The 230,686-nt window shown below is 35.2% G+C and carries 224 protein-coding genes and 4 pseudogenes (1 of these 228 cut by a window edge); 177 read left to right on the top strand and 51 right to left on the bottom strand.

Annotation, left to right across the window (positions count from 1 at the left end; translation table 11 throughout):
• The 10 genes from AC22L0_RS18055 to AC22L0_RS18100 form a co-directional block, all read left to right on the top strand.
• A protein-coding gene (locus AC22L0_RS18055) for an iron-hydroxamate ABC transporter substrate-binding protein (protein WP_001035506.1) crosses the window boundary here: on the top strand, positions 1–863 show its 3' portion. It extends 103 nt beyond the left edge of the window; the window shows 863 of its 966 coding nt (coding positions 104–966); its start codon lies off the left edge, out of view; the stop codon is at positions 861–863.
• Positions 864–890: 27 nt separating this feature from the next.
• Positions 891–1,898: a FecCD family ABC transporter permease gene (locus AC22L0_RS18060; RefSeq protein ID WP_001173051.1), complete on the top strand. Its 1,008-nt coding sequence runs from the start codon at positions 891–893 to the stop codon at positions 1,896–1,898.
• The gene (locus AC22L0_RS18065) at positions 1,891–2,913 is read left to right on the top strand and encodes a FecCD family ABC transporter permease (RefSeq protein WP_000920450.1); all 1,023 of its coding nucleotides are present in this window, start codon (positions 1,891–1,893) and stop codon (positions 2,911–2,913) included. The genes AC22L0_RS18060 and AC22L0_RS18065 overlap by 8 nt, the downstream gene beginning before the upstream one ends.
• 14 nt (positions 2,914–2,927) lie before the next feature.
• Complete coding sequence (locus AC22L0_RS18070) at positions 2,928–3,749, top strand: ABC transporter ATP-binding protein (RefSeq protein WP_087967667.1); 822 nt, start codon at positions 2,928–2,930, stop codon at positions 3,747–3,749.
• 14 nt (positions 3,750–3,763) lie between these two features.
• Positions 3,764–4,582, top strand: coding sequence for an alpha/beta hydrolase (locus tag AC22L0_RS18075; protein WP_001098697.1), 819 nt, complete (start codon positions 3,764–3,766; stop codon positions 4,580–4,582).
• 248 nt (positions 4,583–4,830) lie between these two features.
• Positions 4,831–5,058, top strand: coding sequence for a hypothetical protein (locus AC22L0_RS18080; protein WP_000849103.1), 228 nt, complete (start codon positions 4,831–4,833; stop codon positions 5,056–5,058).
• Between the two features lie 328 nt (positions 5,059–5,386).
• On the top strand, positions 5,387–5,689 hold the full coding sequence (locus AC22L0_RS18085) for a metal-sensing transcriptional repressor (RefSeq protein WP_000349636.1): 303 nt from the start codon (positions 5,387–5,389) through the stop codon (positions 5,687–5,689).
• Between the two features lie 206 nt (positions 5,690–5,895).
• Positions 5,896–6,102, top strand: coding sequence for a copper chaperone CopZ (copZ, locus tag AC22L0_RS18090; RefSeq protein ID WP_000436973.1), 207 nt, complete (start codon positions 5,896–5,898; stop codon positions 6,100–6,102).
• A 95-nt stretch (positions 6,103–6,197) separates the two neighbouring features.
• Entirely contained in the window at positions 6,198–8,618 is a 2,421-nt protein-coding gene (locus tag AC22L0_RS18095; RefSeq protein WP_001003182.1) for a heavy metal translocating P-type ATPase, read from the top strand.
• A 157-nt stretch (positions 8,619–8,775) separates the two neighbouring features.
• A complete protein-coding gene (locus AC22L0_RS18100) occupies positions 8,776–9,255 on the top strand; it encodes a GNAT family N-acetyltransferase (protein ID WP_000910158.1) in 480 nt (159 codons plus the stop codon).
• A 19-nt stretch (positions 9,256–9,274) separates the two neighbouring features.
• Here the strand turns inward: AC22L0_RS18100 and AC22L0_RS18105 are convergent, their stop codons facing one another.
• The gene (locus tag AC22L0_RS18105) at positions 9,275–9,547 is read right to left on the bottom strand and encodes an HU family DNA-binding protein (RefSeq protein ID WP_001043904.1); all 273 of its coding nucleotides are present in this window, start codon (positions 9,545–9,547) and stop codon (positions 9,275–9,277) included.
• A gap of 140 nt (positions 9,548–9,687) precedes the next feature.
• Positions 9,688–10,503 carry a formate/nitrite transporter family protein gene (locus tag AC22L0_RS18110; RefSeq protein WP_000110530.1) on the bottom strand — a complete coding sequence of 272 codons (816 nt, stop codon included), beginning with the start codon at positions 10,501–10,503 and terminating at the stop codon, positions 9,688–9,690.
• 193 nt (positions 10,504–10,696) lie between these two features.
• Here AC22L0_RS18110 and AC22L0_RS18115 point away from each other — a divergent pair, with 193 nt between their 5' ends.
• Positions 10,697–11,590: a metallophosphoesterase gene (locus tag AC22L0_RS18115; protein WP_001095345.1), complete on the top strand. Its 894-nt coding sequence runs from the start codon at positions 10,697–10,699 to the stop codon at positions 11,588–11,590.
• A 199-nt stretch (positions 11,591–11,789) separates the two neighbouring features.
• Here AC22L0_RS18115 and AC22L0_RS18120 read toward each other — a convergent pair whose 3' ends face one another.
• Positions 11,790–12,872 (bottom strand): chitinase, encoded by a 1,083-nt coding sequence (locus AC22L0_RS18120; protein ID WP_000932440.1) that lies wholly within the window; start codon positions 12,870–12,872, stop codon positions 11,790–11,792.
• 270 nt (positions 12,873–13,142) lie between these two features.
• Here AC22L0_RS18120 and gabP point away from each other — a divergent pair, with 270 nt between their 5' ends.
• From gabP to entD, 8 genes are all read left to right on the top strand, one after another.
• On the top strand, positions 13,143–14,537 hold the full coding sequence (gene gabP, locus AC22L0_RS18125; RefSeq protein ID WP_000360110.1) for a GABA permease: 1,395 nt from the start codon (positions 13,143–13,145) through the stop codon (positions 14,535–14,537).
• A gap of 156 nt (positions 14,538–14,693) precedes the next feature.
• Positions 14,694–15,011, top strand: a complete 318-nt coding sequence (locus AC22L0_RS18130; protein ID WP_103595474.1) for a hypothetical protein — start codon at positions 14,694–14,696, stop codon at positions 15,009–15,011.
• Between the two features lie 317 nt (positions 15,012–15,328).
• Complete coding sequence (locus tag AC22L0_RS18135; RefSeq protein ID WP_000228314.1) at positions 15,329–15,871, top strand: DUF420 domain-containing protein; 543 nt, start codon at positions 15,329–15,331, stop codon at positions 15,869–15,871.
• Positions 15,872–15,987: 116 nt separating this feature from the next.
• A complete protein-coding gene (locus AC22L0_RS18140; protein ID WP_001179092.1) occupies positions 15,988–17,151 on the top strand; it encodes an iron-containing alcohol dehydrogenase in 1,164 nt (387 codons plus the stop codon).
• Between the two features lie 157 nt (positions 17,152–17,308).
• Positions 17,309–18,061, top strand: coding sequence for a DeoR/GlpR family DNA-binding transcription regulator (locus AC22L0_RS18145; RefSeq protein ID WP_000957286.1), 753 nt, complete (start codon positions 17,309–17,311; stop codon positions 18,059–18,061).
• A complete protein-coding gene (gene pfkB / locus AC22L0_RS18150) occupies positions 18,058–18,969 on the top strand; it encodes a 1-phosphofructokinase (RefSeq protein ID WP_000640830.1) in 912 nt (303 codons plus the stop codon). The genes AC22L0_RS18145 and pfkB overlap by 4 nt, the downstream gene beginning before the upstream one ends.
• Before the next feature lie 13 nt (positions 18,970–18,982).
• Positions 18,983–20,839, top strand: a complete 1,857-nt coding sequence (locus AC22L0_RS18155; protein ID WP_000704599.1) for a PTS fructose transporter subunit IIABC — start codon at positions 18,983–18,985, stop codon at positions 20,837–20,839.
• A gap of 349 nt (positions 20,840–21,188) precedes the next feature.
• Positions 21,189–22,139, top strand: coding sequence for a cell wall-binding protein EntD (gene entD / locus AC22L0_RS18160; protein ID WP_000734613.1), 951 nt, complete (start codon positions 21,189–21,191; stop codon positions 22,137–22,139).
• A gap of 62 nt (positions 22,140–22,201) precedes the next feature.
• On the opposite strand, the gene AC22L0_RS18165 is transcribed toward entD, so the two are convergent.
• Positions 22,202–22,447, bottom strand: coding sequence for a hypothetical protein (locus tag AC22L0_RS18165; protein WP_000814426.1), 246 nt, complete (start codon positions 22,445–22,447; stop codon positions 22,202–22,204).
• 180 nt (positions 22,448–22,627) lie between these two features.
• Between AC22L0_RS18165 and miaA the strand changes: the two genes are divergently transcribed.
• Entirely contained in the window at positions 22,628–23,581 is a 954-nt protein-coding gene (gene miaA / locus AC22L0_RS18170; RefSeq protein ID WP_000504957.1) for a tRNA (adenosine(37)-N6)-dimethylallyltransferase MiaA, read from the top strand.
• 21 nt (positions 23,582–23,602) lie between these two features.
• On the top strand, positions 23,603–23,827 hold the full coding sequence (hfq, locus tag AC22L0_RS18175; protein WP_000813896.1) for an RNA chaperone Hfq: 225 nt from the start codon (positions 23,603–23,605) through the stop codon (positions 23,825–23,827).
• A gap of 80 nt (positions 23,828–23,907) precedes the next feature.
• Here the strand turns inward: hfq and AC22L0_RS18180 are convergent, their stop codons facing one another.
• Both AC22L0_RS18180 and AC22L0_RS18185 read right to left on the bottom strand, forming a co-directional pair.
• A complete protein-coding gene (locus tag AC22L0_RS18180; protein ID WP_487272377.1) occupies positions 23,908–26,976 on the bottom strand; it encodes a Gly-Xaa-Xaa repeat protein in 3,069 nt (1,022 codons plus the stop codon).
• A 113-nt stretch (positions 26,977–27,089) separates the two neighbouring features.
• The gene (locus tag AC22L0_RS18185) at positions 27,090–28,055 is read right to left on the bottom strand and encodes a tyrosine-type recombinase/integrase (RefSeq protein WP_000450319.1); all 966 of its coding nucleotides are present in this window, start codon (positions 28,053–28,055) and stop codon (positions 27,090–27,092) included.
• Between the two features lie 113 nt (positions 28,056–28,168).
• On the opposite strand from AC22L0_RS18185, the gene spoVK reads away from it, so the two are divergent.
• Entirely contained in the window at positions 28,169–29,125 is a 957-nt protein-coding gene (gene spoVK / locus AC22L0_RS18190; RefSeq protein WP_000438176.1) for a stage V sporulation protein K, read from the top strand.
• A 31-nt stretch (positions 29,126–29,156) separates the two neighbouring features.
• Here the strand turns inward: spoVK and AC22L0_RS18195 are convergent, their stop codons facing one another.
• Positions 29,157–29,294 carry a hypothetical protein gene (locus AC22L0_RS18195; RefSeq protein WP_000181501.1) on the bottom strand — a complete coding sequence of 46 codons (138 nt, stop codon included), beginning with the start codon at positions 29,292–29,294 and terminating at the stop codon, positions 29,157–29,159.
• Between the two features lie 99 nt (positions 29,295–29,393).
• Positions 29,394–30,017, bottom strand: coding sequence for a trimeric intracellular cation channel family protein (locus tag AC22L0_RS18200; protein ID WP_000312267.1), 624 nt, complete (start codon positions 30,015–30,017; stop codon positions 29,394–29,396).
• Between the two features lie 92 nt (positions 30,018–30,109).
• Here AC22L0_RS18200 and hflX point away from each other — a divergent pair, with 92 nt between their 5' ends.
• The 4 genes from hflX (at position 30,110) to glnA (ending at position 34,606) form a co-directional block, all read left to right on the top strand.
• Complete coding sequence (hflX, locus tag AC22L0_RS18205; protein ID WP_000391395.1) at positions 30,110–31,384, top strand: GTPase HflX; 1,275 nt, start codon at positions 30,110–30,112, stop codon at positions 31,382–31,384.
• Positions 31,377–32,648 carry a methionine gamma-lyase family protein gene (locus tag AC22L0_RS18210; protein ID WP_000460289.1) on the top strand — a complete coding sequence of 424 codons (1,272 nt, stop codon included), beginning with the start codon at positions 31,377–31,379 and terminating at the stop codon, positions 32,646–32,648. Before hflX ends, AC22L0_RS18210 begins: the two co-directional genes overlap by 8 nt.
• A gap of 185 nt (positions 32,649–32,833) precedes the next feature.
• A complete protein-coding gene (glnR, locus tag AC22L0_RS18215) occupies positions 32,834–33,223 on the top strand; it encodes a transcriptional repressor GlnR (protein ID WP_000656783.1) in 390 nt (129 codons plus the stop codon).
• A gap of 48 nt (positions 33,224–33,271) precedes the next feature.
• Complete coding sequence (gene glnA / locus AC22L0_RS18220) at positions 33,272–34,606, top strand: type I glutamate--ammonia ligase (RefSeq protein ID WP_000092763.1); 1,335 nt, start codon at positions 33,272–33,274, stop codon at positions 34,604–34,606.
• Positions 34,607–34,942: 336 nt separating this feature from the next.
• Here glnA and AC22L0_RS18225 read toward each other — a convergent pair whose 3' ends face one another.
• Positions 34,943–35,602: a LexA family protein gene (locus tag AC22L0_RS18225; RefSeq protein WP_033683142.1), complete on the bottom strand. Its 660-nt coding sequence runs from the start codon at positions 35,600–35,602 to the stop codon at positions 34,943–34,945.
• A gap of 204 nt (positions 35,603–35,806) precedes the next feature.
• Here AC22L0_RS18225 and AC22L0_RS18230 point away from each other — a divergent pair, with 204 nt between their 5' ends.
• From AC22L0_RS18230 to AC22L0_RS18290, 13 genes are all read left to right on the top strand, one after another.
• Positions 35,807–36,019 (top strand): hypothetical protein, encoded by a 213-nt coding sequence (locus tag AC22L0_RS18230; RefSeq protein WP_000283431.1) that lies wholly within the window; start codon positions 35,807–35,809, stop codon positions 36,017–36,019.
• Positions 36,020–36,221: 202 nt separating this feature from the next.
• Positions 36,222–36,980, top strand: coding sequence for an ORF6C domain-containing protein (locus AC22L0_RS18235; protein WP_048567458.1), 759 nt, complete (start codon positions 36,222–36,224; stop codon positions 36,978–36,980).
• A gap of 11 nt (positions 36,981–36,991) precedes the next feature.
• Positions 36,992–37,186: a hypothetical protein gene (locus AC22L0_RS18240; protein WP_001189064.1), complete on the top strand. Its 195-nt coding sequence runs from the start codon at positions 36,992–36,994 to the stop codon at positions 37,184–37,186.
• A gap of 152 nt (positions 37,187–37,338) precedes the next feature.
• A complete protein-coding gene (locus AC22L0_RS18245) occupies positions 37,339–38,226 on the top strand; it encodes a DnaD domain protein (protein ID WP_048567460.1) in 888 nt (295 codons plus the stop codon).
• A gap of 296 nt (positions 38,227–38,522) precedes the next feature.
• The gene (locus AC22L0_RS18250) at positions 38,523–38,660 is read left to right on the top strand and encodes a hypothetical protein (RefSeq protein ID WP_180236056.1); all 138 of its coding nucleotides are present in this window, start codon (positions 38,523–38,525) and stop codon (positions 38,658–38,660) included.
• Positions 38,635–39,021 (top strand): DUF1492 domain-containing protein, encoded by a 387-nt coding sequence (locus tag AC22L0_RS18255; protein WP_087967674.1) that lies wholly within the window; start codon positions 38,635–38,637, stop codon positions 39,019–39,021. The genes AC22L0_RS18250 and AC22L0_RS18255 overlap by 26 nt, the downstream gene beginning before the upstream one ends.
• A 238-nt stretch (positions 39,022–39,259) precedes the next feature.
• A complete protein-coding gene (locus AC22L0_RS18260) occupies positions 39,260–40,246 on the top strand; it encodes a lysozyme family protein (RefSeq protein WP_139894728.1) in 987 nt (328 codons plus the stop codon).
• 156 nt (positions 40,247–40,402) lie between these two features.
• Positions 40,403–41,245 (top strand): M23 family metallopeptidase, encoded by an 843-nt coding sequence (locus tag AC22L0_RS18265; protein WP_087967678.1) that lies wholly within the window; start codon positions 40,403–40,405, stop codon positions 41,243–41,245.
• Positions 41,246–41,520: 275 nt separating this feature from the next.
• Positions 41,521–42,423 (top strand): peptidoglycan recognition protein family protein, encoded by a 903-nt coding sequence (locus AC22L0_RS18270; RefSeq protein ID WP_087967680.1) that lies wholly within the window; start codon positions 41,521–41,523, stop codon positions 42,421–42,423.
• A 61-nt stretch (positions 42,424–42,484) separates the two neighbouring features.
• Positions 42,485–42,715, top strand: a complete 231-nt coding sequence (locus tag AC22L0_RS18275; RefSeq protein WP_000392443.1) for a BhlA/UviB family holin-like peptide — start codon at positions 42,485–42,487, stop codon at positions 42,713–42,715.
• Positions 42,716–43,087: 372 nt separating this feature from the next.
• Complete coding sequence (locus AC22L0_RS18280) at positions 43,088–43,411, top strand: PadR family transcriptional regulator (RefSeq protein ID WP_001102627.1); 324 nt, start codon at positions 43,088–43,090, stop codon at positions 43,409–43,411.
• Positions 43,404–43,946, top strand: a complete 543-nt coding sequence (locus tag AC22L0_RS18285) for a DUF1700 domain-containing protein (protein WP_000031383.1) — start codon at positions 43,404–43,406, stop codon at positions 43,944–43,946. The genes AC22L0_RS18280 and AC22L0_RS18285 overlap by 8 nt, the downstream gene beginning before the upstream one ends.
• Positions 43,947–44,750, top strand: coding sequence for a DUF4097 family beta strand repeat-containing protein (locus tag AC22L0_RS18290; protein WP_087967682.1), 804 nt, complete (start codon positions 43,947–43,949; stop codon positions 44,748–44,750).
• 92 nt (positions 44,751–44,842) lie between these two features.
• Here the strand turns inward: AC22L0_RS18290 and lexA are convergent, their stop codons facing one another.
• The gene (gene lexA, locus AC22L0_RS18295) at positions 44,843–45,463 is read right to left on the bottom strand and encodes a transcriptional repressor LexA (protein ID WP_000413738.1); all 621 of its coding nucleotides are present in this window, start codon (positions 45,461–45,463) and stop codon (positions 44,843–44,845) included.
• 141 nt (positions 45,464–45,604) lie between these two features.
• On the opposite strand from lexA, the gene AC22L0_RS18300 reads away from it, so the two are divergent.
• Positions 45,605–46,261, top strand: coding sequence for a YneB family resolvase-like protein (locus AC22L0_RS18300; RefSeq protein ID WP_000991472.1), 657 nt, complete (start codon positions 45,605–45,607; stop codon positions 46,259–46,261).
• 45 nt (positions 46,262–46,306) lie between these two features.
• On the top strand, positions 46,307–46,546 hold the full coding sequence (locus tag AC22L0_RS18305; protein ID WP_000607015.1) for a DUF896 domain-containing protein: 240 nt from the start codon (positions 46,307–46,309) through the stop codon (positions 46,544–46,546).
• 39 nt (positions 46,547–46,585) lie between these two features.
• Here the strand turns inward: AC22L0_RS18305 and AC22L0_RS18310 are convergent, their stop codons facing one another.
• Positions 46,586–48,169: a bifunctional metallophosphatase/5'-nucleotidase gene (locus tag AC22L0_RS18310; RefSeq protein ID WP_087967684.1), complete on the bottom strand. Its 1,584-nt coding sequence runs from the start codon at positions 48,167–48,169 to the stop codon at positions 46,586–46,588.
• Between the two features lie 185 nt (positions 48,170–48,354).
• Between AC22L0_RS18310 and AC22L0_RS18315 the strand changes: the two genes are divergently transcribed.
• The 14 genes from AC22L0_RS18315 (at position 48,355) to AC22L0_RS18380 (ending at position 62,718) form a co-directional block, all read left to right on the top strand.
• Positions 48,355–49,287, top strand: coding sequence for a phosphate/phosphite/phosphonate ABC transporter substrate-binding protein (locus AC22L0_RS18315; RefSeq protein WP_087967685.1), 933 nt, complete (start codon positions 48,355–48,357; stop codon positions 49,285–49,287).
• 83 nt (positions 49,288–49,370) lie between these two features.
• A complete protein-coding gene (phnC, locus tag AC22L0_RS18320; protein WP_000569247.1) occupies positions 49,371–50,144 on the top strand; it encodes a phosphonate ABC transporter ATP-binding protein in 774 nt (257 codons plus the stop codon).
• Positions 50,141–50,935, top strand: coding sequence for a phosphonate ABC transporter, permease protein PhnE (phnE, locus tag AC22L0_RS18325; RefSeq protein ID WP_001286376.1), 795 nt, complete (start codon positions 50,141–50,143; stop codon positions 50,933–50,935). The genes phnC and phnE (AC22L0_RS18325) overlap by 4 nt, the downstream gene beginning before the upstream one ends.
• A complete protein-coding gene (gene phnE, locus AC22L0_RS18330) occupies positions 50,935–51,738 on the top strand; it encodes a phosphonate ABC transporter, permease protein PhnE (protein WP_087967688.1) in 804 nt (267 codons plus the stop codon). The genes phnE (AC22L0_RS18325) and phnE (AC22L0_RS18330) overlap by 1 nt, the downstream gene beginning before the upstream one ends.
• A 295-nt stretch (positions 51,739–52,033) precedes the next feature.
• The gene (gene tkt / locus AC22L0_RS18335; RefSeq protein WP_000019782.1) at positions 52,034–54,034 is read left to right on the top strand and encodes a transketolase; all 2,001 of its coding nucleotides are present in this window, start codon (positions 52,034–52,036) and stop codon (positions 54,032–54,034) included.
• A 156-nt stretch (positions 54,035–54,190) separates the two neighbouring features.
• Positions 54,191–54,631, top strand: coding sequence for a sporulation inhibitor of replication protein SirA (gene sirA / locus AC22L0_RS18340; RefSeq protein WP_000860645.1), 441 nt, complete (start codon positions 54,191–54,193; stop codon positions 54,629–54,631).
• A gap of 78 nt (positions 54,632–54,709) precedes the next feature.
• Positions 54,710–54,931 carry a YneF family protein gene (locus tag AC22L0_RS18345; RefSeq protein ID WP_001123317.1) on the top strand — a complete coding sequence of 74 codons (222 nt, stop codon included), beginning with the start codon at positions 54,710–54,712 and terminating at the stop codon, positions 54,929–54,931.
• Between the two features lie 122 nt (positions 54,932–55,053).
• Positions 55,054–56,805: an ABC transporter ATP-binding protein gene (locus tag AC22L0_RS18350; protein WP_000862459.1), complete on the top strand. Its 1,752-nt coding sequence runs from the start codon at positions 55,054–55,056 to the stop codon at positions 56,803–56,805.
• On the top strand, positions 56,805–58,568 hold the full coding sequence (locus tag AC22L0_RS18355; RefSeq protein ID WP_000229522.1) for an ABC transporter ATP-binding protein: 1,764 nt from the start codon (positions 56,805–56,807) through the stop codon (positions 58,566–58,568). The genes AC22L0_RS18350 and AC22L0_RS18355 overlap by 1 nt, the downstream gene beginning before the upstream one ends.
• 131 nt (positions 58,569–58,699) lie before the next feature.
• Complete coding sequence (locus AC22L0_RS18360; RefSeq protein WP_001181406.1) at positions 58,700–59,746, top strand: GH25 family lysozyme; 1,047 nt, start codon at positions 58,700–58,702, stop codon at positions 59,744–59,746.
• 140 nt (positions 59,747–59,886) lie between these two features.
• A complete protein-coding gene (locus tag AC22L0_RS18365) occupies positions 59,887–60,906 on the top strand; it encodes an NERD domain-containing protein (RefSeq protein WP_087967690.1) in 1,020 nt (339 codons plus the stop codon).
• Positions 60,907–60,929: 23 nt separating this feature from the next.
• Positions 60,930–61,478: a hypothetical protein gene (locus tag AC22L0_RS18370; RefSeq protein WP_000943751.1), complete on the top strand. Its 549-nt coding sequence runs from the start codon at positions 60,930–60,932 to the stop codon at positions 61,476–61,478.
• A 239-nt stretch (positions 61,479–61,717) separates the two neighbouring features.
• Positions 61,718–61,864, top strand: coding sequence for a BC1881 family protein (locus tag AC22L0_RS18375; protein WP_000644411.1), 147 nt, complete (start codon positions 61,718–61,720; stop codon positions 61,862–61,864).
• 98 nt (positions 61,865–61,962) lie between these two features.
• Positions 61,963–62,718, top strand: coding sequence for a sulfite exporter TauE/SafE family protein (locus AC22L0_RS18380; protein WP_000974655.1), 756 nt, complete (start codon positions 61,963–61,965; stop codon positions 62,716–62,718).
• A 367-nt stretch (positions 62,719–63,085) separates the two neighbouring features.
• On the opposite strand, the gene AC22L0_RS18385 is transcribed toward AC22L0_RS18380, so the two are convergent.
• Positions 63,086–63,286 (bottom strand): DUF3903 domain-containing protein, encoded by a 201-nt coding sequence (locus tag AC22L0_RS18385; protein WP_000625226.1) that lies wholly within the window; start codon positions 63,284–63,286, stop codon positions 63,086–63,088.
• A gap of 142 nt (positions 63,287–63,428) precedes the next feature.
• On the opposite strand from AC22L0_RS18385, the gene AC22L0_RS18390 reads away from it, so the two are divergent.
• Positions 63,429–63,842 carry an NUDIX hydrolase gene (locus AC22L0_RS18390; RefSeq protein WP_000442975.1) on the top strand — a complete coding sequence of 138 codons (414 nt, stop codon included), beginning with the start codon at positions 63,429–63,431 and terminating at the stop codon, positions 63,840–63,842.
• Between the two features lie 12 nt (positions 63,843–63,854).
• Here AC22L0_RS18390 and AC22L0_RS18395 read toward each other — a convergent pair whose 3' ends face one another.
• Positions 63,855–64,532 carry an LrgB family protein gene (locus tag AC22L0_RS18395; protein WP_000578954.1) on the bottom strand — a complete coding sequence of 226 codons (678 nt, stop codon included), beginning with the start codon at positions 64,530–64,532 and terminating at the stop codon, positions 63,855–63,857.
• Complete coding sequence (locus AC22L0_RS18400; RefSeq protein WP_000872365.1) at positions 64,529–64,894, bottom strand: CidA/LrgA family holin-like protein; 366 nt, start codon at positions 64,892–64,894, stop codon at positions 64,529–64,531. The genes AC22L0_RS18395 and AC22L0_RS18400 overlap by 4 nt, the downstream gene beginning before the upstream one ends.
• 153 nt (positions 64,895–65,047) lie before the next feature.
• Here AC22L0_RS18400 and alsR point away from each other — a divergent pair, with 153 nt between their 5' ends.
• Entirely contained in the window at positions 65,048–65,947 is a 900-nt protein-coding gene (alsR, locus tag AC22L0_RS18405) for an acetoin biosynthesis transcriptional regulator AlsR (protein WP_000423236.1), read from the top strand.
• 93 nt (positions 65,948–66,040) lie between these two features.
• On the opposite strand, the gene AC22L0_RS18410 is transcribed toward alsR, so the two are convergent.
• Positions 66,041–66,640 carry a hypothetical protein gene (locus tag AC22L0_RS18410; protein WP_001220602.1) on the bottom strand — a complete coding sequence of 200 codons (600 nt, stop codon included), beginning with the start codon at positions 66,638–66,640 and terminating at the stop codon, positions 66,041–66,043.
• Positions 66,641–66,809: 169 nt separating this feature from the next.
• Here AC22L0_RS18410 and AC22L0_RS18415 point away from each other — a divergent pair, with 169 nt between their 5' ends.
• The 3 genes from AC22L0_RS18415 (at position 66,810) to AC22L0_RS18425 (ending at position 69,324) form a co-directional block, all read left to right on the top strand.
• Positions 66,810–67,385 (top strand): ABC transporter permease, encoded by a 576-nt coding sequence (locus AC22L0_RS18415; RefSeq protein ID WP_069604019.1) that lies wholly within the window; start codon positions 66,810–66,812, stop codon positions 67,383–67,385.
• A gap of 90 nt (positions 67,386–67,475) precedes the next feature.
• Positions 67,476–68,387, top strand: a complete 912-nt coding sequence (locus AC22L0_RS18420) for an ABC transporter ATP-binding protein (protein ID WP_000180622.1) — start codon at positions 67,476–67,478, stop codon at positions 68,385–68,387.
• Positions 68,380–69,324 carry an ABC transporter permease gene (locus AC22L0_RS18425; RefSeq protein WP_000482759.1) on the top strand — a complete coding sequence of 315 codons (945 nt, stop codon included), beginning with the start codon at positions 68,380–68,382 and terminating at the stop codon, positions 69,322–69,324. Before AC22L0_RS18420 ends, AC22L0_RS18425 begins: the two co-directional genes overlap by 8 nt.
• A 47-nt stretch (positions 69,325–69,371) precedes the next feature.
• Here AC22L0_RS18425 and AC22L0_RS18430 read toward each other — a convergent pair whose 3' ends face one another.
• Both AC22L0_RS18430 and AC22L0_RS18435 read right to left on the bottom strand, forming a co-directional pair.
• The gene (locus tag AC22L0_RS18430) at positions 69,372–70,517 is read right to left on the bottom strand and encodes a M20 peptidase aminoacylase family protein (RefSeq protein ID WP_000253673.1); all 1,146 of its coding nucleotides are present in this window, start codon (positions 70,515–70,517) and stop codon (positions 69,372–69,374) included.
• A gap of 132 nt (positions 70,518–70,649) precedes the next feature.
• Positions 70,650–71,558, bottom strand: a complete 909-nt coding sequence (locus AC22L0_RS18435) for an EamA family transporter (protein WP_000947046.1) — start codon at positions 71,556–71,558, stop codon at positions 70,650–70,652.
• Positions 71,559–71,880: 322 nt separating this feature from the next.
• On the opposite strand from AC22L0_RS18435, the gene AC22L0_RS18440 reads away from it, so the two are divergent.
• From AC22L0_RS18440 to AC22L0_RS18450, 3 genes are all read left to right on the top strand, one after another.
• On the top strand, positions 71,881–72,030 hold the full coding sequence (locus AC22L0_RS18440) for a peptidase T (RefSeq protein ID WP_071686460.1): 150 nt from the start codon (positions 71,881–71,883) through the stop codon (positions 72,028–72,030).
• A 16-nt stretch (positions 72,031–72,046) separates the two neighbouring features.
• Positions 72,047–72,754 carry a cytochrome c-type biogenesis protein CcdA gene (gene ccdA, locus AC22L0_RS18445; RefSeq protein WP_001152676.1) on the top strand — a complete coding sequence of 236 codons (708 nt, stop codon included), beginning with the start codon at positions 72,047–72,049 and terminating at the stop codon, positions 72,752–72,754.
• Between the two features lie 90 nt (positions 72,755–72,844).
• Positions 72,845–73,351, top strand: a complete 507-nt coding sequence (locus AC22L0_RS18450; RefSeq protein ID WP_001028440.1) for a CcdC family protein — start codon at positions 72,845–72,847, stop codon at positions 73,349–73,351.
• Between the two features lie 70 nt (positions 73,352–73,421).
• Here AC22L0_RS18450 and AC22L0_RS18455 read toward each other — a convergent pair whose 3' ends face one another.
• The gene (locus tag AC22L0_RS18455; RefSeq protein WP_087967692.1) at positions 73,422–73,853 is read right to left on the bottom strand and encodes a DUF2621 domain-containing protein; all 432 of its coding nucleotides are present in this window, start codon (positions 73,851–73,853) and stop codon (positions 73,422–73,424) included.
• 103 nt (positions 73,854–73,956) lie between these two features.
• Positions 73,957–74,253, bottom strand: coding sequence for a hypothetical protein (locus AC22L0_RS18460; RefSeq protein ID WP_000262400.1), 297 nt, complete (start codon positions 74,251–74,253; stop codon positions 73,957–73,959).
• Positions 74,254–74,498: 245 nt separating this feature from the next.
• Here AC22L0_RS18460 and AC22L0_RS18465 point away from each other — a divergent pair, with 245 nt between their 5' ends.
• Both AC22L0_RS18465 and AC22L0_RS18470 read left to right on the top strand, forming a co-directional pair.
• Entirely contained in the window at positions 74,499–75,086 is a 588-nt protein-coding gene (locus tag AC22L0_RS18465; RefSeq protein ID WP_001986424.1) for an AAA family ATPase, read from the top strand.
• A complete protein-coding gene (locus tag AC22L0_RS18470) occupies positions 75,083–75,655 on the top strand; it encodes a DJ-1/PfpI family protein (protein ID WP_061655820.1) in 573 nt (190 codons plus the stop codon). The genes AC22L0_RS18465 and AC22L0_RS18470 overlap by 4 nt, the downstream gene beginning before the upstream one ends.
• A gap of 13 nt (positions 75,656–75,668) precedes the next feature.
• Here AC22L0_RS18470 and AC22L0_RS18475 read toward each other — a convergent pair whose 3' ends face one another.
• On the bottom strand, positions 75,669–76,616 hold the full coding sequence (locus AC22L0_RS18475; protein ID WP_000166777.1) for a class I SAM-dependent methyltransferase: 948 nt from the start codon (positions 76,614–76,616) through the stop codon (positions 75,669–75,671).
• Between the two features lie 196 nt (positions 76,617–76,812).
• On the opposite strand from AC22L0_RS18475, the gene hutP reads away from it, so the two are divergent.
• The 11 genes from hutP to AC22L0_RS18530 all read left to right on the top strand — a co-directional run bounded on the left by hutP (position 76,813) and on the right by AC22L0_RS18530 (position 89,558).
• Positions 76,813–77,253, top strand: a complete 441-nt coding sequence (hutP, locus tag AC22L0_RS18480; RefSeq protein ID WP_000926516.1) for a histidine utilization transcription antiterminator HutP — start codon at positions 76,813–76,815, stop codon at positions 77,251–77,253.
• Between the two features lie 103 nt (positions 77,254–77,356).
• Complete coding sequence (gene hutH, locus AC22L0_RS18485) at positions 77,357–78,874, top strand: histidine ammonia-lyase (protein ID WP_000631875.1); 1,518 nt, start codon at positions 77,357–77,359, stop codon at positions 78,872–78,874.
• A gap of 23 nt (positions 78,875–78,897) precedes the next feature.
• The gene (hutU, locus tag AC22L0_RS18490; RefSeq protein ID WP_000416946.1) at positions 78,898–80,556 is read left to right on the top strand and encodes a urocanate hydratase; all 1,659 of its coding nucleotides are present in this window, start codon (positions 78,898–78,900) and stop codon (positions 80,554–80,556) included.
• A gap of 12 nt (positions 80,557–80,568) precedes the next feature.
• Entirely contained in the window at positions 80,569–81,840 is a 1,272-nt protein-coding gene (gene hutI, locus AC22L0_RS18495) for an imidazolonepropionase (RefSeq protein ID WP_087967697.1), read from the top strand.
• Complete coding sequence (gene hutG / locus AC22L0_RS18500; RefSeq protein ID WP_000399828.1) at positions 81,819–82,790, top strand: formimidoylglutamase; 972 nt, start codon at positions 81,819–81,821, stop codon at positions 82,788–82,790. The genes hutI and hutG overlap by 22 nt, the downstream gene beginning before the upstream one ends.
• A 260-nt stretch (positions 82,791–83,050) precedes the next feature.
• The gene (locus AC22L0_RS18505) at positions 83,051–83,512 is read left to right on the top strand and encodes a CarD family transcriptional regulator (RefSeq protein WP_170317877.1); all 462 of its coding nucleotides are present in this window, start codon (positions 83,051–83,053) and stop codon (positions 83,510–83,512) included.
• 561 nt (positions 83,513–84,073) lie between these two features.
• Positions 84,074–85,201: an alkene reductase gene (locus AC22L0_RS18510; RefSeq protein ID WP_487272385.1), complete on the top strand. Its 1,128-nt coding sequence runs from the start codon at positions 84,074–84,076 to the stop codon at positions 85,199–85,201.
• Positions 85,202–85,268: 67 nt separating this feature from the next.
• Entirely contained in the window at positions 85,269–86,843 is a 1,575-nt protein-coding gene (locus AC22L0_RS18515; RefSeq protein WP_087967699.1) for an FMN-binding glutamate synthase family protein, read from the top strand.
• Positions 86,844–86,954: 111 nt separating this feature from the next.
• The gene (locus AC22L0_RS18520) at positions 86,955–87,443 is read left to right on the top strand and encodes a cytochrome c biogenesis protein CcdC (protein ID WP_001183922.1); all 489 of its coding nucleotides are present in this window, start codon (positions 86,955–86,957) and stop codon (positions 87,441–87,443) included.
• A 543-nt stretch (positions 87,444–87,986) separates the two neighbouring features.
• On the top strand, positions 87,987–88,925 hold the full coding sequence (locus AC22L0_RS18525) for a ring-cleaving dioxygenase (RefSeq protein WP_000412731.1): 939 nt from the start codon (positions 87,987–87,989) through the stop codon (positions 88,923–88,925).
• Between the two features lie 24 nt (positions 88,926–88,949).
• Entirely contained in the window at positions 88,950–89,558 is a 609-nt protein-coding gene (locus tag AC22L0_RS18530; RefSeq protein ID WP_000975485.1) for an alpha/beta hydrolase, read from the top strand.
• 43 nt (positions 89,559–89,601) lie between these two features.
• Here the strand turns inward: AC22L0_RS18530 and AC22L0_RS18535 are convergent, their stop codons facing one another.
• Entirely contained in the window at positions 89,602–91,134 is a 1,533-nt protein-coding gene (locus AC22L0_RS18535) for a BA3702 family sensor histidine kinase (protein ID WP_000087658.1), read from the bottom strand.
• A 237-nt stretch (positions 91,135–91,371) separates the two neighbouring features.
• Between AC22L0_RS18535 and AC22L0_RS18540 the strand changes: the two genes are divergently transcribed.
• A complete protein-coding gene (locus AC22L0_RS18540; RefSeq protein ID WP_000800767.1) occupies positions 91,372–91,743 on the top strand; it encodes a VOC family protein in 372 nt (123 codons plus the stop codon).
• A 19-nt stretch (positions 91,744–91,762) separates the two neighbouring features.
• Here the strand turns inward: AC22L0_RS18540 and AC22L0_RS18545 are convergent, their stop codons facing one another.
• Positions 91,763–92,572, bottom strand: coding sequence for a YitT family protein (locus tag AC22L0_RS18545; RefSeq protein WP_000251344.1), 810 nt, complete (start codon positions 92,570–92,572; stop codon positions 91,763–91,765).
• Positions 92,573–92,698: 126 nt separating this feature from the next.
• Between AC22L0_RS18545 and AC22L0_RS18550 the strand changes: the two genes are divergently transcribed.
• The 12 genes from AC22L0_RS18550 to AC22L0_RS18605 all read left to right on the top strand — a co-directional run bounded on the left by AC22L0_RS18550 (position 92,699) and on the right by AC22L0_RS18605 (position 100,978).
• Positions 92,699–93,520, top strand: coding sequence for a protein phosphatase 2C domain-containing protein (locus tag AC22L0_RS18550; protein WP_002196794.1), 822 nt, complete (start codon positions 92,699–92,701; stop codon positions 93,518–93,520).
• 15 nt (positions 93,521–93,535) lie between these two features.
• Complete coding sequence (locus AC22L0_RS18555; RefSeq protein ID WP_000404192.1) at positions 93,536–93,988, top strand: peptidoglycan recognition protein family protein; 453 nt, start codon at positions 93,536–93,538, stop codon at positions 93,986–93,988.
• A gap of 19 nt (positions 93,989–94,007) precedes the next feature.
• Positions 94,008–94,256 (top strand): DUF2164 domain-containing protein, encoded by a 249-nt coding sequence (locus tag AC22L0_RS18560; protein WP_000981075.1) that lies wholly within the window; start codon positions 94,008–94,010, stop codon positions 94,254–94,256.
• Positions 94,257–94,393: 137 nt separating this feature from the next.
• The gene (locus AC22L0_RS18565; RefSeq protein WP_001241327.1) at positions 94,394–94,696 is read left to right on the top strand and encodes an urease subunit gamma; all 303 of its coding nucleotides are present in this window, start codon (positions 94,394–94,396) and stop codon (positions 94,694–94,696) included.
• 14 nt (positions 94,697–94,710) lie between these two features.
• Positions 94,711–95,040, top strand: coding sequence for an urease subunit beta (locus tag AC22L0_RS18570; protein WP_000612160.1), 330 nt, complete (start codon positions 94,711–94,713; stop codon positions 95,038–95,040).
• 1 nt (position 95,041) lies between these two features.
• The gene (ureC, locus tag AC22L0_RS18575; RefSeq protein ID WP_000008664.1) at positions 95,042–96,754 is read left to right on the top strand and encodes an urease subunit alpha; all 1,713 of its coding nucleotides are present in this window, start codon (positions 95,042–95,044) and stop codon (positions 96,752–96,754) included.
• An 18-nt stretch (positions 96,755–96,772) separates the two neighbouring features.
• Positions 96,773–97,228 carry an urease accessory protein UreE gene (locus tag AC22L0_RS18580; RefSeq protein WP_000582805.1) on the top strand — a complete coding sequence of 152 codons (456 nt, stop codon included), beginning with the start codon at positions 96,773–96,775 and terminating at the stop codon, positions 97,226–97,228.
• Positions 97,206–97,904: an urease accessory protein UreF gene (locus tag AC22L0_RS18585; protein ID WP_000946573.1), complete on the top strand. Its 699-nt coding sequence runs from the start codon at positions 97,206–97,208 to the stop codon at positions 97,902–97,904. Before AC22L0_RS18580 ends, AC22L0_RS18585 begins: the two co-directional genes overlap by 23 nt.
• 14 nt (positions 97,905–97,918) lie before the next feature.
• Positions 97,919–98,536: an urease accessory protein UreG gene (gene ureG / locus AC22L0_RS18590; RefSeq protein WP_000594928.1), complete on the top strand. Its 618-nt coding sequence runs from the start codon at positions 97,919–97,921 to the stop codon at positions 98,534–98,536.
• The gene (locus AC22L0_RS18595; RefSeq protein WP_000841915.1) at positions 98,533–99,354 is read left to right on the top strand and encodes an urease accessory protein UreD; all 822 of its coding nucleotides are present in this window, start codon (positions 98,533–98,535) and stop codon (positions 99,352–99,354) included. Before ureG ends, AC22L0_RS18595 begins: the two co-directional genes overlap by 4 nt.
• Before the next feature lie 18 nt (positions 99,355–99,372).
• Positions 99,373–100,005 carry an AmiS/UreI family transporter gene (locus tag AC22L0_RS18600; RefSeq protein ID WP_000185993.1) on the top strand — a complete coding sequence of 211 codons (633 nt, stop codon included), beginning with the start codon at positions 99,373–99,375 and terminating at the stop codon, positions 100,003–100,005.
• Entirely contained in the window at positions 99,992–100,978 is a 987-nt protein-coding gene (locus AC22L0_RS18605) for a HoxN/HupN/NixA family nickel/cobalt transporter (RefSeq protein ID WP_000265977.1), read from the top strand. Before AC22L0_RS18600 ends, AC22L0_RS18605 begins: the two co-directional genes overlap by 14 nt.
• A gap of 87 nt (positions 100,979–101,065) precedes the next feature.
• On the opposite strand, the gene AC22L0_RS18610 is transcribed toward AC22L0_RS18605, so the two are convergent.
• Positions 101,066–101,269: a CsbD family protein gene (locus AC22L0_RS18610; protein ID WP_087967701.1), complete on the bottom strand. Its 204-nt coding sequence runs from the start codon at positions 101,267–101,269 to the stop codon at positions 101,066–101,068.
• A gap of 171 nt (positions 101,270–101,440) precedes the next feature.
• Positions 101,441–102,247, bottom strand: coding sequence for a GNAT family N-acetyltransferase (locus AC22L0_RS18615; protein WP_087967703.1), 807 nt, complete (start codon positions 102,245–102,247; stop codon positions 101,441–101,443).
• A 152-nt stretch (positions 102,248–102,399) separates the two neighbouring features.
• On the opposite strand from AC22L0_RS18615, the gene AC22L0_RS18620 reads away from it, so the two are divergent.
• From AC22L0_RS18620 to AC22L0_RS18650, 7 genes and pseudogenes are all read left to right on the top strand, one after another.
• The gene (locus AC22L0_RS18620) at positions 102,400–102,603 is read left to right on the top strand and encodes a hypothetical protein (protein WP_000810210.1); all 204 of its coding nucleotides are present in this window, start codon (positions 102,400–102,402) and stop codon (positions 102,601–102,603) included.
• A complete protein-coding gene (locus AC22L0_RS18625) occupies positions 102,600–103,160 on the top strand; it encodes a GNAT family N-acetyltransferase (protein WP_016111161.1) in 561 nt (186 codons plus the stop codon). The genes AC22L0_RS18620 and AC22L0_RS18625 overlap by 4 nt, the downstream gene beginning before the upstream one ends.
• Positions 103,161–103,426: 266 nt before the next feature.
• Positions 103,427–104,214: pseudogene (locus AC22L0_RS18630) on the top strand (helix-turn-helix domain-containing protein).
• A 168-nt stretch (positions 104,215–104,382) separates the two neighbouring features.
• Positions 104,383–105,996, top strand: coding sequence for a long-chain fatty acid--CoA ligase (locus tag AC22L0_RS18635; RefSeq protein ID WP_087967705.1), 1,614 nt, complete (start codon positions 104,383–104,385; stop codon positions 105,994–105,996).
• Positions 105,997–106,119: 123 nt separating this feature from the next.
• Complete coding sequence (locus AC22L0_RS18640) at positions 106,120–106,695, top strand: biotin transporter BioY (RefSeq protein ID WP_000556954.1); 576 nt, start codon at positions 106,120–106,122, stop codon at positions 106,693–106,695.
• A 66-nt stretch (positions 106,696–106,761) separates the two neighbouring features.
• A pseudogene (locus AC22L0_RS18645) lies at positions 106,762–108,225 on the top strand (acyl-CoA synthetase).
• Positions 108,218–109,309, top strand: a complete 1,092-nt coding sequence (locus AC22L0_RS18650) for an acetyl-CoA C-acyltransferase (protein ID WP_087967710.1) — start codon at positions 108,218–108,220, stop codon at positions 109,307–109,309. The pseudogene AC22L0_RS18645 and the gene AC22L0_RS18650 overlap by 8 nt, the downstream one beginning before the upstream one ends.
• An 8-nt stretch (positions 109,310–109,317) precedes the next feature.
• On the opposite strand, the gene AC22L0_RS18655 is transcribed toward AC22L0_RS18650, so the two are convergent.
• Complete coding sequence (locus tag AC22L0_RS18655; protein ID WP_087967711.1) at positions 109,318–109,899, bottom strand: DUF6434 domain-containing protein; 582 nt, start codon at positions 109,897–109,899, stop codon at positions 109,318–109,320.
• Between the two features lie 59 nt (positions 109,900–109,958).
• Here AC22L0_RS18655 and AC22L0_RS18660 point away from each other — a divergent pair, with 59 nt between their 5' ends.
• Positions 109,959–110,447: an NUDIX domain-containing protein gene (locus tag AC22L0_RS18660; RefSeq protein WP_140160752.1), complete on the top strand. Its 489-nt coding sequence runs from the start codon at positions 109,959–109,961 to the stop codon at positions 110,445–110,447.
• 44 nt (positions 110,448–110,491) lie between these two features.
• Here the strand turns inward: AC22L0_RS18660 and AC22L0_RS18665 are convergent, their stop codons facing one another.
• Positions 110,492–111,694: an alanyl-tRNA editing protein gene (locus tag AC22L0_RS18665; RefSeq protein ID WP_162280419.1), complete on the bottom strand. Its 1,203-nt coding sequence runs from the start codon at positions 111,692–111,694 to the stop codon at positions 110,492–110,494.
• A 134-nt stretch (positions 111,695–111,828) separates the two neighbouring features.
• On the opposite strand from AC22L0_RS18665, the gene AC22L0_RS18670 reads away from it, so the two are divergent.
• Together AC22L0_RS18670 and AC22L0_RS18675 are read left to right on the top strand one after the other, a co-directional pair.
• Complete coding sequence (locus AC22L0_RS18670; protein WP_000965133.1) at positions 111,829–112,236, top strand: hypothetical protein; 408 nt, start codon at positions 111,829–111,831, stop codon at positions 112,234–112,236.
• A 68-nt stretch (positions 112,237–112,304) separates the two neighbouring features.
• Positions 112,305–113,543, top strand: coding sequence for an MDR family MFS transporter (locus AC22L0_RS18675; protein ID WP_000676821.1), 1,239 nt, complete (start codon positions 112,305–112,307; stop codon positions 113,541–113,543).
• Between the two features lie 48 nt (positions 113,544–113,591).
• On the opposite strand, the gene AC22L0_RS18680 is transcribed toward AC22L0_RS18675, so the two are convergent.
• Positions 113,592–113,972, bottom strand: a complete 381-nt coding sequence (locus tag AC22L0_RS18680; RefSeq protein ID WP_000516731.1) for an Hsp20/alpha crystallin family protein — start codon at positions 113,970–113,972, stop codon at positions 113,592–113,594.
• A 124-nt stretch (positions 113,973–114,096) separates the two neighbouring features.
• A complete protein-coding gene (locus AC22L0_RS18685) occupies positions 114,097–114,219 on the bottom strand; it encodes a small acid-soluble spore protein P (protein ID WP_000517649.1) in 123 nt (40 codons plus the stop codon).
• Between the two features lie 121 nt (positions 114,220–114,340).
• On the opposite strand from AC22L0_RS18685, the gene AC22L0_RS18690 reads away from it, so the two are divergent.
• Together AC22L0_RS18690 and pdaB are read left to right on the top strand one after the other, a co-directional pair.
• Complete coding sequence (locus AC22L0_RS18690) at positions 114,341–114,604, top strand: hypothetical protein (RefSeq protein WP_001146295.1); 264 nt, start codon at positions 114,341–114,343, stop codon at positions 114,602–114,604.
• Between the two features lie 45 nt (positions 114,605–114,649).
• Positions 114,650–115,375, top strand: coding sequence for a polysaccharide deacetylase family sporulation protein PdaB (gene pdaB / locus AC22L0_RS18695; RefSeq protein WP_003284976.1), 726 nt, complete (start codon positions 114,650–114,652; stop codon positions 115,373–115,375).
• A gap of 41 nt (positions 115,376–115,416) precedes the next feature.
• Here the strand turns inward: pdaB and sspO are convergent, their stop codons facing one another.
• Positions 115,417–115,566: a small acid-soluble spore protein SspO gene (gene sspO, locus AC22L0_RS18700; protein WP_000518055.1), complete on the bottom strand. Its 150-nt coding sequence runs from the start codon at positions 115,564–115,566 to the stop codon at positions 115,417–115,419.
• Between the two features lie 292 nt (positions 115,567–115,858).
• Between sspO and acnA the strand changes: the two genes are divergently transcribed.
• Entirely contained in the window at positions 115,859–118,582 is a 2,724-nt protein-coding gene (acnA, locus tag AC22L0_RS18705) for an aconitate hydratase AcnA (RefSeq protein WP_000238558.1), read from the top strand.
• Positions 118,583–118,700: 118 nt separating this feature from the next.
• The gene (locus AC22L0_RS18710) at positions 118,701–120,359 is read left to right on the top strand and encodes an ABC transporter ATP-binding protein (RefSeq protein WP_000666360.1); all 1,659 of its coding nucleotides are present in this window, start codon (positions 118,701–118,703) and stop codon (positions 120,357–120,359) included.
• Between the two features lie 77 nt (positions 120,360–120,436).
• Here the strand turns inward: AC22L0_RS18710 and AC22L0_RS18715 are convergent, their stop codons facing one another.
• Complete coding sequence (locus tag AC22L0_RS18715) at positions 120,437–120,769, bottom strand: YmzC family protein (protein ID WP_082769912.1); 333 nt, start codon at positions 120,767–120,769, stop codon at positions 120,437–120,439.
• Positions 120,770–120,780: 11 nt separating this feature from the next.
• Positions 120,781–120,996 (bottom strand): hypothetical protein, encoded by a 216-nt coding sequence (locus AC22L0_RS18720; protein WP_001048152.1) that lies wholly within the window; start codon positions 120,994–120,996, stop codon positions 120,781–120,783.
• A 195-nt stretch (positions 120,997–121,191) separates the two neighbouring features.
• Between AC22L0_RS18720 and AC22L0_RS18725 the strand changes: the two genes are divergently transcribed.
• From AC22L0_RS18725 to tlp, 5 genes are all read left to right on the top strand, one after another.
• Positions 121,192–121,767, top strand: a complete 576-nt coding sequence (locus AC22L0_RS18725) for a redoxin domain-containing protein (protein ID WP_000269054.1) — start codon at positions 121,192–121,194, stop codon at positions 121,765–121,767.
• Positions 121,768–121,882: 115 nt separating this feature from the next.
• A complete protein-coding gene (locus AC22L0_RS18730) occupies positions 121,883–122,830 on the top strand; it encodes a 3'-5' exonuclease (RefSeq protein ID WP_087967715.1) in 948 nt (315 codons plus the stop codon).
• Positions 122,831–122,969: 139 nt separating this feature from the next.
• Positions 122,970–123,113: an FbpB family small basic protein gene (locus AC22L0_RS18735; RefSeq protein WP_001254703.1), complete on the top strand. Its 144-nt coding sequence runs from the start codon at positions 122,970–122,972 to the stop codon at positions 123,111–123,113.
• A gap of 43 nt (positions 123,114–123,156) precedes the next feature.
• Entirely contained in the window at positions 123,157–123,291 is a 135-nt protein-coding gene (gene sspN, locus AC22L0_RS18740; RefSeq protein ID WP_000527987.1) for an acid-soluble spore protein SspN, read from the top strand.
• A gap of 99 nt (positions 123,292–123,390) precedes the next feature.
• Positions 123,391–123,588 carry a small acid-soluble spore protein Tlp gene (tlp, locus tag AC22L0_RS18745; RefSeq protein ID WP_001133511.1) on the top strand — a complete coding sequence of 66 codons (198 nt, stop codon included), beginning with the start codon at positions 123,391–123,393 and terminating at the stop codon, positions 123,586–123,588.
• A gap of 28 nt (positions 123,589–123,616) precedes the next feature.
• Here the strand turns inward: tlp and AC22L0_RS18750 are convergent, their stop codons facing one another.
• Positions 123,617–124,909: a glycoside hydrolase family 18 protein gene (locus AC22L0_RS18750; protein WP_000614862.1), complete on the bottom strand. Its 1,293-nt coding sequence runs from the start codon at positions 124,907–124,909 to the stop codon at positions 123,617–123,619.
• 111 nt (positions 124,910–125,020) lie between these two features.
• Between AC22L0_RS18750 and AC22L0_RS18755 the strand changes: the two genes are divergently transcribed.
• Positions 125,021–125,440 carry an acyl-CoA thioesterase gene (locus AC22L0_RS18755; RefSeq protein ID WP_000495812.1) on the top strand — a complete coding sequence of 140 codons (420 nt, stop codon included), beginning with the start codon at positions 125,021–125,023 and terminating at the stop codon, positions 125,438–125,440.
• Between the two features lie 26 nt (positions 125,441–125,466).
• On the opposite strand, the gene AC22L0_RS18760 is transcribed toward AC22L0_RS18755, so the two are convergent.
• Positions 125,467–125,757, bottom strand: a complete 291-nt coding sequence (locus AC22L0_RS18760; protein ID WP_001054453.1) for a HesB/YadR/YfhF family protein — start codon at positions 125,755–125,757, stop codon at positions 125,467–125,469.
• A gap of 108 nt (positions 125,758–125,865) precedes the next feature.
• On the bottom strand, positions 125,866–126,462 hold the full coding sequence (gene plsY / locus AC22L0_RS18765; protein ID WP_000258974.1) for a glycerol-3-phosphate 1-O-acyltransferase PlsY: 597 nt from the start codon (positions 126,460–126,462) through the stop codon (positions 125,866–125,868).
• Between the two features lie 225 nt (positions 126,463–126,687).
• Here plsY and AC22L0_RS18770 point away from each other — a divergent pair, with 225 nt between their 5' ends.
• The 8 genes from AC22L0_RS18770 (at position 126,688) to AC22L0_RS18805 (ending at position 137,697) form a co-directional block, all read left to right on the top strand.
• Positions 126,688–128,547 (top strand): anaerobic ribonucleoside triphosphate reductase, encoded by a 1,860-nt coding sequence (locus AC22L0_RS18770; RefSeq protein ID WP_000940073.1) that lies wholly within the window; start codon positions 126,688–126,690, stop codon positions 128,545–128,547.
• On the top strand, positions 128,544–128,996 hold the full coding sequence (nrdG, locus tag AC22L0_RS18775) for an anaerobic ribonucleoside-triphosphate reductase activating protein (protein ID WP_000867078.1): 453 nt from the start codon (positions 128,544–128,546) through the stop codon (positions 128,994–128,996). Before AC22L0_RS18770 ends, nrdG begins: the two co-directional genes overlap by 4 nt.
• A gap of 18 nt (positions 128,997–129,014) precedes the next feature.
• Positions 129,015–129,692: a response regulator transcription factor gene (locus AC22L0_RS18780; protein WP_001044679.1), complete on the top strand. Its 678-nt coding sequence runs from the start codon at positions 129,015–129,017 to the stop codon at positions 129,690–129,692.
• 203 nt (positions 129,693–129,895) lie between these two features.
• Positions 129,896–131,137 (top strand): S1C family serine protease, encoded by a 1,242-nt coding sequence (locus AC22L0_RS18785; RefSeq protein WP_000542641.1) that lies wholly within the window; start codon positions 129,896–129,898, stop codon positions 131,135–131,137.
• A gap of 79 nt (positions 131,138–131,216) precedes the next feature.
• The gene (locus AC22L0_RS18790; RefSeq protein ID WP_000151387.1) at positions 131,217–131,630 is read left to right on the top strand and encodes a CoA-binding protein; all 414 of its coding nucleotides are present in this window, start codon (positions 131,217–131,219) and stop codon (positions 131,628–131,630) included.
• A 375-nt stretch (positions 131,631–132,005) separates the two neighbouring features.
• Positions 132,006–133,970 carry a DNA topoisomerase IV subunit B gene (gene parE, locus AC22L0_RS18795; RefSeq protein WP_001062202.1) on the top strand — a complete coding sequence of 655 codons (1,965 nt, stop codon included), beginning with the start codon at positions 132,006–132,008 and terminating at the stop codon, positions 133,968–133,970.
• 1 nt (position 133,971) lies between these two features.
• Positions 133,972–136,395 carry a DNA topoisomerase IV subunit A gene (gene parC, locus AC22L0_RS18800; RefSeq protein ID WP_001147463.1) on the top strand — a complete coding sequence of 808 codons (2,424 nt, stop codon included), beginning with the start codon at positions 133,972–133,974 and terminating at the stop codon, positions 136,393–136,395.
• Between the two features lie 270 nt (positions 136,396–136,665).
• Positions 136,666–137,697 carry an oxidoreductase gene (locus AC22L0_RS18805; RefSeq protein ID WP_000719771.1) on the top strand — a complete coding sequence of 344 codons (1,032 nt, stop codon included), beginning with the start codon at positions 136,666–136,668 and terminating at the stop codon, positions 137,695–137,697.
• Positions 137,698–137,751: 54 nt separating this feature from the next.
• On the opposite strand, the gene AC22L0_RS18810 is transcribed toward AC22L0_RS18805, so the two are convergent.
• Positions 137,752–138,195: a VOC family protein gene (locus tag AC22L0_RS18810; protein ID WP_069605211.1), complete on the bottom strand. Its 444-nt coding sequence runs from the start codon at positions 138,193–138,195 to the stop codon at positions 137,752–137,754.
• Between the two features lie 59 nt (positions 138,196–138,254).
• Between AC22L0_RS18810 and AC22L0_RS18815 the strand changes: the two genes are divergently transcribed.
• The gene (locus AC22L0_RS18815; protein WP_069605212.1) at positions 138,255–139,223 is read left to right on the top strand and encodes a helix-turn-helix transcriptional regulator; all 969 of its coding nucleotides are present in this window, start codon (positions 138,255–138,257) and stop codon (positions 139,221–139,223) included.
• Positions 139,224–139,315: 92 nt separating this feature from the next.
• Here the strand turns inward: AC22L0_RS18815 and AC22L0_RS18820 are convergent, their stop codons facing one another.
• Positions 139,316–139,918: a TetR/AcrR family transcriptional regulator gene (locus AC22L0_RS18820; protein WP_002005560.1), complete on the bottom strand. Its 603-nt coding sequence runs from the start codon at positions 139,916–139,918 to the stop codon at positions 139,316–139,318.
• Between the two features lie 155 nt (positions 139,919–140,073).
• Between AC22L0_RS18820 and AC22L0_RS18825 the strand changes: the two genes are divergently transcribed.
• The 9 genes from AC22L0_RS18825 to AC22L0_RS18865 all read left to right on the top strand — a co-directional run bounded on the left by AC22L0_RS18825 (position 140,074) and on the right by AC22L0_RS18865 (position 151,562).
• Complete coding sequence (locus AC22L0_RS18825) at positions 140,074–140,967, top strand: ABC transporter ATP-binding protein (RefSeq protein WP_016111144.1); 894 nt, start codon at positions 140,074–140,076, stop codon at positions 140,965–140,967.
• Entirely contained in the window at positions 140,960–141,766 is an 807-nt protein-coding gene (locus tag AC22L0_RS18830; protein ID WP_087967720.1) for a DUF2705 family protein, read from the top strand. Before AC22L0_RS18825 ends, AC22L0_RS18830 begins: the two co-directional genes overlap by 8 nt.
• 200 nt (positions 141,767–141,966) lie before the next feature.
• Positions 141,967–142,500, top strand: coding sequence for an RNA polymerase sigma factor (locus AC22L0_RS18835; protein WP_000864723.1), 534 nt, complete (start codon positions 141,967–141,969; stop codon positions 142,498–142,500).
• 12 nt (positions 142,501–142,512) lie between these two features.
• A complete protein-coding gene (locus tag AC22L0_RS18840; protein ID WP_000368246.1) occupies positions 142,513–143,511 on the top strand; it encodes a hypothetical protein in 999 nt (332 codons plus the stop codon).
• Positions 143,512–143,528: 17 nt separating this feature from the next.
• Complete coding sequence (locus tag AC22L0_RS18845) at positions 143,529–144,566, top strand: LCP family protein (protein ID WP_000526726.1); 1,038 nt, start codon at positions 143,529–143,531, stop codon at positions 144,564–144,566.
• Positions 144,567–144,912: 346 nt separating this feature from the next.
• Positions 144,913–146,616 (top strand): peptide ABC transporter substrate-binding protein, encoded by a 1,704-nt coding sequence (locus tag AC22L0_RS18850; RefSeq protein ID WP_000730165.1) that lies wholly within the window; start codon positions 144,913–144,915, stop codon positions 146,614–146,616.
• 298 nt (positions 146,617–146,914) lie between these two features.
• Positions 146,915–148,630: a peptide ABC transporter substrate-binding protein gene (locus AC22L0_RS18855; protein ID WP_000823429.1), complete on the top strand. Its 1,716-nt coding sequence runs from the start codon at positions 146,915–146,917 to the stop codon at positions 148,628–148,630.
• A gap of 435 nt (positions 148,631–149,065) precedes the next feature.
• Positions 149,066–150,760, top strand: coding sequence for a peptide ABC transporter substrate-binding protein (locus AC22L0_RS18860; protein WP_000823443.1), 1,695 nt, complete (start codon positions 149,066–149,068; stop codon positions 150,758–150,760).
• An 82-nt stretch (positions 150,761–150,842) separates the two neighbouring features.
• The gene (locus AC22L0_RS18865; RefSeq protein ID WP_000828247.1) at positions 150,843–151,562 is read left to right on the top strand and encodes a class I SAM-dependent methyltransferase; all 720 of its coding nucleotides are present in this window, start codon (positions 150,843–150,845) and stop codon (positions 151,560–151,562) included.
• Between the two features lie 40 nt (positions 151,563–151,602).
• Here AC22L0_RS18865 and AC22L0_RS18870 read toward each other — a convergent pair whose 3' ends face one another.
• Positions 151,603–151,998: a hypothetical protein gene (locus AC22L0_RS18870; protein ID WP_000554977.1), complete on the bottom strand. Its 396-nt coding sequence runs from the start codon at positions 151,996–151,998 to the stop codon at positions 151,603–151,605.
• A 134-nt stretch (positions 151,999–152,132) separates the two neighbouring features.
• Here AC22L0_RS18870 and AC22L0_RS18875 point away from each other — a divergent pair, with 134 nt between their 5' ends.
• The 6 genes from AC22L0_RS18875 (at position 152,133) to AC22L0_RS18900 (ending at position 160,755) form a co-directional block, all read left to right on the top strand.
• Positions 152,133–152,468, top strand: coding sequence for a hypothetical protein (locus tag AC22L0_RS18875; RefSeq protein ID WP_000842888.1), 336 nt, complete (start codon positions 152,133–152,135; stop codon positions 152,466–152,468).
• Between the two features lie 71 nt (positions 152,469–152,539).
• Positions 152,540–152,878, top strand: coding sequence for a VOC family protein (locus AC22L0_RS18880; protein ID WP_000511523.1), 339 nt, complete (start codon positions 152,540–152,542; stop codon positions 152,876–152,878).
• Between the two features lie 257 nt (positions 152,879–153,135).
• Positions 153,136–155,232 carry a vWA domain-containing protein gene (locus AC22L0_RS18885; protein WP_000702076.1) on the top strand — a complete coding sequence of 699 codons (2,097 nt, stop codon included), beginning with the start codon at positions 153,136–153,138 and terminating at the stop codon, positions 155,230–155,232.
• 79 nt (positions 155,233–155,311) lie between these two features.
• Positions 155,312–158,674 carry a tubulin-like doman-containing protein gene (locus tag AC22L0_RS18890; protein ID WP_487272393.1) on the top strand — a complete coding sequence of 1,121 codons (3,363 nt, stop codon included), beginning with the start codon at positions 155,312–155,314 and terminating at the stop codon, positions 158,672–158,674.
• A 57-nt stretch (positions 158,675–158,731) separates the two neighbouring features.
• Entirely contained in the window at positions 158,732–158,872 is a 141-nt protein-coding gene (locus tag AC22L0_RS18895; RefSeq protein ID WP_001116193.1) for a hypothetical protein, read from the top strand.
• A 500-nt stretch (positions 158,873–159,372) separates the two neighbouring features.
• Positions 159,373–160,755 (top strand): APC family permease, encoded by a 1,383-nt coding sequence (locus tag AC22L0_RS18900; RefSeq protein WP_000051665.1) that lies wholly within the window; start codon positions 159,373–159,375, stop codon positions 160,753–160,755.
• A gap of 74 nt (positions 160,756–160,829) precedes the next feature.
• On the opposite strand, the gene gerSC is transcribed toward AC22L0_RS18900, so the two are convergent.
• Genes gerSC through AC22L0_RS18915 form a run of 3 tightly spaced genes read right to left on the bottom strand, consistent with a single transcriptional unit; the run spans position 160,830 to position 164,599 of the window.
• Positions 160,830–161,966, bottom strand: a complete 1,137-nt coding sequence (gene gerSC, locus AC22L0_RS18905; protein WP_001252211.1) for a spore germination protein GerSC — start codon at positions 161,964–161,966, stop codon at positions 160,830–160,832.
• Between the two features lie 18 nt (positions 161,967–161,984).
• A complete protein-coding gene (locus AC22L0_RS18910; RefSeq protein ID WP_087967723.1) occupies positions 161,985–163,064 on the bottom strand; it encodes an endospore germination permease in 1,080 nt (359 codons plus the stop codon).
• Positions 163,061–164,599, bottom strand: coding sequence for a spore germination protein (locus AC22L0_RS18915; RefSeq protein ID WP_487272395.1), 1,539 nt, complete (start codon positions 164,597–164,599; stop codon positions 163,061–163,063). The genes AC22L0_RS18910 and AC22L0_RS18915 overlap by 4 nt, the downstream gene beginning before the upstream one ends.
• A 296-nt stretch (positions 164,600–164,895) precedes the next feature.
• On the opposite strand from AC22L0_RS18915, the gene fdhF reads away from it, so the two are divergent.
• The 17 genes from fdhF to AC22L0_RS19000 all read left to right on the top strand — a co-directional run bounded on the left by fdhF (position 164,896) and on the right by AC22L0_RS19000 (position 180,386).
• Positions 164,896–167,835, top strand: coding sequence for a formate dehydrogenase subunit alpha (gene fdhF, locus AC22L0_RS18920; RefSeq protein WP_087967725.1), 2,940 nt, complete (start codon positions 164,896–164,898; stop codon positions 167,833–167,835).
• A 12-nt stretch (positions 167,836–167,847) separates the two neighbouring features.
• Positions 167,848–168,330, top strand: a complete 483-nt coding sequence (locus tag AC22L0_RS18925; protein ID WP_000729897.1) for a helical membrane plugin domain-containing protein — start codon at positions 167,848–167,850, stop codon at positions 168,328–168,330.
• Positions 168,331–168,445: 115 nt separating this feature from the next.
• Entirely contained in the window at positions 168,446–168,790 is a 345-nt protein-coding gene (locus tag AC22L0_RS18930; protein ID WP_000039583.1) for a Na-translocating system protein MpsC family protein, read from the top strand.
• 16 nt (positions 168,791–168,806) lie between these two features.
• A complete protein-coding gene (gene fdhD / locus AC22L0_RS18935; protein ID WP_000802689.1) occupies positions 168,807–169,604 on the top strand; it encodes a formate dehydrogenase accessory sulfurtransferase FdhD in 798 nt (265 codons plus the stop codon).
• A 16-nt stretch (positions 169,605–169,620) separates the two neighbouring features.
• A complete protein-coding gene (gene moaA / locus AC22L0_RS18940; RefSeq protein WP_000844124.1) occupies positions 169,621–170,637 on the top strand; it encodes a GTP 3',8-cyclase MoaA in 1,017 nt (338 codons plus the stop codon).
• Between the two features lie 191 nt (positions 170,638–170,828).
• Complete coding sequence (locus tag AC22L0_RS18945; RefSeq protein WP_087967727.1) at positions 170,829–171,608, top strand: formate channel; 780 nt, start codon at positions 170,829–170,831, stop codon at positions 171,606–171,608.
• Positions 171,609–171,632: 24 nt separating this feature from the next.
• Positions 171,633–172,649, top strand: coding sequence for a molybdopterin-synthase adenylyltransferase MoeB (locus AC22L0_RS18950; RefSeq protein ID WP_084064048.1), 1,017 nt, complete (start codon positions 171,633–171,635; stop codon positions 172,647–172,649).
• A gap of 17 nt (positions 172,650–172,666) precedes the next feature.
• Positions 172,667–173,974, top strand: a complete 1,308-nt coding sequence (locus AC22L0_RS18955) for a molybdopterin molybdotransferase MoeA (RefSeq protein WP_087967729.1) — start codon at positions 172,667–172,669, stop codon at positions 173,972–173,974.
• Positions 173,955–174,419: a molybdopterin synthase catalytic subunit MoaE gene (moaE, locus tag AC22L0_RS18960; RefSeq protein ID WP_000438664.1), complete on the top strand. Its 465-nt coding sequence runs from the start codon at positions 173,955–173,957 to the stop codon at positions 174,417–174,419. The genes AC22L0_RS18955 and moaE overlap by 20 nt, the downstream gene beginning before the upstream one ends.
• A 4-nt stretch (positions 174,420–174,423) precedes the next feature.
• Positions 174,424–174,660 carry a molybdopterin converting factor subunit 1 gene (moaD, locus tag AC22L0_RS18965; RefSeq protein WP_000583943.1) on the top strand — a complete coding sequence of 79 codons (237 nt, stop codon included), beginning with the start codon at positions 174,424–174,426 and terminating at the stop codon, positions 174,658–174,660.
• Between the two features lie 72 nt (positions 174,661–174,732).
• Positions 174,733–175,782 (top strand): P-loop NTPase, encoded by a 1,050-nt coding sequence (locus AC22L0_RS18970; RefSeq protein WP_000957509.1) that lies wholly within the window; start codon positions 174,733–174,735, stop codon positions 175,780–175,782.
• Between the two features lie 15 nt (positions 175,783–175,797).
• Complete coding sequence (locus tag AC22L0_RS18975) at positions 175,798–176,022, top strand: hypothetical protein (RefSeq protein WP_000752383.1); 225 nt, start codon at positions 175,798–175,800, stop codon at positions 176,020–176,022.
• Between the two features lie 42 nt (positions 176,023–176,064).
• A complete protein-coding gene (locus tag AC22L0_RS18980) occupies positions 176,065–176,463 on the top strand; it encodes a hypothetical protein (RefSeq protein WP_000367289.1) in 399 nt (132 codons plus the stop codon).
• A 182-nt stretch (positions 176,464–176,645) separates the two neighbouring features.
• Complete coding sequence (locus AC22L0_RS18985; RefSeq protein WP_000871349.1) at positions 176,646–176,894, top strand: DUF1294 domain-containing protein; 249 nt, start codon at positions 176,646–176,648, stop codon at positions 176,892–176,894.
• Between the two features lie 92 nt (positions 176,895–176,986).
• Positions 176,987–177,928, top strand: coding sequence for an EamA family transporter RarD (gene rarD / locus AC22L0_RS18990; protein ID WP_000535537.1), 942 nt, complete (start codon positions 176,987–176,989; stop codon positions 177,926–177,928).
• 79 nt (positions 177,929–178,007) lie between these two features.
• Positions 178,008–178,433, top strand: a complete 426-nt coding sequence (locus AC22L0_RS18995; protein ID WP_087967731.1) for a divergent PAP2 family protein — start codon at positions 178,008–178,010, stop codon at positions 178,431–178,433.
• 99 nt (positions 178,434–178,532) lie between these two features.
• Positions 178,533–180,386 carry a terpene cyclase/mutase family protein gene (locus tag AC22L0_RS19000; protein WP_087967732.1) on the top strand — a complete coding sequence of 618 codons (1,854 nt, stop codon included), beginning with the start codon at positions 178,533–178,535 and terminating at the stop codon, positions 180,384–180,386.
• A 73-nt stretch (positions 180,387–180,459) separates the two neighbouring features.
• On the opposite strand, the gene AC22L0_RS19005 is transcribed toward AC22L0_RS19000, so the two are convergent.
• Positions 180,460–180,609 (bottom strand): YfhD family protein, encoded by a 150-nt coding sequence (locus AC22L0_RS19005; protein WP_001035818.1) that lies wholly within the window; start codon positions 180,607–180,609, stop codon positions 180,460–180,462.
• 275 nt (positions 180,610–180,884) lie between these two features.
• On the opposite strand from AC22L0_RS19005, the gene fabG reads away from it, so the two are divergent.
• Complete coding sequence (gene fabG / locus AC22L0_RS19010) at positions 180,885–181,625, top strand: 3-oxoacyl-ACP reductase FabG (RefSeq protein ID WP_087967734.1); 741 nt, start codon at positions 180,885–180,887, stop codon at positions 181,623–181,625.
• Positions 181,626–181,674: 49 nt separating this feature from the next.
• Here fabG and dhaS read toward each other — a convergent pair whose 3' ends face one another.
• Positions 181,675–183,159 carry an aldehyde dehydrogenase DhaS gene (dhaS, locus tag AC22L0_RS19015; RefSeq protein WP_000080279.1) on the bottom strand — a complete coding sequence of 495 codons (1,485 nt, stop codon included), beginning with the start codon at positions 183,157–183,159 and terminating at the stop codon, positions 181,675–181,677.
• 274 nt (positions 183,160–183,433) lie between these two features.
• Here dhaS and AC22L0_RS19020 point away from each other — a divergent pair, with 274 nt between their 5' ends.
• The 6 genes from AC22L0_RS19020 to AC22L0_RS19045 all read left to right on the top strand — a co-directional run bounded on the left by AC22L0_RS19020 (position 183,434) and on the right by AC22L0_RS19045 (position 189,943).
• Positions 183,434–183,712, top strand: a complete 279-nt coding sequence (locus tag AC22L0_RS19020) for a YhdT family protein (protein ID WP_000656239.1) — start codon at positions 183,434–183,436, stop codon at positions 183,710–183,712.
• Between the two features lie 3 nt (positions 183,713–183,715).
• The gene (gene panF / locus AC22L0_RS19025) at positions 183,716–185,149 is read left to right on the top strand and encodes a sodium/pantothenate symporter (RefSeq protein ID WP_001104819.1); all 1,434 of its coding nucleotides are present in this window, start codon (positions 183,716–183,718) and stop codon (positions 185,147–185,149) included.
• Positions 185,150–185,273: 124 nt separating this feature from the next.
• Entirely contained in the window at positions 185,274–186,206 is a 933-nt protein-coding gene (locus AC22L0_RS19030; RefSeq protein ID WP_000756459.1) for a nucleoside hydrolase, read from the top strand.
• A gap of 117 nt (positions 186,207–186,323) precedes the next feature.
• The gene (locus tag AC22L0_RS19035) at positions 186,324–187,433 is read left to right on the top strand and encodes a serine hydrolase (RefSeq protein WP_000751366.1); all 1,110 of its coding nucleotides are present in this window, start codon (positions 186,324–186,326) and stop codon (positions 187,431–187,433) included.
• A gap of 101 nt (positions 187,434–187,534) precedes the next feature.
• Positions 187,535–189,043 carry an argininosuccinate lyase gene (gene argH, locus AC22L0_RS19040; protein WP_000813964.1) on the top strand — a complete coding sequence of 503 codons (1,509 nt, stop codon included), beginning with the start codon at positions 187,535–187,537 and terminating at the stop codon, positions 189,041–189,043.
• A 66-nt stretch (positions 189,044–189,109) separates the two neighbouring features.
• Entirely contained in the window at positions 189,110–189,943 is an 834-nt protein-coding gene (locus AC22L0_RS19045) for a GNAT family N-acetyltransferase (protein WP_000615375.1), read from the top strand.
• Positions 189,944–189,978: 35 nt separating this feature from the next.
• Here AC22L0_RS19045 and AC22L0_RS19050 read toward each other — a convergent pair whose 3' ends face one another.
• Positions 189,979–190,728, bottom strand: coding sequence for a (S)-benzoin forming benzil reductase (locus AC22L0_RS19050; RefSeq protein WP_001271048.1), 750 nt, complete (start codon positions 190,726–190,728; stop codon positions 189,979–189,981).
• Between the two features lie 116 nt (positions 190,729–190,844).
• On the opposite strand from AC22L0_RS19050, the gene AC22L0_RS19055 reads away from it, so the two are divergent.
• Entirely contained in the window at positions 190,845–198,317 is a 7,473-nt protein-coding gene (locus tag AC22L0_RS19055; protein WP_087967736.1) for a DUF7507 domain-containing protein, read from the top strand.
• Between the two features lie 45 nt (positions 198,318–198,362).
• Here the strand turns inward: AC22L0_RS19055 and AC22L0_RS19060 are convergent, their stop codons facing one another.
• On the bottom strand, positions 198,363–198,920 hold the full coding sequence (locus AC22L0_RS19060; protein WP_000966305.1) for a CatB-related O-acetyltransferase: 558 nt from the start codon (positions 198,918–198,920) through the stop codon (positions 198,363–198,365).
• A gap of 110 nt (positions 198,921–199,030) precedes the next feature.
• Between AC22L0_RS19060 and AC22L0_RS19065 the strand changes: the two genes are divergently transcribed.
• The 3 genes from AC22L0_RS19065 (at position 199,031) to AC22L0_RS19075 (ending at position 200,471) form a co-directional block, all read left to right on the top strand.
• Entirely contained in the window at positions 199,031–199,372 is a 342-nt protein-coding gene (locus AC22L0_RS19065; RefSeq protein WP_001268348.1) for an ASCH domain-containing protein, read from the top strand.
• Positions 199,369–199,764 (top strand): NUDIX hydrolase, encoded by a 396-nt coding sequence (locus tag AC22L0_RS19070; protein ID WP_087967738.1) that lies wholly within the window; start codon positions 199,369–199,371, stop codon positions 199,762–199,764. The genes AC22L0_RS19065 and AC22L0_RS19070 overlap by 4 nt, the downstream gene beginning before the upstream one ends.
• An 86-nt stretch (positions 199,765–199,850) precedes the next feature.
• Positions 199,851–200,471, top strand: a complete 621-nt coding sequence (locus tag AC22L0_RS19075; protein WP_000070938.1) for an acetate uptake transporter — start codon at positions 199,851–199,853, stop codon at positions 200,469–200,471.
• A gap of 39 nt (positions 200,472–200,510) precedes the next feature.
• On the opposite strand, the gene AC22L0_RS19080 is transcribed toward AC22L0_RS19075, so the two are convergent.
• Complete coding sequence (locus tag AC22L0_RS19080) at positions 200,511–201,608, bottom strand: phosphodiester glycosidase family protein (RefSeq protein WP_087967752.1); 1,098 nt, start codon at positions 201,606–201,608, stop codon at positions 200,511–200,513.
• 279 nt (positions 201,609–201,887) lie between these two features.
• Here AC22L0_RS19080 and AC22L0_RS19085 point away from each other — a divergent pair, with 279 nt between their 5' ends.
• The 5 genes from AC22L0_RS19085 to AC22L0_RS19105 all read left to right on the top strand — a co-directional run bounded on the left by AC22L0_RS19085 (position 201,888) and on the right by AC22L0_RS19105 (position 205,408).
• Positions 201,888–202,331, top strand: a complete 444-nt coding sequence (locus AC22L0_RS19085) for a flavodoxin (protein WP_001062752.1) — start codon at positions 201,888–201,890, stop codon at positions 202,329–202,331.
• Between the two features lie 16 nt (positions 202,332–202,347).
• On the top strand, positions 202,348–203,247 hold the full coding sequence (locus AC22L0_RS19090; protein ID WP_000449526.1) for a WD40/YVTN/BNR-like repeat-containing protein: 900 nt from the start codon (positions 202,348–202,350) through the stop codon (positions 203,245–203,247).
• 214 nt (positions 203,248–203,461) lie between these two features.
• Positions 203,462–203,662 carry a cold shock-like protein CspB gene (gene cspB / locus AC22L0_RS19095; RefSeq protein ID WP_001179150.1) on the top strand — a complete coding sequence of 67 codons (201 nt, stop codon included), beginning with the start codon at positions 203,462–203,464 and terminating at the stop codon, positions 203,660–203,662.
• Positions 203,663–203,850: 188 nt separating this feature from the next.
• On the top strand, positions 203,851–204,696 hold the full coding sequence (locus AC22L0_RS19100; protein ID WP_000786417.1) for an exonuclease: 846 nt from the start codon (positions 203,851–203,853) through the stop codon (positions 204,694–204,696).
• 364 nt (positions 204,697–205,060) lie between these two features.
• A complete protein-coding gene (locus AC22L0_RS19105; RefSeq protein WP_000227983.1) occupies positions 205,061–205,408 on the top strand; it encodes a hypothetical protein in 348 nt (115 codons plus the stop codon).
• Between the two features lie 337 nt (positions 205,409–205,745).
• On the opposite strand, the gene AC22L0_RS19110 is transcribed toward AC22L0_RS19105, so the two are convergent.
• Entirely contained in the window at positions 205,746–206,837 is a 1,092-nt protein-coding gene (locus AC22L0_RS19110) for a DUF3900 domain-containing protein (RefSeq protein WP_000345046.1), read from the bottom strand.
• Positions 206,838–206,953: 116 nt separating this feature from the next.
• Positions 206,954–207,283 (bottom strand): hypothetical protein, encoded by a 330-nt coding sequence (locus tag AC22L0_RS19115; RefSeq protein ID WP_000283715.1) that lies wholly within the window; start codon positions 207,281–207,283, stop codon positions 206,954–206,956.
• Between the two features lie 432 nt (positions 207,284–207,715).
• Between AC22L0_RS19115 and AC22L0_RS19120 the strand changes: the two genes are divergently transcribed.
• The gene (locus AC22L0_RS19120) at positions 207,716–208,627 is read left to right on the top strand and encodes a VanW family protein (protein ID WP_000488972.1); all 912 of its coding nucleotides are present in this window, start codon (positions 207,716–207,718) and stop codon (positions 208,625–208,627) included.
• Between the two features lie 174 nt (positions 208,628–208,801).
• A complete protein-coding gene (locus AC22L0_RS19125; RefSeq protein ID WP_000249877.1) occupies positions 208,802–209,710 on the top strand; it encodes a VOC family protein in 909 nt (302 codons plus the stop codon).
• A gap of 47 nt (positions 209,711–209,757) precedes the next feature.
• Here AC22L0_RS19125 and AC22L0_RS19130 read toward each other — a convergent pair whose 3' ends face one another.
• Complete coding sequence (locus AC22L0_RS19130; RefSeq protein ID WP_001103121.1) at positions 209,758–210,276, bottom strand: GNAT family N-acetyltransferase; 519 nt, start codon at positions 210,274–210,276, stop codon at positions 209,758–209,760.
• A gap of 290 nt (positions 210,277–210,566) precedes the next feature.
• On the opposite strand from AC22L0_RS19130, the gene AC22L0_RS19135 reads away from it, so the two are divergent.
• Positions 210,567–211,244: an MgtC/SapB family protein gene (locus AC22L0_RS19135; RefSeq protein WP_487272403.1), complete on the top strand. Its 678-nt coding sequence runs from the start codon at positions 210,567–210,569 to the stop codon at positions 211,242–211,244.
• Positions 211,245–211,446: 202 nt separating this feature from the next.
• Positions 211,447–214,362 carry a collagenase ColA gene (colA, locus tag AC22L0_RS19140; protein ID WP_487272404.1) on the top strand — a complete coding sequence of 972 codons (2,916 nt, stop codon included), beginning with the start codon at positions 211,447–211,449 and terminating at the stop codon, positions 214,360–214,362.
• 378 nt (positions 214,363–214,740) lie between these two features.
• Here the strand turns inward: colA and AC22L0_RS19145 are convergent, their stop codons facing one another.
• A complete protein-coding gene (locus AC22L0_RS19145; protein WP_000513018.1) occupies positions 214,741–215,994 on the bottom strand; it encodes a sensor histidine kinase in 1,254 nt (417 codons plus the stop codon).
• Positions 215,995–216,627: 633 nt separating this feature from the next.
• Here AC22L0_RS19145 and AC22L0_RS19150 point away from each other — a divergent pair.
• On the top strand, positions 216,628–217,068 hold the full coding sequence (locus AC22L0_RS19150; protein ID WP_000773525.1) for a hypothetical protein: 441 nt from the start codon (positions 216,628–216,630) through the stop codon (positions 217,066–217,068).
• 372 nt (positions 217,069–217,440) lie between these two features.
• Here AC22L0_RS19150 and AC22L0_RS19155 read toward each other — a convergent pair whose 3' ends face one another.
• Positions 217,441–217,794 (bottom strand): hypothetical protein, encoded by a 354-nt coding sequence (locus tag AC22L0_RS19155; RefSeq protein WP_000473483.1) that lies wholly within the window; start codon positions 217,792–217,794, stop codon positions 217,441–217,443.
• Between the two features lie 571 nt (positions 217,795–218,365).
• Between AC22L0_RS19155 and AC22L0_RS19160 the strand changes: the two genes are divergently transcribed.
• Both AC22L0_RS19160 and AC22L0_RS19165 read left to right on the top strand, forming a co-directional pair.
• Positions 218,366–221,647, top strand: coding sequence for a VaFE repeat-containing surface-anchored protein (locus AC22L0_RS19160; RefSeq protein ID WP_087967746.1), 3,282 nt, complete (start codon positions 218,366–218,368; stop codon positions 221,645–221,647).
• A gap of 104 nt (positions 221,648–221,751) precedes the next feature.
• Positions 221,752–222,003, top strand: a pseudogene (locus AC22L0_RS19165) (TetR/AcrR family transcriptional regulator); the annotation flags it as partial.
• Between the two features lie 152 nt (positions 222,004–222,155).
• Here the strand turns inward: AC22L0_RS19165 and AC22L0_RS19170 are convergent.
• Entirely contained in the window at positions 222,156–223,634 is a 1,479-nt protein-coding gene (locus AC22L0_RS19170; protein WP_044584737.1) for an Lsa family ABC-F type ribosomal protection protein, read from the bottom strand.
• A gap of 1,017 nt (positions 223,635–224,651) precedes the next feature.
• On the opposite strand from AC22L0_RS19170, the gene AC22L0_RS19175 reads away from it, so the two are divergent.
• From AC22L0_RS19175 to AC22L0_RS19190, 4 genes and pseudogenes are all read left to right on the top strand, one after another.
• Positions 224,652–227,381, top strand: coding sequence for a sensor domain-containing protein (locus AC22L0_RS19175; RefSeq protein WP_033667177.1), 2,730 nt, complete (start codon positions 224,652–224,654; stop codon positions 227,379–227,381).
• Between the two features lie 151 nt (positions 227,382–227,532).
• Positions 227,533–228,036: a tetratricopeptide repeat protein gene (locus AC22L0_RS19180; protein WP_061139036.1), complete on the top strand. Its 504-nt coding sequence runs from the start codon at positions 227,533–227,535 to the stop codon at positions 228,034–228,036.
• 513 nt (positions 228,037–228,549) lie between these two features.
• Positions 228,550–229,818, top strand: a complete 1,269-nt coding sequence (locus AC22L0_RS19185) for a glycoside hydrolase family 5 protein (protein ID WP_002026152.1) — start codon at positions 228,550–228,552, stop codon at positions 229,816–229,818.
• A gap of 231 nt (positions 229,819–230,049) precedes the next feature.
• A pseudogene (locus tag AC22L0_RS19190) lies at positions 230,050–230,436 on the top strand (fascin domain-containing protein); the annotation flags it as partial.
• Positions 230,437–230,686 lie beyond the last annotated feature (250 nt).

Below are 230,686 nucleotides of genomic sequence, written 5' to 3' on the forward strand. Positions count from 1 at the left end.
CAAAAGCTACGGAAACGAAAAAAGATGAAAAACGAAAAATTACATATTTAGGTAAAGAATATACAGTGCCAGCAAAAGTAGATAAAATTGCGACAGCTAGTTTAGAGTCAATGGAAGATGCGGCAGTACTTGGAATTAAACCAGTTGGTGCCATTACTGTAGGTGGTAAACTACCAAAATACCTGGAAAAAGAGTTAGAAGGTGCGAAATCTGTTGGTGAGAAAATGCAACCCAATTTCGAAACATTACTACAATTAAAACCAGATGTGATTACATCAAGTACGAAATTCCCAGCAGAAACAGCTGAAAAGTTTACGAAAGTAGCTCCTACATTCCCGGTATCACACGTTTCAACAAATTGGGAAGATAACTTAAAGTTAATGGGAGAATTAACTGGTAAAAAAGATAAAGCAGAAAAAATTATTAAAGACTACAATTCAGACGCTGAAAAAGCAAAAGCAAAACTAGGAGATAAGTTAAAAGATAAAAAAGTACTTGTCATTAGACTAAGAGCAAACGAATTATTCCTATATCCAGAAGGAGTATACTTCAACCCTGTAATTTATAAAGATCTTGGACTAACTGCTCCAGAACAATTGAAAACTGTAAAAGCACAAGAGAAAATTTCATTTGAAAAACTTGCTGAACTTAACCCAGATTATATTTTCTTACAATATGAGGCAAGTGAAAATAAAAATCCAAAAGTGTTAGAAGAAATTGAAAGTAATCCAATTTGGCAAAGTATGAATGCTGCGAAGGAAAAGAAAGTATTTGTAAACGTTGTAGATCCAATGGCGCAAGGTGGTACTGCTTGGAGTAAAACTGCCTTCTTAAAAGAAGCAGTGAAAAATTTATCTAAATAATACAATAAGTAAGGTGCGTTGAATGATATGCAGAAAACAAATGCAGTACCAGTAACTATATTATGTATAGCACCCATACTCATCTTATTTACAGTTATACTTTCGATTTTGTATGGGGCGAAAAGTATTGATGCTGAAACAGTGTGGAACGCATTATTTCATTTTGATTCAAGTGATGTAAATCATAATATTATTATTACTTCACGTTTACCAAGGGTAGTTGCAGCTCTTTTAGTCGGAGCATTTCTAGCCATATCAGGAGCACTTATGCAGGGGATGACAAGAAACTATCTTGCATCCCCTTCTATTATGGGTGTGACGGATGGTGCTGCCTTTGTTATTACACTTTGTATAATTTTTCTTCCAGGAATGTCATCAATTGGTATGGTTATATGTTCAATGATTGGTTCTGCACTCGGAGCCGGTATCGTGTTTGGTTTTGGTTCGCTCCTTCAAAATGGCTTATCACCAGTTAGGTTAGCAATTATAGGAACAGTTATTGGAACATTTTTAAGCAGTGTATCGGCTGCAATGGCTTCGTATTTCCAAATTTCTCAAAATGTTAGTTTTTGGTTTAATGCAAAGTTAGATCAAGTAGATCCTAATATAATTAAAATCACGATACCGTTTGGGATAATTGGAATAATTTTAGCATTGTTAATATCAAAATCTATTACCATTCTTTCATTAGGCGAAGAGGTTTCTATTAATTTAGGACAGCGTACAAAACTAGTTAAAGCGATGGCAATTTTATCGGTAATTTTTTTAACAGGAACAGCAGTTGCTTTAGTGGGGAAAGTTGGTTTTGTAGGTTTAATTATTCCGCACATTACCCGCTTTATAATTGGGGTAGATTATAAGTGGATTTTGCCATGTGCAGGTGTTATTGGTGGCGTTTTCTTAGCGTTATGTGACGTTTTGAGTAGATTTGTAAACTATCCATTTGAAACACCTATTGGAGTCGTTACCTCCTTAATTGGAATTCCTTTCTTCCTTTATTTAATCCGTACTAGAGGAGGAGAGAGACATGCTTAAAAGTTCAAGTCAACGTTTCGGAATGACGATGGGGATTATTATATTTTTAATACTATGTGCTATCTATATTAGTTTAACAAATGGTACGTTCGACATTACGATTACAGATGTATTTAAAACACTTTTTAGAATTGATCCAGTACCAGAACATGATTTAGTTATTTTTGAGTTTCGTCTTCCGCGTATCGTAATTGCTGGATTAGTAGGATTAGGCCTTGGTGTTGCAGGTGCTGTTATTCAAGGGATTACGAGAAATGGATTGGCGGACCCAGGTATTTTAGGAGTAAATGCCGGAGCGGGAACAGCGATTGTCATTTTTATGTTTTTCTTTCAAGGACAATTAAAAAGCACAGACTGGGTTTCTATTATGATGATGCCAATGTTTGGTTTAGTAGGTGGATTAGGTGCAGCTATCATCATTTATCTGTTTTCTTGGAAAAACGGTAAATTAGATTCGCAGCGACTTTTATTAACAGGGATTGCAATTGGATCGGGATTTGGAGCTTTTTCTATGTACTTATCACTCAAAATGAAGTCAACTGATTTCGAGATGGCTGCAGTGTGGGTGTCTGGAAGCATATATAGTGCGAACTGGAAGTATATTGTGGCTATGTTACCATGGCTTATTATCTTAATTCCACTTATACAAAAGAAAGCTTATTTATTAGATTTATTCCAATTGGAAGAAACGAGTATTACAAGTTTAGGTGTTTCAGTAGAAAGAGAGAAATCGATTTTATTATTAAGCAGTATCGGGCTTGTGAGTGCATGTGTTGCTGTTTCAGGGAGTATCGGTTTTATTGGCTTAATGGCACCGCATATAGCGAAAAGACTTGTTGGTATTCAACATAAGTATATAATTCCTACGTGCGGCGTAATCGGAATGTTTCTTGTAATTGCCTCAGACTTTATTGCAAAAACAGTTTTCACACCTGTAGAGTTACCAGTTGGAATCGTTATTTCTATTGTCGGTGTACCGTATTTCTTATATTTACTTTATAAGGCGAAAGCGTAAGAGGAGGAATAAAAGTGAGTATTTTAAGTGCAAAAAATTTAGAAACAAGTTATGAAAAGCTTACAGTGTTTCGCGATTTAAATGTGGAAATACAAGAAGGAAAAGTAACGACAATTATAGGTCCAAACGGTTGCGGTAAATCGACATTGTTAAAAACAATGGGAAGAATTTTAAAACAAAAAAGCGGAAAAGTATATTTGCAAGGGCAAGATTTACATACAATTTCAACGAAAGAAATTGCGAAGCAGTTAGCTTTACTCCCGCAAACTCCAATTGCACCAGGTGAACTTAAAGTGGAAGAATTAATTTCTTATGGACGCTATCCACATCGAAATAACGTAAATAAGTTAATGACAAAAGATAAAGAAATGATTGATTGGGCATTAAATATAACGAAAACTTCTGAATTTCGAACGAGACAAATTGCAAATTTATCAGGTGGTCAAAGACAAAAGGTATGGCTAGCGATGGCATTAGCACAAGAGACAGAAGTGTTGCTATTAGATGAGCCAACTACATACCTTGATATGTCTCATCAATTAGATGTATTACAAATTGTGGAGAAGTTAAATAAAGAACATAATTGTACGGTTGTTATGGTATTACATGATATCAACCATGCAGCAAGATTTTCAGATGAAATTATTGCAATGAAGGAAGGAGAAATTGTTACAACTGGTAGCCCAGAAGAAATCATTACAAATGAAGTATTAAAAGAAGTATTTCATATTGATGCACGTGTCATGATTGATCCGTATAACGGGGCTCCTGTTTGTTTCGGTTATGATAGCGTTGTATCTCAAGAAGAAAAAATCGAAATATATGTAACAAGTTAAAAAGGGGGGATAGGGTGAATACTACAGTTGAAAAACAGCAGATTATAATATCTAATACAGAACAATGGAAAATGTATTCAAAATTAGAAGGTAAGGAATATCAAATTCATATTTCAAAGCCGAGGCAACCAGCACCGGATTCAGGATATCCTGTCATTTACGTATTAGATGGCAATGCCTTTTTTCAAACATTTCATGAAGCAGTTAAAATACAATCAGTAAGAGCGGAAAAAACTGGTGTTTCACCAGCTGTTATAGTAGGAGTGGGTTATCCAATTGAAGGCGCATTTTCAGGGGAAGAAAGATGTTATGATTTTACGCCTAGCGTAATTTCAAAAGATGCCCCTTTAAAACCAGACGGTAAACCGTGGCCTAAAACAGGAGGAGCACATAATTTCTTTACTTTTATTGAAGAAGAACTGAAACCACAAATTGAAAAGAATTTTGAGATTGATAAAGGTAAGCAAACGTTATTTGGGCATTCTTTAGGTGGATTATTTGCTCTCCATATACTATTTACAAACTTAAATGCTTTTCAAAATTATTTTATTAGTAGTCCATCTATATGGTGGAATAATAAATCCGTACTTGAAAAAGAAGAGAACCTTATAAATGAATTAAACAATGCTAAGTTTGAAACAGGAGTGTTCCTTACAGTTGGGTCACTAGAACGAGAGCATATGGTTGTAGGTGCAAATGAATTATCAGAGCGCCTTCTCCAAGTAAACCACGATAAACTTAAATTTAAGTTTTATGAAGCTGAAGGGGAGAATCATGCATCTGTTGTGCCGACGTCTTTAAGTAAAGGGTTGAGATTTATTAGTTACATATAGGAAAAAAGGTTATGGATGAAACATTCCATAACCTTTTTTGATATGTAGAATTGTCCTTTTTGAAAGTTTTGTTTCAACTTTTCGTCTAAAGAGACAAAAAGTTGTCACAAAACGGTCACAATTAGCATAAACATAAAATAGACGAAATGAACTTATTTCCAAAAAGGCTCGGTTTATTCCGATCATGATTTGTAGAGCTGAAAAAGTATGGATTAAAAGTTCACTATATTCCCAAGGAGGTAGATCGTATGAAAACTATTCTTGCTATCGCTGGACTTATTTGGGTTCTATCGCATGGCATCCCAATTTATGAAGGAGAACAAATTCGCAGTGCTCTGAATAAAAATTTTAATGAATATCATATCATTGACCGGCAAGATAATGTTGTAACAGTTCGAGTAAATGACTGTTTTCATACGGTAACCGTTGAAGGAACTTCAGTAGTGAATGATACAAAAGTATGTGATCAACAATAATTATATATGGAAAGAAAAAATTCTTGGATTAAATATCTGAAAATTAAGATTTTAATATTATAGATGAAGAATAAGCGGGGGCGGGTAATCCCTGCTTATTCTTGTTTCACTTTATTGAATTTTGATGAGAGATATAATGATTTTTTTGACAAAAAGGAAAGGGTATACTAAAAATTGAGATTAAGAAGCTAATGCATTGTTAAGAATAATCATAAAGCGTAAATATACTCTTATGGGGTATCGTGCGTAGATATTTAATGCTATAATTGGTATACTCATAAAAACAATTGTTTTATTGGGTGAAGAGAAACTTTAAGAAGGTGATAATATGGATCATAAAGAGCATGAAGCAGTAACACATAGATCAGAAAAAGAAAAAGAACAGATTATAAATAGATTAAAGAGAATTGAAGGACAGGTCCGCGGTATTCAAAATATGATTGAAAATGATCGTTATTGCGTGGATATTTTAGTGCAAATTTCAGCGATTAATGCAGCGATGAAAAAAGTAGGAATGGGTGTATTAAAAAACCATACAAGTCATTGTGTTTCAGGTGCTATTAAAGATGGCAATGGTGACGAAGCAATTGAAGAATTAATGACTGTATTTGAACGTTTTTCAAAAGCGTAAAAACAAGCTAGTATGTCACTGGCTTGTTTTTTTTTGTTTACCTTCATAATAAGATCTCGGCGTATTGATGTGAAAAAGTGTGTGTAAAATAAACTTTTAGAAAATAATTGAAAAATCATGATATAAACCCATTGATTACCTTAGGGGGGTATGGTAAGATGTAATTGTGATTAACAAACAATGAATAAACAAGAGGAGGATTTTAAATGGAACAGTTAACATTACAGGTTGAAGGTATGTCTTGTGGACATTGTGTAAATGCTATCGAAAGCAGTGTGAAAGAGCTAAACGGTGTTGAACAAGTGAAGGTTCAATTAGCAGAAGGAACTGTTGAAGTTACTATCGACTCGTCTGCCGTAACATTAAAAGATATCGTTGCTGTAATCGAAGACCAAGGATACGATGTTCAATAATTATTTTTAGATATGGAAATAAATCGTACTTTAAATGAAGTACGATTTATTTTGCTAATAATTATACCTCATAAGGGTATATAGAGGTGAGAGACATGAATGAAAAAAAAGAGGCCAATCTTCAAATATCAGGAATGACATGTGCGGCATGTGCAAATAGAATTGAAAAAGGTCTAAAAAAAGTAGAAGGTGTTCATGAGGCGAATGTAAATTTTGCACTTGAAAAAACAAAAATAATGTACGATCCAACTAAAACAAATCCGCAACAGTTTAAAGAAAAAGTTGAATCGTTAGGATATGGAATTGTAAGTGATAAAGCTGAATTTACTGTTTCAGGAATGACATGTGCAGCATGTGCAAATAGAGTTGAAAAGCGTTTAAATAAGTTAGATGGTGTGAACAAAGCGACAGTAAATTTTGCTTTAGAATCAGCTACAGTAGACTTTAATCCTGATGAAGTTAATGTAAATGAAATGAAGAGTGCGATTACGAAGCTAGGATATAAATTAGAAGTGAAACCAGATGATCAAGATGCATCAACTGATCATCGATTACAAGAAATTGAAAGACAAAAGAAGAAGTTTATTATTTCGTTTATTTTATCTTTCCCATTATTGTGGGCAATGGTTAGTCATTTCTCATTTACGTCGTTTATTTATTTACCGGATATGTTAATGAACCCTTGGGTGCAACTAGCACTTGCAACCCCTGTTCAATTTATCATTGGTGGACAGTTTTATGTTGGAGCTTATAAAGCGTTACGTAATAAAAGTGCGAATATGGATGTTCTCGTGGCGCTTGGAACGTCGGCCGCGTATTTCTATAGTGTATATTTAAGTATTCAATCTATTGGTTCTTCGAAACATATGACAGATTTATATTTTGAAACGAGTGCGGTACTTATTACATTAATTATTTTAGGTAAATTATTTGAAGCGAAAGCAAAAGGGCGCTCATCAGAAGCAATTAAAAAATTGATGGGTTTACAAGCGAAGACAGCTACAGTTGTGCGAGATGGAACAGAAATAAAAATTTTGATTGAAGAAGTAGTAGCTGGTGATATCGTCTATGTAAAGCCTGGTGAAAAAATACCAGTAGATGGTGAGATTGTAGAAGGAAAGTCAGCAATTGATGAATCGATGTTAACGGGTGAAAGTATTCCTGTTGATAAGTCAATTGGGGATGTAGTAATAGGTTCGACAATAAATAAAAATGGATTTTTAAAAGTGAAAGCAACTAAAGTAGGAAGAGATACTGCATTAGCTCAAATTATTAAAGTAGTAGAAGAGGCACAAGGTTCAAAAGCTCCTATTCAAAGGGTAGCAGATCAAATTTCAGGTATTTTCGTACCGGTTGTAGTTGTGATTGCGATTATCACATTTGCAGTATGGATGATATTTGTTACACCTGGTGATTTTGGCGGAGCACTTGAGAAAATGATAGCAGTACTTGTTATCGCTTGTCCATGTGCATTAGGTCTTGCAACGCCTACATCTATTATGGCAGGATCAGGAAGATCAGCAGAGTATGGTATTTTATTTAAAGGTGGAGAGCATTTAGAAGCAACGCACCGATTAGATACGGTTATTTTAGATAAAACGGGTACAGTGACAAATGGGAAGCCGGTGTTAACAGATGTAATTGTAGCAGATGGATTCAATGAAAATGAACTGCTTAGATTAGTAGGGGCAGCAGAAAGAAATTCTGAACATCCACTTGCAGAAGCGATTGTAGAAGGAATTAAAGAAAAGAAAATTGATATCCCAAGTTCAGAAACGTTTGAAGCGATTCCGGGATTTGGTATCGAATCAGTTGTAGAAGGAAAACACTTATTAATTGGTACACGTCGATTAATGAAGAAATTCAATATTGATATTGAAGAAGTTTCTAAATCAATGGAAGCGCTAGAACGAGAAGGAAAAACAGCAATGCTTATTGCAATCGATAAAGAATATGCTGGTATAGTTGCCGTTGCAGATACTGTAAAAGATACTTCAAAAGCAGCTATCGCAAGACTGAAAAAAATGGGTCTAGACGTTGTGATGATTACAGGAGATAATACACAAACTGCTCAGGCAATTGCAAAGCAAGTTGGTATTGATCACGTAATTGCAGAAGTATTGCCAGAAGGAAAAGCAGAAGAAGTGAAAAAACTGCAAGCAAATGGTAAGAAAGTAGCGATGGTTGGAGACGGGATAAATGATGCTCCTGCTCTTGCTACAGCGAACATTGGTATGGCAATTGGAACGGGAACGGATGTAGCGATGGAAGCAGCGGATATAACGTTAATCCGCGGTGACTTAAATAGTATTGCTGATGCGATCTTTATGAGTAAAATGACGATAAGAAATATTAAACAAAATTTATTCTGGGCATTAGCTTATAACGCGTTAGGAATTCCAATTGCGGCATTAGGTTTCTTAGCCCCTTGGGTTGCTGGAGCAGCGATGGCATTTAGTTCTGTATCCGTTGTATTAAATGCATTACGATTACAAAGAGTTAAATTAAAATCTTAAAGAGCTACATTAAGTAATTGAATAGAATTAAAAAACAATACTTTGAATAAGTATTGTTTTTTTGTTCGTATAGAAATTAAAACGATATAATAAAGCAGAAATATAGAATCGTATGTAGTAGAAAAGTTAAGAGGTAGTTTCGTAAGGAGACTTATATATGTTAAAAGATATTATAATTAGAACATTCCAGAAAGAAGATTTAGATCAAGTATTACAATTGTTCTATGAAACAGTTCATACGGTTAATGCAAAAGATTATAATGAGTTACAGCTACAGGCGTGGGCACCGGAGCGACTAGATAGAGAAAATTGGTTACAGTCTTTAGAAAAGAATATTAGCTATGTAGCGGATCATAAAGGTGTGATTGTGGGGTTTGGGGATTATAACGATGATCGTTACGTAGATCGTTTATTTACGCATAAAGATTATCAAGGGAAAAGAGTCGCTTCATACATACTACAGAAGTTAGAAAAAGAAGCAGTGAACCTAGGGCATAGGGAGATATATACAGAGGCGAGCATTACCGCAAAACCTTTTTTTGAAAGTAAAGGTTTTATTTGCATAAAAGAACAAAAGAAACAACATAATGGTCAGATTTTTATTAATTATGTTATGAAAAAAATATCCTTCTCATAAATGAGAAGGATATTTTTCATTATTTTACAGCTTCTTTTAGTTCTTTACCAGCTTTGAAAGCAGGTACTTTAGAAGCTGCGATTTGCATTTCTTCACCAGTTTGTGGGTTACGGCCTGTACGAGCAGCTCTTTCACGAACTTCGAATGTACCGAATCCGATAAGTTGTACTTTTTCACCAGCAGCTAAAGTGTTAGTGATTGATTCTACTACAGTTTGTACAACTACAGTAGCTTCTTTTTGAGAAATCTCAGCATTTTGTGCTACGTTTTTAATTAATTCTGTTTTGTTCATGTTTTTCACCTCATATGTAAATAATGCTATTTAAGTTGTTATTATAACGTATAAAACATTCGAGAACAAGTGTACGTACATATATTCGCAAAAAAAATGAAATTTGTAATATTTTTTAGGGCACTTTATAGACATTCCATTTAAGCGGACAGAGATTTGTTCTTCATTTCAGTCTTCTCTTGATGAGCAGGTAGTTTCTTATTATAAGATATGAAGTAAGGTAGTGCTACAAATAACATACCTCCTACTAAATTTCCAAAGAAAACAAAAATAAAGTTTGGAAAATATTCAGCCCAAGTGAAATGACCGGCAAAAATGGCGGCTGGGATGACAAACATATTGGCTACAACGTGTTGAAATCCAATCGCAACAAAAGTCATAACCGGGAACCAAATACCGATAATCTTTCCGATAAATTCTTTACTTCCCATACTGAGCCAAACAGCTAAACAAACGAGCCAATTACATCCGATTGCAGAAATAAATGCTTGCAATGGTGTATCTTGTAGTTTCGCTTGAGCGATAGAAATAGTTTTTGCTAAAAAAGCTCCTTCAGTTAAGCCAACGATATGACCGAAAAAGTAGGCTACAAATACAGCCCCTATGAAATTGCTAAATGTAACAATAACTAAATTTCGTATGAAATAAAATAAAGTAATTTTCTTTTGAAGCCAGGCCATAGAAACTGTCATCATGTTACCAGTTACTAGTTCACCGCCTGCAAGAATAACGAGAATAAGGCCAATAGGGAATACAGCAGCGCCTAGAAAACTAGTAAATGATCCCCAAGCCTTTGGCATTGTTCCAATAACATGAATATCGAGTAAATACCCTAATGCTATAAAAGCACCGCCAAAAAAACCGAGAATTAACATAGGGAGTAATGATAAATGAGCTTTTTTTCTTCCGGAATTAGCAGCAAGTTCCGTAATTTCTTCTGGTGTAAATACAGACATGAATAACCCCTCCGTAATAAAATGATGGAATGAATAGAAAAAATTTCGAAAATCTATGTATTATAAAAATATGTTATGACTTCTGTATAAAATTGTCAAAGTGAATAGAGAGGGAATTACATATTGATAACATTGTTCATGTTGTCACATGAATGTAACAATAAGGATTTAAAGTGTTTCTAGAGGTGAAAACATGAATACGAATCATGTAAAAAAAGAACGAAAAAAATCAATCGTAAAGATATTTATTATTAGTTTTATAAGTATATTAATGATACCAGTAAGTTTGTATTATTATGCGACAGAAATAGAACGAAAACTAGTAACAGTTACGTGGAATGAAATAGAAGCTTCTACAATTCCTAAAGAGTTTAATAATAAAAAAATATTGCAGTTTTCAGATGTACATTTAGGACCAGAGTTTACACTGAAACAACTTGAACATTTAGTGGAGAAGATGAATGAATTACATCCAGATATAGTAGTTTTTACCGGAGATTTAATAGATAAATTTGGGTCTTATAGTGCGGAAAGAGAAGAAGCGAAGGTTATTTTGCAGAAAATTTACGCTCCCTTAGGGAAATATGCTGTGTTTGGGAATCATGATAGGGGCGGGGGCGGTAGTTTATTTTACAAAAAATATATGGAAGAAGCTGGTTTTTCTGTATTAGTAAATGAAGTACAGAAAATTAAAGTGGAAAACGGCAAATATATTATAATATCAGGTTTGGATGATTTTCTATTAGGGAAGCCGCAAATAGATTCAACTTTAAAAAACTTGAAACAAAATGATTTCAACATGTTATTAGTACATGAGCCGGATGTTGTAACCAAAATAAATCGTTACCCAGTTGATCTTCAACTGTCAGGACATAGTCACGGAGGACAAGTCCAAATTCCTTTTGTAGGTCCGTTAATTACTACCAAACTAGCTGAGCACTACGTTGAAGGTATGTATGAAGTAGAGGGGAAGAGTAAGCCGTTATATTTATATGTAAATCGTGGCATTGGGACTACTAGGATGCCTGTTAGATTTTGTAGTGTACCTGAACTTTCAATTTTTGTGTTGAAGCAAAATAGTAACTAGAATATTTAACAATATGATTCCAAGGAACGTGCGATGTTGGTCGATGGAAAAGAGTTTCTTAAAACTTTAGATGTGACAAAGTAATTTTCATAAGTAAAAAACAACAATAGGACCTATAAAGGGACCTATTGTTGTTTTTATCCTGCATTGATTGCCCATAAATGTCCGATTGATGAGGGCTAATTATAGTTTTACTTTGTTATTTTTGCAAGGAAAGACCATCAAAATATGTTCTATAGTTACTAGAGAATTCAAAGTTGTTTTTTGCATCCCAATTAATAGACCAAGACATTAGGCCGCGGAATGCAGGATAGCCACTCTGGTTAGAAAGTTTATACTTTCCTCCGAATGGAACTCCTTTAATGATATAATTTAAAGCTTTTTTCATTTCAGTTGGCGAAATGTATCCACCACTTGGAGCTGCCGCTGGTGCTGCTGGAAGCCCAATCATGACTTGATCTGAACGAAGAGCTGGGAAAATGTTATTTGCATTACCACCTACAGGAAAACCATGTAAGAGCATATCTGCCATAGCGACCTCGTAGTCTGCAGTACCTTGATTGTAGTTATTACCGTCCATTCCAATCCCGCTACCAGCGTTGTAGTGTTGAACGTGAATGTATGTTAGTTTATCTTTCACTCCGTAAATAATTGGTAAATATGCACCCCATATGCTTCCATATGCGCTATATCCGCCTTGAACATAAGCTGTTTCAGGGGCCATGCTTAATAGAAAATCTGGACCATAATGATCTGAGATTGTTCGAATAGCTGAAATAAGATTTACGATTTGAGGGGTAGTTGGGTTTTTGAAGTTAGTGTCATTTCCGTTTAAGTAAATACCTGATTCAAGGTCAATATCTATTCCGTCAAAACCGTATTTATCGATCAGAGATTGTATGGAATTAATAAAACGATCCTTAGCGGCATTGTCAGGAAGTAAAACGACCCCATTTTGTCCACCTATTGAAAGAACTACTTTCTTTCCTTTACTTTTTAAATAAGAAATATCTGATTTGAATTCTGCATCTGTACCATACACAGGAGAAAATTCAACAGTGGAACGATCACCACCAGTTTCACCAAAAGATACATTGATTACATCCCATTTTGGTGAAACGTCTTTTAATTTAATAATGCCAGTACCGTTATCAAAATTATGCCAGTATCCAACGAGTAATTTTGAACCTAAATTGTTTGCTGCTTGTGCTTGGAAAGGGGATAACGGTAGAAGTAAGAACATTACTAAAATACAACAAAAAAATTTGAACTTGTTTAACATATCAACACTCCTATACAAAAAGTTGTCTAGATGTATAATCTTGTTTATTTAATAATATCTGAAAATTCTTTCTTTTGTAAAGGGACTATAATTTTCTCAACAATTGTGTATGGGAAAGTATTAAACCTAATGTAATAATTTTTGAAGGAGGTTGAATTTTAATTGTTGAATTCAGAATATTTTGATATATTTTAAAGTATAGGACAAAATCTTTCGCACAGTACTCTTACATAAATTTCAAAATTTAGTTTGGAAGGGGATGTACAAGATTTGGATAAAAATCTAAAGAAAGACCTCAAAATACGCCACATTACAATGATTTCAATTGGCGGTGTAATAGGGGCTGGTTTGTTTGTTGGAAGTGGTGCAGTTGTACATTCGGCAGGACCAGGTTCTATCGTTTCATATGCATTAGCAGGACTTCTAGTCATTTTCGTCATGAGAATGCTAGGAGAAATGGCAGCTGTTAATCCGACAAGTGGTTCATTTGCAACGTATGCAAGAGAAGCGATTGGTCCTTGGGCGGGTTATACAATAGGCTGGTTATACTGGTTTTTTTGGGTAATTGTTATTGCAATAGAAGCCACAGCAGGTGCTGGTATTATCCAATATTGGATTCCACAAATACCGCTTTGGTTATTAAGTTTAATATTAACAATTTTATTAACGCTGACGAACGTTTTTTCGGTGAAATCATTTGGAGAGTTTGAATATTGGTTTTCTTTTATTAAAGTAATAAGTATTGTTTTGTTCCTTTGTCTAGGTCTTGCTGTTATTTTAGGATTTGTTCCAGGAACAGAAGCACCCGGCACTTCGAATTTAATTGGACAAGGTGGATTTATGCCAAACGGTATAAGTTCGGTACTGCTTGGAATTACTGTCGTTATATTTTCATTTATGGGATCAGAAATTGTAGCGGTAGCCGCAGGTGAATCTGCAGAACCTGTAAAAGCAGTAAAAACAGCAACAAACAGTGTGATTTGGCGTATTCTTGTATTTTTTATTGGGTCTATAGCGGTAGTTGTTACGCTACTGCCATGGAATTCAGCAAACATATTAAAAAGTCCATTTGTAGCTGTATTGGAACATATAGGAATACCAGCTGCGGCACAAATTATGAATTTTATCGTTTTAACAGCTGTACTCTCTTGTTTAAATTCGGGTTTATATACAAACTCAAGAATGCTTTTTTCGATGGCAGAAAGAGGAGATGCTCCAAAGGCGTTTTTGAAATTGAACAGTAGTGGTGTTCCAGTTCGGGCCGTTTTATTTGGAACTTTCTTCGCTTATATTGGCGTTGTGTTTAGTTACATTTCTCCAGATAAAGTCTTTTTGTTTTTAGTGAATGCATCTGGCGGGATTGCGTTACTAGTTTATCTCGTTATTGCAGTTTCGCATTTAAAGATGCGTAAAAAAATGGGGAAAGTGGAACAACAAAATTTGAAAGTGAAAATGTGGCTTTTTCCGTATGTAACGTATGTTACAATTGTTGCTATTATAGCAGTTTTAGTTGCGATGTTCGCAATTGATACTTTACGTTCACAAGCACTTTTAACAATGTTTGTTACTGTTCTTATCATACTTTCTTATTTTATTTTTAATAGAAATAAAAATAGCACAGTTTTGAATCCTAAAAGTAAGAATGAGGAATCTGTTCGATTCTAATTTTCTAATTTTCGAAGAGAGTTACACCCAGTCATTGCTATAAAAGAATCATATATAATCATAGAAACAAGTAATTACTATTGTCATAGTGGATATAAACTTTTTTCTTGACTTTTTATACGAAGGCGAGCAAAATGGTAAAAAAGGAAGGGGGGGATGATAATGGAAGAGTACGTATTAGAGCTGTATAACCTGTTATATACGACAGAATGGCAAGATATTGTTTCGTTTCTAGGAATCGTATTTTGCATGAAAATTGTAATTGTATATATGGAAGAGCAAGGTATGTTCTATTCCTTCTCATCCCCGTTCGATATGCAGCGCGAGCCGTTGCTAAACTATGCCAATGTGAATTACGAACAAATTCCTTTTGTTATTTTCTTTATGATTCGATTTATTACAGCAATTGTAAGGAAAAAGGAAAGTGACGATGAAGAGTGCCACTCAACTTGTAATATAGCGAATGTTTTTTAAGCTAAATACAAGGAGGAGATTTATATGTGGTTTCGATTTCTTATGATTGGTTTCTTTTCATTAACAGCAATTTCTTTAATGGGATATCAAGTGTCTGAAATTTTTCAAGCATATAGCGATACATTTTTTAACAAAAACTAATCGCGTTGCTATTTGAATAATAAAGCGATAAAATCCTTCTTAAGAAGTTTTATTAAGAAGGATTTTTTCTTTGTCTTATCTTGCTGTGTCAAACTATTGTCACATTTACACTGTGAATAGTATGTTAAAATAGTGAGGTTACGTATACATATTTGAAGGAAGAGGGAGTGACCATTTTGGTGGATCAATCAACAAATCAGAAAAGCTATGCTCCTATTGTGATAACGCTTTCTGTAATTGTAAATGCGATTATTTTATTTTTGTTCTTTGGACCTGTTGGCTATGAAGGAGAATTACATTTTGATGTAACAATTTTACCAATGTTAAATGCAATTTTTAATAGCTTTACGTTCGTATTCTTATTAGCAGCTCTATACTCTATTATTAAGAAGAATGTGAAAATGCACCGTGGTTTCATCCTGGCAGCATTTACAACGACGTTGCTATTTTGTGTTTCTTATTTATCTTATCATTACTTAGCGCCAGCAACACATTTTGGCGGAGAAGGATTCATTAAATATGTGTATTTCATCATTTTAATTACACATATTATCCTGGCGGCAATTATTGTACCGCTTGCATTGTTTGCACTTGTATTTGGTTTTACAAATCAATTAACACGTCATCGTAAAATTGTACGTTGGACGATGCCGATTTGGTTATATGTAAGTTTATCTGGTGTTATTGTTTACTTAATGATCTCACCTTATTACCAATAAAAAATCTCAGCCTGTAGGCTGGGGTTTTTTTATTAAGCAAATATTTTTGTGAAATGAAAAAAATATGGTATACAAAAGTATAGTTGCTTTTCATATAGAAGGGATGGTAAAGGAATATGCAAAATTTTGTATTTCGTAATCCAACGAAACTTATTTTCGGTAAAGGTCAATTAGAGCAGTTAAAAACTGAAATTCCACAGTTCGGTAAAAAAGTTCTTCTCGTATACGGGGGAGGCAGCATTAAAAGAAACGGTATTTATGATAATGTAATTTCTATTTTAAAGGATATAAATGCAGAAGTATTTGAATTGACAGGTGTTGAACCGAATCCACGTGTATCAACTGTAAAGAAAGGGATTCAAATTTGTAAAGAAAATGGTGTTGAATTTATTTTAGCAGTTGGTGGAGGAAGTGTGATCGACTGTACGAAGGCAATTGCAGCTGGTAGTAAGTACGATGGAGATGTATGGGATATTGTAACGAAAAAAACATTTGCTAATGAGGCATTACCATTTGGTACTGTACTTACTCTTGCAGCAACAGGATCTGAAATGAATGCAGGCTCGGTAATTACAAACTGGGAAACGAATGAAAAGTATGGATGGGGTAGCCCAGTTACTTTCCCGCAGTTTTCAATTTTAGATCCAGTTCATACTACTTCTGTACCGAAAGATCAAACCATTTACGGTATGGTAGATATTATGTCGCACGTATTAGAACAATATTTCCATCATGGAACGAATACAGAACTACAAGATCGTTATTGTGAAGCTGTTTTAAAAACAGTAATTGAGACAGCACCTAAGCTTTTAAGTGATTTAGAAAATTATGAGCATAGAGAAACTATTTTATATTGTGGTACTATGGCGTTAAACGGCATTTTAGCGATGGGAGTAAAAGGAGATTGGGCGACTCATAATATTGAGCATGCAGTTTCTGCTGTTCATGATATACCACACGGGGGTGGCCTTGCGATTTTATTCCCGAACTGGATGAAACATGTTGTAGAGGAAAATGTAAGTCGTTTTAAACAGTTCGCTATTCGTGTATTTGATATAGAAACAGATGGCAAAACAGATAAAGAAGTGGCTTTAGAAGGAATTAAGGCACTGCGTCAATTTTGGACTTCAATTGAAGCGCCAGCAACATTAGCTGATTACGGTATTGGAGAAAATGAAATTGATATAATGGCTAATAAAGCGATGGCGTATGGTGAATTTGGTAACTTTAAAAAATTAAATAAAGATGATGTTTTAAGTATATATAAAGCTTCTTTATAAGTGAATTTAGAAAAGAAACCTATTTGATTGTTTAATCGAATAGGTTTCTTTTTGCTGTTTATAAATGTTTATGGGTGTTTTTGATTATTTTTGATTGTTTGTGGTTGATTTTTGTGACCGTTTTCATTATACTGTAATCAAAGAAGAGGTGAATAAAATGTTAACTCCTGAACGTCATCAAATGATATTGCAACTTGTAAAAGAACAGAAAGTTGTAAAATTACAGCAATTAGTTGAAAGAACAGAAAGCTCTGAGTCGACAATTCGCCGTGATTTAGCACAATTGGAAAAGCAAAGGTTATTAAAAAGAGTTCATGGTGGTGCCGCTGTTTTAACAGGAAAAGGGCAAGAACCAACGATGGTTGAAAAATCATCCAAAAACATTCAAATAAAACAACAAATTGCTAATTATGCGGCTAGCGTTATTGAACAAGGTGATTGTATTTATTTAGATGCAGGAAGTACAACATTTGAAATGATTCCATTTTTAATAAATAAAGATGTGACTGTCGTTACGAATGGACTTATGCATATTGAAGCTTTAGTTGAAAATAATATTCGTGCGTATTTACTAGGTGGAATGATGAAGAGTAGGACGAAAGCTTTAATCGGTGCTATGGCACAGGAAAGTATGCAGAAGTATCGTTTTGATAAATGTTTTTTAGGTGCAAATGGTGTACATGAACAGCTTGGCTTTACAACGCCAGATCCAGAAGAAGCGCTCTTAAAACAAATGGCATTAACATTAGCAAACGAAGGATATTTCTTAATTGATGAAAGTAAGTTTTCAGAAGTTGCATTTGCGAAAATTGCAAATGTTGAAGAAGCAAATATTATTACAAACCATTTAGAAATTGATTTAGAAAAATATAAAAGACAAACCAATGTAATTGAGGCTGATAAACAATGATCTATACAGTTACTTTAAACCCATCTATTGATTATGTAGTACAAGTTAATTCTTTTGATTTAGGCGCAGTCAATCGAGCAGAGAAAGATATGAAGTTTCCTGGAGGAAAAGGGATTAATGTTTCTCGCGTTCTTCATCGTTTAGGTGTGGAAAATATAGCACTTGGATTTACTGGTGGATTCACCGGTCAATTTATTAAAGGTGTATTACAGGCGGAAGGCGTAATGACAAACTTCATCCAAGTAGACGGAGATTCCCGAATTAATGTGAAAATAAAAGGGCAAGAAGAGACAGAATTAAATGGGCAAGGTCCTAATGTGACAAATGAGCAATTTGAACAATTAATGAAACAAATCGAAAGTATGAAGCAGGGAGATTGCGTTGTGCTAGCTGGAAGTGTACCTGCATCTATCCCAACTACCTTTTATGAATCAATCGCAGCGCTCGGAGCTGAAAAAGGTATTCGAGTAGTAGTCGATGCGAGTGGAAGTGCACTGCAGCATGTAATTAAAAATAAGCCATTTTTAATTAAGCCAAACCATCATGAACTTGGTGAGTTGTTTGGAGTGGAGCTTTCAACAGTAGAGGACGTTTTACCTTATGGAAGAAAATTAATTGAACAAGGTATAAAACACGTTATCGTATCGATGGCTGGAGAGGGAGCTTTATTATTTACGGCAGAAGGTATATATGAAGCGACTGTTCCAAAAGGTGTTGTAATTAATTCAGTTGGGGCCGGAGATTCTCTTGTTGCAGGGTTTGTAGGCAAATATGAACAGACAAAAGATATTGAAAAGGCATTTCAATACGGCGTTGCAACAGGGAGTGCAACAGCATTTTCAGCTGATTTATGTAAGAAGGAAAAAGTAGAAGAATTATTGTCGCAAGTAATTGTAGCTAAGCGATAGGGGGAAGCAACATATGAAAATTACAGAACTATTAAAAAGAGATACAGTCATTATGGATTTGACAGCTTCAAATAAAGAAGCTGTCATAGATGAATTAGTTGAGAAATTAAATGGGGCAAATCGTTTAAATAGTAAAATGGAATTTAAAGAAGCTATTTTAAAGCGGGAGTCCCAAAGTACGACTGGAATAGGGGAAGGTATTGCAATACCTCATGCGAAGACAAAGGCTGTTAAACAACCATCGATTTGTTTTGGTAGAAGTGTAAGCGGTATCAATTATGAGTCGCTTGACGGACAGCCAGCACACTTATTCTTTATGATTGCTGCAAGTGAAGGAGCGAATAATACTCATTTAGAAACGTTGTCTCGTTTATCGACATTATTAATGGATGAAGGATTTCGCAAGCAACTATTAGAAGCAAAGGATGAAAGTGAGCTTCTTCAACTATTTGATGAAAAAGAGAATGAAAAAGAAGAAGAGATTGAAGTCGCAAAACCAGAAGTAAATGAACCGTACGTACTTGCTGTTACAGCTTGTCCAACTGGAATCGCTCACACATATATGGCAGCGGATAGCTTAAAAGCAAAAGCGACAGAGTTAGGAATAGCGATTAAAGTTGAAACAAACGGATCGACAGGTATTAAAAACGGTTTAACGAAAGAGGATATTGAACGTGCAACAGCTATTATTGTTGCGGCGGATAAACAAGTAGAAATGAATCGTTTTGCTGGTAAACATGTCATTCAAGTACCAGTCGCTGATGGGATTAGAAAAACGGAAACACTTCTTAATCGAGCTGTAAAGCAAGATGCACCAATCTTTAAAGGTGTAAAAGAAGATGGAAAGGCAGAAAGTACGGAAAAAGAAAAAGGATTAGGAATTTATAAGCATTTAATGAATGGCGTAAGTAATATGCTTCCGTTCGTTGTTGGCGGCGGGATTTTAATAGCGCTAGCGTTTTCGTTTGGTGGTATAAAGGCGGAAGGTCCTTTAGCTGAATTGTTCATGTCAATTGGTGGAGGAAAAACAGGTGCGTTTTTATTCCTTGTACCAATTTTAGCTGGATTTATTGCAAGTTCTATTGCTGATCGTCCTGGTTTTATGCCTGGTGTTGTAGGTGGATTTTTAGCGGCGAATGCGAATGCTGGCTTTTTAGGTGGATTAATTGCTGGTTTCTTAGCTGGATATGTTGTTTTAGGGTTGAAAAGATTATTTTCAGGACTACCAGTACAATTAGAAGGAATTAAACCTGTTTTGTTATATCCAGTCTTTGGATTATTGATTACAGGAGTTGTAATGCAAAAAGCAGTGATTCCGCCTGTAGTAGCATTAAATGAAATGTTGACAGGGTGGTTAAATGGTTTAAACGGTACGAATGCTATATTACTAGGTCTTATTTTAGGTGGTATGATGGCAATTGATATGGGTGGTCCAATTAATAAAGCGGCGTTTACGTTTGGTATTGCTGCAATAGAAGCACAGAATTTTGGAGTGCACTCAGCAGTTATGGCTGGTGGTATGGTACCGCCACTTGCGATTGCATTTGCAACTACATTCTTTAAATCAAAGTTTACAGAAGCGGAACGTAAATCTGGTTTAACAAATTATATTATGGGAGCATCGTTCATTACAGAAGGTGCGATTCCGTTTGCAGCTGCAGATCCGGTTCGAGTAATTGTAAGTTGTGTTGTTGGTTCAAGTATTGCAGGTGCGTTATCTATGTTATTCCAAATTACATTACCAGCACCGCATGGTGGATTATTTGTAATAGCGTTAGTAAATAAACCGTTACTATATATTTTCTCTATATTAATTGGAACGATTGTCTCGGCTATTATGCTAGGTGTTTGGAAAAAGAAAGTTCAATAACAAATGAAAAGAGAGCAGCTTTTAGTAGCTACTCTCTTTTTATTACAAAAAAATAGGTTAACAATTAAATATTGATGTTTTTTGGTAAAAGATGTAACGAATTGTGAATTTTTTGTAACAAAAAAGTAACACTGTAATTTTTTCTGGAAAAAAGTTCTTGTGCTCGTATATGAAAAATATATGAAAACCACTGGAGATTGTATGAGAAATACATTTTATTAATATGGAAATTTATGTTACAACTCGTTAATCGTATATTACGAATGCTTTGTAATTGTGTGATTTCTAAAAATTCTAAAAATCTGTTGCTATAATGAAAATACGAAAACAAAGCAAATGGAGGCTATTCATGAAAAAATTATTAGGTATAGCAACAGCAGCAGTTTTTGGTCTTGGGATTTTTGCGGGTTCTGCTAAAGCGGAAACAATTGTAACAACAGACGTATTAAATGTTAGAGAAAACCCAAATGTAGAGTCAAAGCTTGTAGGTAAAGTGTTAAGTGGGAATACACTAGATGTTATAAATACAGAAAATGGATGGACAAAAATTAAGTTGAACGGTAAGGAAGCGTTTGTAAGTGCCGATTTTACAAAGAGCACATATTATGTAACGGCGGGCGTATTAAATGTTCGTGCTGGAGCGAATACTGATTCTGAAATTTTAGGTAAACTTAATAAAAATGATGTGATTGAAACGACGAATCAAGTTCAAAATGAATGGTTACAATTCGACTACAATGGAAAAGTTGGATATGTTCACGTGCCATTTTTAACAGGAACAGCACCTGTAATCGAAAAGAAAGAGGTTGTAGCTCAAGAAGAAGCGCCAGCTAGAACAAATACGCCGGTTAAAAATAATACAGTAGTTAAGAATAAAGAGTCTGTTAAGAGTAACGATTCTATTAAGAATGTAGAATCAAGTAAACCTGTGGTAAAAGAAAAACCGGCTGCAAAACCAGTTGCAAAATCTACTGAAACAAGTGCGCCTACTGGTGGTCGTGAAATTACAGTAGAAGCGACGGCATATACAGCAGATCCGAGTGAGAATGGTTCGTATGGTGGTCGTGTATTAACTGCAATGGGGCATGATTTAACAGCAAATCCAAATATGAAAGTAATTGCTGTTGATCCGAAAGTAATTCCGCTTGGATCAAAAGTATGGGTAGAAGGATATGGAGAAGCGATTGCTGGAGACACTGGTGGTGCGATTAAAGGAAATCGTATTGATGTATTAGTCGGTTCAGATGGTAGTGCTAATAGCTGGGGGCGCAAATCTGTAAAAGTGAAAGTTATACAATAGGTTATCGATATTAATATAAAAAGCGGTTGCTTGAAATTATGTAAGCAGCCGCTTTTTATGGATTATTGAAATGGATAAATAGTTTTACCTGTAATAATTTTATATGCACTGCAAAATTGCGTTTGTATATATTCTGTATTTTTATTTTCTGGATGTAATGTTGTTTCATGGAGGGTAGAATGAAAAGCCCGTAGTAAACAATTTAGGGCGAAGTATAATTCCTCTTGTGAACAATTTTGTTCTTTTATAGAAGTAGCTAAAATGAGGTCTTTTGTCAAAGATGAAAAATTGATGGTGGATTGTTTCATAGTTAACTCATCCTCTCGAAACTATTTTTATCATGTATATGCAGAATTGGACAAACTATGTTCTTTTTTCTGTATAATTTCATGTACCGAAATGAAAGAACTTGCAATCATGCCGTTAAAATTGGTAAGATTGGGTATAATCAATAGATGGAGTATATTACATAAAGAGAGTTGAATGATATGGGAGAAGTGCAACGTGAAAAAGTTGCTGTCATCATTGGACCAACTGCTGTTGGAAAGACGAAGTTAAGTATCAATCTTGCCAAAGCGTTGAACGGTGAAATTATTAGTGGTGATTCCATGCAGATCTATCGAACGATGGATATTGGAACTGCAAAGGTAACAAAAGCAGAGATGGACGGAATTCCACATTATATGATCGATATAAAAAATCCGGAAGATTCATTTTCTGTCGCGGAATTTCAAGAACGTGTTCGCAAGCATATTCGAGAAATTACAGAACGTGGTAAATTACCAATTATAGTTGGTGGGACCGGTCTTTATATACAATCTGTTTTATTCGATTATCAGTTTACAGATGATGCTGGTGATGTGATATACCGAGAGCAAATGGAAAAGTTAGCTTTAGAACGCGGTGTGGAATATGTACATAAAAAATTGCAAGAAGTAGATCCAGAAAGTGCGGAGCGTATTCACGCAAATAATGTACGACGTGTCATTCGGGCGTTAGAAATTTTCCACACGTCGGGTGAAAAAATGAGTGAACAAATTGAGAAACAAGAAAAAGAGTTACTCTATGATGTTTCATTAATTGGCTTGACAATGGATCGGGAAATGCTATACGATCGCATTAACTTACGAGTGGATTTGATGATGGAACAAGGCCTATTAGAGGAAGTAGAAGGGCTGTATAATAGAGGGATACGAGATTGTCAATCTATTCAAGCGATTGGATATAAAGAAATCTATGATTATTTTGAGAATCGAGTTTCTTTAGAAGATGCGGTATCACAATTAAAGACGAATTCGCGTCGTTATGCAAAGCGTCAATTAACGTGGTTCCGTAATAAAATGGATGTCACGTGGTTTGATGTTACAAACGGTGAAAAAACGTCAGAAATTTTACGATACATAGAAGGAAAGTTACAAGTAAAGTCGAATAATAGTAAGTAGAGAAAAAGAGGAGGATTCGACATGAAGCAATCAATCAATATTCAAGATCAGTTTTTAAATCAACTCCGTAAAGAAAATACGTTTGTTACGCTGTACTTATTAAATGGTTTCCAGCTTCGTGGACTAATTAAAGGGTTTGATAATTTTACAGTCCTGCTGGAAACAGAAGGTAAGCAACAGCTTATTTATAAACATGCAATTTCTACATTTGTACCACAAAAAAATGTTTCAATTGAATTAGAATAGTAATGAATTATTGTACATAACAAAAAAGAGCGAGTTTCCTCGCTCTTTTTTTATTTGTCATAAACAATATATAGTGAAATTTAAGCGATTCTAAATACAGTAAGGCGGATGTTAGTATTTCCTGTTGCAGGGATCGTAATCTCATTAAGTGTAGATTGGACAGAGATTCTTGCACCAGCTGCTAATGTTTCTATTGTAGTAAATGAAAGTGAGTCGCCTATTAAATTTGAAGAGAAATTATCAGTTGCGACTGCTCCATTAATTGAAATTCCTACTCCGAGTGGAGCGCATCCTGGCGCAGTTGTAGAAATGGATACGCTAATTACATAAATACCACCGTTAATAACAGTAACTGTATCTGTGCCGTTGAAGATAATATTGTTTACGTTAATTGCAGTACTAAAAATAAAATTATTAAATTGCAGTACTGTTTGCTGAATATTGTTTGTTACAACAATTGTTGCTATAGGGAAGCTAGGTCCAGTAGGCCCAGTAGGTCCGGTAGGTCCACCAGAAGGTCCAGTAGGTCCAGTAACTCCTATGCCAGTAGCGCCGGTAGCACCCGTTGGTCCTTGAATGCCTTGAGGCCCGGTAGCGCCTGTGTTACCTTGAACACCTTGAGGTCCAGTGGCACCGGTAGCGCCTGTGTTACCTTGAACACCTTGAGGTCCAGTGGCACCAGTAGCGCCTGTGTTACCTTGAGCACCTTGAGGTCCAGTGGCACCAGTAGCGCCAGTAGCACCCGTGTTACCTTGAACACCTTGAGGTCCAGTGGCACCGGTAGCGCCTGTGTTACCTTGAACACCTTGAGGTCCAGTGGCACCAGTAGCGCCTGTGTTACCTTGAACACCTTGAGGTCCAGTAGCACCAGTAGCACCTGTGTTACCTTGAGCGCCTTGAGGTCCAGTAGCGCCAGTAGCACCTGTGTTACCTTGAACACCTTGAGGTCCAGTAGCACCAGTAGCGCCGGTAGCGCCTGTGTTACCTTGAACACCTTGAGGTCCAGTGGCACCAGTAGCACCTGTGTTACCTTGAGCGCCTTGAGGTCCAGTAGCGCCAGTAGCACCTGTGTTACCTTGAACACCTTGAGGTCCAGTGGCACCAGTAGCGCCGGTAGCGCCTGTGTTACCTTGAACACCTTGAGGTCCAGTGGCACCAGTAGCACCTGTGTTACCTTGAACACCTTGAGGTCCAGTAGCACCAGTAGCGCCTGTGTTACCTTGAGGTCCAGTGGCACCAGTAGCACCTGTGTTACCTTGAACACCTTGAGGTCCAGTAGCACCAGTAGCGCCTGTGTTACCTTGAGCGCCTTGAGGTCCAGTAGCGCCTGTGTTACCTTGAACACCTTGAGGTCCAGTAGCACCAGTAGCACCCGTGTTACCTTGAGGTCCCTGAGGTCCAGTGGCACCAGTAGCACCCGTGTTACCTTGAGCACCTTGAGGTCCAGTAGCGCCAGTAGCACCTGTGTTACCTTGAGGTCCAGTAGCGCCTGTGTTACCTTGAACACCTTGAGGTCCAGTAGCGCCCGTGTTACCTCGAGGCCCAGTGGCACCGGTAGCGCCAGTAGCGCCCGTGTTACCTCGAGGCCCAGTGGCACCGGTAGCGCCAGTAGCGCCCGTGTTACCTCGAGGCCCAGTGGCACCGGTAGCGCCAGTAGCGCCCGTGTTACCTTGAGGTCCAGTGGCGCCAGTAGCGCCCGTGTTACCTTGAGGCCCAGTAGCGCCAGTAGCGCCCGTATTACCTCGAGGCCCAGTGGCACCGGTAGCGCCTGTGTTACCTCGAGGCCCAGTGGCACCGGTAGCGCCAGTAGCGCCCGTGTTACCTTGAGGTCCAGTGGCACCAGTAGCGCCTGTGTTACCTCGAGGCCCAGTGGCACCGGTAGCGCCAGTAGCGCCCGTGTTACCTCGAGGTCCAGTGGCACCGGTAGCGCCAGTAGCGCCCGTGTTACCTCGAGGCCCAGTAGCGCCGGTAGCGCCCGTGTTACCTCGAGGCCCAGTGGCACCGGTAGCGCCAGTAGCGCCCGTGTTACCTTGAGGTCCAGTGGCACCAGTAGCACCTGTGTTACCTTGAACACCTTGAGGTCCAGTAGCACCAGTAGCGCCTGTGTTACCTTGAGGTCCAGTGGCACCAGTAGCACCTGTGTTACCTTGAACACCTTGAGGTCCAGTAGCACCAGTAGCGCCTGTGTTACCTTGAGCGCCTTGAGGTCCAGTAGCGCCTGTGTTACCTTGAACACCTTGAGGTCCAGTAGCACCAGTAGCACCCGTGTTACCTTGAGGTCCCTGAGGTCCAGTGGCACCAGTAGCACCCGTGTTACCTTGAGCACCTTGAGGTCCAGTAGCGCCAGTAGCACCTGTGTTACCTTGAGGTCCAGTAGCGCCTGTGTTACCTTGAACACCTTGAGGTCCAGTAGCGCCCGTGTTACCTCGAGGCCCAGTGGCACCGGTAGCGCCAGTAGCGCCCGTGTTACCTCGAGGCCCAGTAGCGCCGGTAGCGCCCGTGTTACCTCGAGGCCCAGTGGCACCGGTAGCGCCAGTAGCGCCCGTGTTACCTTGAGGTCCAGTGGCGCCAGTAGCGCCCGTGTTACCTTGAGGCCCAGTAGCGCCAGTAGCGCCCGTGTTACCTCGAGGCCCAGTGGCACCAGTAGCGCCTGCTGGTCCAGTAGGTCCGGTAGGTCCTTGAATGAACGAAGCAGAATTAACTAGAGCAGTTTGTAATGCTGCTATTAATTTAAGGAGCTCTTGAAGTGTGCAAGGGTCAATTCGGAATAATTTTGTAATGTATAGTAAATAGTTAATGAGATTTTGAAGCTCAATAAATACAGCGCTTGCTACAAAGGTTGGATTTCTTAATATAGTTATTAAGTTTTTAATAATAGCTAACCCTTGTGCTTTCAGGGAGGAAGTAGCGTCTAGTGAACAAATAAATTTACTCAGTAGGTTCAATGTATCGATTAGGTCTTCAATATTTTGGGGAGATGGATTTGCGAAAAGTTTTGGGATTATTTTTGTTAAATCAATAATAATCGCACGAAATGTTCTAAGTTGAGCTTTAGTAATTGGGATTGATGGAGTATTCGGGATTCGTCCGGCGCTACTTGGAAAGCATGGTTTGGAGAATTTGTTTTGATTGTCGTTATAACGAGACATTAAATCTCTCCTTTCTCACGAAAATGTGAACGAAACTCATCATAGTAGATGCAGAAATTAGTTAAATGGTCATAGTAAAATCGTTTGTTTAAAGAAAAAATAGAAAAAACGCCTTACAATAAGGCGTTTTTTCTATTTTCTGCGTATTGATAATATCGCTTTAAGGAAATTTTTGATTTGAATCCAGCGAGTTTTATAATTTCTGATTCAGGAGTTTCTTTTTTTATTAAGTTTAAAATATAGGTGTTACGAAAATGTTGTCCTGAAATTCCTTTACGTAAATTGGCTCTAGCCACTTCGAGGCGAATCATTTTTTGTATAGCAATTTCCGTTAATGCCTTTGGTGCATCATTTTCATATACCCACCTGTATGTTCCACGGTTAAAATCGAATGCGACAAATAATGGATCATCACTATGGTATTTAGGACGAACTGGTTCTGGGATGCTTTTGTAATAATTATATAGTTGTTTTTTGTCTTCTTTTGCTAATGTAATTGTTCTTTCTACACCTGCGGTTGCTGGGATTGATAATGTATTAGTTTCAAAGTGAACGTGATGCATTGTTAATGCTGTAAGTTCCTGTAAGGATAAACCGTAGTCAATCAATAGATTTAAAATAGCAATATTGCGATCCATTAATAAGGGGCGCACAGGAAGTTGTTTTTCTGAAAGTCCTTCTAATGAAGTGACTATATACTTTAACCTTTTTTCTTCATCAGGTGAAATGAAATCTTCGTTACGAAGTGTACGGTCTGGTTGAATAGATATTTCCATATTCTTCAATGGATTAGGAATGTTTAGAAAATGATGCATTCTATTTAGTACAATAAATACACGATGCATCGTTTTTTCTGAGTAATGTCGATTCGTTTTTAAATCGGAAAAGTAATCTTCGTAGTCTTTTGTACAAAGTGTAGCCCATATATTACTGGAAGGGAGCTTTTTGTTTTTTTCTAACCAATGTCCGAAGTCTTCAATGTCATAAACATAACGTTTAATAGTTGAGGGTTTTCGGCCTTTATTCAATAAAAAAATAGAAAAGGCTTGTATTGTATCATGGAATTCCGTTGTCTCCATAGTCCCACCACCTTAATTATTTCTTATATTATAGCAAACTTTTCTGAAAATAGGCATTTACAAGGGGGACAGGAATAATAATATTTGGTGAGTGGATAAAATGAGGTGATTGTATGGAACAATCGATGCGAAAGAAAAACAACAATCAAATTAATATTGTGTTAAACCATCGAAAGAAAATTTCTTTGCCAGCCGCAGAAAATAAAACGGTAATTTCAAATGAAACTGCAATTAAACATGAAATGCTGCAGAGAATTGAAGAAGAGATGGGGAAGCTTGTTGGGATGGAGGATATAAAAAAGATAATAAAAGAAATATATGCTTGGATTTATGTGAATAAAAAAAGACAAGAAAAGGGATTGAAGTCAGAGAAGCAAGTACTTCATATGCTGTTTAAAGGGAATCCAGGTACAGGGAAGACAACTGTTGCTAGAATGATAGGAAAATTGCTGTTTGAGATGAATATTCTATCGAAAGGCCACTTGGTTGAAGCTGAACGTGCTGATCTTGTAGGAGAGTACATCGGCCATACAGCCCAAAAAACAAGAGATTTAATAAAAAAAGCAATGGGAGGTATTTTGTTTATTGATGAGGCGTATTCTTTAGCTCGAGGAGGAGAGAAGGACTTTGGAAAAGAAGCAATTGATACGCTTGTAAAACATATGGAAGATAAACAACATGGTTTTGTATTGATTTTAGCTGGATATTCAAGAGAGATGAATCACTTTCTTTCATTAAATCCAGGGCTTCAATCTCGTTTTCCATTTATTATTGAGTTTGCGGATTACTCGGTAAATCAGCTATTGGAAATTGGGAAGAGAATGTATGAAGATCGTGAATATCAGTTATCAAAAGAAGCTGAATGGAAATTTAGGGATCATTTACATGCGGTGAAGTATTCGTCGCAAATTACATCGTTTAGTAATGGGCGATATGTACGGAATATTGTTGAAAAATCAATTCGTACACAGGCGATGCGGTTGTTGCAAGAAGATGCGTATGATAAAAATGATTTAATTGGAATATCGAGTGTGGATTTGATGCTCGAAGAGGAGACGCACAGTACATAAACTGTGCGTCAATTTTTGTGTATAAGTTCGTTTACTCTTTTTTTGCTTTTTCTTGGTGTGTTTTATGGAAGTGTTCCATTTTAGCGCTCTTTTCGTGTGCTGAATTAGGATCGTGTCCAAATTGATTTACTGAGCTTTTTTGAGCTCCTTTATTAACGTGGTTTGTCATTTGTATTCACCTCACTTTAAAAATTAGTATAAACATTATATAAAGAAAAAATCGTTAGAAAAGAAAAACCTCTTTACGATATGTAAAGAGGTTAGATTGCTATTTATGCATTGAACGTTCTTTCGTTTCGATACGTCTGTGCGGTAAATGCCATTTGTAATGAATAGAAACCATGCGGAAGCAAACAATTAAAATGAATAGAATGTAAAGAGCCCAATCGCTAACAATAATTTGAGCTCCAATTAAGAAACCTGCTAAAATTGTCCAAAAGGCATATACTTCAGCTCGAAGAACGAGAGGTTTTCTGCGGGCTAAAAGATCGCGAATGATACCGCCGCCGATACCAGTTAAAACAGCTGCTACAATTGTGGCGCTAATTGGTAAATTTAATTTTTGGGCATATAATGCTCCTTGTACAGCAAATGCCGATAAGCCGATAGCGTCAGTGATATTTTCCCACTTTTTCCAATGTCTAATTAACTTATTTGGAAAAAGAAAAATAATAGTCATTGATAAAAGTGCGATTTGGAATAACATGTCTTGTTGCCAAAACGCGACAATCGGATAACCGATTAATAAATTACGAAGGGCACCTCCCCCAAATGCGGTTGCCATTCCTAAAATATACACCCCGAAAATATCATAATCCTCTTCCATTGCAACAATGGCTCCGCTTAGTGCGAAAGCGATTGTGCCTATGATGCTAAAAATCTCCCATGCCATGAATTTTCTCCCCCGCTAACTAGATGAAATGTGCTTCCTCTGCTATTATATTAGAAGGTTTAAATTTCGAAAAGGATGAGTGAACATATTTGATGGAAGAAAAAGAAAAAGTCATATTAGTAGGCTGTCAATTGCCACAAGATGATGATGAAAAATTTATGCATTCCATGAAAGAGCTTGCATCACTAGCGAAGACTGCACGAGCAGAATTGTTAGTGTCAACAACGCAAAAACGACCAAAGTTTCATCCGGCAACTTACATAGGTAAAGGGAAATTAGAAGAGCTTACAATGTTAACTGAAGAGTTAGAGCCGGATGTTATTGTATTTAATAATGAATTAACGCCGAGTCAAATTCGGAATTTATCCTCAGTATTAGATGCGAGAGTAATTGATCGAACGCAACTAATACTGGATATTTTTGCGCAACGTGCGAAGTCGAGGGAAGGTAAGCTTCAAGTAGAATTAGCTCAGTTGCAATATACAATGCCGCGTCTTATGGGGCAAGGATTGTCCTTATCGCGTCTTGGTGGTGGTATTGGAACAAGAGGACCGGGTGAGACGAAATTAGAGACGGATCGTCGTCATATTCGATCGCGTATTGATGAAATAAAGAAACAACTTGCAGTTGTTGTGGAACATCGAAAAAGATATCGTGAGAGAAGAAAAGATAATAAAGTATTTCAAGTGTCATTAATAGGGTATACAAATGCAGGGAAATCGACACTGTTTAATAGATTAACGGAAGCTGATACGTTTGAAGAAAACCTTCTGTTTGCAACATTAGACCCAACGACAAGGAAGATGCCGTTACCTTCTGGTTATACAGTATTACTAACTGATACTGTTGGTTTTATACAAGATTTACCTACTTCATTAATCGCTGCTTTTCGTTCAACACTGGAAGAAGCGGGGGAAGCAGATGTCATTTTACATGTAGTTGATTCCGCGGATCCTAACTACATAGGGCATGAAAAAACAGTAAAAAGATTATTATCAGAACTTGAAATTAACCATATTCCTGTTATTACGTTATATAATAAAAAAGATGAATTACATCAAAACTTTATTCCGTTTCCGAAAAGTGATTTCTTAATGACTAGTGCTTTTGAAGAAAGTGATTTATTGCGTATAAAAGAAGCGATAGAAACGAAGATGAAGAAAGAAATGGATCGTTATCGAGTGGAAATCCCTCCGAGTGAAGGTAAGTTGTTAACGCTTTTAAAGACGGAAACTCTATTAGCAAAGATGGAGTTTCTAGAAGATAAATTTGTATATGATTGTGCAGGGTATATTTTTACTCATTCATCGCTTAATGTGCAATTAAAGAGATTTTTAGTGGAAGAAGGAGAAAATAAAAATGTTTGATCGTTTGAAAAATGGAGAAAAAATTGCTCCAATCGTAAAAGAAGTAGAGAGTCAGATTACAGAAGTACATAAACGTGCGGATGAAGTAATTGAAAGCAATCAGTTTCGTGTATTAGAAAGTTTTCGTAAACATAAAATTAGTGACTCGCATTTTATCCCGACAACAGGTTATGGTTATGATGATATTGGCCGTGATACGTTAGAAAAAGTGTATGCTGATGTATTTGGGGCGGAAGCTGGACTTGTTCGTCCGCAAATTATTTCAGGTACTCACGCTATCTCTACAGCGTTATTTGGTATTTTACGCCCGGGAGATGAGTTATTGTATATCACTGGGAAACCGTATGATACGTTAGAGGAAATTGTTGGTGTGCGTGGGAAAGGTGTAGGTTCATTTAAAGAATATAATATCGGTTACAATGCAGTTCCGCTAACTGAAGCTGGGCTTGTTGATTTTGAGGCTGTTGCAGCAGCGATTCATAATAATACGAAAATGATCGGTATTCAGCGCTCGAAAGGTTATGCTACTCGTCCATCGTTTACTATTTCTCAAATTAAAGAGATGATCGCGTTTGTTAAAGAAATTAAACCTGATGTTGTTGTGTTTGTAGATAACTGTTATGGCGAGTTTATTGAAGAGCAAGAGCCATGTCATGTTGGTGCAGATTTAATGGCGGGTTCGCTTATTAAAAACCCGGGCGGCGGAATTGTTAAAACTGGTGGTTATATTGTCGGGAAAGAACAGTATGTTGAAGCGTGTGCATATCGTTTAACATCTCCGGGAATTGGCGCGGAAGCTGGAGCGTCTTTATACAGTCTGCAAGAAATGTATCAAGGGTTCTTCTTAGCGCCACATGTTGCAGGACAAGCGCTGAAAGGTGCAATTTTTACAGCTGCGTTTTTAGAAAAGTTAGGAATGAACACGTCACCAGCGTGGAATGCACCAAGAACAGACTTAATTCAATCTGTTCAATTTGATGATAAAGACCGTATGATTGCCTTCTGCCAAGCGATTCAATATGCATCTCCAATTAATTCGCATTTTACTCCGTATGCAAACTATATGCCAGGCTATGAAGATGATGTAATTATGGCTGCGGGAACATTTATTCAAGGTGCAAGTATTGAATTGTCTGCTGATGGTCCAATTCGTCCGCCTTATGTTGCTTACGTCCAAGGTGGGTTAACTTATTCACATGTGAAGATTGCGATTTGTTCTGCAATTGATGCATTAATTGAAAAAGAATTATTAACAATTTCTTAAGGGGAAGCTGTCGATTTCGGCAGCTTTTTTCGTATAAAAGTAATGATTTATGCGATTAGAAAAAAGAATGAAAAAATTCATAAAAAAAATTATAAAAAATCATGTAAGAAAAGCTAACATCTATTGACACTAAACATAACATAGTATAAAATGAGAAGCAGTTAAGGCGAAGGAGGAACTGAAAAATGAAAGAAGATAGACGTTCTGCCCCGCTGTTTCCTATTGGTATTGTTATGGATTTAACACAATTGTCTGCACGTCAAATTCGCTACTATGAAGAGCATAATCTTGTTTCTCCAACCCGTACAAAGGGGAATCGTAGATTATTTTCATTTAACGATGTAGATAAGTTGTTAGAAATTAAAGATTTGTTAGATCAAGGCTTGAATATGGCTGGTATTAAACAAGTGTTACTAATGAAAGAAAATCAAACAGAAGCAGTGAAAGTAAAAGAAGAAACGAAAGAAATTTCAAAAACTGAGCTTCGCAAAATACTTCGAGATGAACTACAACATACAGGTAGATTCAATCGAACTTCATTGCGACAAGGTGACATTTCAAGATTTTTTCACTAAAGATAACTGATTCTGAAGGCGATTAGAGGGACTAAGGAGGAATTTATAATGTCTAGATACACAAAAGAAGATATTTTCCGTTTGGCGAAAGAAGAGAATGTAAAGTATATCCGTTTACAATTTACGGACCTTTTAGGGGTAATTAAAAACGTAGAGATTCCAGTGAGACAATTAACGAAAGCTCTTGATAACAAAATGATGTTTGATGGATCTTCGATTGAAGGTTTCGTACGTATTGAAGAATCTGATATGTATTTATATCCTGATTTAGACACTTGGGTAATTTTCCCTTGGACAGCTGAAAAAGGTAAAGTAGCTCGACTAATCTGTGATATTTACAATGCAGATGGCACTCCATTTGATGGAGACCCACGTAACAACTTAAAACGTGTGTTAAAAGAAATGGAAGCTTTAGGATTTTCAGACTTCAATCTTGGACCAGAGCCAGAATTCTTCCTATTTAAGGTTGATGAAAAAGGAAATCCAACATTAGAACTAAACGATAACGGTGGATACTTCGACCTTGCGCCGATGGATCTAGGGGAAAACTGTCGTCGTGATATCGTTCTTGAACTTGAAGAAATGGGATTTGAAATTGAAGCATCTCACCATGAGGTTGCTCCAGGGCAGCACGAAATTGACTTTAAATATGCAAATGCAATTCGCTCATGTGATGACATTCAAACATTCAAACTTGTTGTAAAAACAATTGCTCGTAAACATGGTTTACACGCAACGTTTATGCCAAAACCACTATACGGTGTGAACGGTTCAGGTATGCACTGTAACTTATCATTATTTAAAAATGGTGAGAACGTATTCTTTGATGCAAACGGTGACTTACAATTAAGTGATGATGCTCGTCACTTCATCGCAGGTATTTTAAAACATGCACCAGCATTTACAGCGATAGCAAACCCAACTGTAAACTCATACAAACGTCTAGTGCCTGGATATGAAGCGCCTTGTTACGTAGCATGGTCTGCACAAAACCGTAGTCCGTTAGTACGTATCCCTGCATCTCGTGGTATTAGTACACGCGTAGAAGTACGTAGTGTTGACCCAGCTGCAAACCCATATTTAGTAATGGCTACATTATTAGCTGCAGGTCTTGATGGAATTAAAAACAAATTAACTCCACCAGCAGCAGTAGATCGTAATATCTATGTAATGACAAAAGAAGAGCGCGAAGAAGCAGGTATCGTTGACTTACCAGCAACATTAGCGCAAGCATTAGTTACATTACAATCTAATGAAGTAGTATGCGGTGCACTAGGAGAACACTTACTTGAGCACTTCATCGAAGCGAAAGAGATTGAGTGGGATATATTTAGAACACAAGTTCACCAATGGGAACGCGATCAATATATGTCTCTATACTAAGAGGCTTGAACCCTTGATACAACTCGTATCAAGGGTTTTTTAATTCCCAATTATTACACTTTTATGTGGTTGCAAAATGAAAAAAGCCACATAAAAGCCACGAATTAATAACAAGTAGTGATATCATAGAAAAACATTATCAGATAAACATAAGTTTTATATAATTTGTGAAATGAAAAAGCCTTGATACTACGGTATCAGGGCTTTTTTAGTGAAGTTATTGGATATATTAACTACTAGATAATGGATTATTTTTGGTTATTTTGAATCATGTTACTAAGAAAATCTTTTCAAAAGAATTGATTTTATCTTTTTTTAAATCACTTGTGCTATAACTTAATAATTCTTTACTGCCTGTACAACGCGACCAATTATTTTTACATCTTCAGCTGAAAGGTCGTAAGTTTTTGGTTCGTGGATAGGGTCATTACTCAATGGTATTAAAGTAATGATGCTTCCGGATTTTGAAATCTTTTTCACGGTAGCATCATAACCATTGACTTTTACAACAGCAATTTGTCCGTTTTCAACATAAGGAGTTTCCTCTACTAAAACATAAGAACCATCAGGGAATTCGAGATTCATGCTAGTGCCTTTTACAGTAAGATAAAAATACTTTTTACGCTTGTTTAAAAATGTACTCAGCATGGGTAAATAGCCTTCAATATTTTCTTCGGCGAATATAGGTGTACCAGCTGCTACAGAACCAATGATAGGAATATGAATAATGTTTGATTGATCGTTTTGGATGGTTTCATAAATAGAAACTTCTTCTTTAACAGTATTGTCCTCTTGAGTTGCGAGTCTTTCTAAATCATCAGTAGTGATTCCTAATCCCTTACAAACTTTTATGACATTATCAACAGACGCTTTACCAATCCCTCTTGATAACATGGATTGCAGTGTTGTGGGGGGGAGACCTATTTTTTCGGCGAAGGCTCTTTTGCTATAGCCAGCTTCTTTTATTAAGCGTGTTACAACCTCTGCTTTTTTCATTACTTTCACCATCTTTCTTATTAAAATGTATACGATATTGCGTATTTCTGTATATATCATAACCTAACTAAAATTATTAGTAAATAGAAATATATACGAAATTGAGTATTTAAATACGTTTTTTTGTTGACTAAATACGAAATTGAGTTTATATTTAAATGGAAATGAACGCAATATCGTACAAGGAAAACAGGTGGTGAGTCAATGTATCCGAATTTGCGTGCAGAGATGGCGAGAAAAAGAATTATGATTACACAAATTTCTTCGCATCTGAAACTTCGCCACGCAACAGTGAGCGACAAAATAAATGGTAAATTTCGTTTTTATTATGATGAAGCTTTTGAAATTAAGAAAACTTTTTTTCCAGAACATAGTTTGGAATATCTTTTTGAATTTGAAGAAAATGAAGCGAATTGAAATCGGAGGAGATTTACTTAAAATGTAACGCTATAATCGAATTATTAAATGATGATTTAATAAGAGGGTTCATATCAAAGTATTTAATTTAAATTCCGATAACTAGTTAATTTGTAAAAAGAAAGTAACGAATTATGGGTAGTGCGAAATTATCTCAATGCAATAAAGATAGCCCAAAATTAGTAGTGAGGAGGAGATGAGGATGAGGCAATTAACTGACTCATCAGTACATAGTTCATTAGTATTTGAAGTTAATGGCAAAGTAGTAACGGATAGTTTGGTAATTGCGAAGATATTCAAAAAAAATCACTTGGACGTTTTGAAGGAAGTTCGAAAACAAATTGTATATGTAGGTGAAGAGTTTGGTGGAGAAAATTTTCACGAGTCCACTTATGTTAATTCAAAGAACAGGCGAATCTCTAAATATGATTTAACAGAAGAAGCATTCACGTTACTTGTTATGGGATATACCAGTAGAGAAGCGGTTGGAATGAAAATTAAATTTATGAAAGAGTTCAAACGAATGAAGCAGTATATACAAAATCAACAAAATGTGCCAAAGGATCCAATGGGGGTTTTAAAGTTAACATTTGCTGCGTTAGAAGGACATACTCAGGAGATACAAGAGATTAAGTCTGAGGTGAAGGGATTGCGAGAAAATATGCCGCTTTATGCTATCGAGTGTGAAGAAATAACAAGGGCTGTAAAAAGGTTAGGCGTTATATTATTGGGAGGTAAAAATTCAAATTCTTATCAGGATATCGGCCTTAGAAGGAAGTTATATAGAGACATTTACAGTCAGTTACATCGGGAATTTGGTGTGAATAGTTATAAAGCTATTAAGCGTCATCATTTGGATAGAGCAATACAAATTATTAATGAAGAATATTCAATTCCAACTGTTTTAAATGAAGAAATTACAGTTAAAAACTCACAAATAAATATGGCAGACATTCAGTAGGAGGAAAGAACATGCAAAGAAAGATTTTAGTGATTACTAGCAGTTTAGCAGGGTTACCAACTGTCAGTGAATTTAAAACAAAAGAAGATGCAAAAGAGCAGGTTAGAAAGCTTATTCAAAAAGGAATGAGTCAAAATGTGATTCGTATAACACAAGAAATTCCAATGAATATCGAAATTCAAGTGGATGTTGAATTTGAGGAATAAGAGAGGTTTAGAAGAAAATAGATATGGATAGCATGATTGTTTTGAATGAATGCATAAGAAAAGAATCCGTTGCAGCGGATTCTATAAGAAAAAATATCTCTAGATAAGTATAACATTGAATACCGTTTTTGAGAATTTATGAGGTGGCTAGTATGGGGATTATTCGAGTGAAAAAAGATAGTAATTATTCCGTTATAAATAATACTGGTTTAAAAGATGAAAGGTTGTCATGGAAAGCGAAAGGGATCTTAGCCTATGCGCTTACATTACCAGACGATTGGACTTTTCATATTAGCGAGTTAGCTCGACATGCTAAGGATGGAGAAGATTCACTTCGTACAGGTTTTAAGGAATTAAAAGAATTAGGTTATGTAAAACGTTATCCTGTTCGTGATGGGAATACGAAAAAAATTACAAGGTGGGATACGGAAATTTACGAAACGCCACAAAGGAACATGCCACAAGTGGAAAACCAAGATGTGGTAAAGCCATATGAGGAAAATCAGAAACTACTAAATACTAATAGACTAACTACTAATAAACGAAATACTAATATACAAAATACTAATCATTATGATGATATGGATAAATTAGAATCTCGTGTATTCATCAATGAGAGGGTTAAAGTAAGTTGTAACTTTATTAAGGGGATGGGCATTCCGTTAAGTGAAATTGCAATTGCAGAGTTGGGGGATTTTTGTAATTTGTTTAGTGATGAGTTAATTCAGCATGCAATTAATAAAGCCGTTGATGAGAATGCACCAAGATGGAACTACATTAAGGCTATATTGAGGAATTGGAAGGAGCAAGAAGTTAAAACATTAGTTGATGTGGCTACACTAGATAGACGTTTCGAAATGAGCAAGAAAAAGAAATATAACGGGACAGGTAGGAAGTATTCAAATAGAAAAGAGATTGTACCCGATTGGTTATATAAAGATGATGAATCAACAAATCCAGAAGGGGAAAGAAAAACCGTGCAGTCTATTGATGAAGAGCGTGAGAGATTACAAGAAGTGTTAAATAAATATAAGTCATAAGAAAAAATGTTAGGTGATTTTGTTATTTTAAAATATATTATGTTAATAAAATAATAATACAATTATATTCTTTAAAGATTCCCAATGCATAGTGAACAGTATTATAAAGGTAGTAGTGAATGTTTGGATCAAGTATGAACCATTTGTAATTTCATTTTCTTTCTTAAGGTTCTATGGGGACTGTTAGAAGTTTTTTCAAAAGGATTCAGGAATTAATTACGATATCGGAATTCTAAAGATGTAATGAACTTATCAATAGAGGGTCAAAAATGTTAGGAAAGGGTTGTGTTTATAAAATGAAAGATAATTTACAGGTAATAAAGATTGAAAAGGCTAATAAGCATATTCATTCTATTAAATTAGTATTAAGAGACTTTGTAAAAAGAATGGAAGTGGGTGAATCAGTAAGTGTTCGAATGGCTCAAAGATTATAAGAAGTTAGAAGAAGAAATTGCTTATTTAGAATACAACTTAGATAAATCAAAAGCCGAATTGAAGCGTTGGATTAGCGGTGATTTGCAAAGTGTAAGATTAACTGCTGAATCGGAAGGGGCTAAGGTAGAAGGGCGTATTGAAGCAATTGAATATGAATTAGCTCATAAAATGAATGAAGAGTGTGATTTAAAGCTTTTGATTAATAAGTTTACAGGACTGGATCATCAAATACTTAAAATGAAATATGTTGATGGAATGACTTTAGAGCAAATTGCGTTTGAATTACATTATAGTACAGGCTATATACGCCGAAAACACGCTGAAATAAGGAAGATTGTCAAGTTTTTAGATGGATTTTAGTGTTACCTTTTTGTAGGATACATGCAGTGTACAGAAAGTATTGAAAAAGTGATTTATAGTAGTAATATAAGATTTCGACGAAAGGGCAACTATTTTTATGGTTGCTCTTTTTGTTGTGAAAGAAGGTGAGCAACATGAAGTGATTTGATGGATTAATGGGTTTTTAGCTTCTAGTTATATTTAGTAAAGTAGTAGTTTTACAGGCGAAAATAATAGAAAAATAAGGAGATGTTTAATGATGAGTTTATTAGCTGCTTCAGTCAAAACAAAGAATTTGCCACAACAGGTGTTACGTTGGCAATCAATGGTGGAAAGCGAATGTTCTGCACAAGGTGTACCTGAGTTAGTTCCTTACGTGCTTGGAATTATTATGGTGGAAAGTGGAGGGAATTCTGAAACGACACCTGATATTATGCAGTCTAGTGAATCACAAGGATGGGCAATGAATACAATTAAAAACCCGAAAGATTCAATTTATTACGGAGTGAAGCATTTAAAGGGTGCTTTTGATGATGCGAAGAAAAATGGCATTACAGATTTAAGTGCCATTGTTCAATCATATAATTTTGGACGAGCTTATCTTCGCTGGTTAGCTTCTAACAATAAACAACATTCATTACCGGTGGCAGATCTGTATTCTAAAACGGTTGTTGCGCCGTCACTTGGAAATACGACTGGTGCTATGGTGAAATATAGTCATCCTATCGCTGTTGCCTACAATGGTGGTTATCGATATAAAAACGGGGGGAATTTCTTCTACTCTGAAATTGTTAAGCAATATGTAGATTTTGATGGAGGAACTGGTGGTGGTGACAATAAACCGTTGCAACCAAAAGGACTGGGAATTGCAACGTCTAAATACCCAGAAGGATGGGGCATCAATTTATATAGTAGTGGTAATAAAGATGCTTGGTTCACTGGCGAAGTAATCAATACTAAAACTCCATATTTAATTTTAGATGGTGCTTGGTACGGTGGGGATGAAAATATGCTGTGCTTAGGATGGCAACAATGGGCAAAGCAGGAACACTTTGAAGTACAATGGTTCTATGCATATTCAAAATATCCAGCAGGTTATGGCATTAACACATACAAAGGGCCGAATGGTGAATGGACTGGTAATGTGGATGGTTCTGTGCCCTATGGGATTTTTGCAAGAAAAGATGGTTATATGGACATTGGACAAAACACTTGGGTGAAAGAAGAACATTTTAATATAAGATAATGACAAAGGGTCTCGTACTCTGTGAATGTAATCATGGAATGTGATGGTGTGAGAATTGTAAATACTAGATTTATTATATATAGAAATAAAAAAATTAAAAAAGGTGCTTTTATAAGCACCTTTTTATATTGCTTATAAATAGAAAGGAAGATTAATATGGCAAAATTTATTTATCCGACAGATACAACAAGAGTAACAAGTGGTTTTAGAGGGAGTAGAGCAGATCATCATGGGATAGACCTTGCTGAATCGGGTTATCATCCAATTTATGCAGCAGCTAGCGGGCGAGTTAGTCGTTCTTATGTTTCATCTAGTTATGGTGAGTGTATTATGATTGTGCATACTATTGATGGAGCTACATGGGAAACTGTGTATGCTCATATGCGTAGCGGTTCTCGAACGGTTAAAGAAGGTGATTATGTTACGCAAGGACAAACCATTGGAGTTATGGGTAGCACGGGACAAGTTACTGGTCAGCATCTACATTTTGAATTGCATAAAGGATCTTGGAACGTTAATAAGAGTGATGCTGTGAATCCGTTAGACTACTTGGGAAAAGGTGATGGTGGTGGCACAACTGATCCTTCTAATAAACCGATACAACCAAAAGGCCTTGGAATTGCGACATCTAAATATCCAGAAGGGTGGGGTATTAACTTATATAGTAGTGGTAATAAAGATGCTTGGTTCACTGGTGAAGTAATTAATACTAAGACTCCATATTTAATTTTAGATGGTGCTTGGTATGGTGGTAATGAAAACATGCTGTGCTTAGGATGGCAGCAATGGGCGAAGCAAGAACATCTCGATGTACAGTGGTTCTATGCATATTCAAAATATCCAGCAGGTTATGGTATTAACACATATAAAGGGCCGAATGGTGAATGGACTGGTAATGTAGATGGATCTGTACCTTATGGGATTTTTGCAAGAAAAGATGGTTATATCGATATTGGGCAAAACACATGGGTAAAAGAAGAACATTTTAATGTAAGATAATATCTTTAAATCTGCATATATTAAGTAGGATGGAAAAACTTGTTACCATACCTCTTGAGATGAGAGTAATATCTGTAAAATGCTGTGCGGAATATAGAGTGGGGTTTTTGAAAGAGCAACTGATGTAAAAGGTTGCTCTTTTTCTTTTTTGAATGTGAGGACCATAGCCCATTATATAAAATGCCGCCCGTATGAGCATTTAGTTTCTAGATGTACTTAATAATTCAGTGGAATTTTAAATGATAAAAAATAAAAGAAAAAGGAGATGTTCAGTAATGGAAATTAGAAAAAAATTAGTGGATCCAAGTAAATATGGTATAAAGTGTCCAAATACAATGACACCAGAATTCATCACAGTACATAATACGTACAATGATGCATCAGCTGAAAATGAGATATCATATATGATTGGAAATAATAATTCAGTGTCGTTTCATGTTGCAGTAGATGACAAAGAAGCGGTACAAGGTATTCCGTTTGATCGTAATGCCTGGCATGCCGGTGATGGTAACGGGAATGGCAATCGTAAATCTATCGGGATTGAAATTTGTTACTCTTTAAGCGGTGGAGATAGATATTATAAAGCAGAAGATAATGCAGCAATTGTTATTGCTCAGTTAATGAAACACTTCAATATTCCAATTAGTAATGTACGTACACATAAGTCCTGGAGTGGCAAGCATTGCCCACATCGTATGCTTGATGAAGGAAGGCTGGATCAATTCATTAAGAAGATAAATGAAGCACTTAACAACGGTAATAACGATAATAAACCGATACAACCAAAAGGCCTTGGAATTGCGACATCTAAATATCCAGAAGGATGGGGTATTAACTTATATAGTAGTGGTAACAAAGATGCTTGGTTCACTGGTGAAGTAATTAATACAAAAACTCCATATTTAATTTTAGATGGTGCTTGGTATGGTGGGAATGAAAACATGCTGTGCCTAGGATGGCAGCAATGGGCGAAGCAAGAACATCTTGATGTACAGTGGTTTTATGCATATTCAAAATATCCAGCAGGTTATGGTATTAACACATATAAAGGGCCGAATGGTGAATGGACTGGTAATGTAGATGGGTCTGTGCCTTATGGGATTTTTGCAAGAAAAGATGGTTATATCGATATTGGGCAAAACACATGGGTAAAAGAAGAACATTTTAATGTGAGATAAGGATATGAGAGTAGGATCACTCGTATGATTCTCTTTAATTTTTGAAAAGGAGATGAGAACGATGGAAGAACAAATCTTCAATTCAATGATTCAACAAGGAGCATTCGCAGCTTTATTTGTATGGATGCTGTTTACTACGCAAAAAAAGAATGAACAGCGCGAAGAACAATATCAAAAAGTTATTGAAAAAAATCAACAGGTCATTGAAGAACAAGCAAAAGCATTTAGTTCGCTGTCGAAGGATTTATCAGATGTTAAGCAAAAAATCTTGGGAAACGGGGATGAAAAATAAAATATGATATTAAAGCATTTTTCGCGTATGCAGGTTCTCAAATAGGAATGCGATTAATATATAATAATGAGAAAAAAGCCCTAATACCGATAAGTATTGGGGCTTTTTTCTCATTAACTATAGTGAATAAGGTTGTGGTGGATTCTTCAAGAGGAAAGAGTGAATGAAGTCTAATATTAATGTAAATGAAATGAAACCTTGAATGCTGCTTAGTTATAACATAGTCTTATTCAGGATTTCGTTAGTTCATTTTCTAAATTTTGGAAATAAATATAGCTTAGTACCTTGCAATAAACAATACTAAGTGGTATATTATGGATAAGATAGGTACTGTGCATTGAACAGTACTAAGATAGGAAAGGAGGATGGCACTTGAACGTTCAGTTTAAAAAAGGTGTGCTTGAACTTTGTGTATTAGCACTTGTAAAACGTAAAGATAGTTACGGTTATGAACTTGTTCAGCAAATTTCTAATAAATTTTTAATATCGGAAGGGTCAGTATACCCTTTATTACGTCGTTTGACGAAAGAAGGGTATTTTCAAACGTATTTAAAGGAATCTACGGAAGGGCCACCTCGTAAATATTATCAATTAACAGAGCAAGGGGAGACGCAATTTCATTTGTTAGTAACAGAATGGTGTGATTTTGCGAAAGGGGTACAAGAAATTATTGAAGGGGTGGAATGGGATGAGTAAAGAAGGGTTTCTTAAAGAATTATCAAGTTATCTTAGAAAGTTACCAGAGGAAGAGAGGCAAGATATTTTATTGGATTATGAAGAGCACTTTCAGTTTGGACTAGAAGAGGGGAAAACTGAATCAGAAATAATACAAGGCCTTGGTTCTCCGAAAGTAATAGCGAAAGAATTACTTGCGATGTATCGCTTCGATGAAATGAAAAAAAATCCATCGACTTCAAATGTGACAAGAGCTGTTATGGCAGCGATTGGACTTAGTTTGTTTAATTTTATTATTGTGTTAGGACCGTTAGTCGCAATTATTGCTTTTATATTTTCTTTTTGGATCGGTGGTATTGCTAGTGTAGTAACACCATTTTTCGTTATTGGAAAAGTATTTATGGGTACTTTTATATGGTTGGATCTTTTCGTTAGTATAACGTTTGTTGGAGTAGGTTTATTGTTATGTATTATCGCTTTTTATAGTACAAAGTGGTTTAAGAGATTGTGTGTACGATATGTAATATGGAACTTCAAAATGATAAAAGGAGAGTAAATGATGAAAAAACTATTTTTAATCGCTATTGCTTGTATCATTATTGGAGTAATAGGAATTTCCCAAACATATGAAAAAGTAGTACAAACTGCTAAAAAAGGCGATAAAGAAAATGTAATTAAAAACGAAACATTAAAAAATATAGAAGTTAAGTTAGATGCCGGGGATATTATTGTCCAAAAATCTCCTGACTCTTCTTTTTATATCAAGCAATCAGGAGATGTACGTAAACAAGAGATTCGTATCGCAGAAGATGGTGACACATTAAAAGTTATTGGGGAAAGAGAAAAAGGTGCTTCATTTGATTTTTCTTTTTACGATTTTAGGTTTCAAACGTCTAAATTGACTCTCCTTGTGCCCGAACGCTCTTACCAAGATGTAAAAGTAAATTCATCTGCTGGACAAATCGAAATAAGTGATGTGAAAAGTGATAGCGTAAGTGTTAGAACACTTGCTGGAGAAGTAGAGTTGAAACAAATAACGGCTAAGAATGTGGAGGGATCGACAAAAGCTGGTGAGGTGAATTTTAAGAAGGTATTAGGGAAAGTGACCGCAAAAACAACAAGTGGGGAAATAAATATTCAAGATCATGATTCTAAGTATAATCTAGAAGCAAGTTCAACTGCGGGAGATATAGATATTACTTTATCGGAAAAACCACAAGATGCGGTAATTACTGGGCAAAGTGCTGCCGGAGATGTAACAATTTTTAATGAAGAAAATAAAAACGTAACAATTGGAAATGGTAGTAAAAAGATTAGTGGTAAAACGGCTGCTGGAGATGTGACGATTAAAACTCGTTAATAAGAAATAGAATGCATGGAAATCTATCAAAATACAAAAAAGAAGATAATTACCGTATATAAATAAGGTAATTATCTTCTTTTTATTATTTTTTAATGTAAATCACGATATACGCCAATTACTTTCCCGATAACTGACACTTGTTTTAAAATGATAGGTTCTAATGAAGAATTTTCTGGTTGTAAACGGAAATGGTCTTTTTCTTTATAGAAACGTTTAACAGTTGCTTCATTATCTTCTGTTAAAGCGACTACAATTTCACCATTATATGCAGACTGTTGTTGGCGAACAACAACTAAATCTCCATCGAAAATACCAGCTTCAATCATACTATCTCCAGAAATACGTAACATGAACACTTGGTCTGCTCCAGCAACAATACTAGCTGGAAGTGGGAAATGTTCCTCTACGCTTTCGACCGCTGTAATTGGTAAACCAGCAGTAACTTTTCCGACAATTGGAACTTGAATAACAGATTGTGTTTCCGTATCCATTCGGTCTTCACCTAAAATTTCAATGGCACGTGGTTTTGTTGGATCGCGTCGAATGTATCCTTTTTCTTCTAATCGTGATAAATGTCCGTGCACTGTAGAACTAGAAGCGAGGCCGACTGCTTGACCAATTTCACGTACGGAAGGTGGATATCCTTTTTCTTGTACTTTTAGCTTAATAAAGTCGAGAATGTCTTGCTGGCGTTTCGTTAACTTTTCCATGTTTTCTAACACCTCGTTTTCTTTCATTTTTCTTATTAATAAGTATAACATGTGAAAAAACATTCTACAAACATAAGTTCGAACAAATGGCGGATTTATGTTACACTATAGGGAAATAATAGGGAGAAAGAGGGGTTCAAAATGAATGCAATTATTTATGCACGTGTGAGTACAACGAAAGAAGCGCAAGAAACATCATTATTACGTCAAAAAGATGAATTATTGCATTTAGCTGAGCGCTATCAAATGAATGTTACTAAGGTGATTGAAGAGCAGGCTAGTGGATATACAATTGAACGTGACGGTATATTAGAGGTGTTGGATACAATTCGAGACGAACAAATTGATGTGTTACTTATACAAGATGAAACGCGTCTTGGTAGAGGAAATGCGAAGATCGCGTTAATGCATTGTTTACATAAAGAAGGCATAAAAGTATATACGCATACACATAACGGTGAATTACAATTGTCGGATTCTGATTCGATGGTATTAGATATTATTGGTATTGTTGAAGAATATCAAAGAAAGATTCATAATATGAAAATTAAACGAGGTATGCAACGTGCAGTAGAAAAAGGTTATCGTCCAGAAAAAAATTTAAAAAATCGTCATTTAAGTGTAGGAAGAGAGAAAAAAGAAGTGCCAATTGAGGAAATTGTACGTTTGCGAAAAAGTGAACTCACGTTTGAAGAAATTGCAGCAACATTACGTGGATTTGGTCATAATGTTTCAAAGGCGACTGTACATCGTAGATATGTAGAGTATACGAAGCAATTGCTTGATAAAGAAGAGTAACTATTGTATGATAATAATCAGTTTTGATTAGAAGGGGGATTCGAGATGATTAATCACGAACTCGTTGAACGCATTAACTTCTTAGCGAAAAAAGCAAAAGCTGAAGGTTTAACTGAAGAAGAGCAACGTGAGCGTCAATCGCTACGTGAACAATATTTAAAAGGATTTCGTCAAAATATGTTAAACGAACTTAAAGGTATTAAAGTTGTTAACGAAGAAGGTACAGATGTTACACCGACGAAATTAAAAGCTTTAAAAAAGCAAGATAATGCAAAATTAAATTAAAAGATGGGCGAAGCCCATCTTTTTTATTTGTAAAAATCGTTATTTAATAACTTTCCAGTTGTTATTAACTGTTGCTTCTATCGTTTTATGTTCCAATATATAATTAGCGATAAGTTCAGACATATCTGTGGGTATATCTTTTACTACTGGTTTGTTTTGAAACATAAAGAAATTTCCCCCGCCACTTGCACGATAATTATTCATTACAACGTCATATTCTTCATTCATATTAAGAGGAGCACTGTTATGCTGTAAAGATTCTACTCTTTCACCAATTGGTTTTGAAATGTTTAATACGTATGAAATCCCTTCCCACATATCATAATTATAATGTTGTGGCTTTGGTTCTATGTAGGTAGGACTTACGGTGATTGATCCATCTGTTTTTAATGTGAAATAAGAAGCAGAGAGTTCAAGAGCATTTTTTATATCTGCTCCAGTTATTTTAATTACTTTTAATGTGTTTGGATAAATATAATTAGAAACGATATCACGCATTGTTACATGTTCCGGGAAACCTGGAGATGTATTATGGAACAAACTTGTACAAGAAATTGATACATTAGCTATATTCATCTGTATTTTATTTATGAATTCTATAAAAGGATGATCATGCAAACGAGTTTGCATAGCATCTGAAATTTGCATGTCCCCTTGAATGATTCCAATAGGTTGATCAAGCCACTTTTGTGTTTTCTTTTCGTAATCGGCTACCAATGAAAGTACATCTTGGTCCGCCTCAAATCCTTGTACAGATAATAATTCAGAAGAACTCTCTTTTTTCACCCATTTATGTTTCGTTTTTTCGAATGTTACTTTTACTTTTCCAACTGAGTGTCCATTGCATCCGGTCTGTAAAATTGTTACACCGTTAGCCATTGTGTGAGAAATTTCTCGGTGTTGGTGGCCTGTTAATAAGATATCTATGCCTTCAATTTCATGGCACATTGCATATCCTTGGTTTTCTCCTGTTAACACTTCAGTCGGTACCCCGGTTTGTAAATCTCGTTCAACTCCCCCGTGATACGCTACGACTAGTAAATCTGGTTTCTCATGTTTGCGAATATAAGAAACCCATTCTTTTGTAGTCTTTAATGCATCTTCAAATAGTAAATCTTTAATGTGATGGGACTGTTCCCAATTTGGTATGTAATGTGTTGTTACCCCTAAAATAGCAATTTTTATATTTGATTCAATATGTTTTATTACATATGGTTTCCCGAAATAAGGTTTTTTACTGTTTTTATCTAAAATGTTTGCTGATAGGTACGGGAAGTTCGCAGTAGTCACAGCATTATTTAATATATCCATCCCGTAATTAAATTCATGATTGCCGATAATTGCAGCGTCATACTGTAAGTAATTCGCTAATAAGGACATTGGGTTTTTTTTGTTTTTTTCGTATGTAACATAATGATAAGTAAATGGTGTTCCTTGAATAAAGTCGCCATTATCAATTAAAAGAACGTTTGTATTTTGGGAACGTTCTTTTTTTATAAGAGTAGAAATTTTAGCTAAACCAAGTTCTGCTGGGGAGTTATCTTGGTAGTGAATAGGATAAACAGTGCCATGTATATCGCTTGTTAATAAGATGTTTAAAGTTACAGTTTGATTTTGTTCCAATATGACTCACCTTTTCTATTGTTATCTTCCAATTCATCATATCAAATATGTGAAGAGAATTTTAATGTGAGTGTATAGAATGTGTAAAGATTCTGTAAATAATCAATTATTTGTAAAAATATGTGATATATTTCTTCATGTTTATGAAAGGTTATTTTATAACAATGAAAAATGGAGGCATTAATATGTTGAAAAAAGTTTTTGCAATGAGCACAACAGTTGTACTAGCAGCGGGATTATTAAGTGGCTGTGGAACGAAGGAATCAAGTAAAAATGAAGATACGAAAAAAGGGTATGTACCGAAGACTTTAAATGTTCAATTTGTTCCTTCTCAAAATGCAGATACGTTAGAGGCGAAGGCAAAACCGCTTGAGAAGCTATTAAGTGATAAGTTAAATATTCCAGTAAAAGTTAGTATTTCAACGAACTACAATACAATTGTAGAAGCGATGGCATCTAAACAAGTAGATGTAGGATTTTTACCGCCGACAGCGTACGTATTAGCACATGAAAAGAAGGCTGCAAATGTAATTTTACAAGCACAACGTTTTGGAGTAGAGGATGAAACAGGAGCCCCTACAAAAGATTTAGTAGATTATTATAAATCTGAGTTTGTTGTTAAGAAAGATTCAAATATTAATAGTGTAAAAGATTTAAAAGGTAAAAAAATTGGCTATCAAGATGTAACGTCATCAGCGGGATATGTGTGGCCTGCAGCTGTTCTATTAAAAGAGGGAATTGATCCGTTAAAAGATGTGAAACCTGTTACATTAAAAGGTCACGATCAGTCGCTTATTGCTCTTTTAAATGGTGACGTAGATGCGGCTGTTGTATTCCAAGATGCTCGTAATATTGTAAAAAAAGATTATCCGAATATATTTGATCAAACGAAAATAGTGAAATTTACTGAGAAAATTCCGAACGATACAATTTCTGTACGATCTGATTTAGATGCAGAGTGGAGCAAGAAATTACAAGATGCTTTCATTGAAATTGGAAAGAATGAGGAAGGCCGTAAAATCATTAAAGAAGTATATTCACATGAAGGATATGTTAAATCTGATGATAGTAAATTTGATATCGTTCGTGAATATGGGAAGAAAGTAAAAACGCAATAATACATATGGAAATGGCAGCTAGCTGAAAGGGGATGTTTTCAGTTAGTTTGCCGTTTTGAATACATAGAAGGTAGGTAAGATGTGTGATAGAGTTTCGAAATGTCTCCAAAGTGTATCCAAACGGTACAAAAGGATTGAATAATATAAACTTGAAAATTCAAAAAGGTGAGTTTGTTGTAATGGTAGGGCTGTCTGGAGCTGGAAAATCTACACTTCTCAGATCCGTAAATCGTCTTCATGAGATTACCGAAGGAGAAATCATTATTGAAGGTGAGTCTATTACTGCTGCGAAAGGAAAAGGATTAAGGCGTATGCGCCGGGATATCGGTATGATCTTCCAAAGTTTTAACCTTGTAAAGCGATCAACAGTATTAAAAAATGTATTAGCTGGTCGTGTTGGATATCATTCCACATTACGTACAACGTTAGGTTTGTTTCCGAAAGAAGATGTGGAGCTCGCATTTCAAGCGTTAAAAAGAGTGAATATTTTAGAAAAAGCATATGCACGTGCTGATGAATTATCAGGAGGACAACAGCAACGTGTATCAATAGCTAGAGCATTGGCACAAGAAGCAAAAATCATATTGGCAGATGAGCCTGTTGCATCGTTAGATCCACTTACGACAAAGCAAGTATTAAATGATTTGAAAAAAATCAATGAAGATTTTGGAATTACAACAATTGTGAATTTGCATTCTATTGATTTAGCTAGGCAATATGCGACACGTATTATTGGATTACATGCAGGAGAAATTGTTTTTGATGGTTCAGTAGAAGAGGCGACAGATGAAAAATTTGCTGAAATTTATGGAGATGTAGCACAGAAAAATGAATTGTTAGAGGTGGCAGTTAAATGAGTGACGTAACGATATATTCGAAATCGATACCGAAGCCGCCGAGTAAGTTGAAACATATGTTAACGTTTATTTTAGTTATTTTAATGCTGTGGAGTAGTAGTGTACAAGTAGATGCATCATTTTCAAAACTGGTAGACGGTTTTCCCAATATGGTAGATCTATTGAAAGAGATGGTGCCACCTGATTGGAGTTATTTTCAAGTTATTACAACAGCGATGTTAGATACAATACGTATGGCGATTATTGGGACGACCTTAGGAGCGATTTTAGCTATTCCACTTGCACTGTTTGCAGCAAGTAATGTGTTTACTAACACATTTTTATACAGTCTAGCTCGAATGATTTTAAATTTGATACGAACGATACCAGATTTATTATTAGCGGCAATTTTCGTAGCGATTTTTGGAATTGGGCCACTTCCAGGTATTTTGGCTCTTACTTTTTTTTCAATTGGACTTGTAGCGAAATTGTTGTATGAGTCAATTGAATCAATTGATCCAGGTCCGTTAGAGGCGATGACAGCGGTAGGAGCTAATAAGGTGCAATGGATTGTTTATGGGGTAATTCCGCAAGTGAAAGCACATTTTGTCTCCTATGTTCTTTATACATTTGAGGTGAACGTACGTGCAGCAGCTGTTTTAGGTTTAGTAGGAGCAGGTGGTATTGGACTATATTATGATCGTACACTTGGATTTTTACAATATAAACAAACTGCTTCTATAATTATTTATACCCTTATTGTTGTTTTGTTAATTGACTACATTAGTACATTGTTACGGGAGAAACTATAATGAATAGAACGACGATGATTGTGCCAAAACCGAAGAAACCGAGTATATATCGCTGGATTATTTTAATAGCACTTACAGTTGTATATGTATGGGCCTTTTCAGGAGTACCATTAGAAGGGATAAAGGACACAGCAGGTGAAATCACGAAAGCAATTATGACAGGGATATTAAATCCAGACTGGTCGTATGTATCTTTGCCAGATGGTGAAGATTTATTACATGGATTAATTGATACGTTGTCAATTGCGATATTAGGTACATTTATTTCTGCATTTTTATCTGTTCCGTTTGCCTTTTGGGCGGCAACGAATATGAGTATTGGAAAATTAACTTCAGGATCTGGGAAATTTGTGCTTAGTTTTGTTCGTACGTTTCCTGAATTAGTTATGGCTCTTTTATTTATAAAAGCTGTTGGTCCAGGCTCTTTTGCAGGAGTATTAGCCTTAGGATTACATTCTATTGGAATGTTAGGAAAACTATATTCAGAAGGAATTGAAAACATAGATAAAGGACCGACGGAAGCGTTACTAGCAACAGGAGCAAACCGTTTTCAAATACTTTGGTATGCGGTGTTACCACAAGTGTTACCAGATTTTCTATCGTATACGTTATACAGATTTGAAATTAATGTACGATCCGCTGCGATTTTAGGGGTTATCGGAGCAGGAGGGATTGGTACACCTTTAATTTTTGCGCTGAGTTCACGGAATTGGTCTCGTGTTGGTATTATTTTATTAGGTATTATTTTAATGGTAATGATAATTGATTTGATTTCAAGCTCGATTCGGAAACGGATTGTTTAACTTATTTGAAAAGCATCGAAGTTAGATGCTTTTTGTGTTTTTAAAAACGTATTAAAAAAAGTAAGTATAGAAGAAATTTGTATAAATATACAGATAATTCCCTTTCTTTTTAAAATAAAAATAATGAAAAAGTATGTCATATTGAATGCCCATACATTCCCGGGAACATTGATTTTTTTATAAAAAACCAAAAAAATATCAACATATTTGTCGATACATGTTGTATAATCTTGCGTGGGAAGCTATCATATAAATGTATAAAACGTTTACTAATATAAGCGAAGGGAAGAATAGCATGTCACATTCAATCGAACAACTTTCTATCAACACGATTCGCACATTATCCATCGATGCGATTGAAAAAGCAAACTCTGGTCACCCAGGAATGCCAATGGGTGCAGCACCAATGGCTTATACATTATGGACTCAATTTATGAAACACAATCCAAATAACCCAACGTGGTTTAACCGTGATCGTTTCGTATTATCTGCAGGTCATGGTTCAATGTTATTATACAGCCTACTTCACCTATCTGGTTATGATGTAACAATGGATGACTTAAAGAACTTCCGTCAATGGGGAAGCAAAACTCCAGGACATCCTGAGTACGGTCATACAGCTGGTGTAGATGCAACGACTGGTCCACTTGGACAAGGTATTGCAACTGCTGTAGGTATGGCAATGGCTGAAAGACATTTAGCTGCTAAATATAACCGTGATGCGTATAGTGTAGTAGATCATTATACATACGCTATTTGTGGTGATGGAGATTTAATGGAGGGCGTTTCTGCTGAAGCATCTTCATTAGCTGCTCATTTACAATTAGGTCGTCTTGTTGTGCTTTATGATTCAAACGATATTTCATTAGATGGCGATTTAAATCGTTCATTCTCTGAAAGTGTAGAAGATCGTTACAAAGCATACGGATGGCAAGTAATCCGTGTTGAGGATGGAAACGATATTGAAGCAATCGCGAAAGCAATTGAAGAAGCGAAAGCTGACGAAAAACGCCCAACGCTAATTGAAGTAAGAACGACAATTGGTTTCGGTTCTCCAAACAAATCAGGAAAATCAGCTTCACATGGTTCTCCACTTGGTGTAGAAGAAACGAAATTAACGAAAGAAGCATATGCTTGGACTGCTGAGCAAGACTTCCACGTAGCAGAAGAAGTATATGACAACTTCCGTAAAACAGTACAAGATGTTGGTGAAACTGCGCAAGCTGAGTGGAACACGATGCTAGGTGAATATGCACAAGCATACCCAGAATTAGCAAACGAATTCCAAGCAGCAATGAACGGTCAACTTCCAGAAGGTTGGGAGCAAAACCTACCAACTTATGAATTAGGATCAAAAGCAGCAACTCGTAATTCTTCTGGTGCTGTAATTAATGCAATTGCAGAGTCTGTACCATCATTCTTCGGTGGATCTGCTGACCTTGCTGGTTCTAACAAAACATACATGAATAACGAAAAAGACTTTACAAGAGATGATTACAGCGGTAAAAACATTTGGTACGGTGTACGTGAGTTCGCAATGGGTGCAGCAATGAACGGTATTGCACTACATGGTGGTTTAAAAACTTACGGTGGTACGTTCTTCGTATTCTCTGATTACTTACGTCCAGCAATTCGCCTTGCAGCATTAATGCAATTGCCAGTAACGTATGTATTCACACATGACAGTATCGCTGTTGGTGAAGATGGTCCAACACATGAACCAATCGAGCAATTAGCAGCGCTTCGTGCAATGCCAAACGTTTCTGTTATCCGTCCTGCTGATGGTAACGAATCTGTTGCAGCTTGGAGACTTGCTTTAGAATCTACAAACAAACCAACTGCTTTAGTATTAACTCGTCAAGACCTTCCAACATTAGAAGGTGCAAAAGATGATACGTATGAAAAAGTAGCAAAAGGTGCATATGTAGTTTCTGCAAGCAAGAAAGAAACGGCTGATGTAATCTTACTTGCAACTGGATCTGAAGTAAGCCTAGCTGTTGAAGCTCAAAAAGCATTAGCAGTAGACGGCGTTGACGCAGCTGTTGTCAGCATGCCATCTATGGATCGCTTCGAAGCTCAAACTGCAGAATACAAAGAATCTGTATTACCAAAAGCAGTAACAAAACGTTTCGCAATCGAAATGGGTGCTACATTCGGATGGCACCGTTACGTAGGTCTTGAAGGAGATGTGTTAGGTATCGATACATTCGGTGCTTCTGCTCCTGGTGAGAAGATTATGGAAGAGTATGGATTTACTGTAGAGAACGTTGTTCGTAAAGTAAAAGAAATGCTTTAATGATTTCAGAAAAATCTCTCCGGCATGGAGAGGTTTTTCTATGTAAATGAGTTTTTTCGACAGAAAAAGTTTTTTATCTCTCCGCAGTCAGACAATCATTGCAAATTTTCTTATATATAATGAAGAGAAAAGGTTGTCCAGATTGGGAGTGGAAAAATGAAAACGTATGAATTGTATTTAATTCAAGAGGATATTGCGAAAGCTTATTTTGGTCGTGAATATTTGTTTTTTGATTTATTTGCTCGATTTTCAGAATCTGGGTCCCTTTCGGAGAAAAAAGTGTTATATAAGCAAATGATGTATATAACGATGCCATTGCAAGTAATGAAAATTCATCATAAATTAGAACAAGCTTTGCGCGTTCTTGGTAAATATGATAGAACACATCATACACATACACTTTATACGGGAGCGGAGTACGGCGAAATAATGGTGAAACCGCACTATATTCGTATGAATACCTCTGGAAATGTCTCTATGGAAACAACATTCTTTGAGGTGTTAAGAAAGTGTGAATTAACATTTTTAGCTATGGATTATGAAAATACAAAGTATGGATGGCTGAATCCTCTAAAACAAGTACGAACATATGTGTAAAAAATGTCGAATTGTATCTTGTCTTATTGAAAAGGTTTTAGTACACTGTAAGGTAGACAACATGAAGGAGGAAAATATATGCCAATTTGGTTAGGTATTCTAGTGGGCGTAGTAGCACTAGTAGCAGGCGTGGCGTTAGGATTTTTCATTGCCCGCAAATATATGATGAATTACTTACAAAAAAATCCACCAATTAACGAACAAATGTTAAAAATGATGATGATGCAAATGGGACAAAAACCTTCCCAAAAGAAAATCAATCAAATGATGAGCGCAATGAACAAGCAACAAATGAAATAAGCGCTAAAAGACACTCGCTAAGAGTGTCTTTCTTTTTGTTAGTTATAGTTTTTAAAACTTTTAAAAATTCTGTATTTTTGGTAAACTGAAAACATCGCTCATTTTAAGGGAGGAGGAAAAAAATGAAAGTGTTTATGAATTTAGCGTGGTTTTTTAAACAAGAAAAACGAGCGTACATAACTGGAATTATTTTATTGTTTGGCGTTGCACTTTTAGAACTTGTAGCACCAAAAGTAATTGGAATCGTTGTAGATGAAATTAATGATGGAACATTGACGACCGATAAGTTACTAAAATGGGTTGTACTATTAGTAATTGTAGGCATTACGATGTACATATTACGTTACATATGGCGTATTATGATTTTCGGGTCGTCATTAAAATTAGCTCGCCAATTACGAAAAAATTTATATGAACATTTTACAAAGATGAGTCCATCTTTCTATCAGTCAAATCGAACAGGTGATTTAATGGCACATGCGACCAATGATATTCAAGCGATCCAGCAAACTGCTGGAGCAGGTGTTTTGACGCTTGTTGACTCATTAGCTGTCGGAGGATGTGTACTCGTAGCGATGGGTTTTACAATTAGCTGGAAGTTAACATTATTAAGTTTAATTCCAATGCCGATTGTAGCTATTTCGACAAATTATTATGGAACTTTATTACATAAAAGGTTTCATAAAGCACAGCAATCGTTTTCGGAAATCAATGATAAAGTGCAAGAGAGTATGAGTGGAATGAAAGTGATTCGCTCGCTTGGACAAGAGAAAGAAGATTTGCAGGCGTTTCGAAGAAAATCAGAAGATGTTGTACATAAAAATGTGTTAGTTGCACGTATTGATTCGTTATTTGATCCGACAATCTCTCTTATCGTTGGATTTTCTTTTTTAATCGCAGTATGTTATGGATCGGTATTAGTTGTAAGAGGTGAATTAACAGTAGGTGATCTCGTTACATTTACGACATATTTAGGTACCCTCGTTTGGCCAATGTTAGCGTTTGGATGGTTATTCAATATTATGGAGCGTGGGCGTGCTTCATATGACCGTGTAGAAAAAATTCTTTCACAAAAATCAGATGTAGTAAATAGCGAAAATGCTGTACAGACAATAGCGAGCGGTAATGTTTCGTTTGCCGTTGATTCATTTTCGTATAAGAAAAATGAATTGTTACATTTAAACGATATTCACTTTGATTTGAAGAAGGGCGAAACGCTAGGAGTTGTAGGACGTACAGGCGCAGGGAAAACAACTTTATTAAAATGTTTAATCCGTGAGTATGATCATTTTAATGGTGAATTAAAAATTGGGGAGCGAGATATTCGAGATATAACACTTCATGGTGTCCGTTCTGCCATTTCATACGTGCCGCAAGATCATTTTTTATTCTCAGCAAGTATTGGTGAGAATATTGCCTTTGGAAAGGCGGATGCTACATATAATGAAATTACCCAAGCTGCAGAGATTGCTTGTATTCATAATGACATCCTCCAATTTTCAGAAGGATATGAAACAGTAGTAGGGGAAAGAGGTGTTTCGTTATCTGGTGGTCAAAAACAGCGAATCTCTATTGCTCGTGCTTTATTAACAAATGCTGAAATTTTAATTTTGGATGATTGTTTATCAGCAGTAGATGCAAAAACAGAAGAGACGATTTTAAGTGCCTTAAAGAGGGAAAGAGCAGGGAAAACGACGATTATTACTGCACACCGATTAAGTGCAATTCAGCATGCCAATCTTATTCTTGTTGTTGATGAAGGTAGAATTGTACAAAGAGGTACACATGAGGAATTAATGAAGGAAAACGGCTGGTATAAGGAAATGTATGAAAGCCAGCAATTAGAAGCTTTAGTCGAGAAAGGAGGCGTATGATGGTAGAGAAGAAGCGAAGTGATTTAAGTAGATTGCTTTCCTATATGAAGCCATATAAAGGGTTGCTATCTTTAGCATTTATCTTTTTAGTTGGTGCGACAGTAACGGAAATGATGGGTCCTTTTTTAATTAAACAATTCCTCGATGAACACCTAGTACCGCGGGATTTTGAACGATCAGCGCTCGTTACTTTATTTGTAATTTACATAGTTGCTCATTTATTAAAAGTATTATTTACGTATTTAAATCTATTGTACTTTCAGAACATTGCTTTTAAGATTGTTCAAGATATGCGAGTTGAAGTATATGAACATGTTCAAAAGCTGTCATTAAGTTTCTTTGATCGTACGCCGATTGGTACACTTGTATCGCGTATAACAAATGATACGGAAGCGATTAAAGATTTTTATGTTAGTGTATTATCAACATTTGTGAAAAATGTAGTCTTTTTAGTAGGTATTTTAGTAGCGATGTTTTTATTAGATGTAAAATTAGCGCTATTTTCTCTCGTATTAATTCCGATAATGTTTGCGATTATGGTATTATATCGCCGGAAAAGTGCAGCTTTTTATTTAGAAGTACGTAATCAACTAAGCGTGTTAAATGCAAAGTTGAACGAGTCCATACAAGGAATGAATATTGTTCAAGTGTTCAGACAAGAAAAACGTATGAGAAAAGAGTTTGAAGAAGTGAATAATAAACATTATAGTGCAGGGCGACGTACTTTGAAGTTAGACGCATTACTTTTACGACCAGCTACGGATTTAGTGCATATTGTAGCTATTGCGTTAGTACTAGGTTTATTTGGGATTGATGCTTTAAAGAGCCCTGTTGAAGTAGGAGTTTTATATGCTTTTGTTAACTATATACATCGTTTCTTCCAACCTGTAAATGAGATGATGATGAAATTGTCCTTTTTCCAACAGGCACTTGTTTCGTCATCACGTGTATTTCATTTAATGGACGAGAAAGATTTAGCACCGGTTCAAAAAGGCAATGAGAATCCTCAAGTTGTGGATGGGGATATTGAATTTAAAAATGTTACTTTTTCATATGATGGAAAGCGTGACGTTTTAAAAAATGTATCATTTCACGTGAAACAAGGGCAAACGGTTGCTTTTGTTGGGCATACTGGTAGCGGAAAAAGTACGATTATGAATTTGTTAATGCGATTTTATAATATTAAGTCAGGAAATATTGTAATAGACGGTGTAGATTTAGAAAAATTTGAAGAACGAGAAATTAGAAAGAAAATAGGACTCGTATTGCAAGATGCATTTTTATTTGCTGGAAATGTAAAGCAAAATATTCGTATGTATAATGAAGAAATTACGGATGAAGAAGTAAAAGAAGCTGCTCGATTTGTGCAAGCAAATACGTTTATTGAAAAGTTACCAAAACAGTATGAAACAGAAGTAGTAGAAAGAGGTGCAGCATTTTCAAGCGGTCAACGACAATTAATTGCTTTTGCTAGAACGATAGCAACGAATCCGAAAGTATTAGTATTAGATGAAGCAACAGCTAATATCGATACAGAAACAGAAGAGGCTATTCAAACAGCGTTGCAACAAATGCGAAAAGGTAGAACGACGATAGCCATTGCGCATAGGTTATCTACAATTCAAGATGCAGATCAAATTTTTGTGATGCATGATGGAGAGATAGTAGAAAGAGGAACACATCAAGAATTACTAAGTGAGCAAGGTTTGTATTATAATATGTACTTGCTACAAAATAAAGTGAGTTTGCAAAAGGCCTTGTAATACAAGGTCTTTTTTATTTTGTATACAACATATGTTTACTCTTTGTTTCTATAGCATAAATGTTGTGTCCTCTTATGAAACTTGTACATATTGTATGTATACGAAGTAAAAAAATTGATAGGAGATTTTATATGCAAAACAGATCAAGTTCAAATGTTACGTTTATTGATGTGTCTCATTGGGAAGGGAATATTGATTGGAATGCAGTGAAGGCATCTGGAGTTCCAGCAGCGTATGCAAAAGCGACAGAAGGTGTAAACTACATTGATCCTACTTTTACTAAGAATGTACAAGCAGCACGAAATGCGAATGTATTAATTGGTGCATACCATTTTGCACGCCCAGAACAAAATGATGCAATTTCAGAGGCGAAATATTTTGTGGGTATATTACAAAATAACCAGACAGACTTAATGCCAGTTCTGGATTTAGAATCACCAACAGATCCGAGCAACAGTAATTTAACTGGTAACGCTATATCGAATTGGGCAAGAAGCTTCATAAATTATGTGAAACAGGCTACTGGAAAAGATGTAATGTTATATACAGGAGTTTGGTATATTAATGAGTTCGGAATTAGCGGATTAAGTGATATACCGCTTTGGATTGCTAAATACTCGAGTACACCGCCTGCTGATGCTGGTGGATGGACAGCGTGGACAGCGTGGCAGTACACAGATTCTGGACAAATTTCAGGCGTAGGAAATTGTGATGTATCAGCTGCAGTTTCATTAGAAGCTTTAAAAGGGAATGGAGCAAGTGGTGGAGGTAATGTTTCCCCGCCTAATAATGCAACTCCAGTGTACGGGGTTGCTATAATTAATGGAGATAATGTGAATTTGAGAAGTGGACCATCTTTACAGTCTAGTGTAATTCGCCAATTGAATCGTGGCGAAACATATGAAGTTTGGGGAGAACAAGATGGATGGCTTTGTTTAGGGACAAATCAGTGGGTATATAATGATCCGAGTTATATTCAGTATAAACATTATGTGGCGACTATTACTGGTGATAATGTAAATTTGCGTGATGCTCCATCATTAAATGGAAATGTTATAAGACAGTTACATCAGGGTGAATCGTATCGAGTGTGGAGTAAGCAAGATGGATGGCTTTGCTTAGGGACAAATCAATGGATATACTACGATCCGAGTTATATTCAGTATGGTGTACAATAGAGTGAAAATAAAAGGTGCCCCGTCAGAGGTGCCTTTTATTAAAAATATACAACTTTTACAAAGTCTATATCGAAACCATAGTATACTATAGTAGATATATTTATAAAAAATAATCGAAAATGAAATAAAGGAGTAAAAATATGAATTATGTGCTAATAGGTGCGATTTTAATATTATTAGCTGTAGCATTTGTGCTGTTTTATAAAAATAAACAGTTAGAATCAGAGAGTCAGCAAGTAGAATTTGAAAAGAAACAAGCGATTGAAACGTATAAAAATGAAATTGCAGCTACAGTGATAGAGCATAAAGAACAACAAAATAATTTAAAAAATATGGAACAGAAAAAATACAATGATTTACAAGTAAGTGCAAATAGAGAAATTGAAAATATGCGTATGATGAAAAATCAATTAGCTATGCAGCATAGTAAAGAACGTAGTGAAATACAAAATAAACATAATAACGAAATACATATGTTTCAAAAATTAATTGCAAATTTACGAGAATATACTAAAAACGGTGCTGAAATGAATACGTACGAAACATTACATTATATGAAGCGAGGATTCATAGAGCAAGGCATCATATTAGATGCTGAAATTCAAATCATGCCGAATGTTTTTATTAAAAATAATAGTGAAATAAACGATAATCGAATCCATCATCTCATCTTGTGCAAAACTGGTATTTATCTACTTGAGACGAAAGAATGGGAAGAGAAATTAATTCATGGTTTAACGAAAGAAAATGCTGGTATATATTCATTTATGATTGATGAAATGGGTAAGTATCAACAAGAAGTTGAAAAAGAAGAGACATTTGAATATATAGTAGGTAAAGATTCGTCAACTATACAAGTGAAAAATGAAGGAAATCCAGTATATAAGGCGAAGAAACTATCTCAAATTTTATACAATTGTTTGAAAGAAATGCAGGCTAATAGTATAAAAGAAAAGGTAAAACCAGTTGTATATTTTTATAATGAAAATGGAAAAGAAATAATAGATCTTTCTAGTGAGGAAACACCTAGATTAAAAAATCGGGAGCAAATTGTAACGTTCTTCAGAAATGAAATCTTAACAGGGAAAGTAGTATATACAGTGCAAGAATTAGAACAGATTCGAGAAATGATTAGCCGGATGAATTATATAGTGAGTTAAAAGGGGAGATCTTTCTGAACGCTATGCTACGTGGCATTTTGTATGTCTATTTTTGTTTGTATATAGTAATGTACATTCTATTTATATTCGTCATTGATATGGTCCATATACCCTTAAGTGTAAGGAGCATTTTTGTAGTATTCATACCATTTGTTTTATTAGTCATGATTCAAAGGGCTATTTTATATGTTTCTAAAAATCGTAATGAAGAAAAGAAGCAAATGTTGGGGGTTTTAATAGTAGCACTCATACCATTAATAGTGTGCACTGTACAACTAAGTGTAAATGAATATACATCAAAGTTTAATCAAAATAGATGGTTAAATCATGCAGATAAGCGGGTATATATGGTAGATGATCTATTACAAAAATATAAATTAATAGGGAAATCAAATGAAGAAATTATACAATTGTTAGGAGCTCCAACGGAAACGAGAAGTGGGGAAGAAGGAGTTACCACTTTGTATTATCTTGGGACTGAACGTGGCTTTATTCCAATAGATAGCGAACAGCTTGTTTTCCAATTTGATAGAGATGGAAAAGTCATGGAATATACGGTGCATAAAGATTAAAGAAACGTAGAGGGAAGCTATATGTTATAGCTTCTTTTTTATTTTTCAATATGTCACGGAAGGGGGAGAAGGTTTTTGAGTGGAATAAGGAATGAAAGCGGAGGTGATGCATATATATAGATGCATTGGGTGATTATTAGTCCGATTGGTGAGGGGTAATAATTAATAAGTACGGACAAAAACCCCACTCATTAAAGTTTCACTTTATCATATTGTATAAATGAAAAGGAGGTAAGACGGTGAAAGCAATCCCGACTGATGTCCTGAGTAAAGAATTGATGGAAAGAGAAGGAGTTATCTCTATTACAGTAAAGGAATTTGAAAAGATAGAAGTAGCTGGAGTGGTGGTCGCTGGTCCAGCAGTTATTTTGATTAATCAAGATTAAGTACATATCATTGAAATAAAAAGCATCCATCTAGGATGCTTTTTATTTGTATGTAAGGATAAATATGATGGATAATTGTGTTACTGGAGGGAAAGTCTGTGGCAATTATTATAACAATGTTAGTAATGGGTATTTTATTAGGATTTGTTGGAGCTGGAGGAGCTGGGTTTATTATCGCGATACTCACTTTAGTATTCCATATTCCTATTCATGTTGCTCTTGCAACATCTTTAACTGCAATGGCATTTACGACATTATCAGGTGTTGTCAGTCATTACCGTGAAGGCAATGTTGCATTTATTATAGGCGGGATTGTTGGAGGATTTGGCGCAATTGGCTCTTATATTGGTTCTAAATTTGGTTCACTTATACCAGCACATCTTCTTCATTGGTTTACAGCTGGGATGTTATTTTTATCGGCAATTTTTATGTTTATTAAATTAATTATGTTCCAAAACAAAGAACAGTCATCTTTATATAAGCATAAAGAGTTTTCCATGAACTACTTGTTGAAATGTATATGCCTTGGATTAGTTACTGGAATGATGGCTGGTTCATTTGGGATTGGTTCTGCACCGTTTATTCAGCTTGGATTAATGGTTCTATTGAGACTAACGATTCAGCAATCTGTAGGGACAACAATGCTTGTTATATTACCGATTGCAATTGGAGGCGGGCTAGGATATAGTTCGGAAGGATATTTAGATTATATATTGTTATTGCAAGTATTGATTGGGACCATGTTAGGGGCATACATTGGCGCGAAGTTTACAAATTATGCACCGCGAACGCTTTTGAGGTTTTCGATGATTATGACACCGGTTTTAGCTGGGTGTATGCTATTGATGGAATAAAGTGAAATTATAATCAGTAGGGGGTTACTGCTTACAAATAGCGAGATAAAATTAATATAGCAAACTATTAATATATTTTACGAATGAATTATATAGGTAATTCATATTTCCCATATAAAAGGATTTGCTTTAATATTATGAGTGTAAAGTTCGAGTATTCGAAGTACTACTTGAATTATATCCCTATCCCTTTTCTAAAAATGCGAACAAGTTTTGCCCTATTCTATTCAATATTTAATTGTATAGAAATATATTGTTCGATGACCATTATGGAGCGTACATAATGGGAAAATCCCGATCCTTAAAGAGGATGCCCCTAATCTTCATGTGAAAATATGATCGGATATGAAAGCTGACCAATTTATGGTCAGCTTTCTTTTTGTTCGAAAATTATTTCTTCTTTAATTTCTGTTTGCAATAATACAGTTTTTCCGAAGCGACGTTTGCATTCCGCGCGCACTTTTTCAAGGGCTAGTAGCTGAGTAGTGGCGGGAACTGTGACAATAGCTTGGCGAGGTTTTCGATTTTCTTCACAAAAGACACATTCCACAACATAATTAGAAATCATATTTTCATCCTTCCAGTTTTAATTTCTAAGAAGGGATTGTCTATGAAGTTGATGTAACTTTTCGTCATTGTTTTATTATTTTCCTCTTTTTTTCAAGGGGAAAATAATAAAGAAGGCGAATTTTAGTAGGGGAGGGATGTTTATGGAGAGATGGATAGGTAGTGCAGCGGTATGTGTAAATGAAAAAAATGAAGTTTTAATGGTATTGCAGGGCAAAGAGGGAGAAGAAAAAAGGTGGTCTGTCCCAAGTGGAGGACTTGAAAAGGGAGAGACACTAGAAGAATGTTGTATTAGGGAAGTTTGGGAAGAAACAGGTTACAATGTGGAAGTTGTAAATAAAATATATGAAAAAGAGGGTATTACATACGGTGTTCCAGTGTATGTCCATTATTATTTTGTTAAACAAATAGGCGGTAATATGAAAATCCAAGATCCTGATGAGTTAATACATGAAATTGCTTGGAAAGGGATACATGAAGTTGAACAATTGTGTTTAGCTTTTCCAGAGGATTATGAATTGCTGTGCCAATATATAGATAAAGAAGCAAGTATGTAAATACTTGCTTCTTTAATGTATCCAAGACAAGAAAAGCGGAACGATAACTAAACTAGCGCCTGCTGTTAAAAGCATAGATAAACTTGCAATTGTTCCTTCCACAGGACCGATTTCGAATGCTTTTGATGTACCGGTTCCATTTGCGCTCGTTCCTAACATAATACCTTTTGCGATTGCTGTTTTAATACGGCAAATACGTATGAGAGAAGGACCGAGCAATGCTCCTGTTAAGGCAGTTAAAACGACAAATACAGCAGTTAATTGTGACATACCACCAATCATTTCTGAAATAGCCATTGCGATTGGTGTTGTTACGATATGTGGCGCTAAACTATGTTCTAGTGATGAATCAATTTGAAAATAATTTGCTAGTAGTGCTGAAGTAATGACTGATAAAAACGAACCGACAATGACATTAAGTAAGATAGCCATTCCATGTTTCTTTAATAAATCAAAGTATTTATAGATTGGCCATGCAAAAGCAACTGTTGCGGGCTTTAATAATTCAGTTAACCAATGACCACCAGATTCATATGTTTCATAAGGTGTATCTAATCCGAGCAATAAAGCAATTAAAATAATGGGACAGACGAGAAGAGGAGAAAGTAGACTCCAATTCCAACGTTGATACATTTTTTTTGATATCCAATATGTGAATAGTGTTAATAGTAAACAAAGAAATCCGATCATTGCGTTGATCCTTTCCGCTTTAGTAGCAATTCTGTTAAAAGTCCTGTAACTAAGGTAACGCAAAGAGTGCTAATCATAATAATTAAAATGAGATCGATTCCATATTGTGTTAGTGTATCTCTGTAACGTATGACAGCGACTGCAGAAGGGATGAAAAATAAAATAAGTTCTTTTAATAAAAAATCTGCTCCGTCCTGTATCCATTCTTTTTTAACTAGATTAAATTTTAATGAAATTAATAATAAAAAAATACCGATTATACTTCCTGGAACTGGGAGGTGTGCCTGTTTTGCAATCCATTCACCTGTCCAAGCGAAACAAAATAGTAATAAAATTTGTCCGCTTAACTTCCACCATTTCATACAGTAACCACCTCTTTCTTTTTTTACATAAAAATTGTAAAAAAGAATTAACAATTTCTACTATACGTTCATTCGAAATATTTGTCTAATATATAAATTATATGTTATTAATATATTAGACATATTAATCGAAAGTGAAAAGGGTGTCCAAAAATGGAATTACGGCATTTGCAATATTTTGTTGTTGTGGCAGAAGAGTTACACTTTGGACGGGCGGCTGCTCGTTTACAAATGACACAACCACCACTTAGTCAACAAATACAGCAATTAGAAAAAGAAATGGGAGTTACATTATTTTCAAGAACGAAAAGAAAGGTTGAACTAACAGAAGCAGGAGAAATGTTTTTAAAAGAAGTAAAAAAGGCGTTTGAACAAATTGAAAAAGCAGTAGAAGTTGCACAAAGTGCACAAAGGGGAGAAGTAGGATCACTTTCAATTGGTTTTGTAGGTGCGGCGATATATGATATTTTACCATCAATTGTTAGGGAATATAGAAAAAATTTTCCGAGAGTGTCTGTTGCATTACATGAATTGTCAACACCAGATCAAGTTCATGCACTTCATGATAACCGTATCGATATTGGCTTTTTACGTCCACCAATTCCAACGCAATTATTAGAATTAGAGCCAATTCAAAGGTTATCATGCACCTTATGTTTACCAAAGGCACATCCACTTGCAGAGAAAGATGAAATACATATAGAAGATTTACGAGATGAGCCGTTTGTATTTATTACGAGACCAGTATGGCCAGCTTTGTATGATACAATTTTATCTCTTTGTAGAGAAGTTGGATTTAGTCCACGTATTGTACAAGAAGCAACAGAGTATCAAACAGTTATGGGGCTTGTAGCAGCAGGGATTGGAATTACAGTAATACCCGTGTCGGCAAATAAGTTATATAAAACAGAAGTTGTATATAAAGAGTTATATGATTCTAATTTCGTTGCAGAAATGTCAGTGGCTTACAAAAAAATGAATAGTAATCCAGAGCTGCTAGAGTTTTTAAAAATTGCAAGAGAGAAGAAAAGAATAGAAGTAGAAGATGAGTAATAGTAGTAACAGAAAATGGATTTGATTCAAATCCATAAAAGTACACCTTATTAAACAATAAAGCGGAAATGCAACTTAAGTTGCATTTCCGCTTTATTGTTCTTTTTTTAGCTCGATACTAAATAGATAAACGTGTTCATTTTCTTTTAAGAGTAAATCAATACCCTTTTCTTCGTCAATTGTAGGGACGCTTACAGTTTCTTTACTGGTTTGGATTACAGCAGCTAAAGTTGTTTTTTGATTGTATTTTAAATTTTTTATAGATTGGATTGTAGTAGTTGCAGAGCTATTTACGCTTGGTGGCGCTTCTTCAGGAACAAGTGTTGAACCACCTTCAATATTCAGATACCACTGCCTTTTTTCTTGTATATCTTTATCAAATTGGAAATGTGGTGGTAAAAAAGAAAGCTTTACTTTCTTTTTTGAAAAATGTGAGGTAGCTATATTAGCAATTTCTTTTGTTTTCTTACCATTGTTATAATAATCAATTGTAGCATTTATTTCATCTTTATCATTTTTAAGCGTAACGTTATAAAATATGCTATTTCCTTCTTGAAAAGGAGTCATTTGTAAAATAGAAGCTTGCTCTTTTGTTAATTTGTATGGCTCAACAATGGCAACTTCATTGTTTTTTATTTGGCTACAACTTGTGAGTAATAATAAACACAAGATTGATAGTAATTTTATACGCATGCAACCTCCTCCTTTTTACAATTATATTCTAAATGTGATTTTTTATCATTTCGTTTTCTAGGACTAAAGACTTAGAAGAAATTCCGATTGTAGTGCGATGTTTAAAATGTCATATTTTTATACACTAGTAGTATAGAATGCGTATGTAATAAGGTAGGGGAAGAATTTTATGTCTTTATGTCGGTTAGCGAGAAAAAATATTATAACATTTGCTACCAAAAGGATGAAGCAATTTATGTGGATTGCTATGAGTACTATGATTTTGTTTTTTATGATATCGTTACAATTTAATGAAGGAGCTATTTTGAAAGTAGGGGATGCATTTGTATTTCAAATGTACTTTTACACACTTTTTATTGTACTAATTTTCATATGTATTTTTACTACATATAAAATGATGTACTCCCTTTTGCATGTGAGGAGGGAGGAGTTTATATCTTATGTAGAAGAAAATATGAAAAGAAAAGAGGTACTATGTGTATTATGTCAGGAGCAATTATTCATTTATGGAGCAGCGTTTGTTTTTGGATTAATTAATGGGATGCTATTTTTGAAATTATTCACGGTTATCTTTATGAAAATCGCAGGGATACAAGGAATAAATAGTGCGCCAATTACAATATATGCAGTTGTAATTATTAGTGTAATTATGATGACTGTCGTTTTAATATCGATGATGCAATGTTATCGATTTGTTCGAAATTTAAAAGATGAAAATTCGTTGCGGTTTAAAGAAAGGGCATGAGAAATCATGCTTTTTTCTATTTTACACATAAAAATAATCATGTTACAGTGAAAAGACCTGACAAAGAATGGGAAGGAAAGGTTGTATAGAATGACAAATGAACAATCAATTGTAAAAGTCGATCGGTTAACGAAGCGAATCGGATCAAAGACACTTGTACAAAATATTAGTTTTGAAGTGAAAAAAGGCGAGGTTGTCGGTTTACTCGGACCAAACGGTGCTGGAAAAACGACTTTAATGAGAATGATGGTTGGTATGATCCGTATGACAGAAGGTGAAGTATGGATTGATGGTCAATCTGTGAAACAGCAATTCGAAAAAACAGCTGCGAAAATTGGAGCGGTAATTGAGACACCTGAATTTTATCCTTTTTTGAGCGGCTATGAAAATTTAACATATTTCGGACGAATGAATGGTAATGTGACCGAAGAACGTATCGATGAAGTAGTGAAATTGTTAGGGATGGGACAAGTAATTGATCGCAAAGTAAAAGCGTATTCACTCGGCATGAGACAACGTTTAGGAATCGCTCAGGCACTTATTCACGATCCAGACGTGTTGATACTAGATGAACCGACAAATGGATTAGACCCTAGTGGAATACATGAAATGAGAATGTACATAAAAAAAATTGCACATGAACAAGGAAAAGCTGTACTTGTATCAAGTCACTTACTTTCAGAAGTTGAATTAATGTGTGACAGAGTTATCATTATTCAGCACGGGGAATATGTGGCTACGCAAAATATTCAGCATAGCCAAAGCGAAGAGATGGAGACGATCCGTATACGTGTAGATGATGCGAATAAAGCAGCAGAAATATTAGGGCATGATGTTTTAGTAAAAGATAATGAATTACTTATTAATGTAAAAGATGAAGAAATCCCAAATGTTATTCGTACATTGCTTGAGAAAAATATTCAAGTGTATCGTGTATATGAAGAAAGAAAAACGTTAGAAGAGCAATTTTTAGAATTAACAGGGGGAAAAGATATTGTTTAATTTAGTATATAACGAACTGTATAAAATATTTAAGCGGAAGCGAACGATTATTCCATTTGCAGTTATTGCAGTATTAATAATCGGATTAGGATGGGTTACGGTAAAGTATTTTGAACCGGAAACAAAAGGATGGAAAGTAGATTATACAGAACGAACTGTAGAAATTGAGAAAAAGCTTGGCATGAAAAAAGAAGCTATTTTAGCAGAAAAATCAGGGGATGAGCTTGTAAAAGAATACCAGCTTAAGATGAAGCATTTAGATACGGATACAGCACCGGCAAGCAGTTCTCCACTTTCTTTCATGAGAGATACAGGTTTTATCGTATTTCCAATTTTGCTCCCATTTATCCTCGTGTATGCAAGTACAATTTTTGCGAATGAATATAGCTGGGGAACATATAAATTTTTAACGATACGACCAGCGAGTCGCTTTAAAATTTTAACAGCAAAATTTTTAGCAATTGTTATATTTGCAGCTTTATTATTTATATTTAATATGATCTTCTCCGCTTTATGTGGACTTGTTATTTATAAATTCCAACAGCCTGCATGGAGTGAGTTTATTTTCCAAGATGGAAATATAATAAAACAAAACATTTTTGTAGAAGCAAGTAAATATTATGTTTTATCGTGGTTACCAACGGTTGTGTACGCATCGTTTGCATTTATGATTTCTGTGTTAACAAGATCTAGTGGAGGTGCAATTGGTATTTCACTATTCCTTGCTTTATCAGGCAATATTGCGCTATTAGCAGCCACTAGATATAACTGGGCGAAATATTTATTGCCAGCAAACACAGATTTATATAGTATTTCAAAGAATGGAAGTTTTATTGATGGAGTAACATTCCCGTTTGCATCATGTATGTTGTTACTTTATTTGTTCGTATTTTTATGTATTTCATATACTGTGTTTTTAAAACGTGATTTAACTTAATAAGAAAAGCCGTTCAGGGTGCTGAGATGCACTTTGAACGGCTTTTTTTATGAGAATTGTTTAAGTGCTCTTTCGGCTAGTAAAGCAAAGTATTCTGCACTTATAGGCAGTGCCTCTTCATTAATTGTAAAAGCAGGATGATGCCATTCATGTGTACCGCTCGTTCCCATAAAGACGAATGAACCTGGTATTTCCTGTTGGTAAAATGAGAAATCTTCTCCAGCCATTGACGGACTAGGCGAGATGATATTAAGATTCATCTTTGTGGCAACTTGAGTAGATAAGTCTGTAAGAGCTTTATCGTTGTGAACAGCAGGAGGACCTGAATAAAAACAGAATTTCGTTTTTACACCTAATGCATCAGATACACCTTTAATAATACGCTCCATGAGTGCTGGAATCTTTTCACGTGTTTCAGCTTGGAATGTGCGAATCGTTCCTTCTAACGTAGCTTTTTCAGGAATCACGTTCCACGTATTTCCTGCATGAATATTTGTAACACTAACAACTGCATTATGAGATGAACTTATATTTCGGCTTACAATTGTTTGCAGTGCCATCACAATTTGAGAGGATGCGACAATAGGATCTACTCCAGCATCTGGTACAGCCGCGTGTGTACCAACTCCGTGAATTTCAATTTCAAATCGATCAACTCCGGCCATCAGTGGACCATCTTTAATGCCAATTGTACCTACTGGTAAATCAGGTTTATTATGCATGCCGAAAATCGCTTGCACATTACGTAAATGTCCAGCATCAATAACTTTGCAAGCGCCATTACTACTTTCTTCAGCTGGTTGGAATATGAAGCGAACCGTTCCATTTAGGGAAGATTCTCTTTCTTTTAATAAGAAAGCAGTACCTAAAATAGCAGCTGTATGAAAATCGTGTCCACAAGCATGCATTTTCCCTCGTACTTTAGATGCATAGGACAAATGTGTTTCTTCTTGAATAGGAAGGGCATCAATATCAGCACGAACTGCTACAATTGGTCCGTTTTTATTACCAGACACTTCAGCGATAATTCCTGTTTCTAAATTGGAATCAATGATAGTAATGTTTTTTTCTTCTAACCAATTTTTTATTGCTTTTGTTGTTTCGAACTCTTCATATGATAGTTCTGGATACTCATGTAAATGTCGACGGATGGAAATAAGTTTTTCTTTTAGTTGATTTGAAATAGATACCATGTAGTATGCCTTCTTTCTTCAGCAAAATATTTATCATAAGTATACAACAATAAAAGAGAGGATTCTCAAATGAAAATCCTCTCTCGTTTATCCCATAAAATCCCGATTGGTTCAACTAATTAAAGTTTCACTTTATGCTGCGACTTTTTTATGCGTATGATGTTTACGATAACGTCCACGCATTGCGTATGCAATTTGCGGGATTGCAATCCCAATTAATATAAGTGATACACCGAACCATTGTGAAGATAGTACAGCCTCTTTTAAAACGAATACTGACATAATTGTTGTAACTGGTAGTTCCGCTGCACCAAGAATAGTCGCTAAGCCAGAACCGATTTTTGGAATCCCGATTGTAAAGGCAATAGATGGAATAACGATACTAAATGTTCCTAATCCTAAACCGTATTTCCAAAGACCTTGAGAAATGGCACCATTAAAAATAAATGTTGGTGGGAATACAATCATGACTAAAGTTAAAGCACCAGTCATTAAGAGAACACCGCGCGGTAATGAAGGTACTTCAACAGCAACTTTTCCGCTTACGAAAATGTATGTTGCGAATGTAACAGCAGATAATAAACCTAAAATGACCCCAGTCGTATCGAAAGCACCTACTGATTGTTCAAGTAAACCACTTGATAAAAATGTCCCTACAAGTAAGAAAATAACAGAAATAACTTTTTCTCTTGAAGGTAATGTTTTTGTTGCGACTGCTTCAATGATAATTCCGACCCAAACGAATTGGAATAAAAGAATAATTGCAATAGAAGCTGGTACAGTTTTTAATGAAGCATAATAAAAAATTCCGGTAAAACTTGCAGATGTTCCTGCAACGAATAAAAGTAATGCTTGCTTTAAAGGAACGCGATGTCTAGAAAATAGAAGTGTAATAGCAAGCAAAATAATCCAACCGAACAAATATTGGCTGCCAATTACCTCTCCAAGTGAAAATCCTTCTGCATATGCAAGCTTAACAAAAATAGCTAAAATTCCATAACTACACGCTCCTAATAAAACTAAAAGAGAATAACGAAGCATGAAAAATTCCTCCCATCTATATGAAGTTGTTCCGTATCGAAAATATATAACTAGAGGGAAGTATACAAAATTAGAAATAAAGGGTCAAATGAAAGAAAAGTATGACATTTTATAGAATAATAATAAAAGTATGATATTTATGCATAATCTTGAAATTTTTAATAGTAGAAGTATTATAAAATAAACTTTGCATTGTATAGAGATAGCATTTGAAAAAAATATTTTTTAAACCAATATGTATATAGACGTACTAGTAACGTGCTAATTATTTGAGAAACTATGTTACCTTTGTTATGGTAATAACAATTAAAGGAGTTTTATAATCCATTTGGGTTTTTTCTATATAATAGAAGGAAATGAAAACGTTTTATTAGAAACTGTGAGGAAGTGCGGTTTTTCTTATTGCCACGTTGTAAAAGTGATTTCACGAATTGTTCATAGTATTTTTATGTGTTTTTGTTACAATATTTAGGGAGAGGAGTGGAATGATGCAAGATATTAGTATTTTTTTAGCGTTTGGCGCCGGGTTCTTATCATTTATTTCCCCATGTTGCTTACCGCTTTATCCGGCATTTTTATCGTACATAACAGGTATGTCGGTTTCTGAATTGAAAGAAGAAAATGCAATGCTTCGCAAAAGAAGTATGATACATACAGCGTTTTTCTTACTTGGATTTTCAATTATATTTATTGCAATTGGATTTGGTACAAGTTTTATTGGAGGAATCTTTACTGACTATAAAGATTTAATCAGACAGTTAGGTGGTATATTTATCATCGTGTTCGGCTTAATTATTGTCGGGGTGTTTAAGCCGAAATTTTTAATGCAAGACCGTAAATTTACATTTAAAAATCGTCCAAGTGGCTATTTTGGATCAGTACTAATCGGATTAGCTTTTGCAGCAGGGTGGACGCCATGTACCGGACCAATTCTAGTGTCTGTAATTGGATTAGCAGCAACAAATCCAGAATCAGCAATGATATATATGATTGCTTACATACTTGGATTTGCAATCCCGTTTTTCGTACTGTCATTCTTTATTACGAAAATGTCTTGGATTAAAAGAAATAGTATGGCCTTCATGAAAGTCGGAGGATATATTATGATTGTTATGGGTGTCTTCCTATACTTTAACTGGATGACGAAAATTATCGTATATTTCTCAAGTTTATTTGGTGGTTTTACTGGTTTTTAGTATTATTCTGCGAAAATGTTGGAAATACTAACGGAAAAGCATATAATGAAAGTATATTTTGCATATAGCCACAAAAAAGGATGAGAAAATATGAACATAGTTCTTTTATCAAGTATCGTTGCTGTTTGTATGGCTGTCGGTGCGATGTTTATTCGTTTAAAAGCAGCTAAGAAACCTGCAACATTGAAAAAAATTATACTTCCACCATTTTTTATGAGTACGGGTGCATTGATGTATGTTTTTCCTGAATTTCGATTAACTCCAGCAGAAATGTTAGAAGCAATTGGTGTCGGTTTGATTTTCTCTATTTTTCTTATTAAAACATCTAAATTTGAAATTAGAGGACAAGAGATTTATTTGAAGCGTTCAAAAGCCTTTGTTTTCATATTAATTGGATTACTTGTAGTGCGGATTGTATTTAAAACCTACTTAAGTCAATCTCTTGATTTAGGACAACTTAGTGGCATGTTCTTCTTACTTGCGTTTGCGATGATTGTGTCATGGAGAATTGCAATGTATCGTTCCTTTACGAAATTACAGAAGGAAATGGAAAAAGAAGATGGTTTTTATAATGAAAAAGATATGAAGCTAACTTAAAAACTGTATATGTACCAAATAAAAAGACAGCGTCAAAGGCGCTGTCTTTTTTATCGAAAATAATATGAAGTTACTTTGCGAGTAAAGATCGATAGTTAGAATAATCAATCTTTTTTTCTTGTAGTTTTTTTATTAAAAATTTATGATCACGCTTTGGTGTGGCAATGATATACCCTTTAATAATTAAGTCTTGTGTAATTTGAGAGGCATTTTCTTGTAATGCAAGTTCCCCGATTTTGCCAGCAATCTTTGATTTTGCAACATCACGAAATAGTTCTGGAACAGGGCTTACAAGCTCTTCTAACAATTGTTTTTGTTCATCATCCCATAAATGTCTCGTTTTATTTATGTAGTGTCCTTCCCAATCCAAAATGGACATGCCGTCTTCTTTTGGTAATCGTTTCAGGAATTTTCTGAACATAAAGTATCCACCGATAGACATAAGCCCTAATAAAATAACCGTCCATAATACAATGAACCAACTGAACCATCCTTCGAGCAAGCATATCCCCCCTTAATGATAGCGGTTTTCTTTTATTCATATTATATACAGTGAGATTCATAGAAAGCAAGAACGCTTGGTCATTTTGACCAAGCGTTATAGTTTAAACGAAGTATAGTTGTTCAACACATAAATTATTATTATCGTCTTCAACATACTCAATAATAAGTGTGCCAACTTTACGATCTTTATCTTCAGTTGTGAAAATAGAGTAAGAAGTAAAACGTGTTTTTGATAGGCCGCTTATATGTGTAGGTAAAGAAATGTAGTCGTTATCGCGGAAGAATTCCATCAGTTCAATATCCTCAAATTCTTTTCGGTCAACTTGTTTGTTTGTATAGCGGCGTTGAAGTTGTTTTAAAGATTCATTCCAAGAAATTGCTTTTGTGTCGTATACCATTGTTCTATCTCCTTACTGTATGTAATTATTAAGAACATACGTTCTAATCTAGTATACTCTTTTTGTTAGAAAAGAGAAAGCAAAAAATAATGTAAGCTTGGATTTCCAAGCTTACATTATTGATGCGTCCGTCATAATCTCTATTTTTCATTATAAGTTAGATAAGAATAAGAAACAAGATGATATATATAATGTTGAGAGTTTTCAAGATTCTGTATATTATAGGTGTACTAAAGTGTAAGGGAATGAGAGGTGTGGCATACGTAATTTCACTGCAAGGGCCGATGGCTAGCGGAAAAACAACATTAGCAAAAAGGTTAGAAAAGAGAGGGTTTCGAGTTATATATGAAAATCCATATCCAATTGTAGAGAAGCGAAAAAAATTGAATTTAGACATGAATTCAAAAGTAGGGTTTATTATGAATCAAAAAATGTTTATGGAAGCAAAAATAAAGGAGTTTCAAAATGTGAAAGATTCAGTCGTAATTTTTGATCGCGGACCAGAAGACATTGAGTTTTTTACACTCTTTTATCCAACGATTATAGGAGAAGAGTGGGATATAGAAACTGAATTGAAAGATGAATTATATAAATTAAGAGCATGCCGTTCGGATGTGATTTTTTACTTAGATGTTACGAAAAAGAATGTATATGATAGAAAAAATAATGATAGAACAAGAAACAGAAGTACGTTTGAGGAGCAATTTAAATTAGTAGAAACTGAAAAAGACTGGTATAAAAAATTTCCTGTAACTTATGTGGACACGAATAGATTAACAGTGGACGATTTAGAGGTATATTTTATGGACTGGTTAAAGGAGAGAGGGCTATGAAAAAAATACTTTTATTTGTATACTCAACATTTGCAGAGTTTGAAATAACAGTAGCGACGGCATTGCTGAAAAATAAATATGAAATCATTACAGCGGGCTTAACTAAAGAATTGGTTATAAGTGAAACTGGATTGCAAGTGCAGCCGCATATAGAAGTAAGTGAAGTATGTGTAGATGAGTATGAGGGGATACTTATTCCAGGTGGAGAAGAAGGACAGTTGGAAGATGCAAAACCTCTTTTTTCAATCATTCGTCAATTTCATGAACAAGAAAAATTAGTGGCGGCAATTTGTGCTGGACCGTATGCACTAGCAAAAGCAGGGTTATTTAAAGGGATTTCTTATACTGCGACTATAGATTATCAAAAATTTGATTGTTTTCCAGTAGAAAATTTCGTGTATGAAGAAGTTGTGAAACACTCAAATATCATTACAGCACAAGGACATGCATTTGTACCATTTGGAATAGCAATTGCCTCTTATTTTGGAGTGGCAGACGAACATAATACAGATTTTTATTGTGGTAAAGGTAATGTAGTAATGGAGAAACTTTTACGAGAAAACGTGTAAAAGCTAGCAAATGCTAGCTTTTTTCTTTTTGACATCGATAAATGGCTAACGTTTTTGGGTCACGCCATATACCGTTATGGAGAGATAATTCCTGGTTGATTTCTTCTGTTAGCCATTCTTTCATCTCGGCTTGAAGATACATATTATCGGGTATATTTAGCGACGGAAACATGCTAGAAATATAGTTTACAATCGGAGTAGCATGATGAAAAACGAGAGCATTATGAATAACTGTTTCTTCAACAGTTGGAAAAACAGATTGTAATATCTCTTTACCGTTTTCTAAACAAAATGGAGTGACTGATGATGTTGTTTTCGGTAAATCAAATGCGTCTAACATACGGTTACACATTTCAACTATACGAGGTAGTGTAACGCTAGAATTTGTTGTAGCTAAAAGTGTTCCGCCAGGACGAATTACTTTATGGAATCCTTGAATCGTTTTTTCAACATCTTTCACATGGTATAACATATGTCTTGCAATTATTAGGTCATAACAATTTGTTTCGAAAGGAAGTTTACTAGCATCCCCTCGTTTCCATTCTATTAAGTTATTTGTTTTAGCAGCTTCAGCAAGCATAGCTTCGGATTGATCAAACCCGGTTAATGGGCCTTTATGACCATTTGTTTGTAAAAGGGAAAGGAATTTTCCACTAGCGCACCCAACCTCTAATATATTTTCTTCCCCTTGAAGTTGTAAATGTTCAATGACGATCTTATCTAAATCTACGTGTTTTTCTTCGTAATGTGTATGTGTGTCGATGCGTGTTTGTAAATGGTTGCTAACGTTATATTGACGTTTTACATCATTCATTTTGTCACATTCCACCTTTGTGCAAAATTGTTGGATTGCATGTGTTAATACATCTGTTTTCTTTAAACCTTCGTAATGGAGTGCTGATTCAAACCTTTTAAGTAATTTCTCTTCAATTCGAAAATGAATATCTTTTCGTTTTGTCACTGAAATTTCGCCCCTTTGCATCTGTTAGTGAGACTATAGCATGCTTGGAAATTTTGTGTAAATCATTTGTGTACACAAAATTATGGGGATGAAAAAAATGTTTGAATATGATTTTAAACTATTGACGATTTAAACGTTTTCATATATTCTTAAATTAAGTAATATTCAAATAATTCAAAAGAAATGAGAGAGTCACATGCTTCTTCAAGGAACACATCGAATTGGTCGTATGGCCATGCTGTTGGCACTTGCGGATGAGAATGAAAGTCCTGTATTATCCATTCCAAAAGGTTGGAAGTATTGTACGGGGAAAGTGGGTTCGATGAATTCGCAAAAGGTTGTCGCAGCAATGGAAACAGCGGCTAAAAGCAACCAAGTTATTGAAACAGACGTTTACAGAGAAACACATGCACTTTATCATGCAATTATGGAAGCTTTGTACGGAGTGACGAGAGGTCAAATTCAGTTAGCAGACGTTCTTCGTACAGTAGGACTTCGTTTTGCGATTGTGCGCGGTACACCATACGACGGAAAAAAAGAAGGCGAATGGGTTGCTGTTGCATTATATGGAACGATTGGTGCACCTGTAAAAGGATCTGAGCATGAGGCGATTGGTTTAGGAATTAATCACATATGATTTGCCCATAGTCTATTAGTTAGAAGGGGGCCTTACTTTTTTAGGACAGAAGTCTGTCTTAAAAAGATAAGGTCCCCTTTTGCCTTTTTAAGGAGGAAAAATGATGATTACGTTAACAGGACATACATTGACAGTTGAAGAAATGAAGAGGTTATTACTGGAAGGAGAAGGTGTAACAGCTTGTCCAACTAGTATGCAAAAGGTAGCGGAGTGCCGCGAAGTAGTTGAGAAAATTGTAGAGGACGGAAAAGTCGTTTACGGAATTACAACTGGATTTGGAAAGTTTAGTGATGTGCTTATCCAAAAAGATGATGTAAAGGCACTTCAACATAATTTAATTCAGTCACATGCATGTGGGATTGGTGATCCATTCCCGGAAGAAGTATCGCGTGGAATGTTAATTTTACGAGCGAACACGATGCTTAAAGGAGTATCTGGTGTTAGGCCGCTTGTTGTAAATATGCTTCTTGAGTTTGTAAACCGTAAAATTCATCCAGTCGTTCCGCAACAAGGTTCACTTGGTGCAAGTGGCGATTTAGCACCTTTATCTCATCTTGCGCTCGTATTATTAGGCGAAGGTGAAGTGTTCTATAAGGGGAAACGCGTTCATGCAATGGTTGCTCTTACAGAAGAAGGGCTTGAGCCAATTGAACTTGAAGCAAAAGAAGGTCTTGCGTTAATTAATGGTACGCAGGCGATGACAGCACAAGGAGTTCTTTCTTATATAGAAGCAGAAGCAACAGCGTATCAAGCTGAACTAATTGCTTCGATGACAATTGAAGGGTTACAAGGCATTATTGATGCATTTGATGAAAATGTTCATAAAGCACGTGGTTATAAAGAGCAAGTGGAAGTAGCGAGCAGAATTCGTGACATTCTTCATGATAGTAAATTAACAACAAAACAAGGAGAACTACGTGTACAGGATGCCTATTCACTTCGCTGTATCCCGCAAGTACACGGTGCTTCTTGGCAAGTTTTAAATTATGTGAAAGAAAAATTAGAAATTGAAATGAATGCAGCAACAGATAATCCGCTTATCTTTGATGGTGGGGAAAAAGTAATTTCGGGCGGGAATTTCCATGGTCAACCGATTGCGTTTGCGATGGACTTCTTAAAAGTAGGAATGGCAGAACTTGCAAATATTTCGGAGCGCCGTATTGAGCGTTTAGTGAATCCGCAATTAAATGATTTACCACCATTTTTAAGTCCAGAACCAGGACTTCAGTCTGGTGCAATGATTATGCAATATGCTGCAGCGTCACTAGTTTCTGAAAATAAAACGTTGGCACATCCGGCGAGTGTAGATTCAATTCCGTCTTCTGCTAACCAAGAAGATCATGTAAGTATGGGAACAATTGCTTCACGCCATGCACATCAGATTATTCAAAATGCAAGACGTGTTCTTTCTATTGAGATGATTTGTGCGATGCAAGCAGCAGAATATCGCGGAATTGAAAACATGAGTACAGTGACGAAGAGCTTCTACCATCAAGGTCGTCAGCAGGTGCCATCTATTAAAAATGACCGTATATTCTCAACAGATATTGAAAATATTGCGCATTGGTTAAAAACGAATTATTCGATAAAAGAAAGATTAGATGTAAACGCAGCACTATAAAATGAGAAAAGGGAGAGATTGAAATGGAAAAAGTACAACAAACAATTCGCGCGCCAAGAGGTACAGAGTTACAAACGAAAGGGTGGGTGCAAGAAGCTGCACTTCGTATGTTAATGAACAATTTAGATCCTGAAGTTGCTGAAAAACCAGAAGAATTAGTTGTATATGGCGGAATTGGCCGTGCAGCTCGTAACTGGGAAAGTTATCAGGCGATTGTAGATTCATTAAAAACGTTAGAAAGCGATGAAACGTTACTTGTTCAATCAGGAAAGCCAGTTGCCATTTTTAAATCACATGAAGATGCACCTCGCGTTTTGTTAGCGAACTCAAACTTAGTACCAAAATGGGCAAACTGGGATCACTTCCGAGAACTAGAGAAAAAAGGTCTTATGATGTACGGACAAATGACAGCTGGTAGCTGGATTTACATTGGAACGCAAGGGATTCTACAAGGAACATATGAAACATTTGGTGAAGCAGCTCGTCAACATTTCGATGGTTCATTAAAAGGTACATTAACACTTACTGCTGGTTTAGGTGGTATGGGTGGTGCACAACCTCTTGCTGTAACGATGAACGGCGGTGTTGTCATTGCTATTGATGTTGATAAGCGCAGCATCGATCGTCGTATTGAAAAGAGATACTGTGATATGTATACAGAATCATTAGAAGAAGCGTTAACGGTTGCGAACGAGTATAAAGAGAAGAAAGAACCGATTTCTATTGGTTTATTAGGAAATGCGGCAGAAATTTTACCAGAACTAGTGAAGCGCAATATTACACCAGACTTAGTTACAGATCAAACATCTGCTCATGATCCATTAAACGGTTATATTCCAGTAGGCTACACGTTAGAAGAAGCAGCGAAACTTCGTGAAGAAGATCCAGAACGCTACGTACAATTATCAAAAGAAAGTATGACAAAACATGTGGAAGCAATGCTTGCTATGCAAGAAAAAGGCGCAATTACATTTGATTACGGAAATAACATTCGCCAAGTTGCTTTCGATGAAGGTTTGAAAAATGCATTCGATTTCCCAGGATTCGTTCCAGCATTTATCCGTCCATTATTCTGCGAAGGAAAAGGACCATTCCGCTGGGTAGCACTTTCTGGTGATCCAGAAGATATTTATAAAACAGACGAAGTAATTTTACGTGAGTTCGCTGATAATGAACATTTATGTAACTGGATTCGTATGGCACGTCAACAAGTTGAATTCCAAGGGCTTCCATCACGTATTTGTTGGCTTGGTTACGGTGAGCGTGCGAAATTTGGTCGCATCATTAATGAAATGGTTGCAAATGGTGAATTATCAGCACCAATCGTTATCGGTCGTGACCATTTAGATTGTGGATCAGTAGCATCTCCAAATCGTGAAACAGAAGCGATGAAAGATGGTAGTGATGCAGTAGCTGACTGGCCAATTTTAAATGCATTAATTAATAGTGTAAACGGTGCAAGCTGGGTATCTGTTCACCACGGTGGTGGCGTTGGTATGGGTTATTCACTTCATGCGGGAATGGTTATCGTTGCAGATGGAACAGAAGCAGCAGCAAAACGAATTGAGCGCGTATTAACTTCTGACCCTGGTATGGGTGTTGTTCGTCACGTGGATGCAGGGTATGACTTAGCTGTGGAAACTGCGAAAGAAAAAGGCGTTAACATTCCGATGATGAAATAAGGAGGAGAAAACATGCTGGACACTTTACTAATAAATATCGGTCAATTACTAACAATGGATCAAGAAGATGGCTTGTTAAGACGGGAAGCGATGAACACGCTTCCTGTTATCGAAAACGGTGCGGTTGGAATTGAAAATGGTGTAATTACTTTCTTTGGAACAGCGGAAGAAGCGAAAGGATTACAAGCGAGAGAAGTTATTGATTGCGGCGGGAAAATGGTTTCTCCTGGTCTTGTTGACCCGCATACTCATCTTGTATTTGGTGGATCTCGTGAAAATGAAATCGCACTAAAACTACAAGGAGTTCCGTACTTAGAAATTTTAGAACAAGGCGGAGGCATACTTTCAACTGTAAATGCAACGAAACAGGCGTCGAAAGAAGAACTTGTTCAAAAAGCGAAATTCCATTTAGACCGTATGCTATCTTTCGGAGTTACTACTGTAGAAGCGAAGAGTGGTTACGGATTAGATGATGAGACGGAATGGAAACAATTAGAGGCAACAGCACAATTACAAAAAGAGCATCCGATCGATTTAGTTTCAACATTTTTAGGTGCTCATGCAGTTCCGAAAGAGTATAAAGGTAGATCGAAAGAATTTTTACAATGGATGTTAGACCTACTACCAGAAATGAAAGAGAAGCAATTAGCGGAGTTCGTTGATATTTTCTGTGAAACAGGTGTGTTCTCTGTAGAAGAATCAAAAGAATTTTTATTAAAAGCGAAAGAGCTTGGCTTTGATGTGAAAATTCATGCAGATGAAATCGACCCTCTTGGTGGTGCGGAAGCAGCGGCAGAAATCGGTGCAGCATCAGCGGACCATTTAGTTGGTGCTTCTGATAAAGGAATTGAAATGCTTGCAAATTCTAATACAGTAGCAACTTTATTACCAGGAACAACTTTCTATTTAAATAAAGAAAGCTTTGCTCGTGGACGTAAAATGATTGATGAAGGTGTTGCAGTTGCGTTAGCTACAGACTTTAACCCAGGTAGCTGTCCAACTGAAAATATTCAGCTTATTATGAGCATTGCGATGCTAAAATTGAAAATGACACCAGAAGAAGTTTGGAATGCCGTAACGGTTAACTCATCATATGCCATTAACCGTGGTGATGTAGCTGGGAAAATTAGAGTTGGTCGTAAGGCAGATTTAGTTTTATGGGATGCTTACAATTATGCTTACGTACCGTATCATTACGGCGTAAGTCATGTGAATACAGTATGGAAGAATGGTAATATTGCATATACAAGAGGTGAACAATCGTGGAGCACGGCCACTATTTAAAGAAAAATGCAAAGTTTATTGATCGTGAAGTGACGAAATGGAGTGAGATGATTAAAGATTGGGAGGAAGGTGTGGAAATATTCGGTGCTGCCTTAATTGGAGCACCCCTTTCTAAACCGTCTATTAGTCATTCAGGAGCGAGTTTTGCGCCAAAAACAATTCGTGCGATGTTAGATGCATATAGCACATATGCAATTACAGAAGAACACGATATGAAAGAAAGTGTCTTATATGATTGCGGCGATATTACGATGCATGTGACGGATATAAAAGAAAGTCATAAACGAATTGCGAAAACAGTTGGGCATGTAACGAAAGTAAACCCGAACATGATACCAATCGTTCTTGGCGGTGACCACTCGATTAGTTTTCCGAGTATAACAGGTTTTGCAAACAGTAAAGGAAAGGTCGGAATTATTCAATTTGATGCTCATCATGATTTACGTAATTTAGATGATGGAGGCCCGTCAAATGGTACACCATTCCGTAGTTTACTAGAAAATGATGTCATTACTGGAAAACAACTCGTTCAAATTGGAATTCGTAATTTTTCTAATGCACGTGCGTACCATGAATATGCAATAGAGCATGGTGTAACAGTGTATACAATGAAAGACGTACGAGAGCGAGAAATAAAAGATATTATCACGGAAAGTATTGAAGTATTAAGAAATCAAGGTGTGACTTCTATTTATATTTCTCTTGATATGGATGTGCTAGACCAAGCGTTTGCACCAGGTTGTCCAGCAATTGGGCCTGGTGGGATGGATAGTACGACTTTACTAGATGCGATTGAATTCCTTGGTAAAGAATCGCTCGTTCAAGGGATGGATATAGTAGAGATTGATCCAACTCTTGATTTCAGAGATATGACGAGTAGAGTAGCAGCGCAAGTGATTATGAGTTTTCTTTTAGCGAGGGAAACAGTTAGCAAACAGGTTAGTATATAGACGGAAAAGTAGATATTTATTTATGCCTTATCAAAAACACATCACTACTTAAATGTAGTGATGTGTTTTTGTGTTAAAGGAGAATGAATGTGTGTGGAACCGTTAATGGAATTGCGATTTTTATAGTGTATTGTGTAAATTTAATTTCTTGCTTCTGAAGTATTGACTCATAAAATAATTTTATGATAAAATAAAAATTTTGCTAAAAAACTAAAAGTGTGTTAAGCTTGAGAAGGTTACCATATATGGAGGTGGATTATTTGTTTCAAATTGGCGATAACATTGTTTATCCAATGCAGGGAGCAGGTATAATTAAAGCCATAGAAGAGAAGGAAATCTCAGGAGAAAAACAACAGTATTATGTTATAAAAATGTCGGCTAGTAATATGGAACTAATGATTCCAGCAGGGAGAATATTGAATTCGAATATACGACCAGTTACGGATATAACCGCATTAGCACACATAATGGATATTTTTCAACATGGGGAATCAGATAGATTACTTACGTGGAAACAAAGGTATAAATTGAACACTGATAAAATAAAGACGGGTAAAATGCAAGAAGGTGCTGAAGTTGTGCGTGATTTAATGCGTATACAGAAAGAAAAAGCACTTAATGCAAGCGAAAAGAAGATGTTAGATAACGCATATGAATTTTTGATTAGTGAACTGGGATTAATTGAAGGTATCACAGAAAATCAGATAAAAAGCTTTTGTTAAGGTTCATTACAAATAATGTATTATATCCCAAAAAAGATCTTGAATTTTTTGGGAACATAATTATAGAAAATTTATCATTTCAAAGACATTCAACTCTTTCAAACCACTTTTAGAGCATTACCTCTATTGTTATTACTACAATCAAATCCATTTTTATTTTTTAATTTCATTTATGAATGTTCGAAGTTTAATTGAATACTTCGATAAAATAGTTACTTGATTTTTGCAATCCTGATTCACACTGGCACGGACGAGGAGCCGTAAGGATGAAAGAGAGGTAGGGCTTTCATTGTTTTAGGTATATAAGTTATTATTTTTAGAAGAATACTGAACCATTTTCACTTCTATTGATAAGGTGTTTTTTATTAAAGAGATAAACGAATTGACAGCCATATATGGTCAACAAAAAAGGTTTCCTCCTAAGGAAACCTTTTTAATATTATTTATAGCATTTTATTTTTTTGATATTCGAATTTTTTATTGTAAAGTCGTAAAAATTGACGTTACTATCTAAAAGTAAGTATGATGCGATTATAGTAAGATTTTTTAGGGGGAAGAAAAATGACAAGTTCAAGTAATAAAGCAGCGAGTATTTATGAAGGAACAAATGTAAATGCTGGGGGATTTTTTGAAAACGTTGAAGAAACAAAGTTGTTTGATCCAATTCAAGTTGGAACTTGGTCTCTTCGTAATCGTATAGCGATGGCACCGATGACAAGATGCTTTGCAGATAATGAGACTGGAGCAGTTGGTGCTGATGTAGTGGAGTACTACAGAAAACGTGCTGCGGATGGAATTGGACTAATTATTACAGAAGGAATTGTCATTAGTCCGAGAGCAAAAGGAAACCCAGGAGTACCAGGTATTTATACACAAGAACAAATCGATTCTTGGAAACCTGTTACAGAGGCAGTACATAAAGAAGGCGGGACGATTATTGCTCAAATATGGCATGTTGGGCGTATGAGTCATCATGAAATAATTGGTGGTCAAATGCCACAAGCACCGTCGGCTATCGCTGCAGAGGGGAATGTTCCACGCTTTCGTAAACCGTTTGATACGCCAGAAGCAATGACGTTAGAAGAAATACAAGAAGTGATCGGTCAATACGAACAAGCTGCGAAAAATGCGATCGAAGCTGGATTTGATGGAGTAGAAATTCACGGTGCACACGGATATTTAATCGATCAATTTACGTATGAGTTTGCGAATAAGCGAACAGATAAATATGGCGGTGATTTAAAACAAAGGTTAACGTTTATGAAAGAAGTAACGGCGGCTGTAATAGAAGCTGTTGGAGCTAATAAAACACTTCTTCGTTTCTCTGCTTTCAAAGGTGATAATCCTACTTATATGTGGGAAAACCCTGAGTTTGCAATTGAAACGTTCATAAATATGTTTAAAGAGGTTGGGTTAACGATGATCCATCCTTCAACGATGAATTATACGCAAGAGATTGCTGACGGAAAGAATTTTCATCAACTAGTAAGAAAATATTGGGATGGTACGATTGTTGGGGTTGGTAATTTAAATCCGAAAGAGGCCGAAGAAGCGTTGCAAGAAGGAACGATTGATGTAGCAGCATTCGGAAGACCGTTAATTGCTAATCCAGACTTTGTTCATCGAATTAAACACGCTGAAAGTTTAGTTGAATATGACGCGAAAGAGCATCTTGCTACGTTAGTATGAATAAAGATAAAAGGAGAGCACATCGAGTGTTCTCCTTTTATTATGGAATTTCATAGGGGGAAGCGGGATGAGTGAAACGCTACTCGTTATTATTAGTATATTACTATTTTTAATGTTGCTTTTAATCGTCTTTTTTATCATCACATTTTTTATAAAAAAACGAACACACCATTCTATTTTAAAATTACATCCGTACTTAGGAAGAATGCGCTACTTACTGGAAAAGATAGGGCCTGAATTTCGACAATATTGGTTTGATCATGATACGGATGGAAAGCCTTTCTCACGTTATGATTTTCAAAGTGTTATGTTTTTAGCGAAATATCGCTCTGAAATACTTGGTTTTGGATCAAAACGAGATTTTGAAGCTTCTGGATATTATATTGCTAATACATTATTTCCAATATTAACTGAGGAATTAAGTGTGAATCTCACGCAAGAGCGGGAAGGTAAAAAGTACGTGATTCATAAAGAAGGGTTATTTTCAAGAAGAGAAAAATTGACAGCGGATACAACGAATCTTTGGCTGTACGAAGAAGAAGATGCAATTATAGTTGGCGAGAACCGTAAATATCCGTGGAAGCTACATGGCATGTTTGGTGCATCTGCGACTTCTTACGGTGCGATTGGAGAAAATTATATTTTAGCGAGTGGTTTTGGAGCAAAAATGGCAGGCGGATCGTGGATTAATACGGGTGAAGGTGGCGTTATTCCAGAACATTTACATACAGGAGCGAATATCGTTGCGCAAATTGGTCCAGGGTTATTTGGATACCGTGATGAAGACGGTAATTTTTCAATGGGAAAATTCATGGAGAAAGCGAAAGAAAGTAATATTAGAGCATTCGAATTGAAATTTGGGCAAGGTGCTAAAATACGTGGTGGTCATTTAGAGGGACAAAAAGTAAATGAGAAAATTGCTTTTGTTCGCAACGTCCGAAAGGGAGAGACGATTAATTCACCGAATCGATTTTCATTTTTAAAGAATGCATCGGATACACTTTGTTTTATTCAACAGTTGCAAGAAAACAGCGGTAAACCAGTTGGAATGAAAATTGTAATTGGTCAGCAGGAGCCTTTGGAAGATTTAATAAAAACAATGAAAGAACTAAACATTTACCCAGATTTTATTACAATCGACGGTTCAGAAGGCGGATCAGGGGCAACGTATAAATCGATGGCAGATTATATGGGACTGCCGCTTATTCCAGCATTACTTACATTTATTGATACAGCAAACCATTATGGTGTCCGTAACAAGTTTAAAGTATTTGCATCGGGTAAATTAATCACACCAGATAAAGTGGCGATTGCTTTAGCGATTGGGGCGGATGCTGTAAGTTCAGCCCGTGGGTTTATGATGGCAAGTGGCTGTATTATGGCCCTTCAATGTAATTCTGGTCAATGTCCATCTGGTGTAGCCACGACGAATCCGCATTATCAAAAAGCGTTAGATCCGTATGAGAAGAAGTGGCGAGTTATGAATTATATTATTAGTATGAGATATAGTTTATTTTCATTAGCGGCAGCGGCGGGAGTGAAGAGCCCGCGCCATTTAACTAGAGAGCATATTGTGTTTAAAGACGAGGTGGGGAGAGTAGTTCCTCTTTCGGAATTGTTTCCTATAGTAAATCAAACCTAAAAGTATATTTGATGTGTAAGATTTTTTAGAGGAATAATTATATTTTTGGAAAAATTAGGAGTATAATAGGGAAGTATTTTTGAAAATGACTATTTTTAGGGAGAGATTCACTTGCAGCAAGGTTCGTACAGTATTACAATTTTTTTACTCGTCATAGGGCTCGTTATATTTAGACGCATGCGCTCTATGAATCGACCAATTAATAATAAAGGAAGACGACTACTATTGCCATTATTCTTCTTATTACCAGGTTTTTCTTTATACGCAGCACCGATACAACTTGCTGGTTGGCAAATTGGTATAGCTGCTGGGATCGGACTGTTATTGTCAATTCCACTTATTATTTTAAGTGGGTATGAAGTCAGAGAAGATGGTCAAATTTATGCGAAAAAAAGTATCGCTTTTATTGCTACATTTTTAGTTATCGTTCTTTTACGTGCTTATTTTAGAAGACATTTACAAGGTCTAGATCCAAAGTCAATCGGCATTCTTTTCTACACTCTTGCGGTTTGTTATATAGTACCTTGGCGTATTGGATGCTATATGAAATTTCGTAAAGTATATGTAGAGAAAGCAAAATTTGAGACGTCAATAAGCTAAAAGTCATACATTTGTATGGCTTTTAGTTTTTAAAATTTATCGGGTAAAGGAATGAAAATAAGGTGTGAAAAAACACTCTTTAACTTTCTGAATATTATTACTTTAATTTCTTGAAAAATCATTGTAATCCACTGGGATAAAGGCGTTTATAAAGGTTTTCACATGTAATGAAAAGTGCTCGTTCACTTGAAAGAACAAAAAATGTTTGTTAAGGTAGGGAACCATAAGTGAAAACAAGAAAAATGAAAGTAAGGACTTATTGACAATAAAAAATAAGTAACTTATAATAAATCTTGAGTTCGAGATAAATAATGTTCATAATGAAAATTTATTATGGTTATAAATCGAACAAATATTTTTTGCGAATTATCTTGAATTCGAGATAATTCAATAGGTTAGACACCGATACGTAATTTTGTAATTAATATCTCGAATTCGAGATAAAATTATAATGACGGATTTTACTTTGTAGCATGGACAAAATGAATAATGAATTTAAATGTAAAAGAATTTTTATAATGAAATAAAAAAGGAGTGGAAGAAATGGAAAAGAAAACAATGGGAATCCATCATATTACAGCGATTGTAGGGCATCCACAAGAAAATGTAGACTTTTATGCTGGTGTATTGGGGTTACGTTTAGTGAAACAAACAGTGAATTTTGATGATCCAGGTACGTACCATCTTTATTTTGGAAATGAAGGAGGAAAGCCTGGAACAATTATTACGTTTTTCCCATGGGCAGGTGCTCGTCAAGGTATTATTGGAGATGGTCAAGTAGGAATTACGTCTTACGTTGTACCAAAAGGTGCAATGGAGTTTTGGGAAAATAGATTAGAAAAATTCGATGTTTCGTATACAAAAATGACTCGTTTTGGAGAGCAGTATTTAGAATTTGATGATCCGCATGGTTTGCATATAGAATTAGTTGAAAGAGAAAAAGGCGAATTAAATAATTGGAGTTTTGGAGAAGTTACACCAGAAGTAGCAATTAAAGGGTTTGGAGGTGCTGTTCTTTTATCTACACAGCCTCAAAAAACAGCTGAATTGTTAGAACATATTATGGGTCTTGAGAAAATTGGAGAAGAGGGTGAATTTGTTCGATTCCGTTCTTCTGCTGACATTGGAAATATTATTGATTTGAAATTATCAACAATCGGTCGTGGCCAAATGGGCGTTGGCACAGTTCATCATATTGCCTGGAGAGCGAGTGACGATGCTGATCAGCTAGACTGGAAAGAGCATGTGTCGCGTTTTGGATATCACGTAACTCCTGTACAAGATCGAAATTATTTTAACGCGATTTATTTTAGAGAACATGGTGAAATCTTATTTGAAATTGCAACAGATCCTCCTGGTTTCGCTCATGATGAATCGTTAGAGACGATGGGTGAGGAATTAAAGTTACCGGAACAATATGAACAACATAGAAAACAGATTGAACAAACGCTTTTACCATTTGAAGTGAGAAATTTAGATTAAAGTGATTGAAGGGGGAACAGGATTATGATGAAACATGTTTTTCAAAAAGGAAAAGATACGTCAAAACCAGTGTTGTTATTACTTCATGGCACAGGTGGTAATGAATTAGATTTACTACCACTTGCAGAAATAGTTGATCCGGAAGCGTCGGTATTAAGCGTTAGGGGAAATGTGTTAGAGAATGGGATGCCGCGTTTCTTCCGCCGATTAGCAGAGGGCATTTTTGATGAAGAGGATTTAATTTTCCGTACGAAGGAATTAAATGAATTTTTAGATGAAGCGGCTAAAGAATATAAATTCGATAGAAATAACATTGTAGCTATCGGTTATTCGAATGGGGCAAATATCGCAGCAAGCTTATTATTCCATTACGAAAATGCATTGAAAGGTGCTGTGCTTCATCACCCAATGGTACCAAGAAGAGGAATGCAATTAGCAAATTTAGCAGGGAAATCTGTGTTTATTGCTGCTGGGACAAATGACCCAATTTGTTCATCAGCAGAGTCAGAGGAATTGAAGATACTATTAGAAAATGCAAACGCGAATGTAACAATGCATTGGGAAAATCGAGGGCATCAATTAACGATGGGTGAAGTAGAAAAAGCAAAAGAGTGGTATGACAAAGTATTTTAAAAAAGAAGCATCTGCTAACGATTAGCAGATGCTTCTTTTTTATTTAAGACTGGATTGCAAGATGAGATGAAGAAAGTGGTAGCTCAATATCAACAATTGTACCTTTATTTAATTCGCTTGAAATGTGTAATTTACCATGATGTTCTTCAATTATTTTGTAACACATCATTAATCCTAGTCCTGTGCCTTTTTCTTTTAAACTATAAAAAGGTTCGCCTAGACGGGAGATACGATCTTCTGGAATGCCACAACCTTCATCGATAATTCGTATTAAGATGAAATTATCCTCTAATGGTTTTGTTTGGATGAAAATATTTCCGCCATTTGGCATCGCTTCTATCGCATTTTTTAATATGTTTATAAAAACTTGTTTTAATTGGTTACCGTCACATTGAATATCATATACGTAATCAAAATGATCCATGATGATATGAACGCTATGCATAATTGCAGTCGGTAAAATAAATGTAACTACCTCTTCAATTAAAGTTTGTATGTTACAAGTTTGGATAGATAATACTTGTGGCTTAGACATCGCCATAAATTGACTCGTGATGGATTCCATTTGTGAAATCTCACTTAACATAACATCGATATACCATTTTTGCTCCTCATTTATTTCAGGGAGGAGCAATGTTAGAAAACCCTTTAGGGAAGTGAGTGGATTTCGAATTTCATGGGCAATTCCAGCTGTCAGTTGTCCGACTACTGCGAGCTTCTCAGATTTTCGTAGTAACTTTTCAGTTTCTTTTAGCTCAGTAACATCTCTCCCCATCACGATAAGACCTTTGCGAGAACCATCAGGATGATAAAGCGGAACTTTTGATATACTTAAGATTAAATCGAAATCATCTCTATGTATAATAAATTCCTCGCCATGAAGAATTTGTCTTTGTTGCCATGCTAGTTCATCGACTTCTTCACAATGTAAAAAAGCTTCTCGGTATGCTTCATTATATTGAATGAGTTCGCTATCTTTTTTCCCGTGGTAAGGTACATGATGGAAGTTGAAGCAAGAAAGTGCGTAGTCATTTGCCTCAAGCCAGCGCCCTTCATGATCTTTAAATATTACAAACGCAGGCATGGAGTTTACTAATGTACGTAATCTCTTCTCACTTTCTTTTAGCATATTCTCAATTCTTTCTGATTTTTCAAGTGGCTTCATAATAGCGTATACACCAGTAAGACGATTTTGAACAAAAATAGGAACTAGTTTTGTCACAACATCTAATAAGAATCCATTTTTATGATAAATAGATAAGATATACTCTTGTTGATTATCCGCTTCAGTATTCTTTATATTTTGTAATACTTGCTCAGAAATATGGGCTCCTAAAATAGAGGTAATATTTTTCTGTTCTAATTCTAAAGAAGTGTAACCTAATATTCTTTCGGCAGAAGGATTTATATGTAGAATAACTCCTTCTAAGTTTAATGAAATAATACTATCAGGATTATGTTCGAACAGAGATGCGTACATTTCTGTTAATGAACGATCTTGTATATGGTTTCGCAAACGTCTAGAAATGTTCGGATGACGTTTTTTTTGAGTTGGTGAATATTTTTTACGACTCATAATAGTTCCTCCGTACAAATAGCATCTAAAAAGATTTGTCTATTCATAACTATAATATAGATGTGATGTGTATTTCTATAAAAAATGGAAGTTATAGAATAAATTTTGTTTTTTTATTTTTTTTGCAAAGTGAATGCAGGATGGTAATAAGGGGAGCTTATATTGTTTTATAACCCTTTTGTAAGTTACAGACGGCTGTTTTCCGTATAACATTAGGGTAGAGGAGGGGGAGAGAAAATGAAAAATTATATTCAAGGGATTGATCACGTGCAAGTAGCTGCACCTGTAGAGTGTGAAGAAGAGGCGCGTGATTTTTATGGGAATAAAATTGGTATGGTAGAAATTCCAAAGCCAGAAGAGTTGAAAAAACGAGGTGGATGTTGGTTTAAATGTGGAAATCAAGAAATCCATATTGGTGTCGAGCGGAACTTTACACCAGCTAAAAAGGCTCATCCAGCTTTTTATGTGAATGAAATTAATGAATTTAAGCAAACACTTATAGAGCAAGGTGTAAAAGTGATTGATGATTATGCACGGCCAGATGTAATTCGATTTTACGTATCAGACCCGTTTGGAAACAGAATTGAATTTATGCAAAATAAAGACTAGGTGTATTCCCACCTAGTCTTTAACTTCTTCTGAAAAGTCCTAACACTTCTACAGTTTCTGTAATATTAACGAATGCATTCGGGTCAATTTCAGAAATTGTAAGTTTCATACTTGCTAATTCTTCACGAGAAACGACCGTCATAAGTACACGCTTTTTCTCGCTTGAATAAGCGCCTTCGCCATCAAGTAACGTTATTCCACGTACAACAGTTGAAAGAAGCTGTTTTTTCATTTTTTCTGCTTCATTTGTTACAATCATAAGTGTAACTTTACGATGTTTTGTATGAACAGCATCAATTACTTTACCAGTTACATAAATTGAAAGTAAGCTTGTAAGTGCAACATCCCAGGTGAAGAAGAATCCTGCGATTATTACAACGACTGCATTTAAAATAATAAGGAATCCGCCAAGTTTAATGTCTCGCTTGCGGGATAAAAGCATACCGATAATATCAAATCCACCAGTGGATCCATTACAGTTAAAAACAAGACCAATACCAGCTCCGGCGATGACACCCCCGAAGATAGAAGATAACAATGGATCTGTTGCTACGACTTTTACTGGAACGTAGTATAATGCAACAGATAATACAACTACAGAGACAACTGTGTTAAAAATTACTTTTTTTCCAAGGCCTATGTACCCTAAAATAAGGATAGGTAAGTTTAATACAAAGTTAATAATGCCTGTGTTTACAGGGGTTACAATCCCTAAAATAATAGCAATTCCGCCAATTCCACTACTTAAAATTTTGTGGGGGATAAGGAAAAGATTAAAGGCAACCGCAATAATAATAGAACCGATAATAACACCAAGGAATCTGACCATTTCTTTCCCGTCCTTCACTGAAAAATTCATATTATTTCAAGATTATATATGATATTGAAAGTTTTGGGTAAAAACAGTTTATTTTGGTAAATTAGATTAATCGAAAGAATTTGAGTATTTTATCATTTGAAAGGGGATACAGTTGTGAAGATAAAAACATATCAACAGAAAAGCCCGTTGAAGCAAGAATGTGAGGATTCTTATTTTTGTAATAAAGATAAAAAGATTTATGGTGTATGTGACGGTGCAACACCACTTGTCCCGTTTTGTGATGAAAATGGACATAATGGAGCATACATCGCTTCGCATTTATTTGCAAATTATTTTACTGCATTACGAGAGAATCATAGTTTACAATTTGCAGTTGCCAAAGCAAATGAAGCATTACAAAGCAAAATGTTAGAATATGAAGTAGACACGAGAAAAAAAGAGCATTTGTGGTGCACATGTATCGCGGCAGTTCAAATAGTTGGTGAGAAAATTGAATATGCGCAGCTTGGGGACTGTATGATTGTCGCAACTTTTCAAAATGGAACGATGCAAGTATTAACGAAAGACACAGTTGAAGGAATTAGTAAACGAGCAAAAAGGAAGAGGGAAGAAGATCGTAAGAAAGGTTTATCTGTGCCGGAAGAACCTGTTTTTCAAGATGTTCGAGAACAATTAAAGTACAATCGTTATCTTGCAAATATGCCAAATGGTTACTCAGTTGCAAATGGAATGAAAGAAGCGATACATTATTTACAACATGGTGAATTACATATAGATGAAGTGAGTGGAATTTTTATTTGTTCAGACGGGTTATTCCACCCAGATTGGTCATTAGAACAAACTGTTGCATATATAAGAAAGAATAGTATAAACGAATATGTAGCAATCATTGAAAAGCTGGAAGGGGAAAAGAGAATAAAACCAGATGATAAAACGATTATTATGATTGATTTTTAAGAGGAGGCAGTTCAAATGGAAATTAAATATGTCAATCTAACATTTCAAGATGAATTAGTTCCTTTAGAAAAAGTAAATCAACTGATTATCCACCATACAGCTGAAGATGGATGGGACGTGTATAAAACACATGAATTTCATCAAACTGTAAGAGGGTGGAGCGGGATTGGTTACAACTATTTTATCGAAAAGGACGGAACTGTAGTGGAAGGGCGAGGTTTACATATTGGAGCGCACGCGAAAGACCATAACCGTCATACAATTGGAATATGTATGACGGGAAATTTCGATAAATACGATCCAACTCCTGCACAAGTGAATGCATTATATTCTTTATGTAAAATGTTTATGAAGCAATTTGCTATAAAGAAAGAAAATATACTAGGTCATAGAGAGTTAGAAGGAGTTACAAAAAGCTGTCCTGGTAATCGTTTTTCTATGGTAGAGTTAAGGAAGATATTATCTTAAATATAGAGGAGTAACAACGATGATGAATATAAAAATACCAAATGATAAAAAAGAAGAGCTTGTAGCGCAAATTCAGCAATTTTTCGTTGAAGAAGATTTAGATGAAATTGGACGTTTCCAAGCAGAGCGTTTAATAGAAGAAATGGTTAAATTAGTTGGACCATTTGCATACAATCAAGCAATTGGAGATGCAAGAAAGCTTGTAAGTGAGAAATTAACGAATATCGAAGAAGATTTATACGTGTTAGAGAAGAATGAAGGAAAATAAAAAAAGAGCCGATGGGCTCTTTTTTTATTTGATTGATAGCAAAAAAACATAGGGAAAACACGGAAAAGACATTGAAAATACACCTTTTATTTTTAGAATATTCTTAGTTTTAAAATACTTCAGAAAGGAAGATTGTAATGAGATTAACGCCAAGAGAAATTGATAAACTGCTAGTAGTTGTTGCGGCTGATTTAGCTTATCGACGAAAGGAGAGGGGGCTTAAGTTAAACTATCCAGAAAGTATCGCTATTATTACGTATGAAATTTTGGAAGGAGCAAGAGATGGTAAAAATGTAGCGGAATTAATGGAACTTGGAAAAAACATTTTAAGTGCTGAAGATGTTATGGATGGTATTGCAGACATGATATCAGATATTCAAGTTGAGGCAACTTTTCCTGATGGAACAAAATTAGTAACTATTCATCAGCCAATTCATTAAAGGAAGTGAATGTTATGATTCCAGGGCAATATATCCTTGCGAAAGAAGACATAGTATGTAATGGAAATAAAAAAGCAATGAAAGTCAAAGTGATAAATCAGGGAGATAGACCCATTCAAATTGGATCTCATTACCACTTTTATGAAGTGAATGAGGCGTTAAAATTCAATCGCAGTGTAGCAATTGGACAACATTTAAATATTCCAGCAGGTACAGCGGTAAGATTTGAGCCTGGAGATGAAAAAACGATTGAACTAGTTCCATATTCAGGGGAACAAGAAGTATATGGATTTAAAAATAAAGTGGATGGCGATATTCAATCTTACACAAAAAGAGGGAGATAGCATGAGTTTTAAGATGTCACGTAAACAATATGCTGATTTATATGGTCCAACTACAGGAGATTCTATTCGTTTAGCGGATACACAATTATTCGCACATGTTGATCGAAATGCCACTGTATATGGTGATGAAGCTGTCTTTGGTGGAGGAAAATCAATTAGGGATGGTATGGGACAAAATTCACAACTTACAAGAGAACAGGGGGTTGTGGATGTTGTTATTACGAATGCAATTATTATTGATTATACGGGAGTATATAAAGCGGATATTGGTATAAAAGATGGGAAGATTTCAGCAATTGGTAAGAGTGGTAATCCTTCAGTTATGGATAATATTGATATCATCATTGGAACATCAACGGAAGTAATTTCTGGTGAGCGGAAAATCGTTACAGCTGGAGGTATTGATACACATGTGCATTTCATATCCCCACAACAAATTGATACGGCATTGGCTTCAGGTATAACAACTTTAATTGGTGGGGGAACAGGACCGGCAGAAGGGACTAAGGCAACTACAATAACACCTGGATCTTGGAATTTAAGAAAAATGCTAGAAGCAGCAGAAGCTTTTCCTATAAATCTTGGATTTTTAGGGAAAGGAAATAGTTCAAGTTTACCTGCCCTGGAAGAACAAATATTTGCAGGGGCTATCGGATTGAAAATCCATGAAGATTGGGGAGCAACTTCGTCAGCAATTAATCACTCGTTACAGATTGCTGATAAATATGATATTCAAGTCGCTATTCATACGGATACGTTAAACGAATGTGGTTTTGTGGAAGAAACGATAAAAGCTATTGATAATCGTGTTATTCATACGTACCACACTGAAGGAGCTGGAGGTGGGCATGCACCAGATATTATAAAGATTGCTGCGCTGAATAATATTTTACCATCATCAACGAACCCGACCTTGCCATATACAGTGAATACGCTGGATGAACATTTAGATATGCTCATGGTATGTCATCATTTAAAAGCGAATATTCCAGAAGATGTAATGTTTGCAGATTCAAGGATTCGAAAAGAAACAATCGCGGCAGAGGATATTTTGCAAGATTTAGGGGTTTTCAGCATGATTAGCTCTGACTCACAGGCGATGGGAAGGGTTGGAGAGGTTATTATTCGCAATTGGCAAACCGCCGATAAAATGAAAAAGCAGATTGGTAGTTTAGAGGGAGATAAAGAATATAACGATAATAATAGAATTCAACGTTATATAGCTAAGTATACAATTAATCCAGCTATTACACATGGGATTTCAGAATACGTGGGCTCTATTGAAATAGGAAAGTATGCAGACCTTGTAATATGGGATCCACAATTTTTCGGTGTTAAGCCAGATATGGTTTTGAAAAACGGAATGGTAGTGATGGCATTAATGGGAGACGAGAATGCTTCAATTCCTACCCCACAACCATATTATGAAAAAAAGATGTTTGGTGCATATGGAAAAGCAGTACAGTCAAGTTCGATTACATTTGTATCGAAAGTAGCTTATGAGAATAATATTAAAGAAAAATTAGGTTTAAATAAAGTTGTATTACCTGTTAAAAATACGAGAGAGATTTCGAAGCAAGATATGAAGCTAAATAATGCAACACCAGAAATTGAAGTAGATCCGCAGACATATGAAGTTAAAGTTGATGGACAAGTAATCACGTGTGAAGCAGTAGATGTACTACCTATGGCTCAAAGATATTTTTTATTTTGATATAACGGGGGAGATAAAATGATTATTGAAAAAATTAATAACAACGTATGCAATATGAATGATTTCTCAAACACAAAAAAGCATCTTGATAAGATATTAATTTCTAGTGAGCTTTTACTGAAGAGAGTTCAGAAATTATATTCAGAATCTGGTTTTGAAATTGGGGTGTCTTTAGATAGTGGAGAAACATTAAAGAACGGTGATATTTTATATGAAGATGAAAATCGAATTGTGTATATTGAAGTATTACCAGAAGAGGTAATTGTAATTACTCCAAAATCAATAAAAGAAATGGGGATTATTGCTCATAACTTAGGGAATAGACATTTACCAGCACAATTCGATGAAGGGTGCATGATTTTGGCGAACGACTACTTAGTAGAAGATTTACTTAAAAAGGAAGGTGTTCCTTATCAAAAAGAAAATAGAGTATTACCAAAACCGTTCAAGCATGCTTCGCACAAACATATTTAACCTACTTAACCTACTCCAAATTAGTGATTCGAACTTCCCAACAGGAAGTTTTAGTCACTCTTTTGGATTAGAAACATTTATTCAAGAGGGACAAGTTACAAATAAAGACGGGTTTTTCAAATGGGTTAATCGATATGTAAAAGTCCAATTAACATACACGGACGGCTTAATTTGCAAATATACTTACGAAGCCATTAAGAATAATGAGGGAGAACAAATTACATTTTTAGATGATTTAATAACAGCACAAACATTGCCTTTTGAATGTAGAAAAGCAAATAGAATGATTAGTAAAAGTACTTCTAAATTATTGTGTGAATTGTTCTCGTTTGTAAATTTAAATATATATAAAGAAAATATTATGGGTAATAAATTACAAGGTCATCCGAGTATTGTATACGGAATATTAGGGGCGGAATTGAAAATGACAATAGAAGAAACGCTCTTAGTTTTCTTATACTCAAGTGTTGGAAGTATAATTCAAAACGGTGTGAGAGCCATTCCTCTTGGACAAACAGATGGTCAAAAACTATTACAAGAATGCCATGAATTAATCTGCGAATCTATTGATAGAATTCAAATACTTTCATTAGAAGATTTTGGATTGAATGATCCTGAATTCGAAATAAATCAAATGCAACATGAAGATGTAAATGTAAGGGTCTTCATGTCATAGGGAGGAAGAATAAAATGATAAAGCCTATTAAAATTGGTATCGGTGGTCCGGTAGGTGCTGGGAAAACCATGTTAGTTGAAAAGTTAACAAAACATCTAAATACAGATTATGAAATTGCAGCAATTACAAACGATATTTATACGAAAGAAGATGCAAAGATTTTATTGAAAACAGGTGTTTTATCAGAAGATAGAATTATTGGTGTAGAGACAGGGGGGTGCCCGCATACAGCAATTCGAGAGGACGCTTCTATGAATTTTGAAGCAATTGAAGAACTCATGATTAGACATAATAATTTAGATATTATTTTTATTGAAAGCGGGGGTGATAATTTAGCTGCCACATTTAGTCCGGAGCTAGTGGATTTTTCAATTTATATTATTGATGTGGCACAGGGAGAAAAGATTCCGCGTAAAGGTGGACAAGGAATGATCAAATCTGATGTATTTGTAATTAATAAAACGGATTTGGCACCTTATGTAGGAGCTAATCTTGGAGTTATGGAGCAGGATACGAAAAATTACCGACATAATAAACCATACTTTTTTACAAATTTGAAGGATGAGGAAGGTTTACAAGAATTAATAAATTGGATGAGACAGAACATTATGTTAGAAGGACTGAAAAAATGAAATCCCCTACAGGTGTCTTAAACATTGATATGATGGAAAAGAGACATAAAACCGTACCTATTAAGGTTTATCATAAAGATGCCTTAAAAGTAACGCAGCCAATATATTTGGATGAGTATGGTAGAGCATATTACTATATTATGAATTCTGGTGGAGGCTATTTAAAAGGAGATTTCTATTCTATAAATATAAATGTTGGTAAAGATGCGAAAACATATATAACAAGCCAATCAGCAACGAAAGTTTACAAGACTCCAAATAGTTATGCTTTGCAAGAATTGAATTTTTATATTGGTGAGAATGCTGTTATGGAGTATTTACCAGACCCGTTAATTATGTACAAGGATGCAGCATATAAGCAAAAAACAAATATATATATGCAAAATAATTCTACATTGATTTTATGCGATTCAGTTACGCCTGGTTGGTCGCCAAATATGGAGAAGTTCACATACCAATATTTTGATTCGTTAACAAAAATATATATGGAAAATAAACTTGTAGTATACGATCATTTATTGCTAAACCCTTTCAAAGAGTCGTTAGATCAAATGGGAATATTAAATCAATATTCCCATTATGGTACTTTCATAGTTATTAATGAGAACATTACAAATGATTTAATTGCAACATTGAAAACATCACTTTCTAACACTAACAATATGAAAATTGGAATATCTTCTACACCATGTAAAGGCTTTGTCATTCGCATACTTAGTCATAATACTGAGGATATGGAGTCTATATTTTTTCAGTGTCATCGTTTTGTTAGAGAGAATTGTCTACATGAAGAATTAACATCCTATCGAAAATATTAAGTAGGAGAAGGGGATACTATGACTAATGTGGGATTATTGTTTGTCGGTGCAGTTCTATTTATGAATTCACTAGCAGCTTTTAAACTTATTGATAGCAAAAGTGTAGGATACTTTAATTTATTTGTAGGGGCATTACAAACTTTGACACCATTATATTTATTATTTACAGGAAGTCAATCCGATGAGTGGACTATCCTATCTAATGGAACTATTTTTTTATTTGGTTTTACTTATTTATATGTTGGTCTTACGAATATATTAAAACTTGATTCTTCAGGTGTAGGTTACTATTCTCTTTGGGTTGCTATCATTGCAACGGTTATGGGAATTGTGAATCAATTACATGAGAGTGGTAGTTTGCAAAGTACAATAATTTGGTTCTTTTGGGCATTCCTTTGGTTTTTATTTTTCCTACAAGATGGATTGAAAAAGAAGATTCATATTTATGTAGGTATTGTTTGCTTCATTGAATCTTGGATTACTGCAACAGTACCAGCTCTGTTAACACTTACAAATCATACCGACGTGTTAAATAATTTTGTAATTATTTTAGCGACTATTATAACGATTTTAGTTTTTATTATGGCACTTTTCTTTTTCAAGAGTATTCAATTTAAAGTAGAAAGGGTTAGTAACTATGTGGAAAAGTGAACTGAAAAAGGCAACCAACTTTTTTGTTATTATTATATTTCTTCATGTGCTTGGAATTTTATTATTATTACCGGCGCTATATAAAGGTAATAGCATAATCGGAATGGCTATTATTGCATATTCTTTAGGGTTGCGTCATGCGTTTGATAGTGATCATATTGTCGCAATTGATAATACTGTTCGGAAATTAATTGAAAAAGGTAAAAACTCACAGGGGGTGGGATTTTACTTCTCATTAGGACACTCTACGGTAGTATTTGCGATGATTGTATTAATTGCTTTAATTGGAAAAACGGCAAAACATGGAATGGAGAGCTTTTCAACTATAGGCGGTATTATCGGTACAATCGTTTCTAGTACATTCCTTATCATTATTGGTCTTACCAATCTGTTGTACCTTATTAAAGTGTTGAGAAGCCACGAGGACAAACAGCCAGAAAATTTAGGGTTTATATATCGTTTCACACAGCGCTTATTTACGTTTATTGATAGTCAGAAGCAATTGTATATAATCGGTTTTTTATTTGGACTTGGTTTTGATACAGCGAGTGAAATTGGATTAATTGCTCTTTCTACAGTAACTGCAACAAGTCAATCTATTCCACTTGTAAGTATATTTGCTTTCCCCGTTTTGTTTGCTGCCGGAATGTCATTAATGGATACATTAGATAGTACATTCATGAATACGAATTATAAGTGGGCAATGGAAAATAGTCGAATAAGAAATTCATATAATGTATTAATTACCTCAATATCTGTTATTACGGCTTTTTTAATAGGGGGATATCAACTATTATCTTTGCTTATTGAAAGCTATAATTTACAGGGCCCGTTTTGGAATCTCATACAAGTAGTTAATTTTGATTATCTGGGTATATGTCTTGTTGCATTCTTTATTATTTCTCTTATTGTTTTTGTTGTATGGAATAGAAATGCCTTTAAAGAACCGCTTACAAAGAGCATAGAGAAATAAAAATATATCATATGTCATTTGGTTCATTATGTATATAAAGTAAAATAAAAAACACGTTAGATGAAAATTCATCCAACGTGTTTTTTATTATTTATGTTCCTTATATTCATGTACTTTTTCTTTCGCATTACCAACTGTATCTTTAGCAGTGCCTTTCACCTTATCCCATTTTCCTTCAGCTTGTAATTTCTTATTGTCAGTTACTTTCCCGACAACTTCTTTTACTTCGCCCTTTACCTTATCGATGGCACCTTCTACTTTTTCTTTTAAACCGTGTTCGTGCTTAGTCATACATTTCTCCTCCTTGTAGTTTGATTAGAATTTTCTTTTCATAGTGCAAGTTGAATGATGTATCTAGTAATATCGTAACAAATTTAGTTTGAATATTCAAATGATTAACGGGATAGAAAAGGAATTGTCATAAAATGTTTAAAAATGTAACGGAAGGAGAAAGAAAGTAAATTATATGTCTTTTGCAGTCCATATTGATTTTGTATAAGCGATTTTCATATGGGCACGTTCCATATTATTTTGACTGCCGCTACCGAACCTTGCTTGTCCAACTATTAAAGTACAATTGGATTCAATAGCTGTCTTAATTCGTCTTTGAATTAATGCAGTGTGACAGCCTTTACGCTGAAATTCTGGTAAAGTAGCAGAAGCAGCTAATGATGCGACACCTTTATTTATATACAGGACACCAATACCAGCAGGACTATTTTGAATTTCTGCTATGAAAAAATGCCATCCTGGTTCATTGTAAAGAATTTCGTTATTTTGGCGAACCCCATCTTTTGTAAAGGATGGCATATTAAATCCACGTACATATATGTCTGCAAAAATATCAAATTCATTTTCTTTCAGTTTTCGTAATGTAATATTAGAAGGAAGAAGTGATGAACTCTCTCTCGGTATACTATACAAAGCAGTATGGAAGCTAGATTGGTAAAAACCTTTTTGAGATAAGTATTGAAATAGTTCAGTTGTGCCTTGCGCTGGTGTAATTTCAAAACGGCAAGGAATTTGTAGTGATTCATAATAAGAAATGATTGCATCAATCGCATCTGCATTTGTAATACCTTTTACCGTATTAAAAGCAGGACCGGCAATTATTTTTGATGAAAAGGCAGTGGCACTACCGAAATTTTTTATTTGCACTTGCATTGGATTTTCACTCATTGCTTGTAGTCCCTCTAATCTAGAAGAGAGCATATCAATTTCTGCATTTTCAATTTCTGTTGCTATATCGAGTGTCATAACAGTAGTCATAAAATTCCTCCGTTAATAAATATATTTCATAGTATATATACGATTTTTGTTTTGAGATTCCTGTTGTAATGTAGGAGAATAAGAAGTTTTTTGGAAGGGAAATGGAATTGAACTGTCGAAGGGAGTAGAAACAGATTAAAGGTGGTGCTCTCATGAAACAGAAAGACGTGCAGACATGCTCTAATTGTGGTTCTCAAAATATAGGAGAAGGTGAGTTTGTCGGATATGCACAAATACGGAAAAAGGAAACGATGTTCACATCTTCACCGGTGGATGCTTATATTTGTACAGATTGTGGGAATATCCTTTTATTAAAGGTAAGGAATTATGAAAGGTTTAAACAGAAACCTTTATGATTATTGAGAAGTGGTCATATCCAACTTTGTATACGAAACGACTTATGTTAAGGAAAATGAATATGAGTGATAGTTTACATATATATGAGTATGCTACAGATAAAGAGATGACAACTTTTACTGTATGGGATGCTCATCGATCGTTATGTGACACATATAACTATATAGAAGAAATTGTGGGGCAATATAATGGAGGGCAAGTAGCACCTCTTGGAATTGTATTAAAAGAGGAGAAGAAACTTATAGGCACGTGTGGATTTATAAAATATGATTTGGTCACACATACAGCAGAAATTGCATACGCCTTATCTCGAAAATATTGGGGAAGAGGATTAGCTACGGAGGCTGCATTAGCTTTTTTCTACTATGGTTTTCATGAGTTGCATCTTAATAGTATTGAAGCGGGATGTGATTCAGAAAATGAAGCATCTGAAAAATTAATGAAACGTTTGAATATGGAGTACGAGTGCACGATTCAAAAGGATATGTTCATTAAAGGTAAGTATCGTGACACGAAAAGATATTGTATATCTCGAGAAAGATATATGGATAAATGAAATATTTCATATAAAAAACTCCTTTAAATGAATAAAGGAGTTTTTTTATTTTTTATAACAATAATTACCTTTAATTGTTATAATTGGTTGTTAAGGGGTCTTGGTTTATTAACGCCATAATCATAGAAGGAAAATAGCTAAATCGTCTATAAAACCACTAAATAACACAATCGCAACCGTAAGTTGACAAAGTGCAACCCCGGGAAGATAGAGATAAGGGCAATGTCTACATACAATTTAGGTAAGAAAACAAAGGGGGCACACATATGGGATTTGGTGAAAAGCTTTTTAAATTAAGAAAGGAAAGGGCCTTTCTCAAGAAGCATTAGCTGAAAAATTAAACACAACAAGGCAAGCGGTTAGTAAATGGGAAAACGGTCAAGGTTTTCCTGAAACTGAGAAGTTAATAATGATTGGAAATGTTTTTGAAGTATCACTCGACTATTTATTAAAAGAAACTGCAGAGCAAAGTAATGAAAATGTGGATGGCTATTACGTAAGTCAGGAAATGGCAGAAGGGTATATAGTGTACGGACAAAAGATTTCAAAATATATAGCGTTAGGGTTTAGTTTGCTTATTTTGTCTACAATACCGTATCTATTATTTAAAGAAAATGCAACAATGTCGACATTTCTTGTCATTATCATTGCTGTTCTTGGAATTGGAGCAATGATGGCACCTGTAACGATAGAAGAGAGTCGATACAATGTATTGAAAAAGGAAGAACTACTATTTGATCAAAACTTTCTAAAAGAATTGACAAAAAGATATGTGATTATTAAGAAGAAGTATGCTGCGGTAATGATCGTTGGATTTTGTTTTATAGCAGCAGGCGCGATCCCGTTTTTGTTTGAGAAAAAGCATATCACTTCAGGGGAATTAGTTCAGTATTATCCGTACTGTGTTGTACTTATTGCTATCGGAGTTTATCTTTTTGTTCGTGTGTTAGGAGTATGGGAGATATATCGAATTTTAGTAGAAAATAAGGAATACAGTAATCGTTTTATTTTTAAACTGAAAAAGAAAGTAAGAAAAAAGGTAGATAGTTTATAAAAGATAAAAAACATGTTTCGAATCAATGTATTCAAAACATGTTTTTTATCGTTCTGAATTATTTCCAAAGAAATAATTCAGAAAAAACAGAAAAATGTCGTAACCATTTGCGGAATTCTGTTATAATAAACGAAAAATGAAAACGCTTTAAAGGGGGATATAACCAATATGATGATGAATGTACCGCTAACAATTAGTTCTATGATGGAAAGAGCAGAGAAACTGTTTTCGAAGAAAGAAATTGTTTCACGGACACATGATACAGTTACAACGTTAACGTATAAGCAGTTAGGGGAAAGGACGAGAAGACTTTCCAGTGCGTTGAAAAAGCTTGGAATTAAAGAAGGTGAACGTGTAGGAACGTTAGCGTGGAACCATCATCGACATGTAGAAGCGTATTTTGCTATTCCAGGTATTGCTTCTGTTTTGCACACGATTAATATTCGTTTATCTCCTCAACATATTTCATACATTATTCAGCACGCAGAAGACCGAATTCTACTTATAGATGAAGATCTCGTACCGCTCGTTGAAAATATTCAATCACAATTATCAACTGTACAAGCTTACATTATTATGACTGATAAAGATGAACTTCCAAATACTATGCTGGAGCCTGTATATCATTATGAAAAGCTATTAGAAGAAGGCGATCCCAATTTCCAATTTTTAAAAGATATTGATGAAAATACACCTGCTGGTATGTGTTATACGTCAGCGACTACAGGAAACCCAAAAGGTGTTGTATATACGCATCGTAGTACTGTATTGCATTGTATAGCACTCGGTTTAGCTGATACAGCTGCTTTATCGGAAAGTGACGCAGCAATGGCAATTGTCCCGATGTTTCATGTGAACGCTTGGGGACTTCCTTTTGCGGCTACTTGGTTTGGATCAAAACAAGTTCTTCCTGGACCGATGTTTACCCCGAAAATTTTATTAGAGATGATTCAATCAGAAAAAGTGACGTTAGCTGCGGGTGTGCCGACAATTTGGCTCGGCGTATTACAAGAGTTAGAAAATAATAGTTACGATTTATCTAGTATGACGAGAATACTATGCGGAGGTGCAGCTGCGCCGAAAAGCGTTATTAAAGCATTTGAACAGAAACATAATGTTCCATTCATACATGCATATGGTATGACTGAAACGAGCCCACTCGTAACACTTGCACGTTTAAAAAGTTATGAAACAGAATTATCGTATGAAGAGCAATTAGAAATTAGATCAAAACAAGGGTATCTTGTCCCTGGTGTAGAGATGAAAGTAGTCGGTACAAATGGTGAAGTGAAGTGGGATGGTACGGAGATGGGAGAACTATGTTTACGAGCGCCATGGATCGCTGAAAGCTATTATAACGATAATCGTACTGTCGAAGGTTTTCGTGATGGTTGGTTATATACAGGAGATGTCGTTACGGTTGATGAGGAAGGCTGCGTGAAAATTGTTGACCGTACGAAGGATGTTATTAAAAGCGGGGGAGAATGGATTTCTTCGGTCGATCTTGAAAATGCTTTAATGGCACATGATGCTATATTTGAAGCGGCTGTCGTTGCAGTTCCTCACCCTCAGTGGCAAGAGCGACCAATTGCCTGCGTCGTTCAAAAGAAAAATAGTACGGTTACAAAAGAAGAAATATATGAGTTTTTAAAACCACAGTTTGCGAAGTGGTGGTTGCCAGACGATATTGTCTTTATGGAAGAAATACCGAAAACATCTGTTGGGAAGTTTTTAAAACAGGCGCTTCGGAAAGAACTGGAGCATTTGCATAGAGAGAAATAAGTGAATTCTTATTTGTAAACTTAAATGAAATAAAAGTTGACAAAAGAAGGGTGGAAAGATAATATAATTTTCGTGATATGTTATCTAAAACCACTTTTAAGTTTACAAACAGGAGAAGAAAATATGCATACAAAAAAATTAGTTTTCGTCGCTTTATTTAGTTCTATTATGGGAGTGTTAGGGTTAATACCTCCGATTGCTCTTTCTATTACACCAGTTCCGATTACATTGCAATCACTCGGTGTTATGCTTGCGGGTGGATTGTTAGGGTCACGCCTTGGTGCATTAAGTCAGCTTATTTTCTTACTTATTGTAGGAGTTGGAGCACCATTACTTGCTGGTGGACGCGGTGGCCTTGGTGTATTTGTTGGGCCAAGTGCAGGATATTTACTTGGTTACATCATTGGAGCGTTTGTTATTGGTTATTTAATTGAGCGTTTACGTGAAGTTTCTATTATAAAAGTATTATGTATTAATATAATTGGTGGTATTTTCGTAGTTTATGTATTTGGTATTACTGTACAAGCGTTTTTAATGGATGTTTCTGTATGGGAGACAATGAAAGTGAGTGCTGTGTTTTTACCAGGGGATTGTATAAAAGCAATTATCGCGGCGATTCTCGTAACAAAATTACATCGTTCATTGAAACATATTATTACGCCCGCTTTAAAGAATGGAAAATATACAAATGCGGGATGATAAAGGGAAGAAACACGTTAATTCCGTGTTTCTTTTTATTATTTTTGTAAAGAAAGGACGTCTCATATGGGTATTACAAAAGAATACAAAAAGCATGCCTCTTTACAACCAAATAAAATAGCGATAAAGGAAAATGATAGAGTTTTAACATATAAAGAGTGGTTCGAATCAGTTTGTAAAGTAGCAAACTGGTTGCACGCAACAGAATCAAAGAATAAAACAATAGCAATCCTATTAGAAAATCGTATAGAGTTTTTACAACTATTCGCTGGTGCCGCTATGGCCGGGTGGGTTTGTGTTCCGTTAGATATAAAGTGGAAACAAGATGAGCTCAGAGAAAGAATTGAGATCAGTAATCTGGATATGATTGTGACAGAACGATATAAGGTAAATGATCTACCTGATGAAGAAGGAAGAGTAATTGAAATTGATGAGTGGAAAAGAATGATAGAGAAATATCTTCCTACACATTCCACTGTAGAAAGTTTACGAAATGCTCCCTTTTATATGGGATTTACATCAGGATCAACTGGAAAAGCAAAAGCATTTTTACGTGCACAGCAATCGTGGGTTCATAGTTTTGATTGTAATGTACATGACTTTCATATGAAAATGGAGGATTCAATTTTAATAGCTGGGACGCTCGTTCATTCTCTTTTCTTATACGGGGCAATAAGTGCATTATATGTAGGACAAACGGTGCACATTATGAGAAAGTTCATTCCGAATCAAGTATTAGATAAGTTAGAAACTGAAAATATATCGGTTATGTATACAGTTCCGACAATGCTTGAATCTTTATATAAAGAAAATAGATTAATAGAAAATAAAATGAAAATTATTTCATCAGGAGCGAAATGGGAAGCTGAAGCGAAAGAAAAAATAAAGAATATATTTCCTTATGCGAAAAGATATGAATTTTATGGTGCATCAGAGTTAAGTTTTGTAACAGCACTAGTCGATGCAGAAAGCGAAAGAAGGCCAAATTCAGTAGGAAAACCTTGTCACAATGTGCAAGTTTGAATATGTAATGAAGCAGGCGAAGAAGTACAAAAAGGCGAGATAGGAACTGTTTATGTGGAAAGTGATCAGTTTTTTATGGGATACATAATAGATGGGGTTTTAACACGGGAGTTGAATGCAGATGGCTGGATGACAGTGCGAGATGTAGGCTATGAAGATGAAGAAGGCTTTATATATATTGTTGGTAGAGAGAAGAATATGATTTTATTTGGAGGAATCAATATTTATCCAGAAGAAATAGAAAGTGTATTACATGAACACCCAGCTGTTGATGAAATAGTTGTAATTGGTGTGAAAGATAGTTACTGGGGTGAAAAGCCAGTCGCGATCGTAAAAGGAAGTGCTACGAAACAACAATTAAAGAGTTTTTGCTTACAACGATTATCCTCGTTTAAAATACCGAAAGAATGGCATTTTGTAGATGGAATACCTTATACAAATAGTGGGAAAATCGCTCGTATGGAAGCAAAAAGTATGATTGAAAACCGGGAGAAAACATATGAATAAGGCAGTTATTGTAGAGGCGAAAAGAACACCTATCGGTAAGAAGGATGGGATATTAAAAGAGTATGAAGTTCAGCAATTAGCAACGCCGCTTCTTACGTTTTTAAGTAAAGGAATTAAGAGAGAGATAGACGATGTTATATTAGGAAATGTTGTTGGGCCAGGAGGGAATGTTGCAAGATTATCTGCTTTAGAGGCAGGACTTGGCTATCATATTCCTGGTGTAACGATTGATCGGCAATGTGGTGCTGGTTTAGAAGCAATTCGAACTGCGTGTCATCTCATTCAAGGCGAGGCAGGTAATTGCTATATCGCCGGAGGAGTAGAGAGTACAAGTACGTCACCTTTTCAAAAAAGAGCAAGATTTTCACCTGAAACAATTGGTGATCCTGACATGGGAGTAGCAGCTGAATATGTTGCGGAGCGTTATAACATAACGAGAGAAATGCAAGACGAGTACGCTTGTCTTAGTTATAAGCGGACACTGCAAGCGTTAGAAAAAGGATATATACATGATGAAATATTTTCTTTTAATGGATTATTAGATGAATCTATAAAGCCAGAAATGAATTATGAACGAATCATTAAAAGAACAAAGCCCGCATTTTTACAAAATGGAACAGTGACGGCAGGTAATTCATGTGGTGTAAATGATGGGGCATGTGCTGTTCTTGTAATGGAAGAGGGACAAGCCCTAAAGTTAGGTTATAAACCTGTCCTTCGTTTCGTTCGTAGTACTGTAGTGGGAGTGGATCCCAATCTTCCAGGGACTGGTCCGATATTTGCGGTGAACAGATTATTAAACGAAATGAATGTAAAAGTAGAGGACATCGATTATTTTGAAATAAATGAAGCATTCGCCTCAAAAGTTGTTGCTTGCGCAAAAGAGTTACAAATTCCGTATGAAAAATTAAATGTAAATGGTGGGGCAATTGCGCTCGGTCATCCGTACGGTGCATCTGGAGCTATGCTTGTAACACGTTTGTTTTATCAGGCTCAAAGAGAGTCTATGAAATATGGAATTGCTACATTAGGAATTGGAGGCGGGATAGGGATTGCGCTATTATTTGAGAAAGTAGAAGACTAGTGAGGTAACTAGTTTTCTACTTTTTGAGGAACATAAACATTGCTGCCAGGCTTCGCTTTCATTTCGTTCCAAGCAGCAATCGCATCAGCTTTTGCTTTTCCTTTATTATTTGGATCTTTGAAAAAGTCACGAGTAAAGCGATTGTATTCAAATTGTGCACCGATAGTTGTTTTGTATGTAGGGTCTTTTTTTCGTTCGTTTTCTTCATGCCAAAAAGCTACCGCGTCTTCATATGTTTTTCCAACATTCTCTTTGAAAAATTTTTGAAGAGCTACTGTAAAGCGGAAGTTTGTTCCGATTTTTTCTTTGAAAAAAGCACGAACCTCTTCGCTACAGCGGTGATTTTTAGTAATAATCGTTTGAAGAGAAAGGTCTTTATAAGAGAGGGGAGCTTTGCTCACTTTTTGCACAGAGCTGTTTTTTAAGACTTTCCCCGTAGTTAAATAATGTGAGATACGCTCGGTTATTTCGATCTTAGAGCCACTAGCTGGCAGACCATGCTCGCGACAAAATGTTTGCAGTTCTGCTTTTAACCAATAATAATTTTGGAAATCTGTAAGAGATATAGTTTTTGTTAAAGATGGTCGCATGAATGTAACAACTACTTTCTTCCATAATTTTCTTTAATTATAAAACATACGTTCTTTTTATGGAAGGATTAATGTGTAAATATAATGGGAAGAGGAGGTTATATATAGAAAATATAATGCAAGTTCGTGTTACGGGAATTTTAATTGAAGATGAAAAAGTATTGCTAGTAAAGCAAAAAGTGGCTAATCGCGATTGGTCTTTACCTGGAGGAAGGGTAGAGAATGGTGAAACGTTAGAAGAAGCGATGATTCGAGAAATGAGAGAAGAAACAGGATTAGAAGTTAAAATTAAGAAGCTACTCTATGTTTGTGATAAACCAGATGCTAGTCCATCTTTGTTACATATTACGTTTCTGCTTGAAAGGATTGAAGGTGAAATTACACTATCTTCTAACGAGTTCGATCATAATCCGATTCATGATGTGCAAATGGTACCGATTAACGAATTAAGTTATTATGGTTTTTCGGAAACTTTTATCAATCTTATAAGTGGCGGTTTTGCAAATTCAGGGAGTTATCATGGGTTGAAACAACATATAGGCCTGTAAATATAGTTGAAGGATAGCCGTTAGCTATCCTTCATAAACATGTTTTACACTGCTGACTGTAAAGAAGAAACAAGCTGATTTAAAAACTCGTCCCCGTTCATAACCGCTTTTCCGCCGCCGCGTGCACTCTTTTTATTTCCGCCACCTTTTCCTTCAATTGCAGGAAGAGCATCTTTTAAAAGAGCATTCATATCGAGCGTTACTGTTTTTCCGCAAGCGAGAATACATTGTAGTTTGTCATCATTTTCAATAACGAAATACGTAATTGCATGCTCTTGTTGTTCTGTAATGATAGCTGATATTTTTGCAACTTCTTGCATAGAACGATCTGTAAATGCTTTAGAAATAAGTAACCCAGCATGTATTTCGGTGGGCTGTTGCAGTAATTCATTTGCCTCTGCAAATAATAATTTTTCATTCATTGTTTGTATTGTTTTTTCGTTTTCCTTTTGAGAGGTAAGAAGCTGTGCCACTTTTGCTGGGATATCAGTTTCGCTACTGTTTAATTGTTTGGAAACATCTTTCATAATTTGTTGCTGTTGCCCCATTAATTTAAGTGTACGCCAACCAGCGATAAAGGTTAAGCGTATACCACCTTTATTGCGCTCCCATCCTAGTACTTGAATAAGACCAACTTCACCAGTGCGTTTCGGATGGGTTCCACCACAGCCGTTGTAGTCGTAATTTTCGATAATAACAACGCGTATATTTTCTGTCATATTCGGTTCTTTACGAAGAGGTAATGTTTTCGCTTCTTCTAAGTTCATCCACTCTATACGGATTGGATGGTTTTCAAAAACAATTTTGTTTGCAATTTGTACTGCTTTTTCAACTGTTTCTGTATGCAGATTTTCTGTTTCTAAATCGATTGTTACCGTTTCTTTACCAAGATGGAATCCAATCGTAGGTATGTTAAAATGGTCCCAAAAAGCAGCAGATAAAATGTGCTGAGCCGCATGTTGCTGCATATGATCAAAACGGCGCTCCCAATTAATTTTACCTTCTACGTCTTCTGTATGTAATTGTTCTGCGATGTAGTGACGAATTTCTCCGTTTATCTCTTCTACATTGATTACATTGATATCATTTAATGTACCAGTATCATATGGTTGTCCGCCACCTGTCGGATAAAATGCTGTTTCATTCAAAACAACGTATAAGTTACCGTTTTTATCATAATCTTGCTTTATAATTTTAGTAGTAAAGTCTTGCTTATAAGCGTCAGTGTAATATAATTTGTGCTCCAATTTTCTTTCTCCTCTCGCATTAACTAGTTTCATTGTAAAGCAATTGAAATTAGTTTCCTAATATTTCAGAAGAAAGAAACTATTTTTAGAATTTTCTTGCTATAATAAGAAGAAAATGCGGGGGTGGAATGAATATGTTATATGAAAATGGCGTAGATAAACTGCTTAGTTTAAGCAAAAATATTTCTGAATTGTATCGAGAATTAAATGAAATGACCCGGATTTTAACGGATTGTAATCGAGAAAGTGTGAAGTTTGATCGGTTATATGTAAAAGAGTTACTTTGGAAGAAAGAAGATGTAATAGAGAAATATGACCAGCTACTTGTACAACTTTGTATTAACGAATGCTTTGATCTAAAAAGTGTCATTACAGGCGAATATAAGTATACATATGAAGAAGTGGAGAACATCGTTTTACAATTTAATGAGAAGTATAATGTTGCAATATTAATTAAAGATGTTTGTAAAGAATTACAGTTTACATATGGCATAGATATGGATATCACAAGAACAGCTCGAGTATCAACAGCTCAAGTATAGAAAAGGAAAAGAAAGCAGATCCTTTGCTTTCTTTTTTTATGTAAGAACAGGGAGAGTAGGTTTTTAAGATGAAGGGGAAGTTGCAAAATATTCATCCGTTAGGAATGACAATTATAATAGGGACTTTATTTGCGAGGTTCGCCACGTCAATGAGTATTCCTTTTTTAGCGATTTATTTAACGACTGTTAAAGGTGTATCAGCTGGAATGACTGGTGCTATTATTGGAACGAGTGCACTTGTTGGTGTTTTTGCTAGTTTTATCGGAGGGAATTTATCAGATCGATTTGGCCGGAAAACGATTATGCTCTGGTCCATGATCGTTTGGATTTTTGTGTTTATAGGTTTTTCACTTGCGGATCATGTTTTAAGTTTCTTTTTATTAAACGCTTTAAATGGATTATGTAGGTCGTTTTTTGAGCCAACATCAAGAGCATTATTATCAGATTTAACAAAGCCTGAGTATCGGTTACTCGTCTATAACTTACGATACGGTGCAATAAATGTTGGAGTTGCAATTGGACCAATTGTTGGATTACAGATTGGAAGTGCAAAATCAACAATTCCTTTTTTAGTAGCAGCTGGGGTATATATTCTATATACAGCTATATTAGCGTTCCAATTTAAGAAGTATCCAATGGAAAAAAAGAAAGTAAGTACAGAAAAACCTGTTACAATGCTAAATGCAATGCGTATATTACGAAAAGATATAGTATTTTTAGTTGCTTTAGTCGGTATTATTTTGAGTAATTGTGGTTTTTCACATTTGACGACGACAGTATCTCAATATTTTGCAAATGCACATATATTTGAGGATGGAGTGAAGCTATTCTCATATATGCTCGCTTTAAATGCGATTGTTGTAGTGATTATTCAATACCCTGTTATTCAAATTTGTAAAAAGTATACACCGTTAACATCAATTATGGTGGGGGCTTTATTTGTGAGTGGGGGATTATTTGGCTTTGGAATAGTAGAATCCATGCTAGGTGCTGCCGTTTGTACAATTATTTTTACAATTGGAGAAGTCTTAATGTTTTCGATGACGGATGTATTTATTGATGATATTGCTGTTGCGTATCTAAAAGGAACATACTTCGGTGCGATGGGCTTTTCGGGAATTGGAGCAGTAATAGGTCCGTGGTTTGGAGGAGTACTTCTCGATTACTACGGGTACCAAAATGGGTTTGCAGTATTTTCAGCATTAGCTATATTCTCAACTGTGGCATTTCCTGTGCTTGTAGTTACAAAAGGTTTATTGAAAAAAAGATATGATAGAAATTCTAATATAGAAATGCATGCGAAATAACATAAGCCCCAGTACCAACTGGGGCTTATGTTTGTATTATATTAACTCTTAATTTGAAAAAAGAACTTTCTTTTCATGTTTATCAGCAACTTCATTTTTGGAAATATGAATGGCCAAAAAACCATTCTCTAAGCAGGCTAGCATCTTCTTATAAATAACATTAGCGGGTAAAGGGATAGTTCGCTGCAAAGAAATGTTTTTATGAAGTATGCAAATGGTTAGGCCTGTCTCCATCTTTTTAATGACTACATTTTGTTCATTGGCATTTGGTACATCTGTTTCCAAAATGTATTCTTGTTCAGTTTCGCAAAGGTCAATATGAATTTGATTTGGGAAACTAAAGTTACTACAAGAGTCAGAACAAAACTGATCCATCCATTCTTCGAAACCATCAACATGAAAAAGACAATCCTTCTTTTTCTTGCCCATGTAAGACACCCTCCGTAAAATCTCAATTCATACTATGTTATGCATGAATGAATTAGGGGTGAAGAATAAATGGAAAAATATAAACATTGTATGTGGAAAAGATAGCTAGTGTGCACTTTTTGTTTTACATATCATGATGCGCATGATGTTTTTGGCGTGAATGGTTACGGTTTTTTACTTTATGAGATCCGCTTAATGGTTCAGGTTGTCCTTTTTTTTCTTTCGCTTCACGATTGTTTTTTCCCATTGTATGTGACACCTCCTCTTCCTTTTTAGAATGAGAGAAGTTTGCAAATTTATACGAGAATGTTTTTAGAAAAAAAGGTAAAGATAATTGGGACTAACTATTACAGAAAGGGGATTATATAATGCCATATCATAAAGATAAACAACAAGCGTTTCAAGCAGCGCAGCAAGGCGTTACACAAGCAGAAAATGCATTTAACAACATTGTGAAAAATGATCCAAACTACGGTCATGATTTAAAAGAATTACGCCAAGAGGTTCAGGAAGCATATGAACAAATTCAAAATGCACTAGAGGTAGCTTCAGAAACACAACGTCCACAACTTGAGCAATATGAAAATAATCTCCAAAATATAATGCGAAATGTAGATCAATTAGAAAAGTAAATTAGGTTGTTGTGTATTTGACAACCTCTTACTTTAATGAACATTATGCGAAAACAGAAAATTTTTCTATTCGTTTTTTCTTTATTATGCGCAGTACATATATTTCAAGTTGAAAAAGTGGAAGCGAAAATGTTGCTCAGAAAAGAGCTAGAACCAACTGGCTATGTAACGTGGGAAGTACCTAATAATGAAAAAATTATTGCCATTACATTTGATGATGGACCAGATCCAACGTATACACCACAAGTTTTACATTTATTACGTCAATATAAGGCTGAAGCGACATTTTTTATGATTGGATTTCGAGTTCAGCGCAATCCATATTTAGTGAAACAAGTGTTAAAAGAGGGACATGAGATTGGAAATCATACGATGAATCATTTATATGCAAATAGTTCATCAGATGAAAAATTAAAAAAAGATATTTTGGATGGAAAGAAATTTTTCGAAAAATGGGTGAAAGAACCGTTGCTATTCCGTCCTCCTGGTGGATATATTAACGATGCTGTATTTAAAACAGCAAAAGAAGCAGGTTATCAAACCGTTCTATGGTCGTGGCATCAAGACCCACGTGATTGGGCAAATCCAGGGGTGGAATCTATCGTAAATCATGTAGTGAAAAATGCTAAAAGTGGCGATATTGTATTGTTACATGATGGAGGAAATGATCGTAGTCAAACGGTAGCAGCACTAGCAAAAATTTTACCTGAGCTAAAAAAACAAGGCTATCGATTTGTAACGGTTTCAGAATTGTTACGTTATAAACATTAGAAAAAATCCCAAAAGGTGAATGTTCCTTTTGGGATTTTTCGTTACTGGTTCTTTTTGCGTTTCTTATTATTTTGTCTTTCTGCAGGAGTTAAGTTTTCATTTGCAAACTCTTCGTTATAACCAGTACCTTGTCCTTGTGCGGATGCTGCATTCATTCCTGAAATAGTATGATTTGCTTTTCTTTTACCCATTTTATTTCACCTCTATAACATTTTTTTGTATGTTGAATGATGAGCAGTTCATAGTGTGTATGAACTATAAGTAAAGCGCTAATAGAGCACTTTACTTTATGGTAATAGTATTCATAAGGAGCATGAACACTATTCAAATTTAGAAACATAAAGAAAACTTATGATAATCTATAAGTTTCTTATTATTTACTTATTTAGAAAGTTGTAATAAGATATTATCGTAAGGTATTGAAAAGTTTGTCTACATTTTATATTCAGACAACTTAGTCACGTTTAACAGGGGGGAAACATAATGGTCAAACATAATCCATTTCAATCACGTGCAACTTTTGAAGTAGATGGAAAAACGTATCATTATTATGATTTGAAAGCGCTTGAAAATGCAGGGGTTGGCAACGTATCTCAATTACCATATTCCGTGAAAGTTTTACTTGAATCAGTACTTCGTCAAGTAGACGGACGTGTAATTACAGAAGAGCATGTTACAAATTTAGCGAAATGGGGAACGAAAGATGTGCAAGATATCGATGTTCCATTTAAACCATCTCGTGTAATTTTACAAGATTTCACTGGTGTACCAGCTGTTGTTGATTTGGCTTCGCTTCGTAAAGCAATGGCAGACATGGGTGGAGATCCTGATAAAATCAATCCAGAAATTACTGTAGACCTTGTAATTGATCACTCTGTACAGGTTGATAGAGCGGGTACGGCAGACGCGCTTGCATTCAACATGGACTTAGAGTTTAAACGTAATGAAGAACGTTATAAATTTTTAAGCTGGGCACAAAAATCATTTGATAACTATCGTGCAGTTCCACCAGCTACAGGTATTGTACACCAAGTAAACCTTGAATATTTAGCACCAGTTGTTCATGCTGTGAAAAATGCTGAAGGTGACTTAGTTGCATACCCAGATTCATTAGTTGGAACAGACTCACATACAACAATGATTAATGGTATCGGCGTTCTTGGATGGGGTGTTGGTGGTATTGAAGCAGAAGCAGGAATGCTTGGACAGCCTTCATACTTCCCAGTACCTGAAGTAATCGGTGTGAAATTAACAGGTACACTTCCAAGTGGTACTACAGCAACTGACGTTGCCTTAAAAGTAACGCAAGTATTACGTCAAAAAGGTGTAGTTGGTAAATTCGTTGAGTTCTTCGGTAATGGACTAAAGAGCATGCCTTTAGCTGACCGTGCAACAATTTCAAATATGGCACCAGAATACGGCGCAACTTGTGGATTCTTCCCAATCGATGATATTTCATTAGAATACTTACGTTTAACAGGTAGAGATGAAGAACAAATTCGCGTTGTTGAAGAATACTGTAAAGCGAACGGTTTATTCTATACAGCAGACAGTAAAGATCCAATCTACACTGATCTTGTAGAAATTGATTTAAATACAATCGAATCTAACCTTTCTGGACCGAAACGCCCACAAGATTTAATTCCACTTTCAGATATGAAAGATGCGTTCCACAAAGCTGTTTTAGCACCAGTTGGAACACAAGGACTTGGATTTAATGAGCAAGAGTTCGATAAAGAAGTGAAGGTTACATTAGAAGATAAAGAAGTAACGATGAAAACAGGTGCAATTGCAATCGCTGCAATTACAAGCTGTACAAATACATCAAACCCATACGTATTAATTGGAGCAGGTCTAGTTGCGAAGAAAGCAATTGAAAAAGGACTTGTAGTACCTGAGTATGTAAAAACATCATTAGCACCAGGATCTAAAGTTGTTACTGAGTACTTAGATAAGTCTGGTTTAACAACATATTTAGATCAATTAGGTTTCCAAACAGTTGGTTACGGTTGTACGACTTGTATCGGTAACTCTGGTCCATTAGCGCCAGAATTAGAAGAAGCAATCGCAGCAAACGACTTATTAGTAACATCTGTTTTATCTGGTAACCGTAACTTTGAAGGGCGTATCCACCCACTTGTAAAAGCAAACTACTTAGCATCACCACCACTAGTTGTGGCATATGCACTTGCAGGTACTGTTGATATTGACCTGAAAAATGATGAAATCGGTAAAGATGCAAATGGCAATGCTGTTTACTTCAACGATATTTGGCCATCAGCTAAAGAAATTGAAGATGTAGTTCAAAGTGTTGTTACATCTGAACTGTTCAAGAAAGAATATGCACAAGTATTTAACAGCAATGAGCGTTGGAATGAAATCCAAACTTCAAATGAAGCGTTATATACTTGGGATAATGATTCAACATACATTCAAAACCCACCATTCTTTGAAGGATTATCTAAAGAGCCAGGTGAAGTTGAAACATTATCAGGCCTACGCGTAGTTGGTAAATTTGGTGACTCTGTAACGACAGACCACATTTCACCAGCAGGTTCAATCGGTAAGCATACACCAGCTGGACGCTACTTATTAGAAAACGGCGTACAACCAGTTGACTTCAATTCTTACGGTTCTCGTCGTGGTAACCATGAAGTTATGATGCGTGGTACATTCGCGAACATCCGTATTAAAAACCAAATCGCACCAGGAACAGAAGGCGGATATACAACATATTGGCCAACAGGTGAAGTAACGTCTATCTATGATGCTGCTATGAAATATAAAGAAGATGGCACAGGCCTTCTAGTTGTTGCTGGTAAAGATTACGGTATGGGAAGTTCTCGTGACTGGGCTGCGAAAGGAACAAACTTACTAGGTATTAAAGCAGTAATTGCAGAAAGCTTTGAGCGTATTCACCGCAGTAACTTAGTGTTAATGGGTGTACTACCACTTCAATTTAAAGATGGCGAAAGTGCTGAAACGTTAGGTCTTGTTGGTAACGAGTCATTTGAAATTCAAATCGACAAAACAGTTAGACCACGCGATCTTGTGAAAGTAGTTGCAACTGATGCAGATGGCAATGAAAAACAATTTGAAGTAGTAGCTCGTTTCGATAGTGAAGTAGAAATTGACTACTACCGTCACGGTGGTATTCTGCAAATGGTTCTTCGTGAGAAAATTGAAGAGTCTAAAGTGTCGAACTAAATAATTGAAATGAATAATAAGGAAGCTAACAATAGTTAGCTTCCTTATTTTATGGAAAGGGATGAAACCATATGGTTTCATCCCTTTCTTTTTTACTACGAAAAATGGAGGAAACGTCATGAAAGAATATAAAAGAATTCTGTTACCGTTACAGAAAGAAAAAATATTAGTAATAGCAGCTGTATGTAGTGGGATAATTGCTGCCATTTTAAATTTATCTCGCCCAATTTTCATGGGATTAATTGTAGACAATCTTATTCAAAGGGAGCTAAAAGGTGCGTATGTATATATAGCTTTGTTTGCGGGTAGTCACTTTTTAATGTGGGCGAACAATCTTTTATTTGATTATATAAGTTCAAAAGCGAGTCAACGTATATTACAAACGAAACGTATAGAATTATTGCGTCACTATTTCTCATTACCGTTTGAAGAGAGTGAGAAGATTAAGCAAGGAGAGTTAGAAACTTTGGTCGTGTCTGATATTCCGAACTGGGTCAGATTATATGGCTCTATATTAATAGAATATATACACGCTATTGCCCAATTTATTGGAGCTTTCATAGCACTACAACATATAGATATACAGTTTATATTGTGGGTAACTCCGTTTTTATTTTTAAGTACAATTGTTCCAATACTGATGGGAGAAAAGGTAAGAGATATTGCAAGCGTTTCTCAAAAAAATCACTCAAGTGTTGTAGAGATGGTGTCACAGTTTGTAAAGGGGATACAAGATTTGCGGAGTTTACAAAAAGAAAAATGGGCAATTCGCTTATTTAAAGAAGTAACGGCACAATCGTATAAATCAGAAGTAAAGAAGACGATGATGCAACATTGCATTGGAGTAGTTGGAACGGTGATTGAAACAGGAGCATATATTGTTGTTCTCATTATAGGTGCACAAAAAATAATGAGGGGAGAAATAGAAGTTGGTTCACTCATTGCAGTGTTAGCGACAATTGAGATGCTCTTTTTCCCTGTCCGTTATGTGGGCGATTTATTAATAATGACACAAGTTGCAGTCGCTTCGGCAAATAGAGCTTTTTGCTTTTTAAATAAACGAGCAGCAGATAGCAATGTAGAAAGAGCGATGGGGATCAGGATAACAAATGTTTCATTTCAGGAGAATGACGAAGAGAAATGCAGAATTCATAATATTGATTTGCAAATTCGTCCTGGTGAACTCGTTATGATTGTGGGAGAAAGCGGTGCAGGAAAAACAACGCTTTTAAAGTTAATAACGGGCTTGTATAAACCATCTAACGGTAGCATTGCTTATTATGGTAATGAAGCTCGTATGACTACAGTGTGGCAAGAACCACGTTTTTTCCGAACGACGGTAACAGAGAATATGTATTTCGGGGAAGAGGGTTTAGAAAATCAGTTAGAAAAAAATAGTGAACTTATAAATGCAACGCCGATTATTAGAGGGTTACCTGAAGGGAGTCAAACTGTGCTACATAAAAGCGGTGAAGAGTTTTCGGGAGGCGAAAGAAAACGTCTTGCATTATTGCGCGCGATTGTATCAAATCCAACTCTTATTATTTTAGATGAACCGACGGCTGGGTTAGATCCGGGCAATCAAGAACTGGTTTGGAATATGATTGAAGGGATAGGAAGAGATGTAACGAGAATTGTGGCAACACATGATGTAGAGAGAGCGATGATAGCAGATTGTGTTGTTGTCATAAAGAATGGGACTATTGTGGAATGTGGGAATCCTAGAGAATTATTAAATTGCAACTCATTGTACAAAGAGTTGCAAACAAAAAGATAAGAGATATGTAATGCTCTTATCTTTATTCCGCTATTTGCCGGGCAGCCCGATTGGTGAGGGCTGATTAAAGTTTCACTTTATTCGGTCTCATTAAGTTGATAAGTATAAGAATTCGAATCACTAGAATTAACTTCTTTGACGAGAGTAAGTTGATTTGTATCTGGATTATATTTGAAAATCTTAATTGTATGTTCGCTACTTAGTAATGGATTATATTCTTGAATAGCGAATGTATTTTCCGCGATTTGTGTCATATTACTGGTGGGAACATTTTCTATGGAATCATGATTTGTAGAAATTTCAACGACTTTTTCACTGTTGAAAAATAAAAGAACGATTATTAAAATAACTAAGCATATTCGTATATAGCGTAGCTCTTTGGTGATAGGGTGTTCTCCCAAAACAATCATCCTTTCTATAGCTATTCTATAGTAGTAATGGTAGTCATCGTGAAAAAAGTAATAATGCCGAGGCCTGCCAAAAGGATAAATGAGATTAATGCGATATAGAGACAAATATGTCCAACTTGTTTTTTTTCAGGATCTTTACTAAATAGTGAGATAATCCATGTGATAATTCCGATTGGGGAAAATATAAAACTAAGAATATATAGAAGTATTTTTTTAAATAAATTCATGAGAGCTCCTTTCATTGTAAAATGTTCTATGTATTTCTAATTATATGATTAAAAGGTAAATATTTCATCTTAGTTATAAAAATTCTGATTATTTAGAATGTGAATATTTCCAAGCTTGTCCGTATAAGCTAAAATAAGGTATATAGTATTTTGATGAATGTGTTAAAAGAAGATAATACGTTAGGGTGATATAAAATGTGGCGAAAGCTTACGATTATTGTAGTGTTACTTTGTTTAGCGGGATATGCAGCTTATGAACAGTTTGGTCATAAAGAGCAGGCGGTAAAAGTGAAGCAAGAAAAAAGTGAAGCTGCGATGAAAGAGATTATCGCAAGGAATGGTATTGAGATAGGGAAGAGTGCACCGGACTTTACATTAACGAAGTTAGATGGGACAAATGTAAAGTTATCGGATTTAAAAGGAAAGAAAGTAATTTTAAACTTTTGGGCTACGTGGTGTGGACCATGTCAGCAAGAAATGCCTGATATGGAGGCTTTCTATAAAGAACATAAAGAGAACGTAGAAATTTTAGCGGTCAATTATACGCCTTCAGAAAAAGGTGGGGGGGAAGAGAAGGTAAGCAATTTTGCTAAAGAAAAAGGAATTACTTTTCCTATTTTATTGGACAAGAACATTGATGTGACAACAGCTTATAAAGTAATTACGATTCCAACTTCGTATTTTATAGATACAAAAGGTGTCATTCAAGATAAGTTTATTGGGCCGATGACACAAAAAGAGATGGAGAAAAGAGTTGCTAAATTAAAATAATGGTGAAAAGGTAGAGATGGAGAGTTCCCATTTCTGCCTTTTCTTTTTCAAGTAGTAATCACTTCATGATATGATGTAAGAAATATAACCGTTTAGAGATAAAGGAGTGTATGGAGTGGGGAATGTATCCTTACCGTTAGATTATGTTGTAATTGATTTTGAAACAACAGGATTTAACCCTTATAATGATAAAATTATTCAAGTTGCAGCAGTGAAATATCGTAATCATGAATTAGTAGATCAATTTGTTTCATACGTGAATCCAGAGCGGCCAATTCCGGACCGAATAACGAGTTTAACAGGTATTACTAATTATCGCGTTTCAGATGCACCGACGATTGAAGAAGTGTTACCTTTATTTTTAGCATTTTTACATACAAATGTTATTGTGGCCCATAATGCTTCTTTTGATATGCGCTTTTTGAAAAGTAATGTAAATATGCTTGGGTTGCCTGAACCTAAAAATAAAGTAATTGATACTGTATTTTTAGCAAAGAAATACATGAAGCATGCGCCTAATCATAAACTTGAAACGTTAAAACGAATGCTTGGAATTCGTTTAAGCTCTCATAATGCATTTGACGATTGCATTACGTGTGCTGCTGTTTATCAAAAGTGTGCAGCTATTGAAGAAGAAGGGAAACGAAAAGTAAATAAGGCTATGCTTGATGAAACTGCGGTATATGAAGCGGTGAAAGAAATACTTGCATGTAATAAACGTAATGTAGAATGGCTACGTTGTATGAACGTAGGAAGTTATTTAGATATAAAAGCTTTTTATCCAGTTATGAGATTAAAGGTAAAAGGGCGAAAGAAATATGTATTAACAGAGATATTAGAAGAAGATGTGAAAGAAATATGTACAAGTTTAAAATGTGAACCGGCGTTAAAAAGTGAAGTTGGTAATACGAGAATTATGCTTAATAGCTTAGAGGATGTTATGAAATTAGAAAGTTATATTTTAGAGCGGTATGATTTTGTATTACAGGCGCTTCATGATTATAAAGAAAATGAAATGAATGCAGATGAAAAGTTGAAAGAGTATTTAAATATTATGGTATAAAAAACTCCGTGTGCAATATATTGTACACGGAGTTTTTTTAGGAGTACTAAAACATAAAATTTTCTTGCAAATCTGATTAAAGAGTTTTTTGTTTGCTCATACTATGTAATAAGAAAGCGAAGGAGAGAGGGTGAACAACATGAGAAGAAGTCGCCGTAAATCGTTTGAAGAACTTGTAAATGAAAATAAACAACAATTATTAAGCGATCGTGAGGCAATTGATCGCATTGAAGAGCGCATTGAAAAACGTTATGAAATGAAACTTTTTAAGCAAGCTGAATAATTCTTAACACTAGTACGATACTAGTGTTAAGGAGGCGATAGTAATGGGTAATCCGAAAAAAAATTCAAAAGACTTTGCACCGAATCATATTGGAACACAATCAAAAAAAGCTGGTGGAAATAAAGGAAAGCAAATGCAAGATCAAACAGGTAAACAACCGATTGTTGATAATGGTTAAAGAAAAGGAGAATATTACATTCTCCTTTTTTATGTATAAATTTGAGGAAAGATAGGTAATTTAAGATGGTGTGTATATACAATATTAGGAGGGAAGTACATGCCAAATCCAGATAATCGAAGTGACAACGCTGAAAAGTTACAAGAAATGGTGCAAAATACAGTTGATAACTTTAATGAAGCAAAAGAAACAGCGGAACTTTCTAATGAAAAAGATCGTGCTGCTATTGAAGCAAAAAATCAAAGACGTTTAGAAAGTATTGACTCATTAAAAAGTGAAATCAAAGATGAATCTTAACAAAATGTACAAAAAGGGCTGACTTTTGTCAGCCCTTTTTCGTAATCGTAAAGTTTTCAACAAGTAAACGCCAATTTTGTGGAAATGGCAAGCCAATCTTCCAATAACTAATACCGCCAATGCCCTGCTCTTTCATTAAATTGAATTTACTTTGAATAGACCTCGCATCTTCAAACCAAACTTCATGTTGTACGCCATTTTCGTCAAAGTAATTAAAATGTGGAGCTTGAGCTGTGAAATCATAGCGGATAGGAACATTATATTTACGAGCAAGTGCAACAGCTGCGACAGAGCTAACTGCTTTTGCTGGTGGATTCCCTTGTTTGAACGGAAGTTTCCAATCGAATCCGTATAAGTTTTGCCCCATCATAATTTTTTGGGGAGGCATTTGAGATTTTGCGTATTGAAGTACTTCTTTTACAGGACCAATAGGAGAGATTGCCATTGGTGGCCCGCCCTGCCAACCCCAGTCATATGTCATAATGACGACGAAATCAACAATTTGCCCTTGCGCTTTATAATCATGGGCTTCGAAAAATTTTCCCTTTTGATTTGAACTTGTTTTCGGTACGAGAGTTGTGCTTAATGTGTACCCGCTAGGTAAGCGTGTTTTTACATTTCGTAAAAAGCGATTATAGGCCTCGCGGTCTTCGGGTGCTACACTCTCGAAATCGAAATGAATGTCTCGCATGCCATATTTTTCAGCTGTTTGCAAAATGTTAGTAATAAATTTGTTTTGAATCGTTGCGTCGCGTAAAATAACCGATGTTAGATCTGCACTGAAATTACCATTTTCAATATTTGTAATAACGAGCATAGGGATTGTTTGCCCTTGCGTTGCAATATTAGCAATTTTAGCTGTTTCAGTAGGTTCTTTTAATGTGCCATCTCTTTTTGCCTCAAAACTAAAATAAGCTAAATATGTTAAAAATGGATTGATGGCACGTGTAGCATTAACTAAACTCTCTTTAATCGGTATAGTGGAAGGTTGTAAATAAGCGATGGATTCTACAGCTCGTTTTGTGCCTTTTGGTACATATAATTGTTGTCCGACATGGAGAATAGATTTTAAAGATAAATTATTAACTTTAGCTAAACTAGCGAGGGGGACATTATATGTTTGAGAAATCCGATAGAGGCTGTCACCAGGCTGTACATAATAATTATTTCCTTTCGTATTAACGATAAGTGCCTGACCAACAACGAGCGTTTCAGCGGGATTTAGTCCATTGTCTTTTACTATTTCGTCAGGTGTTGATCCATATTTTGATGCCAAGCTATATACGCTATCACCGCTACGAACCGTTACAATTTGAATCATATGCTTGCTCCTTTCGGGAAAAGATTCACTATTTTTATTTTATTTTTGATGTCACTGTATTATGATTAAATGTATGCAAGGTAGCAGAAGTGAAAGAAGGCGAATATACATATGTTTGTAGCAGAACATGAAGTTGAAATCCGTTATGCGGAAACAGATCAAATGGGTGTTGTTTACCATTCAAACTACTTAGTGTGGCTTGAGTTAGGTCGCACGAAACTTATACAAGATTTAGGTTTTTCATATGTTGAAATGGAGAAAGAAGGAATTATTTCTCCTGTGTTAGATTTACAAATTTCATACCGTAAAGCGATGCGTTACGGAGAAAAAGCAATCGTAAAAACATGGGTAGATACTGTGAGCCCACTTCGCGTTGTATATGGATATGAAATATATAATGGTGATGGTGAACTTTGTATTACTGCAAGTACGACGAATATTTGTGCGAAAAAAGAAGGGTTCCGCCCTGTATCATTTAAAAAGTTATATCCTGAGTGGTATGCGAAATATGAGGAAATTAAGAAAAAATAAAAAAGCGTGGCAGAAGCCACGTTTTTTTATTTTTCATAATTAAATTGTGGGAAGTCGTCACCTTCGTTAAGTGTAACAGATAAATTATGTCCATCGAAGAACCATTCATCATCGCCTTCAATAAAGAAGTTAATACCTTCTTCTTGAATTTGAACAGCAGGATGTGCAGGATCATCTTTACGAATCCCTAAAGAAAGTCCTTTTTGCACAGTACTGCAACCACCGTATTGTACGAAAAAGCGTAGTGTTTCATTTGATTGTAAGTTTAATTCATTTTTATACCATTGTGCTGCTTCTTTTGTTACGGAAAGATTCATGTATAGTTCCTCCAAATTATGTTGCTTTTTCTTTAGTATAAAAAATAACGCAAAAAGACGCTATTAATATGCTTCACGTTTTCTTTTTGCGTTATGTGGGTTACGATCTTATTTTTGCTTTTTTGAAAAGTTTGCTTTTGGTTCAGTTTTATTTATAATTCGTCCGATATTTGCACGGTGTTTATAAATAACCATACCTGCTAATAAACACATCGCAATAATGAAGATTTTATCCCCGCTAACAATGGATGCAATAACAGCAACAACTGCTGTTACCATAGAAGAAAGTGATACGTATCTTGTTGTAAATAAAAGGGTGAAAAATACAACAGCCAATATTGCAAAAACAACTGGTGAATAGCATAATAGCACCCCAGCAGAAGTTGCAACTGCTTTACCACCGCGGAATTTTGCGAAGATTGGATAGACATGTCCAAGAACAGCCGCTAACCCGAACCATAGTGGATGAATATCTAATCCGAAAATCATTGGTAGACTTGTTGCTAATGTCCCTTTTAAAATGTCAGCAATTGTAACGGTAAAACCTGCTTTTTTCCCTAATGTGCGGAATGTGTTTGTTCCGCCTAGATTACCGCTCCCGTGCTCACGAATATCGATTCCGTAGCCGATTTTTCCAACAACTAGTGCAAATGGAATCGAGCCAAGTAAGTAGGCAACGATAAATAAAAGATATGTAGTAACCATAAGTTCAGTCTCCTTTATTCAAATGTGTTGATAAAGGGTAAAAAGAGTTTTTCCCGTATATTGTACCATACATTTGTAAAGAGCACATTTCTTTTTTGTAAATGAAAAATTCATTATTTCGTGAAAAAAATTTCACAGTAATGTTACATTTCTCACAGAAACAGTAAGACTATATGTAGTAACATTTTAATCAAAAGATAACAACATATTGGTGGAGGGTTATAAATGTTACAAAATAATACACGTGGAGAAGAAGAATTAATGAAAGTGTTTGAGACAATAGTCCACGGCAATGAACAAGATTTGATGCAAGAAAATGCAAATGTAGACGGCCGCTCTCCAATGGGCGTAATGGGAACGTTCGCATCTGAGAGTGCAAAATATTATGCTGTTGAGAATTTATTGTCAGATCAAGTGAAAAAAGCGATAAATGAAAATATATTATATCCACATGATTTAGATTTTTATGCAACAGGAACGACGACTTGTTCACAAATTCCGTTAGCGCAAATGCTTGCTAACGGTTTTCATACTGGACATGGACATATGAGACAACCGCAAGACATTAAAAGTGCATTGGCTCTTTCGTCTATTATTTTTCAAGCGAATCAAAATATGCAGCATGGTGGTCAATCGTTTGCACTCTTTGATATTGATTTAGCACCTTATGTACGAAAAACAATTGAGAGACATAAAAAACGATTACAATCATATCCGCTTACGAAAGAACAAATAGAAGAATTCGCATGGAAAGAAACGGAAAATGATACGTATCAAGCGTGTGAGGCTTTCGTTCATAATTCGAATAGTATGCATAGTAGGGGCGGAGGGCAAGTACCGTTTATTTCTATTAATTACGGAACAGATACATCAAAAGAAGGAAGAATGTTAATTAAACAACTTTTAAAAGCGACACAAGCTGGACTTGGTAAAGGAGAGACACCGATTTTTCCGATTCAAATTTTCAAGATGAAAAAAGGTGTGAATTTTGAAGAAAGTGATCCGAACTACGATTTATTTGAATTAGCATTAGAGACAACGGCTGAACGATTATTCCCTAACTTTTCATTTTTAGATGCTCCGTTTAATGCAGTACATTATGATGGAAGACCAGAAAGTGAAGTATGTTACATGGGATGTCGTACCCGTGTTATGTCTAATATACATGGAGAAGAAACAGCGATTGGTAGAGGGAATTTATCATTTACGTCTATTAATTTAGTGAAATTAGCGTTAATTAGTGGTTCAAAAGAAGCGTTTTTTGAAGCGCTAAACTATTATTTAGATTTAGGAATTAAGCAGCTATTAGAAAGATATGCGTATCAATGTACGAAGCGAGCAAGAGATTTTCAGTTTTTATATTCACAAGGTGTATGGCGTGGTGGAGAAACGTTGCAGCCTGAAGACTCCGTAGCCTCGATTTTAAAACAAGGGACGTTAAGTATTGGTTTTATCGGTCTTGCGGAATGTTTAGTAGCTTTAACAGGAAAGCATCATGGGGAAGATGGAGAATCATGGAAACTTGGGTATGAAATTATTTCCTTTATGAGAGATAGAATGGATAAAGCGACAGAAGAACATCAACTGAATTTCTCAGTAATTGCAACTCCAGCAGAAGGATTATCAGGGAAGTTTGTGAAAAAAGATAGAGAAGAATTTGGTGAAATTAACGGTATAACGAACCATAATTACTATACGAATTCATTCCATATTCCAGTTTATTATAACATTCAAGCGATAAATAAAATCCGTTTAGAAGGCCCGTTCCACGCTCTCTGTAATGGAGGACACATTACTTATATTGAACTAGATGGAGCAGCAATGCATAACAAAAAGGCATTAAAACAAATTGTACAAGCCATGGCAGAACATGGCGTTGGATACGGTTCAATTAATCATCCTGTTGACCGTTGTAAGTGCTGTAGTTATCACGGGGTTATTGGGAATGAATGTCCAAGTTGCGGGAATAAAGATGAGGCTAATATAGAAAGAATTCGCCGTATAACAGGCTATCTTGTAGGAGATATGTCGAAGTGGAATAGTGCGAAACGTAGTGAAGAGATAGATCGGGTGAAACATAAATGAAAGTGATGAATATTATTCATGATAGTGTAGTAGATGGAGAAGGATTGCGGACAGTCGTGTTTTTTGCGGGCTGTCCGCATCGTTGCGTTGGTTGCCATAATCCGAAATCGTGGAATATTTGCAATGGAACGGAAATGACAGTAGAAGAAATTGTGAAAGAGATTGCAAGTAATCCATTAACTGATGTAACATTTTCAGGTGGAGATCCATTTTTTCAAGCTGCTGAAGTGAAAAAGGTAGCAAAAATCGTGAAAGATTTGAAAAAAAACCTATGGATGTATACAGGTTATACGTTAGAAGAGATACAGAGTTCTCAAAATAATGATATGATAGAGTTGTTACATTATGGGGATGTTTTAGTCGATGGAAGGTTTGAAATTGAGAAAAAAGATTTAACACTTCCATTTCGCGGAAGCTCCAATCAACGTATTATTCGATTGAAAGAGTAAAAAGGCGGGATAGATTATATGAATAAAACAGTATTGCTTGTTGAAGATGAAAGAAGATTACGTGAAATTGTTAGTGATTATTTTCGTAATGAAGGCTTTGAAGTAATCGAAGCAGAAGATGGAAAAAAAGCGTTAGAGTTATTTGCAGAGCATGAAATTGATTTAATTATGTTAGATATTATGTTACCGGAAATAGATGGATGGTCTGTTTGTAGAAGAATTAGAAAAGAATCAGCAGTACCAATTATTATGTTGACAGCACGTTCGGATGAGGATGATACATTGCTAGGTTTCGAATTAGGTGCAGACGAGTATGTAACGAAACCATTTAGCCCGAAAGTATTAGTAGCTCGCGCAAAGACGTTATTGAAACGTGCGGATGGTGCGGTAGGAGTAGCGGAAGAAAATGCTATGTCTTTAGCTGGAATAGAAGTAAATCGTCTATCTAGAACTGTTTTAGTAGATGGAGAAGAAATTATATTGACACATAAAGAATTTGAACTTCTTGTGTATTTAATGGAGAACAAAGGAATCGTGTTATCACGTCAACATTTATTAGATCAGTTATGGGGATATGACTATTACGGTGATGACAGAACGGTTGATACCCATATTAAAAAACTTCGAAATAAGCTAGGAGATAAAGCGAAGCATATCGGTACTGTTATTCGAGTTGGTTATAAATTTGAAGAATAATCTAGAACGATTTGTGTAATTTAGCCTAGGGAAATGGCGATTTTATACTCTCTTTTGAAGGTAGAATGTACAAAAAATACTTTTTTTGTCTACAATGTTAGATAGGAGTATTTTTTTAATTAGATTTCACGATGAGTTCACAAGAAGGACACAAAACGTGACTATACTGAAAATACGAATTCACCAGAGAGGGGAAATAAAACATGGGATATTACGACGGACCAAATTTAAATGAAGAGCATAGTGAAACGAGAGAAGTGAGAAAATCAGGTAGTAAAAAAGGCTATTTCTTCACAGGTTTAGTGGGGGCTGTAGTCGGAGCGGTTTCGATTAGTTTTGCAGCACCATATATGCCATGGGCTCAAAATAATGGAGCGCCAGTATCATCATTTAGTTCGGATTCAAAAGTAGAAGGTACTGTAGTTCCTGTTGTAAATAAAGCGAAAAATGAAACTGATTTACCTGGTATGATTGAAGGGGCGAAAGATGTTGTTGTAGGTGTTATTAATATGCAACAAAGTGTTGATCCATTTGCAATGCAACCGACAGGTCAAGAACAACAAGCTGGTTCAGGATCAGGTGTTATTTATAAAAAAGCAGGGAATAAAGCATATATCGTAACAAACAACCACGTAGTAGATGGTGCAAATAAACTTGCTGTAAAACTAAGTGATGGTAAAAAGGTAGATGCAAAGTTAGTAGGGAAAGATCCTTGGTTAGACTTAGCTGTTGTTGAAATTGACGGGGCTAATGTGAATAAAGTTGCAACTTTAGGTGACTCAAGTAAAATCCGCGCGGGTGAAAAAGCAATTGCAATCGGTAACCCACTAGGTTTTGATGGAAGTGTAACGGAAGGTATAATCAGTAGTAAAGAACGTGAAATTCCAGTTGATATTGATGGCGATAAACGACCAGATTGGCAAGCACAAGTTATTCAAACAGATGCAGCGATTAACCCTGGTAACAGTGGTGGTGCATTATTTAACCAAAATGGTGAAATAATTGGGATTAACTCAAGTAAAATTGCACAACAAGAAGTTGAAGGAATTGGATTTGCTATTCCAATTAATATCGCAAAGCCAGTTATTGAATCACTTGAAAAAGACGGAGTAGTGAAACGTCCAGCGCTTGGAGTAGGTGTCGTTTCATTAGAAGATGTGCAAGCTTATGCAGTCAATCAATTGAAAGTACCGAAAGAAGTAACGAATGGTGTTGTATTAGGTAAAATTTACCCAATATCACCGGCTGAAAAAGCTGGTTTAGAGCAATATGATATTGTAGTAGCATTAGATAATCAAAAAGTAGAGAATGCGCTTCAATTCCGTAAATATTTATATGAAAAGAAAAAAGTAGGCGAGAAAGTAGAAGTTACATTCTACCGTAACGGTCAAAAAATGACGAAATCGGCTACTTTAGCAGATAATTCAGCTACAAAGAATCAATAATCGAAATAAAAGAAAGTCTCTTTCATATTGAAAGAGACTTTCTTTATCGGCTATACTAAAGGAATAGGAGGGATTAATTATGACAATTGAAAACCCAACTCGTACGGAAATTGGTGAAGTGTTAAAGAAAAGCAAAACAATTGCGGTTGTTGGATTATCAGATAAGCCAGAACGTACATCGTATATGGTTTCAAAAGCAATGCAAGATGCTGGATACCGCATTATTCCAGTTAATCCAACAGTAGATGAGGTGCTTGGAGAAAAGGCAGTTTCTTCACTAAAGGATATTAAGGAACACGTTGACATAGTAAATGTATTTCGTCGCTCAGAGTTTTTAATGGATGTTGCAAAAGAATTTGTAGAGATTGATGCAGATGTTTTTTGGGCACAATTAGGAGTACAAGATGAGGATACATACAAATTTTTAAAAGAAAAAGACTATACTGTAATAATGGATCGTTGTATTAAAGTAGAACATGCGATGACAAAATAGTATAGATTTAAAGGTAGAAAGATTGATTCAGCCCTCATTATAGATAAGTAGGGCCGATGAACGAGGTGTTCATCATGAGATTTTTTAAAGGCTGTTTTTGGGGGTTGTTATTTGTAATCCCATTTTGGATCTTGATCATTTGGATCATAATAAAGGTTTGGAATGTGTAATCTTGGAATACATATCCATTTCTCGTTGACAAACGATTATTTTTCTGAAATAGTAGCCTAGAGGAATCCTTGTGAGAAAACAAGGATTTTTCTATTGAAAATGGTATATAAAAGAGATAAGATAACTTGCCAAAACTATAGTCGAGGCGTTATTCTATAATAGAAACATATGTTCTGATTTTGGATTAGGAAAGGGGCAAGGAGTTTGGCGAAGCATCAGTTCCAATATAATGAAGATGCGATTCAAGTGTTAGAAGGACTTGAAGCCGTTCGAAAACGCCCGGGTATGTATATCGGGAGCACGGACAGCCGTGGATTGCATCATTTAGTATATGAAATAGTAGATAACTCCGTTGACGAAGCGTTAGCGGGATTTGGCGACGAAATTTCAGTCGTAATACATAAAGATAATAGTATTAGCGTTATAGATAAAGGGCGAGGAATGCCTACGGGAATGCATAAACTTGGGAAACCTACACCTGAAGTTATTTTAACTGTACTTCATGCCGGTGGTAAGTTTGGTCAAGGTGGTTACAAAACGAGTGGTGGTTTGCACGGTGTTGGGGCATCGGTTGTAAATGCCTTATCAGAATGGTTAGTCGTAACGATTAAGCGTGACGGAAATATTTACGAACAACGCTTTGAAAATGGCGGTGTTCCTGTAACGACGCTTGAGAAAATCGGGAAGACGAAAGAGTCTGGTACTACGATGCATTTCAAACCAGATACAACGATTTTCAGCACAACAAATTATAATTATGAAACATTATGTGAGAGATTACGTGAATCTGCATTCTTATTAAAAGGAATGAAAATCTCAATAAAAGATGAACGAAATGATTTAGAGGATGTATTTCATTATGAAACGGGAATTGAAGCTTTCGTTTCATATTTAAACGAAGAAAAAGATTCCATTCATCCAGTTGTATATTTCACTGGTGAACAAAATGGAATTGAAGCAGAACTAGCATTTCAATTTAACGATGGCTACTCAGAAAACATTTTATCGTTTGTAAATAACGTACGTACAAAAGATGGTGGAACACACGAAGCTGGATTTAAAACAGCGATGACGCGTGTGTTTAACGAGTATGCTCGTAAAGTAGCACTATTAAAAGAAAAAGATAAAAACTTAGAAGGCACAGATATTCGTGAAGGTGTAGCGGCTATCGTTTCGGTACGTGTACCAGAAGAAGTGCTTCAGTTTGAAGGGCAAACGAAAGGGAAACTAGGTACAAGTGAAGCGCGTTCTTCAATTGATGCCATTGTATCTGAGCATTTAGCATACTTTTTAGAAGAAAATCCTGATGTAGCTACACTTCTTGTGAGAAAAGCAATTAAAGCAGCACAAGCCCGTGAAGCAGCCCGTAAAGCAAGAGAAGAAGCGCGTAGTGGTAAGAAAAAGAAAAAATCAGAAGGTACGTTAAGCGGGAAATTAACACCTGCACAATCACGTAACCCGCAAAAAAATGAACTGTACCTAGTAGAGGGTGACTCTGCCGGTGGTTCTGCGAAACAAGGACGAGACCGACGTTTCCAGGCCGTATTACCGTTACGTGGTAAAGTAATTAATACAGAAAAAGCAAAGCTTGCTGATATCTTTAAAAATGAAGAGATTAATACAATCATTTATGCGATTGGCGGCGGTGTAGGAAATGAATTTGATGTTGAAGATATTAACTACGATAAAGTTGTAATTATGACCGATGCCGATACGGATGGGGCTCATATTCAAGTATTGTTATTAACGTTCTTCTACAGATATATGAAGCCACTTATCGAAGCTGGTAAAGTGTTTATCGCACTTCCTCCTTTATACAAAGTAAGTAAAGGAAAAGGTAAGAGTGAGGTAATTGAATACGCTTGGTCAGACGAGGAATTAGACGGTGTAACGAAAAAAGTTGGAAAAGGCTATATGTTACAACGTTATAAAGGACTTGGTGAAATGAATGCGGATCAATTATGGGAAACAACAATGAATCCTGAAACGCGTACATTAATTCGCGTGAAAATTGATGATGCAGCAAGAGCAGAGCGTCGCGTTACAACATTAATGGGCGATAAAGTAGAACCGCGCCGTAAATGGATTGAACGTAATGTACAGTTTGGTATGCAAGAAGAAGGAAATATTTTAGAAAATGAAATGATTATGGAGACGGAGGTGGAATAACATGCAAGCAGAGAAGTTTCATGACCTCCCGCTTGAAGACGTGTTAGGTGATCGTTTTGCACGTTATAGTAAATATATTATTCAAGATCGTGCACTTCCAGATGCACGTGATGGCTTAAAGCCAGTACAAAGACGTATTTTATATTCTATGTATGTAGAAGGTAATGTACATGATAAAGCGTTTCGTAAATCAGCTAAAACAGTAGGTAATGTTATCGGTAATTATCATCCACATGGAGATTCCTCTGTATATGAAGCAATGGTACGCTTAAGCCAAACTTGGAAAGTACGTAATGTTTTAGTTGAAATGCATGGTAATAACGGTAGTGTTGATGGGGACCCAGCGGCAGCGATGCGTTATACGGAAGCTCGTTTATCACCAATCGCATCTGAATTATTACGTGATCTTGATAAAGAAACAGTTGAATTCGTGTCAAACTTTGATGATACGAGTGAAGAACCGGTTGTATTACCAGCAGCGTTCCCGAATTTATTAGTGAACGGATCTACAGGGATTTCCGCTGGTTATGCAACAGAAATTCCTCCGCATCATCTTGGAGAAGTTATTGATGCTACAATGATGCGTATTGATAAGCCAAATAGTACTGTTGATGATTTATTAACAGTTATGAAAGGACCAGATTTCCCAACAGGCGGTATTATTCAGGGGATTGATGGTATTAAAAAGGCGTATGAAACAGGTAAAGGTAAAATTATTATTCGCGGAAAAGCAGAAGTTGAAACAGTGCGCGGTGGGAAACAACAAATTGTAATCACTGAAATTCCTTACGAAGTGAATAAGGCAAATCTTGTAAAGAAAATGGATGAATTACGTCTAGATAAAAAGTTAGATGGTATTGCTGAAGTGCGTGATGAGACAGATCGTACTGGTTTACGAATTGTTGTTGAATTAAAGAAAGAAGCAAACGCCGAAGGTATTTTAAATTATTTATATAAAAATACAGATTTGCAAATTCCATATAACTTTAATATGGTAGCGATCAATAATCGTCGTCCAACACTTATGACATTACCGAAAATTTTAGATGCTTATATTGGACATCAAAAAGAGGTTATTACGAGACGTTCGCAATATGAATTAAGAAAAGCAGAAAATCGTCAACATATTGTAGAAGGTTTAAAGAAAGCATTATCGATTTTAGACCAAGTAATTGAAACAATTCGAGCTTCAAAAGATAAACGTAACGCGAAAGATAATTTAAGTGCAAAATTTGGCTTTACAGAAGCACAGGCAGAAGCAATTGTTTCCTTGCAATTATATCGCTTAACGAATACAGACATTACGGCGTTACAAGAAGAAGCAGATGAGCTTAATAAGAAAATTATTGAGCTACAGGCAATTTTACAAAGTGAAAAAAGATTACTTCAAGTAATTAAAACAGATTTAAAGAGAGTTAAGAAAACATATAGTGATGATCGACGCGCAATTATTGAAGATCAAATCGAGGAAATTAAAATCGATGTAGAAGTGATGATCCCACAAGAAGATGTCATCGTTACTGTAACGAAAGAAGGATATGTGAAACGTACTGGATGGCGCTCACATAATGCCTCAAATGGCAAAGACTTCGGTATGAAAGAGGGTGACATCTTACTTGAACGATTCGATACGAATACGACAGAGACAGTCCTCTTATTTACGAATAAAGGCAACTATATATATCTGCCAGTATACGAAATGCCAGATATTCGTTGGAAAGATTTAGGTCAGCACGTTGCTAATATCGTTTCACTCGACCGGGATGAAACAATCATTTGGGCAACGGTTGTACCGAACTTTGAGGAAGAAAAACGATTTATCGTATTTGTAACAAGAAATGGTATGATAAAGAAAACAGAATTAAATCAATATAAAGTTCAGCGTTATTCAAGGGCATTCGTTGCTGTAAACTTGAAAAAAGATGATGAAGTTGTCGATATATTTGCGACAGATGGAACGAGTGATATCGTTCTTGCTACACACGGTGCATATGCACTTATTTTCCATGAAGATGAAGTAAGTCCAGTCGGTGTAAGAGCTGCTGGCGTGAAAGCAATTAATTTAAAAGAAGATGACTATGTCGCTTCTGGTAAACCGTTAAATGGTGACAAAGATCAACTTATTCTCGTAACACAGCGCGGTGCTGTAAAACGTCTAAAAGCATCAGAAATTGAAAAATCAACGAGGGCGAAACGAGGTCTTGTTATTTTCAAAGAATTAAAACGTAATCCGTACCGCATTGTCGGTATTGAAATTGTTCGGGACGATGAATTAGTTTACATGAAGACAGAGAAAAACATTGTAGAAGAGATTGATCCGAAAGCGTATCGAAATAAAGACCGGTATAGTAATGGTAGCCTAGTGCTAGATGTTAATGATACTGGTGAAGTAGTAGAAACGTGGACGAAGAAAAGACCAGAATAAAGAGGGCATCTTGCTATGAATAATAGCAAGATGCTTTTTTCTAGGCAATTTATTATGTAAATAATAATAATCTTGTTATAATAACTGAATGAAATCGTTCTCATAAAGTGAAACTTTAATCAATGGGGATTTTCTTTATCCACACTGATTATTAGTTGAACCAATCGGGCTTTAACAAGCAGTTGATTTCTCACCTAATTCCTTAGCTTTCGCTGAATTTTTGGTTAGGAATCTTACTGCCTGTTAAAGCGGGACAAATGGAGGGGCAACATGAAAAAAATAGGTGTAGGGATTGTAGGATTTGGTTTTTCTAGTACGACATTTCATATCCCACTATTACAAACGATAGAAGAATATGATATTCGTGCTGTATTATCCTCAAAAGAAGAGGTAGTAAAAGAAACATTACCAAATGCTAATGTTGTTAGTACAATTGATGAATTGGTGAAGCGAGCTGATGTTGACTTAGTTGTTATTACATCACCTAATACAACTCATTTTCCATATGTAAAAGAAGCAATTTTAAACGGTAAGCATGTTGTTGTAGAAAAACCATTTGTTGTCTCAATTGAAGAAGGGGAAAAGCTTATTTCATTAGCAGAGCAGCATAATATAATGTTAAGCGTATATCATAATCGTCGTTTTGATAATGATTTCTTAACAATTAAGAAATTGTTAGGAGAAAACAGAGTAGGGAATGTATACGCATATGAATCGAATTTTGATCGTTTCCGTCCACATGTACGTGATCGATGGAGAGAAAAAAATCTACCAGGCTCCGGTATATTATACGATTTAGGATCGCATTTAATTGACCAAGCGTTATCAATATTCGGGAAACCCGATGCGATAAGTGCAGATGTAATAAAACAAAGACCAGGTGCAGAGGTGGATGATTATTTCCACATAGTACTTCATTACGGAGTTAAACGTGTCATTTTACGTAGTAGCAGTTATGTGAAAAAAGCTGGACCGCATTTTATAGTGCATGGAGAGAAAGGTTCTATCGTGAAGTACGGTATGGATTCGCAGGAAGAGCAATTAAAAAATGGAATGAAGCCAGGTGATAACGGTTATGGAGTAGACGATGAAGAGAATTTTGCTACTTTAGAAACAGAAGAAAGCTTAGAGCGTATTCCAACAGAAGTCGGTTGTTATGACAATTATTATAAAGGTGTACGAGATAGTATATTAAATGGTGAGAAACTACCTGTAACAGCAAAAGAAGGTTTAGATGTTATTAAACTGATTCAATTAGCGATTGAAAGCAGTGAAAAAGGTAGAGTCATTTCTATAAAATAAAAAGACACGAAATTCGTGTCTTTTTATTAGGAATATGTGAATATGATTAATTATTTAGTTTAGTCGTTTATCATACATTAATTGGATATGTATGCCATAAGGATCTTCAATAATACCATATGCTTCACTAAATATATTTTTTTCTAGCGGAGAGATTATTTTCACATGCTTATCGGAAATTAAATTATTATAAAACCTTTGTATTTCTTCTAAATTAGCACTTTGAATGCAAAGTGACATGTTATTTCCAACGTTATAACGTTCATTAGTATTCATTGTATCTTCTGCTATCATTAGCTTTGTATTCCCAATTTGTAAAACAGAGTGAGCAATATGATCTTTATTTTCACTTGTAATTTTAAAAGAACTATCTCTTTTCGCCAGTTCTTCATACGTAACAATCATTAATTTTTTGGCTTCTAAATTACGTGTATAAAAGTTAATCGCCTCCTTTGCTTGCCCGTTCATTGAGAGAAAAATAGCTATTTCTAATGTCATAAATTCACAACTCCTTTATTAGTTAATAATTATAATATAGACTAAAAAGGTTTCAATACATGATACCTTTTTGGGAGGGAAATATGAAAAAAACGGAACGAATAAATGACATGCTTATTTTCTTAAATAATAAAAGATATTTTAATTTAAAAGATTTAATGGTTAGATATGATATTTCTAAAAGTACAGCTTTACGAGATATTCAATCATTGGAAGAAATAGGTGTACCCATATATTCTGAACTAGGTAGAAATGGAAGTTATAAAATTATAGAAAATAGTGTGTTATCGCCAATTTATTTTAGTGTGGATGAAATGTATGCGTTATACTTTTCGATTCTTACACTAAATGGATACAAGACAAAACCATTTAATATAGAAAGTATTGCGCTTGAAAATAAATTTAAACATGTACTACCTGATAATGTGAGTAAAAATATTTCGATTATGGAACGAACGCTTTCCTTTGAAGTAACAAATCATAGTAATTTTAGTCCGTTCTTAAAAGAAATTTTACAGGGGATTTTTGCTGAGCGAGTTTATTATTTAACATATTTAAAAAAAGATGAGGAGAAAGTATTGGTCGCCCAATTTATTCGAATCGAATCTAAATTTGGCCAGTGGTATGCTAAAATCTTTAATTTTGAGACAAATGGTGTTCAAATAATTAGATGTGATAAAATTCTTTCTATTGAGGAAACAAGCAACACGAATTCAAAAAATCTTGAAGAACTATTAAGTTATCTTACAAACTTTCACAGAAAACCTGATGCAATTGATTTTAGCGTCATTGTTAATCAAAAAGGAAAGGACATTTTTGATAAAGAGAATTATCCTTCCATGAGGATACAAAAAGAAAATGAAAATTATAGTATAACAGGCTATTTTAACAAGCAAGAAGTTGAGTTTATTTCAAGTTATTTTCTAAATTTTGGTGAAACGATTATTTCAATTCAGCCTGTCATGCTAAAAGAGTTAATCTATAATAAGGTGTTATCTATAAAGCAGCATTTAACTTCTTTAAGATAAAGTTAGTTTTAGTCATTTTTTGATATGAAAAAGCCCTTGCGATTTAAATATCCAAAGGGCTTTTTGGTGATTTTATTTGTTCTTTAGAAAAATTACTTTTGTGGAACAGAAAGACCATAGAAGAACATCGTAACGATATCTTTTATATGTTTTTCCCGATCTCCTTCAAGAAGTTGTGCTCCAAATTCATCACCTAATTTTGTAAACATTTGAATGTAAAGTAACATCATTTCTTTAGTAAGGTGTGGATTAATTTCGTTTTTGCGCTGAGCTCGTTCTAATATTTCTAAATACCAGGGTAGGATTTTTTCATTTTGATAACTATAAATAAACTTACGGAGTTCTTCGTCCCTTTGCATCATTTGTAGTAACATATCAGGTTGAAATAATCCGCCAGTATTCATTTTTCTTACAATCATTTTTTGCATCATATCATGAAAAGGTAATTTTTCTTCTGCAAGCTCTTTATAATATTGAAATTCAGATATGATAAATTCTTGTATAAGCTCCCTAAATAACGCATCTTTACTTCCGAAATGATTATAAATTGTAACTTGAGAAACGTTTGCTTCTTTTGCGATATGTTCTATTTTCACTTCATTAAATCCACGTTCTGAAAATAATAAGAATGCTGCTTCTTTAATGGCACGCTTTTTCTTTTCTTTTACTCTTTCAAAGCCGTTCAATGCAATCACCTCACTTAAAATATACAAGAAAAAATAATGGAAAACAATAATTTTGAAATATGGACTGATAAATATTTCAAAAAGTTGTTGCGAATATGAAAGATGAGGAGTACAATAATTTTGAAATATCACATATTAAATATTTCAAAAAATGAGGTGGAATTATGATTTCAGTTCAAGATGTCACAAAACAGTTTTCGAATGGAAAAGGTTTGTTTCATATTACATTTGATGTAAAAGAGGGAGAAGTATTTGGTTATTTAGGACCGAATGGTGCCGGAAAATCAACGACGATTCGTAATTTAATGGGATTTATAAAACCGACAGCTGGTAAAGCGACAATTTTTGGATTAAATTGTTGGAATGAAGCAGCGAAAATTCAAAGGGAAGTTGGTTATCTACCGGGTGAAATTTCTTTTATTGAAGGAATGAACGGATTAGAGTTTTTAAAATTAATGCAAGGAATGCGTGGATTAAAGGATACGAAAAGACGAGATGAACTGATAGAACGTCTGCAATTTGATGTGAAAACACCGATTCGCAAAATGTCTAAAGGAATGAAGCAAAAAGTAGGGATAGTCGCTGCATTTATGCACGATCCAGAGGTGTTAATTTTAGATGAACCAACATCTGGACTTGATCCACTTATGCAGCAAGTGTTTATAGATTTAATATTAGAGGAAAAGCAAAGAGGAAAAACAATTCTTATGTCTTCGCATATTTTCACTGAAATTGAGAGAACTTGTGACAGAGTAGCTATTATTAAAGATGGTCGACTCGTAACGGTTGAAAATATTCACGATTTACAAAGTATGAGAAGACAGGTGATAGATGTAACAGTATCATCACAAGAAGAGATTGAGTCTCTTACAAAGTGTAATTTGCAATTTGAAGCGGTAAAAGGCAGAGAGGCATCTATCATTGTACAAGGAAACTATCAAACTGTTTTACAAACACTTTCAAACTACAATGTAACGGCACTTCAAACGAGAGCGATGGATTTAGAACATTTATTTATGCATTATTACGATAAGAAAGAAGGGATAACGCATGAATAAGCAATTATTTTTAGCTAGTTTGAAAGAAACACAAAAAAGTATTTTGAGTTATGCGTCTGGTGCAGCTTTATATCTGTGGTTATTAATTTGGATATTCCCGTCAATGGTATCAGCGAAAGGGCTAAATGAATTAATAGGTGCCATGCCTGATAGTGTGAAAAAAATCGTTGGTATGGAAAGTCCGATTCAAAACGTAATGGATTTTCTAGCGGGCGAATACTATAGTCTATTATTTATTATCATTTTAACAATTTTTTGCGTAACAGTTGCGACACATTTAATTGCTCGTCATGTAGATAAAGGAGCAATGGCATACTTGCTAGCAACGCCTGTATCTAGAGTACAAATCGCAATTACGCAAGCGGCTATTCTTATATTAGGACTACTGATTATTGTAGCGGTTACGTATGTAGCGGGTATAGTAGGTGCTGAATGGTTTTTAGAGGATAATAACTTAAATAAAGAATTATTTTTGAAGATAAATGTAGTCGGAGGGCTCATATTTTTAGTCGTTAGTGCCTATTCATTTTTCTTTTCTTGTATATGTAATGACGAAAGAAAAGCACTAAGTTATTCAGCGAGTTTAACTATCTTATTTTTCGTATTGGATATGGTAGGGAAGTTAAGTGATAAGTTAGAATGGATGAAAAACCTATCATTATTCACGCTGTTTCGTCCGAAAGAAATTGCTGAAGGATCATATAATATATGGCCGGTAAGTATAAGTTTAACTGCTGTAGCGCTTTGTATTTTTATCGTAGCGATTGTAGTATTTAGGAAGAGGGATTTACCGTTATAGAGTAGAAAGTCCACTGAGAAAGTGGGCTTTTTTTATTTGTAAATTTAAACTAGTATGTTTATTGCATCCTTATAAAGGATATTTATCTTTTTAATTAAAAAAATATTCAAAAAAGTGAACCTTTTTCTAGGTTCATACGTCTAATATATGTAAAGTTAAATTGGAAGTGATGAAGTGAGGATGAAACAGGAGGAGCGATTGTGAAAGTAATCCCTTTATATAAAATGATTATAAAAGAAGAAACGGATGTTTCTTTAGCGAAAAAAGGTGATCATGAAGCCTTTATAGCGCTTATACATACAGAAAAAGTGAAGATGTATCGAATAGCAAAGGCGATGTTACGTGATGAGACAAATATAGAGGATGCGATACAGACAACAATTTTAAAAGCCTATGAAAATATAAAAAAATTAAAAAAAGAAGAATTTTTTCAAACTTGGTTAATTCGAATACTAATAAATGAGTGTAACAATATTATTAGAGCGTATAAAAATGTAATTGTGACAGAGGAGAATGATTACAATATGAGTGCGTGTGATCAGTATGAAGATATAGATTTGTGTAATGCGATTCAATCGTTACATGAAGAATTAAGAGCTGTTACGGTGCTTTATTACTATGAAGACATGAATCAAGAGAGTATAGCAAAGCTGTTAGAAATACCGAAAGGAACAGTGAAATCAAGATTGTCACGCGCGAGGGAACAACTACAAAAACGATTAAAGATGGAATAGGGGGTGTAAAGGATGGATAATGAAAAATTATTTGATGAGAAATTAAAAAAGAGAATAAAAGATGAAAATGTTATAGTACCTCCAGAGTTAAATGAAAAAATTAATGGCACGCTACATAATCTTCAGGTAAAAAAGAAGAGTTACAAAATTCATATGATGATAATTAGTGCAGCGGTTTGTATACTTTCAGTGGTATCTATGTCTGAGTTTTCTATACAAAGTTTTGCGCAAAATGGTGGAGTATTTGAATATGTAAAGAAAAAAGCGTTTTCTGATTATGAAAATGAAGAAGAAATAAAATCGAATGTACATTATCCAGATAAAGAAAAGATTCATCAAAAAATGCTAGATTCTATTGATTATTTTAAAAATATTTCAGGACAATTTGAGGAATATTCTAGCTCATCAAGAATTGCTACAACATATAAGTATGCGATTGATACGGAGAAACAAAGAGGTATCTCTTCGAAAGAAGATAAACTAGCCAAAAAACGAACAATTATATATAACGAGGGCAAGAAAAAAGAGTTTGATGATGAGAAGTATACCTATAAAGAGACAAAATGGAACCCGAAAGAAAGAAACAATGAACTATTAAAATTAAATCCTACGGAAAGGTTAGTGAGAAAATCAGATGAGAAAAAGAGATATGATGATGAATATGTAGGGCTAGCTAAATATAGTATTCAATCAGAATTCGCAGATTTATTAATTCGATATAAAGATTGGAATTATAAAGAAACGAAATATCTTGGATTAGATTGTTACAAAATTGAAGGAGTTATAAACATAGAGATGCCTGTTAGCACCTCTGAAGATTTAAGAGGGAAATTCGAAATGGTTGTGGAGAAAAATACAGGGATTATGTTGAAATTTCTTAGTTTTCAAGAAGGCTTGATTCAATATTCAGTTACGACTGAATGGATACAAATAGATAAGGGATTGAAAGAAAGTATGTTTCAAAAGGATAGCGCTAAATATGAAAAAATGAAAAACATATTGGATCAATAGAAACAGGAGGAGAGTAAATGGGGAATCATTCATCTTTAAGAGAAGAGAAAAATAAGCAAAAATATAAAAAGAAAAAGATAATAAGTTTACTACTGGCGGTATTACTATTTGGTGGAATTGGCTATGGAGCCTATGTATATATGAAAACTTCTAGTCTTGTACAAAAATCTAATTTGAATTTAGCACGAGGTGAAAAATCCAATTTACGTGAGAAATCTGTAAAGCCAATTGCAAATCATGTTTCACTTTTAATTATGGGAATTGATGAAAATCAAGAACGACAAAAGGAATATAATGGTGCATTTCATACAGATGCATTATTGTTAGCGACTTTTAATAAAGACGATAAAACAGTGAAATTAACAAGCATACCGCGTGATACATATACATATGTTCCAGTTGAAAAGAAAAAAGATAAAATAACCCATGCATATGGAAGTGGTTTCGTTAAAAATGGTAAAGATGGAGGACCGCAAGCTTCTGTGGAAGCGGTAGAAAAATTGTTACAGGTGCCTGTTGATTATTTTGTGAAATTTAATTTTGGTTCCTTTACTAAAATTGTTGATGGGTTAGATGGTATTGAAGTGGATGTCCCAGTTGAATTTACGGAGCAAAATAGTAAAGATGAACCTGATGCGATTCATTTGAAAAAAGGATTACAAAAATTAAATGGGGAAGAAGCACTTGCACTAGCAAGAACGCGCCATATTGATAGTGATGCAATGAGAGGACAGCGCCAACAACTTGTTATTGAAGCGATTTTAAGTAAATTAAAAAGTGTAGGATCGATTACGAAGTTAGAAAAAATAGTTGAGGCGGTTGATGGTGATTTTAAAACAAATTTAGTAATGGATGATATTTTATCTTTTTATAAATACGGTTTAAACGGTTCAGTTGAAAAAATACAATTAGCTGGTGATGATTTATACTTACCTAATGGCCCAAACGGGCAACGTGTATATTATTATAATCCTAATAAAAAAGATCTACAGAGTTTGAGTAATACTCTTAGAACACATCTAGGATTAAGTGAAAAGCAAATTGAGGAGAATTAAAGCAGACGAAATGTCTGCTTTTTTATTTTTGTAGAAAAGATGTTTTTAGATATATGCATTATTTATTAGCAATAATTAACAAGTATTCAAGTGGTAAATGAGATGAAAGTGATTAAAACAACAAATGTGTATGAATGCGAAATAAGGTTTGAACAACATATGGCATTTTTATGAATATTACTGTAAAAAAATAATTTTTTAAAAATTTTCAATAATAATACTTTACAAAAATTAAAAAATTAGTAGAATAAGAATTAGTAAGAATCGTCTGATAAATATATAGAGAAAAACAGAATTATCAGAAAATTATTTAATAGCTATCGTTAAGAATTAGGGAGGGTACAAAATGAAAAAGAAACAAATGAAAAAACTAACAGCAGTTGTAGCACCGGTTTTAGCAATGAGCATGGCATTAACAGCATGTTCTACATCAGGTGGAGATAAGAAGACAAGCACAAATTCTAGCTCTAGTGGAGATAGTAAGTCAGGGGAAAAATTAGCAGCAAAACAAGTGCTAAATCGAACAGTAACACAAGAGATTCCGACGATGGACTCTTCAAAATCAACTGATACAGTATCTTCACAAATGCTAGGTAATACGATGGAAGGGTTATATCGTCTTGATAAAGACAATAAGCCGATTCCAGCAGCAGCAGAATCTAGCACGAAAAGTGAAGATGGTAAAAAATATACGTTCAAACTACGCAAAGATGCAAAATGGTCAAATGGAGATCCAGTAACTGCGAAAGATTTCGTATACGCTTGGCAACGTCTATTAGATCCAAAAACAGCTGCTGAGTATGCATTTATCGCATTCCCGATTAAAAATGCAGAAGTAGTAAATAAAGGAGAAAAACCTGTAACTGAATTAGGAGTAAAAGCAGTAGATGATCTTACGCTTGAAGTTGAGTTAGAGCAAGCAGTACCGTACTTCTTAAACTTAGTAGCATTCCCATCATATTATCCATTAAACGAAAAGTTCGTTAAAGAAAAGGGCGAGAAGTTCGGTTTAGAGTCTGATACAACTGTCTATAACGGACCGTTCGTTCTTAAAGATTGGAAGCATGAACAAGGATGGCAATTAAAGAAAAATGATCAATATTGGGATAAAAAGACTGTGAAACTGGAAGAAGTTAACTTTAGTGTTGTTAAAGAGGCTGCGACTTTAGTCAATCTATATGATAGCGGTCAAGTTGACTTTGCTTTATTAAATGGAGAGTTCGTTGATAAATATAGAAGCAAGAAAGATGAATTTGGCACATATTCACAAGTAAGTACGTATTTCATTCGTATGAACCAAAAACGTGATGGACAAGACACGCCATTAAAGAGCAAAAAATTACGTGAAGCAATTGCGTTATCAATTGATAAAAAGAATTTAGCAAATGTAATTTTAAATGATGGATCAAAAGAAGCTGACTTCTTAGTGCCAAAAGGATTAGCAACTGGACCGGATGGTAAAGATTTCCAAGAGACGTTTAAAAACGGTTTGAAACCAAATGCTAAAAAAGCGGCTGCAGCTTGGGAAGAAGCGAAAAAAGAACTTGGAAAAGACCAAGTTACGATTGAATTCTTAAACTACGATACTGGTAATGCGAAAAAAGTTGGCGAATATATTAAAGATCAGATTGAGAAAAACTTAAAAGGTGTAACAGTTAATATTAAACTTCAACCATTTAAGCAAAAACTAAAATTAGAAACTGAACAACAATATGATATTTCGTATGGCGGATGGAATCCGGATTATGCAGATCCAATGACGTTCTTAGATATGTTTGAGACTGGACATTCTCATAACCAAATGAGCTTCTCTGACCCTAAATATGATGGCATGGTGAAAAAAGCTGGAACGGAATTAATGAGCGATGCGAAAAAACGTTGGGAAGAGTTAGGAAAAGCTGAAAAAACATTACTTGAAGAAGATGTAGCGATTGTACCTTTATATCAACGAGGAGATTCTTATGTTTTACAACCAAATGTAAAGGGAGTAGTAAAACATAATATCAGTCCAGAATTTAGCTTTAAGTGGGCATATGTGACTGAAAAATAATAGAGTTGAAAAAGCATTTAAAAGTGGCTTAGCTACTTTTAAATGCTTTTTTTGTGAGCTTAAAATACTAATTTTTAGTGTGGTTAAATAGAAGAGAATAAGGTGTATAGTATGTACATATAGTAGATGGGGGATAAATCATACTAAATTAAAAAAATCAGAATATTTAAAATTAAACTATTTACAAATACGAAAAAAAGAGTAGAATAACATTAGTTGTAATTTTCTGAAAAACGAATCTTTAGTAAGGGGTCTCTCAAGGATTGGTAATGTACATATAATTAGGGAGGGTATAAAAATGAAGAGAAAAAAGCTGAAAAAGTTAACGGCAGTTGTAGTACCAGTTTTAGCGATGAGTGTTGCATTGACAGCATGTTCTGGGTCAGGTGGGGAAAAGAAAACGACTACTACATCAAATAGTGGGGAAGAAAAAAAATCTGATATTAAATATGCAGCGAAACAAGTATTAAATCGTACGGAAAACCAAGAAATTCCGACGATGGATACTTCTAAATCTACTGATACATTAGGTTCGCAAATTTTAGGGAACACGATGGAAGGCCTATATCGCCTTGATAAAGATAATAAGCCAATTCCTGCTGCGGCAGAGTCTAGTACGAAAAGTGAAGATGGTAAAAAGTATACGTTTAAACTGCGAAAAGATGCAAAATGGTCAAATGGTGATCCTGTAACAGCGAAAGATTTCGTTTTTGCATGGAAGCGCTTACTTGATAAGAATACTGCGGCAGAATATGCATTTATTGCTTACTATATTAAAAATGCAGAAGCAATTAATAAAGGAGAAAAACCTGTAACTGAATTAGGGGCGAAGGCGGTAGATGATTACACGCTAGAAGTAGAATTAGAAAAACCGGTACCGTATTTCTTAAATTTATTAGCATTCCCATCATACTATCCATTAAATGAAAAATTCGTAAAAGAAAAAGGTGATAAGTACGGTTTAGAAGCAGATACAACTGTGTATAATGGTCCATTCGTTATGTCTTCATGGAAACATGAACAAGGTTGGCAGCTGAAGAAAAATGATAAGTACTGGGATAAAAAGACTGTGAAATTAGAAGAAATTAACTATAGTGTAGTAAAAGAGGTTGCAACGAAAGTAAACTTATATGATACAGGATCAATTGATTTTACATTACTATCAGGAGAGTTTGTAGATAAATATAAATCGAACAAAGAAGAATATGGTGAGTATGCGGAATCAAGTACATTCTTCTTACGTTTAAATCAAAAACGTAACGGACAAGATACGCCTTTAAAGAGCAAAAAACTTCGTGAAGCAATTGCATTATCAGTTGATAAAAAAGGATTGGCAAATGTAATTTTAAATAATGGTTCAAAAGCAACAGATCAATTGGTTCCAAAAGGACTTGCGACAGGGCCAGATGGTAAAGATTATCAAGATACATTTAAAAATGGTCTGAAATATAATCCGAAAAAAGGAGCAGCAGCGTGGGAAGAAGCGAAAAAAGAACTTGGAAAAGATCAAGTTACAATTGAATTGCTAAGCTATGATGATGGAACTGCGAAAAAGATTGCTGACTATGTAAAAGATCAAATTGAGAAAAATTTAAAAGGTGTAACGATTAATACGAAAATTCAGCCGTTCAAACAAAAATTAAAATTAGAAACTGCGCAAGATTATGAAATTTCTTATGCAGGTTGGAGTCCAGACTATGCGGACCCAATGACATTTATTGATATGTTTGAATCGAAGAGCCCGTACAACCAAATGAGTTATTCAAATCCAAAATACGATGAAATGGTAGGAAAAGCAGGTAATGAATTAATGAGTGATGCGAAAAAACGCTGGGAAACGTTAGGGAAAGCTGAAAAATTATTCCTTGAAGAAGATGCAGGGTTAGTTCCTTTATATCAAACAGGAAGATCGTATGTAATGAAACCGAATGTAAAAGGAATTGTGAAACATAACATCAGTCCAGAATATAGCTTTAAGTGGGCGTATGTAACTGAGGATGGCGGAAAAAAATAAAGTGAAAGCATTTCAAAAGTGGCTGAGCTGCTTTTGAAATGCTTTTTAGTATGTATAAGGGAATAAATCTCGTTAGCCTATTGAGAATCGGGTAGGTAATTAGGAAGGTTCTATCGGAGGGATTTAGAGAGGTCAGTAAGTAGTAAGACAGATGATAGTAAGAGACCTCATGCTAATAAGAAAAATATAGAACGTAGTAATAGAGTGGAATAAGGGGAGGGATGTTTACATATAGTAGACGGGGATAATTCATATAGTAGTTAAAACAACAAGTTACTATAATAAAAAAATAAATATTTAGAAAATTTACAAAAATACTTTACAAAATTTTAAAAAATAGTAGAATATTAATTAATAAGAATTTTCTGATAACGAAAGTTAGTAGAGAAATTCTAAATGTTAATATCGTACATATAATTGGGGAGGGTACAAAAAATGAAGAGAAAAAAGATGAAAAAATTGACAGCGGTCGTAGCACCAGTTTTAGTAATGAGTATGGCATTAACAGCTTGCTCTGGATCAGGAGATAAAGAGAAGGCAAGCACAACACCAAAAAGCGGTGAAAAAGAAGGCGGAAAGCTAGCGGCGAAGCAAGTGCTTAATTTAACAGAGTCTCAAGAGATTCCATCTATGGACTCTGCTAAAGCGACAGACCAAGTATCGTTTCTAGCTTTAAACAACGTAATGGAAGGTTTATATCGACTTGATAAAGATAATAAAGCAACACCAGGAGTTGCTGAATCATATAAAAAGAGTGATGATGGTAAAAAGTATACATTTACATTAAATAAAAATGCAAAATGGTCAAATGGAGACCCTGTAACAGCGAAGGATTTCGTGTTTGCTTGGAAACGTGCGGTAGATAAAAATACAGCAGCGGAATATGCATACATTATGTTTGATTTAAAGAACGCAAAAGCAATTAATGATGGGAAAGCACCACTTGATACGTTAGGTGTAAAAGCTGTAGATGATTACACATTAGAGGTAGAATTAGAAAATCCAGTTCCTTACTTTGTAGAATTAACTTCATTCGGAACATTCTATCCGTTAAATGAAAAATTCGTAAAAGAAAAAGGTGAAAAATTTGGTTTAGAAGCAGATACAACGTTATACAACGGACCATTTACATTAACAGACTGGAAACATGAAGAAGGATGGAAATTAAAGAAAAATGCACAATATTGGGATAATAAAACAGTTAAGTTAGATGAAATCAACTTTAACGTAGTAAAAGATAGCGGTACACGTGTAAACTTATATGAAAGCGGACAAATCGATCGTGCGGGACTTACATCTGAAATGGTTGACAAATATAAATCAAATCCAGACTTTTATACACAAAAAACACCATCAACGTTCTTCTTACGTTTAAACCAAAAACGTGGTGGGCAAGATACAGTATTAAAGAACAAAGATTTACGTTTAGCGATTGCAAAGGCATATGATAAAAAAGGCTTAACGAACGTTATTTTAAATGACGGATCTACACCAGCAGATTACTTAGTACCAAAAGAATTTGCTAAGAGTCCAGATGGAAAAGACTTCCGTAAAGAAAATGGAGATATTTTAAAAACAGATGTGAAAAAAGCAAAAGAGCATTGGGAAAAAGCGAAAAAAGAACTTGGAAAAGAGCAAGTAACGATTGAGCTATTAAACTACGATAGCGATAATGCGAAGAAAGTAGGAGAATTCTTAAAAGGAGAACTTGAGAAAAACTTACCAGGGTTAACAGTGAACTTGAAAAATCAACCGTTTAAACAAAAATTAAAATTAGAATCAGATTTAGATTATGATTTATCTTACGCTGGTTGGGGCCCTGACTACTTAGATCCAATGACATTCATTGATATGTTCGTTACAAATGGTCCTCATAACCAAACTGGATATTCAAATCCAAAATATGATGAAATTGTAGAAAAAGGTAAAGGCGAGCTATTAACGAAAACGAAAGAACGTTGGGATAGCTTACTAAAAGCTGAGAAAATATTACTTGATGATGCTGTAATTGCACCATTATATCAACGTGGTGATGCTATCGTTCAAAGACAGAAAGTAAAAGGTATTGTTCACCATCCGGTTGGTGGAGACTACAGCTATAAATGGGCATATATTACAGAGGATAAGTAAGATGAGGGGCGTACAATACGCCCTTTTTTCTATGCACTTTTCTTCCGTGCTCGAATATATAAAATAAAAAAGGGAGAATCCCATGAAACGAAACACATACATCGATTTCCTAGCTTATTACGGAATAGGAAGTGCTCATCCTGGTGGCTTTACGTTAACAAAACAATTGTTAGCACAACTGCCTTTTAAATATGGAGCGAATGTCCTTGAGATAGGTTGTGGTACGGGGAAAACAGCGGCGTATATGACAAGGGAATTTGGCTATAAAGTAACAACGGTTGAAAAGAATGAAATTATGATTCAAAAGGCAAAAGATAGATGGTTGTTTGAAGGGTTAGATATACAATTAATTGAAGGAAATGTAGAGCATTTACCGTGTTTGAATAACTCATTTGAGTTCGTACTTGGAGAATCAATCATCGCTTTTACAGACAAAGAAAGGGTTATCTCGGAGTGTTATCGTGTATTACAGCAGGACGGTAAGCTTGTTGTCATTGAAATGATTATTGATAGGCACATTGATAAGGGTGAGGAAGAAAAAATCGCCCAATTATATGGCATGAAAGAACTGTTAACTGAGAATGAGTGGGTACAATTATTTCAGAAAGCAAATTTTAAAAGAATTACAATTGCGGGTGGTGGCACGATTGCAGAAACAATCTCTGGCTATGTAGAAGAGCCAGAATGGAATGTATCCTCACATATTCCGAATGAGTTATATGAGGCGTGGGCACAGCATGAAAATGTACGGCTTATGTACCAACACATTTTAGGGCATCGTATTTTTATATGTGAAAAATAAAGAAAAAGAGTTGGCTAAAGGTAGCCAACTCTTTACTATGTTAAATGAAAAATAATGCAGCTAATGTAATTCCGAAGATGAAACCAAATCCGAGTTCAACACCCCAGCCACAACCGCCGCCTCCCCAGCCGCCGCAACCACAACTACTACAACCACGACCACCACATCCGCAGCTGCTGAATCCACCACCGCATCCGAATCCACAACTATCACACCTGCTAAGGCCTCCACAAAGGTCACAACCACCGTTTGCATAAGCGTCGTAGTATCCGAACCCTGAATCAAAAGATGAGCGCTGTTGCACCGGTTCGATCCATACAGAGTTTTGTGTCACATCGATTATTTTACCTAAATGTATACGGCCATCACGGTCTTCAATCCGAACAACTTTTCCGAAATAACGTTGGCATGTATCATAACATTTTTGTCTATGCATATTCTTTCCTCCTTCCGCATTACAGTAATACGATATGTAAGGGGGACAAGTGCGGCTTGTACGAATGCCCTATCTATCATAATTGTTATAGGAAAGGGGAAATATAAGAAGAGGATATATAAGGAGGAAAAGGCATGAAATCTACAGATCAGTTTCAGACATACGAAGTACCATGGGAAGATTTTATTGAAGCGTTACGAGAGGAAATGAAGAAGCAAGTAGGGACAGATATTATTGATACAGTAGTTTGCAATTTAGAAGATGGTTTTGAAGTGTATACATATGTGCAGGGGGATTTAGATTTTGAATATAAGGAAGCGCTTGAGAGAAAATACGGAAGTGATGCGAAGACACCTAATGTGTTAACGATAATGTTATTAGCTAGTATTTATAATACAAGTGAAGAGAATATACGCTTGCATGCGGATAATAAAGAGAATCCGATTGTTGAAGTGTATGTAAAGCAATGAAACACGCTGTGGAAGGCGTGTTTTTTATTTGTATGATAAAATGTTAGAAAATTGAGAAAGAAGGTGAAGGATTGGGAATTAAACATCTTAATTTAACAGTTACAGATGTAACAGCAGCTAGAGAGTTTTTAGAGAAGTATTTTGGTCTAACTTGTAGTGGAACAAGAGGGAATGCCTTTGCAGTTATGCGTGATAATGATGGATTTATACTAACTTTAATGAAAGGAAAAGAAGTTCAGTATCCAAGAACATTTCACGTAGGATTTCCACAAGAAAGTGAAGAACAAGTAGATAAGATAAATGAAAGATTGAAGGAAGATGGATTTTTGGTCGAGCCTCCTAAGCATGTCCATGCGTATACGTTTTACGTTGAAGCACCTGGTGGATTTACAATAGAAGTGATGTGTTAAGTCAAAAATCAAACTTTTTGTTATGTGTTTTTAAAATAAAAAGTAGGAAAAGTCTGTTTTAAGTGTGGAGCTTAAACAGGCTTTTTTACTTATAGTATCGGATAGAAAACGCTAGAAGGAATAATATTCAGTTCTTATAACTGTTTACATAATAAAATTATGCTGGGTTCGTTGTCCTAAAATACAAGTCATATATCTTGTTTCCTCTCATAAATTTAAACATAGGAATTTGTCTACAAAGGTGGCGAAGCCTCATCATGAAAATCCGAATTTGTGCCACGTTCATGTTGTTTCTATTTATATGTTTACCTTTATCAGCTTTTGCAAAAGGAGAGGAGGCAAAGGAAAGGGTCGTTTCACTTGTATATGACGATTCGGGCAGCATGAGAAATAACGATCGCTGGAAATATGCCAATTATGCTTTGCAAAGTTTAGTTGCGCTATTGGATGAAAAAGATAAATTTTCTTACGTTCCAATGAGTAAGCCGAATGAGCCATTAAACATTTCGTTAACGAAGGATAAAAGGCAAACAGAAATTGAGGGAATTGGAGCATGGAAAACGTATTTAAATACTCCATTTAGCGCGGTAGAAACGGCGATGCAATCTATAAAAAAGGAAGCAGATATAGATGGAAAACGTGAATTTTGGCTTATTGTATTAACTGACGGGGCATTTAATGATTTAGAGAAAGATAAGGTTGGCGGAAAAGAACAAATTTTGCAGAAATTAGCCCAGTTTAAGAAAGAAATGGATGCAAAAAAGATATCGTTACATCCAGTCTTAATTACGATGGAAGAAGATTTAGGACAACAAGAAAAAGAACAACTAAATACGTTCAAGGAAATATGGAAGAAAGAGATAAATGGTGTTACGATGCCGTCAAGCGGAGAAGATGGCATTGTAAAAAGTGTAAATCAAGTGGCAGCATTAGTTGCAAATCGTGATCCATTCTCCTCTGTTGAATCGATTGTAAAAACGAAAGTAGTGGGGAAAAGAGTAGAGATTACAACACCGTTTCCGTTAAAGCGTATGACGCTTGTACGACAATCGCCTTCTCTGCCCGATTATCAGGTCACACAAATTTCTAAACCATTACAATTACAATCTTCTTTTTCCATACATGCACCAGGAGAAGCAAAATTGTTCGGAAATATAGTTCATATAAGTACGGAAAATGAGGAAGTTATTAAACCAGGAACTTATACGATAGAAGTGGACCGAGATATTGAGAAAGAAGGGTTACAAGTACTAGTCGAACCGGCACTTAATTATACTGTTTCTACTTATGATAAAGAGGATAAGGATAGAAAAAATGTTGAGGAAATGTATGAAGGTGTGACAGCTGTTATTGAAGCAAGGCCTACGGAGTTGCCAGTTCAGTCTTCTTACTTTCAGGCAGAAGTAGAAATAGACGGAAAACAATATGCAATGAAGTGGAACGATAAAAGGCATGTGTTTTATTACGAAACGAAGCTTGGTAAAGGGTTAGTACGCGGGAAAGTTCATATGAATATAAAGGGGTTTTATAGACAGACGAAAGAATTTAAAATTGAAACAGCTGAGAAACCGAAATTATCACTTCAAACTGTTACAAAAGATTATGAAGAAAAAGTGACAAATTTAGAGAATAGTAAACCGTTTATTATACAACCACAGTTAGATGGTAAGCCGATGACAGAAGAGGCTGTAAAGAAACTATTAAAATCTACTGGTGTCACATCTAAACAATCAATCAACTATGAAATAAAGCAACATGGAAATCAAATCTATGTTTATCCTCGTCCCTATTACTCCGACACATTTAATTTTACAGATACCGGCACCGTAGAAGCTACCATCGTAATGCAGGATTCAAAGTTACAAGAAGTAAAGAAAAACATAACATTCCATATTCAAGATGCTCCGTTTTATGAAAAATATGCGCTTATTTTTAAGTTTGTCATTCCTATCACTTTATTACTGTTAGTAGTAGGAATCATTGTTTTAGGATGGATTGTTCGGCCAAGATTTCACCGGAAAGCACTACTGTATTATGAATGGGATCAAGAGGTAGCGAAAGATTGGCTATATCAATCTGAACCAGAATTACTTCGAAATAAATGGTGGAACCATTATTTTGGGATCCCATTTAGAGCAGAAAGAAAAACTGTGCAATCCGTTACATTTATAGCGAAGAAAGGTTCGAAATCTGTCTTTGTAGCGAAAGAATCACAAGTAGTTGGAATGATTATTGATGGAATGTTTATAACAGAGGATGAAGTAGGAATGGAACATAAGACACTATATCCAAATGAACTTTTACTAATTGATAGAGGATATGGTAAGGAGATTTACAAGTACGAATGTGAATAGTAGGTAGGGATAAGAAGGGGATGGAGTATTCATTCTCTTTCCCTTTTTTCAAACAAGCAAGAATAGGAAGGTGGTTCACATGACATTACAAGTTCCAACAATATTAATTGGTTTAGGTGGAATCGGTAGTACTGTGACGCATCAAATATATGAAAAACTGCCTGAAGAGCGCCGAAAAAAGGTAGCAATGCACGTATTTGATACAGATGTGAATACATTAAGTAAATTTGATCATATTCGAAAGTTTAAGACACAAACAAGTTCTAGTAAAACGCCTAGGGAGTATATTGCAGGAGATCCAACGATCCCAGAGTGGTTTCCGATGGATCCGACTATACTTGATAAGCCATTAACAGAAGGAGCAGGACAGTTACGCGTTATTTCACGTTTAGCGTTACGTGCTGCGATGAAAGAAGATAAATTGACGTCTTTTTGGCAAGAAATCGAGAAAATTTTTCCGGTTACAAGTGATCAAACGGAATATGGTGTGCGTGTCATTATAGTAACATCACTAGCAGGCGGAACAGGTTCAGGGATGTTTCTGCAAATTGCATTATATTTACGTGAAATGCTTCGGAAGAAATTGCAGCATCATAACATTTTAATACGCGGTGCGTTTTTAATGCCGGATGTTTTAGTAAAGACGAGAACAGTTAGCACGAAAGAATTTGAAACGGTGCAAGCAAATGGCTATGCATCGTTAAAAGAATTACATGCTATTACGCTCGGTTCTACTGGAGAATTATCAAAACGCGGCGGTGTAACAATTGAATTAGAGTATCGCCCTGATCAAGTAGATGAAGACGGAAGAACGAATCATACAATTAAACAACATCATTTACCGTACAATTATTGTTTCTTATACGATTATGAAAACCTACATGGACACCATTTACACAATTTATCAGATTATATGGAACAGATGGCAAATACAATTTATTTACAGTTATTTAGCCCGATGTCCACAAGTCATTTTGCACAAGAAGACAATCAAATTCAGCAATTAGCAGAATCAAGCGGAAAAGGACGATATTGCGGGGCAGGAACGGCAAAACTCATTTATCCGTATGAGCATGTGTTAAAATATTGTGCTTTAAAATGGGCTGTGCAAGGTTTAGATGAATCGTGGCTTCATTTAGATCAACTGTTTCAAGAGAAGAAGCAAAGATATGACCAAGATGTAAAACGTGGGATGCAGCGTGAAAAGCCGGAGAGAGGTAAAAGTTATTTAGAGGACTTGGAACATCTTGCTACCCGTCCAGAGCAAGCTCATATTTTCTATAGACAAATGTACAATGAAACACGTGAAGGAGCAGAGGGTGGTAAGCTCGGAGTTGCGAAATCAAAACTGTTTTTAGAAGCTGTAGAAAGTTATGTACAACGAACGGTGCAAAAAGATGAGGAATTAAATCGTCTGCAACATGAGTGTAAAATTTCAGCTGCGAAACTGAAAATGATGGAACAAATGAAAGGTGAAGTGGCAAGAGTGGATCATGCGGTTCGTTTATATGCGTATGCGATTCCGAGCCGTGTACATGAACATGTAACGACACTTTTATATGACATGATTGAATCAGACCGCTTTTCACCAAGTGGTTCTGAAGGGCAGTCCTATCAATTAAATACATGGTTTTTAAAGAAAACAGATCCAGTTCACCCAGTAGCAGCACGTTTTATGTTATATGAAATTCGAAAGCAGTTAGTGGAAAAAATGAATCGACTACATGAAAATAATGAACAAAAGCGAAATGTAATTCAAAACTACGATAAAAAATTTAATGTGGGTAATATCGATGGAACGGTAACGGCTGTACGCCGAGTAGAAATTGCTCAACAACAAGGCTGGTTTGGAAAAATGATTAATAATCAGCAACGTTTATTCAAAAGAGAATTTGAAGACATTATAACGCAATATGTACACAAATTAAATGAATATCGAAAAGAAATGCTATTAGAACTTGTATATCAATCGCTATATCAAGCAGTTAATAAAATGATTCAATATTGGGAAAGATTTTTTGATAATTTACATGAAACACGTGAAAATTTACTGTTTGAAATCCAAAAGCGCAGTAAGGAATTTGAAGGGAAAACAAACCCGACGAATGTATATGTATTAGCTGAGGAACAGCTGCAAGAAAAGATATGGCAAGATATGCAGCAACATTTAAATTTAGGTGTACTACCGAAAGATATATCAGCGGAAATTTATATGAGTTTGTACGGGGAATATTGTCGTGATGCGAAAACAGAAGAGATTCAGTCGAAAAAGGTAGAGGATTTCTACCGAGAACATATACTGAGCTATTGTTATGACGAACTGCAAGTACGCTATCGTGATAAATTAGAACTGAATATCATTGAAGCGTTGCGAAAAGAAGCAGATTATAAGAAACGTGATCGCGATGAATACGTTCGTGAAAAAATTGAAGACCTGTTCCATTTAGCGAGTCCATTCGTTCCGAAAGTTGCTCATCATAGGGAATTACAATATTGGGGTATACATCCTTCTTTAAAGAAAGAGCTGCAAGAGGAATTAATTCAAGAAATGTTTAAAGAAAAAGATACAGTACATGAAGCCTTTTCGCCATTTGAAGTGATCTGTTATCGAGCGCATTACGGCTTATCGCTGCAGGACTTTCCTAAATTATCATCAGGACATATTTCAAACGGATTTATGAATGATAAAGGTGACTATTTCCAATCGTATTATCGCCGTGTAAACAAATTAAATAGTAAAAAATCTAGTTTAACGCCGCATTTAGATAAGTATTGGCACTTACCAGCCTTTATGCCAGATTTAAACGCGACTCAAACAAAATTAGATTATGATAAATGTAATCGTGCATTACTATACGCATATATGTATCGCTGGATTAGTTTAGTTGCTGTTGATGGACAGTTTGTGTATCAATATAACGGTGTGGGACGTAGCTTTTTAATTCAGTCGATGGGAAAAAATATTTCAAGCGAAAGTTATAAATTACACAGAGCATTGCTTCATAATCCGTTTATTTATGAAAACATCTTGTCACGATTTGAAGAAGAGCAAGAAAAGGCGATGATACAAGGTGGACATTTATATACACATCCGTTCGTATTAGGAGCCCAAGATGTAAGATGGCTTAGAAAAGAACATGTCCACAATCTTTTAGACATGATTTTAATGTATGACCGTGAAGCGAAGTATGATCCGACGTTAGAAGAAACATCAGATGAATTATTAAGACTATTCCTTGATGAAATCGAGTTGTATTTCCAGAACTATTACGGCACAGGTGCTGATATGGTTGCAAAGAAAGAGAAAGAAATGTTTATTAAACAATTGTGGGATCGCTCGCATGCGAAAGGATATGTAGATCCAAATAGCGCTCCGTATAAAAAATGGCAAAATTTATTAAGTATTCAAGATGAAGAAGAAACGCCAAAAACGAATGTATAGTGAATGAAAAGGGAATCCTTAAAAGTGGCAATACAACTTTAGAAAAGAGGGATTCTGATGCCGTTTTTAGGAAGTGTATATCAAATATTTGGGTTATATCCTGAACTTTATTATGGGATGATTTCAGCAGAGTTGCAAGAGGAAGCTCAGAAGGAGCATCTTGAAAATAGTAGTGCAGAAGCTGAAGTGGAAGAATAAAAAAAAGTGCAGATGAAAATCTGCACTTTTTTGTTAGTATTAAAATGGTGAAATAACCTCAAATGAATTATTATTTTTGAATAATAATTCATTTGAGGTTATTATGATTTTCATTACATTGTATGTAATGAAAATTGTATGAAAATCAATGTAATAAAATGCATATGAATATTAAGGTGGAAAACAACAATGTTTTTGAGAAAATAATTATGTATAAAAATAACATTTGATACATAATCAGCCGATTATTTTTGAGTGATTTATTATTGACAATATAATTAATTGTATGATAAATTCAATCAGCATTCTTAATGGTTTTTTGGTATGGTTAATATTTTGAAAATTCAATACGGTATAAAGAGATTGATTTTTCTGTTTTTATTGAGACGGGTTACTAAGTCTATAGGGGAAGTGAACTATGTATATTTTTATTTTTAAAATAGAACAGTAATAAAGAATGTAACAAGTAAGAGATAAACTTGAAAAAGAGGTTTCAAAGAATGAGTCTTTTCATAAAGAAAGCAATGGATGAAGAAAAGAAAAAAGTATTGAATCAAACTTTAGGAGCGATTGATTTAACTCTTTTAGGTATTGGAGCAATTATTGGTACAGGTATTTTCGTATTAACTGGTATTGTAGCAGCGAAACATGCTGGTCCGGCGATTGTATTATCTTTTGTATTAGCGGCAATTATATGTGCATGTGTAGCTTTCTGTTATGCTGAATTTGCATCTACAGTTCCAGTTTCGGGAAGTGTATATTCATATACATATATGACACTAGGTGAGATTTTTGCATTTATAGTTGGCTGGTGTGTTATGCTGGAGTATTTATTAGCGACTTCTGCGGTTGCAGCAGGCTGGTCAGCATATTTTCAGTCATTGCTACTAGGTTTTAATATTCACATTCCTACGGTTTTTGCTTCGGCACCAGGAATGGGGAAGGGTGGAATCATTGATTTACCAGCAGTTCTTATTATTTTAGTTGTTACATTTTTATTAAGCCGTGGTGCAAAAGAAAGTGCACGAATTAATAATATAATGGTTATTATTAAACTGGCTGTTATTGTAGGATTTATTGTTGTAGGGACACAATATGTAAGACCAGAGAATTGGCAACCATTTCTACCGTTTGGTTTTCACGGTGTGGTAGGGGGCGCTGCTACTGTATTTTTTGCTTTTTTAGGATTTGATGCAGTTGCAACAGCCGCAGAGGAAGTGAAGCGTCCACAACGTAACGTGCCAATTGGGCTACTTGTTTCCTTGTTCATTTGTACCGTTCTATATGTAGGTGTTTCATTCGTGCTAACTGGAATGGTTCCGTTTACGGAATTAAATGTTGCTGATCCGGTTGCATATGCGTTGCGCACTGTAGGAGAAGATAGAATTGCTGGGTTGTTATCGGTGGGAGCGATAGCAGGGCTAACAACAGTTCTGTTAGTAGCTATGTTTGCATTTGTTCGTGTATCTTACTCGATGAGTCGAGATGGACTGTTACCAAAAAGACTTTCAAGTGTCCATAAACGTTTACAAACTCCATTTTTTAATACGTGGGTTACAGGTATACTAGCAGCTTTATTAGCGGGATTAGTGGATTTGAATTTATTAGCTAATTTAGTGAATATGGGAACGATAACAGCATTTGTGTTTGTATCTATAGCTGTCATTGTATTAAGAAAGACACATCCTAATATGAAGAGGCCATTCCGTGCCCCTCTAGTACCTTTTTTACCTATCGTTTCAATAGTAAGTTGTATATATTTGGCATTGAACCTTTCTAAGCTTACTTTAATTAGTTTTGTGGCATGGATTATAATAGGGGTTTTCATATATTTTGTATATGCTAAAAAACATAGTAATGTTAGAAATAGAAATAAAGTATAGTCCATTGAAATAATACTTGTAATGGAAATGAAAACACGCTACTTATTCATATAAGAACAAGTAGCGTGTTTTTTCTATTTAATAATCCCATTTTCTAAAATTTTAATAGTTGGTGCCACTTTCACATTAGCTTTTGAAAAGGCACTCGGCCAATCATCTTCGACTTGTTTCCATTCTTTATATTGAAACGCTCTCGCATAATCACCAAATCCGAATGGATCAAGTTGCTGTTTTTGAATGTTGTGGATTAAATCGTTCAAATCTTTGTTTAGTTGTTTTGTAATAAGAGAAGTTAATTTCTTTCTATCTTTGTCTATATCCATATTGAATGTAAGTTCAGAGACAGCAATTTTCAAATCCATTTTAACATGAAATTTGAAGTGGTTATCGCTATAATCTGTATGGATATCACGATCCATGCTAAGAACATTTATTGTTACGAAATCGCCGCCATCGGTATCTTTTAAATCACTATTACTTTCAACTGAAGTAGAAGGGATTTTCAATGTAAGCGAAACCGGTGTATTCGCTTTCTTTTGTAACAAAAGAAGAAGGGCGCTTTCATAACGATTTAATGACATTTTATAAATTCCGCGAGAAGTTAATAGCGCGGAACCAGTAACGATAACATCCTTTTTACCTTTTTTTATTTCTGAAATAGCAGGTGTTATACCTTTATTAAACGTTTGCCTGTGAAATTCATGGAATGTCGTAAAAACGGTCCGATTGTACAGTTTGTTCGTATTAATTAAATCTGTTAAATACTCGGGAAGGGCAGGCTTATCTTTAAAGTTATTATATATAACTGAAGAAATTGGACCGTCTACTGCAACCATGCGCATGTTTCCAGTGTTTTTAGGATCACGATACCAAACATCAAGGTAAGGCATAGCCCCTTCTTGTTTTAAAAAATTTGTGCTAAATAAAATGAGCTGTAACTTTTCTGTAGATACTAAACCGCCACTTGAACTATTAAACGTTGCTTTTGCTTCTCGAGGTGTACGTACTTTCGCTTCATGTGTTTCGTACTTTTTTTCTACGTCTTCATTAAAAATAGGATTTACGTGGTACACAATTAATTTTCCTTTTGCTTTTGCATCAAAGCCGTAAATTAATGAAATCGATTGTTTTTCTAAGTCGAGTCGATCTCCACAGCCTGTTAAAAAGGTTATGAGAAAGTAAAGTATAGTGAAATGAATAAAGCGCCTCATTTAAACTCTTCTCCTTTTTCAATGCTGATAAAGTGTCATGTATAAGAGAAATACGACCGGGAATAGAAAAACGATAAAATAACTTGCAGTTCCCCAAAATTCTCGCAACGCACTTATTTGGTAAGAGGAAGGGATATAAAAGAATAAGATGAAGATACACCCGAATAATAAACCATAAATAGGTAATGAACTGCTTTTTTTGTTAAGTAATTGATTAATTCCATCTGAAGCAGTGAAAATATAAGGAATACAGGAATCAAAAATGATAAAGAGATAAAATGACAAAAAGATAATTTCAAATCGTTCCAGAAAAGAAAAGTGAAATGGTGTAACGAGAGAAAGGGTAGGCCATAAAAACTTAGTTATACCATCTGGGCTAAAATAAAGGAAAGAAACGAACGTCACTTGCAGGTAAACGAATAAAGTAATCATATTTGCAATAACAATCCCTTTTTTTGCAGATGATTTATTACTGAGGTAAGGATAAAGGACGAATGCAAACTCAAATCCGAGAAAGGCAATAATAGTTGATTTTACTGTGTTGAAAACTGGTATCCATCCCTCTTTAAGGAGAGGAAGAAGATAGATCCAATGCCCATCTTTAAGTGGGATAAATAATAGTAATGGCATCCAGAGTGTAAATAAGACAGTAAAAACAGCATAGCGGCTAATAATAAGAACACCTTTACATGCGAGCATTACCATTGGAATAGATAATAGCATCATGATTAAAAACATTGGAGATCTAGGCAAAATCCAAATGTGAATAACGTATAAGAGGGAAAAAATTAAAGAAACCGCTGCAAGAACAGCATATAAAATCCAAAAAATCATTCCTACTCTTCCTAACCATTTTCCAAGATAACGAGTTAGCACATCAAGTAAATGGTAACCAGGATGCTTCTCCATGATTTTTACAATACATAGACTGACTAAAGTAGTGATAGCGCATCCTATAATAATAGACATCCAGCCATCTGTATTCGCCCCTTGGGCCACTTCACGTGGCAGTGTAAGTACACCGAATCCTACTTGAACACCACTAATCGTTAAAATGTATTGAAATAAACTAATCTCCCTCTTTACACGCTTTGTCACTTATCTTCCTCCTTTTCTTCTATATCCGGTTGTCGATTTTCTTGTTTTAAGTTAAGGGATAGTGGTCGTTTCTTCATTAGTTTCCATGGCAAACGCACAAGAACGTCTTTTAAATCCGTAGCAAATGATGGAGAAAAAGGACTACCGTAAGGAACACCAAGTGATTCCATAGAAAGAATATGGATGATGATAACTGACATTCCAACCATAATTCCAATGACTCCGAATAAAGAAGCGATTATCATCATTGGAAAGCGAAGAATCCGAACTCCTGCTGACATTTCCAGATTGGGAATGATAAAAGAAGCGACTGCGGTAATAGATACGACGATAACCATAACATTACTTACGAATCCTGCTTGAACTGCAGCTTGTCCAATAACAATCCCTCCTACGACGCCAATTGTTTGTCCGACGGGACCGGGAAGTCGAACTGCAGCTTCGCGTAGCATTTCAAGTACTAATTCCATCAAAAGTGCTTCTAATATAGGCGAAAAAGGAATTTTGGCTCGAGATTCTCCAATTGTTAACAATAATTTAAGTGGAATTACTTCATAATGAAAGGAAATCATAGCAATATAAAGAGCAGGAGCAAATATTGCAATAAATAGTCCAGTGAAACGAAGGAGTCGTATAAAAGATGGAATCATAGGTCTGAAGCTGTAATCATCTATCGTCTGAAAAAAGGATGAAAAGGTCATAGGTCCTATTAATACGCCTGGTGAGCGATCTACAATAACGGCAATTCGCCCATCTAGAATATGATGTGCTGTTGTGTCAGGACGTTCAGTTATTGATAATTGCGGAAAGAGAGTAAAGGAATTATCTTCAACAAATCCTTCTAATTCACCAGTAGTAAGAATCGCATCAACTTTTACTGACTCGATACGGGATGCCATTTCTTTTACGACATTTTCGTTCGCAACATCTGCTAGATAAAGCAAAAAAACCTTTGAAGTAGCTCGTTCACCAACAGTGAATTCCTTCACTTTCAATTCGCGATTTGGAATATATCGACGAATAAGTGCAAGGCTGTCGCTCGCTACCTCATTAAATCCTTCGTGTGAGCTTTTTATGGAGCTCTCTGTTGTAGGTTCTTCAATGCTCCTTTTTGGTGCCGCTTGCGTATCAAGCTCTAAAGCGGATAGTTGCCCGTTTATAAATAAAATACTTTTGCCGTGTAAAAGAGATTGTTCAATGTCTGTCCACTGTTGAACTTTTTTAATATTTCCGATAGAAACAGAGGCTTCCCAAAAATCGTCTTCATTCCACTCTTTAAATAAGAGAGGACGAAGAATGTTTACGTTAATAACAGTTTTGTCTACAAGTCCTTCCATATATATAAGTGCAGCTTCCTGTCCGTTTTTTAATGGAAAAGTGCGTGTTATTAATTCTGGAATACCGCTAAACAGTTTGGACAAGTGCTTTAAATTAAGGGAAAGGGAAGAAGAGATAGATTTATTTAATGTGTGATTAGCTTGCTCTTGGGTAGAAAAAGATTTTTCACCACGAATCCATTTATTAAAAGACCCCATTTATTCGCTTACTCCTTGTTATGTTTTATATGGATTATTATGGATAGTTACAAGCTGACATATGCGTAGTTTAAATTTTATATTGTATATTTTTAACTTTAACGCTATAATTATAGTGTTAAAGATGGAATCGTGATATGACCTGTTATGACTCTATCGTTTTATTTATGAATAAATGGATTGGTATTTTAGCAAGATGTGCTAATAAACTACTCCACCATGATAATAACGTGCCGAAATGTGGTGCGTATATTTTCGTGGTGGAGTTTTTTTATTCTCAAAAAGGGGGAAAGACCATGAATAACAACATGGTTCATATTACAATTGACGGAAAAAAGTATACAGCGGAGCCCGGTTCAACGATATTGGGTGTTATTAATGAGAACGGGATTGAACATCCGCAAATTTGTTACGTGCCAGAAGTAGATCCTATTCAAACATGTGACACTTGTATTGTAGAAGTTGACGGAAAGTTAATGCGTTCTTGTTCGACGATAGCAACGGAAGGTATGAACATTGAACGTGCTTCTGTTCGCGCAAAAGAAGCACAAACAGAGGCGATGGATCGGTTACTAGAAAATCATTTATTATACTGTACAGTATGTGACAACAACAATGGGAACTGTAAACTGCATAATACAGCAGAATTAATGGAAATCGAACATCAAAAATATCCGTATGAACCGAAAGTAGATGTAAGTGAAGTTGATATGACGCATCCGTTTTATCGCTATGATCCTAATCAATGTATTGCATGCGGTCAATGTGTTGAGGTGTGTCAAAACTTACAAGTAAATGAAACGTTATCGATAGACTGGGAAGCGGAACGCCCACGAGTTATTTGGGATGAAGGAGTAAATATTAATGATTCTTCATGCGTTAGCTGTGGTCAATGTGTAACGATTTGTCCTTGTAACGCTTTAATGGAGAAAACGATGCTCGGTGAAGCTGGATTTATGACGGGATTAAAACCAGATATTCTTGAACCGATGGTAGATTTAATTAAAGAAGTTGAGCCTGGGTATAGCGGTATTTTTGCGGTATCAGAAGTGGAAGCGGCCATGCGTGATACTCGTACGAAGAAAACGAAAACAGTATGTACATTTTGTGGTGTAGGTTGTTCGTTTGAAGTGTGGACGAAGGGGCGTAAAATCCTTAAAGTACAGCCATCTTCAGATGCACCAGTTAACGCAATTTCCACTTGTGTAAAAGGGAAATTTGGTTGGGATTTCGTAAATTCTAAAGAACGAATAACAAAACCTTTAATTCGTAAAAATGGAACGTTTGTTGAATCTACATGGGAAGAAGCACTGAATGTAGTTGCAAATAAATTAGGCGCTATTAAAGAAGAGTACGGTAAAGGTTCTATTGGATTTATTTCTTCCTCTAAAATTACAAATGAAGACAATTATGTAATTCAAAAATTAGCTCGACAAGTATTTGGAACGAATAATATTGATAACTGCTCACGTTATTGCCAATCACCAGCAACGGATGGTTTGTTCCGTACAATTGGTATGGGCGGTGATGCCGGAACGATTAAAGATATTGCGCAATCTGGTCTTGTTATTATTGTGGGATGTAATCCGACAGAAGGTCATCCTGTTCTAGCTACACGTATTAAACGTGCACATAAATTACACGGACAAAAGTTAATTGTAGCTGATCTTCGTAAAACCGAAATGGCAGAGCGATCAGATGTCTTTATTAGTCCAAAACAAGGAACAGATCAAGTATGGTTAATGGCTGTTACGAAATATATGATCGATCAAGGTTGGCATGATCAGGAATTTATTAATGAGAATGTAAACTTCTTTGAAGATTTCAAAGAGAGCCTAGAAGAATATACACTTGAATATGCAGAAGAAGTAACAGGTATTTCAAAAGAAACACTTATTCAAATGGCTGAAATGATTCGTGATGCAGATGGTACATGTATCCTTTGGGGTATGGGGGTAACGCAAAATACAGGTGGTTCTGATACTTCCGCTGCAATTTCAAACTTACTTCTTGCAACAGGGAACTATCGTCGTCCAGGAGCAGGTGCATACCCACTTCGAGGTCACAATAACGTACAAGGTGCTTGTGATATGGGTACTTTACCAGGATGGCTTCCAGGATATCAGCACGTTACTAACGAAATGGAACGTGCGAAATTTGAAACTGCTTACGGAGTGAAAATTGATAGTGAACCAGGTCTTAATAATATTGAAATGCTTCACGCAATTGACGAAGGAAAAATGAAAGCAATGTATCTTGTCGGAGAAGATATGGCTCTTGTAGATTCTAATGCAAATCATGTACATGAAGTGTTGTCGAGCCTTGATTTCTTCGTTGTGCAAGATGTTTTCCTTTCTAAAACTGCTCAATATGCAGATGTTGTATTACCAGCAGCGCCATCTCTTGAGAAAGAAGGTACTTTCACAAATACAGAGCGCCGTGTCCAAAGATTATATCAAGTGCTTCCTACGCTAGGAGATGCGAAACCAGACTGGTGGATCGTCCAGGAGGTTGCGAATAAACTAAGGGCAAACTGGAATTATAGCCACCCAAGTGAAATCTTTGCTGAAATGGCAAGTTTATCACCATTATTCTCGCAAGCGAACTATGAAGTGCTTGAAGGATGGAACAGTTTCCATTGGGGAAGTTTTGATGGAACAAATACACCGCTTCTGTTCCAAGATGGATTTAACTTCCCAGATAAAAAAGCTCGTTTTGCGATTGCTGACTGGGTACGTCCAGCTGAATTTCCAGCTGAGTTCGACCTTCACATTAACAACGGTCGTATGCTTGAGCATTTCCATGAAGGGAATATGACAAATAAATCAACAGGTATTCAAACGAAAGTACCTGGTGTTTTCGTTGAAATCTCTCCAGACCTTGCAAAAGAACGTGGCGTAAAAACAGGTTCGTTAGTTCGTCTTGTCTCTCCTTTTGGAGCATTAAAATTACGTGCACTCGTTACAAATCGTGTAAAAGCGAATGAGTTATATTTACCGATGAACTCTACAGATAACGAAACGGCAATTAATTTCTTAACAGGTCCTGCTGTGGATGTACGTACGAATACACCTGCGTATAAACAAACGAAAGTGCGTATGGAAGTGTTAGAAGTTGATGGCGAAAATCCGATGCCAAAAGCGAACCCACGCAATAAAAAACGTCACCCTCAAGCTGGAATTGAGGTACATCGTAAGTGGGCACGTCCAGGGTATGTGCATTTAACGGATAAGTAGGAGGAGAAAACTATGGCTGCACCTATAAAAATGATTCAAAAACAAGAATTAACTGAGGAAGAAATAAAACAGCAAAAGTTAGATGATTTAAAAGAGCTTCTAACTAATAATGAGGAAGCTCTAAATCAGATGTTTAATATAGTAGGAGAATTAAATGACATTGGAATGCTAGAAGCTGCAAATTCAATGCTAAAAGCGAAAGAACCAATTGCGAAAATTGTTCTAGGTCAAGTAACTCGTGAGCCTGTTACAAATTTAATTAATAATATGATGGGTGCTGCAGGTGCGTTAACTGAACTTGACCCAGAACTTACGAAAAAGCTTATAGGTAGTTTATTAGTCGGACTAGAAGAAGGTAATGAACATCTAGAAAGTAATAAAAAAGTAGGGGTATTCGATCTTATGAAAGTATTGAAAGACCCAGATATTAACCGTGCTATCGGGTTTGGGCTTCATTTCTTAAAAGGTATGGGGAAAGGGTTAAAAGACGAATAAACTTCATGAAGTGAACCTTTCTGCCCAAATATTTGTACGAAATAGTTTGGGCGGAAGGCTCATTTTGGTAAAATATATAATAAAGTAAAATGAGGCTTTTGGGAGGTATAATTGTATGTCAAAAAAAGTACATGAATTTAATGATATGATACGAAAACTTCGAAAGGAACTTTTCGGAAAAGGACCAGAACGAATTCATACTGTTTTTGCGGAAAATATGGCTATAGCGACTCTTTATGGAAACTTAACACCTACTGAAAAATTTATTTCAAGTACGATGGACGGTGCGGAAATGGTTCATATGGCTAGAACGAAAATGATTCAAGAAGTGTATGCTGTGAATTCACGTGAACATTTGGAGGAACTTGTTGGAGCGAAATTAGTGAATTTGTTTTCAGATATGAAAGTAGAAGAAGATATTGCAGTTTCTGTATTTGTTTTTGATAAAAATATAACGTGAGAGAAGGATACTGATCGTGAAACCGATACAGGTAGAAAGAGAAATCTTTCGTTATGAACAAGGAGCATTTAAACATATAGAGGACAGCATTGTAACAGAGTTTCCTGTCACCATTAAAATGAACGGACAGGAGTTTGTTACAATGGTTAGTACTCCAGAATATATAGAAGATATGGTAATAGGCTTCTTAGCGTCTGAAGGAATCATTCGGAAGTATGAAGATATTGATAGTGTATGGGTGCAGGAGAAAGAAGGATTTGTGCATGTAACAACGACAAAAGTAAATCCGTATTATGAACAAATGCAAAATAAACGCTATATTACGTCTTGTTGTGGTATGAGTAGGCAAGGGTTTGTTTTTGCAAATGATGCACTAAGTGCAAAAAAAATGAAGGGTGTCCATGTACAGGTTGCTGCAGAGGATTGTTTTCGGTTAATGAAAGAAATGCAGCAATCTGCGGATACGTTTCATCATACTGGTGGGGTTCATAATGCAGCTTTATGTGATGTGAATGGTATTATTTTAAGTCGAATGGATATTGGTAGGCATAATGCATTAGACAAAATTTACGGTTATTGTTTAAGAAACGATATTTCTATAAAAGATAAAATCATTGTTTTTAGTGGTCGTATTTCTTCGGAAATATTATTGAAAGTTGCAAAAATCGGTTGTGAAATTATACTATCAAAATCAGCTCCAACTGAGTTAGCTTTGCAACTAGCGGAAGATTTAGGTATTACGACAATAGGATTTATTCGTAATCACTCCTTAAATGTATATACCCATCCAGAACGTGTTTTAAATATAAAATAAAAGTGAGGCAATGAAGATGAAATCAGTTACATTAGACAAGTTGCAACGTCCGTTAAAGGATTTACGTATTTCAGTTACTGATCGCTGTAATTTTCGCTGTCGATATTGTATGCCAGAAGAAATATTTGGTCCTGATTACTCGTTTTTGTCTAATGATAAAATTTTATCTTTTGATGAAATTGAAAGGATAACACGTATTTTCGTTTCTTTAGGTGTGAGAAAATTACGGATTACGGGCGGAGAACCGTTACTTCGAAGAGGGCTTCCAAAGCTTATTGAGCGCCTTAATAAAATTGATGGTGTAGAAGATATCGGTTTAACAACCAATGGATCGTTACTTAAAAAGTTTGCTCCTGATTTATATAAGGCGGGACTATCACGTGTAACAGTTAGCTTAGATTCCTTAGAAGAAGAGCGGTTTTTCTATTTAAATGGTAATAGGAGCAAAGTGCAAAGGGTTCTGGAAGGAATACAGGCTGCAGCTGAAGTTGGAATGAAAATTAAAATAAACATGGTCGTTCAAAAGGGGAAAAACGAACAGGACATTTTGCAGATGGCGCAATATTTTAAGGAAAATAAGCATATTCTTCGTTTTATTGAGTATATGGATGTTGGAAATTATAATGGTTGGGATTTAAAAGAGGTCGTCTCTAAACAAGAAATAGTAGATACGATTCATCAAGTTATGCCGTTAGAACGGATAGAAGCAAATTATTCTGGTGAAGTGGCTACTAGGTATCGTTATATAGGAAGCGATGAGGAAATAGGTATTATTTCATCAGTAACAGATTCTTTTTGCTCATCATGTACGAGAGCTCGTATTTCTGCAGAAGGAAAATTATATACTTGCTTATTTGCTTCTAAAGGAAATGATTTAAGGGAATTGCTTCGTTCTGAACATACAGATGAGGACATTACAGATGTAGTACGCGATATATGGAATAATAGGGAAGATCGTTATTCAGATGAACGCTTAAATCATACAAATAAGAAAACAATACCTAAAATTGAAATGTCACATATCGGTGGTTAATATATAAAGCTAGCTTCATAGTGAAAAATGGAAAATTTACAAGAGTTGTGGGTTTTCTATTTTATAGTAAAAGTGATGATTGATATCTCTGTAAAAGATGTGCAGAGAAATTAAGCAGCATTCAAAAACCTTTATTTTGAGGAGGTTTTTTGAAGCTGCTTTTTTATTTGGAGAAAATGGAGGAATGGGTAATGGCATTTCATAAGCCGGAACAAATTGCTGAGTTTGTCATTGAGGCCGGTGTTCAAAAAGTAAGACAGACATTGCCAGCGATGCTTATTCTCGGTTTTTTAGGAGGAGCGTTTATTGCGATAGGTTTTTTACTTAACATTCGAGTTTTAGGGAATTTACCTGAGCGCTGGGGAAGTCTAGTGAATGTTTTAGGAGGAGCAGTATTTCCTGTTGGACTCATGCTCGTAGTATTAGCAGGAGGAGAATTAATTACGGGAAATATGATGTCACTGTCTATGGCGCTTTATGCAAAGAAAATTACATTGATAAGCGTACTGAATAACTGGGTTTGGATTACTCTCATGAATTTTATTGGGGCAATTTTCGTTGCGTATTGCTTTGGGCATCTTGGCGGATTAACAGAGGGAGAGTATTTAAATAAAACGGTAGCGATAGCGGAAGGGAAGTTACATGAATCATTTGGGAGAACTTTAATTTTAGCAATTGGTTGTAATTGGCTCGTTTGTCTTGCTCTTTGGCTCGCTTACGGGACGAGTGATTTTGTCGGAAAAATCATCGGAATTTGGATTCCAATTATGGCATTTGTAGTGATTGGATTTCAGCAAGTAGTAGCAAATATGTTTGTCATTTCCGCTGTTATTTTTGCTGGTCATCTAACGTGGATGGATCTGGCTAAAAATTTTGTTCCTGTTTTTATCGGAAATGTAATTGGAGGAGCTGGGTTTGTTGGTTTTGCTTACTTTGCTTGTTATCAGAAACAACATTCTAATATGAAATAGAGTTCTTGAGAGGAAGGGTATGTAATGGCTGATCGGTATTCACGACAACAGTTGTTCAAACCAATTGGGAGTAAAGGACAAGAAAAAATTCGAAATAAACATGTGTTAATTGTAGGGGCAGGCGCATTAGGAAGTGCAAGTGCCGAAAGTTTCGTACGTGCAGGTGTTGGCAAGTTGACGATTATTGATCGTGACTACGTTGAATGGAGTAATTTACAAAGGCAACAATTGTACTCTGAACAAAATGCGAGAGAGAAAATGCCGAAAGCAATTGCTGCAAAAAATCGGTTAGAACAAATTAATTCGGAAGTACAAATACATGCTTTCGTAATGGATGCAACTTCAGAAAATATGGAAGGTCTATTAAAAAATGTAGATGTAATCATTGATGCAACAGATAATTTTGATATTCGATTTGTAATAAATGATTTATCACAAAAACATAATATTCCGTGGGTATATGGTTCTTGCGTTGGATCGTATGGTATGAGTTATACAATTATTCCACAAGAGACACCGTGTTTACATTGTATGCTTAAAAATATTCCTGTTACAGGTGTGACATGTGATACCGCTGGAATTATTAGCCCTACTGTTCAAATCGTCGCAGCATATCAAGTGGCAGAAGCACTCAAAATTTTAGTGGAAGATTTCTCAGCAATTAGAAAAACATTTTTCATGTTTGATATATGGAGTAATCAAAATCATTTTATAAAATTAGGGAAAATAAAAACAGACGCTTGTCTCTCATGCGGTTCAAATCGAACTTATCCTTATTTATCATACGAAAACCAAACGAAAGCAGCTGTTTTATGCGGAAGAAATACAGTTCAAATTAGAACAGTAGACAATAAGAAATACAATTTTGATGATATAGAAAAAGTATTAAAAAAATTGGGGAAAGTAGATCGGAATCCGTATTTACTATCTTGCCGATTCGATGATTACCGCATCGTTGTTTTTCAGGATGATCGTGTTTTTATTCATGGTACAAATGATATTTCGAAAGCGAAACAACTATATTATCGCGTATTCGGTTAATAGAGAGGGTGTCAATAATGGAAAGAAGAGTGCCAATTACGGTTGAAGAAGCTGTTCGTAAAGTGATGGGATTTGCTGATAAAGGCTTAAAGGAGCTATTACCAATTGAATTAGCTTATGGACGTATATTAGCAGAGGATTTAGTAGCTGACCATGATGTGCCGTCATTTAATCGTTCGCCGTATGACGGATTTGCTATTCGAGCAGAAGATACTAATTTAGCAAGTTATGAAACGCCAATTGTATTTGAAGTAATGGGTGAAATTGGCGCAGGATCGCTATTCCATGAGAAAGTAGGTCCGTTTCAAGCAGTTCGAATTATGACGGGAGCACAAATTCCGAATGGGTGTGATGCGGTTGTTATGTTAGAGCTGACTCGTCAATATGAGAAGAATGGCAACAATTATATGGAAGTGAAGCGATCATTCAAAACGGGCGACAATATTTCTTTTCAAGGTGAAGATGCTCGTAAAGGAACAGTTCTTGCAAAGAAGGGATCGTACATTAATCCAGGTATTTCAGCTCTTCTTGCTACATTCGGTTATAGTGAAGTACCAGTTGCGAGAAAGCCTGTAATTGGACTGTTAGCGACTGGGAGTGAATTACTGGATGTCAATGATTCATTACAGCCAGGGAAAATCCGAAACAGTAATACGTACATGATATTGTCTCAAATTCGAAGAGCGGGCGGAAGAGTAAAATATTTTGGGAAGTTTAGTGATGATTTTAATACGTGTTTTACAGCTGTGAAAGAAGCGCTTGGCCAAGTAGATATGTTAATTACAACGGGCGGTGTATCAGTAGGAGATTATGATTATTTACCAGCTATTTACGAAAAGTTAGGTGCATCTGTTCTTTTTAATAAAGTTGCAATGCGACCAGGAAGTGTTACGACTGTAGCACAATTAAATGGCAAGTTATTATTTGGTTTATCAGGAAATCCATCAGCTTGTTACGTAGGGTTTGAATTATTCGTAAGACCGTGTATTCGGACGTATATGTTTAGTGAAAAAGTACATTTAAAAAGAGAAAAAGCGTTATTAGGAGAAGATTTTCTAAAACCGAATCCATTTACAAGATTTGTACGAGCAAAATTGCAATATGATGAGGGGAAATTAATCGTTTATCCATCAGGGTTTGATAAATCTAGCTCAGTTTCTTCATTGGCAGAATCCAACGCGTTTATCGTATTGCCGGGCGGGACAAGAGGATATAAAAAAGATATGTTTGTCGATGTTCTTTTATTAGAAGATAACGAAGGTAGTGAATGGCCTTGGACATTTCATAAAGTGAGAGGTGGTTTTAATGGAACAAGTGCTATTTGAGATTGTAGATAATCCGATTTTAGTTGAAGAAGTAACGAATAAAGTCGCAAGAAGAGAAGCAGGTGCGATTACAACATTTATTGGTACGGTGAGAGAATTAACAAAAGGAAAACGAACGCTACATTTAGAGTATGAAGCATATAAACCGATGGCAGTAAAACAACTTATGAGAATTGGAGAAGAAATTTGTGAAAGATGGCCGGATACAAAAGTAGCAATTACGCACCGTGTAGGGCGGCTAGAAATAATGGATATTGCGGTAGTCATTGCAGTTTCATCACCGCATCGTAAAGTAGCTTATGAAGCGAATGAGTACGCGATTGAACGTATAAAACGAATTGTTCCAATTTGGAAAAAAGAATTTTGGGAAGATGGAACGATGTGGATTGGAGATCAACTTGAAAATACACCATATCCAGAAGGAAAACCAAAGAAGGAAGAATGAGAAAATGATTATAATTTTATTGTTTGCAAATTTGCGTGAGGAAGTTGGATCGGATCGATTAGTGATTTCAGAAAAGCAAGAAATGACAGTGCAACAATTAAAAGAATGGCTTAAAGCCAGCTATTGTTTACAATCGTTGGATAAAGTGATGGTCGCTGTTAACGAAGAGTTTGTAATGAATGAAGAGATGATAAAAGCTGGAGATATAGTCGCATTAATCCCGCCTGTTAGCGGTGGATGATAAGCTTTTTCACCAGATGAAGCGCCAAGAAAATGTTGTATATAAATTAGAATAAGAGAAGGGATGAGTTCTATGCTTACTCAAGAACAAATAATGAATGCATTAAAACATGTAGAGGATCCAGAGTTACACAAAAGTGTTGTAGAATTAAATATGGTTAGAAATATACAAATGAACGGAACAGAGGTTAAACTTGAAGTAGTACTAACAATCCAAGGTTGTCCGTTAAAAGCAAAAATTCAACAAGATATTGAAGAATCACTTCACGCAATTGGTGCCTCTAAAGTGGAGGTAACATTTGGTTCTATGACACAAGAAGAACGTACAGCTTTAACAGAGAAATTAAAGAAAAATACTAGAACAGAAACTGGTATGCCGAGCATGCTTCGCCCGGATTCAGGAGTACGTTTTATTACTGTAACGAGCGGAAAAGGCGGAGTTGGAAAATCAACGGTGACAATTAATCTTGCAACTGCACTAGCGCGTATGGGCAAAAAGGTGGGGATATTAGATGCAGATATATATGGTTTTAGTATTCCAGCTATGATGGAAACGAATAAGAAACCAACGATGATTGATCAAACGGCAATTCCAGTCATTAGTCACGGTGTTAAAATCATGTCGATGGGATTTTTTACAGAAGGAAATAACCCAGTTATGTGGCGCGGACCGATGCTAAATAAATGGATTCAAAATTTTCTTGCGAATACGCACTGGGGAGAATTAGATTATTTATTACTTGATTTACCACCAGGTACAGGAGATGTTGCGATCGATGTTGCAGCGATGATTCCGCAAGCGAAAGAAATAATTGTTACAACTCCGCACAATGTAGCTTCATTCGTTGCTTCAAGAGTCGGTGTAATGGCAAAACATACGAAGCATGAGATTTTAGGTATTGTGGAAAATATGGCTTATTATGAAGAACAAGATGGATCGAAAAATTATCTCTTCGGAAAAGGCGGCGGCGAAATGCTTGCAGAACAATTGCAAACAGAAGTAATTGCTCAAATACCTTTTGCGAAACGTGAAGAAAATAATGGTTCATCTGTATATGATGAAGATTCTCTTGTTGGAGAAGTGTTTACATCGTTAGCTGAGGATATTATTTATAGAGGATAGAGGGGGAAGTTTAGTATGGCATGTAACATTGATCATTCTATTGAAGATGTGATGAATAAGCTTGAAAGTCAAAAGAGTTTTTTATCAGAAGAGATTTTTAAAGGGTTAAAAAATTTTTTACAAGGTAATCACTCACAAGAAATATTAAATGATGTATTTCATCTTTTAAAAAAGTATGACTTAGTAAGTGAAGAAGAAAGAGAGACGAGAAATAATCAATTATTGTTGATTATAAAATAAGTATACTTTGGCTTTTGTTTTGTAACGGGAGGGGTAAATGGAATGGATATGAAAAAGATGATTGAAATGATAGAAGCAACAAAAGTGACTAAAGAAGAATTATCAATTTCTACTTTACATCAAGAGCTTGTGAAGTTATATAGTCAAAAAAATGTTGCTCATTATACCGAGTTATTAAAGTATATTTTATCATTATCCGTGCAGCTCAACCTACATCTTGTATTGAAATATTTTGGCGTGCGACCGGTTGTTGCGACAGATGAGCGTATGCAATTTCAAGAGATATTTAAATGCTTAGCTAAGAAAGATGAGAATGGGGAATGGTTTCTAAATTTTGTTTCTTTATATGTAGGGCTAATTGTAGTTCTTCGTTTTGATGAGAAAGTGATTGAGAGCAATTTTTTTGATGATATGGTAGTGGATGAATGTAATGAAATATAAGATTCTGCTCATAACATTTTTCTATTTAAATGCTTTAATTGTGATTTTAGTTGGTTATGTAAATATGAAGGTAACTAATTAAGAAAAAGGAATGAAACTAGTTGGATAAAAAGAGTTCTTCAGTTGTTTCCGTCGTTTTTTCATGTTACCATTAAGCGAATTTTTCATAAGGAGAGAAAGCGATGAAATGGATTTATTTTCTTATTATTAACGTTATAGCTTTTAGCCTTATGGGGCTTGATAAACGAAAAGCAAAGAAGAAACAGTGGAGAACGCCAGAAAGTACGTTGTTTTTATCAGCGGCAGCTGGTGGAGCAGTTGGAGCTTGGATTGGTATGTATATGTTTCATCATAAAACTCATAAAAAGAAATTTGTTTTCGGCATACCGTTACTTGTTGTAATAACGGTATGTTTATTATTCGTTGTATGAGAAATGTCGAAAGAAATGCAGATTGATTATTGGTAAAGTGAGCATGTGAGACCGTATAATGGAGAAAAAATGAGAAGAGGAGAAAAAGGAAGATGGGGAGTCAATCAGCAGAGCAAAAAAAAGGGATACTATATGCGGCTGGTGCGTATACGATGTGGGGAATACTACCAATCTATTGGAAATGGGTTGAGGAAGTCCCAGCAGATGAAATATTAGCACACCGCATCGTTTGGGCGTTTGTTTTTATGTTACTCGTATTAGGTGTTACGAAGAGGTTTCGCCAGTTTATTGGGGAATTTGTGAATCTTTTTAAACGACCTAAATTATTAATGTCATTAACAATAGCTTCAGTCTTGATTAGCGGAAACTGGTTTGTCTACATATGGGCCGTTAATCATAATCATGTCATTGAAGCAAGTCTTGGCTATTATATTAATCCGCTTATTAGTATTTTACTTGGTACAGTCGTTTTAAAGGAAAAGTTAAACTTTTGGCAATACGTTGCAGTTGGTTTAGCTGGAGTGGGAGTTATCATTTTAACAGTACGTTTCGGGGCTATCCCGTGGGTTTCTTTATCACTTGCCCTTTCATTTGGATTATACGGATTAACGAAAAAATTGTTAAACTATGATGCGACAATTGGACTTACGATGGAAACGATGTTAGTAACGCCGTTTGCGATTATTTATCTAGTAATGACAGGAGTACATGGTTTCGGCTCATTTGGCTCTATCTCAATGTTATCAACGTTACTTTTAATAGGAGCAGGCATTGTAACAGCATTACCACTATTTTATTTTGCAAAAGGAGCACAACTTATTCCGCTTTATATGGTAGGTTTTTTACAATATATTGCGCCAACAATTAGCTTAATTTTAGGTGTATTCGTATTTGGTGAACATTTCACATCTACACATATGATTGCATTTTTCTGTATATGGGTTGCATTATTTGTATTCTCGGTAGCGAAAACAAAGTTCTTAGTGCAGAAACAACCGAAATTTATAAAAAATAAATCAGCAAAAGTATCATAATGCGTAGTATTTTCTACGCATTTTTCTTTATACTGATACTATATAGGATTTCCATTATAGCTAGTAAGGAGCTGAGAACATGGAAACAATTTTACATAATGATCCGCTTATGGCAGCTGTAATTTCATGGTTTTTAGCACAATTAACGAAAGTAGTCTTTAAATTAGTTAAAACAGGTGAATTTGATTTTGCAAAGTTTTTTGCTTCAGGTGGAATGCCAAGTTCTCATGCTTCAACAGTTACAGCGCTTGCTACAGGAGTTGGAGTAGTGGAAGGTGTGGAAAGCTCGATGTTTGCGATTGCTACTATTTTTGCCATTATTGTTATGTATGATGCTTCAGGAGTAAGGCTTGCAGTAAGTAAACAAGCAAAAATATTGAATGACTTTTTTCACGGTAGAGAAACAGAATATAAGAAGTTAAATGAACTTGTTGGGCATACACCGTATGAAGTAGTAGTCGGTGCTTTATTAGGGATTATTGTCGGAGTAGGGTATTGTTTATGAGCAGAACATTTTATATGTTCTGCTTTTCTTTGTTTTTATACATATTCAGCTACCTTTTTGAATATCGTTATACGGATTTCGAAAGGGTGGGTGAGTAACTTGTTATTATATGAAAAAGTGCATGAAGAAATAGCGAGAAGAACAACTGCACTTCAAACAATGCAACGGCAAGATGGTACGTGGCGGTTTTGTTTTGAAGGAGCGCCACTAACAGATTGTCATATGATTTTTTTATTAAAATTATTAGGTAGAGATAAAGAGATAGAACCGTTTGTAAAAAGATTAGCATCACTCCAAACAAATGAAGGAACATGGAAATTGTATGAAGATGAAGTGGGTGGTAATTTATCTGCTACAATTCAATCTTATGCTGCCTTGCTTGCATCGGAAAAATATACAAAAGAAGATGCGAATATGAAGCGAGCGGAAATATTTATAAATGAGCGCGGTGGGGTAGCGCGTGCTCATTTTATGACGAAGTTTTTATTAGCGATTCATGGAGAATATGAATATCCTTCTCTCTTTCATTTGCCAACACCAATTATGTTTCTGCAGAATGATTCCCCTCTCAGTATATTTAAACTGAGTAGCTCAGCACGTATTCATTTAATTCCGATGATGTTGTGTTTAAATAAAAGATTTCGAGTAGGGAAAAAGTTATTGCCAAATTTAAATCACATTGCAGGCGGGGGCGGAGAATGGTTTCGGGAGGATCGGTCTCCAGTTTTTCAAACGTTAGTAAGTGACGTGAAGAAAATTATAACGTATCCACTTTCTTTGCATCATAAAGGATATGAGGAAGTAGAACGTTTTATGAAAGGGCGTATTGATGAAAATGGAACATTATATAGCTACGCAACTGCCTCGTTTTATATGATTTATGCTTTACTTGCATTAGGACATTCTATTCAATCACCAATTATTGAGAAGGCTATAATGGGAATTACATCTTATATATGGAAGATGGAGAGAGGGAGCCATTTGCAAAACTCTCCGTCAACTATATGGGATACAGCTTTACTCAGTTATGCTTTGCAAGAAGCTCAAGTTCCGAAAGTAAGTAAAGTGATTCAAAATGCATCAGCGTATTTACTAAGAAAACAGCAAACGAAGAAAGTAGATTGGAGTGTACATGCACCGGATCTCTTCCCAGGTGGTTGGGGCTTTTCGGATGTGAATACGACGATTCCAGATATTGATGATACAACTGCTGTGTTAAGAGCGTTGGCGCGAAGTAGAGGGAACGAAAATGTAGATAATGCTTGGAAGCGAGCGGTTAATTGGGTTAAAGGATTGCAAAATAATGATGGTGGTTGGGGAGCTTTTGAAAAAGGGGTAACGAGCCGTATATTAGCAAATTTACCAATCGAGAATGCAAGTGATATGATTACAGATCCTTCTACACCAGATATTACAGGAAGAGTGCTAGAATTTTTTGGGACGTATACGCAAAATGAATTGCCCGAGAAACAAAAACAAAGTGCGATAAATTGGTTAATGAATGTACAGGAAGAAAATGGATCGTGGTATGGGAAATGGGGAATTTGTTATATATATGGTACGTGGGCAGTGTTGACTGGTTTACGGTCACTAGGAATACCATCTAGCGATTCATCATTGAAACGAGCCGTTTTATGGCTTGAACATATACAGCATGAAGATGGTGGCTGGGGAGAATCTTGCCAAAGTAGTGTGGAAAAAAGATTTGTTACTTTGCCATTTAGTACACCATCCCAAACAGCATGGGCGTTAGATGCCCTCATTTCTTACTATGATAAAGAAACGCCAGTTATTCGAAAAGGTATTTCATATTTGCTCTCCAACCCTTATATAAATGAAAAATATCCTACTGGAACAGGTTTACCAGGTGGGTTTTATATTCGTTATCATAGCTACTCCTATATATATCCGCTACTTACTTTGGCTCATTATGCAAAAAAATATAGAAAATAAACCGAGAGATGTCTCTCGGTTTATTTTGTTGGGTAGTAGGTCCCTTTTGAAAAGAATAAGGTTGTGATGTACCTTATTTTTCGGTTGATTGGCGCTTTTGACGTGCATCAGCGGCATTTGCACGTGCGTTTGCTTCTAAGTCATTGTGGTCAGCGAGTTCGCGAGAGAACTCAACATCAATGCCATCAGTTGTTTTACTTTGTTTGAAATTTTTTTTATTCATTCGACACAATCTCCTTGCAATTTATCCCGCATAACGGGTAGTAAAACTCCCACCTTAAAACTCAGATGGAACAAAGAAGCTAGGTGGGAGATTAAATGCCCGATTGGTGAGGGCTGATAATCAGTGGGGGATGAACAAACTTCCCACTGATTAAAGTTTCACTTTATGCGACGTTGCAAAGTTAGTTTGACACAAATAGACTTTTTTATACAAAGAGGAGTTGGAAAGTAAAAAGCCGAAATATACAGTATAAGTAATAGAAATGGGGGATAGGAATGGAGTTTTTAAATGGGAAAACAGCTGTTGTAACAGGAGCTGCACAGGGAATTGGAAAAGAGATTGCAAGGGTTTATGCAAAGCTAGGGGCGAAAGTATTAATTAGCGATGTAAATGAAGAGACGCTACAAAAAACGACACGTGAGTTATCAGATGAAGGATATGAAGTGTGCTCATATCGATGTGATGTGAGTAATCAAAATGAAGCAAAGTCGTTAATTGAATATGCAGTTCAAAAATTTGGTACATTACATATTTTGGTGAATAATGCTGGAATTACAAGAGACGCAATGTTACATAAAATGGAGAAATCTGCTTGGGAACAAGTATTACAAGTGAATTTAACTGGTGTTTTTTATTGTATGCAACCAGCACTTCTTTATATGAGACAACAAGGATATGGAAGAATTATTAATATTTCTTCTATAAGTAGAGAGGGGAATATTGGACAGGCAAATTATGCTGCAACGAAAGCTGGAGTTGTAGGATTAACAAAAACAGCAGCGAAAGAAGTTGGAAGTTTCGGTATTACTTGTAATGCGATTTGTCCGGGGGTTATGGATACAGATATGACCAAAACGATACCAGATAAAGTGAAAGAAAAGATGGTTGGCGCTATTCCAGTTGGTAGAATTGGAACGCCAGAAGATATTGCGAACGCAGCAGCCTTTTTAGCATCAGAATACGCATCTTATATTACAGGTGAAGTACTAAATGTGAGCGGAGGACTGCAAGTTTAAAGGAATACATAATGAAAAGAACCTGACCGGATAGGTCAGGTTCTTTTCATTAATTTAAGTTAAGCCAAACGCTCTTTACTTCTGTATAGTTATTTAATGCATAAGATCCCATTTCACGGCCAAGACCAGATTGTTTAAATCCTCCAAATGGAGATGCTGCATCAAACACGTTATAACAGTTTACCCACACTGTACCTGCACGTACTTTACTTGCAACATAGTGTGCTGTTTTAACATTTTCTGTCCACACACCAGCCGCTAAGCCGAATTGTGATTTATTTGCACGTTCAATTACTTCATCAATATCGTTAAATGGTATTGCAGAAATAACTGGACCGAAAATTTCTTCTTTTGCGATCGTCATTTCATCATTTACGTCAGCGAATACTGTAGGAGAAACGAAGTAGCCTTGATCGAATGGATTACTTCCTCCGCAAAGTACTTCAGCGCCTTCTTCAATCCCTTTTTCAATGTAGCCCATTACACGTTTTTGTTGTTCTTCAGAAACGAGAGGACCAATTGTTGTTTCAGGGTTAAGACCGACACCTTGATTTAGTTTTTTAGAATAGAGGACGAGATCAGCCATGACATTATCATACATTTTCTTCGGAACAAATAAGCGTGATCCAGCAGAGCATACTTGTCCTTGGTTAAACATAACACCAGAAAGTGCACCAGGAATCGCGCGAGATAAATCAGCATCCGGCAAGATGATATTTGGTGATTTACCGCCTAACTCAAGTGTAACGCGTTTTAATGATTCGGATGCTTGTCGCATAATTTGTTTACCGACAGGAGTAGAACCGGTAAATGCAATTTTATCAACGAGTGGATGATTAACGAGAGCTTGTCCAGCTGATTCACCGAATCCAGGTACGATATTAATAACACCTTTCGGGAATCCAGCTTCTTCAATTAATTCAGCTAAGTATAGAGCAGATAGTGGAGTTTGTTCTGCAGGTTTTAAAACGATTGTACATCCTGTAGCAAGCGCTGCTCCCATTTTCCACATTGCCATAAGAAGCGGGAAGTTCCAAGGAATAATTTGACCAACGACACCAACAGCTTCATGGCGTGTATAGTTAAAGTAATCACCGGAAACAGGAATTGTTTGACCAACGATTTTCGTAGCCCAGCCAGCGTAATAGCGCATATGCTCAATTGCAAGTGGGATGTCTGCTGCCATTGTTTCACGGATTGGCTTTCCGTTATCTAATGTTTCGAGCTGTGCGAGCTCTTCTTTATGTTCTTCCATTAAATCAGCTAACTTGTACATGAGACGGCTTCGCTCAGCAGTGCTCATACGAGACCAAGGACCTTCGTCAAAAGCCATACGAGCTGCGACTACAGCTTTATGAATATCTTCGCGACCAGCTTCAGAAACGACGGCAAGTGTTTCACCAGTTGCTGGGTTAGGTGTTTTAAATGTTTTGCCGGAAGCGCTTTCAATGAAAGATCCATTCACATATAACTTTTTTGTACCTTGAAGAAACTTCTCTACCTTTTCATGAAGATTTACAGCTAGTTGACTCATTGTATAACCCCCTTGAAAATATAATGTAAACGCAGTACGAGACGGCGCTTATTCCGAAATCAAGGATGTGGAAACTAGATGGAAAGCCTCTAATTAAAATCATAATTAAGAAATACTGAAAATTCAAATTTCATTTGTGTTACAATTGTAAAAAATATGTAATGTAAGAGAATCTTCTATATGATTATAAAAAAATCCTGCTTGTTTTTGCTTTCTAGTAGGAAAAACTAGAAGAACAATGGTACAATAATACATCGTGAGAGGAGGGGTAAAAATGAAAGATTATCATGATGATCCACGCTTTCGAATAGCCCATAGAGAAGCGTTAATTGGTCTTGGACTTGCTATTATTAATTTTATAATTTGGTACGGATTTGCTTATGGGCTTGGTAGTAAAAATCCGAATGAATATACATATGTATTAGGTTTTCCCGCATGGTTTTTTTATAGCTGTATCGTTGGATTTATCGTTATGGTTATTTTACTTAGTTTAGTTGTTCGTTTTGTATTTCAAGATATTTCACTCGATGAGGAAGAAAAAAGTGAGGAATAATAGATGAATTGGTATGTAATCATTCCAATGATAATTTCGTTTATCGTTGTATTTTTAATTGGTGTATATGCTTCAAGACGCGTGCAAGCAACTGCTCATAATAAATTTTTGCAAGAATATTTTCTTGGTGGGCGTGAGCTAGGCGGTTTATTATTAGCGATGACAATGATTGCTACGTACGGTAGTGCAAGTAGCTTTATTGGTGGCCCTGGTATTGCTTACAATATGGGTCTTGGATGGGTACTGTTATCTGCGATTCAAGTTGTAACAGGGTATATCGTTTTAACGGTTATCGGTAAAAAGTTTGCAATTATCGCTAGGAAGATGGAAGCAATTACTCTTATCGATTATTTAAAAGGGAGATACAATAATAAAGCAGTTGTTATACTTTCTGCGTTATGTATTATTATCTTTTTATTTTCAGCGACAGTAGCCCAGTGGGTCGGTGGTGGACGATTAATCGAGTCACTAACGGGGCTATCGTATACAACAGCACTATTTTTATTTACTTTTTCTGTACTTGTGTACGTATTAATTGGTGGATTTCGTGCAGTTGCTCTATCAGATACATTATTAGGAATCATTATGTTAGTTGGAACAACAATCATTTTAATTGCTACTGTCATTGCTGGTGGTGGAATTGAAAAGATTATGCAGGAACTTGTTCAAATTAATCCAAAGTTAATTACACCATTCGGAGCAGATGGCAGTTTAACGAAATCATATGTTACATCATTTTGGATTTTAATTGGAATTGGCGTTGTCGGTTTACCGCAAATTAGCGTGCGTGCCATGTCTTATAAAAATTCAAAAGCGATGCACCAAGCTTTAATAATTGGAACCGTTGTCGTTGGCACAATTATGATCGGTATGCATTTAACAGGTGTATTTGCAAGAGTAGTACTTCCAGGTATAACGGTACCAGATAAAGTAATGCCGCTACTTGCGATGGAAGTGTTGCCACCTTGGTTAGCTGGAGTTTTCTTAGCTGCACCGATGGCAGCGATTATGTCTACAGTAAACTCTTTATTATTACTTGTAAGCTCGTCAATTATTAAAGATATATACGTAAATTACATAAATAAAGATGCAGCAGACAGTACGATAAAAAAAGGAAGTTTGTGGATTACGGGTATTGTAGGACTACTCGTTTATGCAGCGGCAATTAAACCACCAGATTTTTTAATATGGCTAAATTTATTTTCTTTCGGTGGATTAGAAGCAGCATTCATTTGGCCAATCGTATTAGGGTTATATTGGAGGAAAGGAAATGCTACAGGAGCGCTTGCGTCTATTTTAGTTGGGGTAGGCTCATATATGTGTATTCATCTTTTCTATCCAAATCCGTTCGGTATACATACAGTTGTCTTCCCGATTTGTTTTGCGTTTATCGCTTACATCATTGGAAGTATGAGTGCTGTAAAAAAAACAGTATAGGTTAGCTGAAGAAACGTAGTCCTTATAAGACTGCGTTTTTTTGTGTGAATTTGTTCATTTTTTATTCTGTATATCCACGGTTATTCATAAATTAATAACAACTGAGGGGATGGAGTTGAGGTCGATGAAAAAAGTATTATTTTTAGGAGACCCAGGCATTGATGACTCTTTAGCAATTATGTATGGATTGTTGCATCCTGATATTGATATTGTTGGTGTAGTAACGGGATATGGAAATGTAACACAAGAAAAGGCGACAAGTAATGCCGCATATTTATTGCAAATGGCAGGACGGGAAGATATACCTGTTATTAATGGTGCGAAAATTCCTTTATCCGGAGATATTACGACGTATTATCCAGAAATTCATGGGACAGACGGTTTAGGGCCAATTAAACCTCCAAAAACTTTTTCACCAAATATAAAGCCTTTTTGTACATTTTTTGATCTTCTTGAAAAATATAAAGGAGAATTAATAATAGTCGATGCTGGTAGATCAACAACATTAGCGACAGCATTTATTTTAGAAAAGCCGATGATGAAGTATGTGAAAGAATATTATATAATGGGCGGTGCTTTCTTAATGCCTGGCAATGTAACACCAGTCGCAGAGGCGAATTTTCATGGTGATCCCATTGCGTCACAATTAGTTATGCAAAATGCCAAAAATGTAACATTAGTGCCACTTAACGTTACATCTGAAGCAATTATTACACCGGAAATGGTAAAATATATTACGAAACACTCTAAAACGAGTTTTAATAAGTTAATCGAGCCGATATTTACGTACTATTATAAAGCTTATAGAAAGTTAAATCCGAAAATAAAAGGAAGTCCAGTACATGACGTCGTTACAATGATGGTTGCGGCAAATCCATCCCTTTTAGATTATGTATATCGTCGTGTCGATGTAGATACAGTTGGAATTGCAAAAGGAGAGAGTATTGCTGATTTTCGGCCTCAACCTGATGCAAAAGCATTAAAAAATTGGGTGCGAATTGGTTGGTCGTTACATTATAAAAAGTTTCTTGAGGATTTTGTGAAATTTATGACGTAGACATAATAGGAGCATACAAGTTAAAATAATGGAGATGGTTATTTAAATGACCATCTCCATTATTTTGTTTTTAAATGATAAATAGAGAAGAGTTACACAATAGGAGAGGAATTTTACTTGAAAAAAACTATAGTATGCGCAGTAATTGTGGGTATTTTTGTTTTGCTAATATCGGGTAACTTTTTAGTGAAAAAAGTGTGGAGTTCAAATAATGATGATGCACAGTATATTGCATCTTTTATTGAAGAACATAAAGATGAAAAAAATAGTGCGCTTCTAGTAAAGAGAAATGATAAAGTTGTTTATTCTGTAAACCCAAATGTTGTATTGCCAGTTGCTAGTACGATGAAATTAATTGTGGCGCTTGAATATACGAAACAAGTTACTGAAGGGAAAATTGATTCTTCTAGTTTCGTGTCGATTAATGATGTGAATCGTTATTATGTGCCGAATACAGATGGTGGTGCACAAGATAGATGGCAAAAGTATTTGGAGAAGACGGGCAAGATAACTGAAGGAGCGGTTTCTTTAGAAGAAGTGGCAAAAGGAATGGTTAAGTTTAGTTCGAATGCAAATGCTGAATACTTAATGGAATTGTTAGGATTAGATAACATCAATCGAAATTTACAAAGTTTATCACTTCCTGCACATCAACCACTATTTCCAATCGTTTCATCTTTGTATATCCCGGGATATTTGCATAAAGAATTACATGTTCCAAAATATAAAATAGAGAAAAAGTTAAAAGAAATGTCTCAAGAGCAATATCGTGAATATGCGATGATTATTCATGAACGCTTAAAGAAGAAGGGACCATTATTACAGAAGGAAATTCCGCTTTATTTAGAGGAACGTTACGACAAAATTTGGTCAGATAGATTACCAGCAGCTTCTGCAAATGATTATATGGTATTACTTCAAAAGGCAAACCATAAAGGTGGCTTGACAGAGGCTGAAGAAAAAGTGTGGGCAAATATCGTTGAAACAGACATGAGTGCCAAGAAATACCGTAAAACATTCAGACATGCGGGGCAAAAGAATGGTTACACACCATGGACGGTTACAAAAGCAGTTTATGCTATGGATAAACGTGGAAACTGTACAGAAATTGTGTTTTTGGCGAATAATTTAAATGAAGACGATAGTGCAGAAATACGGAAGCATTTAGCAAACTTGCATTTCCAAGTGTTGCAAAGTGATAAGTATGATGCGACTTTTATTAAATAAACTCGGTGCAGAGAGCACCGAGTTTATTTTTATGTACAAGCACTTTTTTTCTATCTCTGGGTATGATGGGTAGTAATACTTAGGTGAGAGGGGAAAAGGTGATGAAACAAAGTAAAGAAGAGTTTATAAAGAGTGAAGGCGCTGATTTCCCTGGGAAAACATATGTGGATTGTGTATTACAACATGTATTTGATTTTCAACGAAATTACTTATTGAAAGATATGTTTCAAGTGCATAAAGCACATATTACGATGCTGACGGAAGAAAATTTAATGAAAAAGGAAGAAGCTAAAGTTATATTACACGCATTAAAAAAGGTAGAGGGAATTCCAGAAGAGCAATTGCTCTATACAGAGCAGCATGAAGATCTCTTTTTTTTAGTCGAACATTTAATTTCTCAAGAAGCGAAATGCGATTTTGTAAGTAATATGCATATTGGTAGAAGTAGAAATGATATGGGCGTAACGATGTATCGCATGAGTTTAAGGCGATATGTATTACGATTAATAGAACATCATTTGTTATTGCAAGAAAGTGTACTGCAACTTGCTGCTGATCATAAGGAAACGATCATGCCAGCTTATACACATACACAACCAGCACAGCCAACAACATTTGGTCATTATACGTTAGCAATTTATGATACGATGCAAAGAGATTTAGAACGAATGAAAAAAACGTACCAGCTTTTAAATCAGTCTCCAATGGGGGCGGCTGCACTCTCTACAACAAGTTTCCCGATTAAACGAGAACGAGTTGCTCATCTACTTGGATTTACAAATGTAATTGAGAACTCATATGATGCTGTTGCTGGAGCGGATTATTTATTAGAAGTTAGCTCGCTACTTATGGTAATGATGACGAATACGAGTAGATGGATTCATGACTTTTTGTTGTTAGCAACGAAAGAATATGACGGTATTACTGTTGCAAAGTCATATGTACAAATCAGTAGTATTATGCCGCAAAAACGAAACCCGGTTTCAATTGAACATGCTCGTGCAATTACGAGTAGTGCTTTAGGAGAAGCATTTACAGTATTTCAAATGATTCATAATACACCATTTGGTGATATTGTCGATACGGAAGATGACTTGCAGCCATATTTATATAAAGGGATTGAAAAGGCAATTCGTGTTTTTTGTATGATGAATGCAGTGATCCGAACGATGAAAGTAGAAGAAGAAACGTTAAAAAGTCGTTCCTATAAACATGCAATAACGATAACGGATTTCGCCGATGTTTTAACAAAAAACTATGGAATTCCATTTCGGCATGCTCATCATGCAGCAAGTGCTATTGCAAATATGTCATTGGAGCAGAAAAAAGAACTACATGAATTACACTTCAAAGAGGTAAATATGTACTTGCAAGAACATTTTAAAATAAATTTATTAGAAAAAGAGTGGAAAGAAATTATATCGCCAGAAGCTTTTATTCAAAAAAGAAATGTATACGGTGGACCGAGTAAAAAAGAGATGGAGCGCATGATCAAAAATCGAAAAGAGTCATTTCAAAAAGAAGAAGATGTATTTGAAAAGGAAAAACAGAGAATTTTACAAGCTGAAAATGCTTTGAATACATTAGCTTTGAATATTATTGAATCGTAAAAGAGGGATTTGATGAATTAATCGCCAATACTTAATTAAACTATGAATAGAGAGAAGAGATTGTCGATGATTCAATTACATGTATATGAAGAGATTTTTCATTTTAAAGAAGATGTTACACCATTTCTAGAAAAGAATGAGCAGGAAAACAATCTCATATTAGGTGTATTACAAATGGTCCAAGAACCGATATTTATGGGGATAGCGAAACAAGGAGAAGAAATTGCGGTTGTATTTCTGCAAACAGAAGAGAAGAAACAAATCATTGTTGCAACTTCTGAAATTGCGGGAGTAACTATTGAGGAACTTGCAAAAGAATTAACGAAAGTATATCCGGATATTCCTGGATTGATCGGTAATAAGAAAATTGTACAGAAATTAGCGGAAGAGATTGCCGTATTAGAAAATAAAAAAACGAATGTTGCAATGGAGCAAGGTGTGTATGAGCTGAACAGAGTAAAGAAGAAGTGTAATGCGAATGGACTTTTCCGAGCGGTAAATAATGATGAATTACCATTAATAGAACAGTGGATATATCAATTTTGTGAAGACGTAAAGCTTCCTACTACGAAAGAAGAAGCAAAACAAACTGCGTATACATTAATAATTACAAATCGACTGTTTGGTTTGGAAGTAGATGGGAAACTCGTTTCTGTAGCTGCAAAAACGAGACCAACTAAAAATAATATAACAGTCAATTTTGTATATACGCCGAAAGAAGCAAGGAAAAAAGGGTATGCATCTCATTGTGTAGCAGCACTTAGTCAACGTATGTTAGATGAAGGCTATCAGACGACTACGTTATATACTGATCTAGCGAATCCGACATCTAATAAAATTTATCAAGAAATTGGTTATGAACAAATTGCGGAATCTGTGCTCATATTTTTAGAGAAGTAAAACAAAAAGGCGTGCTATTTTAGCACGCCTTTTTGTTATTCATCAATTCTAATAACCTCGCCTTGAGGGAATTCCTCAGTTTCTAGTAAGTTACGAATAGCTTTCGCAACATATTCAGGTGATAATAGCTTTCCTTCTTCTTTTAATGCAATGAAGCGGTCTAAATTTGTGAAGTCTTCTTTAGCTGTTTCACGAATTTGTGCTTGCATATTTGTATCAACAACACCGGGGGCAAAAGCGACGATTTTTACTGGATATTCTTTTTCCCATTCTTCAGTTGCTACGCATTGTGTAAACATATTTACACCAGCTTTCGTCGTACAATAAGCGCCCCATCCGAAATAAGGATTTTTTCCTGCACCAGATGAAATATTTATAACGCGTTTATCTACTTTCCATTCTTTCGTATGTTTCATAAACGTAGATGTAAGAATCATAGGTGCAAGTAAATTAATGTGAACGTTCGTAATGAATTGTTCACTTTCTGCTTTTTCAATCGGCTTCATAGGTGCAACTGTACCTGCATTATTAATTAAATGAATAGAGGATACATTGTCTTCTTTAATGGATGAAATGATTTCTTTAAAGTTAGTTTCTAAGTTATGTACATCTTGAAGATCTAAGGAATGAAAAATGCAATTGCTGTTATATTGCTCTGCAAGTTTAGTAAGTTCTTTATTTTCTCTTCTAGAAATAGAGATGACAGTTGTACTTTCTTCTAACAACTGAGTGGCAATAGCCTCACCTAAACCTTGTGAAGTTCCTGTTATGATAACGTAGCGCATAGTTTTATAAACTCCTCTCGTATGTGCGGAATTTTGTTGGACAACGTACATTGCATAGTTTGTCTACATTTTATAGTATAGAGCACTTTTTACTATAAATGAAATGAGATGATTGTGTGCCTTTTATAAACCGTTTTACAACAACAGTACCTGGTGCCGTCACGTTCACTGGGAACACGTTAGGGCTTAGCCCTACATCACCTGCGCCAGGTAATATTTTTGGTACACTTGCTGTATTTACTACGGTAAATACAGCGCTGCAAGTACCAGGGTTCCCAGCAGGAACGACGGATGAATGGCAATTGAATTCTTCAAGTGCAATTTTAAATCTTCCGGCGGGGAGTAGTGTACTATATGCAGAGTTAGTTTGGGCTGGTACTTTTCGGACTGATACGGAAGATGTTTTACCATTTTTAAATGATGATATTACATTTACAACACCATCAGGGACGTTTGCTGTTACGCCAGATCCCGCTACCGCGCAGCAAGGTTCAGTAGGAAATCAGTTTTATTATGCTCGCTCTGCTAATGTAACGAATCTTGTTAGTGCAGGTGGGGCAGGCACATATACAACAGGTGCTGTGCCCGCTGCAAGAACTTCAGCTGATCCAACAATCAGTCGTTCAGCTGGCTGGACGCTTGAGGTTGTATATCAAAATGCAAGTTTACCTCTTCGGAATTTGTCAGTTTATGCAGGCCAAGAAATTATTGATGCTTCATCCCCGCCTGTTGATGCTACTATTTCAGGATTTGCTACTCCAGCTACAGGAGCTGTTACAGGAAGAGTACTCGTAACTGTTCAAGAGGGAGATTCCAACATTTCTGGAGATCAACTTCGCTTTGGACCAAACCCAAATGCTACAGTTGCATTATTCGGACCGAGAAATCCGGCAAATAATTTCTTTCAATCTCAAATTTGTAATGACTTTGGGGAATTAGATACAACCGGAACGTTTGGAGATTTGAATCAGCCATTAGGGATAGCTTTGGCTGTTCGAAGACAAGGATGGGATATTACAAACGTAGATGCTTCATCATCATTAGTAAATAATCAAACGTCAGCAACCGTTCGGTTCGTTACAAATGGTGATGGTTATGCAGCGGCTGGTTTTGGTGTTCAAATTGATGCGACGGGACCGATTATAAATCCTGTCAAATCTGTTGATAAAGCAGTTGCAGGTATAGGAGATATTCTCACTTATACGATTACAGTTCCGAATACAGGAACAGGAAGTGCGGACAACGTTATATTACAAGATAGTATTCCGAACGGCACAGCATTTATAGCTGGTAGTGTAACGGTTGGTGGAGTAACACAACCAAGTGCGAATCCAGCTAGTGGAATTAATTTAGGAACGATACCAAATAATGCTCAAAGAATCGTTACATTCCAAGTAAGAATTACATCGTTTCCAAATCCAAATCCTATTTCAAATCGTGCAATGGTGTCTTACCAATTTCGTCCTTTCGTTGGTAGCCTTCCTATTGCAAGTACGTCTTCTTCAAATACAGTACAAACGACAGTGAATCAAGCAACTATAAGTATGCAAAAGTCTGTAGATCTACAGACGGCAACACTTAATGATGTATTAACGTACACGGTTAATGTAACGAATAATGGAAACATCACTGCAAACAATGTTATTTTTGTTGATAGTATCCCTGCTGGAACAACATTTGTCGCAAATAGCGTTACGGTAAACGGGGTAGCACGTCCAGGAGCGAATCCAGCAAGTAGTATTAATCTTGGAAGTATTAATGCATCGCAAACGACTGTAGTGCGCTTTCAAGTTCGAGTGACATCAAACCCTCTTGTCAATCCAATTCCAAACCGTGCGAGTGTAACATTTAACTTTACTCCAGTACCTGGTCAACCACCAGTTTCAGGGCAAGCGACAAGCAATACTGTAGTTACGACAATTAATATAGCTGATATAACAACGAGAAAAACAGTGGATAAAGCTTTTGCAACGGTTAACGACGTTCTTACGTACACGGTAACAATTCAAAATACAGGAAATGTACTTGCGACGAATGTTATTTTTCAAGATCCAATCCCAACTGGAACGACTTTTATCACAAATAGTGTAACTGTAGATGGAATTTCGCAACCTGGGGCAAATCCGGCAACTGGCTTTACAGTTGCTAACATATCTCCAGGTGGGACTAGGACAGTTACATTTCAAGTACGAGTAACTTCTACGCCATCAGGAGGTACGATTCCGAATCGCGGAAATGTGTCTGCTAATTTCGTCGTTATTCCGAATCAGCCGCCAATAACGATTAATAGACAAACGAATACAGTTGTAACACAAGTTAATACAGGCGGTTTAAATGTAATAAAAGAAGTGAATACAACACAAGCAGCAGTAGGAGATACTTTAACATATACGATTGCCGTTCAAAATACAGGAAACGTTCCGCTAACAAATGTGTTATTTCAAGACACTATTTCTTCCGCTGTTTCCTTCGTTGCAAATTCTGTAACAATTAATGGAGTACAGCAAAGTGGACTAAATCCGAATACAGGATTCTCTCTTCCAAATATTCCTGCGGCTCAAACGGTTGTAGTCACATTTGACGTAGTAATTGTACAGAATCCAGAAAATGAAGATATTTTAAATCAAGCAAATGTAACAGCAAGCTTTCAAGTGAATCCGAATGAACCACCAGTAACAATCAATGTACCGAGTAACGTTGTGAATACGACAGTACAATCAGGGAACTTTGAAGTTGTGAAAGCAGTGAATACGAATGTGGCAACGGTAGGAGATGTTTTAGTATATACAATCGAAGTTATAAATGCAGGTAGTGTACCAGCTACAAGTATATTTTTCCAAGATTCAATTCCGCCAGGGACATTATTTATTGAAAATAGTGTATTGGTTAATGGTGTTTTACAAGAGGGGGCAGATCCAGGACTAGGATTCCCATTAAATGATTTACCTACTGGCGCGAGTGTAATTATTTCATTTGAAGTATTAATTGATGAAATTCCGCCAGGGAATAATGTTGTAAATAACGCGAATGTAACTGGAGATTTTCTTGTAAATCCAACAGAGCCACCAATTACTGTGACGGTTCCAAGTAATACTGTTATGACAGTTGTTAATTCCTCAGGACTAAATGTAATGAAGAGTGTAAGCGCTACTGAAGCAGGTGTAGGAGATACACTAACATATACAGTTGCTATACAAAATAGTGGAACGGTAGTAGCGACAAATGTATCATTCCTTGATCCGATTCCAGTTGGAACCACTTTTGTAGCGAATAGTGTAACAATAAACGGGACACCTCAACCAGGTTTAAACCCGACAACTGGATTTCCACTTGCTAATATTCCAGTAGGAGGTATAGTAACAGTTACTTTCCAAGTGGCAATCACGAGTGTACCACCAAATAGAGTTCTTCCGAATAATGCGAATGTAACTGCTGATTTCCAAGTAAGTCCTCTCCAGCCACCAATTACAATTGTAACGATTAGTAATATTGTTGTGACGCGAGTGAATGTAGGATCAATTAATGTAATAAAAAGTGTAAATACACCACAAGCAGGTGTAGGAGATACGTTAACGTATACGATTCTTATTCAAAATACAGGAACTGTCCCCGCAACGAATATTATTTTTCAAGATCCAATCCCATCTGGAGCTACATTTGTAGCGAATAGTGTAACGATTAATGGAGTCGTTCAGCAAGGTGCGAATCCTATAGTGGGTTTTCCTGTTACAAATATTCCAGTTGGGCAAACTGCTACAATTACGTTCCAAGTGACAGTGACAAGCGTTCCGAGTGGTGGAAATATAAGAAATCAATCGAATGTTACTGCAAATTTCCTTATAAATCCGGCAGGACCTCCTATAACGACTACTACAAATAGTAATTTTGTAGTAACACAAGTAAATACAGCGAGACTAACTATACAAAAATCTTCATCTGTACAACAAGCAGCACTTGGAGAGACTTACACATATTCTGTTGTTATACGAAATACAGGTACAGTTGCAGCTACAAATATTTCTTTCATTGACACGATTGCTCCAGAAACAACATTTGTAGCAAATAGTGTAACGATAAATGGAACGCCTCAACCTGGATTTGATCCAAATATTGGTTTCCCGCTTCCTAATATTGCAGCTGGCACATCATTGACAGTAACATTCCAAGTGATAGTTGTTGCACCATCAACGCTTGGGGCAGTTCTAAACACAGCGTCTGCTACAGCTACTTTCTTATTGAATCCTTTACAACCACCTGTAACAACAACGAACTCAAGTAATACAACGGTAGTTACAATACCGTTACCTCCTCCTGGTGAAGTGACAGCAATAAAAACAGTAAATATTGCAACTGGGGCTGTTGGGGATGTATTAACGTATACAGTGCTAATAACGAATGTAGGAATTATCCCTGTTACAGATGTACTCTTCCAAGATGTCATTCCAGAAGGGACGACGTTTGTTGACAACAGTGTAACGATAGGTGGAATACAGCAACCTGGATTAAATCCAGAAATAGGCTTTACAGTTAGTCCGTTATTAAATGCTGGTGCGAGTATTTCTGTAACGTTCCAAGTGACCATTACGGAAATTCCTGATAATGAAGTCATATTAAATGATGCTGACGTTACATTTACTTCACAACCGAATCCGCAGGAGCCACCGATTACGCAAACGATATTAACGAATTTAGTCGTTACGACAATTAATATAGCTTCAATTTTTCCAGTAAAAATAGTAGATAAAGAGGCAGCGACGGTTGGGGAAATATTAACCTATGATGTACTAATTTTTAACTTTGGAACGGTACCGGCAACGAATGTCCAATTTCTTGATTCTAGTACGAGTGGTGTAGCATTTGTTCCAGGAAGTGTGAGTATAAACGGAGTGCCAGAACCAGGATTAGATCCGTTCATAGGCTTTGCAGTTCCAGATATACCTGTAGGTGATTTTGTACTTGTCACATACCAAGAGATGGTAACGAGCATACCTCAAGGTGGAACAGTTGTTAACTTTGTGGACGTTACGGCTACGTTTGCTGTAAGTGAAACAGAGCCGCCTATTACTGAAACGACGACAAGTAACACGACATTAACAGAAATAAATGAATCTGGTTTGAATGTTTTAAAATCAGTAAGTCAGCCGGTTGTTGCAGTAGGCGATACAATCACATATACAACAGTAGTTCAAAATACGGGAACAGTGATAGCGACGAATGTTCAATATAGTGATGTATTACCATCCTCTATAACATTCGTACCGAATAGTGTAACGATAAACGGTGTGTTACAGCCTGGATTAGATCCTAACACTGGCTTCTCACTTCCGGATATAACTCCAGGTGAAAGTGTAGAAGTCACATTCCAAGTAACAGTTGTTAGCGTTCCGTCAAACGGAACAATTGCCAATACGGCAAATGTTACCGGAAGCTTTATTTTAGTACCAGGAGAACCACCAGTTATAGTAAATCAGCCAAGTAATACAACACTCACAACTGTAAATAGAGGACGCTTTAATGTTATTAAACAAGTAAATAGAGCCGCTACTCTAGTTGGAGATGTATTGACGTATACAGTGCAAATAACGAATACAGGAACAGTAACAGCTAACAATGTTCAGTTTATTGATACGATTTCAACAGGTGCGTCATTTGTACCAAATAGTGTAACGATAAATGGAGCCCCGCAACCAAACTTAAATCCGATTACTGGATTTGGAGTTGGAGATATCCCAGTTGGTGAAACAGTTATAGTGACGTTTCAAGCGACAGTTACAAACATCCCGTCATCAGGAACAATTACGAACGTTGCAAATATAACAGGAAGCTTTACTTTAGTGCCAGGAGAGCCACCGGTTGTAGTAACAGAGCCGAGTAATACGACGATAACTAGAGTGAATAGAGGACGGTTCAGCGTTATAAAATCTGTAAATAAAGAAGCGACACGATTAGGAGATACGTTAACGTATAGTGTGCAAGTTACAAATACGGGAACGGTAACAGCGACAAACGTTCAGTTTAGCGATGTTCCATCACCTAGTTTAGAATTCGTTCCTGGAAGTGTACAAATAAATGGGATTCCGCAAGTAGGTTTAGATCCATTTGTAGGCTTTGCATTGCCTAATCTTGCAGTAGGGGATAGCGTATTAATTACATTTGAAGTAAATGTAATCGCAGTTCCGCCTTCTAGTAGCATTATGAATACAGCAAGAGTAACGGGTGATTTTGAATTAATTCCAGGAGAACCTCCGTTTACAATTACGAATTCAAGTAATACGACAGTCACACCAGTAAATAGAGGCAGTTTAGATATGCAAAAAGAAGTAGATCATTCAATTGTTGGAGTAGGAGAAACAGTAAAGTATACGGTTCGAATATTAAATACTGGTACTGCTGATGCGATGAATATTCAATTTATCGATGTCCTATCTCCGGAAGCTGTTTTTGTACCAAATAGTGTAACTGTAAATGGAGTAGCTCGTCCGGGAGTAAATCCGCAGGTTGGATTTACGATTGTAGACATTCCAGTTGGTGAGACGGCGATTGTAACATATGAAGCTACGATTACGAGCTTTCCAGATGGTGGCACAGTAGTGAACGTTGCTGGGGCGTTAGCAGAATATATTTTAGTACCAGGGGAGCCTCCAGTTACAGTGATGGATACGAGCAATACAGTTATAGTGACGGTAAATACTGCAATCTTATTTGTTGCAAAAGGAGCAAACTTTGAAGTAGCGATGGTAGGAGATGTTGTCACTTATGGAATTGCCGTTATAAATGACAGTACAGTTCCTGTGACGAATATTGTTTTAACAGATATCATTGATTCGAATACTTTATTTATAAATGGCACGGTAACGGTAAATGATGTACCTCTTCCATTTGCTAATCCGAATACCGGTATTCCGTTAGGTGATTTTCAGCCAAATGACGCAGCAATTATTAATTTCCAAGTTGTAATAACAGGAGGACAAATAAATAATTTAGTTACAAATACTGCTATAGCAAATGGGCTCGCAACTGTAAATCCGAATGAGCCGCCAGTAGTAGTTGAAGGTGATAGCAATACAGTTGTTATCCCGTTTATTTCTCAAAATGTCTCAACGACAGTCGTAAAAACGGCAAATTTACAGGCAGCAACAATTGGCGATGTTATTACGTTTACGACAGTTATTACAAATACGGGGGATACAGCAATACAAAATATTCGTTTTCAAGATATGTTAGATAGTAGTGTTCAATTTGTCCTTGGAACTGTAACGATTGATAATACGCCAGTGCCAAATGTAAACCCAGTATCAGGTTTTATTATAGGAAATTTAAATCCAGGTGAAGCACGGACAGTTTCGTTCCAAGTAGTAGTGCAGAGCGCGCCAAATGGTTCAGGAAATTATATAAATCAAGCGAGTATTCGTTTCGAACATCAAGTAGGCACAGTATTGCCACCTGTTACACAAATGGTAGAAAGTAACATAGTTGTCATTCCATTTGTTCCAACGATAGAACAAATTTGTGAAACGAATCTTAATTGCTTAGGGAAAATTCCTTTTCAATGTTCTCCGTGTAATCATTTGCAAATAAATAAAAAATAAATACAGAAAGAGCATCCGGAAAAAAGGATGCTCTTTCTGTATTTATCATGTAGATTCTTTTTCGGGTGAGGTGAAAAATTCGTCGATTTTGTCGGAGAGTAGTAATGGAATGGCTCCTTTTATAACAGAAATGTCCCAGTCCCACCATGCGAGATTCTCTAGTTTGTCAATCGTTTCTTGCGGGAAACGATATCGAACAAATTTTGCAGGATTACCAGCTACAATTGCATACGGGGGTACATCTTTTGTAACAATGCTCCTGGCGCCGATAATGGCCCCGTTACCAATTGTAACACCAGATAAAATGCAGGATTGATAACCAATCCATACATCATTGCCGACTACGATATCACCTTTTGAAGAAGGGTGACCAGTAATATGTGCTCCTTCATCAAAAAGTGCATTAAATGGATAAGTTGTTATCCAGTCTGCGCGATGTTCACCGCCAAGTATGAAAACGACTTCTTCTGCTAATGAACAAAACTTACCTATTTTTAATTTTGTTTCATCGTTCCAAGAAAAAATGGTTGGCCCTACTTTACTATAAGTATAATCACCAATATCATATTTATTATATTCAGGTTTTTGATTTAAATATAACATGCTTCTTCAGCCTCCTTTCTCAATTAAGTGATACGTATGGAATATTATATGCAAGATGTAGTAATGTGAACTGTATTAATAGGTGAAATGAACAAAAGGAAGTGGGATGTATGCGATACGAAATGGGTCTATATAATAAACCGTTTCAGTCAATTCAATCAGGAAAAAAAGTATATGAAGTACGCCTATACGATGAAAAACGTCAACTAATAAACAAAGGCGATGAAATCGTATTTACGAATCTTACGACAAAAGAAATGATGACGGTAAAAGTAACGGAAATAAAGCGATACGAGAGCTTTAAAGCCATGTATGAACAAATCGATAAAAAATTATTGGATTGTGAAAATGATAGTTTAGAGGAAATGTTAGAAAGTACATACAAAATATATACGAAAGAACAAGAAAAAGAGTGGGGAACAGTTGCGATTCGTATTGAGGTAATAAAATGATAAGAAATCGCGGAGCGGCTATCATTGTACAGGAAGGAAAAATCGCTCTTATAAAACGTATTCGAGAAGAGGAAATATATTATGTGTTTCCTGGCGGAGGGATTGAGGAAGGTGAAACGCCTGAAGAGGCAACGAAAAGAGAGGTATACGAAGAATTAGGGGTACATATAAAAGTGGAGCACCTTATTGCAAAGGTAAAATATAAAGGAAATGAATATTATTATGCTGCCTATATTACAGGCGGAGTGTTCGGAAGTGGAACAGCTGAGGAATTTCAGTGGGAAGGTAGAGGAAGTTATATTCCGTTATGGCTACCGATAAATGAGTTGGAAAAAGTGAATATAAAACCTTATGAAGTGGTCGGAAATATATTTAATCATTATAAAATATAACGTCTGACAACATACAAAAAAAACCATTGACATAGGCTTCTGATTTAAGTATTGTATTCGAGTATGTTTATAATCAGGAGGTTTATATGAGCAATCAAACTACTACACATCATGTGAAAATGACAACAGCAGATCCATCTGGAATTGGTCTATTTGGATTAGCGATGGTAACACTTGTAGCATCATCTCAAAAGTTAGGCTTAACAGATGGCGTTTCACTTGTATTACCGTGGGCAATCTTTTTAGGAGGATTTGCACAAATCTTTGCTTGCATTCATGATGCAAAGCATAATAATACATTCGGTACAACAGCATTCGGTGCGTACGGTCTATTTTGGCTAGGTGTTGGAATGACTTGGTTAATTCAACTTGGAGTATTTGGCGAAAAATTAGCACAAGCTGCAGATTCAAAACAGCTTGGTGTAGCCTTTATCGGATATTTGATTTTCACAATCTTTATGACAATTGGTGCAATGGAAACACATAAAGTATTATTTATGATTTTCGTCCTTATTGATTTCTTATTTATCGGTCTTTCATTAAGTACTTTAGGTGTTATGCCGCATGCAATGCATAATTTAGCAGCATATTCTGAACTTCTTATTTCATTATTATCTTTCTATGGTTCAGCAGCAGCAGTGTTAAACACACACTTCGGAAAAGTTGTTTTACCAGTTGGAAAGCCGTTTGGTATTTTTAAAAAGTAATAAAAGAGCACAGATGATTGTATAGTCATCTGTGCTTTTTTATTTATTGAAAGCTATAGCAGTCGTCCTTGTTAATTCAGAAATTTTTTGAGAGCTCGCAGAATTACCGTCTATTGTTACATGAACTTGTTGCTTAGGGTTCGCTGTAACTACCCATGCGTTTGGTAAATAGCGTGATTTATGAGATAAGGTGGAAGGGATATTTAAAATATCTCCCATTGCATATAATGTTGCTGATGATCCACCGTCCATTGCCATCGCATTGACAGCACCTTTTTCATAAAGAATATCTTGACAATCTCTCAAGGAAGCACCAATGCTATGAGGTTGTCTACCATCAATGACGAAAAACATAATCGATCCATCTTTTTTCTGAGCCATAATGCTTCGAGGGCCATATCCCCAACCACCATAATTTGTAATCATTTTTTCTCCATTTACAATTAGCTGAGGCATAAATCCAGCAGCGGAAACAACATTTTTATTTAACAATTGGTTAGCAGAAAACTCTCCAGAAACCATTTGTCCATATTTTGTAATACCACTAGTGAGGGTAGGGGTATTAATATCTTTCGGCGTGTTTATAACTTTACCGTTTTCAATAACAATACCGATTCCGGTTTTACCACCACCATGCCCGGTTTCATCCCAAAAACCACTGGCATTGACAGCGGCAACTGCATGGTTTCGCTTTGCCATTACGTATATTTTTTCTCCGACGTCTTTACCTTCTGAACCTTGCTGGGTAACAAGGTTTACGTTGAATGGATTACTAATTGTCATTAATTTCCCTTCGAAAAAATGATCATTATATTTTTTCTTTATTGTTTCAATAGAAACATCTAGTGGTAAATCTTTTCGTCTTTCTAACTCTTTTTTTGAAAGTTTAGAAGTTAAAAATTCACTATTTTTCCATTTTGGATTTGTGATGGATTGAGAAATATCATTTAATTCTTCATCAGACAATAACGTGAATTTTGCATATTGTGGATGCTGAGAAGTTAAAATACTCTCGGCTGCGATAACACGTAAATTATGACCGTATGAAGTACCGAATAAAATAATAGCAGCTCCTATTAGTAAGAATATTGTTAAAAGGGAGGTTGCTTTTAAAAATCTAATAAAATACTTTCTCATCATAAGGACTCCTCTTTCTGTAAAGTGAACAATTGATTAGAGATTGAGCATGATACAAAAACATTTTTTATTTGAAATAAGTAATGTGAAATGATGATAATACAATAATGTTTGAAGATAGATTTGGCAATAGTTGAATATGAATGTAGATATTTAAAATGAAATATAAATAGTCAGATGTGAAATGTAAATAAAAGTAGAAAAAAATCAATTGAAATTGATTCTCATTATTAATATAATGAGAATGAGAATCATTTATTGTTAGAGGGGGATGCCAAAGTGGCAAAAATTTTAATAGCTTATGCAAGTATGTCAGGAAATACAGAGAGTATTGCTGATTTAATTAAAGTTAGTTTAGATGCTTTTGATCATGAAGTAGTATTGCAAGAAATGGAAGGCATGGATGCTGAAGAATTATTAGCTTATGATGGAATCATTTTAGGATCTTATACGTGGGGCGATGGTGAATTACCATTTGAAGCGGAAGATTTTCATGATGACTTAGAAAATATAGATTTAGCTGGGAAAAAGGTAGCGGTGTTCGGATCGGGTGATACAGCGTATGAACTGTTTTGTGAAGCGGTAACGATATTTGAAGAACGTCTTGTAGAGCGCGGTGCAGAGCTTGTACAAGAAGGGCTAAAAATTGAATTAGCTCCAGAAGATGAAGAGGATGTTGAAAAATGCAGTAATTTTGCAATTGCATTTGCTGAGAAGTTCTAAGAATGGGAGTGTCAACGTGGAGACAATGTTAAGTGTAACTGCTATTACAAAGTTAAGAGATGGAAAACTGTTGTTAGCTACTACATATAATGGCTTATTTGTTGAACAAGACGGAGAATGGAAACGAATTTTAAATGGTTTTCAAAAACGAATTAGGGATTTACATAGCGAAGATAATGTAGTTTATGGTGTAGGTGACGAAGGGATTTTTATTCGTAGTATGAATGGTGGAGAGAACTGGACAATTCAGCGTTTTCCAACAAAAGCAACGAGTTGGAATGTATGTAGCAATGTACAAGGAAATGTTGTTGCTCATGGAGAAAAAACGCTGTATCTTTCTAATAATTTCGGTTCGACATGGGAAACTATTCATCCGTTTCTTGAGTATGGCAGTGCGGCACCGTCTATTCGATCGTTATTTTTATATAAACATTACTTATTTATTGGTACGAAAATACATGCTAAATATGGTGGTGTTTGGCTCTTTGATTTGAAGACACGTAAATTAAAGAGGATTAAAATTGCGATGAATCAAATGATCTCCGCGTTGACTTTACACAATTCTTATTTAGTAGCGGCAAGTGGATCGTGCAAGGGAGTTAGCGGGAATATTTCTTATTGTAAAATAGATGAAAGTATTGCAAGTGAAAAAATATATTGGCACACATGTCAAAGTGAGCAGAAAGCAAGTAGTTATTTAGACTTAAGTGTAGATCAACATGTTTTATATACAACTTCAACGCAAAATAAGGCGGGTATTAGTAGTGTGTGCCGTGTGCTTCTTGAAGAAGGTATTGTTACAGTATGTGATTCAGTTAAAGGGCACGGATGGCGCATTGTTAATCAAAAAGAGGGTTATGTAGTAGCCGGATCAGGTGAATTAAAAGCAATGCAGTGGGAACAAAAAATAATTTAAGAAAAAACTTTACTTTTATTATATTGATATGATATAGTATGTTTAAACCATTTTACTTTTAATAATATAGAGATTTAAATGAGCTGTAACTTCCGAGGAGGATAGCAATGTTAAATCTCCTCAGGGGTTGCAGTTTTTTAATATCTGGCTTATTATTGTAAGGTGGTTGAAAATGAATATGTACATATAGGTACATTGTAGGAGGATTTTTTTCATGCAAAACGGTAAAGTAAAATGGTTTAACTCAGAAAAAGGTTTCGGTTTCATCGAAGTTGAAGGCGGAGAAGACGTATTCGTTCATTTCTCAGCTATCCAAGGCGAAGGCTTCAAAACTTTAGAAGAAGGTCAAGAAGTTACTTTCGAAGTAGAACAAGGTAACCGTGGACCTCAAGCTACTAACGTAAACAAGAAGTAATTTTTGAAAAAAGAAGGGCTCGCCCTTCTTTTTTTTTGCACTTTTATAGATGTCCTCCTACTTACATATCATAACAAGACTGAATTTTCATTTATTTATTCGGAGTATTTTTGTATAAAGTACATGAATAAATAAATACTGAAAATAAAGTGTTTGTGTGAAAAGGAATTTAGAAAGAGGTAAATAAATTGAAAAACGCTACACATTTCATTGTGTTTGATATTGAAAGGAATTTCAGACCGTATAAATCAGAAGATCCATCAGAAATAGTTGATATCGGAGCTGTAAAAATAGAAATAGGTACAATGAAGATAATTGAAGAATTTTCGGAGTTAGTAAAACCAAGTGCACGATTAACTCGTCATACAACAAAATTAACCGGTATTACGAAAAAAGATTTAATGGGTGTAGAAAAATTCCCTCAAATTATAGAGAAATTTATTCAGTTCATCGGCGAAGGTTCTATATTTGTTTCATGGGGAAAAGAAGATTATCGCTTTCTATCTCATGATTGTACATTATATGGTGTTGAATGCCCAAGTATAGAAAAGGAAAATAGAATTGATTTGCAAAAATTTGTTTTCCAAGCATATGAGGAATTGTTTGAACATACGCCAAGTTTACAATTTGCGGTAGAACAGCTCGCTTTAACGTGGGAAGGAAAACAGCACCGTGCTTTAGCAGATGCTGAAAATACAGCAAATATACTTCTTAAAGTGTATAGCGAGAGAGATATTAATAAGCGATACAAAAGACATGGTGAACTTGAACTTGTAAAAAACGGAAAACTAACAGAAAAAGCGAAAAAAAAGATGCGAAAATGGGTGTTTAAAGAACTAAAGAAAAATACAGAACGCCCTTTTGAATGGAGTACATTTGAAAGTGGTGACACGTGGGAAAGTATAACGGAAAGATATTATATAAGTGAAAATACAGTAGAACTCCTGAAAAAACATTTTCGTACAGCAGTGAGAAAAGCGGAACGACAGATTAGGTATTTGGCTGAGATGGAGGAGAATACAGAGGTTAAATGAATTGCTCCTCCATCTCTAACTACATACATGTAATAACAGCGTATTGATATTAAATAGGCATCAACTTGTTGTTGTGATTGTACATTATAATTACTTTGGGAGTGTTAAGACGTAATAAGAGTTTTAAACAGTATTAATAAAATAAAAATATATATAAAGAAAAGAGTGTAGTTTAATGGAAACAATCTTTAACATTTTAACTGTTTTAGTTTTTGGGATAATATTTACCACACAATTAGCATTAACTACACTTTCTTTCATAGTAAAGAAGAATTGGAAAAAACTTAATATCTCTTTAAGTTGTGGTGTATTAAAGTTTAAAATAGAAGAGTAAGATTGAGTTTTGTACAAGGGAGGTATGATAGTGGTAGACTTGGATATTAAAGATGTCACAGTAAAGATGGAATTAAACGGTGTCTTTTGGAATGAGGATCGGATTGCTGAAATGAAGGTGACTACAAAAGAAGAGCATTCTGTTATTCTTCGTCTAGTAGTTGATTTAGAAAGTAAAACTATTAGGGCGACGAGTGCGGAAATAGTGAATGGATTCTGCCCTCTGTGCAAACAGAAAAGGGACGAATGTAGTGAACTTAATGACTTGCAAAACAAAATGGAAATTTTAGAAGAAGCCTACGATTGGGTGAGAGAACATCCGGAATATCGTTTTCAATTATCTTTTTACGAGTACAATAAATTTGAGGTAGTAAAGTGAAATTTGCATTTTAACAACTTATAGAAGGACTTGGTCAACTAGAAATATTGAAGTAGATATTTCTAATGGAAATAAGCCTGTATAACAAGGAAGGGATATATTTGATTCTGCAACAAATGTCATCTTGCATCAAAAAAATTTAAAAATAAACATGTTTTATTATAAAGCAGAAAAATCGATTCTTAGTAGAATCGGTTTTTAATATAAATAAAAGAGCGCTTATTAAAAGCGCCCAGTAACAACAGTTATATGGAAGTATTTATCCCGTAAAAGCCCGATTGGTGAGGGCTAATAATTAGTGGGGGATGAACAAAACCCCACTGATTAAAGTTTCACTTTATTCAATACCGCTCGGATCAAACGAATACTGCTGCTTATTCTCAATCCGCTCAATCACATCTTGCAGCTCATCTGGCTTCAGAAACTCAATAGGAGAGAAGCCTTTTTCAAATGTAAGTGTGTCTGCTTCAATCATAAGTACATATCGATCATTTACCTTCGCAATATGTATTTGATCCCCAAAATCCGCAAGCAACGCCTTCACAGAGATATGATCGGCTTTTAGTTTTAATTCCACTTCAGGAGCATGCTCGACGATTTGAGCGGTTGCTTCCATTACTTCTTCAGTTGAAAATTGTTCCATAATTTCGCGTTTCGGACTGGCAGCCCATACTTCCATCGCTTGGTCGAATTGTTCGCGTTCTTCCGTACCTTCTTCAAATACATCTTCAATTTGGTCGTATACCATGTCCATTACTTGTGTTTTCATAATTTCAGGCATAGAGCGTTCATATTCGACGAATTTTAGGAAGTCTTCAAAGTAGCGGGCATGTGATGCTTGATGTATTTTTAGTTCGCCTACTTCAACCATTCCTTCTTCAGGCATGTACGGATATTGGATAGATTTCATATTCTTTGTTGTGATGGCCATTTCAACGTTACGAATCAGTGTTGATTCATCAGAAATAGAAGCAACCTTTGGTTCAAAGTCGCATTTCATTACGAATACGAATGGATCATCAAAGTATTTGCGTAGCTTTGCCTGAGCAATTAAAAATACACCACCACGTACAGCGCTTGTGTCAAGATATGTATAAACGAGAGGTTCGCTCATATCTTTAAAGTTTTCTTTTGTTTCTGCAAAGCGAATACGATTAAAAAGGTTGTAATGAGGGTTTGAATCAAGTTCGTGCCCTTCTTCTACAATAAAGCGACCAATTTTTGTTGGGGCTTGTTCTGTTTTTGCATGACGTTCTACTTTTCGCTTCGATATTTTTAATAACTCACCATTCAAAAATTCTTTTAAGGAACTATCTTCATATTCTTCAGCGTCTAAAGTTTGAAAATGTTTGTAGCGTTTATCAACTGCTTCACCTTTTCCTTCTACTTGTACAACATAAAAGGAAAGATAATTTATTTCAAAATCCATATTTATCACCTTGTTTCATTTCATTAACTCTTATCAGTATAGAGATGGAAAAAACTTTCGTCAATTTATATAAGGAAGGGGAAGCCCCTTCCTTTATATAATCTTTATTTTCTCGATTAAAATCCGTCTTCTAATGCTGCGAATGGAATGTTTAGTCTGTTTTCTACTGTGCGTAAACGTTGGTTTAAGCGGTTTAGTCTACGTGTATGGCGCTCAACTGTATTTTCTAGTTGACGAACTCTTTGTTCAAGCTCATTTACGCGTCTTTCTAATTGACGATTTCCAGTGCCAGGAAAAGAGATTGGAAGTTGGAATTGTCTATTTTGGTCATATGGATTCGTGTGCTCTGCTTGATCTATATAAGATTGATATTGTGTTTGTAAGTCATACTGTGGTTGTTGGTACGCATATTGATTATATGGATCATATGGATTGTAGGGATACATAATAACATCCTCCATTTCTTTAAAATAGGTTGAATTCACCATAATGTATGTGCAAAAGCGGAGCGGTGGCACGGCAAATACCTATTTATGTTGACGGGATTTCTCTTTATCCCGCTATTTGCTGGGCAATAAGACCCCCACTGATTACAGTTTCACTTTATAAAAAATAGCTTGAGGGTTTTTGATTTGTATTTCTTTTGTGTAATGGTATATACTGGATAAAAGGGAGAGTTTACATAAAAGTTACAATTCTATCAAACTCAAACTTTTATGTAAATATGTATAGACATTTATAAAAGAAAAGAGTAATTTATATAGAGTGAAAAATAACTTGTAACATTTTATAAACGTATTGTAAAATGATTGTAACAAAACATACATAAAAATGAAATAAATACATAATAGTGATGTTGGGGAAAGGGAGAGAGTATATTGTTCCGTAAAGTAAAGGGTATATTAGTTGGGGTGTTATGTGTAGCTATAATGAGTGGCTGTGGTGCAAAAGTAAGTGATGTTGCATTGGTAAGTGATATTGGTGGGCACACTGTAGAGGCTAAAGCAGAAGTACAGGATACTATTAGTTTAGTTGATGGTCGAACTGGTACTGAAGTGAAAAAATTAGATTTATCTAGTTTAGGCTATTTTGAAGATGAAGCGAAATTTAAAAAGTCTGTCACAAAGGTTGTTGGTGAGATTGGAAAAAGCGTCGACAAAAAAATGGTTCCTTCACGTATAGCACCTGATGGAAGTTGGCAAGAAGGAAAACCTTCTTATGAATTAATGGAAAAAGAATTAGTAGATAAATTGTTAAATGTTGGTATGTGGGATGCTACGTATCAGTTGCCGATCGTGGAGAAAAAACCAGTCGCAACATTAAGTGATGCGCAAGGAAATGGTGCGGTAATTGGTAGATATGAAACGAACTTAGGTGGTTCAACAGGTGGCCGTATTGAGAATATTCGTTTGTCAGCAGCGAGCATAAATGGAGTTGTGTTAGCAAAAGGAGACCGTTTCTCTTTTAATTCATTAATCGGTGATACAACACCAGATAAAGGATATCAATTAGGGAAAGAAATAGTTGATGGTAAATTAGTAGATGGATATGGCGGTGGTGTTTGTCAAACATCTTCAACTTTATACAATGCAGCAGATCAAGCTGGCCTGAAAATGGTGGAGAGAACTACACATTCTAAAACGGTAGGTTATGTTCCACAAGGAAGAGATGCTACAATTGCATATCCATATTTAGATTTAGTATTTGAAAATACGAATGATGCACCTGTGAAGCTTTATATGGGCATTCAGGGTGGAAAGCTAGTTGCTGAAGTACATAAAATGAGATAAGAGTTATAAAGCCACCTTTTCTGAAATTTAGAAAAGGTGGCATTTTTATTATGAAAATAAAAATGTATATAAATTCTGACTTTTCTTATTTACATAGGATGATTTTAGTTGTATCCTTCATAGTAACGGTTATATGTAATGGAAAAATATAGGGATAAGGAGATGGAGTTATTCATGGTACAAATTCATCCGAAAACACGTATTGGTCATGTTGAATTTAAAGTGAAAGACTTAGAGCGTCAAATTGCTTTTTATGAGAATGTTGTAGGATTAGAGGTAATTAAGCAAGAGGGGAATAAAGCATATTTATCTGGAAAAGGTGGAAAGAACGCGTTACTTGTTCTTGAAAAGTTAGAGGACGGGGTACTGCAAGAACCGCGTACGACTGGTATATATCATGTAGCCTTTTTAGTTCCGACTCGTGAAGCTTTTGCTTCTGCGCTATTTGGGGTTCTTCGTAATAAGAATGTAATTGACAGCCCGGATGAGCAAGAAGGGCGTTATACATATTCAAATGAAATTTTACCAATTTCAAGGTTTAATAGTGCAAGTGATCATACATATAGCGAAGCTTTTTATTTGCAAGATTTAGAGGGGAATGGTATTGAAATTTATGCAGACCGTCCGCGTGATCAATGGGGAGAAGGGTCAGGAGGAAGTACACCACTTGATTTAAAAGAATTGGCGACACTCGTTGATTATGAGTTTGATGGTTTGCCTGCTAATACTGTCGTTGGGCACGTACATTTACGAATAGCTGATGTAGAGAAATCACATGAATTTTATGTGGAAACAGTAGGTTTTGAAGTACAACAGCGTGAAGAGGATTGCTTATTTATTTCAGCAGGGGGGTATCATCACCATATTGGTGCAAATACGTGGAACGGAGTAAACAATCCACACCCACCAGTATATGCAACTGGACTAAAGGTATATGCTATTGTACTACCGCATAAAGAAGCGTTAGACGAAGTGAAAGAAAGATTAATAGAAAAACAACATGAAATAAATGAAACTACAAATGGGTTTGTGGTGGTAGATCCAAGTGGTATTACAGTGCAGTTTGAAATAGAAGCAGTGTAAAATAAGCGAGAAAGTGTATAATCACTTTCTCGCTTATTTGTGATTATTCATAGCTCAATCCAATATCTTCTTACTATATTCCCATCTTCCTCAGTGAAATCATCATCACGAATCCCGCCGTTATGCAAAATCGTTTTTTCAGAAGCGGTATTCACAGCGTCGCAAACGACAAGTACTTTCGTGATGTCTAACTCCTTCGTTTTTTCTAATGATAATGCTAGTAACTTCGTAGCATAACCTTTTCTTCTTTCAGAAGGGCGAATGCCATAACCAATGTGACCGCCAGCGTTAAATAAATGTTTGGTTAAACTATGACGTATATTAACAGCTCCCACAATTTTATTTTCATCTGTAACAAGCCAATATGTAGAGTCTGGTACCCAAGTTTCAGGGATATTTATTCCGTTATGCGCATCGAGAAGTTCTTGAACCATAGCTGGGAAGTTGGCAGGATTTTTTGAGATAACCCACGGGATCATTGTTTCACCGCTATCTTTCCATTCGTTATAGAAATCTAAGTATTCTTCTTGTAAATCAGTAGTAGGTGTGAGTAATGAGACGTTCATTGTTAGTAAGCTCCTTTATTTATATAGTTTTTATAAAAAATTAAGATACAAAGTGAAAGCGTTTTCCATGATTTCTCAACCTAATTTCATGTAATCCATCTTTGTTTTTTTAGAAAATTAGTGGAGGTTTAAAATTAGAAGTTATTTATTTTATGTTAATATTTAAAATATTAACATAAAACGGTCGGAGTATTAAGTATATTTTAGTAGTATCCCTACATGTAAATAAAAGGATGTTTGTGATAATTTTTGTTTTATCTATCTATAATGAATGAAAGGGGGAAGTGCCCGTGAGTGTAGATTTTGATTTTATTATACGAATCGGTGTTGCTGGCTTGTTAGGAGCAATGATTGGTATTGAAAGAGAAATTCGATCGAAAGAAGCTGGATTAAAGACTCATTTCCTCGTAGCGGTAGGAAGTGCGTTAATAATGGTTGTTTCGAAATATGCCTTTTCAGATATTGTGTTTGAAGAGCATATGTCTCTAGATCCAAGTCGTATTGCAGCACAAGTCGTTAGTGGAGTTGGTTTTTTAGGTGCAGGCACAATTATTATTCAAAAGCAGGCGGTGAAAGGATTAACGACTGCGGCTGGTTTATGGGCTACTGCCGGCATAGGATTAGCAATTGGAGCGGGAATGTATGTAGTAGGCATTGGAGCGACGATTCTCGTTTTAATTGGTTTAGAAATTGTAAGTCGTATTTTTAAGGTACAATTTTTATTTCCACAAAATATAACAGTGCAAATGTTTGTAAATAAACATGAAGCGGTACAACAAATATTAGAAACACTACAAGTGAAAGGCATCCCAATACTCTCATATGAGGTGGAAGCTTCACAGCAAGGTACAGAAACTGTTTATAAGGTAGGGATGCAACTGAAAAATATATCGTCAAAAGAAAAGAATGAGTTTATTCAGCATATGCAAACATTACCGGAAGTTACATTTATAAAGTTAAAATCATAGTGTTGAAAACGAGGATAGATGTAGCAGGAATTTTGCTATTATCTATCTTTTTTTGATATAAAATGCACGGAAAGTCAAGCGTTAATTTTATATGGAATGGATACATGTGTGAACGTTACCTTATTTTTTCTCAATACAGGACAAAAAGTAAAAATAGTAAAATAATGGAGCGGGACACTAAAAATGTAAGGTAGGGGAGAGCATGAAAGGCTATTCAAAGAAAATGTTAGTAGGGGTAAGTTTTGCTAGTTTAATGTTAGGGAGTTTTCAAGGGGTAAGTTTGGCAGAAGATACTAAGGGAGAGCAAGTTTCTTATCGAAATGTGCTCAAAATGGAGCCAGTCGGTGTACAACTACCAGTACAAGAATTAGCTCATTCATCGAAAGTGCTCGAAAGCAAGTCTTTTGAGAAAAGGTTACAATTTGCCGATTTATCACAAAGACCACCTGAGGTGAAAAAAGGAAGTAAGCAATTAGCTGTAGCGAAAACTTATACAATTGCCGAATTAAATCAATTAAGCAATCAGCAGTTAGTAGATTTACTTGTAACAATTGATTGGGAGCAAATTACGGGGCTATTTCAGTTTAATACAGACAGTCTAGCATTCTATCAAAATGATAGTAGGATGCAGGCGATTATTGATAAATTGAAGCAGCAAGGACAAGCCTATACGAAGGATGATTCAAAAGGGATTGAGACATTAGTAGAGGTATTACGTTCAGGATTTTATTTAGGATTTTATAATTCAGAACTTAGTAAATTAAATGAACGGAGTTATCATGATAAATGCTTACCTGCATTAAAAGCGATGGCTAACAATTCAAATTTCAAGCTGGGTACATTAGAGCAAAATAGAGTGGTATCATCATACGGAAAGTTAATAGGAAACGCTTCAAGTGATGTGGAAACGATAACATCAGCTGCAAAGATTTTTAAACAATATAATGATAATTTTTCTACATTAGTAGATAATCTTTCAGCTGGAAATGCTATTTACGATATTATGCAAGGTGTTGATTACGACATTCAATCGTATTTGTACGATACGAGGAAAGCACCGAAAGATACAGTATGGTATCAGAAAATAGATAGTTATATTAATGAATTAAGTCGTTTTGCATTAATGGGAACGATTACAGAAAAAACCGGTTGGCTTATTAATAATGGCATTTATTATACAGGTAGACTCGGTATGTTCCATAGTACAGGAACGAAAGGGTTACAAGTTGTAACAGATGCGATGAAAATGTATCCGTATTTAGAGGAGCAATATTTCGTAGCTGCTGAGCAAATTGCAACGAATTATGGCGGAAAAGATGCAAATGGTAAAGTAGTGAATTTAGATCAAATAAGAGAAGATGGAAAGAAAAAATATTTGCCAAAAACGTATACGTTTGATGATGGGGCAATTGTTTTAAAAGCTGGAGATAAAGTGACAGAAGAAAAAGTAAAACGTTTATATTGGGCGGCAAAAGAAGTAAAGGCACAATTCCATCGTACGGTTGAAAGTGATCAACCTTTAGAAAAAGGAAATCCTGATGATGTATTAACGATGGTTATTTATAATAGCCCAGCAGAATATCAATTTAATCGTCAATTGTACGGTTATGAAACGAATAACGGTGGTCTTTATATAGAAGGAACAGGTACGTTCTTTACTTATGAGCGTACGCCAGAAGAAAGTATTTATAGTTTAGAAGAATTATTCAGACACGAGTTCACGCATTATTTACAAGGTAGATATGAAGTACCAGGGTTATGGGGACAAGGGAAAATATATGAAAATGAAAGATTATCTTGGTTTGAAGAAGGAAATGCTGAATTTTTTGCAGGGGCAACGAGAACGGATAATGTTGTACCGAGAAAGAGTATTATAGGAGGATTATCTTCAAATCCAGCAGAGCGTTATACGGCAGAGCGAACGTTAAATGCAAAGTATGGAACGTGGGATTTCTATAATTATTCCTTTGCTTTACAATCGTATATGTACAATAAGAGATATGATATGTTCGATAAAATACATGATCTTATTAGGAAAAATGATGTAACAGCATATGATGCATATCGCTCTACATTAAGTAAAGATGCGAATTTAAATAAAGAATATCAGGACTATATGCAAATGCTAGTTGATAATCGTGAGAAATATAATGTGCCATTAGTATCAGACGATTATTTAGCGAATCATGCATCGAAGCCAGTTTCAGATATTGCAGCAGAAATAACAGCGGAAGCAAAATTGAAAAATGTATCAGTGAAGAAAAATAAATCACAGTTCTTTAATACATTCACACTACAAGGAACATATACAGGAACTGCAGCAAAAGGAGAATATGAAGATTGGAAAACAATTACACAAAACGTTAATGATACGTTAAAACGTTTAAGTGCAAAGGAATGGACAGGCTATAAAACAGTAACAGCATACTTTGTAAAATATCGCGTGAATACATCAGGACAATTTGAATATGATGTTGTGTTCCACGGTATTAATACAGAAGAAGGTGCAGAGAATAAAGCACCAGTTGCAGTTATAAACGGTCCGTATAGCGGAAATGTAAATGAAGCAATTTTATTTACAAGCGACGGATCAAAAGATGAAGACGGGAAAATTACTTCGTATAAATGGGAGTTTGGTGATGGAGCAGTAAGTAATGAGCAAAATCCAACTCACGTATATACAAAAGAAGGAACGTATACGACGAAATTAACGGTAACAGACGATAAAGGAGCAACTAATACTGCTACAGCGACTGTAACTGTTCAAAAGAAAGAAGATAACAGTGTAGAAAAAGAACCGAATAACTCATTCCAAACAGCAAACCAATTGCAGTTAAATCAAGTTTTACGTGCTAGTTTAGGAAATGGCGATACAAGTGATTTCTTTGAATTTAATGTGGAGACTGCTAAAAACCTTCAAATTAACGTAACGAATGAAAATAATATTGGAATGAACTGGGTACTTTATTCTGAAGCAGATTTAAATAATTATGTTACGTATGCTCAGCAACAAGGGAATAAACTAGTAGGTAGTTACTATACGTATCCAGGGAAGTATTATTTACATGTGTATCAGTATGGCGGGGGGACAGGGAATTATACGGTGGAAGTGAAGTAGTAAAAGGGGAGTTGTCTTTTTCAATGAATGGAAAAAGGTCTGTACTTTAATGAAAAAACAACTGCAGGCAATGTCTCTAATGATAATAACAAATTAAGTGTCGCGAGATGTTATATTTATATTAAACCAATCTAATCAGTAAATAAGATAAAATCGATGAACTAGTATTTCATCACGATGTAAGAAAAGTTATAAATATTAAGTGTTTTTAATTGAATTAAACTAAAGGATCAGAGTGTATCTGTAACAATAGATAGGCTCTGATCCTTATTATATTTAATTAACGCATATGAATTTAAGATAATTAATAAGTAAGCTAGCTAGCGGGATTCTTAAAATTCATTTATGTAATTAACTAAACAGAAAATTGTTATCACATTAGCAAGGGATACTAATAGAAAAGCGTGTCCCTTTACCTAATTCACTCTCTATTTCTATATCTCCGTTTAATTCTTTAATAATACTATAAGCAATCATAGTACCAAGCCCAGTTCCTTTTTCTGTTGTTGAATAGAATGGCAAAGCAATTCGTTTTATTTGTTGAGATGACATCCCAATTCCTGAATCAATAATATCAATCATGATATTTCCTTTTACTTTTTGTATATTTATTTGTAATAATCCACCATTTTTCATAGCCTCAATTCCGTTTTGGATGATGTTGTTTAGACAGAGTTTGAATTTTTCGGGGTCTCCATTTATATAAAAGGAATCTGTACTATTTTGTTTGATTTCAACTTTGTATGATAGAGCGAGTGGTGAAATAGTATCTTTCACCTGATTTAAAATGTGATTAATATCTATTTTTTCTTTTAGGGTATTCTGTGGTTTGGTTAAAGATAAATAGTTATTAATAGTAGATTGTATTTGCTGCATTTCAATTAACATGATTTCTAAGTATTGATCCTGAGATAGCTTAGAGGCATGTTTTTCATTTAATAATTGAGTGAATCCATGTACCGTGGTTAGTGGATTGTGGATTTCGTGTGCAATTGACGCTGCTAGTTCGCTAGCTATATAAAATTTTTCAGCCCGTTGCAGTTTTTCTTTCATTTTATATTTCTCAATCATTTCCTCTATAAAATAAACTGATAATAATACTGTGAAAATATTAATGACTATATAATTTAATAAAAATTCTATGAGAGTAGAGTCTATTTTACCTCCTGTATTTATTTGAGTTACAATACCGCAAATAGAAAGGGAAGCTGTACATACTAAAATAAGAAGTAAGCTTAATAATATCTTTTTTTCTTTAAAATACATAGGTAATAAGTAACGAAAGAGCATTGTTATAACAGAAATGATAGTAAAGATAATAAATGATGGAAGAACGCCATTTCCGCCTAAGTAAAACCGGTAAGAAAGATATAAAATTCCTATAAAAACAATGTTTTTTGTATTTCCATATAGAAAAACTAATATTATAGGAATAAAACGTAAATCATAAATAAATCCCACATGTAAATGAAAAGGAAAAGTCATACAAAAAATAATAGCAATGGAGGAAAGAATAGAAAATAACATATTATTACATGTTATTTTTTCTTTAAACTCTAGCCAAAATACGTGATAGCTAAGGATACAAATTATTATAATAAAGGTATTTAATAAAAGAGTAGAAATTCCCATAGTTTTGCATCTCCGATAGTTTGTAAGTAGAATTATGTATGAGTTGGACATAGATGTTTAGTATTAGTAGACTTTTTATCTAAAAAAGGAAGGGTACTTGAAAAGTGCTGTTATATTACTCGTATTAAAATTGATAAGGAAAATAGAAAAAAATAATAGATAAAAAATCTATTTAAATTTATTTACATATGAAATCATAAACTAACTTTTGTATAGGTGAAATTTGGATTGAGTTACTGATAAAATAAGTCTTTTTAAGTATGAATATTCTGTGAAAATGATATGCGTGGTGACTCCTGTTTTGTAGCCTTCGTTATATTAACATGGAATATATCAAATTACAAAGTGAAATTTTAGAAAAATTTTATTAGTACATTTTATCTGAAATAGAAATGCTATTTATTTGAGTATTTTGGTACTTACTCGTATAAAACTTTGTTAGAAAAAGACTTTAAAATTTACATGTTTTTTATGAAGTGTAATATTGTAGCTTTATCTATGTGGCTTTCTCAATAACTATTAAGGCGAAAAGTTAAAATATATAGGTTTGTAGATATGAATTATTACATAAAAACGCACTTAAAAAAGGATGTATGATGGTAATAGAATACAAACATCAAGGGGGAACTTAAAATGAAGTTAAATAAACTAGTGCTTAGTTGTGGAGTAGTTTCAGCATTAACACTTGGTGTGTTAGGGAATAATACTTATGCTGAAGAAGTACACAAAACGAATGATCCAATTCATGTAGTTGAACATGTTTCTGCAGACTTATTATTAACCCAAACAATGAATTATAGTGGCGAGGCTGTAACTTCTTTCGTATATGATGGGAGTACTGACTTAAGCTTCTCTATGAAAAATAATGGTCAAAATACAATGGGATATAGTGTAAAAGGTCCAAATACAGAGCTAATTGTTGGTGGTTATATAAAACCTGGAGAACAACAAATTAATGTTACAAATGTACGGAATGCTTTATCTCCATTACCGAATGGAACATATAAAATTTACGTTTCAAATGATGATGGTTCTAAGGGGCAATTCCAAGTTTCAGTAAGATCTATGAATTAAATTTAAAACGCTTTGTTTTTAAGTTAATTTAATCTTTGCTTATTGGAAAGAAGCTAAAATGAATTGAGAATTACCGATAAAAATGAAAACGAGCACCTTATCTAGTTGTGAGAGGGTGTTCGTTTTTTGCTATTAAACAGAAAATAATTATAAATATATTTTGATATCCCCATTGCTAACCTACTAGATTGTGTCAACGAGAGAATGTCTACTATAAAAGATATTAAAATAAAGATGATGTAACATTCCGCTAAATTATATGGGGAAATAGAAAAACCACCCTTATATGAGTGGTTTTTAGTAATTATTTTTAGGTTATACATTTAAAATTAGGCTAAGTTATAGAAATAATAAACATTTAATCCGTTGTTATTATTTTGGTTCTGGATAATGATTGTAGTATGAGATTCTAATAAATTCTTGGTAGACATTTGTTAATTTGGCATCTCTAAGAGCATCGTTGAATTTTTGCATACGTACACTCCCTTGAGCGTAGCCTCCACCTGGAGTATAAGGGTTTCTAGCTTCAAAGTCATCCAAAAATACTTTTAATTTTTTATAGTCTTGAGATTGATAGAAAGCCACGGCCTCTTCAGGAGTGACATCAAAGTAAGAGGATGACGTTGAGTTATAAGAAGCTGCTTGAGCAGTAGGTGCCTCTAGCATAGTTGCAGCTCCACCGAACATAGTAAGCGCCATAGAAGATACAATAATTTTTTTAAACATAATAAAACCTCCATGTAGAATATTAGATTAATAGTAATCCTGTAATCATTATAGTTACAACGAAAAAGATTATCAAATGCAATATTGCATAATATATCCCGTTATTTTTGGGCAGTAAGACTCCCGCCCAAAAATTCAATGAAAGCAAAGAAGTTAGGTGGGAATCGGGCGGATTAAAGTTTCGCTTTATTATTTGAACGAGAAGTCACCTTTATATTTAAATGGAGGAGTGTAATAGATTAAAAGAGGTGTATAAATTACTCAGGTTAACAAGAAAATGAAAAGGCTATTTTTAATAGGGGAAAGCTTAATAACTGGAGTAAAGGAATTGCTATTTATATATTTAACATACATATTTGTCTTTTAAATTGTAGGCGTGTTTTAGAATTTGTATATAGTAAATTCGTTAAAAAACTTGATAAATAATAAAATGTGTAAATTTTTTGACTATTTTATTAAAATTATTTAATATTTGTAATTTATTGTTTTATAATGATAATTGGGTCGATCGTGAATGTTTTAGATATTGCGATATATACTCGGATTAATTTATTCTAGGGAGGTTACAAAATTGGGTAAGAGAGTCATTATAAGAGTTTTTACATTATTATCAGTACTGGCATTATTCCTTAATGTATTTTTACCTAGGGCTAGTGCAGAGGTTATGACGCATGAGAAATATTCAATGGACTGGAGTTATAGTAATAGTCTAGGTAAGTACATTCGCACTGAAATGATTAAAAATTCAAGTGGTCAAATTGCTTATTGCTTAACCCTTGGATTAAAATCACCAAATGGTGAAGATCTTCCTGAAATGGGGAAAACAGATAATGTAGTATATAGAGTCTTATTAAATGGTTTCCCGCAAAAAAGTGCTGAACAGCTGGGAGTAGCTAATAAAAATGAAGCGCATTATGCAACGCAACTTGCGGTTTGGAATGCACTAGGTCAACTTGATGTAAATGAACTGAAACATGCGAATAAAAATGTTGAAAAAGCGGCTAAGACAATTATCAATGCTGCTAATAATAGTGGGGATACGCAAGATATTTATATGAATGTTATCCCAGCTGAAAAACAAAAAGCAGAATTAAAAGGTGAATTCTTCGAAACGAATCTATATACAGTACAAACAAATGCTAAGAGTGGTTCTTATAAAGTAGTAGCGAAAAATGCACCTAATGGAGTTAGAATTGTTAGTGAAAATGGAGAAGTGAAAGATCAGCTTTCAGTTGGAGAAAAATTTCGTATCCAAATTCCTAAGAATACAAAAACGGGTGAATTTAATTTAAGTGTTGCTGCTAATTTAACTAAAGTTCAAGCAATTGCTTACCGTGGTACGGATACTGTTCAGAATGCTACAGTACTATTAGAGAGAAATGAAGAAAAGCTTAGTAGTGATCTTGCAGTAAATTGGGAAGCAGCTGGTTCTTTAAAAATTAAAAAGGTTGGAGAAAATGGAGAAGTTTTAGCTGGTGCAGTATTTGAGGTCTTTAATGCAAATAATGAATCAGTCGGAAAAATCACGACTGGTGCTGATGGTATGGCAGAATTAAACAACTTACCAATTGGTACTTACACATTAAAAGAAATTAAAGCACCAACAGGCTATGTTTCAGATGATAAACCACAAACTATTGAAGTTAAGACAGGGGAAACAGGAGCTGTCCAAATAGTAAATAACAAAGTAAAAGGTAACATCGAAATTAAAAAGCTTAGTGATTCAGGAAAGATTTTACCAAATGTTGAATTCACAGTCTTCACTGAAGATGGAAAAGAAGTGAAAAAAGTAGTAACAAAAGAAAATGGAATTGCAAACGTTGAAGATCTTACGTATGGTAAATATTATTTCTTAGAGACAAAAACACCTAATGGATATATTGGAAATAAAACAAAGTATCCTTTTGAAATTAAAGAGCACAATAAAACACTTACTTTTACAGTGGAAAATACCGAAGTGAAAGGTAGTGTAAAATTACTAAAAGTAGATAATGAAGATATTAGTAAAAAATTAGAAGGTGCAGCATTCGAGCTAAAAGATGCAAATGGAAAAGTAGTTGGGGAATATAAGACAGATAAAAATGGTGAGATTAACGTCAAAGATTTAGCGTATGGTAAATATTCATTTGTAGAAAAGGCTTCTCCAAATGGTTACGTTCTTGTTAAAGAACCGATTATGTTCGAAATAAAGGAACATGGAAAGATTATTGAGTTATTGGCAGTTAATCATCTTATCAAAGGTGATCTAGAAATTACAAAGGTAGATGTAGCTGATGGAAATAACAAGCTTCCAAATGCAGAATTTACGATTTATAACGAAGCAGGAAAAGAAGTAGTAAAAGGAAAAACAGACGATAAAGGAATCGCTAAATTTGAAAAGTTACCATTTGGAAAATACACATATAAAGAAACTGTTGCACCAAACGGTTATGTATTAAATGAAGAAACGTTCTCTTTTGAAATTAAAGAGAATGGTCAAATCATTAAACACATTGTCAAAGATGAAAAGATTCCTTCAATAAAAACAACAGCTACTGATAAAATAGATGGTACAAAAGAAATGCACACGTCTAAGTCTGTAACAATCCAAGATAAAGTGGAATACAAAGATCTACAAGTAGGTAAAGAGTACACTTTAAAAGGTAAATTAATGAATAAAGAGACTAATAAACCATTAGTTGTAAATGGTAAAGAAGTAACTGTTGAAACGAAGTTTACACCAAAAGAAGCAAATGGTTCTATTACACTAGATTTCACTTTTGATGCAACTGGTTTAGAAGAAAAAGAAGTAGTAGTATTCGAAGAGTTACTGAAAGACGGAAAAGTTGTTACGACACATGCTGATATCAATGATAAAGGTCAAACAGTTAAGTTCGTTAAGCCATCAGTAAAAACGACAGCAACAAACAAAGCTGATGGTGGAAAAGAGATTCATTCAAAGGATTCTATCACTATTCAAGACAAAGTGGAGTATACTAACTTAGTTGTAGGTAAAGAGTACACTGTAAAAGGTAAACTAATGAACAAAGCTATTAAAAAACCATTATTAATTGATGGAAAAGAAGTAACAGCTGAAACGAAGTTTACTGCAAAAGAAAAGAACGGTTTTGTAACATTAGACTTTACTTTTGTTGGTGCTGAACAGCAAGGAAGAGAAGTAGTCGTGTTTGAAGATTTATTACATGAGGGTCAAGTAATTGCAACTCATGCTGACATTAACGATGTAGGTCAAACAGTTCGATTTGTAGAACCTTTTATTAAAACGACAGCAACAAACAAAGCTGATGGTTCTAAAGAGTTAGATGCTTCTAAAACTGTAACAATCCAAGATAAAGTGGAATACAAAGACTTAATTGTGGGTAAAGAGTACGTTGTAAAAGGCAAACTAATGGATAAAGCAACAAACAAGCCATTATTAGTTGATGGTAAAGAAGTAACAGTAGAATCTAAGTTTACTGCTAAAGAGAAGAATGGTTCTATCACATTAGACTTCACTTTCAATGCTTCTGCATTACAAGGTAAAGAAGTAGTAGTATTTGAAGAACTGTATCAAGATAATATATTAGTAGCTATTCACGCTGAAATTGAAGATAAGGGACAAACAGTGAAATTTAAAGAGGGAAAATCGGAACAACCAAAACCAGAACAGCCAAATTCAGGTAAAAATACGCCAACACCAGAGCAACCTAACGAGCAAGTAAAAGAACAACCACAACTTAAGAAAGAAATTCAATCTAAAATTGGATGGTTACCGCAAACAGGTACTAATCTTACAAGTTGGATCTCTATGGCTGCAGGAGCATTACTGTTAATTGTTGGTGGAGTGATTTTCTTAAAACGTAAAAATGCATAGAAATTAAAAAATAAGCACATCTGTTTTTATAACAAGATGTGCTTATTTTTATCATTTTAGCCAAGAAGACTCCTATATTTAAGCGTGAATGGCATTTAAAATAGCAACCATATTTTATAGGTAATTTTGAACAGTTAAAAGAAATATTACAGGAGGGTGAAAAGCAAGGAGTTTTTCATTTCTTCTCCATAAATCATACAATACATTGGATCACTTCTATTGTTTTATTTCCAAAGTTTAAAAAGTTTATTGATTTTTTAGGACCAAATGAAACGAATGATACAAATCATGAATGGATGCCAGAAAACTTAGTGGACAGGATTGTTACTGCATTAACAGATAAACCTAATGTGTAAATTATTCAGTGTTTATGAATTCTATTATTACTATTTAAAGCCTAATTTCTCAATGTATTGTAGAGAAATTAGGCTTTTTTTATCAATTCATTAAAGTTTTTATAATTCAAAGACTCAAGTTAATGATTATATTTTCAAGTATTCGTTTTGAGCTACATAGATATAGTTTTCGTTGCAACTGTTTGTTGAAATATTTTATCATGCTCAACAATAACCATTGTGGGATTAAATTGTTGAATAAGTTCTTCAATCTGCATGCGGGAATAGATATCTATAAAATTTAGTGGTTCGTCCCATATATATATATGAGCTTTTTCACATAAACTTTTAGCGATAAGCAGTTTTTTCTTTTGTCCACCAGAATAATGAGATATATCTTTTTCAAATTGAATTCGGTCAAAGTCCATCTTACTTAGGATGGACTTAAATAAGGTTTCATCAATCTTGTGCTCTTCAATAAAGCCTGATAGCGATCCCTTCAAATGAGAAGTATCTTGTTGGACATAGGAAATGATGAGTCCTGTACCTAAAGTAACTAAGCCTGTATGCTGTATCGGATGTCCTAGAATTAGTTTTAGGATACTACTTTTTCCGCTCCCATTCGTTCCATCAAGTACAATTCGGTCACCTTGTTCAACTATGAAGCTAATCGGCTCATTCACAATTTGATCATTGTACTTAACGGACACGTCAACTAAAGTAACCAATTCATTTGATTTAAATTGCAATTGTTCCAATTTTAATGACTCAGTTTTTTCCACATTTTTTAGTAATTTTGATTTTTCCTCAATAGCTTTTTGTTGCCTTGATTCAAGGTTTTTTGCTCTTTTCATCATCTTGGCTGCTTTATGTCCTACAAACCCCTTATCCAACTTAGAGCCTGAATTCCTCGTTCCATTTTTTGAAGCTTCCACGTCATGAGACCAACTTGCTGAACGTTTGGAAGACTGTTTTAATCGCCCTATGTCTTTTTGTAGACGCTCATTTGTAGCCTTCTCGTGTTCTTGCTGTCTATCAAAATTTAACTTCCAAGAAGAATAGTTACCACTTTGAACTTCAATATTTGCTCTATTAATAGATAGGATATGGTCAACGCACCCATCTAAAAAGATTCTGTCATGTGAAATTAAAATAAATCCTTTTTTCTTCCTTAGATAATTGGAGACTATCTTTCGTGCATCTGTATCTAAGTGATTTGTTGGTTCATCAATTAATAGAAATTGACCCGCATTTAAAAACAGTGCAGCAAGCAACACTTTTGTTTGTTCCCCATTTGATAATGTTTTAAATGGTCTGTACATGACCTCAGCATCAACATTTAAATAGGATATCTCACGTAGAAGTTCCCAATCTGCAGCTTGGGGACAAATTTCTTCAAGGATTTCATGAGTGAATTTGTTCTTATCTGAAACAGAGTAGGGGAAATAATTGAATTCTACTGAAGCAAGGATTTTCCCGCTATACTCATAATTCCCTAACAATAAATTAAAGAATGTCGTTTTACCTCGTCCGTTTCTACCAATAAATCCTAGCTTCCAATCCGTATCTATTTGGAAGTTTACACTTTCAAAAATATTATCAAAGCTACCTGGGTATGAAAAAGTTAAGTCTTGGACCTTTATCATTGACATAATAATTCCTCCTTTATATATCGAAACGTTTCATATAAAGTCGGAACATCCATCCATTTTTTAATTCCTCTATATAAGTTTGATGGATATTAACGACTTATATAGAGCATTACATGTGTAACAATAGTATCTGAAGTACTCATTTTTCTCGCTCCTTTATTTGTGAAGTACATTTAACAATTAGTAAGTTTCAACTAAGACAAACGGGAATAAAAAAATCCCCCAATTTGTAATCGGAAGGATTAGTCTTTCGTCTATACTTAATAAGTACTTATTAATCATTTGAATCATGACAAATAAAGTATGAACTGAATTTTAAAAATGGATAGACTAACCCTATATTTTGTAGTTTGAAGTTATAAAATTCAACTTAAAATATAAATTAGTTAATCATTATTCATCCATCATTCCTTTCATAATTCTATTTTTAGAGTAACATTCTTTTTAGGGAGATGCAATATTAGCTTCAATTTCATCTAATTCTAAATCATTTATAATTCTTTGAGTAAGGAGATAAAACTTTACCGCCCTTTTTATAAACATCACATTTTTGTTCAATAGGTCATGTCTTTTGTCCGTTAAAAAGAGAGGATATGAAATTGACATCAACTTTTTGTGTAACTATAATAGTTACAGTTGGTTTCGTAAACTAATTTGAATTTCTATTTTAATGATAGTATATTTTCATTCCTTTTTAAGTGTGACAGATAGCAACTATAATCCAATAGAGGAGTAGATTCTATCTCATATGTAAAGAGTAGATAAGTTGTACTCGCCAAATTTACGATGCTCAAATACTTAAAAAATTACATTTTTCAGCTTATCCTTTTTAGAATCCTCAGTATTGATAATTGTAAACATCTACAAAAAGTTAATAAGATTGTTGTGTATAGAAAGAAATCTTTTAAAAAGGTCATAATATGGATAATAGGTAGCACACATTTTAATTAGTAGGACTTGTGCCACCATCAAGCCATTTTTTAATAAAAGTATAGAAAAATCAAGAAGGTGAATCCATTGCGTAAACATGTATATGTGCAATTTTATGTATTGATATTGGCTTTAATAACTTATATAAGCTTTTGCTTTATATTTTTATTTGTTTTTCCGAATCATTATTTCGTATCAGATTTTAATATCCGACTATCATCTTTAGTCGTTGAAACTACTGTATTTATCTCATTACTGTATTCTATATTATCCCAAAAAATTAAGTTAGGAGTATTCTGGGTTTGCATTACTATTGCAATAGGGTGTTTTTTGATAGGAAATTTCATATCCGCTTTTCAAGTACTTAATGTAGAATTACCAATACAAAATTTTAATATTTCTGATGTATTTCTACTGTTTTTCTTATTCTTCTTTCTTTTTGCGTTCTTTTATAAAATTATGATGGAATGTAACAAATGGGAGAAAGCGTATTTACTTTGTGATTTATGCATTGTTGTTACTGCTATTTTTACATTAGAGTGGTACCTATTTAATAAACCATCTGCAAATATTTTATTCTTATCAATTGGAGATGTTTTTCTCTCATTTATTTTTCCGATTATAGATTTATTGCTTCTATTACTTGGAGTTACACTGATCTTTCGACCTGCTATTTTCAATGCAAAAAGTAAATTGTTTATTTTTATCCTAGTATTAACTGGATTGGCTATTACGGACTATTTGTATTTTTACTTACAAGGTGATTTATCAGAGCGTTCAGTTATATTTTTAAGGTGTTTGTATAGAGTTTTCCTATTATTTATCGCTATTGCTGCTACAATCCCAAAGAATACTTCTTCTAAAAGAAATTATTTTATTATTAATCCGACATTTGGAGAGAAACTTCTTGGTATATTCCCTTATCTTGCAGTTGCAGTCTTAATTGGCTTTACTTTGAAAGAGCAAACTTCTTCAGCTACATTAATTACGGGAAATTGTATTGCTTTTGTATTTGTACTGATTCGTCATACAATCGTACGAATGCAAAACAAAGAGTTAACTAAAACATTAAAAGTGTTTAATAATCAATTAGAACAAACAGTATCTCAAAGAACAAGGGATTTAATAAATAAATCTAATGATTTAGTAAAAAATCAAGAGAGATTTAAGTCATTATATGAGTATCATCCGGATCCTATTTTAACGATTGATTCAAACGGTATCGTATTAAATATAAACCAGGCTGGAAGTATGTTATTAGGAAAAGAAAGTGCTGCATTAATAGGGAAAGAGTGCTTCTCTATTTTTTTAGATGAAGATAAATCTGAATTGGAAGCAGCTATAAAGAAAGGGAAACGATGTAGTTCATCTTCACTACAGTTACGTGTGAAAAATAACAATGAGAAGGATATACTCTTTTGGTATGTCACTATAGTTCCTATTATGATAGAAGGACAAACCTTTGGGAGCTATGTAATGGTAAAAGACATAACAAGGATGAAACAACAACAGGAAGAGATAAATTACCTTGCATTCCATGATACGGTGACGGAGATTGGAAATCGTATATTCTTCCAACAAGAATTAGATAGATCTATTAAGCGTGCACAAAAAACACAGGATAAGTTTGGGCTCCTGTATATTGATTTAAATCGCTTTAAGACTATTAATGATACATTGGGTCATTCGATTGGTGACAAGGTTTTAAAAGAAGTTGCCAAACGTTTTAGGACATGTCTGTCACCGACTATTCCTCTAGCAAGAATAGGTGGTGATGAGTTTGCGATCATTGTCCATAACCAAACAGAGCAACAGCTATTGGATTTGTGTAAAACTCTATTTCGTATAACTGAAGAACCATTTGTAGTAAATCAGCATAGTTTTTACTTATCTCTTAGTATAGGAATAGCAGTGTATCCATTTGGAGGAATAAATACTACTACACTTTTACAACACGCTGATATCGCTATGTATAGCGCAAAGGAAAAAGGTAACAATGCTGTTTGTATGTATGACGAGACATTATCTCAAAAAGTAACTCGTCGATTACGATTAGAACAGGATTTACCAAATGCAATTGAAAATAATGAGTTGTTTTTATTGTATCAACCACAAATTGATAGTAAAGCAGGTAAGGTTATTGGTGCAGAGGCTTTAATACGTTGGCAACATCCAGAGCTTGGACTGATTTCTCCTTTTGAGTTTATACCTATCGCAGAAGAAACGGCGCAGATTATTTCAATTGGGAAGTGGACGTTACAGAAAGCGTGTCAACAACTGAAAGAATGGCATTCTGCGGGCTTTTCAAATCTAAAGATGGGGATAAATTTATCAGCTATAGAGTTTGAACAGAAAGATTTTGTTCAAACCATTATATCTACCATAGAAGAGATAGGAGTACCTGCTAATTCGATTGATTTGGAATTAACAGAGCGAATAGCAATGGTAGATGAAAAGGAAACCTTATCGAAGTTAAAAGCATTAAAATCATATGGTGTACATTTATCAATTGACGATTTTGGTACAGGTTATTCTTCATTAGCGTATCTGCCTCTTTATCCAATTGATACTTTGAAAATTCCAAGAGAATTTGTTAATAGGATTGGAACTTCTACTGATGGAGATGAAATTATACAAACCATTATTTCACTTGCTCATACTTTAAACATGAAAGTGATAGCAGAAGGGGTAGAAACGAAGGAACAATTAACAGTGTTACAACGTAATGCATGTTATCTAATTCAGGGCTATTACTACAGTAAACCTGTAAATGAAGATGAATTTATTGGTTTTTTAAGTACAATACAAAATGAATAAGTGAAAAATCAGTATATGTATGAAATAAAGTGAAAAGACGATCTATCCATATGGATTTGAACGTCTTTTCACTTTATTTTCAGTAGTTATGCAGCAAGGTTTCAGCCTTTGAAAGTAAAATAAGTATCTATATTCCTTGTATTTAGGGCTAATGGGATATGAGGTGAAAGTTGCTTCTTGTGAAACCGCATTAGGGACAGCTCGTATATTCTTAAAGCAATTTGAAAAAGCGGAAGAACATTTCAATCGTTCCATTGACCTTTTGCAAAAACATAATGAAGAAAAATTGATTTTAATAGTAAGGCATAATCTAGGACTATTATATGCAACTCAAAATTTATCTAAATTAGCAATTCGTCATTTATCAGAAGTGACAGAGAAGAATATTGCCCATTTTAAAGCAGTGTTCTTACAAGCGCGTGAACACTATAAGCTAAGAAAAACAAATATTGTAAAAGAACTTATTGTAAAAGAACTTATTGTAAAAGAACTTATTGAAAAAGGATTAGCAGTTTGTATGGAATTAGGAAATGAAGAGTATGTATATCATTTCAATATTTTACGTTCTCTTAATGAAGATGAAGTAATTAAACTCTTAGAAGAAGTGAAAAAAGTATTTCTTACTTCGAAAAGCAAGGTTTATGGGATTTCGTAGAAGAATATGCAGATCTAAAAAAGGAAGAAATTATACAATAATCACATGCTATCATTTTTAATAGCTAATTAACAAAAGGACTCCAATTATGGAGTCCCTTTGTTAATGGGATAATGCTTTAGTTTATCTAATTATAACGATATTTGTAAAAAGTGTAAAAGGGTCCTAGTTTGGAGGGGGAATTATTTAATCTTTTTTATTTAATAAAAGGGATGATATTTAGTTATCTGCGCTTCTTAATTATGTTTTTTATCACAATTTGAAGTAAATTTCAGTTAATCTTATTTATTTTATAGGAATTATAAGTTATACTAAAAGTAGGTGCAAAATGTACCATTTGAAAAAGAGTGCATTGCAAAAAGGAATCCGTAAAGGATTCCTTTTTTGTTTCTTTTAAAATGAAGCAACGTTCTAATTATCTCTTTCTTTTTTTATGAATGAACTACCAATGTATAAATTTAAAAGGTATTTTTGGAAAATTGCCATATTCCTGTAACAAAACAAAGGTATGTTATGTGTGTTAAATATAAAGAGAAAGAAGGAAAAGTTGTGAAAAAAGTTTTGCCAATTGTTGCGTTATTAGGCATGATGAGTTTTGGAGTACAGGAAATGAATGTAAGAGCTGATACATACCACAAGGGCGATTCAAAAATTAGTTTTTGGGATTCGAAAAGAAAGGGTACTAATTTCATGAATAGTACGTCATTACCTGAAAACTATAAAAGTGCAAAAGAAGCTAATATTGAATATGTACGTTTAGCACCTGATAAATGGGCAAAAGATAAAGATTTTCTATTTGAGGATAAACCAGATACTTCTGGAAAGGATTTTCTGATAGGTAATGCAGATAACTATCGGGGATTAGTAAAGGAAGATCTAGAAAAATTAAAGGCGGATTTAGATGCCGCACAATCACAAGGAATGAAAGTCGTTCTTACAATGTTATCCTTACCTGGTGATCGATGGCGCCAATTTAATAATAATAAGAATGACGACAGAATATGGGAAGAAGAGAAGTATCAAGAACAAGCAAGTCAATTTTGGAAGGACCTCGCTCTGGAACTAAAAGATCACCCCGCGGTGGTTGGTTATAATATTATAAATGAACCACATCCAGAAACAGCTAAAAATAATAGATATAATGATTTTTGGACGGAAGATTACGAGAAATGGTATGCAAAAGTAAAAGGAACGACAGCTGATTTAAACAGATTTTATGAAAAGGTGATTAACTCCATTCGTGAAGTGGACAAAGAAACACCGATTATTTTAGATTCAGGTTTATATGCTACTCCATGGGCCTTTAAATATTTAAAACCAGTAGAGGATAAAAAAACACTATACGCATTTCATATGTATGAACCATATGAATTAACGAGCCAAGGTGAAAAACAAAACAAGGAATATCAATATCCAGGATTAGTAAAAGTAGGGGATTTAGAGAAACCTGTAATGTGGAATAGACAGGGATTAGAGAAGTTTTTGAAGCCAATTCAACAATGGTCTAAGAAAAATCATGTACCATCTAATCGAATTATTGCAGAGGAGTTTGGAATTAACCGTACTGTTCCAGGTGCTACCCAATACATGCAAGATCTTATTTCTATCTTTAACCAAAAAGGATGGCATAAATCATTCTATGCATTCCGTGAAGACACATGGACAGGGATGAATTATGAATTGGGAACAGAAAAAATAAAATGGGATGAAGAGGGTAAACCGATGCGTCAAGATAATTCACTCTGGGATGTAATAAAAAAAGATTTACAAACGCGTAAATAGTTTAGAATATTAGGTTTAAGGACTAAATATAAGCATCTAATTCAAATAGAATTAGATGCTTTTTATTTCGAAAAAAGGTGGAGTTGAATTAAAGGTTCCATCTTTTCTTTTGCATAAAGAGTACCAATCAGGTTTATTTACAACGAAAAATAAGATTTTTAGAGAATAGCTTAGAAAAAATTGTGGAGGTTTAAACAAATGTGGTCACAATTGTTTAAACCTTTAAAGTAAAATGGAAGTTGGACAGTTGCTATACAGGCAGCAAATTTACAATATGTTTCGGCTGAGCCTTCGGGAAATATAATAGCAAATCGTAATGCAGTTAATGAATGGGAGAAATTCGAATTAATTCCGACTGGGGAATTATATACGTACGCTTTAAAAACTAAAAGTAATGGGAAGTATGTTTTGTTTGAGCCAAATGGTAGAGTAGTAGCAGATCGTACATCAATTGGTGCATGGGAAAAGTTTATCTTATATAATGGTGGAGACAATAGGATATATGTATTACAAGCACTAAGTAATGGTAGATATATATCAGCAAATGGTGGTAGAGAATTAACAGCTACTAGTTATGTAGCTGGAAGTTGGGAAAGATTTGTTATTGTATACTTCTAAACTTTGAAGTGTTATATATCTAAATGATAATGGCATGTTTAGTTGGTATAAATACCTAATACAATAAAGTTTTAAGCATGTAATACAAGTGTATATTAACGTGTAAAAGGGCTGCAAATAATTAGCAGTCCTTTTTGCATGTTAAATAAGGACTTACTGAGGTTATAATGAAAAGAAAAAGAACCCTATAGGGTTCTTTTTCAAGGCATATTAACAGTAAGGAGAATCATGAAATGCTACTTCAAATCTT

The organism is Bacillus sp. LQ01 (genome assembly GCF_057624735.1).

Coding starts and splice junctions, on each gene's coding strand:
- AC22L0_RS18060 (WP_001173051.1), top strand. CDS start 891: ATGCAGAAAACAAATGCAGTACCAGTAACTATATTATGTATAGCACCC.
- AC22L0_RS18065 (WP_000920450.1), top strand. CDS start 1,891: ATGCTTAAAAGTTCAAGTCAACGTTTCGGAATGACGATGGGGATTATT.
- AC22L0_RS18080 (WP_000849103.1), top strand. CDS start 4,831: ATGAAAACTATTCTTGCTATCGCTGGACTTATTTGGGTTCTATCGCAT.
- AC22L0_RS18085 (WP_000349636.1), top strand. CDS start 5,387: ATGGATCATAAAGAGCATGAAGCAGTAACACATAGATCAGAAAAAGAA.
- copZ (WP_000436973.1), top strand. CDS start 5,896: ATGGAACAGTTAACATTACAGGTTGAAGGTATGTCTTGTGGACATTGT.
- AC22L0_RS18095 (WP_001003182.1), top strand. CDS start 6,198: ATGAATGAAAAAAAAGAGGCCAATCTTCAAATATCAGGAATGACATGT.
- AC22L0_RS18100 (WP_000910158.1), top strand. CDS start 8,776: ATGTTAAAAGATATTATAATTAGAACATTCCAGAAAGAAGATTTAGAT.
- AC22L0_RS18105 (WP_001043904.1), bottom strand. CDS start 9,547: ATGAACAAAACAGAATTAATTAAAAACGTAGCACAAAATGCTGAGATT.
- AC22L0_RS18110 (WP_000110530.1), bottom strand. CDS start 10,503: ATGTCTGTATTTACACCAGAAGAAATTACGGAACTTGCTGCTAATTCC.
- AC22L0_RS18115 (WP_001095345.1), top strand. CDS start 10,697: ATGAATACGAATCATGTAAAAAAAGAACGAAAAAAATCAATCGTAAAG.
- AC22L0_RS18120 (WP_000932440.1), bottom strand. CDS start 12,872: ATGTTAAACAAGTTCAAATTTTTTTGTTGTATTTTAGTAATGTTCTTA.
- AC22L0_RS18130 (WP_103595474.1), top strand. CDS start 14,694: ATGATAATGGAAGAGTACGTATTAGAGCTGTATAACCTGTTATATACG.
- AC22L0_RS18140 (WP_001179092.1), top strand. CDS start 15,988: ATGCAAAATTTTGTATTTCGTAATCCAACGAAACTTATTTTCGGTAAA.
- AC22L0_RS18145 (WP_000957286.1), top strand. CDS start 17,309: ATGTTAACTCCTGAACGTCATCAAATGATATTGCAACTTGTAAAAGAA.
- pfkB (WP_000640830.1), top strand. CDS start 18,058: ATGATCTATACAGTTACTTTAAACCCATCTATTGATTATGTAGTACAA.
- AC22L0_RS18155 (WP_000704599.1), top strand. CDS start 18,983: ATGAAAATTACAGAACTATTAAAAAGAGATACAGTCATTATGGATTTG.
- entD (WP_000734613.1), top strand. CDS start 21,189: ATGAAAAAATTATTAGGTATAGCAACAGCAGCAGTTTTTGGTCTTGGG.
- AC22L0_RS18165 (WP_000814426.1), bottom strand. CDS start 22,447: ATGAAACAATCCACCATCAATTTTTCATCTTTGACAAAAGACCTCATT.
- miaA (WP_000504957.1), top strand. CDS start 22,628: ATGGGAGAAGTGCAACGTGAAAAAGTTGCTGTCATCATTGGACCAACT.
- hfq (WP_000813896.1), top strand. CDS start 23,603: ATGAAGCAATCAATCAATATTCAAGATCAGTTTTTAAATCAACTCCGT.
- AC22L0_RS18180 (WP_487272377.1), bottom strand. CDS start 26,976: ATGTCTCGTTATAACGACAATCAAAACAAATTCTCCAAACCATGCTTT.
- AC22L0_RS18185 (WP_000450319.1), bottom strand. CDS start 28,055: ATGGAGACAACGGAATTCCATGATACAATACAAGCCTTTTCTATTTTT.
- spoVK (WP_000438176.1), top strand. CDS start 28,169: ATGGAACAATCGATGCGAAAGAAAAACAACAATCAAATTAATATTGTG.
- AC22L0_RS18195 (WP_000181501.1), bottom strand. CDS start 29,294: ATGACAAACCACGTTAATAAAGGAGCTCAAAAAAGCTCAGTAAATCAA.
- AC22L0_RS18200 (WP_000312267.1), bottom strand. CDS start 30,017: ATGGCATGGGAGATTTTTAGCATCATAGGCACAATCGCTTTCGCACTA.
- hflX (WP_000391395.1), top strand. CDS start 30,110: ATGGAAGAAAAAGAAAAAGTCATATTAGTAGGCTGTCAATTGCCACAA.
- AC22L0_RS18210 (WP_000460289.1), top strand. CDS start 31,377: ATGTTTGATCGTTTGAAAAATGGAGAAAAAATTGCTCCAATCGTAAAA.
- glnR (WP_000656783.1), top strand. CDS start 32,834: ATGAAAGAAGATAGACGTTCTGCCCCGCTGTTTCCTATTGGTATTGTT.
- glnA (WP_000092763.1), top strand. CDS start 33,272: ATGTCTAGATACACAAAAGAAGATATTTTCCGTTTGGCGAAAGAAGAG.
- AC22L0_RS18225 (WP_033683142.1), bottom strand. CDS start 35,602: ATGAAAAAAGCAGAGGTTGTAACACGCTTAATAAAAGAAGCTGGCTAT.
- AC22L0_RS18230 (WP_000283431.1), top strand. CDS start 35,807: ATGTATCCGAATTTGCGTGCAGAGATGGCGAGAAAAAGAATTATGATT.
- AC22L0_RS18235 (WP_048567458.1), top strand. CDS start 36,222: ATGAGGCAATTAACTGACTCATCAGTACATAGTTCATTAGTATTTGAA.
- AC22L0_RS18240 (WP_001189064.1), top strand. CDS start 36,992: ATGCAAAGAAAGATTTTAGTGATTACTAGCAGTTTAGCAGGGTTACCA.
- AC22L0_RS18245 (WP_048567460.1), top strand. CDS start 37,339: ATGGGGATTATTCGAGTGAAAAAAGATAGTAATTATTCCGTTATAAAT.
- AC22L0_RS18250 (WP_180236056.1), top strand. CDS start 38,523: ATGAAAGATAATTTACAGGTAATAAAGATTGAAAAGGCTAATAAGCAT.
- AC22L0_RS18260 (WP_139894728.1), top strand. CDS start 39,260: ATGAGTTTATTAGCTGCTTCAGTCAAAACAAAGAATTTGCCACAACAG.
- AC22L0_RS18265 (WP_087967678.1), top strand. CDS start 40,403: ATGGCAAAATTTATTTATCCGACAGATACAACAAGAGTAACAAGTGGT.
- AC22L0_RS18270 (WP_087967680.1), top strand. CDS start 41,521: ATGGAAATTAGAAAAAAATTAGTGGATCCAAGTAAATATGGTATAAAG.
- AC22L0_RS18275 (WP_000392443.1), top strand. CDS start 42,485: ATGGAAGAACAAATCTTCAATTCAATGATTCAACAAGGAGCATTCGCA.
- AC22L0_RS18285 (WP_000031383.1), top strand. CDS start 43,404: ATGAGTAAAGAAGGGTTTCTTAAAGAATTATCAAGTTATCTTAGAAAG.
- AC22L0_RS18290 (WP_087967682.1), top strand. CDS start 43,947: ATGATGAAAAAACTATTTTTAATCGCTATTGCTTGTATCATTATTGGA.
- lexA (WP_000413738.1), bottom strand. CDS start 45,463: ATGGAAAAGTTAACGAAACGCCAGCAAGACATTCTCGACTTTATTAAG.
- AC22L0_RS18300 (WP_000991472.1), top strand. CDS start 45,605: ATGAATGCAATTATTTATGCACGTGTGAGTACAACGAAAGAAGCGCAA.
- AC22L0_RS18305 (WP_000607015.1), top strand. CDS start 46,307: ATGATTAATCACGAACTCGTTGAACGCATTAACTTCTTAGCGAAAAAA.
- AC22L0_RS18315 (WP_087967685.1), top strand. CDS start 48,355: ATGTTGAAAAAAGTTTTTGCAATGAGCACAACAGTTGTACTAGCAGCG.
- phnE (WP_001286376.1), top strand. CDS start 50,141: ATGAGTGACGTAACGATATATTCGAAATCGATACCGAAGCCGCCGAGT.
- phnE (WP_087967688.1), top strand. CDS start 50,935: ATGAATAGAACGACGATGATTGTGCCAAAACCGAAGAAACCGAGTATA.
- tkt (WP_000019782.1), top strand. CDS start 52,034: ATGTCACATTCAATCGAACAACTTTCTATCAACACGATTCGCACATTA.
- sirA (WP_000860645.1), top strand. CDS start 54,191: ATGAAAACGTATGAATTGTATTTAATTCAAGAGGATATTGCGAAAGCT.
- AC22L0_RS18345 (WP_001123317.1), top strand. CDS start 54,710: ATGCCAATTTGGTTAGGTATTCTAGTGGGCGTAGTAGCACTAGTAGCA.
- AC22L0_RS18350 (WP_000862459.1), top strand. CDS start 55,054: ATGAAAGTGTTTATGAATTTAGCGTGGTTTTTTAAACAAGAAAAACGA.
- AC22L0_RS18355 (WP_000229522.1), top strand. CDS start 56,805: ATGGTAGAGAAGAAGCGAAGTGATTTAAGTAGATTGCTTTCCTATATG.
- AC22L0_RS18360 (WP_001181406.1), top strand. CDS start 58,700: ATGCAAAACAGATCAAGTTCAAATGTTACGTTTATTGATGTGTCTCAT.
- AC22L0_RS18365 (WP_087967690.1), top strand. CDS start 59,887: ATGAATTATGTGCTAATAGGTGCGATTTTAATATTATTAGCTGTAGCA.
- AC22L0_RS18370 (WP_000943751.1), top strand. CDS start 60,930: ATGCTACGTGGCATTTTGTATGTCTATTTTTGTTTGTATATAGTAATG.
- AC22L0_RS18385 (WP_000625226.1), bottom strand. CDS start 63,286: ATGATTTCTAATTATGTTGTGGAATGTGTCTTTTGTGAAGAAAATCGA.
- AC22L0_RS18390 (WP_000442975.1), top strand. CDS start 63,429: ATGGAGAGATGGATAGGTAGTGCAGCGGTATGTGTAAATGAAAAAAAT.
- AC22L0_RS18395 (WP_000578954.1), bottom strand. CDS start 64,532: ATGATCGGATTTCTTTGTTTACTATTAACACTATTCACATATTGGATA.
- AC22L0_RS18400 (WP_000872365.1), bottom strand. CDS start 64,894: ATGAAATGGTGGAAGTTAAGCGGACAAATTTTATTACTATTTTGTTTC.
- alsR (WP_000423236.1), top strand. CDS start 65,048: ATGGAATTACGGCATTTGCAATATTTTGTTGTTGTGGCAGAAGAGTTA.
- AC22L0_RS18410 (WP_001220602.1), bottom strand. CDS start 66,640: ATGCGTATAAAATTACTATCAATCTTGTGTTTATTATTACTCACAAGT.
- AC22L0_RS18415 (WP_069604019.1), top strand. CDS start 66,810: ATGTCTTTATGTCGGTTAGCGAGAAAAAATATTATAACATTTGCTACC.
- AC22L0_RS18420 (WP_000180622.1), top strand. CDS start 67,476: ATGACAAATGAACAATCAATTGTAAAAGTCGATCGGTTAACGAAGCGA.
- AC22L0_RS18430 (WP_000253673.1), bottom strand. CDS start 70,517: ATGGTATCTATTTCAAATCAACTAAAAGAAAAACTTATTTCCATCCGT.
- AC22L0_RS18435 (WP_000947046.1), bottom strand. CDS start 71,558: ATGCTTCGTTATTCTCTTTTAGTTTTATTAGGAGCGTGTAGTTATGGA.
- ccdA (WP_001152676.1), top strand. CDS start 72,047: ATGCAAGATATTAGTATTTTTTTAGCGTTTGGCGCCGGGTTCTTATCA.
- AC22L0_RS18450 (WP_001028440.1), top strand. CDS start 72,845: ATGAACATAGTTCTTTTATCAAGTATCGTTGCTGTTTGTATGGCTGTC.
- AC22L0_RS18460 (WP_000262400.1), bottom strand. CDS start 74,253: ATGGTATACGACACAAAAGCAATTTCTTGGAATGAATCTTTAAAACAA.
- AC22L0_RS18465 (WP_001986424.1), top strand. CDS start 74,499: ATGAGAGGTGTGGCATACGTAATTTCACTGCAAGGGCCGATGGCTAGC.
- AC22L0_RS18470 (WP_061655820.1), top strand. CDS start 75,083: ATGAAAAAAATACTTTTATTTGTATACTCAACATTTGCAGAGTTTGAA.
- hutP (WP_000926516.1), top strand. CDS start 76,813: ATGCTTCTTCAAGGAACACATCGAATTGGTCGTATGGCCATGCTGTTG.
- hutH (WP_000631875.1), top strand. CDS start 77,357: ATGATTACGTTAACAGGACATACATTGACAGTTGAAGAAATGAAGAGG.
- hutU (WP_000416946.1), top strand. CDS start 78,898: ATGGAAAAAGTACAACAAACAATTCGCGCGCCAAGAGGTACAGAGTTA.
- hutI (WP_087967697.1), top strand. CDS start 80,569: ATGCTGGACACTTTACTAATAAATATCGGTCAATTACTAACAATGGAT.
- AC22L0_RS18510 (WP_487272385.1), top strand. CDS start 84,074: ATGACAAGTTCAAGTAATAAAGCAGCGAGTATTTATGAAGGAACAAAT.
- AC22L0_RS18515 (WP_087967699.1), top strand. CDS start 85,269: ATGAGTGAAACGCTACTCGTTATTATTAGTATATTACTATTTTTAATG.
- AC22L0_RS18525 (WP_000412731.1), top strand. CDS start 87,987: ATGGAAAAGAAAACAATGGGAATCCATCATATTACAGCGATTGTAGGG.
- AC22L0_RS18530 (WP_000975485.1), top strand. CDS start 88,950: ATGATGAAACATGTTTTTCAAAAAGGAAAAGATACGTCAAAACCAGTG.
- AC22L0_RS18535 (WP_000087658.1), bottom strand. CDS start 91,134: ATGAGTCGTAAAAAATATTCACCAACTCAAAAAAAACGTCATCCGAAC.
- AC22L0_RS18540 (WP_000800767.1), top strand. CDS start 91,372: ATGAAAAATTATATTCAAGGGATTGATCACGTGCAAGTAGCTGCACCT.
- AC22L0_RS18545 (WP_000251344.1), bottom strand. CDS start 92,572: ATGGTCAGATTCCTTGGTGTTATTATCGGTTCTATTATTATTGCGGTT.
- AC22L0_RS18555 (WP_000404192.1), top strand. CDS start 93,536: ATGGAAATTAAATATGTCAATCTAACATTTCAAGATGAATTAGTTCCT.
- AC22L0_RS18560 (WP_000981075.1), top strand. CDS start 94,008: ATGATGAATATAAAAATACCAAATGATAAAAAAGAAGAGCTTGTAGCG.
- AC22L0_RS18565 (WP_001241327.1), top strand. CDS start 94,394: ATGAGATTAACGCCAAGAGAAATTGATAAACTGCTAGTAGTTGTTGCG.
- AC22L0_RS18570 (WP_000612160.1), top strand. CDS start 94,711: ATGATTCCAGGGCAATATATCCTTGCGAAAGAAGACATAGTATGTAAT.
- ureC (WP_000008664.1), top strand. CDS start 95,042: ATGAGTTTTAAGATGTCACGTAAACAATATGCTGATTTATATGGTCCA.
- AC22L0_RS18580 (WP_000582805.1), top strand. CDS start 96,773: ATGATTATTGAAAAAATTAATAACAACGTATGCAATATGAATGATTTC.
- AC22L0_RS18585 (WP_000946573.1), top strand. CDS start 97,206: ATGCTTCGCACAAACATATTTAACCTACTTAACCTACTCCAAATTAGT.
- ureG (WP_000594928.1), top strand. CDS start 97,919: ATGATAAAGCCTATTAAAATTGGTATCGGTGGTCCGGTAGGTGCTGGG.
- AC22L0_RS18595 (WP_000841915.1), top strand. CDS start 98,533: ATGAAATCCCCTACAGGTGTCTTAAACATTGATATGATGGAAAAGAGA.
- AC22L0_RS18600 (WP_000185993.1), top strand. CDS start 99,373: ATGACTAATGTGGGATTATTGTTTGTCGGTGCAGTTCTATTTATGAAT.
- AC22L0_RS18605 (WP_000265977.1), top strand. CDS start 99,992: ATGTGGAAAAGTGAACTGAAAAAGGCAACCAACTTTTTTGTTATTATT.
- AC22L0_RS18610 (WP_087967701.1), bottom strand. CDS start 101,269: ATGACTAAGCACGAACACGGTTTAAAAGAAAAAGTAGAAGGTGCCATC.
- AC22L0_RS18615 (WP_087967703.1), bottom strand. CDS start 102,247: ATGACTACTGTTATGACACTCGATATAGCAACAGAAATTGAAAATGCA.
- AC22L0_RS18620 (WP_000810210.1), top strand. CDS start 102,400: ATGAAACAGAAAGACGTGCAGACATGCTCTAATTGTGGTTCTCAAAAT.
- AC22L0_RS18625 (WP_016111161.1), top strand. CDS start 102,600: ATGATTATTGAGAAGTGGTCATATCCAACTTTGTATACGAAACGACTT.
- AC22L0_RS18635 (WP_087967705.1), top strand. CDS start 104,383: ATGATGATGAATGTACCGCTAACAATTAGTTCTATGATGGAAAGAGCA.
- AC22L0_RS18640 (WP_000556954.1), top strand. CDS start 106,120: ATGCATACAAAAAAATTAGTTTTCGTCGCTTTATTTAGTTCTATTATG.
- AC22L0_RS18650 (WP_087967710.1), top strand. CDS start 108,218: ATGAATAAGGCAGTTATTGTAGAGGCGAAAAGAACACCTATCGGTAAG.
- AC22L0_RS18655 (WP_087967711.1), bottom strand. CDS start 109,899: ATGCGACCATCTTTAACAAAAACTATATCTCTTACAGATTTCCAAAAT.
- AC22L0_RS18660 (WP_140160752.1), top strand. CDS start 109,959: ATGGAAGGATTAATGTGTAAATATAATGGGAAGAGGAGGTTATATATA.
- AC22L0_RS18670 (WP_000965133.1), top strand. CDS start 111,829: ATGTTATATGAAAATGGCGTAGATAAACTGCTTAGTTTAAGCAAAAAT.
- AC22L0_RS18675 (WP_000676821.1), top strand. CDS start 112,305: ATGAAGGGGAAGTTGCAAAATATTCATCCGTTAGGAATGACAATTATA.
- AC22L0_RS18680 (WP_000516731.1), bottom strand. CDS start 113,972: ATGGGCAAGAAAAAGAAGGATTGTCTTTTTCATGTTGATGGTTTCGAA.
- AC22L0_RS18685 (WP_000517649.1), bottom strand. CDS start 114,219: ATGGGAAAAAACAATCGTGAAGCGAAAGAAAAAAAAGGACAACCTGAA.
- AC22L0_RS18690 (WP_001146295.1), top strand. CDS start 114,341: ATGCCATATCATAAAGATAAACAACAAGCGTTTCAAGCAGCGCAGCAA.
- pdaB (WP_003284976.1), top strand. CDS start 114,650: ATGCGAAAACAGAAAATTTTTCTATTCGTTTTTTCTTTATTATGCGCA.
- sspO (WP_000518055.1), bottom strand. CDS start 115,566: ATGGGTAAAAGAAAAGCAAATCATACTATTTCAGGAATGAATGCAGCA.
- acnA (WP_000238558.1), top strand. CDS start 115,859: ATGGTCAAACATAATCCATTTCAATCACGTGCAACTTTTGAAGTAGAT.
- AC22L0_RS18710 (WP_000666360.1), top strand. CDS start 118,701: ATGAAAGAATATAAAAGAATTCTGTTACCGTTACAGAAAGAAAAAATA.
- AC22L0_RS18715 (WP_082769912.1), bottom strand. CDS start 120,769: ATGATTGTTTTGGGAGAACACCCTATCACCAAAGAGCTACGCTATATA.
- AC22L0_RS18720 (WP_001048152.1), bottom strand. CDS start 120,996: ATGAATTTATTTAAAAAAATACTTCTATATATTCTTAGTTTTATATTT.
- AC22L0_RS18725 (WP_000269054.1), top strand. CDS start 121,192: ATGTGGCGAAAGCTTACGATTATTGTAGTGTTACTTTGTTTAGCGGGA.
- AC22L0_RS18735 (WP_001254703.1), top strand. CDS start 122,970: ATGAGAAGAAGTCGCCGTAAATCGTTTGAAGAACTTGTAAATGAAAAT.
- sspN (WP_000527987.1), top strand. CDS start 123,157: ATGGGTAATCCGAAAAAAAATTCAAAAGACTTTGCACCGAATCATATT.
- tlp (WP_001133511.1), top strand. CDS start 123,391: ATGCCAAATCCAGATAATCGAAGTGACAACGCTGAAAAGTTACAAGAA.
- AC22L0_RS18750 (WP_000614862.1), bottom strand. CDS start 124,909: ATGATTCAAATTGTAACGGTTCGTAGCGGTGATAGCGTATATAGCTTG.
- AC22L0_RS18755 (WP_000495812.1), top strand. CDS start 125,021: ATGTTTGTAGCAGAACATGAAGTTGAAATCCGTTATGCGGAAACAGAT.
- AC22L0_RS18760 (WP_001054453.1), bottom strand. CDS start 125,757: ATGAATCTTTCCGTAACAAAAGAAGCAGCACAATGGTATAAAAATGAA.
- plsY (WP_000258974.1), bottom strand. CDS start 126,462: ATGGTTACTACATATCTTTTATTTATCGTTGCCTACTTACTTGGCTCG.
- AC22L0_RS18770 (WP_000940073.1), top strand. CDS start 126,688: ATGTTACAAAATAATACACGTGGAGAAGAAGAATTAATGAAAGTGTTT.
- nrdG (WP_000867078.1), top strand. CDS start 128,544: ATGAAAGTGATGAATATTATTCATGATAGTGTAGTAGATGGAGAAGGA.
- AC22L0_RS18780 (WP_001044679.1), top strand. CDS start 129,015: ATGAATAAAACAGTATTGCTTGTTGAAGATGAAAGAAGATTACGTGAA.
- AC22L0_RS18785 (WP_000542641.1), top strand. CDS start 129,896: ATGGGATATTACGACGGACCAAATTTAAATGAAGAGCATAGTGAAACG.
- AC22L0_RS18790 (WP_000151387.1), top strand. CDS start 131,217: ATGACAATTGAAAACCCAACTCGTACGGAAATTGGTGAAGTGTTAAAG.
- parC (WP_001147463.1), top strand. CDS start 133,972: ATGCAAGCAGAGAAGTTTCATGACCTCCCGCTTGAAGACGTGTTAGGT.
- AC22L0_RS18805 (WP_000719771.1), top strand. CDS start 136,666: ATGAAAAAAATAGGTGTAGGGATTGTAGGATTTGGTTTTTCTAGTACG.
- AC22L0_RS18810 (WP_069605211.1), bottom strand. CDS start 138,195: ATGACATTAGAAATAGCTATTTTTCTCTCAATGAACGGGCAAGCAAAG.
- AC22L0_RS18815 (WP_069605212.1), top strand. CDS start 138,255: ATGATACCTTTTTGGGAGGGAAATATGAAAAAAACGGAACGAATAAAT.
- AC22L0_RS18825 (WP_016111144.1), top strand. CDS start 140,074: ATGATTTCAGTTCAAGATGTCACAAAACAGTTTTCGAATGGAAAAGGT.
- AC22L0_RS18830 (WP_087967720.1), top strand. CDS start 140,960: ATGAATAAGCAATTATTTTTAGCTAGTTTGAAAGAAACACAAAAAAGT.
- AC22L0_RS18840 (WP_000368246.1), top strand. CDS start 142,513: ATGGATAATGAAAAATTATTTGATGAGAAATTAAAAAAGAGAATAAAA.
- AC22L0_RS18845 (WP_000526726.1), top strand. CDS start 143,529: ATGGGGAATCATTCATCTTTAAGAGAAGAGAAAAATAAGCAAAAATAT.
- AC22L0_RS18850 (WP_000730165.1), top strand. CDS start 144,913: ATGAAAAAGAAACAAATGAAAAAACTAACAGCAGTTGTAGCACCGGTT.
- AC22L0_RS18855 (WP_000823429.1), top strand. CDS start 146,915: ATGAAGAGAAAAAAGCTGAAAAAGTTAACGGCAGTTGTAGTACCAGTT.
- AC22L0_RS18860 (WP_000823443.1), top strand. CDS start 149,066: ATGAAGAGAAAAAAGATGAAAAAATTGACAGCGGTCGTAGCACCAGTT.
- AC22L0_RS18865 (WP_000828247.1), top strand. CDS start 150,843: ATGAAACGAAACACATACATCGATTTCCTAGCTTATTACGGAATAGGA.
- AC22L0_RS18870 (WP_000554977.1), bottom strand. CDS start 151,998: ATGCATAGACAAAAATGTTATGATACATGCCAACGTTATTTCGGAAAA.
- AC22L0_RS18875 (WP_000842888.1), top strand. CDS start 152,133: ATGAAATCTACAGATCAGTTTCAGACATACGAAGTACCATGGGAAGAT.
- AC22L0_RS18885 (WP_000702076.1), top strand. CDS start 153,136: ATGAAAATCCGAATTTGTGCCACGTTCATGTTGTTTCTATTTATATGT.
- AC22L0_RS18890 (WP_487272393.1), top strand. CDS start 155,312: ATGACATTACAAGTTCCAACAATATTAATTGGTTTAGGTGGAATCGGT.
- AC22L0_RS18895 (WP_001116193.1), top strand. CDS start 158,732: ATGCCGTTTTTAGGAAGTGTATATCAAATATTTGGGTTATATCCTGAA.
- AC22L0_RS18900 (WP_000051665.1), top strand. CDS start 159,373: ATGAGTCTTTTCATAAAGAAAGCAATGGATGAAGAAAAGAAAAAAGTA.
- gerSC (WP_001252211.1), bottom strand. CDS start 161,966: ATGAGGCGCTTTATTCATTTCACTATACTTTACTTTCTCATAACCTTT.
- AC22L0_RS18915 (WP_487272395.1), bottom strand. CDS start 164,599: ATGGGGTCTTTTAATAAATGGATTCGTGGTGAAAAATCTTTTTCTACC.
- fdhF (WP_087967725.1), top strand. CDS start 164,896: ATGAATAACAACATGGTTCATATTACAATTGACGGAAAAAAGTATACA.
- AC22L0_RS18925 (WP_000729897.1), top strand. CDS start 167,848: ATGGCTGCACCTATAAAAATGATTCAAAAACAAGAATTAACTGAGGAA.
- AC22L0_RS18930 (WP_000039583.1), top strand. CDS start 168,446: ATGTCAAAAAAAGTACATGAATTTAATGATATGATACGAAAACTTCGA.
- moaA (WP_000844124.1), top strand. CDS start 169,621: ATGAAATCAGTTACATTAGACAAGTTGCAACGTCCGTTAAAGGATTTA.
- AC22L0_RS18945 (WP_087967727.1), top strand. CDS start 170,829: ATGGCATTTCATAAGCCGGAACAAATTGCTGAGTTTGTCATTGAGGCC.
- AC22L0_RS18950 (WP_084064048.1), top strand. CDS start 171,633: ATGGCTGATCGGTATTCACGACAACAGTTGTTCAAACCAATTGGGAGT.
- AC22L0_RS18955 (WP_087967729.1), top strand. CDS start 172,667: ATGGAAAGAAGAGTGCCAATTACGGTTGAAGAAGCTGTTCGTAAAGTG.
- moaE (WP_000438664.1), top strand. CDS start 173,955: ATGGAACAAGTGCTATTTGAGATTGTAGATAATCCGATTTTAGTTGAA.
- moaD (WP_000583943.1), top strand. CDS start 174,424: ATGATTATAATTTTATTGTTTGCAAATTTGCGTGAGGAAGTTGGATCG.
- AC22L0_RS18970 (WP_000957509.1), top strand. CDS start 174,733: ATGCTTACTCAAGAACAAATAATGAATGCATTAAAACATGTAGAGGAT.
- AC22L0_RS18975 (WP_000752383.1), top strand. CDS start 175,798: ATGGCATGTAACATTGATCATTCTATTGAAGATGTGATGAATAAGCTT.
- AC22L0_RS18980 (WP_000367289.1), top strand. CDS start 176,065: ATGGATATGAAAAAGATGATTGAAATGATAGAAGCAACAAAAGTGACT.
- AC22L0_RS18985 (WP_000871349.1), top strand. CDS start 176,646: ATGAAATGGATTTATTTTCTTATTATTAACGTTATAGCTTTTAGCCTT.
- rarD (WP_000535537.1), top strand. CDS start 176,987: ATGGGGAGTCAATCAGCAGAGCAAAAAAAAGGGATACTATATGCGGCT.
- AC22L0_RS18995 (WP_087967731.1), top strand. CDS start 178,008: ATGGAAACAATTTTACATAATGATCCGCTTATGGCAGCTGTAATTTCA.
- AC22L0_RS19005 (WP_001035818.1), bottom strand. CDS start 180,609: ATGAATAAAAAAAATTTCAAACAAAGTAAAACAACTGATGGCATTGAT.
- fabG (WP_087967734.1), top strand. CDS start 180,885: ATGGAGTTTTTAAATGGGAAAACAGCTGTTGTAACAGGAGCTGCACAG.
- dhaS (WP_000080279.1), bottom strand. CDS start 183,159: ATGAGTCAACTAGCTGTAAATCTTCATGAAAAGGTAGAGAAGTTTCTT.
- AC22L0_RS19020 (WP_000656239.1), top strand. CDS start 183,434: ATGAAAGATTATCATGATGATCCACGCTTTCGAATAGCCCATAGAGAA.
- panF (WP_001104819.1), top strand. CDS start 183,716: ATGAATTGGTATGTAATCATTCCAATGATAATTTCGTTTATCGTTGTA.
- AC22L0_RS19030 (WP_000756459.1), top strand. CDS start 185,274: ATGAAAAAAGTATTATTTTTAGGAGACCCAGGCATTGATGACTCTTTA.
- argH (WP_000813964.1), top strand. CDS start 187,535: ATGAAACAAAGTAAAGAAGAGTTTATAAAGAGTGAAGGCGCTGATTTC.
- AC22L0_RS19045 (WP_000615375.1), top strand. CDS start 189,110: ATGATTCAATTACATGTATATGAAGAGATTTTTCATTTTAAAGAAGAT.
- AC22L0_RS19050 (WP_001271048.1), bottom strand. CDS start 190,728: ATGCGCTACGTTATCATAACAGGAACTTCACAAGGTTTAGGTGAGGCT.
- AC22L0_RS19060 (WP_000966305.1), bottom strand. CDS start 198,920: ATGTTATATTTAAATCAAAAACCTGAATATAATAAATATGATATTGGT.
- AC22L0_RS19065 (WP_001268348.1), top strand. CDS start 199,031: ATGCGATACGAAATGGGTCTATATAATAAACCGTTTCAGTCAATTCAA.
- AC22L0_RS19070 (WP_087967738.1), top strand. CDS start 199,369: ATGATAAGAAATCGCGGAGCGGCTATCATTGTACAGGAAGGAAAAATC.
- AC22L0_RS19075 (WP_000070938.1), top strand. CDS start 199,851: ATGAGCAATCAAACTACTACACATCATGTGAAAATGACAACAGCAGAT.
- AC22L0_RS19080 (WP_087967752.1), bottom strand. CDS start 201,608: ATGAGAAAGTATTTTATTAGATTTTTAAAAGCAACCTCCCTTTTAACA.
- cspB (WP_001179150.1), top strand. CDS start 203,462: ATGCAAAACGGTAAAGTAAAATGGTTTAACTCAGAAAAAGGTTTCGGT.
- AC22L0_RS19110 (WP_000345046.1), bottom strand. CDS start 206,837: ATGGATTTTGAAATAAATTATCTTTCCTTTTATGTTGTACAAGTAGAA.
- AC22L0_RS19115 (WP_000283715.1), bottom strand. CDS start 207,283: ATGTATCCCTACAATCCATATGATCCATATAATCAATATGCGTACCAA.
- AC22L0_RS19125 (WP_000249877.1), top strand. CDS start 208,802: ATGGTACAAATTCATCCGAAAACACGTATTGGTCATGTTGAATTTAAA.
- AC22L0_RS19130 (WP_001103121.1), bottom strand. CDS start 210,276: ATGAACGTCTCATTACTCACACCTACTACTGATTTACAAGAAGAATAC.
- colA (WP_487272404.1), top strand. CDS start 211,447: ATGAAAGGCTATTCAAAGAAAATGTTAGTAGGGGTAAGTTTTGCTAGT.
- AC22L0_RS19145 (WP_000513018.1), bottom strand. CDS start 215,994: ATGGGAATTTCTACTCTTTTATTAAATACCTTTATTATAATAATTTGT.
- AC22L0_RS19150 (WP_000773525.1), top strand. CDS start 216,628: ATGAAGTTAAATAAACTAGTGCTTAGTTGTGGAGTAGTTTCAGCATTA.
- AC22L0_RS19155 (WP_000473483.1), bottom strand. CDS start 217,794: ATGTTTAAAAAAATTATTGTATCTTCTATGGCGCTTACTATGTTCGGT.
- AC22L0_RS19170 (WP_044584737.1), bottom strand. CDS start 223,634: ATGTCAATGATAAAGGTCCAAGACTTAACTTTTTCATACCCAGGTAGC.
- AC22L0_RS19180 (WP_061139036.1), top strand. CDS start 227,533: ATGGGATATGAGGTGAAAGTTGCTTCTTGTGAAACCGCATTAGGGACA.
- AC22L0_RS19185 (WP_002026152.1), top strand. CDS start 228,550: ATGTGTGTTAAATATAAAGAGAAAGAAGGAAAAGTTGTGAAAAAAGTT.